Origin of the sequence: Filimonas zeae (assembly GCF_014641615.1) — a bacterium.
In the GTDB taxonomy this organism is placed as follows: Bacteria; Bacteroidota; Bacteroidia; order Chitinophagales; family Chitinophagaceae; genus Filimonas; species Filimonas zeae.
Map to the genome: position 1 here is coordinate 286,084 of NZ_BMIB01000006.1, position 172,984 is coordinate 459,067.

The following is a 172,984-nucleotide window of genomic DNA, read 5'->3' on the forward strand; positions in this document are numbered from 1 at the left end:
TTGAATGTTTACTTCAGTCCAGTTGTCACCCTTATGCACATCCAGTACATGTTGGGCAATGTGGTTAAGAAGGCTCATAGTATATGGTTATTGGTATTTCTCAATAACGCCCAGGCCAAATAAAGCAAAATCGTATTTAACCGGGTCGTTTGCATCCAGTGTCCGTAAATACTCCGTCAATTCTAATGCCGCTCTCCAGTCCATTACCGTCCGTTGCAGTAGTTGAAACCTTTTGGCCACCCTGGCCACATGCAAATCAACCGGACAAATCAGCTTTGCAGGAGAAATATTACGCCACAACCCAAAATCAACTCCGTTATTATCCTGCCGCACCATCCAGCGCAAAAACATATTCAGCCGTTTGCAGTTACTGCCTTTATAAGGAGTGGCAATATGCTTGCGCGTACGGGGAGGCGCATCTTCCAGTGAAAAAAAGTAATGATGAAAGCCGGTTAACATGGCTTCAATGTCAGGCCCCCAGCGCGTAAAAGCACTTTCCAGACTATCGTTGGCTGAATAATGATGCTGTAAAAACTCAACAAAATACAACAGATCGGTTGCGTTAAAAGTACGGTGTTTAAAAGCAGTCAGCCGTTTTAACCCATCTATACCCGGGTTCAGACAAAATTCATAAGGGCTGTTGTCCATCAGCAACATCAGCTCCTTCGATTTTTTAATAATAATGGTTCTGTTGCCCCATGCAAAAATCGCTGCAAAAAAAGCAGCGATTTCTATATCCTGTTTCCGGGTAAATAAATGTGGTACGCAAACAGGGTCGTCTTTAATAAAAGAAGGCTGGTTATACTGTTCCACCTTCCTGTTAAAAAACTCCCGCAGTTTTTCCTGTGAAAACGCTTTCTCCATTGTTAACCAATAGCCTGCTTCAGGTCAGCAATCAGATCATCTATATCTTCAATACCTACACTTAAACGTATCAGCGAATCGGTAAGCCCGTTTTTTAAACGTTCTTCCCTGGGTATAGATGCATGCGTCATACTGGCCGGATGGTTAATCAGCGATTCCACACCGCCCAGGCTTTCCGCCAGGGAAAACACGGTAGTAGAGCTTAATACTTTATTAGCTGCTTCTATACTTTCATCCTTCAACGTAAAGCTAAGCATGCCCCCAAAACCACGCATCTGCCTTTTGGCAATTTCGTAGTTTGGATGATCTTCAAAACCACACCAGTACACCTTACCCACCTTAGGATGGTTACGTAGATAATGGGCTACCTTTTCTCCATTCTCACAATGGCGTTGCATGCGCACATGCAGGGTTTTTATACCTCTCAGTACCAGAAAACAGTCCTGTGGACCCGGTACTGCGCCACAGCTCTTTTGTAAAAAATACAATTGATCACGCAGGGCTACATCATTCATCATTAAAGCACCCTGTATCACATCACTGTGCCCACCCAGATATTTGGTAGCCGAATGCATCACCAGGTCAGCACCCAAATCCAGCGGATTCTGTAAATAGGGTGAGGCAAAAGTATTATCCACACACAGCAGCAATTTGTGCTCCTTTGTAATGCGGGCAATAGCGGCTATATCAGCTATATTCATTAACGGATTGGTTGGCGTTTCCATCCATACCAGTTTGGTATTACCGTTAACGAAGGGAACAATATTTTCAGCCTGCTGCATGTTTACATAATGAAAGCGGATACCAAATTTCTCATACACTTTGGTAAACAGGCGGTAAGTACCACCATACATATCACTTGCTGCAATTACTTCATCACCTGGTTGCAACAGCTTAATTACGGTATCAGTAGCAGCCACACCACTGCTGAAAGCCAGCCCAAACTGTGCATTTTCAATGGCAGCAAATGCCCTTTCCAATGCAAAACGCGTGGGATTTTGCGAACGGGCATATTCATACCCCTTATGCTGCCCCGGGGCTTCCTGCACAAAAGTAGAAGTCTGATAAATAGGTGTCATTACCGCACCGGTAGAGGGGTCAGGCTCTGCGCCTGCATGTATAATCTTAGTGGCAAGTTTCATATTCCGCTGTTTACAGTGTTATCGGTAAGCTTATTTTCTGGTTGTCCCACATCACAATCAAATTCGCGCCCGCTTTGGTGTCTTCAAAATAAATAGTCAGAAACTCAATTACTTCATTCAGCTTCTGCACAGGTGCATCTGCCCGTAAAGCATCTTTACGTGGGTTTTGAATCAACCCCCAGTAATCCTTTTCCGTGTTAAAAGCTACTGTCCATTTATTTTCACTGCAAATGCCGTATAAAGTATAACGCCCTTTAGGAAGCGTTTTACCATAGATTTTTACGTTCCTGAAAAACTCAATCTCAGTAGCTTCGTTGGCACCCATACGCCATATTTCATTGTAATGTACCAGTTCGCCAAAAATGCGGCGGCCGTTACACTGGGGGCGGCTATATAACACCCTGGCTATCGGCTGGTCAGAAGCTTTGCCGTTCATTTTAAGAATGGGATAATTCTGCGGCCAGTAATTAACATCCATGGGAGATTTGTCTACATCGGTTGGCTTTTGCTGCGCAACACCGGCTAAAGAGAATGCAATTAATAAGCACACCAGAAAAGATCTCATACTCATCTTAAAATTCAGTTTTTTTGCAAAGATAAAGGTACTGTTCCCACGCAAAGGCCTTTAAAAGCGGAAAAAACTCCTGATAACACTGTTGCAGATGCTCATAGTTATTCTCAAAGGCTGCATAAGCTGCAATGGTGTTGCTTTCTTCCAGAAATTTTGCCCGGTAGGTCATTCCCCGGAAAGAGTTTTCAATACACCAGCGATGCCGGTAATTAAACAGCCAGTTTTCTGCCTTCATATAATGCAGCATTCTGGCAAACCGCTCCGGTACCGGGTGGGCTTCTGCGTAACGCTTTAATGCAGAATATGTGCCATCTGTAAAAGAGCGCCAGCCTTCCTCAGAATTTTCCGAGGCATCCTTCGCCAGAAAATGGTCGTATGCAATATCGGTAAATGCCCCTGCATACAAACCCAGCGAAGGGCGGAATACCTGTTTGGCGCTGGCCGTTAACACATGCGCATCCGTAAATTCATCTATGGCCCTGTGCAGCGTAATGCCTTTCTGCACCTCTTCACTATAAGTATATCTCTGCCTGCCTTTTACAAAGTCGCTGAGCATATTGCCCATCAGTATTCCCTCGTCATTAAAAGACAACCAGGCATGCGCCAGGTAATTCATACACTATTCTATTTAACATGCCCATTAAGCCATTCTGTAACCACATTCAAAGCGTCAGGTGCAAAAGTTTCTTCCAGGTCGCCATATTCAGCTACCGTACACAGCTTACAGTGTTGAAAAAGGTGATTTACACCCTGTATTTCCTTTACCACATAACCGGTACTCTTACTTTTTTTTAAAGCGGCTTCAATACCCGGCAAATTCAGCGATGCTACCACCTGCACATCCTCAGATCCGTTCAAAGCCAGGTATTTACAACTGAGTTTTTCTATGTAAGCCGCCGGATCGGAAGTAATCATATACTTCATCCAGCTACCCGCCAGGTTACCTGCTACTTTCTTCATCAGCATTCCCGCCTGCATATCACTAAATATACCTAAAGAAGCAATAGCAGAATCAGGCGTACTCTGTTTCAATTTGTTAAAAACCAGATTCGCCCTCCGGTAAATAGCAGCAGAATCCGATTCCAGGGTTAAAGAATCCATTACCTCCCGTATAAAACTTTTATAAAAGGCTACTCCGTGGGCCGGCACCCCTTGCTGCGTTAGTATTTTTTCGTTCTGCTCTGCCATCAGCACAGAGCCTCTTACCCCAGGGCCAGCCAGACTTATAATATAATATACATCAGCCGGGCGCTGTACTGCAACAATATTCGCAATCAATCCACCTTCACTATGCCCAATAAGGCCTATCCGGGCCGCGTTTACTTCTTTCCTGCTTTTTACATAGTCAATAGCCGCTTCCACATCTCTGGCAAAATCCTGAGAGGTTACCCCCTCCAGTGTTCCGGTAGTTTTACCTACACCACGGTCATCAACACGTAAAACCGCATATCCGTTTTTGGTAAGGTAATCGGCAATTACTGCAAAAGGCTTGTGCCCCCGGATAGTTTCATCCCGGTCTTCCTGCCCGCTGCCAGTAATTAAAATAGCAGTAACAAACGGACCGCCTTTCTTCGGATAAGTAAAAGTGCCTCCAAAATGCACGCTTTTATCGGCATTGTCGTAACCCACTTCCTCACTATTATAATTAAATGGTGCAACCGGTTGCTGCGGCCGCAACTCCGGGGTTTTAATAAAGGTAATAGGTAATATAGCCGCACCCTGTAGCCAGGAACCGCTGATGGCTGTATCGCCTGTAAGCTTACCTTTAAAATTAACGCGGAGCGGTTTTACCGTAACCACCACCGTATCAGCTGCTAAAGCAACCGACGACAGGGGTATGCCAAAAGCATTTTCACGTGGGCTATCAAAAGTGCCCGACAAAGAATCGCCTGTTTTTTTAAAATGAAACACCAGGGTGGCCTGTCCACCAAACCGCCCCACCCATTTACCGGCAATATTTGCCTGCTGCGCATACAAAGCCGTAGTGGCCACCGTAATTACTATTAGTAATATCCATTTTTTCATAAGCTCATTTTTGTAACTGCTCAATCTGGCTTTTTCAGGCACAACCAGTATTAAACAAATGTCTAAACACCCGCTAATATCTCCAAATTGGCCTTTTCAATTACCCTTATTTCTTATAGAGTAACTAAAACTGCCAAAAACGGACGTCATCCCTCAAAATTTTATGAGTCGCTCCCCATAAAGTGCATTTTTTACCAACGAAATGGTTCGGATAAACGGTTATTTACCCCAGTAAGTGGCAAAATTTTCTCATATAGTGTTTTTTTGTTTTTGTTTTGTAGAATTTAAGTTCTATCTTTCCATCCTGCAACCAAAGCTACTGTGCAACCAAAATTGCTGTTTCCGTTTAAGCGGAGTTTTAAAACTGTTTTGAGACCGTTCGTCACAACTGCTTTCGCCGTTCCTCACTTTTAATCAAACGATTACACACTTTGTGATTTTTTTAAGGAAAACCTTCCTTCTCACGCCAGGACTGCATTCCAGCGCCCTTCCATCTTTTTTCAGCACATTTTAATTACCACTCATCCTAATTAATATTCCCTCTGGTGTTCCTTTATCACAATTTGATTGACTTGTGTGCCTCCCCGTTCTACTTTTGACTTGTCAATTCAACAGAAAGAAACGACAAACCAAATCAAAAGAAACTATCTATAAAATCTTAACTCACAAGCCATGAAAAAGTTATTTATCGCCGCTTTGATGGTTATTGCAATTTCCGCTAATGCTTTTGCAGATAACACAAACATCAACACGAAAGTGCTGAACCATTTCCAAACTCAGTTTGAAGGAGCTTCTAATGTACACTGGAAAACAGGCGAATCATTTGTAAAAGCGTCTTTTGTACTAAACAGCCAGAAAATGGAAGCTTTTTACGATGTAGACGGTGAATTAATCGGTACCAGCTACGCAGTAGCCAACGAAAAATTACCTGTACGTGCAGCTAAAACCATTGCAGAAAAATATGCTGCCTATCAGATTCAGGAAACCATTGAGTTCGACAATGTAAGAGATGGATTAAACTACTATGTTTCATTAGTAGGCGCCCAGTCTAAAATAGTTTTACAGGTTAGTGCACAAGGGGAAGTATCTGTTTTCAAGAAATCCCGCATCTAACAGTTTATAAGTTTTGTTGCAAAATCGGTAAAAAGGCTCCTATACAGGAGCCTTTTCTGTTATAATATGTCACATACGCTTGTTAAACAGTACGTTGCTGCTGCAGCATATCATAGATAGTAGCAAACTCACCCTCAGTTGCCAGATCTTTCAACAGTCTGTCCAAACGGTCTCGCAATTGCTCGCCACACCATCTGCGTGTATAACCTGGCAAACCATACCCACGTATATCTATAAATTCCCAGGGGTGAAAATACAAACACACATACCCATCGTTCCGTAAAGTTTGCAGCGTCAACATCTTAAATACCGTATAAGGTGTGTTTTTAAACAATAGCCAGAATAGCGGAATACGCCAGCGTGGAGAAACCGAAGCAGGTAAACGTAGCATCCCTTCTTCCCGGTACAACGTGCGTGGTTTGTGCCGGTTATCATAACGGCCTGGTATCCAGGTGGGATTGACAGAAGAATCGTACAGATAGCCGGCTTCCTCCACATCCTTCATGGCTACCGGCCGCATGCGCGGCATACGAAGTCCATAAACAGGCTTACCGGTTATTTCTTCCAGCTTTGCCCGGCTTTGCAGCAAATGTGGCACTTCAAAATCGGTATGAAAGTATGTATGCGAGGCTATCTCATGTTTTTCACTTATTTGCCGGATATCGGAAGCATATTCGTTCGCAAAATTAGCAGTAGTAAAAAAAGTGCCTGTAAAGCTGCTCTGAGCATCAATTACCTGCATCATTTTCTGCAATCCCTCGTATCCAACACGCATTTGCGCCGCCACACCAATAGCGTGCTGGTACTCCAAAGGCATATCAAACTCCTCCACATCAAAACTAACCAGAATCAAGCGCTGTTTACTCATGAAATATTCGACTCTTTAACAATGTATATGGGGCGTTTTTTGCTTTGCATAAACAGCTTGCCCAGGTATAATCCTATAATACCCAATATCATCAATTGCATCCCGCCAAAAAATGCAATAGTAACAATAATAGAAGCCCAGCCAGAAATTACATGCCCCATCCAATAGCTGTATAAAACATAGGGTATGTACAGTAGTGCCAGTAAAGAAAACACAAAGCCCAGATAAATAGCAGCGTATAACGGCTTGGTACTAAATGAGGTAATGCCTTGCAGCGCAAACCGCATCATTTTCTTAAAAGTGTATTTGGATACACCCGAATTTCTTTTCGCAGGATCATATTCTATTCCCAACTGCTTAAAACCACTCCATTTTACCAGGCCCCTGAAAAACAGGTCAGATTCCTGAAAGTTCCGTACCACCTCTACTACATTGCGGTTAAGCAGTCGAAAATCAGCCGCACCTTTTTCAATAGTAATATCCGATAAACGGTTAAGCATAGAATAAAAGGCATTGGAAGTAGTACGCTTAAAATAGCTCAGATTTTCATCTTCCCGGCGAAGGGTGTATACCACATCGTACCCCTCTTCCCATTTCTGCAGCATAACCGGTATCAGTTCCGGTGGGTGCTGCATATCACCATCCATACTGATAACACAGTCGCCGTCTGCCATATCCAAGCCAGCTTTTAAAGCAGCCTGGTGACCAAAATTCCGGGAAAAGGAAATATACCGTACATGCTTATTTTCTGCGGCCAGCCGCCGGATAACATCGGCTGTACCATCTGTACTGCCATCATCCACAAAAATGGTATTATAACGGTAAGGCAGCACTGCAAATGTATCGCGAAGGGTTTGCGACAGCAACACTACATTGTCTTTCTCATTATATACCGGAACAACAACTGATACCAGTTTTGTCATAGCTAATCATAAACTCTTTTGGGGTGGAAAGTATTAAAAGCTACTTCCTTAATCAGCAAGCACCAGATAATAAATGCAGGCAATGCCTTTAAAGCATAAGGCCTTACAAAGTGATTACGTATATAAGACGGACATAAGTCCGTAGTAGCCAGACTGGTTAAAAACAACGAGAATACCAATACTGCATTTACCCAACCGGTTTTCTCTTCCTGTAGTATGTACCACAGGCTTATACCAATAGCAGGAATAATATAAGTTACCGATTCTGCGGAAGAACTGTAAATAACAACTGTAATTAATACCAGCGCCAGATAACGCAACCGGTACTCCGGAGCTTTGTATTGCGAAAACCGCAAAAGTGGCAATGCAAACAGTACCGCAGCAGGTGCCAGAAAAATCAGATCGCCTATAGCCGGGTTCTGTGTTATCCTCCGCACAATGCCCGTTACAGAAATATCCTGTAAACCACCGGCAACAGACACAACCGCGTTAGCCGCATCTTTGGAAGAAAGACTTTCCCACCACCCCTTGTAGCTGTCAATTACAAAAGAAGGAGAAGATATTATCATGGGCAGGCAGAACAAAACCACCAGCCACATAGCAAAATATCCTATAAACTTTAGCTTATGATTACTGAACAGAAAAAAGGTAAGCCCCGCAACACCATACAGTTTGGTTAAAAAGCCAAATGCAATAAAGAAAGTTCCCCACAGCTCATTCTCCTTTTCAATCATTACAAAAGACAGTACTATCATACCCGCAACCATCGGGTTGTATTGCACATGATGCGTTGCCGACATTAACTCAATGGCACAAAGCAGCAGAATACCATAAAAAAGCTTCTGATCAAACCCCAGTTTCTTAATAGCATAAAACAATACCCAGGCATTTACCAGGCTCCATAATAGTACGCCAGCCACATCAGGTAGTATAGCAAACGGCGCAATCAGCACCGCGAAAAGAGGACCGTAGTGGTTTAAGTCGTTATATTCTGCAGGATAAAAAGCATACAGATCCGTTTGATGAACAGAGTGCCAGAACACATTTTTGAATATGATATAATTATTAATGGAAGAGCGCGACAACTCAAGTAAAACTGCAGTAAGCGCCAGACCAAACCAGATAAGAACGGGCAAAGCAATACTAAATTTACCAATGCGAAGCCTGGAGAATAAAAAGTTCATGTTAACAAATATATAGGACAAAGAAATGTAAATAAGACCGCTCAACACTCTTAATCGATATTTAAAGTGTTAAAAATGGGCTACTTTTGCTCCCTAAAATTCTGAACGATGAGTAAAGGTCCTGTTTCGCAATTTATACAGCATCATTTCCGCCATTTCAACGGTGCGGCACTGATTGATGCTGCCAAAGGGTATGAAACACACCTGGCCGAAGGTGGTAAAATGATGATTACCCTGGCCGGAGCCATGAGTACAGCAGAACTCGGTATTTCTCTGGCAGAAATGATACGTCAGGATAAAGTACAGATTATCAGTTGTACCGGCGCCAACCTGGAAGAAGATGTAATGAACCTGGTTGCCCACAAAAGCTATAAACGCGTTCCCAATTACCGCGATCTTACTCCTCAGGATGAGTGGGATTTGCTGGAAAACCATTATAACCGCGTTACCGATACCTGTATTCCGGAAGAAGAAGCTTTCCGCCGTTTACAGAAGCACCTGGTAAAAGCATGGCAGGATGCAGAAGCCAAAGGCGAGCGCTACTTTCCGCACGAGTTTCTGTATCAGGTGGTATTAAGCGGCGATCTGAAGCAGTATTATGAAATTGATCCGAAAGACAGCTGGATTGTAGCTGCAGCAGAAAAGAATATTCCGATTGTGGTTCCGGGATGGGAGGACAGCACTACCGGTAACATCTTCGCCAGCTATGTTATTAAAAACGAACTGAAAGCTTCTACCGTTAAAAACGGTATTGAGTATATGGTTTGGCTGGCTGATTGGTACAGACAAAACAGCAGTGGTAAAGGCGTTGGCTTTTTTCAGATTGGTGGCGGTATTGCCGGCGATTTCCCCATTTGCGTAGTACCTATGATGTATCAGGATCTGGAATGGCATGATGTTCCTTTCTGGGGTTATTTCTGTCAGATTTCAGATTCTACTACTTCTTACGGCTCCTACTCCGGCGCAGTTCCCAACGAAAAAATTACCTGGGGCAAACTGGACATTAATACCCCTAAGTTTATTGTAGAAAGTGATGCTACCATTGTGGCGCCACTCATTTTTGCTTACCTGCTGGGTCAGTAATATAAACTAAGAGAGGATACATTATGACAACCAAAGTAGAAGAGATATACCTGGAGGCGGAAGCTGATATAAGAAACAGCAACTACCATGATGCCTTTCAAAAACATGAAAGCATCATATACGAAGAGCCGGATTTTGCGCCTGCCCACAATTCTATTGGCTGGTTGTATAAAACACAGTTTGACAATTACGAAAAGGCGGAAAGGCACTTTTTAACGGCCATGAGTAGTGACCCGTTATACCCGCATCCGTATTTTCACCTCGCCAGTTTGTATATAGATCTTGAACGTATCAACGATCTCCGGAAGCACCTGGAGAAGTGTATGAACATTGTTACCGTTGATAAAGCGTGGGTACACTACCGTTACGGTATGGTAGCCGAAATGCAGGGTTATTACGAAGAAGCTATTAAAAACTATCAGAAGGCCATACTGCACAGCTTTAGCAACGAGAAAATTAAAGACTATCAGCTGGATATGGAGCGTTGCCGCACCAAGCTTGACATTATTGAATTAATGAAAGCGGAAAAGGCAGGTGACGGTACAGCATCTGCAGACAAATAAGAAAGTTAAACGTAAAATGAAATAAGACACCATACCACACGGTATGGTGTTTTTTTCTCAGGTAGCCTAATAACAAACCCAGCGGAAACAGCCATAGCAGCGATACGGAGTTCAGATGCATGGCCGAAAAAATAACCGCTGTAATAAACACCACCCTCCGCTCATCGGTAACATCTTTAAAATAGTGGTACAGCACTCCTCTGAAAGCAAGCTCTTCAAATAAGGCAGGCATAAAAGCTACCGAGTAAATCATTACCAGCGTAGGAGAAAAATAGCGATGAAAACTGCTGTAATAATGCACCCCGGCATTTCTAACCTGTATAGGCAACTCAGCAATAATTCTATGGGTAATAATAGAAAAAACAACAGCCATGCCTATGCTTAGCAATGCCATACCCAACTTCAGGTGCCGCAGTGATAATACAGGCCGCAATGCCTTACGGTTAGCCACTACAAAACAGGTGGTAATAAATGCCAGCAGCAACTCCATAAAAAAAAGCCGGTCGTACGTAACAAACCAGTTGGTATGTTTTATCAGCAGGCACACAAAAAGATAAAGGGCGTAAAAAATAACGCCCCATCTTACCTTTTCATTATTAAAAATATCTGCCTGCTCTTCCAATCTGCTTTATTTAAGCGGAATATCTCTCTTCAGCATGTTATCACGATTAGCCATATCCCATGCAGTAAAAAATACCAGTTTCGCACGTTTCTCCATCTGCTTAAAGTCAATCTTATCCACCGTATCACCAGGCATATGATAGTCTCTGTGAGTGCCGTTAAAATAGAAGAGAATTGGAACGCCCTTTCTGGCAAAGTTGTAGTGGTCTGAACGGTAATAAATACGGTTCGGATCTTTAGGATCGTTGAATTTGCGGTCCAGCTCCAGCTTTACATAATTATTGTTCACACTATCAGTAATAGGCGTAAGCTCACTGCTTAACTTGTCATCACCTATAACATATACATATTTGGTAGAGTCTCCTTTGTACTGAGGATCTATACGACCAATCATATCAATGTTCAGGTCAACCGTCACCTTGTCCAGGCTCAACGTAGGATGGTCGGTATAATATTCACTGCCCCACAAGCCTTTTTCCTCACCGGATACAGTCATAAATGCAATACTTCTACGTGGGCCGGCACCTTTGTCTTTGGCTTTTACAAAAGCCTGCGCCAGCTGCAATACAGCAGTAGTACCAGATCCATCATCGTCTGCTCCGTAATAAATAACATCACCTCTTTTACCAAGGTGGTCGTAGTGGCCGGTGATGAATACATATTCCTCTGCCTTGTCCGTTCCGGGCAGAATACCAATTACGTTGGTGCTCTCCAGCTGCAGTGTTTGCTTCTTCAACTCCAGTTGCATATCAACCGTAAAGTTGGTAGATAAGGAGTGCCCACTCGCAATCATCTCATTCAAATCGGTAGATAAACCTTTCGCAACCGCTTCCAGCACAGGCGCATTAACCGTAATAACATTAGGCCCCTGCGCAAGAAAAACCGTAGGCTTATTATACATGCCTCCTTTTAACGATACGCTTTTCAGCATAGCCTGCTGGTAAAATAAAACCAGTGCAGCACCGTGTTTGCGGGCATTGTTTACCTTGGCAAAAAGGCTCGCGCTGCGGGAATGCTTGTCTGTTCCGGTAAGCAGGTAATTACCGTTTTCCAGTTTAGGCTCGCCTTCCGCTATCAGCACCACTTTTCCCTTTACTTCCAGGTCTTTATAATCATCGTAAATAGAATCCGTAACACCATATCCTGCCAGCACAATCTCTTTTACTACAGCAGAGGTATCACGTATAGTTTGCAAGCCAATGCTGTAATCTTTACTGAAAGAAAGCGCAGTACCGTTTATGTTCAGCTTAGCAGCACTTAGCGTATCCATATACACCGGAAATGTTTGCTGGAAGCTTCCGTTGTTACCCGGCTGAAGGCCCAGGCGCTTAAATTCGCTCTCAATATAAGCAGCTGCTTTGCGTTGGCCGGCAGTAGCCGTTTCGCGGCCCTCCATGTCAGCAGAAGCAATAATGGTCAGTTTCTCTTTTAAAGCGGAGGCCTTCACTTCTTTGGAATAGCGCACCGCTGTTTTGTTCTTTTGCGCAGCAACGCCTGTAGCAGCGCCAGCCAGCAAAAGCACCATAAGCAGTTTTTGCATAGAATATTATGTTTAGTGGCAAGCTATTTTATTTACCCTGTCGCCATGTCTGCCACCTTCAAACGCCGTGTTCATAAAGGTAGTCAGTAAATCCAGCGCCAGTGGTAAAGCTATAAAGCGTGCCGGCATACAAATGATATTGGCATTATTATGTAAACGTATCAGTTTGGCCACTTCATTATCCCAGGCAAGCCCTGCCCGTATGCCCTGGTGTTTGTTGGCCGTAATAGCCACGCCATTGGCAGAGCCGCAATACAAAATACCAAAAGCAGCCTCACCACTTTCCACTGCAGCAGAAACCGGGTGCGCAAAATCAGGGTAATCTACAGAGCTGGTGGAAAAAGCGCCCAGGTCTTTTACCTGAATGCCTTTTTCCGTAAGCCATTTAATAGTGGCTTCTTTATATTCAAAACCGGCATGGTCGCTACCTATTGCCACAGGTTTAGACAAATCAAAACTGTTGTTCATAATATATTCAGATTATGCTTTTAGCTCCACTCTTCTTTTTCCTTTTGTTGCTCTTCTTTGTAAACACGGGCAGAAACAAGCACCCCTATTTCATACAAAGTAAACAAAGGAATAAATACCAGCGTTTGACTAACAAAGTCCGGACTGGGAGTAATTAAGGCAGCCACTACCAGAATAACAATAATGGCATATTTGCGGGTCCGTCGCAAAAAAGAGGGAGTTACAAGTCCTATTTTAGTAAGCACAAAAGCAAGCACAGGCAACTCAAAGGCAATTCCGCAACCTAAAATGATATTGGTAAGATTATCCAGATAATCACTCAGTGTAGGCCGGGCAATCATCAGATTCACATTACTGATATTAAAACTGGCCAGAAAATTAAACGTAAATGGTCCCAGAATAAAATACCCGAAGGCTGCGCCGGTAAAAAAGAAAAAAGAAACCCAGAAAATAGCAAAACGGGTGCTTTTCAATTCTTTATCGCGTAAAGCAGGCCGTACAAAACGCCAGAATTCCCAGAATATATAGGGGAACGCCAGCATAAAACCACCCACAAACGCTATGGTAAAACTGCTCAGAAACTGACCGCCAAAAGTAGTGGTTTGCATTTCCACCTTTACCGGAGGCAAACAAAGGGCTTCGCCCAGGTGCGCCCAGTGGCTGAAATCGCATAAAGCCTTGTAACTCACAAAATCAGGGTTAATAGGCCCTGCTATTACGTTGTCAAAAACCCATTGTATATTCAGAAATATAACAACCGCCAGTACCAGTATTACTATAACACAACGAATGATATGCCACCGTAAAGCTTCAAGGTGGTCCACAAAAGACATCTCCGCTTTACTGCTGTCACCTCCCCGGGAAAAAATACTTGCCATGAACTTCAGATAAGATGTTAAGGTGTGCGAAGTTAGCGTAATACTTTCATCTTCACCGTTTCTATACGGGTATCGCTCACCTTCTCAATATCAAATTCGTAGTGGTCGATAATAATGCGCTCCTTACGGGTAGGAATGCCGTTATGAGCGTTGATGATATAGCCCGACAGTGTTTCTGAATCCTTTTCGGGGAAGGTGAGGTCGTATTTTTCACTAAGATGGGCCAGTGATAACCTGCCGGAGAATATAAACTCCGTTTCAGAAAGCTGCTGCTCGGCAGACTCTTCCGTATCGTATTCGTCCTTAATATCACCAAACAGCTTTTCCAGCACATCTTCCATGGTAACAATGCCAGCCGTTCCGCCAAACTCATCCACCACCCAGGCAATGGTTTTGCGCTCTTTAGAAAATTTGCTGATGAGGTCTGTAGCACTCATGCTTTCGGGTACCACGGGAATAGGCAGCAATACCGCCTCAATATCTTTGGGCTTCTTAAAAAGGTCAAGCTGGTGTATATAACCCATAATATTGTCAATATTATCTTTATATACGACCATTTTACTCAGTTTGGTTTCAATAAACCTTGCGCGTACCTCTTCAATGGTGGCATGCATTTCAATACCGTCAATTTCAGTGCGGGGTACCAGACACTGCCGTATTTTAACATTGGGCAGCGACAGGGCGTTCTCAATAAGGTCGGTGGTATTTTCCAGCGCATCCTCATCTACCTCGTAGCTCTGCTGCATAAACGCCTCCAGATCTACCTTAGTAAACGCCTCCGATTTTTCCTTTACCCGTATGTTGAAAATGTTTTGCAATACCCAGGAGGAAATACCCACCAGCAGGGTAGCCAGTGGCTGAAACAGATTGTAAAACAGATTGGCTACCGGTGCAAAAAAAATGAGCATAGAATCGTTACGGCGACGAAAAACTGCCCGCGGCAGAAACTCGCTCACCACCAGCGCCAGCATAGTGGCAAATAAAGAGTTTACCCCCAGCTTAATCCATGGATTGTTAATACGCACATGCAGCAACTCGGCAGCAGAACTGCTAACCAGCTGGCTGAATAGTAAACCGTACACCACCAGGCAAATGACGTAACCTATTAAACAGGTACTCATAAAAGTGGCCGGATTATCCATAAAGCGCGAAAGAATAATACCGCTGCGGTGGCCCTGCTTTTTCTTCAACTCAATGTTCAAACGGTTGGCGCTGTTAAACGCCAGTTCTATACCGGTAAAAAAGCCGGCGAGCACCAGGGTACCTAAAAGCAACAACAGTGTTTGCAGGTTTGACATATACCGAAAATAATATAAAACTGTCGTAAATTAAGGAACGAAGCTGGTAGAATCCTCCACCTTCAGCAGACCAGACGCATCAAACAAAGTCCATTCCTTAAAATTCTGATCAGCTTTCATGCCAAAACGGCCATCCAGTTTTTGATCCGGCTGGCGAATGGCCACAGGTTTGTCTGTATAAAAAATCTGCCGGTTCTGGTCCCACCACAGCTCATTTGTAGTAAGGGTATCATGTTTTATCCGGTTAATTACTATAACGCTATCCCGCAGCAGCACCTTACGGTCATTCTCTGCAAAAGTGCCGTATTTAGCAAATAAGGTACTTTCTACTGCCAGCGTATCGTTATAAAAATCTACATGCAGTGTATTAGGAAACACGGTACGCGGCGTATCCATCATATAACGAAGCATTACCGGCGCAGTTAATCTTGCCTTGGTTTTGCTGTCCTGGCTTAAAAAACTTTCAATCTTAATGCCTTCTTCCACCCCCGTTTTCTTTTGCCCCAGCGCCCGGACTTCGTTGATATTGTTTTCACATCCGGCAACCGCAGCTACCAGCAGCAATATCCAGATGCTTTTAATAGTAAGCTTCATATACTATCAGCTATTATGTTCACTTATTGCATACAGCCCTTTATAAATAAGATAAGGCTCTGCAAGAATATTGCTTTTCAGATGAGGCATAAAAAAATTCATATCCCCCCCGGTTAGCAATACGTTAAATTCTGTGTACTTCTCCTTATAAGCTTCGATAATACCGTCAATCTCTTTACTCATACCCAGTATTACACCGCTTAACATATTGGTTCTGGTATCGTACCCTACCAGCGGAAAATTCCAGTCAGGTTTTACCAGCGGCAGCTTGGCTGTGTATTCATGCATAGCCCGGAAACGCATTTCCAACCCCGGAGAAATACCACCCCCTAAAAACTCGCTGAATTTGTTTACAAAATTATAGGTAATGCATGAGCCCAGGCCTATTACCAGATTATGCTGTTGCGGAAACATATGCACTGCAGCCACTACCAGCCCCAGCCTATCGGCACCAATGGTTTCCGGTTTGCCTACCGGTGAAGTAACAGGCAACTTGCTGATATGGCTAAGCTTATGAAACCGGGTATGTTTTGCCAGCAGTTCCTCTATCGCAACATCATGGTTAATAACAGAAGAAAGTATGCTTTTGGCAGGCTGCCAGGTTTTTATCAGGCCTTCAATAGTGTCTGGTGTTCCATTTTCCAGCACCAGCAGATCTTTTAAATGCTCACCCTCAAAAACGGCACATTTAAGCCGTGTATTTCCAAAATCAAAGCACAGTGTTGTTTGCATAATCGCACTTTACAAGTCCAGGTTAAATCCTTTCAGTTCTTTAAAATGTCCGTTCAGTTGAATCCTCGCCTTCAGGTTTTCCATTCCACCTACAATGGGAATTACTTTCGACAAATGCCTTTTCAGGTATTCCAGCCGCTGATCTTCCTGTAATAGTTGTAACAGTTCATATTCCTCTTCCAATGACAAACCGGTATGGTGCGCTATATCATAGCTGATCAGATCCCTGTCATCCTTGCCAAAATTTTTATCTACCCGCAACAGGCTATGCAGGTGCCTCAGCAATTCCAGCACCTTACCCATGCGGTAACGGTTATGCGCAATATCGTTGTCGGGATGGTTTACAATGGCACCGCTGTATAGTTTATCCGGCACCTTCTGTACCACTTCCAGTATCCTGAATATGCTGGTGCCCCGGGTTTTAATATCCATTTTCCCATCATCATACACCTTGGTTATTTCCGTAATAGTAACCACGGTACCCATCTCCAGCATTTCGTTGTTCATTACCGTAGGAATACCAAAGGGCTTGCCCTCTGCATAACACTCCTGAACCAACTGCTTATACTGCTCTTCAAAAATATGCAGGTTCAAATTTTCTCCCGGATATACTACTATACCCAGCGGGAATATTCTGATAAAATTGGTCATATTTCACAAGCCGGTCATAGCCCCGGCCAGTTGCGAAGCTATCATTTATTATTTATTACAAAAGTTTTCGGTTCTTTGAGCCCGTTTAAATCATCTGATTACATGAAAATAGCGGGTTTCACCATTATCAAAAATGCCATCCACAACGACTATCCCATTGTAGAGGCCATTCAGTCCATTCTGCCCGTGGTAGATGAGATGGTGGTACTGATAGGTGATTGTATAGATGAAACCAGACAGCTGATTGAATCGATGGGCGACAGCAAAATAAAAATATTCGATTCCGTGTGGGACCCTAACCTCCGCTCCGGAGGCGTAGTACTGGCCGTAGAAACCGATAAAGCTTTTCGGCTTGTTAGCCCCGATGCTGACTGGGCTTTTTATATTCAGGGCGATGAAGTAGTACCTGAAAGCAGCCACGCCGCCATTAAAGAAGCGTGCCGCAAATATAAAGACGATAAAAGGGTAGAAGGCCTGCTGTTTAAGTATCTCCATTTTTATGGCACCTACGATTACGTAGGCGATTCCAGAAAATGGTACGACCACGAAGTGCGTATTATCCGCAACGATAAAAAAATAACAGCTTACCGCGATGCACAAGGCTTTCGCGTAGGTACCAGAAAGCTGAACGTAAAACCCGCAAACGCATGGGTATACCATTACGGCTGGGTTAAAAGCCCCGCTCAGATGAAACGGAAAATGAAAGACGCAGCCAAATACTGGCTGAGTGATGATAAAGACCTGAATGAGTTTATGAGCTCCACCGACGTGTTTGATTTTAACGAGTTTGACTCGCTGAAGAAGTTTACCGGCCAGCACCCTGCCGTTATGCGTTCCAGAGTAGAAAAGCAAACATGGAAGGTAAACCTGGACATCAGCAAAAAGCGCTTTTCTCTAAAAAACAAGTTTCTGTACTTTATTGAAAAGCTCACCGGGGTAAGGCTGTTCACCTTCAAAAACTATAAAAAAATCTAAGCTTTTGCCCCGTGTAAAAGCTGGTACTTAAGAAAGGTATAGCGTGCATGTGCGCGTGCTATTCGCCAGCCGTCTTTACCATCCAGAAAGCCGCCTTTAAAAACATAGTTTTGGGTAAAGTTGAACAGGGGAGACAGCAGGCGTTTAAAGGGTGTAGCCTTTTTGCCTTTTAACCGGTATTTCTCCGCCATCAATGTGGCATATTTGTTCAACTTGCGCTGATAGGCTTCTATATCCGGTGAGGTATAATGATGAAGCGATCCACCCAAACGGTGTACTGCACCTTCTGTATTAAAAAGCAGCTTTTCATGCACAGGGCTGGTATCCCAGCTGGCATTGGTTCTGTTAAACAAACGATGCACCAGCCCCGATCCCTTACCCCATTCACCAAACCGTATGGCATGGTTGCCCAGGTAGTTAATGCGCCTGGTGGTATAAGAGGCGGTACTATCTTCCAGGGTTAGTTTATTTACTTCCAAAGCCAGTTCCGCATCTATATATTCATCAGCATCCAGGCTGAATATCCAATTGTGCTTTGCCAGTGTATTGCCATAGTTTTTGGTAGCGCCATATCCCTGCCACACCGTTTCTACCAGACTTGCGCCCGTAGCTTTTACTTTTTCCTGGGTACCGTCTATGCTGCCGCTGTCTATCACCAGCACATCGTCTGAAATCTGAAAAGAAGAAGCAATTACCTTTTCAATGGTGACTGCCGCATCCCGGCAAATAATCACTACAGATATTTTATCGTTTGCCATACACACGGGTAATTAAAAAGTAATGCCTTTGCCTTTAAAATCCAGCTTTGCATACTTAATAGAATTTTTCAGATAAGATATTTCAGGAAAAAGTCTGCGCTTATGCCCAAAGATGGTTTTGCGGTTGCGGTACAGGAAAAAGAAAAAAGGCCGGCTAAAGCCGGGTTGATGCTGCTTTTGTTCCAGCAGATTTAGCAGTGTGGACAAATAGGTTTTAACAGCCGGCTTTAAAGCCGGTATAGTGTAAAACAGCCGCAGCGTGGCATCCAGATCCAGTTCCTTTTTTTTGGAAGCCGCTGTTTTGCTGAAATAATTATTGTTGCCGTGTATACGATGGTACACCAGATAATCTTCTACAGAAACCACCCTGCCGTAACAGGTAGCCACTACCGCAATCCACCAGTCGTACGACATACCCGCCGGAATAGGTAGAATATGTTGCACCAGCGATTGCCTGAACAGCATATCATGCCCCATAATCTGGTTAAAAAACAACAGCTTTCTGGTATCATCACCTGAAAAATGATGCTGCAGCTTACTCTTTTTATAGTCCAGCTCCCCATTCTCCAACCGAACGGAACGGTTATGTGCCAGCACAATATCATCACCGGTAAAAGCCTGCAGCAGGCTACCTAGCTTTTTGGGAAGCCATATATCGTCCTGATCGCTGATGGCTATAAAGTCGCCGGTAGCCAGTTTCATAGCCAGTTCAAAGTTCCTGTTGTAACCCAGATTCTCTGCATTTCTGAATAAACGAATACGTTCGTCTTTCTGCTGCCAACGCTGCAGTTTATCCCATGTATCGTCTGTAGAACGGTCGTCTTGGATAATAATTTCATAGGGTGCGTACTCCTGTGCCGTAATAGAAGCAATCTGCTCATCTATAAAAGCACTGCCATTATACGTGCACAAAACAACAGAAATACGGGCATCACTCATACCAGGGGAATTGACTATCTGCGCAAATTAAATTCTTTATTACAGTTAAATTCTTAGACATTAGCTTTTATTTTTACCGGTATCTATTGTAACCAGATCATATGCACGTATTGTTTCTCACTTTCGGCGATAACTTATCCAATCACACGCAGGCTCATTTCTGCATCCATTCGCTGTTAGCTCAGAAACAGAATATCACCGCTATTCATGTTATGACGGATCTGCCGGACTTTTATAAAAGTCTGGAGCAACACATAGATATTATACCGATACAGAGCACCCTACTGGAGGAATGGGAAGGGCCGCACAACTTTTTCTGGCGCGTTAAAATAAAGGCCATTGAACAGGTTTGTGCGCAATACCCCGGCCAGCCTGTGCTGTATCTGGATACAGACACGTTTGCCTACCGCAGCCTTGCAGAGCTTGTACAGGAGGCTGCACAGGGCGTTGCCCGTATGCACGTACTGGAAAAAGCACTGCCCGATGCCACAAGCAAAACAGAAAAAAGAATGTGGCAGCAGATAGGCGGAAAGGTGTTTGGAGGCGTTACCATAACACCTGCACATGCAATGTGGAATGCCGGCGTTGTACTTACCCCCAACTCCGTTAACGGCAACGAATGCCGGATGGCGCTGGCGTTGTGTGATGAGATGTGCGCACAAAACGTAACCAGAAGATTAATTGAGCAGTATGCACTGGCAGTGGCCCTGAAAGAAAATTACCAGCTGAAACCCGCTGCGGACTATATTGCACACTATTGGAGTAACAAACCAGACTGGAACAGATTTATAGAACAGCTTTTTATACAGGCAGGCTTCAAACAATACAAGTTTAACCAAATCACAGACCTCATAGGTCAAACAAACTTTAACCAAATCCCGGTCACAAAAGAAATACCCAACACTAATACACGCCTGCAAAAGCTGATAAATAAATGGTTTCCACCACGCAACGTTTCGTATCTGAATAGTATCAGGTAGAAAATATTTGCGATACTTTCTGCGTTTAAATCCCGGATTTCGGCAATGCGGAAGTTTTATTTTTCAGTTACATTTGAATTTTACGTGCTTTTTCGTTTGGACAACGACTGTTATAAACCAGATTCCTTTATATGAGAATAGCTGCAGTGGTTATATTATACCATCCTGAGGATGAGGTAATTACCAATATCCAATCTTACGCCTCCTATGTAGAAACATTGTATGTATTTGACAACACAGAAAAAACTGCTTCGGAATTTCGCGACAAACTCAACCATTTACCAAACATCCAATTCTTTCACAGCGGCCGCAACGATGGCATTGCCAAAGTACTGAACGTTGCCGCCAAAATGGCTATAGCAGACGGGTTTGACTGGCTGCTTACCATGGATCAGGATTCCAGTTTTAATGAGGAAGCCATCCGCTACTACTTTAACTGCTTTCACAACTTTGGAAACAAAGCCACCACTGCATTCATTGGCCCCGCATTTGGAAGGGAAAACCTGCCTTCCACGCCGGATTGCGCTTCTGAAGAAGTAGAGGATACCATTACCTCAGGCGCACTGCTTAACCTGTCGCTGTTTAACGCAATTGGAGAGTTTGATGAAAATCTGTTTATCGACTTTGTCGATACAGAATACTGTGTAAGGGCTGCCATGGCCGGGTACAAAACAGTACAGCTTAAAAACATATACCTGCAGCATACGCTGGGTGTGTATGTAAAAAGAGCATCTCTGAAAACCCTTTTTTTGATAAAAAAGGAAAAACTGGTGCACTCGCCCATCCGCTGCTATTACAGCTATAGAAACATGCTATATATAGAAGATAAATACAAAACGTCTAACCCGGAGTTTTCTGTGCGGTTGCGCCCTTACGTAAAAGGCTATATTAAAAAGAATATCTTTTACGGCCGCGATGCGGTTAAAGTAATCAAACTTACCCGCCAGGCTATACGTGACTTCCGAAACGGTAAAATGGGTAAGAAAGAAGATTAATACAGAAAGAGAGGTTACTCCAGCACCAGATGCCCGTGCTTTTCTGCATCAAAAGGCGTTTTCCAGCGGCGGTGGCTCCATAAATAGTTAGCCGGCTGTTCTCTGATGCATTGCTCAATATGGCTGGCAAGTGCTTTGGTAATAGCGCCGTTGGGCATGCTTTTGGGCTCTGCGGTAAGCAGAGTAAGTGTGGCGCTGTAGTATCCTCTCTTCACTCGTTTAATGCACCCCATTACCACAGCGGCATCATTCATTTTCGCGTTCTTTTCCGGGCCGGTAACAAAAGAGGCCATCTTACCAAAAAAGGGCAGCCAGTAAGCCTGCTCTGCCGCACCGGCGTTCTGATCGGCCACCAGAATAAGGCAATGCTGCTTACGCAGATAAGGCGTAATTTCTCTTCTGAAATTGGAAGCAGCAATTAGCTTACTGCCAAAGCGGGTGCGCAAATGCACAAACATCCGCTCCATAATCTTATTGGAAATAGGCATGTACACCACCAGCTGATCAAACGGGTTGTTAAGGCTAAACGCCATGTTAGCTATTTCCCAGTTAAAAAAGTGTCCCAGGCTTATTTCCACTTTCTGCCCTTTGGCATATACCTGTTTCAGAACACTGGTGTCTACAGAAAGCCTTTTCCGCAACGCTTTTTCAGAAATGGAAAGCAGCTTTATGGTTTCAATAAAATTATCTGTGAAGTTTACATAAAACTCTCTGGTTATTGCCTCAAGTTCTTTATCCGTCTTTTCCGGAAAAGCCGTTTTCAGGTTAGAAAGCACCACATCTCTTCTGTAACGGATTACAGCATACAGCAGAAAAGCCGCAAAATCACTAAGCAGGTATAAAGCCCGGAACGGAAGTAACGATACCAGATATAAAGCAGAATAAACTATCCTATACATAACACACCACTAAACGGTAAAGGTACACTAACTGTGCAATAGAAGGTTGTAAAACAAACAGCCCGGAAGGTCACCTCCAGGGCCCGGAGCAGCAATTATGCCTGCTGCATATATTCTTTAATGCGGCCGTAAGCACTTTCCCAGGTGAACTGCTGCACCGTTTGGTTACCGGCCTTTGCAATGGCAATCCGCTTATCATCATTACGGATAAGGTCTGTTATAGCATTTGCCATTGCATCCACATCTCTTACCGGGGTAAATATACAATCCACTCCCTGCGTGCCATAATCCAGATGCCCGCCAGTAGCCGTAAGCACTACCGCACAGCCGCACTGCATAGCTTCTGCACGGGGCAACCCCCAGCCTTCCTCAATACTTGCACTTATAAAAATAGAAGAGCTGTTATAAATATCCCGCAGGTTCTTTGGCACATAGTGGTACGCCATCCACTCCGGTATCCAATCCGGCTTTTCAAACGTGCCAAACAGGGTTACCTCTAATTCGGGTATTTCCTTTTTCACCTGCTCCAGCGCACGTATACCATATACACTGCCCTTTATCTCCAGATCGTGATACAGCATGGAAACATGATGCCGCGGCCGGGTGGCTATAGGCGTTTCAATATAATAGTCTTTAAAATTGAGTCCGTTTCTTATTAATACACTCGGCTGGCCCAGTGATTCTGCATATTCCTGTAACCAAGTAGCTATTACTACTTTATTCAGTGGCATTTTCCAGGTAGCATCTACCGCCTCCTTATCTGTGCCATACCAGTCTTCATAATGCTGCACCAGGTAAAACTTTTTACCCTTCCGGTCAGGAAATGTATTTACCCACTCTGCCGTTTCCCAGGCAGTGGCAAACACTACATCTGCATCAGGTATGAACCAGTGATGCAGGTAGGGCACCACTTTCTCGCGCACCCGGCTGTCTAGCTTAAACCAGGCGTTTACAGAATACTGTTTCTTCAGCGTTTTGGTTAGCGCCTTTTTGCAAAGCCGCAGTTTACCCAGCCAGCCTTCTGCAAGTATCTTATTTCGTTTAAGATCGAAAGGATAAATAAGGGTAACGTCTATATTATCAGCCACCATTTTGTTGGCATACTCCAAAACAACCTTGTATCCCCCTGTAGGAACAAGCCCTCTGGCAGGCAATAAAAATGTAACTTTCATCCGGGAATAAGTTGCCATAAAGCTAACATTATTTGCCGGTAGCAGTTATCAAACAATTGTGAATTAAATGGTAAGCCTTCTGCCGAAAAAGCAGGGTTACTAAACGACAGCGCTCTTTTCGCGCTTCCACCAGCGGAAGCCAATGATACCCATAATGGCCAGCGGTGTAGCCATCAGATACAGGATACCGGCGTTCAGCCCCTTGGCAGGGCCCTCGCCCAACTGCATAGCTGTTTTGGTACAGATTGAACATTGTGCCTGCGTATAAAAAGGCAGCACCAACACCATCATCACCAGCAATAAAACAATGCCTTTCTTCATACCTGTGAATTAAGTATGCAAAGATACAAAACCTCTGGTTTGAGTAATCAGCAAGCCAAAAAACTAACATATAATGAAATGCCCCCTGAAATGACTCAGAGGGCACATTATTTAGCTGAAACAAGGCAACCCTATTATTATTACTGCTTAATGTAGCCTGTAATACCTTCATATACCCAGCCTGCGGCTCCATTTCCAAGCTCGTTCCAGTTAATTGTATAACGGTGGTGTCCCTGATAATTGTAACGGTAAATAGGGATAGTACCAGCCACTTGTGTAGGAAAAATATAACCTGATATTTTTTCCAGATGCCCATTCTGATTGCCTGCACCCAATTCCATGTAATTGGTAGTGTAAAAGCGCGTACTGTTATACATATAATATCTGTATAAAGGAACCGTACCACTCATAGAATTGTCAAGATAGATATTACCGAGTACCCCTCTTGCCTCCCAGTTTCTGAGTCCGGCAAGTTCGTTAGGCTCTGTAGTTAAAAAGTGGTCGTTCAGGTCCCAGTTATAAAACATATATAACGGCGCAGTTGCATAAGTCAAATTAACAGTCTTTGCCTGCAGATATTGGGTTATATAGTTCTGTACTGCTGCTTTTTTTACAGGATCTGTTATTAACTCGTAGATAGGGATCAGAGCATTGGGACCAAATTCAATCAGTTCTGCTCTTTCCGGAGTGGCAGACGCCTGCCATGCAGAATAATCAACAGGTGCTTCGTCTACCCCTTGTTGTCTGATGCCCTGTATATTTTTAGTCGGATCTCCTCCTACACTTCTATATCTAAGTACCCATTTTGTATTTTTATTCGCCTCAGTTTCACTGATATCTATATTGGTATTTAAACTGAAAATCTTGCCTACAGATGTTTTAACACCCGCCTGCGCAGCTTTGCTCCTGTTTTCACTGGTGGTTTCGCTGTGATAGGTAATTTGTAGTTTACCACCTGTGATAATATTGGTAAGCACATGGGTACCAAATTTAGTCACAATCATTTCAGGTGACTTATTTTGTATATAATCAAGGAAATCATCGGTAAGGTATTGTCTGAGCAAAACAGGATCGGAATCAAACCTTACCTGCTTTTGCTTAACCATGATTATATAAATACCATGGATATACTTAGATGAAAAACTGTCACTTTCATTTGTTGAGAACTTAACCTCACCGGTGAACGCACTAAGGGTAGAGCTCCCGGTTACGCTGAATGCAAGCTTCTTCGTGTAGTCCAAGGCATTTGAACCCCATTCGTAATAAAAATCCTGCTCCCTGAGCATCAGATCCTCTACACGCGTGGGATAAGCAGCCTTCAATTTATCAATATCAACAATAGGCGATCTTGAGCCTGACGGATGTGCAAACTGCGTAGTAAGATCATAGCCACAGCCCAATACATCATAGATTCCATCACCCCCTTTGAGTGGGCTGTGAGAAACAACAGAAGAATCGGTGTTGGTTAAAGGTTGCAGGTCTTTTTCTTTTTTGCAGGACCACAATAACGATCCTGTTAGGATTGCAAATAGGACTTTTTTCATAATTGGAAATAAATATTAAAGAGTTTAGACTAAAGAATTGGGCTAGCAAAAACACATTGCGGAGTTACTCAAAAAAGATATGAGATTGCGGTATTCTCTGGTTTGCATAAGCCAAATTTAGGTTAGGGTTAGCTAATTGCTTTGTTTATACAAAGAACGTATTTTTTTATAAAAATACGGAGACTAAAAATATTTAATTTTTGCAGTAAAGATTACAAAAAAGGCTGTTTCATTTCTGAAACAGCCTCCGGTATTGTAAAAGTCAAAAGAATCTATGCTTCTTCAGCCTTCATAGAACGTGATTGTTTTTTACGCTCTTCTTCGTCCAGAACGGTTTTACGCATACGGATGTGGTTAGGCGTAACCTCAATACACTCATCGCCCTGAATGTATTCCATACATTCTTCCAGCGTCATCAGTGTTTTAGGGGCAATGTTGGTAGCTGCATCACTACCGCTTGCACGCATGTTGGTCAGCTTTTTACCTTCAATAGCGTTTACTACCAGATCTCCTGGCTTAATGTGCTCGGCAATGATCTGACCAGCGTATACTTCCTCTCCCGGATCAACAAAGAAAGTACCTCTGTCCTGTAATTTATCAATAGAGTAACCAGTGGTAGAACCTGTTTGTTTAGCCAGTAACACACCGTTGTTACGGCCAGGAATAACACCTTTCCATGGTTTGTACTCGTTAAAACGGTGCGCCATTACAGCTTCACCCGTTGTAGCGGTCAGCATCTGCGTACGCAGGCCAATCAAACCACGTGAAGGAATTTCAAACTCCAGGTGTTGCATATCACCTTTGGTTTCCATTACATGCATTTCACCTTTACGGCGGGTAACCAGGTCAATAACCTTGCTCGCAAACTCCTGCGGCACGTCTACTACCAGGTTCTCGTAAGGCTCAGATTTTTTACCATCGATGGTTTTAACAATTACCTGAGGCTGACCTACAGTTAACTCGTAACCTTCGCGACGCATAGTTTCAATCAGTACACCCAGGTGCAGAATACCACGGCCATATACCAGGAAGGTATCACCGTTATCGGTATCCACCACACGTAACGCCAGGTTTTTCTCAGTCTCTTTCATCAGACGGTCACGCAGGTGACGGCTGGTAACAAACTTACCATCACGGCCAAAGAAAGGAGAGTTGTTAATACTGAACGTCATGTTCATAGTAGGCTCATCCACGCTGATGATAGGCAGCGCTTCCTGAACTTCTACGTCAGATATAGTATCACCAATGTTGAAATCTTCCAAACCAACTACTGCACACAGGTCGCCGGCAATAACTTCCGTTACCTTACGTTTGCCCATGCCTTCAAACACATACAGTTCGCGTACTTTCTGTTTTTTAACAGTGCCATCCGCCTGCATCAGTGCAATAGGCTGGTTTTCTTTAATAGTACCGCGGGTTACTTTACCAATAGCAATACGGCCCAGGAAAGAAGAGTAATCCAGGGAAGTGATCTGCATTTGCAGCGGACCTTCGTTTACTTTTGGTGCAGGCACGTGCTTTAGAATACCATCCATCAGCGGCATGATATCTTCAGTAGGTGTTAATGAATCGTTGAACCAGCCGTTTTTACCACTACCGTAGTAAGTAGGGAAGTTCAGCTGATCTTCCGTGGCATCCAGGTTAAAGAACAGCTCAAATACCGCGTCATGCACTTCGTCAGGGCGACAGTTAGGCTTATCTACCTTGTTAATTACCACCATTGGCTTCAGGTTCAGTTGTAATGCTTTCTGCAGTACAAAACGCGTTTGAGGCATAGGGCCTTCAAAAGCATCCACCAGCAAAATTACACCGTCGGCCATTTTAAGTACGCGCTCCACTTCACCACCAAAGTCGGCGTGACCAGGAGTATCAATAACGTTTATTTTAACGCCGTTATGGGTAACAGCTGCGTTTTTACTGAATATGGTAATACCTCTTTCTCTTTCAAGGTCATTATTGTCCATGATCAGTTCACCGGTTTCCTGGTTATCGCGGAACACTTTGGCAGTGTGTAAAATACGATCTACCAGGGTGGTTTTACCGTGGTCAACGTGAGCAATAATGGCGATGTTTCTTATATCCATAAAATACAAATGATGAATGGTTTTATAGTTGAAAGGAAATCCATCCAACCTAATTTGGCCGCAAAGGTACGAAAAGATACCGGCAGGGAAAAAGGAAAACGGGATGTTAGGATTTTTTCACCTAAAATTAATGGCAGCAAGCGAGAGGCATCAGTGCGTTCATAGGTCAGCAACCCCGTTTTCTGCAACAAATCTCTCTAAAAATCAGGAGGTATGCTTAAATTCGCTATATATTCGATGGAATCTCATTCATCTTTCGAAAAATAACCAAAACGATTGCTTTAACATGCAGAAACCAACTTACACCAGGCAAAACGTGGGCGCCGTACTGCGTATTGTGAGGCGGGAAAGAGGACTGAAACAGGCTTATGTGGCCATGAAGGCCGGTACCAGCAAAGAATTAATCAGCAAAATGGAGAATGGGAAATGCGACTTCCGCATGTGCCGCCTGAACCAGCTACTACAGATTTACGACTGCTCACCCCCCGATTTCTGGAGCAGATTCGATTACTCCGGCTTTTTTAACCTGGAACCGTGGATTGCGGACAGCGTTGAATAACGCTTAAACAACACAAAACCAATACATTGTTTTAATTACCGGCTGACGAAATCTTCCGGAACAGAAATCGTATGTATTACCATTACCCCGTGGCTTACCCCGGTTTAAGTGTGGATAAGTCCATGTATACTCCATGTTTCCTCCGTAGCTACTCCATACTAACCCGTAGGATGCTCCCGGTATCCTTCCACCATCCTCATACCCATCAGAAGGGTATAAACCACCCCCTATACATCGCTGTAATAAAAGTAAGTACACCACATACGTTTCTCACGCTACCTAAAACCACACACAACGCACCCGGCTGGCTTCCTCAGAACGGTGGGCAAATTTGGTTTTATAAGTGGCCGTTAATTCAAAACCACCCCGCAGCTGCGAAGCGGACCGGAGTTTGGAAATATTGATATCGTAGCTCATACCGATAGACAAATCGTACATATCCATTTTAACCATCGGTACAAGGGCATCATTCCAGCGGTAATACCCGCCAAAGTACAGGGAAAACACATTTTCATCATCGTAGTTCTGCATCAGGTCAGTGCCATATAAGGCACCACCCAGAAACTGCCGGTAGCCTCCCTGAATAAAATAATCGCCGTACAAAATGAGGCGGTTAAAGTCAGAAGTAGGCAGCGTAGCACCTATGTTAATGGCATATTTGGGGTTGAGGTATACGTTAGAGTTACTGGCATAAAAAGCCACTTTTGGCTTGTTCAGGTGAAACATGCCCAGCCCCACGTAATAACGGCTGTTTTCGCCAAAACCACTGCTGTAGGTAATACCGGTTGAAGCATCCCAGTAATTAAAGCCCGTGCGTTCAAAAGTTTGATTGGTGGGCATATTGGGGTCGTACGTTCCGCCAATAAACTGGTCATCCATCCGTAGTTTGGTGGGGTCGAACTGGCTGTTTACCGGACCGCCCATAAAAGCCACAGACAAATAATCATCCGCATTACCGCTAAGCGATTTATGGTAGTTCAATACAGGCAGCAGCTGTGTGCGCTTCAGTTTAATATCCCCCGCTACATCGTACGTAGCCTGCAAACCCACGGTAACCCAGTCGTTCCACTCCCTAACCGGAAACTTAAACTCTGCACTTAATGCCCCGGTTTGAAAAGGTGTGGTTACACTCTGCCATTGATTACGCCAGGCGCCGCTGATACGCATATCGCCATTAAACACACCAGCCAGTGCAGGGTTACGCATCAACGGCAACTCGTTAAACTGCGAAAACGTGTAATCCTGCCCGTTGCCGGACAGGATTAAAAAGAATATCGCTATAGTGCAAAGCCACCAACGCATGAACACCAATCGCCACATAATATCTTTTTTACTGTTTATTTTAATATAGCCACGTTGCCTTTATAGGTGAACGCCTTACCATCTTCACAAACCACCTCACACGTATACACATATACATCCGGAGAAGCAGGTATTCCCTTCACTCTTCCATCCCATCCAAAAGACCGGTCATTAGGCGGGAAGCTGGATCGCTCAAACACTACCTGGCCCCAGCGGTTGAATATGCGGAAGGTTTTAATAGTACGTATACCCTGACCTCTCACCATCAACAGACCATTGGTGGTGCTGCCAGGTACAAAAGCGTTAGGAATGTATACCTGTGTACTTTCGCAGAAGGCTTGTATGCACATGGTGTCTTTAACCGCGCAGTGGTATATGTTTTCTGCATTTACCACATAACAGATATCCGTTTTAACGGTAGCCACCGGTGATGGACAGTTGTTACAACTCAGGTCTTTGGAAGGTGCCCACATCCAACTGATGATAGGACCGTTAGAAACCGTAGGCGTTAACCTTAACTCTGTACCCGTACTCAATACCCTGTCAGGCCCCAGATCTACCGTTGGCCAGCCGCCTACAGCAACTGTTACATAAGCTGTATCGCGGAAACAGTTTTGTGCATCTGTTCCTATTACCTGGTAACGGGTGTTTAAAGTTGGGAAGGCTACCGGTGTAGCGCTTTTGGCATCGTTCAGGGTAGCCGCTGGCGTCCAGCTGAAGTTGGCAAAGCCGCTTACAGATAACTGTGCCGTCTGGCCCAGACAAATAGTATCAAAAGGTTCTGCTATCACTTTTGATGGCTGTACCACATTTACGATAATAGAATCCATACTACTGCAACCAAAGGCATTGGTACCGCGTACAAAATACTTACGGGTTTCGGCAGGTGAAGCCACCGGAGTTAAACAGGTTCCGCAACTAAGATCGTTCAGGGGCGACCATGCCGCGGCGGGCGCGCCATTCAACATCAGCTGCGTACTCTGCCCACGGCAGATAGATACATCATTACCCAAATCCAGTATAGGGGAAGGATTAATAAAGAATGGGAACGACACCGTATCGTAGCAACCAAACTTAGTACCCGCTACCAGTTGTACCTGATAATTGCCGGAAGTATTAAAGGCGGTGGTTATTTCCGGTCCGTTAGTGGCAAATCTGTTACTGAAGTTCCATGCGTATAAAGTCACCTCATCTTCTGAGTTCACCACCGCCCTGAATGTCATATTCGTATGTTCACATCCCGTTACAGGTGCATTCACAGAAGCAATCGGAGGATTGTTCGGTTTCACTGAAACAGGGTTGCGTACCGTATCGCGGCAACCGCTGGTACCGGTAATAACTAATTGCGCCGGAAAGGTATTGGTGCCGTTATAGGTATGCTGTGCATTAGGTCCGTTGCCGGTACCGCCATCGCCAAAGTTCCAGCTCCAGTCCTGTATGCCAAAGTAAGAACGGGAAGAGTCTGTAAAGGCAACCAGGCTGTTACCGCAACTCTGTTGCTGTGCCCAGTTAAAGCCTGCCTGATAATAATCTACCAGTATCTGTTTATCACCATACAACCATACACCACACTCATCTGATAACAACTGTACAGAAGGAATGTAAATGCCCGACTGCTTATAGGTATGGAATACTACGTTAGAAGCGGTAACCAGAGTATCTCCGTCTCCAAATACCCACTCGTACCTGTTGGCACGTCTGGCAAATACTTCAAAACGAACTGGTTTATCCTTACAGATATAACCGTTGTCGTAAGCCAGGTTGCCCTCAGGTCCCTGTATTAGAATGTTACGGGAAGTAGTAAACGTACAACCTTCCGGATGCAGCGCACTCATGGTAACCAGATAGGTATTGTTGCTGGTGTAAGTATGCGAAACCACATCGCCCGTAGCAGTGCTGCCATCACCAAAGTTCCAGCGTGTTAATGCAGAAGGTTTAGAGATGTTGGTAAACGTAACCGTAAACGGTACGCAGTTACCCACCGTATCACTTACCGTAAACATACCTGGCCGTGCCGCCATTACCCTTATGGGATAAGAAGCTCTGTCTGAACACACGTTGCCTCCTTCATACACAATAGTGCCCACCAGCGTAGCAGTAAACGTACCCGCTGCCTGGTAGGCATGTTTTGGACTGGGCAGTGAAGAGGTATGCCCATCTCCAAAGTTCCAGGCACTGCCTGTTAAGGCAGACGGACTGTCGTTTCTGAACAGCAGCGAATCGCCCACGCATATCTCAGAAGGTATCGGTGTAAAATCAACTACCGGTACCACCAGCGATTCCACTGCTTCATAACCCGTAGTATCCGTACAGCCGTTAGAGGCTATCAGTGTAATTTTATATTTACCCGGCTGGGTGTAAATATGCCTCACCGTTTCAATGTTCTCGGTGGTGCTTACTACATTACCATCGCCAAAATCCCAGCGGAAGCTGGTAGCGCCGCGGGTATTGTTCATAAAGTTTACTGTTAAAGGGGTACAGCCAATACGCTCATCACCGTTAACAGACATGTTTAACCTTACAAGATTAGGGGTTACTATAACATTGTAGAAACTGGTATCTGCACCACATTCATTTACCGCAATCAGCCTTACGCGGAAGGTATCCTGTACATAGGTAACATACGTATGGCGCATCAGGCCAGTTGCAGTAGTAACCGAATCTCTGCTGCCATCTGCAAAATGCCAGGTATAAGTAACACGCTCACCCAGCGAGTTGTTGTTAAAGTCAACCGTAAACGGAGAACAACCTCTTGTTTGAGAAGGAGTGAATGCTGCACGCGGTTTAGCCCTTACCAGAATGTTGTGGGTAGCTACTTCGGTAGCACACTCATTGGTTGCTATCAGTTTAATGTGATAGATAGTATCTCTGCGCAACGTACTTATGTCATACGTAATATCCGGTGCATCAAATAAAGCAGAGGTTTGGCCATTGCCAAAATCCCAGGTATAGGTAATACGCGGACTCTTCTTCGATTGGTTGGTAATCCGCACGTTGTACGGTCCGCAACTATTGTCTTCACTTACAATAAATTGAGGCTGCGGTACAGGATACGAATAAAACACTGCTTCCAGGCTATCATTCTTACAACCAAAAGTGCTGGTTACAAACAGCTTTACGGTAACCGAATCATCTTCTTCTGAAACTGTATAACCCGGAAACTCAGCACTGGTACCTATTGATACGCCATTTACCATCCACTGAAAATGGCTGTTGCGATCGTAAAAAGGATTCACCACAATATTGTTGCGGTTAATTTCAAACGGCACACAACCGGTGTTTCTTGCTACAGAAAACTCAGCTCTGGCATCGTTGTTTACCGTTTTGGCAATAATATTACTGGTGCTGGTTAACTCACCAAAACACATTTGGGTACTCACCTTTCTGCGGTATAAGGTGGTTTGTGTTAAACGGCCCGCATCGTAATTGCGCGAGTTAGCACCCACAACAGGCACCCAGGTTACACCTCCATCGGTACTTTCCTCCCATACGTATATATAATCAGCCGCATCACCACCATCGGTAGGGTCAGAGCCACGGATTGCACCAGACAGCTCGTTGTAACAAAGCGTGGTATCTGCATCAATATGGTTGTTGCCAATACCCTTTTTAACGGTAAGTATTTTAACAGGGCTATATTCAACGCAGGGGCCGGAAGTTACCCTTCTGCGTATATATATAGTATTAGAGGCTACCAGCGAAAAGCTTCCGGCAGTAGAGTTAATACCAAAGTTTTGCCAGGTAGTTCCGTCTGTGCTGTATTGCCACTGATATGTATATATACCATTACCACCCTTAGGTGCATTGCCTGGTATGCTAACCAGTGTACCCTCACACACAGTAGTATCTGCATTATGTATAGTATTAGTAAGCGCCGGGCGTACAATAACTTCAATAGAGTCTCTGGTATCAGCACAGGTGCCGTTACTCATCGTCCATATAAACGTATACGTATTACCGGGCCGTAAACCACTTACTGTAGTAGTAGCACTGGTAGCATCAGCCAGGGTAGCACCGGTAATGTTACGTACACTCTGCGTCCATCTGGCTGTTTCACCTGCCGCCGCTGTGCTGGCAGATAAGCCGGTTTGTGTAACATTACACAAATCTTTATCGGCACCCGCATCCGATACGGTAACTCTTGGTTTAACCGTAATAGTAGTAGCAGAAGAATATACCGGAGAAGTACAGTTACCATTAATAACCACTGCGCGGAAAGCAGTAGTAGTTTGTAAGTTAAAGTAAGAATAACTGGTGGAGTTATTGGTATTGGTAGCAGTGCTCCAGGTAGCTTCATTATCTGTACTCATCTGCCATTCTACCACCGTACCACGCTGGCCCGAAAGGGTAATAGTTCCGTTGGCAGAACCTATACAAAAGGTAGCCGGGCGGGATGTGCTGCCGCCGATAGCACCAGCAGATACCGTAAAGTCGAACGTATAAGACTGCGACGGACACGCGCCGTTATCAATACTCCAGGTAAAACTGTACAGCCCGGGAGGAAGCGTGGCAGCAGTTGCAACAGCACTGACCGTAAGCACCGGATTACTTAAATCGGAGTATACAGAAGCAGGGTTGCTGGTGGCAGGCGTCCACACCCCTACTTCCTCCGCGCTCACTGCATTTGCGGTTAACGTGGTAGAAGGTATGTTACACAACGTTGCGTTTCCGGTAACAACAGGTACAGTAGTTTCCGGTTTTACTTTTATCATAGAACTGTCCGATACAACAGCACTACACACGCCGTTCTGCACCACTGCTCTGAATAAGGTGCTCTGCGTAATATTATTAAAGTTCATCTGTCTTCTGCCGGCATTGCCAAAGCTGTTCCAGGTAATACCATTATCTAATGAGGTTTCCCATCTTACAATACTACCCAGCTGGTTTTCCAGATACACCGTACCAAAGTTGGAAGAGATACACACACTGTCGCTCTTTATGGTATGGCCACCCTGGCTGAGAGCAGCCACATAAATAGTAAGCGGGTTAGCGTCTACATAACTGGGGCACGCCGCGTTGGCACCTGCAGAAATCACCACAGCCCGCACCGCAAAAGTGTCCTGTACATTTTCAAATGTAATAGTGGGGCTGTTACTATCTACCAGCGTATCACGCCATACATCCGGTGTACGAACGGGATCAGGATTGTACTGCCATTTTTTAATAACACCCGTATAAGAACCTGCCGGTAAAGACAAGGTTACATCTGCCCCCTCACACACCCTATCGGCACCTGCTATAATAGAACCTACTTCAGGTTTGGCATATACGTTCACATCTACCAGGTCGCTTTGAGGCGTACACTGTGCATCGCCCGCCACTTCCCACTTCAGGGTATAGGCTCCTTCTCTATTAAAGAAAAATGTAGCAGTCGCATCATGTTCATCTGAAAAAGCAGTACTGCTGCCAGCAGGTTTGGTTATTACACTCCAGGTTCCGCGCTCATAAGAACGCACTACCGGGGTAGCATGTAGCACCGTACTGTTGTTGGTGGAGCTGGTAAAATCACACACCACTATATCTGTTCCCGCCACAGGTATTTCTACCTCCGGCCGGTTGTATATCATCACCACATCTTCTGAGGTTCCGCAGTCTTTGCCTTCATCAATTAACCAACGGAAAGTATAATCCACTTCAGGGCGAAGATTAGTAATAGTAGTATTATAAACATGCGGATTAGTAATTACCGCGGTGGTAGTGCCAATCTGCGTCCATGTACCGGTACCCACAATAGGATCGTTTCCTTCCAGCGCAGTGCTGGTTTGGTTACACAGATACTGATCGTCACCGGCAGCAGCAGGAGTTACCCGCGGCCACACCCATACTGCCACAGTAGTATCCGGGCTTTGACAGCCGGTTACGCCGGCAACACTGATGGCATAACGTACCGATTTGGGAACGTTGCCCACATTCACCAATCTGTCCGCAATGGTAGTAGTGTTATTAGATGGCACCGTTACCTGTAGTAACGAGTTACCTGTAACAGAATCCATGGCAACCGAAGTCCATCTGTAAGTAGTGTTGTTTACAGAGCTGGTAAGCGCCAGCGCAGTAGTAGCTCCGCTACAGATAGTATCGGCAGTGCGTGCCACAGATACCAGCGGAGTTGGCTTTATCGTAACCGTGATAGTAAACGGCTCGCCGATACAACCATTGGCATAAGGAGTTACTACATAACGCACTACCGCATCTACCGAACGGGAGTCATTAATAATTACATCGCGTATAGCACCACCGGCAACCGGAACAGACTGGCTATGGAAGCCGCTGGCAGAGCCTGACCGCGCAGAGGCCGTCCATGTATAACTGGTTCCCGCCACAGAAGAAAGCGCTTCATCAATAGGAACACCGCTACACTTGTCCACATTTCTGTCGGTGCCATATATTCTGGGATACACCCTCAGCCGCAACGTATCCTGTATAGCCGGGCACGCATTGGGAATGGTTTCACCCACCAGCACCACGGGGTTAACCGTATAGCTTAATCTGGCCCATCCGGTACTTCTATCACCGTTACCTATATTATAGGTAGTACTGTTTTGGGTGGGTGTAGTAAACGTACCATTATTAGAAGTGCTCCATCTTACTGAGCCATAGGCACCACCGGGCGCACCGGAAAGCTGAATGCTATTTACGGTATAACAAACTGCCGTATCCGGTAATATCGGTCTCAGTATTTCGGAAGTCACCCCGGAATCTATACGTACCAGCTGCGAATCTTTAATCACATTACACCGGTTGGTAAACGTAAGCACCATTTTATAAGTACCTAATCCTGATAATATCAGCGAAGGAAACTTGCTGTGCGAATCGGTTGCACCGGTATAGCTGTAAGTGGCACCGGCAGGAGCGGTAATTTCCCAGCTAACGTGATCATCCCACAGGTTAGAACTGTAAAACGGCTGGTGATTAATATTATAAAAGTCAATAGTTCTTGATCCGCAATATGCCTTAGCCCCCTGCATCACTACCTGAGCTCTCGGTATAATATATACACTTCTTTTGCCCGCGTATACATCACCACAGGAGTTGGTGTAAGCAATATCTATATAATATAAACCAGAGTCGCGAAAAGTAAAAGTGGGGTTGCCTGCTGTCATGCTGGGTGTAACGGTAAAACGGCTGCCGGGGGCCACTTCGTTGTTGTTACGATCGTATACATGCCAGCGGGTGGTGAAAGGATTACAATAGTAGCCTCTGTTTATATCCACCGTATCTACCTGTACACTATGCCCTACACATCCGGTATCTGCACCCGTCATAGTAAACCTCGCTCTCGGGCGGTCTTCAACGCAAATAATTTCTTCATGCGTATCCACGCCACAGGGCGAGTTTGATACATCCAAACGGATAAGGTGTCTGCCAGGCTGCATAAATGTTTGTGAAATACTGGGCCTGCCAGGTATAGGAGTTACTGAATTGTACACCTCTACGCCATCTACATACCATACATATTTGGCGGCAGCCGTACATACGTTAGCCATACTACCATTTCCTATTACACTGGTATTGGTAAACACAACGTTAGTACCCACACAAGCAGGATTCGGAAACTCAAAATGTGACTCCGGTCGCATAAAAACCTGTATGGTAGTTTGTAAACTACTCGGCTGGCTACAGGCTGAAGAAATGGGAAACATAGTTGACACCCTGACAGTAAACATATCGCCGGTTCCGTTACCGCAGGATGTTATTCTATATTGATGCGAAATATCTCCATTAAGTGTACGCAGAGAATCAAGAGAATAAATGGTGGAAGTATTATCCCCCCATTCTACCAGGTATCGTAAGCCTGGATAGTTAGAACCCACCCCACTTCTGGGATCAGTGCTGATAAAAAAGCTGGTAATAGATGGTATACAGCCAGATGCCTGGGGGCGATAGGTAAGACTATTGGTAAAAGGGCTATTAATAATGGTATAAGCACGCGTACTTATCACCCCGTTTTGCTCCGCATTTACAATCAAAGTGTAATAATTGCCGTCTAAATTCACATCCCGCCACTGATTATATAAATTGTCCAGAGAAAGCGTACTTACGGCTCCGGTTTGTTCATTAATCAGCGTGGCAGTGGTAACAGCACCTGTAGTAGAAAGGTTGCTGAATGTAATAGTTTTGGGGCCGCCTGTGTTTGTACACCACCCATAAAACAACCCCGCCACCAGTATATCATCACTATTTGTAGGCGTTGCACCTGCATTAACCACACTGCCTGTACCTATGGTAATGTCGAAGGATGCGGAAACTGAAGCTGGCGAAGTAGTTTTTACTCTCACTTTATAGTTGCCGCCAGGTGTTAACCCTGCAGGCAGAGTGCCGTTTACAAAATCCGCATAAATACCGTTGTAAGAACCAATCAATGCTTCAGAAGCAAAGCTGCCAGATGCATCAGACAGGTACAATTCGAATGTATTGTCTGAGTAAAACAATTCACTGCCATTTACAGGAACCGCTATGGTACTACCGGAAACATAAGGACCAGCCGGTAAATGAGTGGCGTCTATAGAAACTGTTTGCGCAACCAACAGGGTACTTAAAAAGCACGACAATACAGTCAGGTACAGGGTTAGGGGGGATTTCATACTGATATTGGATGTTATACTAACGTTTACGCCAAATGCAGCCTGGCGCTAGTTAGCTTAATGCGGGCGGGAAAGTAGTACTAATACCCCTAAGCGCGTGTCGCTTATTTAAGGGAACGAACCCGTCATCAGTAAAACTACTGAGTTGATTTTCAACTACAAATACAGTTGTTTTTTACCACTGATTAACTGACTATCAATGGGTTGCATACCGCATTTTTCCGGCAGCACTTTGTAATATGGTGCTTCTCCAGCTACCGTATCTTTTAGTTTATTTTATCGTTAATCGCCCCTGTAACAGGCATAAGGCCACCTTGAATGCAGTATAAAAGATAACAGCGGCAGCTTCAAATCTATTTCCCCATACAAAATATCCCTGCTATTACTTTCGTTACTGACGGGCCGCCCGTCTGTGCTAGACGGCGGCTCGTTCGTACGGATGAGCCGTGGCAAAGGTGGTTTACATGTAGTTAAACACCACACTTTGTAAGCAGAAAGCCCATTTTTTAAACGCATGACACCTAAACCGCCATTGCCTGTCATTTTCTGCTCCATCCTTTCCCCATATATCGTAGCTAAACTATTTTTAAGCTGCCAACATCAGACACGCCTTTAAGAAGATAACTTTGGTGTTATTAACCACAGGCTGCTAAAAAATGTTAAAGCTGCAACAATAAACCTCCTCATTCGTTAATTAAACGCCAGAGTTAAACGTATGATGCCGTTTTTGGTAATATTATTGTTTACTTTGCCTGTTCATTTTTCTAACGATTAATACGTGTAATGGAATATTCAGCAGAGTTGCCACCGGTAGAAACATTGAATATCATTTCAACCAAAAGTGGCACCGTACTCAACAGTGTGAAAAGAAGGTTCATCTATCTTGTAAACCCAGTATCCGGCACCTCTAAAAAAGAGGCATTTGTACGGCTATTAAAGAACATCAGCGATCAGCGTAATCTCACTTATGAAATAGTACCCACTAATTCTACAGGTAACTACGATTTTCTGATTGATAAAATACGTGACGAGTTTATCACAGATATTGTAATTATTGGTGGCGATGGAACCGTTAACCAGGTAATTAGCGCGCTGCGCCACTTACCGGTACGTTTTGGTATTATCCCTTTTGGAAGTGGTAATGGCCTTGCCTACTCCGCCGGTATACCTAAAAAGCCTAAAGAAGCTTTTGAACTCATTTTATCGGGCACCGCTATGCCGGTAGATGCTTTTATGGTAAATGACCAGTTTTCGTGTATGCTTACAGGCCTGGGCTTTGATGCACAGGTGGCGCATGATTTTGCGGCAAAACATTCACGCGGGCTGTTTACCTATACCCAGCAAAGCCTGCTCAACTATTTTAAGGCACATCCTTATCAGTTTGAAGTAGTGCTGGAGAACTTCTCCTTTTTTTCAGATGCGTTTTTTATCAGCGTAGCCAACAGCAACCAGTTTGGTAACAACTTTACTATTGCCCCGGCGGCAGATTTGCAGGATGGATTGCTGGATATTGTAATTGTGCAGAAAATGAATAAGGCAAAGCTGCCTTTTGCTATTCTGAGGCAGATACGCGGCAATAATAAACTGCAGCAGCTGGTAGAAGACATGTCTAATAAAAACATATTATACTTTCAAACACCCTCGCTAACCATCAAAAACCTGAAACTGGCACCTTTACACATTGATGGTGAACCACGGGAAACCATGGAAGAATTGAAAATTGAGATAATACCACGCTGTTTTCACCTGATACGCAGCATGGCATAAATTCACTACATTTGTTACTATAAGCAAGTTATTTAATGGAATATAATACTACCCGGAATTACCTGGTGATGCGCGAATACGGCCGTCATATACAGAAAATGGTAGAATACCTGTTATCTCTTGAAAACAGGGAAGAGCGTCAGCAACAGACGAAAGTGGTGATTGAACTGATGGGGCTTTTAAACCCACATCTGAAGAACGTGGAAGATTTCAGACACATGCTCTGGGATCATTTGTTTTTTATCAGCGATTTTAAATTAGATGTAGATAGTCCTTATCCTATACCTCAAAAGGACACTTACAAGGCCAAGCCCGATCCGCTGCCTTATCCTAAACGCTATCCCAAATACTCTCACCTGGGTAAAAACCTGGAAAGTGTGGTGGAGAAAGCACTGAAGGAAGAAGATCCGGAGAAAAAAGCAGGATTTGCCAACGCAGTGGCTTATTACATGAAGCTGGCTTACAGCAACTGGCATAAAGAACTGGTACACGACGATGCTATACGCCAGGAAATGGATGAGATTACCGGTGGCCAACTGGAATTCAGCAATACACCGTACATTAAACACCGCGCTCCCGCCTTTGACCGGGATGATTACCGCACCAATACCCGCGGTGGTGGCAGACAGCAACAGAACTTTAAAGGTGGTGGCAACAACCGTAACCAGGGTAATGGTGGAAACCGCAACCAGGGTAACGGCAACAACCGTAACAACGGAGGTAACAACCGCAACAACCAGGGTGGTAACGGCGGCAACCGTAACAACAACCAGAATTTCAAGAAGAGATTTAAGTAAACTCCTATATGGCTTCATTTGAAGTAAAGGGCGGCAAAAAGCTGCAGGGTACCATTGTGCCCCAGGGTGCCAAAAACGAGGCGCTCCAGATTATATCTGCAGTACTACTAACCCCCGAACCCGTTACCATTGAAAATATTCCCGACATCCTCGATGTTAATCTGCTGATTGAACTGTTGCAGGATATGGGTGTAAAAGTGCAGCGCCCCACCAGAAGTACCTGCATTTTTACCGCCGACGCAGTAAATGTTGAATATCTTTCCTCAGACGATTTTCGCCAGAAAGGTGGCCGTTTGCGCGGAAGTGTTATGATAGCCGGCCCTATGCTGGCCCGCTTTAAAAAGGCATTTATTCCCAAACCGGGTGGTGATAAAATTGGTCGCCGCAGACTGGATACGCACATTATTGGCTTTGAAAAACTGGGAGCCCGTTTTGATTATCATGATGAGCAGGGCTTTTTTCAGTTAACCACACCCCGTTTAAAAGGCACTTATATGCTTTTAGACGAGCCTTCCGTTACCGGCACCGCCAATATTGTAATGGCAGCCGTAATGGCAGAAGGCACCACTACCATTTACAACGCCGCCTGCGAACCTTATGTGCAGCAGTTATGCCGCATGTTAAACAGCATGGGCGCTAACATAACCGGCATAGGCAGTAACATGCTTACCATTAAGGGCGTAGATGCACTGGGTGGAACTACCCATCGCATTTTACCGGATATGATTGAGGTGGGTAGCTTTATTGGTATGGCTGCTATGACGCAGAGCGATATTCTGATTCAGGGAGCAGGCATTGAACACCTGGGCGTTATTCCTGAAAAGTTTCGTCAGCTGGGTATTCAGCTGGAAATTAAAGGCGATGATATTCATATTCCCGCTCAGGATAAATATGAAATCACCACTTTCCTGGATGGTTCCGTACTTACCGTTTATGATCACCCCTGGCCAGGCTTTACCCCGGATTTAATCAGCATTATGCTGGTAGTTGCCACCCAGGCAGTAGGCAGTGTATTGATTCACCAGAAGATGTTTGAAAGCCGTTTGTTTTTTGTAGACAAACTGATAGATATGGGCGCTCAGATTATTCTGTGCGATCCGCACCGTGCCACCGTAATTGGGCTGGGACGTAAACACCCACTCCGTGGCATTACCATGAGCAGCCCGGATATACGCGCCGGCCAGGCGTTGTTGATTGCCGCCCTGAGTGCAGAAGGCAACAGCATTATCCAGAATATTGAGCAGATTGATCGCGGTTACCAATACATTGACCAGCGATTAAATGCACTGGGAGCAGAAATAAGAAGAATCCCTTAGTAATTGTAATTACACACCGTACCAACAGAGATAAGCATGGAAAAGACGACAATACTGGAAGAACTGGTAAAAAACCGCCGCAGCGTAAAACCCGCTGTGATGAACGGACAGAAAATAGCTGATAACGAAATACATGAATTACTGGAGCTGGCAGACTGGGCACCTACCCATGCCCGCACAGAGCCATGGCGTTTTGTGGTGTACTCAGGCGAAGCAGTAGCCCGCTTTTGTGCCGACCATGCCAACCTGTATAAAGAAAATACCCCCGCAGAGCGTTTTGCGCAGGGTACATTTGATAACCTTACCAATATGGGTAACAACCTGTCGCACATTATAGCAGTATACATGAAGCGTGGCAGCAACCCCAATATTCCGGTACTGGAAGAAATAGCAGCCACTGCCTGCGCCGTACAGAACGTACTGCTGGGTGCGGAAGCAAGAGGTATTTCTGTTTTATGGAGCACCGGCGGTATGACGCTGAAGCCCGCCATGAAGCAGTATTTTGAACTGGGTGAAGAAGATACTGTTATGGGCCTGTTATACATGGGTTACAGCAGCGAAACCGGTAAACCCGGCCAACGCAATACCCCGCTGGAGCAAAAAATACAATGGTTTTCCTAGGTTAGCTATCAACACACTATCATATAAAAATCCCGTAAGAATGTGTTCTTATGGGATTTTTCTTTTTCGGGCGTAAGGGTAAATAAACAGGTTGTTGTCTTATCATAAACCGGCCGGTTTTGACAAAAGACTACAACCATGAAATTGATAAAATTATCTCTGATAACCGCATGTCTGCTGATGCAGATAGCGTATGCGCAATCCTTTAAGCAGTCAGTCAAAGGCCGTGTAACAGACGCAGAATCTCAACAGCCGCTGAGTGGTGTTACCATTGTGTTTTCGCCCGGTAATATTCGTGCCGTTACAGACAGTACAGGTACTTATCATATTGCCGGTTTACCTACCGGCAGATATAGTATTCAATATTCTATTGCCGGTTATGAACTGCAAACCCTATCTGATATAGTAATAGTTTCCGGTAAAGAACTGGAACAAAACGTACTGCTACGCGAAGGATTTAAAAACCTTACTGCCGTTACCGTACAATCTGGCCGTAACGGAAGAAAACCATTGAACGAGTTTGCGGCCGTAAGCGCCCGCTCGTTTAGCATGGAAGAAACCAAACGTTACCCCGCCGCCTTCTCTGACCCTGCGCGTATGATTATGAACTTTCCGGGTGTAAGCGCGGGGTTCGACGGTAGCAATGAAATACTGGTAAGGGGTAACTCTCCGCAGGGCGTATTGTGGAAACTGGAAGGCATTGAAATACCCACGCCTAACCACTTTGCTACGCTTGGTTCCACCGGTGGCCCCATAAGTATGTTCAGCAGTAATGTAATAGGTAAATCAGATTTTTACACCGGCGCCTTTCCGGCCGATATGGGTAATGCTACTTCTGCCGTGTTTGATATTAATTACCGCGATGGCAATAAAGACAAAAGAGAATACACCGCACAGGTAGGCTTTCTGGGTGTGGAGTTGGGTGCTGAAGGGCCGCTGAATAAAAGCAAAACAGCTTCTTACCTCATTAACTATCGTTACAGCACACTGGCTCTGCTTAAAAACTTTATTGGTCTGGAGCAGGCACCTAAATACCAGGATTTGTCTTTTAAGTTTAAATGGAATACCCGCAAAGCAGGCACCTTTACCCTGTTTGGTTTGGGTGGGTACGACAGCTATATTAATGATCCGGAAAAAGACAGCACCAAATGGAACAGCTATGATAAGCGGAATGTGTATGCAGATGGTAATTCCAAAACAGGCGTAATAGGTTTGTCACATCAGTTCTTCCTGCACCGCAATGCTTATATCAAAACCGTGATATCTGCTTCCTACTACCGGTATGGTCAGGAGCTGGACACCTTAAACCCTGCTGCCGGATACGCACGTGTACCCAGCGGTACGGAACATTCTGCCGATAAAGCTTTCCGCGTTTCCTCCTTCTATAACTACAAAATAGATCCACGTAATACCATAAGGGCAGGTATTATAGCCCAGGAGTTACGGTACGATGCCTCTAACCGCTATTATGATCTGGAAGAGCAGCAGTGGAAACAGGTATTACAGGGAAGTGGAAGCACACAGTTTTATCAGAGCTATATTCAGTGGAAGTATCGCCTTACCAACCGGCTTACTATAAACACAGGCCTGCACAACAGTTACCTGGCCCTGAATAAAAAGCAAAGCCTGGAGCCGCGCCTCTCTGCCAGTTATACTACGGGTAATGATGTGTTTAGCCTGGCAGCCGGTATGCACAGCAAGCCCCAGCATATTTCTACCTATATGTTTCAAAACTCCGGAGAGAACGATAAGCATACCCAGCCCAACAAAAATCTGGATATGACGCGTGCTGTACATCTCGTAGCAGGGTATGAACACACCTTTACCCGCTTAAACCTTACTGCCAAAGCAGAACTTTATTACCAGCACCTGTACCATGTACCTGTGGAGCAGGATGGAAAGAATGGGTTTTCTACTGTAAACATGCTGGATATGTACGATCTGATTGATAAAAACGCACTGGTAAGCACCGGTAAAGGCAGAAACTATGGTGTTGACTTTAGCCTGGAAAAGCCATTTGCCCGTAATTACTACATCATCTCTGCCCTGTCTGTTTACCAGTCTAAATTCACTGATTTCTATGGTAAAGAATACGATACCCGGTTTGCCCGCAACTACTCCCTCAACATTATCTGGGGTAAAGAATGGCAGCTGCGTAACAGCAACAAAACCATAGGCATCAGTGGCAAGGTGTTGTCCAGTGGTGGTATTAAAAACTCTGTAATTGATGTGGCAGCTTCTATGCAATCCGGAAAAGAAGAATACGTTCCCGGCAGCTATTTTAGTGAAAGAGGACCCGGCTATTTCCGTATGGACTGGAATGCCTATTATCGCAAAGACAAAAAGAGATCAACACACACCTTAACGCTGGAAATTCAGAATATCACTAACCGGGAAAACTTTTACCGCTACTATTTTGATGCAAGAACCGGTGAGCAGAAAAGAATGAACCAGCTGGGGCTTTTTCCTAATTTGAGCTATAAAATTCAGTTTCATTAAAAACAGCAGCATTCATGGAATTGAGTTCCGGTGTAATACAAATGGTAAAGGCGCAGGATGAACAGGCGTTTGAACAGCTTTTTAGAACCTACTTTAAAAGCCTACACTCCTATGCTTTTACCATACTCAACAGCGAAGCAGTTGCCGAAGAAATGGTACAACAGGTTTTTTATAAGTTATGGGAGAAGAAAGAACAAATGGATGTTCATACTTCTGTAAAGGCTTATCTGTACAGGGCTGTACATAACGAAAGCCTTAACTACCTGAAACACCACACCATTAAAAGTAAACATCAAACATATGCCATGCAACAGCAGCAGAACAACTACGAACACAGTGCAGGAGAAAAGCTGGCAGGCAGGGAACTGGAACAACAGATAAGGCAGGCCCTGAACGATCTTCCGGAACAATGCCGCACTATATTTCAACTCAGCCGGTATGAAGAACTGAAGTACCGGGAAATTGCCGATCAGCTGGGGTTATCTATTAAAACAGTAGAAGCCCAGATGGGTAAGGCGCTTAAATTACTTCGTCTTAAACTGGCCGATTTTCTGGCAATTATGCTCACCATTTTGTTGTACCGTTAATACCTGCTTTATGAACACAGAAATGAATGAACAAACCGATATACTGCTGGTAAAATACATGCTGGGTGAAGCAACGCCGGAAGAACAACAGCAGGTACAACAATGGCTGCATGAAAACACAGCCAACCAACAATACTATCTGCAGCTGGAAACCATATGGCAGCAAAGCAAGCAGCTGCAAGCCAAAAGCACCGTTAACGAAGAAGAGGCATGGAAACGTTTTCAGCAAAAGAAAGCAGCCGGTGGTTTTGAAACTGCTGCGGTTCGCACGTTGCCTGTTAAACAATCGCGCCGCAGGCTTTTCATTGCCGCCGCTGCTGCCATTGCCATACTGGCTGTAGGCAGTTGGTTGCTTTTACTCAACAACTGGCCGGGAAGCAATACACAGCAGCTGATGGCTAACAACAATGTACTATCCGACACCTTGCCTGATGGTTCTATTGTTACCCTGAATAAAAATGCCAGGATACGTTATGCCAAAACATTCCTCACCAACGCTACCCGGGAAGTGCAACTGGAAGGTGAAGCATTTTTTGATATAGCTCCGGACAGAAACAAACCCTTTATTATTAACGCCGGTGATGTGCATATAAAAGTAACCGGTACCTCTTTTAACGTTAAAAGCAGCAGCAAAGCAACCGAAGTAATTGTTGAAACGGGCTCTGTACAGGTTACCTATAACCAGCAGACCGTTCAGCTGGTAAAAAAAGAAAAAGCCATTGTAACAAAAACCGGCAGACAGCTGAATAAACAGCAGGATAGCAGTGCGCTGCACAATTACTATCGCACCGGGCAGTTTGTTTGTGAACACACACCACTGTATCAACTGGTTGATGTATTAAATGAAGCCTATAGCGCTGATATTATCATAAGCAATAGCGCCATCGCCAACCTCCCGTTAACTACCACTTTTAACCAGGAATCGCTTGACACTGTGTTGTCCATCATTAGCAAAACCTTCAACATACAGGTGCTGAAGCAAAACAATCAAATAATACTAAAATGATCTTCCGATATATACTGGGGCTGCTGTTACTAGTAAGCAGCCAAACAGCCGCACAATCTATGTTGCAGCTGCCTGTAACCGTACAGGCCCATAATCAGCCACTGGGCAAAGTGCTGGATACCATCAGCAAACAAGGGCGGTTTGTTTTCTCTTACAACAGCACGCTTATAAAAACGGACAGTCTTATTACGTTGTCTTTAAAAAATAAAACGGTGAAGCAGATACTGGACGTATTGTTTAATGAAACACTACAGTACACCCCTTCCGGCAATTACCTGATATTACAGAAAGCAGATTTTCCGGTAAACACCACTACCTGGTATATCAGTGGCTATGTACAGGATGCAGTAACCGGTGAAAAAATAAACAATGCCAGTGTATACGAGCAAACACATCTGGTAGGTACTATTACTAACGAAGAAGGCTTTTTCCGGTTGCGGCTGAAGGAGAAGTATAAGTACCCGCCCACTATTGATATCAGCATCAGCCGTATTGCCTATGCAGATACTTCCGTTACCATTCACCCTGGTCAGGATAATCAGTTATCCATAGCCATAAAACCGGTAAGTGCTGAGTTAAGTCCGCTGGTTATCCGTTCTAAAATAGAAAAAGGATGGATGGCGCAGTTATTCATTACCCCGGCCCAGAGCATACAAAGCCTGAACCTGCGTAACTTTTTTGCAGACAAGCCTGTTCAGTTTTCACTCACCCCTGGCTTGGGCACGCATGGTAATATGAGTACACAGGTGGTAAATAAGTTTTCCTTTAATCTGCTGGGTGGATATACAGCAGGTACCAAAGGATTAGAAATAGCAGGCCTGTTTAATATTAATAAAAAAGACGCCAGCTATGTACAGGTAGCCGGCCTGAGCAATACCGTTGGCAGAAAAATGACCGGCATGCAGGTAGCAGGTATTAATAACCATGTGGTAGATTCTGTTGTTGGCTTACAGGTAGGTGGCATTGTTAACACCACCGGCCCGGTAAAAGGGATGCAGGTAGCGGGCATTGCCAATATTACGGACAGTAATTTTACCGGCTTTCAGGTGGCGGGTATAGCCAATATAGTAAAGGGTGAAATGAATGGTTTTCAGGTAGCCGGCATTCTCAACCGTACCCGCCATATGAAAGGCTTTCAGGTGGGGCTGGTGAATTTGTCTGACACCCTCTCCGGTTACAGCCTGGCTTTACTTACCATTACCAAAAACGGATACCACAAAATGCTGGTACATAACAGCTCTTTGCTGGATGTAAACTTTGCCTATAAAGCGGGTAGCAAAAAACTGTACAGTCTTATTATGGGTGGTGCCAGCATGGGTAACGGCAGAAAGGTGTATGGCTATGGTTACGCATTAGGAACTGAAATTCCGGTTAGTAAAAAAGTAAGTTTTATACAGGAGCTGGCCAATCAGCACCTGTATAACGGTAGATGGCAGGAGATTTACAGTTACCGCCCGGCACTGCAATGGATGATAAATAAAAAGCTAAACCTGTATGCAGGCCCGGTATTATATGTGGGTGATGTAAAAGCACCGTCTAAAGGCTACGGCAACATAGCACCGGATCATTCTCTGTTTTCCTCTAACGGAACATCGGGCTGGTTGGGATGGCAGGCAGGTATACAATTGTTTTAAAAGCAAAGGAGCCCGTTAAGGGCTCCCTTTTCTGGTTTATATTCTTTGTACTCACGCGTGCTGTTTAATAATCTGTTCCAGATTGTTTGCAGGTACTACGCCGCTTTGCCTCCACTTTACCTGCCCGTTTTTAAACAGTATCAGCGTAGGAACACCCTGAATCTGGTAGGCATTGGCAGCGGCCGGATTTTTATCTACATCCACTTTTATAATAGTAGCATTGTCACCCACTTTGGCTTTCAGTTCGTCCAGAATGGGTTTCATCATTTTGCAGGGGCCGCACCACTCTGCAAAAAAATCAACCAGTACAGGTTTATCGCTGTTAATCACCTCTGTAAACGTTGCCATACAAAATCAGTTTTCAGGTTAAGTATTCACTTCTAACGTATCTCATTTCAGCCCAAAAGAACGTGCCAAAAACAAACCGCACCAGCAATAACGCAACACTTGCTCCAAAACGGCTAACAACGCTTACCCATGCATTACAGCATGGTAATAGGCTTCACATAATCCGTAAGCGAAAACTTGTTGGTATCCTTAATAGCACTCATACCACCCTGCACATCAATCAGGTTATTATAACCTCTTGCTTTAAGAATAGAAATGAATATCATAGAACGGTAACCACCGGCGCAATGCACGTAGTAGGTTTCATTAGGATCAACTGCTTCCATGGTGTTATTGATATAATCCAGCGGCATGTTCTTCGCAATTTTAATATGCTCCGCATCGTACTCGCTTTTCTTTCTTACATCAAGAATATTAATAGGCTGCGATATCTTAACATCGTAAAAGTCGCTGGCATTAATAGTCTGGATAGTATCAATTTCTTTACCAGCGTCAATCCAGGCATGCATGCCACCATCCAGAAAGCCGATAGCATTGTCGTAACCTACACGGGATAAACGGGTAACAGTTTCTTCTGCTCTGCCTTCATCGGTAATCAGCAAAACAGGATGTTTCATATCCAGGATAAGCGCACCAACCCAGGGGGCGAAGCTTCCGTCTATACCTATATTGATAGAATTGGGAATAAATCCTTTTGCGAAAGCCTGTGCCCTGCGGGTGTCCAGTAAAAGGGCGCCTGTTTCGTTAGCAACGGCTTCAAATTCCTCGGGGCTTAAAGGGCGTGTACCGTTTTTGATAACATTGGTAAAGCTTTCATAGCCGGTTTTGTTCATCATTACGTTCACCGGAAAATACGCCGGAGGAGGCATTAAGCCGGTAGTAACCTCTTTAATAAACTCCTCTTCCGTCATATCTGCACGCAGTGCATAGTTTCTTTGCTTTTGTAAGCCCAGGGTGTCAGAAGTTTCTTTACTCATGTTTTTACCGCAGGCAGAGCCGGCGCCATGAGCAGGATACACCACTATTTCATCACTTAGCGGCATAATTTTATCGCGCAAAGAGTGGAAAAGAATACCAGCCAATTCGTTCTGTGTTTTACCGGCAAACTTCTGTGCCAGATCAGGACGGCCCACATCACCAATAAACAGGGTATCGCCTGAAAAAAGTGCCACATCCACACCATTTTTATCTGTCAGTAGGTAGCAGGCAGATTCCATGGTATGACCGGGAGTATGTAAAAGGGTAATAGTAACCTCACCCACTTTAAATTTTTCGTTGTCTGCACCAACGTGTGCTTCAAATGCCGGCTGCGCAGTAGGCCCGAACACAATGGTTGCTCCGGTTTCTCTGGCCAGATCAATATGACCTGAAACAAAATCTGCATGAAAATGGGTTTCGAAAATGTACTTCAGTTTAGCACCGTTCAGAGCTGCGCGGGCAGAGTAGGGTCTTGTTTCACGTAAGGGATCAATTACAACTGCTTCATCTCCGTCCTGAATATAATACGCGCCATGTGCCAGACATCCGGTATAGATCTGTTCAATTTTCATATTAGGGTACTTTATCTCTGTGATTATCTGTTCCAAAGTTGCTTTCAGACATTGAAATCTTTGGTGACTTTTGTCACATAACTCCCCCAAAAACAAATTTTTAACTATCCGCGTATTTTTTTAACAATACCCCGCACTACATCGTCCAGTTTTTCGCAGGCCTGGTGTAAAAGCGAAACATGGCTTTTTATCTCTTTGGGGTCTTCTGCATCTGCTTCTATCAGAGAGGCCAGCCCCATAATATTGGTGAGTGGCTGACGTAATTCGTGCGATTGTATCCAGGCAATTTCCCGCAGCTGGCTCAGCTGTTTGGTCATCTGTTCTTCGGTTTTCTTACGCTCGCTGATATCCCGTGAAATACAACCAACGCCTATCAGCTGGTCGTTTACATCATAAATAGGGTTCATTACAATATCCAGGCATATTTCCCGCCCGGTAGTAGGCACCACATACATATCCTCTTCGCGTATGGTTTGTCCCTGCATAGACTGCCGGATGTTTTCCAGCCATTTTTCCCCAAACATGGTAGCCGGTATTTCCTGCATAGGCATGGGAGTACGTAACCCATTACGTTCCGGAAAAGACATATTGTAAATAGCCTCGAAAGCCGCATTGTAGGTTACGAGATTCATTTTGATATCCACCATGAAAATGATATCGGGTGTATTGTCGATGAGCGACTTTAATTTCTTTTCAGATGAGCGAATGGCATTTTGCGCCCGCATCTGCTCATCAATATCTGTAATGATGATAATTCTCGCCTTCCGGGTTTTGAAAACGGTGGCATGCGAGGTAATATTTGCATAAAACACCTTACCCGTTTTAGTAATCTGTTTCCAGGTTCCACTTTCCGAAAACGGTTTACTGGCTACCTTTCTTACAAAATCCAGCGCCACCAGTTTATCCTCAGGTAGGCACAACTCCATAATCTCCAGCTTTTCCGCTTCCTTTTCGCTGTATTCATACCGTTGCATAAATGCCTGGTTCACCTTCAGCAAACGCAGGGTTTCAATATCATAAATAAGAATGGGATGCGGGCTACCTTCAAACATTCGCTTGTAATCCAGCTCTTTGCGGAGAATGCGCTGATAATTGGAGTAGGCTACCACATACAGAATAACAGATGTTACCACTGTAAAAAGCAGCCCTTTAAACAGCTGCGTGTTTTTTAGGGTGTATGCATCCATCTTTTCAAGCGCCAGATCTGAAACCACTATCCAGGTACTGACAGCTAAAAAATACATGATGGCAACGCGAAACGGGTACCTTTTCATTGGCAGGAGTTAATTACTAAAAGTGGAATACATAATGTTACAAAAAAAGTGCAAATAATGCAAGGCCCGCTGCTGTGTATAAAATGAACAAAGCTGAACTGGTGTATCTTTGCCGGCTATGGGTCAAAAGAAATTAATACGGTTTGCCGAAATAAAAACGTTTGATAACGTGCTGGAATATCCCGAAGACATGAAAGGGAAATGGAATGAGTTTTTCAAAAACAACCATCCCATTACGCTGGAACTGGCTTGTGGTAAAGGTGAATATGCCGTTGGACTGGGCAGAATGTACCCTCGGCGCAATTTTATTGGGGTAGACGTGAAAGGTAACCGAATCTGGCGCGGAGCCAAAACCGCCCTGGCAGAAGAATTAACCAATGTGGGTTTTGTACGGTCGCAGATTGATAAAATAGACCAGTATTTTATTCCGGGAGAAGTGGAAGAAATCTGGATTACCTTCCCCGATCCGCAACTACGCCTGTCTCGTATTAAAAAACGACTGACCCACCCCAAATTTCTGCGGTTATACCAGCGTTTTCTGGCGCCCGGTGGTTTTATAAACCTTAAAACGGATAGCCCCAATCTGTACCATTTTACTAAAACAGTCATTGAAATGTACGGCTTGGAAAAGCTGGCTGACGATGATGATGTTTACCGCAATGGCAACTATACCAATGAACTGCAAATAAAAACGCATTACGAAAGTTTGGATATAGCCCAGAGTAACCGTGTACACTATTTAAAATTCAGACTGCCTGCCGAACTTCCGGAAGAGAAGGATGATGCCTTAAAAGCTATGTTTAATGACACAGAAGCTGATTGAACACGTTGATTTCTACTTTAATGAAGAAGGGCTGATGGTACTTACCAGTGCTTTTCATCTGAAAAGAGGAAATTGCTGTGGAAACGGTTGCCTGCATTGCCCCTATCATTACGAAAAAGTGCCCGAACCCAGGCGTAGTGAGCTGTTGCAAAAGCGGGAAAAAGCATCCAAATAATTATCTTTAGTTGGTGAAAAAAGCAACACCTCCCAAAACAACATTGCCGGCAAAAGAGCCGAAACAATATTCCTTTTTTGAAGATGTATGGTCTGTGGTAAGAACGATACCCAAAGGGCGGGTTACTTCTTACGGCGCGATAGCCCGGTATCTGGGTACCGGACTATCGGCCCGTATGGTGGGCTGGGCACTTTTCAGCGCCGATCGTGCAAAGCCTAAAATACCTGCACACCGGGTGGTGAACAGAAATGGAATGCTTTCTGCCAAAGTTCATTTCAATCCACCTTCACTGATGCAGGAGAAACTGGAAAAAGAAGGCGTGATTGTGAAAGACGATATTATTCAGAATTTTAAAGAACGTTACTGGGATCCCGCAACAGAACTAACATTATAACCTGTTTTACATATGAGAAAATACTTTACGCTGTGTGTGTTGGTAAGTATAGTAACCACTGCCGGCGCACAAAGCAGTGAATATACCAAGCAGGAGCGCATGATTACTATGCGCGACGGAGTAAAACTGTATACCGCTATTTACACGCCTAAAGACGACACCACTGCCTATCCTATCCTTATTCAACGTACGCCCTATTCCTGCAATCCTTACGGTGAAACAAAAATTCCCCGCCGGTTTGGGCCTAACGGACTGTTCTCTAAAGAAAAATACATCTATGTATATCAGGATGTACGAGGCAGATATATGAGCGAAGGCAAGTTTCGGGAAATGACGCCTTTTATTCCGCAGAAGAAATCAAAGGCCGACGTGGATGAAAGCAGTGATACCTACGATACCATAGAATGGTTGCTACATAACATCAGCCATAACAATGGCAAAGTGGGGTTGTATGGCATATCCTACCCCGGCTTTTATGCCACTGCCTCCCTGCCAGATGCACACCCTGCTATAAAAGCAGTTTCCCCACAGGCACCCGTAACAGATGAGTTTGAAGGGGATGACGCCAACCACCGCGGCGCCTTTTTTCTGATGGATAACTTTGGCTTTATGAATTACTTCGACGCTCCACGGGGTGATACTACCTGGCAGCGTTATCCTGCTGTTTGTGATACCTTACGTATAAAAGACGCCTATAGCTTTTACCTGAACGTTGGCCCTATTAAAAACCTGGACCAGTTGTACTTCCACGGCCGCAGCACCATCTGGAACCAATATCTGCAACACAGCACCAAAGATGCCTACTGGCAGGCCCGCAACATACGCACGCACCTGAAAAACATTAAACCTGCGGTACTGGTAGTAGGCGGCTGGTTTGATGCAGAAGACTTGTTTGGCGCTTTAAAAACTTACGAGGCTATTGAGCAGCAAAGCCCCGGCAACCAAAACAGATTGGTAATGGGTCCGTGGACGCATGGTGCATGGGAGCGGGGTGACTGGAGTAAATTCGGCGGCTACCAATTTGGCAGCAATACCAGCAGCTGGTTTCAGCAGCAGGAGTTTGACTTTTTTAACTACTACCTGAAAAACAAAGGCTCCTTCAATATGGCGGAGGCCACCGTATTTGTAACTGGCAGCAATGAATGGAAAAGCTTTGACCAGTGGCCACCTAAAAACACCCGCAGACAAAAATGGTATTTACTGGCGGGAAACAATCTGGATTCACTGCCAACGGAAGCTAAAACCACCTCTCACGATAAATACATTTCAGATCCGGCCAACCCGGTTCCTTACATTGACCGCAAAGGCAGCGACCGTATTAATGAATACATGGTGGCAGATCAGTCTTTTGCATCTGAACGTAACGATGTGCTGCATTATACAAGCGCTGCCCTGTCGAAAGATGTTACCATATGTGGCCCCATTACTGCCAATCTGTTTGTAAGCACCAGCGGCACAGATGCTGATTTCGTAGTAAAACTGATAGATGTTTTACCCGACGGAAAACAGCAATTGGTACGGGCAGAGGTACTGCGTGGAAAATTCAGAAACAGTTATGAAAAGCCTGAAGCTTTTGTACCCGGAAAAATAACACCGGTTAAACTGGTGCTTAACGATATGGCGCACACTTTTCTGAAAGATCATAAACTGATGGTTCAGGTACAAAGTAGCTGGTTTCCATTGGTTGACAGAAACCCGCAGCAGTTTTTAAACATACCCACTGCGGAAGCGCAAGACTTCAAAAAAGCGGAAATCAAGCTATTCACCGATAAAAAACACCCATCCAATGTAGAAATTTATATACTTTAGCTATATGCAAACCCTTAAACCCTTCTGCTACAGAAAACCTCTTTCTGTACTATACGTGTTGCTGCTTACCGCCAGCTATAGTATAGCACAGAATAATACTACTGCGTATAAATCTTTGAAGGATGATACCACAGCTTATATTCAAATCGAAAACCAGGTGGAGCAACGCTATAAATCAGACGTAGCCTCCCTCAAATCAGAAAATAAAAAGTACGTCTCTGAAATATACAAGGAAAGGCTGTCGAAAGTAAAAAGTATGACAGCACACAGAGAGCTTGTAACCAATCCCGAGGTACAGGAATATCTGAATGCGCTCACCAGCCATATTGTTAACTCAAATGCGCAGCTGGTTAATCTGGCTCCCCGTTTCTATTTCTCCCGTTCAGCCGTTCCCAACGCTTACAGCATGGGCGATGGTACCATTGTTTTTAACCTGGGTTTATTTACTAAACTTAACAGCGAAGCGCAGGTGGCTTTTGTGTTGTGCCACGAACTGGCACATCTGTATCTGAACCATAGTAACAAAAGTATTGCGAACTATGTAGATAAAATGTATTCCAAAGAAATGCAGCAGCAACTGAAACGGCTCAATGCTACCGTATATCAGCGCAATACACAACTGGATAATTTAGCCCGTCAGTTCTCATTCAGCAGCAGCAGGCATAGCCGCGATCATGAAACGGAAGCCGATTCGCTGGGCGTTGTTTTTTTACAGAATACCCGGTTTAATACAAAAGCAACTATCGAAGTACTGGGTATTCTTGACACCGTGGATGTGGATAATTTCAATACCAATACCTTTCTGCAACAAACCTTTACCTGGAATGACTATCCCTTTCAACCGAGATGGACAGCCAAAGAAGAGGGTTTGTTAGGCGGCCACGCGTCTTTAGAAACAGATAAAAAACTGGAAGACTCTTTAAAAACGCACCCGGATTGCCAGATAAGAATCAAAGCAGTAAGTCCTGCTATAACAGCCAGCACAGGTGCAGAAAAACTGGATTATGTAGTAAGCAAAGAAAAGTTTACCTCGTACCAAAAGCTGTTTGCTTATGAAATAGCGGAGCACTATGCCAATAGTAATAACCTATCTGCAAGCCTGTACTTTTGTCTGCAACTACTGCAAAAAGACAGCACAGACGCTTATGTAATTGCTACCATCGGAAAAATTCTTGCGTCCTTTTATATAGCACAAAAGCAACATCGCCTGGGTTACTGCGCCTCACAGCCTGCACCACACTTCAGCAGCAGCTATAACAATCTGCTTCAGTTTATACAGAACCTGTATATAGAGGACATGGCTGGCATTAACTACTTCTTTCTGAAACAGTATGAGCAAAAACTGGTATCTAACGAAGACTATATTTTTGCCCTTACTTTAAGCAAGCAGCAAAACAACAAAGCACAGGAACACACCTACTGGAAAGAATACTACAACAAGTCCTTTACTCCTAAAAAATATAATCTCAACTAAAACCATTTATGAAACAAACAATTATTGCCGCAGTATTTCTGTTACTGTTAGGGCAGAGTTTTGCCCAGAGCAAACTCAGTATCGACAATGTGTATTCTGTTTACCTGCGTAACTCAGGCTCTATTAAAGAGGGTGATCAGATTAAAGGCTATTACCTATTTTATCAGAGTGATAAGGTAGACCGTAAAACCAACGAATACACCCTGCAAATTCTGGATCAGAACCTCAATAAGGTAAAAGACATCAAGTTTCAGGACTCTAAAAACGTAGTGTTGCTGGAGGCCGCCTACAATGGTGCAACCCTCGGCTTTCTGTTCAAGAATGACGATACCAAAACACTCGACATGAAAATGTACGACATGACGGGTAAAATGGTAGCCAGTTTCTCCAATGAAATAGACAAGAAAGCAGAAAGAAGACTGGCATTAAGCTACAAGGTGCTGAACGACGATGAAAGCCACAATAAAAACATGTTTGATCTGAAAGATGAAGGTTTTGTAAGCCTTTACCCTGTAAAGGAAGACGGGCACTTTACTTACCATCTGGAATTCTACCTGTCTGCTAAGAAAAAGCAATTCAGCTACACTGCAGAGGAAGAGGAGAAATATGCGCTGGCAACCTACCTCGGCGCTACAGACGGTCTGTTACTGCTGGATGTAACCAAAAAACAGAAAAGCGAAGTTACCTCCCATATCGTTGGTATTAACTTCTATACCCACAAAAAGGTATTCGATATCACCAACAAAGGCAATGAAGAACCCTTTATTCCTATTAATATGACTACCCAGAAAGAAACCGGAAACATACTGGTAATGGGGTCTTATTACGAGCCTAATGCGAATATCTTAAAAGATGCCAGCCAGGGAATAGGTGTTTACGTGTATACTACCAGCGGTAAACTGGTTTCCAAAGCGCTTAACTCCTGGACGGGTGATCTCAGCAAATTCTTCAATGTATCCAGCAAGGGTAAACTGGAAGATATTGGTTACCTCTACTTCCACGATATCATTCAAACCAATGACGGAAAAGTATTTGCCGTGGCAGAAGGCTACAAACGCGTGGCTGACGGATTAGGTATAGCAGTAAATGCTCTTTCTATGATGGGCGGACGCGTAAATGGAGGCGGCAATACCAAAATGAAAGTGACCGATCTGGTAATGCTTGAGCTGAACCCCAGGTATAAGATTACAAAAGCGATGGTGTACAATAAAAACGCTAATACTTATCCAACCATGCTGGCTGACATGAACAGCCAACACACGCTGGCTTTATTAATGAAGGCAGATGGTGCTTTTGATTATGAGTTTACACTTTCTAATTCGGATAAAACTTCGTTCTCTGTTTGCTACAACGATTATGAAAGAAGCAAGGAGTTTAAAGGCAATGTATTCCACGCTATCCGTTATAATGGAAGTGGCTTTAGCTCAGATCAGATTAACCTGAGTTCTAAAGCCACTTCTATGAATGTTCAGCCTGCTAAGCAAGGCTATGTTGTAATTATGGAGTACTTTAAAAAAGAAAAGAAGTTAGATATGCGGATGGAGAAGCTTAACTAATCCTCCGCTCTAGCAGTAATACGGGCTGATCATGATATATACGATTGGCCCGGTTAACGCTACATAAAACCACAATGGCCAGGTATACCTGGCTATTTTTTTATGTGCACCAAACTCGGCAGTTAACCCACGGTAAGCCGTAAACAAAATAAAAGGCAGAATAATGGCAGCCAGAAATATATGGGTAGATAATATAATAAAGTAGAACAGACGTAAACCACCTACAGCAGCTTTCTCTACCTCATCTACAATACCATCATGATTAGCATCCCCAAAACGGGCTTCCCCTGCAAAAAGCTTATGCGAAATATAAGAAACCAAAAACGCAACAGACAACACCAGCGCCGTTACCATAAGCTGTTTGTGCGCTATATATTTACCCTTTTTTACAGCTACCAATGCAGCTATCAGCAGCATGGCAACCAGCGCATTTACTACCGCGTTAAACAGTGCAAATACATGCACATCAAACCCCAGTTGTACATCCAGTTTTACTTTACCCAGTGCTACTACCACCGCAAAAACCACAAAAGAAAATATCCCTATCAGCCAGCCGGCCTTTTTATCATTTTTCTGAATACTCGCCTGTAACATATCGTATGCTATAAAAACTTAGAATTGTTGTTTGCTCTTTTTGTTTACCACCAATAGTATCACCACCACAATTACTACTGCCATCACCAGAAATACCCCCATCAGCTTTGGATCAAAAGGTAATTTTCCTGGCTTCATAGTATCTTTCTCCAGCATCAGTACACCAATATCTCTTGCCAGTTTAGTAAGAGAAGCAGAATCCAGACCGTTATAATAACCTCTAACTACATGATCTCTGTCAATCAGTACAAAACGGCTGGTATGCACAAAGTCCGGGTCTATTGGCTCCATCGAAAACTTATCTACTTTCAGTTCTTCAAAAGCAAACTTGTAAATAGAATCGCGCGAACCTGTTAACATCCACCAGTTATCATGGTTAATACCAAAATGATCAGCATAAGCCTTTAATCTGGATACAGAATCCCGCTCCGGATCAATGGAAAAAGACATGAACTGCACAACCGAGGTATCTATCTTGTTTCTGGACTCGCCACCTTTATTAAAAGAACGTTGCAGCTTAGCCATGTTCTTTGTAAGAGAAGGGCATATAGAAGCACAGCTGGTAAAAAAGAAATCTGCTACTATTACCTTCCCGGGTACATCGTACAAGCCAACAGTGTCACCCAGTTGATTCGCCAGTCTTATATTCTTTGTTATGTGCCAGATGCTGTCAGTCTGCTCCTTACCGTTCACCACACGGGTAATGGTGGTATCCAGCAAATAACGTCTGGGTATAGTCACCGCATCCGTGCTTGCATACTTCATTATCATATAACTAACCACCGGTATCATTATAGCAATACACAGTGCCAGCAGTGCTTTCTTATTCATTCTCTCTCTTACTGGGGTTAAAATAACACATCCCGCTTTGAGGCGGGATGGTCACAAAAAATATCAGATGAAAGTATTGGTATACCTTCTTATTTCAATTCTTCTCCGGTATGCCCTTCACCGGTGTGGTGCTCTTTCCCGTGTCCATGCTCAACCTCTTTCTTCTCCATTTTCAGAGAAGCTCTTTCCTGATGGTTTTTGTCGTATGTGTTTCTCAGGTGATTGTAAGAATTACCATCTGCCAGAAACGCGATAATAAACCAGATGAAAAGAAACAGGGGAACTACAACGGTTAACGCGAAGTTACGCAGCTCATGCTTCAGGTGCATAAAGTAACCTACAATGTAAAACGCCTTCCACATCATCAAGGCAACGATTAAGCCTTTCAGCATGTTCTTGAAGAAACCATTCTCCAGACCAGCCTTGTACATATAATAACCGATAGCCAATTCAACCAGCGTAAGAATAGTCAGGTAAAGCGTAATACGCCAAACTTCCTTTTTACCTTCTGTGGCATCATGATGCCCATGTCCTTCGTGATGTAATACTTCCGATGTATGCTCCATTACAATAGTATTAATGCGTTTACAAAAATTAGATCAGATAGAAACAGGTGAATACGAATACCCATACCAGATCTACAAAGTGCCAGTACAAACCAGCTTTTTCAATCATCAGGTAATGACCTCTTTTCTCAAAAGTATCGTTCAGGGTCATTATCAGCATTACAATATTGATAACAACGCCGGAAAGAACGTGGAAACCGTGGAAACCTGTAATAGTGAAAAAGAAGTTGGTAAAGTTGGTGCTGCTCAGCGTACCATCATGGTTAGGGAAAGGATTGCTGCCCCACCATGCACCTTCATGATGTAAATGTGCCCACTCCCATGCCTGACAGCTCAGGAAGCATATACCACCTATTATAGTCCAGATCAGGTATTTAACCACTTCGTTCTTCTTCATTTCCTGGCCGGCTTTAACCGCCAGTACCATGGTTACAGAACTTACGATCAGGATAAAGGTCATTAAACTCACAAACAACAGCGGGAAACCAGAACCTAATCCAGGAAAAGAATTAAATACCTGGTTGGGGTCAGGCCAGCCGTTGGTGGCAAAACGTGTGGTGCCGTAAGCTATAAGAAACGCGCCAAAAGTAAAGGCATCACTCATCAGGAAGTACCACATCATCACCTTGCCGTACTCCACGTTAAACGGGCTTCTTCCACCGGCCCACCATTTGGTTTTAGTTGTAGCTGTTGTTGCCATTGTAATTAAAGAAATTTCGTTCGCAAATTTAATCTATCCGATCGAGTTAAAAAATACAAATAGGTATATCCAGAGTAAGTCAACAAAGTGCCAGTAAGTAGCCACAATTTCAAGAGGCACACTGGTGTAAACCTTGTTTTTAATACTGAATGCTCTTAAAAAAACTACCAGTAAAGCAATAACACCACCCAGAACGTGGGCAATGTGTAACCCGGTAATAATGCCCAGAAAAGAAGCAGAAGGGTTACTGCCTGCACCAAAAAACTGAATGCCATCTTTATGAAGTGCGCTGAAACCGGCAAACTGCAATAAGGCAAAAGCAACACCCAGCACCGCAGTAAGCGTAATCAGCATTCTGTAACGCGGCATTTCCCGTGCCTTAAATGCTTTAAGCGATAAGTGAATGGTAAGACTGCTGGCGAGAATAACCACAGTCGAAATCCAGAATACCGGTGGAAGGTCAAACTCCAGCCAGTTCGACTGGGCTCTTTTTACCACATAGGCACTGGTTAAACCGGCAAACATCATTATGATGCTACCCATGGCCACCCACATCGTAAATTTATGGGGGTGTATTCTGTTTCTTTCCGGACTCACCGCATTCATATACATCACTTCTACTTTAATAATTAATGTACCTTATCTGCCAGTAAAGCCAGAAAAACCAATGGCAAATAAATATAACTGCTGAACATTACTCTTCTGGCTGACTTCACATCCATAGCATTAAACAGTCTCACGCATTGAATGATCAGAAAAAGATTCAGTACCAGCACAATCCAGAAGCTTACTATACCCGTTAACCCGAAATAATAAGGCAGCATACAAACCGGAACCATCAGCACAGAATACATTACACACTGTACAGCTGTAAACTTAGTAGGCCCCTTATCTGCAGGTAACAGTTTAAAACCAGCCTTGCTGTAATCTCCGTGCGCCACCCAGGCTATTGCCCAAAAGTGTGGAAACTGCCACAAAAACTGTATACCGAACAAAACCCAGCCACCGGCGCTGAAATCATCATTTCCGGCCACCCAGCCAATCAGGCAGGGAAGTGCTCCGGGAATGGCTCCCACCAGAACAGCAATAGAACTGATCTTTTTTACCGGGGTATAAATAAACGCATACAAAAACAAACTGAAAGCAGATACCAGAGCAGAAGACAGGTTAAAGAAATAATACATCATGATTATTCCCACCAACCCGGCAATCAAAGCGAAAGTATACGCTTCGTTTACCGACATCCGGCCACTGGCCACTGGCCTGTTAGCCGTTCTCTTCATTACCGCATCGGTGTCTTTTTCTACCGCCTGGTTAATAGCATTGGCACTGCCAGATATCAGCATGCCGGCGATAAACAAAAGAATAATACGGCTCCAGTCAAACTCCACCACCTTAGGTGCCAGCAAATAGCAAATCACGCAGGAGAATACTACCGTGAAGCTGAGTGTAAACTTCATCAGTTCCTTATAATCCTTCAGCTTGTCTTTCCAGCTAAGCGTGTTATGTATTTCTGCCGTCATCAAATTCCTTCTGCGCTTTAATACCGATGCCCTGATTTCTCAGGGCATCAGGCGTATAATTAGTTATATAACAATCTTATTAGTGCTGGGTTTCATTATCGCCAACAGGTACTGTCTGCGGAATGAAATCCTGACCATCCTTACCATAGTCATAAGCCCAACGGTGAACTTCAGGAATCTCACCAGTCCAGTTACCGTGGCCAGGCTTGATAGGTGTAGTCCACTCCAGGGTGTTAGAACCCCATGGGTTGGTAGTAGTAACTTTTCTTCCTTTGAAAATAGAATAGAAGAAGTTGAACAGGAAGAAGAACTGAGCAGCAAATACAATAATTACTACCGTACTGATAAATCTGTTCAGCTCAACAAACTGCTTAAAGCTTTCCCACACGCCATAGTCGTAGTAACGACGAGGCATACCAGCCAGACCTTCATAGTGCATTGGCCAGAAAATCAGGTAAGCACCAATTAAGGTAATCCAGAAGTGGATATAAGCCAGTGTATTGTTCATGTAGGTTCCGTACATCTTCGGATACCAGTGGTAAACACCGGCAAACATACCGAACATGGAAGCTACACCCATTACAATGTGGAAGTGTGCAATTACAAAATAAGTATCGTGCAGGTGAATATCCAGTGCAGAGTTACCTAACCAGATACCTGTTAAACCACCAGAGATGAATAAGCTAACAAAACCGATAGCGAACATCATAGCCGGAGTAAAGCGGATATTACCGCGCCACAGGGTGGTTAACCAGTTAAACACCTTAATAGCAGATGGTACCGCAATCAACAGGGTCAGTAACACGAATATAGATCCTAAGAATGGGTTCAGACCAGTTACAAACATGTGGTGCGCCCATACCAGGAAGGCCAGTACTGCAATGGCGAACATAGAACCCACCATCGCCATATAACCGAAGATAGGTTTACGCGCGTTGGTAGAAAGTACTTCAGAAGCCATACCCATCGCTGGTAACAGGATGATATATACTTCGGGGTGACCAAGGAACCAGAACAAGTGCTGATACAGGATGGCACTACCACCTTCGTTAGGTAACGCGGTGTTGGTGGTGCTCAGGAAGATATCAGATAGGTAGAAGCTGGTACCGAAGTTACGGTCGAATATCAGCAGGATGAAACCTGAGAATAATACAGGGAAAGATAATACACCCAGAACAGCGGTGAAGAACAGCGCCCAGATAGTCAGAGGCAATCTGGTCATGCTCATACCTTTTGTACGCATGTTCAGGATAGTAGCTATATAGTTCAAACCAGCCAGTAACTGAGAAACCACAAACAGGGCCATCGCAGTTAACCAAAGGTCCATACCGGTTTTAGAACCTGGAGAAGCATCACCCAGCGCACTCAGCGGAGGATAAGCAGTCCAGCCACCACTAAACGGACCGGTTTCAATAAATACAGAAGACAGCATTACAATACTGGCAATAAAAAAGAACCAGTAGCTCAGCATGTTCATTAACGGAGAAGCCATATCTCTCGCACCAATCTGCAGCGGAATCAGGAAGTTAGAAAACGTACCACTCAAACCCGCTGTTAATACGAAGAATACCAGAACGGTACCGTGCGTAGTAACCAGTGCATAATAAGCTTCTGCACTAATACGGCCACCTTTGGCCCATTTACCCAGGATATCTTCTAACCAGGGAAAAGTAGAATCGGGATAGCCCAGTTGCAAACGGAATAATACAGACATCAAACCACCCAATACTGCCCAAACCATACCTGTAATCAGGAATTGTTTTGCAATCATCTTATGGTCCATGCTGAAAACGTACTTCGAGATAAATGTCTCATGATGATGCCCGTGATGCTCATCATGATGCGCATCATGCCCGGAAACACCCACGTTTGCATGCAGAACAGCTTCGTTACTCATATCAAACTCTTTATTGGACTATATAACTTATTCTATATTTCAATTCAATGGCTTAGCAAGCCTCAACCAGTTTATTTTATTGCAACAGTATGCGCGCTGTCAGCAGCAGGTTTTAATGTGCTGTCTTTAGCTGCCGGTACTGCCGGAGTAGCTGCAGGCTCTGCCGGTGGATTAGCCACCAGATAGTTAGGCGTTTGTTTAGCCAACCATGCATCATACTCTTCCTGAGTTACTACTTCTATAATACCTTTCATAGAGTAGTGACCGTTACCACACATCTGATCACAACTGATCTCGTAAATGTAATCAGGATTACCGGTTCTCTCTTTCATCTCTTTAGTGGTATACTTAGGGGTAAACCATAAAGTAGTGGGCGTACCTGGCACCGCATCCATTTTCATACGGAATGCAGGTAAACCTACGTCATGTATTACGTCTCTTGAATTGATGATCAGTTGAACAGGCTTATCCTTTACAACATACATTGTTTGCTGAACAACGATATCGTCGTTATTAGCAGGATCAGCCTTCAGACGGAACTGCTCGTTATCAGCCCAGATCTGGCCTAACGGGTTGTTACCAGCGTCATCAATAATGCGGAAATATTTCTTACCAAACTCGTTGTCTTTACCAGCATAACGGAAAACCCAACCGAATTGCTTACCGGTAACTTCTACACGCAGGGCGTTAGCAGGAGCTTCGCTGGTAAACATAAACCAGTTACGTAAACCAATTACCACCAGCACAGTCAGTGCGATAGCAGGAACTACGGTCCAGATCAGTTCAAGTGTGTTGTTATGAGGAAAGAAGAAAACTTTGCGTTTTGGATTCTCCTGATACTTGTAAGCAAATACAAACAGTACTATCTGGGTAGCTACAAACACAACTCCGGTTAATATCAAAGTAACCCACAACATGCTATCCACTTTCTCGCCTTGCACACTGGCACTACCCTGAGGTAACAGTGTTTTATGATACAAAGCTTTGTTGCACAGGTATACTCCTATCAGGCCCAGTACCAGAAAAGCGACCATCAGAAATCCGTTGATCTTATTGCTCTGGGCGCGTGATTTCTCTTCACCCTTCAACACAGACACATACTCGCTGGCTTTGGCAATCTGGAAGATCACCAGGAACACCAGTATTATCACTGCGATGGTAAAAAACATTGACATAATACTCTTATTCTAATAATTTTCTAATTCGTTTATCTTATCGCTCCTCTTACGTATGGTGTATAATACTTTCTTTCAGGTAAGGATGATATTTAGCAACCAGCGGCTTGCTTGCCAGTGATTTACCAACAATCATAATAATCATACCTACAAAGAAGGCAGCGATACCGAAGTCCAGCCATCCCAGAGTTACGTGCTCTTTAGACAAGCTACCCATCACCATCTGGTAAAAATCAACCCAGTGACCAAAGATGATCAGTACTGCCATGAAAGTAATCAGTGTATAGTTTCTCTTCGCACCACGCTTCATCAGAATCAGGATAGGACATACGAAGTTAATAATCAGGTTCAGGAAGAAGATGCCTTTGTAAGGTCCCAGAACGCGATGTTGGAAGTACACGGTTTCTTCAGGTATGTTCGCATACCAGATCAGCATGTACTGAGAAAACCACAGGTAAGTCCAGAAGATAGAGAATGCAAACATGAACTTACCAATATCGTGCAGGTGCTCCTGGGTAGTAAATTCCAGGTACCCTTTATTTTTCAGGTAAATAACAAACAAGGCAACCAGCGACATACCAGAAACAAAAGAGCTTGCAAAAGTGTACCAGCTATACATAGTGCTGTACCAATGCGCATCAATGCTCATCTGCCATAACCAGGGAATAGTAGAACCAACAGTAAGTGCAAACCATACGATAAATAAAGCTGCAGATACCGTGTTCTTCCAGATATAGCGCTGACCTTCTTCGGCATCCATCGCTTTTTCATCAGCCTGGCTGCTCAGTTTGCGCATTCTTCTGCCCAGCAGAATCCAAAGACCAATTGCCAGTGTAGTCCATACCAGGTAGAAAGTAGGATTCAGAAATCCTTTTTTACCTCTCAGGATATTATCACCGTCAACCGCCTTCTCATCCAGCCAGTGGTAAATATGATGGTTATGATCAATAACCACAACATAGAAGAGAATCAGCCATGTAATTCCACCAAACCAGGGAACCACAGTAGAAATAGCTTCCGGAACACGGCGGAAAGCAATCTGCCAGCCACCCATAGCCAAAGTTGTAGCGCAGATGAAAAACATGCTTGCATTACAAACAAGGGTAAAGAAAATACTATTGTACATCAGTGTACCAATAAATTCAACCTTACCATGCTCGCCATGCGTGGCCTTAGTAACCAATCCTATAATGAAAGCCAGTATACCTATAGCGATCAGGGCTATCGACCATGTTTTCATTTTACCCGGAATCTCAAATTGCGCTCTGATAGATGCCATTTTATTTCTTTTATCTCTGGTTAAATGATTGCTGATTACTTTTTAGCAGTGCTGGTACTATCCTGCGCCGCTGGTGCAGCAGAACCACCTTTTGCTTCAGCTTGTTTTGCTTTAATGTAATGAATAATGCTCCAGCGCTGCTTGCGGCTCAGCTGAGAAGCATAGCTTCCCATCATGTTTTTACCGTATTGAACAGAATAGAACATCTGTCCGTCGGGCATGTTGTCGTACTGTGCACCTACCAGTTGTGCTGGTTTTGCAACGTAAGGACCATCACCACCTTTATACAATGGACCATTACCGTCCAGTTTGGAGCCATGGCAAATACCACAGTTAATCAGATATAAACGTTCTGCTTCTTTAAGTTCCGCAGCGTTCAATGCAGGTAATGGATTAGGAATCGCTTTAGATGCTACATAGTTAGTAGAATCACCAACCGCATCTTTTGCCAGAGGAAAAGGTAACTCTTCCCCGCGGGCTATTGTTCCGTTTACAGGTCTGTTGTTATAAAAAATACCGCTGTCTGCCAGGTGCTTATGATCTGCGTAAGTTTCGTAAGCACGGCTGTCTCCCATATCAGGCATATATACTGCGCCTGGCTTCCGCTTAACATCACTGCAGCCAACGATTGTTACCCCTGCTGCCAGAACAAATATGATCGATAATTTTTTCATCTTGCTTGAATTCTGATTTATGCAACTGTAGCCTTAGGTTCTGTAATTAATTGCTGCTCCTGGTCGTAACGGCCATACCACCATCCTGCTTCCGCATGCTGAAGGTTAACTTCAGTAGCACCGGTGCTGGAAAGGAAAGCCTGCAGCTCATCTGTATTTGTTTTATCAGTACACTCAATGGCCATGATAAACAGATCATCTGTAGCACGGATATGGAAAGTATGCTTTTTAACGAAAGGAGCTAACTGGCACAGGTAGCAAAATGTAAGTACCATACCTACCGCAGCAAATAATACGGTTAACTCAAAGGTAATAGGTACCCAGGCCGGCAGCGCAAAATGTGGTTTACCACCAATGTTCAAAGGCCAGTCTTTGGTAAATATCCAGCTAATGCAGCTGAGAGCTGTAGTGGTACCGGTAATACCATAAATAAAACCCGCTGTGTGCAGGCTGGTTTCCCGCATACCCAGCGCATGGTCCAGACCATGCACCGGAAAAGGCGTATACACATCGTGTATTTTATAACCTGCAGTACGTACCTTCTTTACTGCAGGAAACAATACCGCCTCATCGCTAAAAGCCCCAACAACAAATGTCTTCTTTGCCATAATATTCTAATTCAAAAGTCAAAAACTAAAATTCAAAGACGAACCTATTTTTGAATTTCTACTTTATGTTATTAATTAGTGTGCGTACTCGTGAACAAATTCCTCCACAGGCATTTTCTCTTCTTTCTCCACTCCGGCCTTGTAGTTATCACCACTTACTTTCAGTACATACTTGATCTCTGCTATCGCGATTACAGGGAAGTATTTCGCAAACAGGAAGAAGCAGGTGAAGAATAAACCGAATGTACCGGCGTAGAAGCCCATTTCCCAGATGGAAGGACTGTAGTAAGGAGACCAGCTGGAAGGCAGATAGTCACGATACAAAGAGGTAACGATGATTACGAAACGTTCGAACCACATACCAATGTTCACAATAATACTCATGAAGAAGGTAACAAACAGGTTTCTTCTCAGTTTGCGCGACCAGAATAACTGCGGGCTGATTACGTTACAAGCCATCATGCCCCAGTAGCTCCACCCATAAGGGCTGAAGAGGTTGGCACGGCTGTACCAGAAAGTGTAACCCTCATATTTGTTCTGGCTATACCAACCCATGAATAATTCAGTCAGATAAGCACAACCTACTATGGAACCGGTTAATACAATTACCTTGTTCATTGCTTCAATGTGGCCAAGAGTAATATAATCTTCCAGTACAAATATTTTACGCAGCATCAGCATCAGCGTTTGCACCATCGCAAATCCGGAGAATACCGCACCCGCAACGAAGTACGGAGGGAAGATGGTAGTGTGCCATCCCGGAATTACAGAAGTTGCAAAGTCGAATGATACGATAGTGTGTACAGACAGTACCAGAGGGGTAGACAAACCAGCCAGTACCAGAGATAAGCTCTCATGACGCTGCCAGTGTTTGGTGCTACCAGTCCAGCCGAATGAAGCTACACCGTATAATAATTTACGTAATTTGGTTTTAGCGCGGTCACGTACTGTAGCAAAGTCAGGAATCAGACCTGAGTACCAGAACAGCAGTGATACAGTAAAGTAAGTAGAAATCGCAAATACGTCCCACAACAGCGGAGAGTTGAAGTTAGTCCACAGTGGTCCGCGGGTGTTAGGATAAGGTAATACGAAGAACGCCATCCATACGCGACCCATGTGGAAGATCGGGAACTGACCCGCACACATTACCGCAAAAATGGTCATCGCTTCCGCCGCACGGTTTACACCAGTTCTCCATCCCTGACGGAACAGTAACAGGATTGCGGAAATCAGTGTACCGGCGTGACCGATACCTACCCACCATACGAAGTTGGTGATATCCCATCCCCAACCAATAGTCTTGTTCAGGTTCCACTGGCCAATACCATAAGTAACCTCACGGTAAACGCTGTATACACCAAACATCAACAGGGTTACTGCAATGAAAAAACCAACATACCATAACTTGGTTGGCTTCGCTTCTATAGGGCGGCAAATATCCTCAGTCACCTGGTGATAATCCTTATTACCAGTTACCAGTGGTTCCCTTAGCTGTGATTCGTACTTAAGATGCATTTGGTATGGTTTAACTCCGGGCTAACCCGGCTGATCTTTAAATTCTTATTTCGCCTTCTTTTCCTTTATTCTCAATTAACCGTGATGAGCTGGTTCCGCAGCTGGTGCAGCATGATGTTGACCACCATTGTGTGCAGGCTCATCTGAATTACGCACTTTAGCCAGGTAGCTTACGTTAGGCATAACGTGTATCTGCTCCAGTGCATAGAATATACGGTTAGGATTCTGTGTACGTGCTTTGTAAATGTCACTCTCTTTGTCATTTACGTTACCGAAGGTGAAACAATCACTTGGACAAGCTGATTTACAAGCTACATCCAGATCAGCATCTTTCATCGGACGACCTGCTTTCTTCGCTTTCAGTTTTGCATCCTGTAAACGCTGTACGCAGAAAGAACATTTTTCAATTACACCACGTGAACGAACAGTAACATCAGGGTTTAACACCATTCTGGTTAAGTCGTCGTTCATGTTCAGAACCACGTCATCTACTTCACCACGCTGGTTGTCAGGGAAGCTGTCAGCTCCTGTATAGTCAGCCCAGTTGAAGCGACGTACTTTATAAGGACAGTTGTTAGCGCAATAACGGGTACCGATACAACGGTTGTAAGTCATCTGGTTCAGACCTTCGCTGCTGTGGTTGGTAGCTGCTACCGGACAAACGTTTTCACAAGGAGCGTTGTCACAGTGCTGACACATCATTGGTTGGAACACCACGTTCGGGTTGTCCATGTCGCCGCTGTAGTAACGGTCAATACGTAACCAGTGCATATCGTGGTAGCGCATTGCTTCGTTTTTACCTACAACAGGAATGTTGTTTTCAACGTTACAAGCTACTACGCAGGCACCGCAACCGGTACAGGCGTTCAGGTCTATACTCATACCCCATTTAATACCTGGTCTTTCGTACACAGGATAAATGGTACCTTCTTTTTCGTAATTCTCAATACCACCGAAAGGCTTCAGCTCAGCTTCTCTTTCACGACGGATTTCTTCCGGATCGTGTTTGAAAGCAGCCAGCGTAATTTCTTTCACCACTTCGGTACGGTTACCTTGTGCGGTATCGTAACGGTTGTGGGTTTGAGTCAGTGCTACTTCGTAAGTTTCTTTAGTCAATTCCAGCGTAACGTCTGAAGCAGTAAAGTCTACAGTGTTACCTTTTAAAGCAGCCAGGATAAAGGCGTTTTTACCTACATTCTTGGCAGCCTTTCCTACTTTCTCAGAACGACCGTAACCCAAAGCGATACCAACGGTATCAGGATGTGTACCCGGAATAATCAGCGTAGGTAATTCTATGCTCTTTCCGTTTACAGTTACTTTCACTACTTTTTTAGCAGGAACAGTTTCGTATTTATCAGCCTGGCCGTTATTGTTCAGATCAATGTCTAACAATGTTCTGGCTTTTGCAGGAGAAATAATCAGGTAGTTATCCCACACCGCACGGGTAATAGGATCTGGTAATTCCTGCAGGAATGGGTTGCTGGCACCCTGGCCTTCACCAATACCTACTTTCTGATATAATACCAATTCCACTTTTCCACCTTTCTTAGCAGAGCTTACGGCAGAAACCGCACCAGCTACTGCACCGGCATTGAATGCACCGGCAGTCAGCGGAGCTTCAGCAGCAGGATTGATCACCCCATCCTGTAATGCTTTGTCCCATGCGCTTTCGCTGCCCAGTTTACCAATCCAGTATTGTTTAACAAAACCCAGGTAATCAGTAGTAGCACCAGACCACTTTAACAGGCTGTCCTGCCACTGACGGGTTTTGAATAAAGGATAGATAGTAGGTTGTATCAGAGAGAAATAACCAGTTTTAGGTTCTGCATCACCCCAGCTTTCCAGGAAGTGATGATCAGGAATTACAATTTTGCAACCTGAAGTAGTTTCATCTTCTTTCGCGCTGAAAGAGATGGTAGCATTTACCTTCGCTAAACCGCTTTTGAATTTGTCAGCAGCAAACCAGCTGTAAGCAGGGTTAGCGCCGTGAATCAGTAAAGCACCTACTTTACCAGCATTCATATCTTCCACCAGTGCAGCAAACTCAGTGTCAATGCCCTGACGGTTATTGATAGTTGCAGTCCAGTCGATGGTTTTACCACCAGCCTGTAAAGCTTCGTTGATAGCGTTTACAACAATCTGAACGTTCACATCGTTGCTTGCACACACTACTAATGATTGACCTTTATTGGCAGCCAGTTCTTTAGCAGTTTTCTCAATGCCTTCAGCCAGTTTCTTGTCAGCGATACCGCTTACACCCTGACCGTTGATGGCACCTAACAGTGCAACTGCAATAGCACCCCACTCTGAAGGACGGCACAGGAATCTTTCATCCGCGCTGGCACCAGTTGAGCTTAACACACTCTCAAACTGGAAGTGCTTGCTCATTTGTGGGTTCTTCTCGTCAATCCTTCTGTTGGGAGCATATTGTTTTGCAAACTCAGCAGGGGATAACCAGGTTGCCAGGAAGTCAGCACCAATACTGGCGATTACTTTGGCATTATCAAAACGGTAAGAAGGAATAGCTCTCTTACCATAAGTAGCTTCATTAGCCAGCAACAGACCGGAATAAGAAACCGCGTCATAAGTTACATGACGGCTGCCGGGATATTTTGCCAGGAATTGCGCGATTACTTCTTTGGTAGTAGGCGATACAATGCTCGTAGTCAGAATAACTACAGGCGCAGCACCTACATTACCTAAAGCAGCAGCAACCGCTTTGTCAGCTGCGTCAAAAGTTACTTCTTTACCATTAACGGTAGGGAAGCGCAGACGCGCTGTGTCGTACAAATCCAGTACAGAAGCTTCTGCTCTGGCGGTTGTACAACCTTTATATATCGGGCTAAGGTCGTTACCTTCTATTTTAATAGGACGGCCATCTCTCACTCTCGCCAGTACGCTCAGTACGTCACCATCCTGCACATAAGTTGTGGCATAATAATTGGCTACACCTGGTACGATGTCTTCCGGTTTGTTTGCAAAAGGGATAGCTTTCTTAACAGGAATCTCGCAGCTGGCGGCTACCGCAGCAGCAGCAGTGCTGAATCCTAAATATTTCAGAAAATCTCTTCTGGGAGTAACTGCCTCCATCAAACCTTTATTATCGGCTTCGAAAGGAAGTTGTTCCTGGAACTCATCTTTACCTGATTGCTGATATGCCTCAGAGTCATTCAGCTCACCAAAACTTTGCCAGTACTTTTTCTGCTCCATTATATCTATTTGATAATATTCGATAATTCGTATACGGGTCTATGATCTTTGCGGATCGTATATCCTTCTGTTAATAGTGACATTTTTGACACTCAGTACCACCAATCATTTCTACGGTAATACCTTTAGTGCTGTCGAACTTACCGTTCTTCAGGTTCTCGTGGTATTTCTCGTAAATGCTGTAATAACCGTTGTCTTTGAATTGTACCTGTGTAGTGCGGTGACAATTGATACACCAGCCCATGCTCAGATCTGCAAATTGTTTTACTTCATCCATTTTGTTGATCTCGCCGTGACAGGTCTGACATTGTACTTTACCGGCAGCTACGTGCTGTGAGTGGTTAAAGTATACGTGGTCAGGCAGGTTGTGAATACGGGTCCACTCAATAGGAGTTGCTTTAGAAGCATCCCATGGCTGGCCTGGCGTAAATCCTGCGTACTTATATAATTTCTGAATTTCAGCAGTACCGTTAACTTCTTCACCTTCTGCGTTGAACAGTTTGTCTTTACCAGTGTACTCGTTAATTGACATGTGACAGTTCATACACACATTAACAGAAGGAATGGTTGCCTGTTTGCTTTCCTGTGCGTTACCGTGACAGTACAAACAGTTGATCTGGTTGGTACCGGCGTGTACTTTGTGTGAGTAGAAGATTGGTTGCTTAGGCTCGTAGTTTTGAGTGCGGCCTAAACCAATAGCACCTTTAACTGTAAAGAAGCCACCTACCAGGAATAAGATTACTGCTACGAAAGCGATGTAAGTTTTGTTTCTCCAGAAAGGAACCGGCTCCTGTGCAGGAATACCGTCTTTATCATCTGCCAGTTTACGCAGGTTGCTGTTAACCTGTAATAAGATGAAAGCTACTACTGCCAGAACCAGGGTAAGGATACCGAATAACAGAGAGTTATCGCTTTCAGCTACTGGTCCGTCAGGATTTGTAGGGCCTTCAGGCTTCTTCGCAGCTTCAGTTTTAATATAACCCAGAATTGCATCAATGTCCGCATCGGAAAAAGATGTAAATGAGTTCATTGCGATTTTGTACTCATTATACAGGTTTACTGCATAAGGGTAACCACTTTTGATTACCGCCTGGCTGTTTCTGATCCACGCGTGTAACATTTTCTTGTCAGGCCAGCGGTCTTCTACCCCAGCAAGTGCGGGACCAGTCGACTTTTTGGTAACAGAGTGACAGGACGCACAGTTTGCCGAAAATAAAGCCTTTCCATCCTGCGCGAAAGCACCATTTCCTAACTGCAATAAAAAAGCCAGTGTGAATCCAAATATCAACTTCCCGGCAAAACGACTTAGGTGGATCATATTCACAATTCGGTTGTGTAGATGTGGAAAAATATCCGTGAACGGGTGCAAAAATATGACACGAGGCTGACAAAAAACCATCAGCTTAAAAATTTTTTTAAGCGCATCTGGCTTGCATTTCAGTGATTTGTCAGAAAATTGTGGGAGTAACGTTTGTACGATTGACACTAATTCGTGCTTACAAACAATGCACTGAACATATTGTTTACTCTCATATAACAACTACATCAAAAATTATGACCAACTCAGCTTCCCCCCGTACTAAAATTGCCGTGTTTGCCTCCGGTGCAGGATCTAATGCACGCAAGCTGATGGAATACTTCAACAGCAATACCCCCGCTTCACAGGAAAAAGGTATTGAGGTGGCTTTGGTAGTAAGCAATAAAATAGATGCCGGAGTTCTCCAGATTGCCGCAGAATATCAGGTACCCACATTAATTATTGATAAGGAGAAGTTTTTCAGAGGCAATGCTTATGTAGATGAACTGAAGCAGACCGGTATCAGTTTTATTGTACTAGCCGGCTTTTTGTGGAAGGTACCGGCTGCACTGATACAGGCTTTTTCCGGTTCAATTGTCAATATTCACCCTGCATTACTGCCTAAATATGGTGGAAAAGGTATGTACGGTAACTTTGTGCACGAATCGGTAATTGCCAATAAGGAGCCGGAAAGTGGTATTACCATTCATGTGGTAGATGAAGTGTACGACAATGGCGTGCATCTGTTTCAGGCAACCTGCCCTGTATTTCCGGATGATACTGCTGCAACGCTCGCCCAGCGCATTCATAAATTAGAGCACGAACATTATCCCCGGGTAGTGGAAGAAACCATTAAAGCGAAACGCTAATTACCGGCTCAGGGGTTTCTGCATATACACAACTCCCTCCAGGGGGTTGTTATAGTAGGGGGCAGTTCCGGTAAATCCCATCCTTTGGTACAATGCTATGGCAGATTGTAACCTGTCCAGTGTGTCCAGCATCATGGTATGGTAACCCATATCCGTTGCTTTCTGCACAATGGCTTCTGCCAGCACACGCCCCAGTTTATACCCCCTGAATTCCGGAAGCACATACAGGCGTTTCATTTCGCAGGTGTCTTTTTCCGGCAGGGGCTGTAGCGCCACGCAACCGGCCGGTTGCCCATCTATATAAGCCAGCAAAAGCGCGCCGGCAGGGGGGCCGTACTTTTTCATCGGATTTTCCAGTTCAGCATCTACCTGTTGAAAACCCAGTTCTTCCCCCAATTCACTCAGATATTGTGAAAACAGCCGGATAACGATGCTCATCCGCGTATCATCTGCACTGGTTATCTCATACATCTCCGGCTGTTTCATATTATTCAGTTTATAACACATTAAATAGTGTGTGCTCCAGCCTTATCAGAAAACTGTTGGCCGAAGTACGGGTAAGTGTGCTGTACAATTCCTGGCGGTAACCCAGATCAATACGGGTTTGGCTATTGATAATGAACTGAATAGCAGGGGCAATATCCAGAAAGGATCTGTTATTACCCAGCGCTTTCTGCCCAATCAGCTCTGCCATAAAGTTCACATTCAGCTGGCCGTAGTGTTTGTAACTGGAAGGGTGCAGCAGTCTGCCGGTAGACAGGCTGTAGTTAACCGCCTCATTGGCAAAACCTGTTTTCCGGCCATCACCCAGCACCTGTTCAAAACTTACGGTAGCAGAAATAGCCTGTTTGTGCAGCAGCTGGGTAGCAATAAATCCTGCCTCATATCCAGATTGCATACCATTGGTTTCAATTTCCTCCTGCATCCGGTTCATCCGGGAGGTGCCTACACGGCCAAAAGCAGCCATACGGAAGTGGCGGTACATCTGATCGGTGGTGTAAAACCGGTATTTGGCATATACACCTCCACCTTCTGCGCGGGTACTGCCGTTGCTGTTACTTACATATCCTTCGGCGTGAAGCATCAGGTTTTTGTTAACGCCCAGCATAAACTCGGGCAGTAACTGGTAATCCGGGGCGCCGGGCATTTTACGCGTCATCACATTGCTCGTTACACGTATACCGCCAGACTTTGCCGGCATGTTGCTGGCCGGCTCAGAAAACACAAATAATTCCTGTCCAAAGCTGGTAGCAGCCAGGAAGAAAAGGCTGGCTGTCAGGCAGCCAGCCTTACTATATCGTTTCATACTCCTCTTCTTAATTCATTGTTACGTGGTAAATCCTGTCCTGTCCGCCTGCCTGGTTTTTCATTTTTCCGGTTTCAAAGCAGGCCATTGCTGTTTGGGCAGCGTATTTCTTCCGCTCTTTCTCCGGTAAAAAATCTTTGTCCAGTATCAGCAGCTGCTGCTCACCCTGTAACGTGGTGTCTTTCACCTGAATAAAATGAAAAGTATAGTTGGCACCTTTTATATGCGCATCGTTCTGCACAGCAGCAGCGGTAAAGTCTGCCTTTACCTGCATAGCCGCCACAGAAAAACCGGCGTCGGTTACCGCATCTTTTAAAGCGTCCAGACTCACCGCTTCTCCGGGTTTAAACGTAAGGTCGTAACCCGAATTCTCAATATCGGCATCTACAGATTTCACAAACGGCACTTTTTCCAGTGCTTTAAAAATAGCCTTGCTGCACATACTACAGGTAAGGCCGCTGGCTTTTACAGATACCGATTTAATTTCCTGGGCAGTTCCGGAAACGGAAACAGCCAGTACAAACACACCTATTATCGCGATTAACTTTTTCATACTCATTTTTTATACATAGTCAATTAAGGAACTCTCTCATACTGGCAGCACTCTTCCAACGCCTTGTAGGCTTTCTCAGATGCTTTAAACTTTTCGGTGTCGTAACCGGCGGCCGCAATTTTCTTCTGAACAGAGTCAGTATTCACTTTAGCTGCATCGTAGCTCAGCGTTAGTACATGTGTTTCTTTATTCCATTCTGCTTTGGAAACGCCAGGTTGTTTGGCAGCAGTTTCAATATTCTTTTTACACATACCGCAGCTGCCGTTTACTTTAATAGTGGCAGTTTTAATTTCCTGTGCAAACAGGGTAACAGACAGTAATGCACTGGCAGCTACCAATAATGTTTTGATAGATTTCATACAATTTGTTTGAGTATAGTGATAGGGAATAACGTGTATCGGGCCTCAGTACGGCACAACACAAACTGACCATGTACAGAAGCACTATGGTCTATGCATAAAAAATGAGTATTAAATAAGGAACACGCAGTGGCGTATAAACAGCGGTATTTCACCCGGGTAGGGTGGACCGTGTGAGTAGGCATGTAATACCGGAGTAACTACTGCTTCCGGAGCGGTTACCGGATAAACAGGTGCCGGTAGTGAAATGGCAGGTGCCTGCAACAATTGTATGTAGGCCGAAACCATATGGTCATCACCCAGCTTCACCAGTTTGTGCTCATCTTTACAACACTTGCTTTTGGGTGCAGCGGTTTTTTCCATGCCGCACTTTCCGCATTTGTTGCTCTGCTTTTCTACCAGACTTACCCCCAGCAGCTTGCCCATGCAGTAGTGCATGTGCAAAGTAGCGCCGGACGAAACGCCCAGGTACAAAACAGCTAATATGGCTACAAATAGCTTCTTCATGGAGAAATGATGTATCAAAAATAGGAAGGATTTCCGGTACGCGATTTACAAAGTTTTCTAAAAATGTAACAGAATTCCTTCCTGCTGTGCTGGTTATGCACAATCGCCGCCAGGTTCACAAGCGTTTGCCCCGTTTACCTGTATCAACGCTTCAGCTTGTTGCTCCTTCCATTCGCCAAACGATTTTTCCAGTGTCTGCAGAAAAACCCCCACTTCCTGCGCTCCGGATACAGCATATCGCCTGTTCATCACAAAAAACGGTACTCCGGTTACGCCTATCGCTTTGGCTTCCACTACGTCCAGTTGTACCTGGCTGGCATAGGTATGCTGTTTCAATACATCCGGTATAGCGGCGGCATCCAGGCCGGCTTCTGCTCCCAGTTCAATCAGCGTATCAAAGTCAGCCACATTTCTGCCCTCTATAAAATAGGCACGAAACAGAATTTCTTCCATTTCATCACCCTTACCAGCAGCTTTAGCCATTTGTATCAGGCGGTGGGCATGGTAGGTATTGGCCAGTACGGTTTTATCCATGTGATATTCCAGCCCGTCTCCGGCAGCCATCTGCGTTACATGTGCCTGAATTTCACGCACTTTTTCTACCGGCCAGCCTTTTGTTTTGCTCAGATATTCTTCCAGATTGGCATATGCACCATCTTTCAGGTCAGGGTTCAGCTGAAAGCTGCGCCATTCTACCTGCAAATCCGCCGCACCCGGAAACTGAGCCAGTGCTGCTTCAAACCTTCTCTTTCCTATATAACAAAACGGACAAGCTACGTCCGACCATATCTCCACTTTCATACATCTGAAGTTTAACCAGTAAGCAAAGGTAGTATTTCTTTACGGGGGATCGTTTTTATGGGCTTTGCGGTACTTCTTAAACAAATCCAGCCCTATTTTAATGTTACCCTTTAAGTCAGGCCGCGCCCGCAGGTGTATACTCGCACCCATTTTGGCATTTGCCCCTTTGTTACGGGGATTTTTCTCCTGAGCTGAAACAAAATTGTGCAGGGGTATCTGAATACTGATATCTGTATTTCCCCGCAGACTGTACAGCCCCTCTACATACAGGGTCATAATAGAAGAATGAATTTCCATCCTCTTTATCTTAATCTCACTGTCTTTGATAATCAGGCTGTCTTTCAGTTCTGCAAACTGTACATGACTCAGATCTTTATCCCGGAATATGAAATTTTTGATGTTTTCCAGCGGCTCAAACTTTACCAGTTCTCCATCTTTCAGGGAGAAAAACACAAGGCCGTTCATGGTATTCCCAACAATGTCCCCCCGGTTATTCAGCATAAGGCGCAGATTGGCATGTGCCGACAACCGGCCGCGCAGGTTGGCAGAGGTAATACCGTGCTGACCAAAATTATCAAACGCATAAAAGGTCTTACGCACATCTACATTGGTGAGTGTTATATCTGTACTGGCTTTGTGCGTATTATTAGCCAGTTGCTGTAAGTTACCCCGTAATTGCAAAGAACCCCCGCCATGCTGAACACTCACATTCCGTATCTGCCAGTCGTTGCTGTTAAACACCACTTCACCGGTAAGCTGGGTAGCACTGAAATGATTGAGTTCAATAGTATCAGCTGCAATTTTTAAACGGAATTCACCTTTCTCCAGCAGATCATCAAACCGGCTGGCCGCCTGGGCCAGTTTACGTATGTTGCGGGTAGGTGCTTTACGGCGTTTGCCGCTATTGAACAGGCTGCGAAAATCGGCCAGGTTCAGATACCCGGTGCCTACCTCACAGTATAAGCTGGCTTTCTGTATGCCGGCATCTTCATATAACGTACTCAGATTATTCCCTTCCAGCTTTACACGAAAATGGTTTCTACCCACACTGCATTCCATTCCCGTGGTATGAATTTCATCCGGTGAAAACTCCAGCTGCCCTTTACATTGCGAAAAAGTAAGGTCGCGGGGCTCGTAATGCACAGTACCATCGTTAATGAACAGATTGCCGCTCAGGTAACGGGTAATATCTGCATTTATACCAATGGGGCCGTTGTAACGTAAATTCACCTCTGCTGTTCCCTGTAAAAAACGCAGGGTTTGTAAGCCTATCTTATTGTCAAGTGCAGACAGTGCACATTGGGAATTTACATCAAAAGCAAGCCGTGGTTGTTTCAGATTATCCAGCACTACCTGTTGCCCTTTAAACAGAGCGCCACCCCAGGCTGCGGAAAAACTGGTAAGCATAATGCGGGAGTTTTCATCGTTCCGGGGTAAACCAGCCACCACTTCATTGGTGAAATAAGCCAGAAAATCGCAGGATTCAAATCTGGCCAGCGGTGTAACCAGTATATTGTCTTTTATCTCTGCCCGCACCTGTACATGCGGTGTCTGTCGCGGACCCAACGAACCTTCCAGCCTTGCGGTAAGATGCAGGGGTCTATCCAGCCCCACAATTCCCAGCTTCTGTTGTATATGCTGGGTTAACAGAGAAGCGGCTTTCTGGTAAGCAATCTTCCGGGTGTTAATATCCAGCGCAAAACGGGCACTACTGCTGTCGCCAAACACAAATTCCCCTTTCAGCATAAAAGGATGTCCGTCTATCTTCACATCTGTCTGGGGAAAAGACAATGTTTTCTGCGCTACATTATAAGTCATTTTCCAACGGCCGCTTAACGGTTTATCTGCCAGATAGCTTCCTTTTTCCAGATTAAAACCCAGCCCTTTTACCACCACGTTTTCCCGCACGTCCAGTAAAACCAGCGAATCTTTCTTTCTGATACGGGCGTCCAGCTTTTTAAAATACACCTCAAACCGCTTATGCTTTTGCAGGTTCTCTGCTATGGCATCAACCTCCTCCAGTTCAATCTCGCGAATTATAATCTGCTTTTTCTCTGTTTTCGCAGAAGAAGTTCCCGGTTTTACACTCAGCAGGTAGGTATTGGTATAGCCGGAGGAATCTGTAAAAAGATGCACTTTGCCTTTGTACAACCGCACATAACGCACCAATACATTTTTGCGCAAAACAGAAAGCACGGGAATACGGGTAGATACCTCCTGAATGTTTGCCAGTGGCCGGTGATATTGGGAATCTGTTATGGTAACCTTTTGCAGCGAAACGTTTATCTGCGGAAAATGCGCCCAGGCATTTACTTCTAAATCCTGAATATGCACATCTCCCTTCAGGGTTTTACTCAACTGCTGATTAATATTCTGTAGTAATTCACTTTTATGGGAAGAGATATAGATCTGCGCAATAACAATAGCTATCGTAACCAACGCTATCAACGCCAGTAATACCATGGCGCTTATTCTCACTGCCTTATGCCTGATCCATTCTTTCATAGGGGTGTTTAACAAACATATTTAGGGTAGTATCTTTTTAATTTCATGCCAAAGATCGCGATAGCATTGCGCGGCATAACTGCTGTTGGCAAATTCAAAAAGCGGCAGGTGGTTTACGCCCATCTTTTCAATATCACTCAGGTAGGGGATATAGCTTTTCAGAAACACTTTATCCCGGTAAAACTGCTGCATAATCTCATGATGCAGATTTTTACGATGGTCTACCATGCTGAAAAAGCATTTCACCTTGTCTGCTTCCAGGCCGTGTTCCTGAAAATAAGCTACTACCGTATCATACGAGCGCATGGACAGGGTAGTGGGAATATTGGGCATCAGCACCACATCCGTAGCCTGAAAAATATTATCATGAATAAGGGAAATTCCGGGTGGGCAATCCAGCAAAACAATATCGTAACCTTTCAACGTAGCCAGCAGAGACTTTAGTTTTTTCTTGCTCTGCTTCATATCGTCCAACACCACATCTGCATGCCGGGCAGAAAGGTCTGCGGGTATTACCCACAGATTGTTGTAAGAGGTTCCTACTGCGGCATCTTCCAGCAAAAGCTCTTCCGTCAGTATTTTTTTGCTGGTGTTTTTGTGTGTTGACTCAACATCAAAGTAAAAAGAAGAAGAGCCCTGCGGGTCCAGGTCCCATAACAGTGTTTTCCATCCTTCTGCTGCTGCCAGATAAGCCAGGTTAACAGCACCCGCAGTTTTTCCCACTCCACCTTTCAGGTTGTACAAGGCCAGTGAAGTCATACCGAAAAGTTTTATAGCGGAATTTACACTATTTTTTCATCGCTTCCAGCTCTTTCTGTAAACGGAACATCTCATCCCGCAGTCGCGCAGCCTCTATAAAGTCCAGGTCCCTCGCGGCTTTTTCCATTTCCTTCTTCACTTTGGTAATGCCTTTCTCCATCTGCGGAATGGTTTTATACACTTCCTGCTCTTCGGCAGCCATGTTCTGTACCAGGCCCTCATCAGGCTGAATAGCGTATTTATCTTTTACATCGTACCCTTTAATATCCAGTACCGATGTTTGTTTCATAATCTGCTCTATAGATTTCTTCACCGTTCTGGGGGTAATACCATGCAGGGTGTTAAACGCCATCTGCTTCTCACGTCTGCGGCTGGTTTCATCTATAGTACGCTGCATGCTCTCTGTCATGTTATCTGCATAGAAAATTACCAGACCATCTGCGTTACGGGCCGCGCGCCCTGCTGTTTGCGTAAGCGAGCGCTCGTTACGTAAAAATCCTTCTTTATCAGCATCCAGTATAGCTACCAGCGATACTTCAGGCAAATCCAGGCCTTCCCTCAACAGGTTTACACCTACAAGTACATCAATTTCCCCCAAACGTAACTGGCGCAATATCTCTACCCGCTCCAGAGTATCCACATCACTGTGAATGTATTTGGATTTGATATTGATACGCTGCAGGTATTTATCCATTTCCTCAGCCATGCGTTTGGTAAGGGTAGTTACCAATACACGGTCACCTTTCTTAACCCGCAGGTCTATTTCATTCAGCAGGTCATCAATCTGGTTAATACTGGGGCGTATTTCTATGGGCGGGTCCAGCAGGCCGGTAGGGCGTACAACCTGTTCCACCACAATACCACCGGTTTGCTCCAGTTCAAAATCGCCCGGTGTGGCACTTACATAAATGGTCTGGCCTGTCATGCTCTGAAATTCATGAAAGTTCAGCGGGCGGTTATCCAGCGCACTGGGTAACCTGAAACCGTAATCTACCAGCACCAGTTTGCGGCTGCGGTCACCACCGTACATACCCGCTATCTGCGGAATGGTCTGGTGGCTCTCATCTATCACACACAAAAAGTCTTTCGGAAAATAGTCTAATAAACAGAAAGGGCGTGTTCCGGGATGACGACGATCGAAAAAGCGGGAGTAGTTTTCAATACCATTACAGTAGCCCAGTTCCCGTATCATTTCCAGATCGTATTCCACACGTTCTTTCAATCGCTGCGCCTCAATCAGTTTGCCGGAAGCTTTGTAGTACTCTACCTGCGCCGCCATTTCATCCTGTATCTCATACAATATCTGCTGCTGCATATCCTTCGGCGCCAGGTACAGGTTGGCCGGAAAGATGGCGGCATTTTCTACCGTGCCTATACGCTTGGTAGTTTGTACATCTATGCTCTCTATTTCTTCAATTTCATCTCCAAAAAAAGTAATCCGGTATCCGTAATCGTTATAAGGCAGGTTAATATCTACCGTATCGCCCTTCACGCGAAACGTTCCTCTTTTAAATTCCACCTGCGTACGGCTGTACAGGCTGTTTACCAGACTATGCAAAAAAGCCTGGCGGCTGATGATCTGCCCTTTATGTATGCGTATTATACCATTCTCAAATTCGGTAGGGTTACCCATACCATATATACAACTTACACTGGCTACCACAATAATATCGCGGCGGCCGGTAAGTAATTCACTGGTAGCCTGCAAACGCAGCTTATCCAGCTCTTCATTAATACTCAGGTCTTTTTCTATGTACGTATCACTTACCGGCATGTATGCTTCCGGCTGATAGTAATCGTAATAGCTTACGAAGTAGCCAACGGCATTCTCCGGAAAAAACTGTTTAAACTCCCCGTACAGCTGCGCTACCAGGGTTTTGTTATGGGTAAGTACCAGGGTAGGGCGCTGTACATTGGCAATTACATTGGCAATGGTAAACGTTTTACCCGATCCGGTAACACCCAGTAAAGTCTGTTGCATATCACCGTTCTGCAAACCTTCGGTCAGTTGCGCAATTGCAGAAGGCTGATCTCCTCCCGGAGAATATGGTGCGTGTAGTTTGAAAGGCATATTTATTGGTACAGCAAGTTACGCAATAAGCTGCTTGCGGGAATGTTAAAAGGTTCTTCTATTGATAACACGGTATGTAGCAGAATGTTGTAATTTTAAAACAAGCATACAATACTATAGACATGTTTTCCCAGGAAGAAATTAAAAAAAGAACCGGCGCCTATGCCGCAGATTATGTGGAGCAGGGTATGACCATCGGGCTCGGAACCGGAAGCACCGTTTACTGGCTGCTACAGGAACTGGGAAAGCGTGTGCAAAGCGGATTACATTTCCGTGCCGTACCCACTTCCCGGCAAACGCAAACCCTGGCTACCGAACTGGGTATACCACTGGCCGATCTGAACAACGTAGATCAACTGGCACTTACACTGGATGGAGCTGATGAAATAGCCCCCGGCCTGCAACTGATTAAAGGCGGAGGCGGTGCGTTGTTACAGGAAAAGATAGTAGCTGCAGCATCCAAACAGCTGATAATTATTGCCGATGAAAACAAGGTGGTAAACACCCTCGGCAAGTTTCCTTTACCGGTAGAAGTAATTCCGTTTGGATGGAAACAGGTACAAAAGAAAGTAATGCAGCAGTTGGGCTGTCAGCTGGTGGAACTGAGGGAAAAGAACGGGGGTACGTTTGTATCAGATCATGGCCATTACATTCTGGACTGCCATTTCGGTCAGATATCTGATCCCGCAGAACTAAATGAGGCACTGCACCTGATACCCGGTGTGGTAGAAACCGGCCTCTTTGTTTCTATGGCAGATATAGCAGTAGTGGGTTATGCCGACGGACGGATAACCACCACTACCAGCACCACCTCATAACTAACCGGCCAGTTTGGCCAGCAGATACAGATGATCTGCCAGTTGCCGTATGGCATCAGCCGCAACATTAATCTGTTGCTGGGCCTGTTCCCACTTGCGCTGTTCAATAGCTTCGCGCACGCCGGGCATTGTTTTTACGCCATAGCCGGTATAAAACCCGGGGGCATATAAAGTATGTTTATACCAGGGGCGGCCGGGTAATCCTTTTACGCTTAGTAACTGCTGCTCGGCCTGGTACAGCAATTTATTAATAGGCCCGTGGTCGTTGGCCGTGTTTAAAAACTTACTCAGTGAGTCGCCTGCCAAACGGGTAACCTTATCCAGATCCTGCATTGCATTTTGCAAAGGGGAGAAGTCCATATAAGGCACTTCCGCTTTTATTTTGGGCGGAAAGTTTACCAATTGCGGGTCTGCCGCCAGTTTATACGCACGGCTGCGGATAATCTGGTTTTCCAGCACCGTGTTCTCCCGCATCTGATCAACCTGCGTTAGTAAATCTGCTACATAGCCATTGATGGTATTGTATACATTCCGGAAATTAAAAGGCAGTATTTCTGCGTTTGCCATACGCAGGGCTGCGCGGCCGGCAGTTTGCGCCAGCGCTACACCGTACGCAAAACCGGAATCTTTAAAATGCGCATAGTCGTAATACGAATCGTAAATAGAGTGATATTCCCCACCTTCGTCTTCTCCGCCAAACTCCAGGTTTAAGCTGGGAATACCCAGGTGCTGCAAAAAGGAAGAATAGTCTGAACCGGAACCGAGCGCACTCAGACTTAAAGATCTTTTAGAAAGCGCTTCTCTGCGGGAGGCAGTCGTAGCCGCTCTTATAATCTCCGCTGCTTTCCGGCGTTCAAAAACACTTACTTTGGTTTGCGGGTCTGTTACCGTTTTCGCAATATCATCCATCAGCGGCTCCAGAGCATGTGAACCACCTGCCTGCAGAAAACCACGGCCGTTGCCATCGGAATTAATATACACCACTGCTTTTTCTTCCAGCTCCGCCGCATGTGTTTCTACCCATTCCGTAGAACCGAGTAAGCCCGGCTCTTCACCGTCCCAGGCACAATACACCAGCGTACGTTTGGGGCGCCAGCCTTTTTTGGCTAGTTCACCAATGGCTTTGGCTTCTTCCAGTAAGGCAGCCAAACCACTTATTGGGTCAGCCGCACCATTTACCCACGCATCGTGGTGGTTGCCACGCATCACCCATTCATCAGGATACTCTACTCCGCGTAAAGTAGCTATTACATCGTAACAGGGGGTTTGCTTCCAGTCGTTCTCCACTTTCAGATGCACTTTTGCTTTACCAGGACCTACATGATAAGTAATAGGCAAGGCACCGCGCCAGTCTTCCGGAGCCACCGGGCCCTGTAATGCTTCCAGCAGCGGTTTAGCATCGTGGTAGCTGATAGGTAGTACCGGTATCTTCAGCAGATTGGTAGCTTTTGATCTGTCCAGCCGGGTAACGCCTTCGGTAGAACCTACAAAAGGAGTAAGCGGATCGCCGGGGTAAATAACCATATCCATTACCGAGCCTCTCTGTACACCATATTCATTTTTAAAAGCGCCTTTGGGGTAAACATCTCCCCTGAAATAACCATCATCTTTGGGATCAGAATATATAATACAACCCAGCGCACCATGCTCCTGGGCTATCTTGGGTTTAATGCCCCGCCATGACCGGCCATATTTAGCAATTACAATTTTCCCTTTTACATCAATACCCAGTCTTTCCAGCTGTTCATAATCTGCCGGTAACCCGTAATTCACAAAAACCAGCTCTCCGGTTACATCACCATCAGCACCCCATGCATTGTAAGTAGGCAACTGACCATCCTGACCGGAAGTGGGGTCTTCCTTCAGCGCCGGTTCTTTCAGCAACGCTTTATAAGTAGTAGGCGAAATCAATTCCAGTTCACGAACACGGGGCGTAGGAAACAATACCTGAAACACTTCCGTTTTTACATCAAAACCATAACTTTTAAACTTAGCAGCTACTTTATCGGCTACAGCCTTACCGTTAGCAGAGCCTATATGATGCGGGCGAGCCGCCAGATCAAATATGGTTTTGCCAATATTGTCTGCATTTACCAGCTGATCAAACTGTGCCTCAGTCTGTAACTGGGCAGCACTTGTTTTATCGGTAAAGCCCGGCAGCGTTTTAAAAGCAGATTGTGCAAAAGCAGCACCGTTAGTAAGCAGCAGCATACCGGCAATGACCGATTGTACAGTTATGGTTTTCATGTCTATTGAATTAGGTATGTATTCCTCTCGATAAATAGTCTGTGTAATCAGGCACCGCTGCCTCGTATTCACTGCTCATGTAAGGAGAAGTCATAATAAAATCCGCTGTTGCCCTGTCGCAGGCCATGGGAATATTCCAGGCTACCACCAGCCGCAGTAAAGCTTTTACATCGCTGTCGTGTGGCTGGGCTTCCATAGGGTCCCAGAAAAAGATCATAATATCAATTTCACCGGTAGCTATCATAGCACCCAGTTGCTGGTCGCCACCCAAGGGGCCGCTCAATACTCTTTTTACGGGTATCTCCAGCATTTCCTCCAGTAATCTGCCTGTAGTTCCTGTCGCTATCAACTCATGCTGTCTCAGTTGGTCTTTGTTAGAGGCAGCCCATTTTATCAGATCTGCTTTCCTGTTGTCATGCGCAACCATGGCAATTCTTTTCCTGGCTGCCAGTTTTTTAATTTTAGGCATACGCAATAATAAGGCATTTCTGCATTTTTATTTTGCGGATAACTGACGGCGGATGCGGCTTAAACTTTCCGGGGTAATTCCCAGGTAGGAGGCAATATAAATCAGGGGAACCCGGTTGAGAATATCCGGGTAAGATTGTAGCAATTCGGCATACCGCTCTTCGGCAGGCATACTTAATGATAAAACCAACCGCCGCTGCAAGCGTACATAAGCGTTTTGTAGCAGCAGGCGCATCCAGCGTTCTAATGCGGGAATAGTCTGGTACAGCTTTTCCATGTCTTCTTTGTAAAAAAGAAGCAGTTCACTGTCTTCCATACTTTCAATAGATAATATAGCAGGGGCCTCCGAAACATAGCTATACAGATCGCTTACCCAGTTGTCTTCAAAAGCAAACTGAACAATCTGCTCCACGCCTTTATTGTCTGCTGAAAATGAGCGGACTGCTCCGGTGTTTACAAAAACGAGATAGTTACACACTTCGCCTGAATGCAGTAAACGGCTCTTCTTTTTAAGAGCAACCTTACGGGCGCAATTTTCTATTTCTACAAGTTCCTGCGCTGATAAGGAAACCCTTCGGGATATGTTTTCCCGGATACGATTATACATATATGTAAGCTAAAGATAAATGAAAAAGCCCTCCCGGAGAACCGGGATGGCTCATACTTACTAAACCCCCAAACATATATGTAAGGCTGTAGCTTATGCTTCAGCAGCGGCCGCAGCAGCTGCTGCCGGCTTCACTTCTGCTGCACCGCTCTGAACGGCAGCTACTTTGGCCCGTATTTTTCCTTCAATTTCAGCTGCCAGCTCAGGATTATCCATAATCAGTTGTTTTACTGCTTCACGGCCCTGACCTAACTTGTTGCTGTCGTAGCTGAACCAGCTACCACTTTTTTGTATAATACCCAATTCCACACCCATATCTATAATCTCACCCACTTTGCTGATACCTTCTCCAAAAATGATATCGAACTCAGTGCTGCGGAAAGGAGGCGCTACTTTGTTTTTCACCACTTTCACTTTCACACGGTTACCAATGGCCTCATCACCATCTTTAATCTGAGTGGAACGGCGGATATCTAACCTTACTGATGCATAGAATTTCAAAGCGTTACCACCGGTAGTAGTTTCGGGGTTGCCGAACATAACACCGATTTTTTCACGCAGCTGGTTGATGAATATACAAACCGTGTTGGTTTTGCTGATGGTAGCCGTAAGCTTACGTAAGGCCTGGCTCATCAAACGGGCCTGTAAGCCCATTTTGCTATCACCCATTTCGCCTTCCAGTTCACCCTTGGGTACCAGCGCCGCCACAGAGTCAATTACCACCACATCCAGCGCACCGGATAAAATTAAACGGTCAGCAATTTCCAGTGCCTGCTCACCATAGTCAGGCTGAGAAATCAACAGGCTGTCTACATCTACACCCAGCTTTCTCGCATACGCACTGTCAAACGCATGTTCCGCATCCACTATAGCACAGATACCGCCTTTTTTCTGCGCTTCTGCAATAACGTGGGTAGAAAGCGTGGTTTTACCGGAAGATTCAGGACCATAAATTTCAATGATACGACCCTTAGGTAAACCACCGATGCCGAGCGCCAGATCCAGTCCGATAGAACCGGTAGAAACAACTTCCATTTCTTTATCCGCCCGCTCATTCATCATCATTACGCTGCCCTTACCAAAATCCTTATCAATTTTATCTATAGTTAACTTCAGCGCTTTGAGTTTGTCTGCATTTGACATAGTAAGTATATTTTAAAGTGTTTTCAGTAACCAAGTTACTCAAGGCCATAAAAGTAGAACAATTTTATTATCAACACTAATTTATTTAGTTTTTTTATTCCAACTTTTTTGGCAGCCCTTTAGCAATGGTTTCTCCATCCGTTTTCCCCTGCATCGAACGGGAGTAAAGCATGAGCGAAGGATAACCGAAGGAAAGCTCCCGGAAAACCGGAGCCCCAAACACAAAAAAAGAAGGTGCATCCTCATCAGATACACCCTCAGCTGGTTTATTAAAGAAACAATTTTGTTTGTGCTACAAACGCTCGTACAACGCTCTTAGTTTTTCGCGGGTCATAATGCTTTCCCAGTCTTTACCCAGTGCATTTTCCCACAGCGGTTTCATACCCAGCGATACGCTGATCATACTTTCAAACTGCTCTTCGGTCAGTCCTTTGGTAATACCCTGCGGAATTTCAATTTTATGCTTCTCCACCATGCGTTTGAATTTCTCAACGCCTTCAGGATAATATTCTTCCAGTTTGTCAAAAACTATACAGTTGCCAATACCATGTTTGGTGCCCAGCACGTAGGCCAGGCCATAACTTACCGCATGAGCTACCCCCACCTGGCTGTAAGCTATGCTCATACCACCAGCATAAGAGGCCATTACCAGTTTTTCGTCGCACTCATCATCCCAAACGTCTTTATCCAGGAACACTTCTTCGCATAATACCTGTGCTTTTTCGCCATAGCTCTGGCTGAAAGCGTTCAGGTAGGTACCGTTTAAAGATTCCACGCAGTGGATAAAGCAATCCATAGCAGTATAAAAACGCTGGTTGGCCGGTACGGTTTTGCACAGTTCGGGGTCCAGCACAATCTGGTCAAAAGTGGTAAAGTCAGAGTTCATGCCCAGTTTGCGGGTAGGGCCGGTTAATACACAGGTACGGCTAACCTCGGCACCGGTACCGGCAATAGTGGGTATACCCGCTTTGTATACGCCGGGTACTTTTACCAGATCCCATCCCTGATAATCCACAGAGGAGCCGGGGTTGGTCATCATCAGCGCTACCGCTTTGGCAGTATCCATTACAGAACCGCCGCCAATACCAATAATACCGCTTACGGTTCCGAATTCTGCTTTCAGATCGTCGCGCAGTTTATCCACGCCGGAAGTTTTGGGTTCGTAGGTAACATCTATAATTACAATCTTATCCTTGCCCCTTAACGGAATGCGGGATAAAAATTCCTGCTGATCCTGAAAATATTCATCCACAAAAAAGATCATCGGCGCATCGCCCTTACGCTGCGGAGCCAGAATTTCGTCTAACTGATTAAACGAGCCCCTTCCATATACCACGTAATTGACCATTCTGAAGTTTCGAAACTGTGCCATAGCTGCATTTTAGAAAAGCGAAGGTAATATGTTTACTTAATTAGAATCTATGCCTTTACTACAGGCATCCACCGCTATTTTAGCCAGCGGATATTCAAACCCTTTCTGCACCAGATAGTTTATGGTTTTGGCAAAGCGGGTTATACCTGTTTCGCGCTCCAGCGTTTCCCATTTATCTTCTGCCAGCCGGGTTAATGTGGCGGTGTAATCTTCCTCCGGTATAGAGGCCAGTGCGGTTTTAATATTATAGGCGCTTACCTGCCGTTGCTTCAGTTCGTGGGTAATTTTAATACGGCCCCATTTTTTCATGCGGAATTTACCACCGGCAAACTGACAGGCAAACCGCTCTTCGTTCAGATAATCCTCGGCAATCAGGTTTACCAGAATTTCTTCCACATCGGTTTTGCGCAGTCCAAAACCATACAATTTCTCCTTTACCTCCTGGTGGGTTCTTTCCTGGTAGGCGCAGTAATGCCTTATTTTGGGTATGGCTTTTTCTTTCGGTATTTCACGGCCCGGAAACTGCATAGTAGTGCAAAATGCTGATTTTCTGCCGAAAATATCCCGGATTTAAACACAAATACTTCAAATTGGTACACTTATGTGCATAGTATGCCCATTCTAATTAGCGTAGATTAATAATTTTGCTGTAGGTTTGTTGCCAACACAAAAAATTGCAGTGACAATATGAAATTTATTGTATCGTCTTCTTCCTTATTAAAACACTTACAACAAATCAGCGGGGTAATTAACTCTAATACAGTTCTGCCTATCCTGGAAGATTTCTTATTTGAGATAGAGGACAAAAAGCTGACCATTGTGGCCACTGACCTGGAAACCGTGATGCGCGTACAAATGGAGGTGGAAAGCAAGGCCAATGGTAAAGTATGTATCCCTGCGAAAATCCTGATTGATTCTTTAAAAAATATTCCGGACCAGCCCCTTACTTTCAGCATTGATAAAAACTTCGCTATTGAAATTACCAGCGACAATGGTAAGTACAAGGTGATGGGCGAAAATCCTGACAATTTTCCTAAAGAGCCTGTTGCTGATGATACCAATAGCTTTACAATCAGCAGCAGCTCTCTTCTTACTGCTATTAATAAAACACTTTTTGCCGTTAGTAACGATGACTTACGTCCGGCAATGACGGGTGTTTACTTTGAACTGCACAAAGACTTCATTCAATTTGTGGCTACCGATGCACACCGTCTGGTGCGCTACAAAAAAACAAACGTAAAATGCCCTAAGGAAGACAACTTCATTGCGCCTAAAAAACCTTTGAACCTTCTGAAGAACGCATTACCTGATAGCGATGATGAGCTGACTGTTAACTATAATGCCAGTCACTTATTTGTTACACACGGTTCTACCCAACTGATTTGTCGTTTAATTGATGCACGTTTCCCGGATTATAAAGTAGTTATCCCTACCGATAACCCGTATAAACTGCTGGTGCAGAAGTCTGACTTCCAGAGCGCCCTGCGTCGTGTAAGCGTATTCAGTAACAAAAGCACCAACCAGGTTGCCCTCAGCATCAGCGGAAGCGAATTGCAACTGGCTGCACAGGATGTGGATTTCAGCTTTGAAGGTAACGAACGCATGAGCTGTCAGTACGATGGTGAAGACCTGCAGATTGCATTCAACGCCAAGTTTCTGATTGAAATGCTGAACGCTGCCAACAGCGATGAAGTGAAGATTGAACTGTCTACCTCTACCAAAGCCGGTATTATTAAACCTACCGAGCAGGCAGAAGAAGAAGAATTGCTGATGCTGGTAATGCCACTGATGTTAAACAGTTAATAAAGTCTCTTTTCTTATACAGAAAACTCCCGCCGCAAACGGGAGTTTTTTTGTAAATTGGTTTAGCTGAAAAACGCTTGCCATGGAAAAGCTTGCCCTTTACTTTGAACATATTCCTTCTTCCCACCGCGCGCTCATTCTGGCCGGAGGCATCACACTGTTCTGGCTCATTGAAAGCGCTGTTCCACTTACTGCCTTTGCCTATAACAAATGGAAACATGCGTGGATCAATTTCTTCTTCACTTTCACTACCATCATCATCAACTTTGGTTTTGCATTGCTGATTGTATACACCAGCGACTGGTGCGTGCGGGAAGGCTTTGGTATTGTGCAATGGTTGCAAGCTCCTTTATGGCTGGCGCTGCTGGTTGGGTTGCCTTTGCTGGACCTGATAGGCGCTTATCTGGTGCATCTGATTGAGCATAAAATAAAGTGGATGTGGAAATTTCACATGGTACACCATTCCGATCTGCATGTGGATACTACTACTGCCAACAGGCACCATCCGGGCGAAAGTGTTTTCCGCGCGATATTTACCCTGCTGGCGGTGGGTGTTACCGGTGCACCTATCTGGCTGGTTATGTTGTATCAGTCACTTTCAGTTGTGTTGTCTCAGTTTAACCATGCTAACATAAAACTGCCGGCGGCAATTGATAAAGTACTCCGGCTGGTAATTGTTACACCTGCTATGCACCGGGTACACCATCATTTCAAACGGCCCGAAACAGATTCCAACTATGGAAACATCTTTACCTTCTGGGATAGATTGTTTGGCACCTATCATTCCGGAGGTACGCAACACCTGCAGTATGGGCTGGATGTACTGGCTGGCAGGGGAGATGAAAACCTGAAAGAGCAACTGCTGCTACCCTTTGACCGTACCATTAAAACCGATTATTAATCCGCTATATGCTTTTTCACTGCGGCTATTGCTTTTTGCAGCCGCTGCTCATAACTGCCGCTGATGCTTACCCAGGGGGTGGACTGGTTAATCAGAATGTCTTTATAAATCTGGTATAATTCCCGCCGGGGCTGTTCATCGGGATATTCGCGCAGTTCGTCTTTTACCCAGGGCAGGTCTATATCGCACAGCAGGTACAGATCATACTTTCTGGTTACAATTTCTTCCAGTATAAAGGAATGGCATTTACCAAACACATATTCACACCACACCTTCATTACATACATATCCGTATCAATAAATAACAGCGGATTTTTCTGTTGTGCTTCCTGTGCATGGCGGTCTTCCAGCGCCAGCTGGCCTTTGGCAATAGTTAGCAGATCAGCAAACTGGTAATTGCTGCCATGGGTAAGGAGGTATTCCCTGGCATATTCCGGACACCACTGTGTTTGATAGTGCTGCGCCAGTTGTTCACATAAGGTACTTTTGCCGGTTGACTCCGGACCTATCACTACTATTTTCTTCATGCCATCTCTTTTTCACGTTTCCAGGTGCGGTACCATGTAATCCACCCTGAAATAGCCAGCGTCAGAAATACCATAAACTGTACGCTGGTAAATACATATCCTTTTATAAAATACAAAGGTATAGACACTATGTTGGTGATGCTCCACCACAACCAGTTTTCCACTTTTTTACGGTTCATCAGTAACATACCGGTGTAAGCCGCGGCTGAAGCCAGTGCATCTTCTACCGGAACGGTACTGTTGGTAAATCGCGCCAGTATTTCATACAGTAGTAACCACATGCCGCCAAAAAAGAGCAGTTGCTGCTGCCAATCCCGCCGGTTAGATACGGTGATCTTTAATACTTTTTCACCGGTGGTATCTTTTTGTAGCCACATATACCAACCGATTATATTCATGACCACGTAATACACATTCAACCCACCTTCAGCATACAGGCCGCCGGCAAAACTGATGTATACATAAATAGCGGTACTGATAACCCCGAACGGATATACCAGAATATTGGCAGAGCGTGAAAAGTATACACTGGCTATGCCCGTAAGTACGGCTATGCCCTCCGGGAGGGTGGTAGCCCGCAGCCCTTCCATAAACCGGTGTATCAGTTCTTCCATCCTTTCAAAGTTAACAGCAAATATACCTTCCGGTGCTTTTAACTGCTATATTTACAACAGCCGTAAATACGCTATATGCCAGCAGCAACGCCACAGCCCTTTTATGTAAAACTCAGTCACTGTCTAATCAGCATTGTGTTAATCTGTCTGCTTATGTATGTAGGGCAGAGTATTCTGGTGCCGCTTTCTTTTGCCGGGTTGTTCAGTATCATTTTAATGAGCCCCTGCGACTTTCTGGAAAAGCGTAAAATGCCACGCACCATGGCAGCGGCCATATCAGTATTGCTTTTTCTGATTGTGATATCCATCATACTGTATTTTATCTCCTCACAGTTAATCAGCTTTCAGAACGATCTGCCTAAACTGGGTGTACAACTACAGCAGGCCCTGCTGGATCTGGAAATATGGATTCAGCAACGTTTTCATATCAGCTCAGCTAAAATGACGGAGTTTCTCAATTCTGCTACTTCACAAACATTATCGCACACCTCCTCACTGGTAGGTACTACCGTATCTACGTTATCCAGTGCGCTGATATATATGGTGCTTATACCCATTTACACTTTTCTGCTGCTGCTGTACCGGGGTATCATCACGCGTTTTTTCATTAAAAGCTTTCAGGAGCAACATACCCCACTGGTACATACTATCATGGGCAAAACCCGCCATGTAATCAAAAGCTATATTGCGGGGCTGATTATTGAAATGGTGATTGTGGCTATTATGAACTGTGCGGGCTTTTTTATACTGGGTGTAAAGTATGCTCTTATGCTGGGTGTAATAGCTGCCCTGCTAAACCTGATACCGTATGTAGGCATTTTTACCGCCTGCATTTTAAGCATGCTTATTACGTTTACCACCAATACACCGGCTACCGTTTTTGGTGTGGCTGTTGTACTGGTAATTGTACACATTATAGACAGCAATATTCTGCTGCCAAAAGTGGTAGGCTCTAAAGTAAAAATAAATGCACTGGTAACTATTGTGGGTGTTATAATAGGCAGCGCTATCTGGGGCATAGCAGGTATGTTTCTGGCAATACCTTTTATGGCAATACTGAAAGTGATTTTTGATGGTGTCGAATCACTGCATGCCTGGGGCATATTATTAGGCGATGAAACCGGTGACAAACCTGTAATAGTGCCGGTAACTCAGGAAATAATTCCTGAAGTTGTTATAGTAACTCCGGCAAAAGAAAATGATCCACCAGCAGCTCCACCGCCCGCTATATAGCAAAGTAGCAGAAAAGCTTATTCAGCTTCTGCTACTACTTCTTTTACTTCAGGTATCATACGCTTCATCATGCCTTCAATACCAGCTTTCAGCGTAATCATAGAAGAAGGACAACCACTGCAGCTACCCTGTAACATCAGGTTAACAATGCCTTCGTTGTAACTTTTGAACTGAATAGCACCGCCATCCATTTCAACTGCAGGTTTAACGTAGTTATCCAGTAACTCCTTAATTCTTTTTACCACATCGTCATCGTCAGCAGTAACGGTGTTGGTAGCTTCCTGTTTAATTTTGGCTACTTCTTCCTCGTTAATTACTACACCGCCGTTTTCCAGATAATCTTTCAGAAACTGTTTAATGGTAGGTATTACATCATGCCAGTCTTCTGTATCGTTGGTTTTTGTCAGCGTTACAAAATTGCTGGCAATAAATACGCTCCTGATAAAAGGAAAGCTGAATAATTCTTTCGCCAGGGGAGAAGGGCCTGCCAGGCTCTCATCTGCAAAGTCAATGCTCTTACCGGGATACAATAATTTGTTGGCCACAAATTTCATGGTCTCCGGGTTGGGTGTCATTTCCGTATATATGCTAATAACGGGATTTCCTGTTTTAATCATAACGCATCTTTTTACCTTATCAACAAAGGTACAAAGTTTAGTGCTTAAGGCTTACTTCCACGGCGGCAATATGTCGCCATGGAATACAATACCTTACATTTCAACTATTTAAGACAAAATGGTAATCAAACCTTTAATAACAGCACCCAGTTTAACGGCCTCAAACACACGGCTTTCGCTACTGTTGTGCTGTAATACGGACTGTTCGTGAGAAGTTACACACATTTCACAGCCGTTAATGGAAGAAACCACCAGGCTCAGCAGCTCAAAAAACTCTTTACCCAGTACAGGACTCATCATAATGCTCATTTTGATGCCTGCAGGCTGGTTGTTGTAAAAGTCTTTGTGCATAAAGTGCCTGAAACGGTAGAACACGTTGTTGGTATTCATCAAAGAAGTACAGGCAATCACCTCTGCAATTTCTGCTTCCGTAGCACCCGCAGCAGTAGCCAGCTCTGTAAATGATTGTTTCAGCAGGTCAAAACGCTCGTTTACCGCTACAGACAAAGCCAGCAGTAACGCCTCTTTTCTGTTCAGGTTCTGCGAATTATTTAAAACGTTGCTAACATTAATCTTCAGGTCTTTAATGTATTTGGCTTCTACCTGTAATAATGCCTGTGCATTGGCAGAAGGTGTATAGGAAGGAATACCTACTTCATTCAGCAGGTTAACAAATGTCTCGTTTTGAATCAGTACTTCGCTCATGGTATTTTGCTTTGCTTACAAATACGGCAGGAATAATCCTGCCGTACCGTAACTTGTCTCATCAATAAAATAAAGCCGCTCTTAGTTCAGTGACAGCGCTGTAGTTAATGTTTCTTCGCCTTTGCTCCAGTTACAAGGACACAGTTCGTCTGTTTGCAGGGCGTCCAGTACACGGATTACTTCCTGTACGCTACGGCCTACGCTCAGATCATACACGCTAACCCAACGTACAATACCCTGAGGGTCGATGATGAAAGTAGCGCGGTATGCAATTTTTTCGTTGTCGTCCAGAATACCCAGTTCTTCTGCCAGGCTCTTGGATGTATCAGCCAGCATAGGAAATTTCAGGTCACGCAGGTCAGCGTGGTCTCTTCTCCATGCAGCATGTACAAACTCAGAATCGGTAGAAGCACCAATCAGAACAGTATCACGGTCGGTAAACTCGCTGTGCTTTTTGTTGAATTCAGCAATTTCAGTAGGACATACGAAAGTGAAATCTTTAGGCCACCAGAATATTACTGTCCATTTGCCATCAGCAGAACCAATTTTCTCAGTGATCTCTGTAAACTCTTTTCCTTTTTCGATAGATACAACGGCTTTCTTGGTAAAAGCAGGAAACTGGCTTCCGATAGATAATACTTTGTTACTCATAATGGGATGATCTTTTATACTATTACTTAATTAATTCCTGAACTATACAACTTTTCTCTGGCAAGTATTACCTGAAACAGGTGTGTGTTACGGGTGCAAAAATGCACCGTAAACACACACCTGTCAAATTGTTATTCTCTATTGCCTGATAGATTTTATTGATGAAAACGGAAAACACATTTCACTATCCCACAATCCTTAATTTGGCGTAGTTAAGCATGATTTTCTTTTCACCGTTCTGCTTAAACATAACGGTGGCAATGGGGTTGTGGGCAGAGCCTTCCATTTTGGTTACCTGACCAAAGCCAAATTTCTGATGCTCTACCTGCTGGCCTACCTGTAGATTGCTGGTATCGCTGGGTACAAAATCAGCCGAAGGCGTATGTGATACTACCGGCGCTGCTTTAGGCGGCGGCATATAAGAAGGCTTGGCAGTACCTGCTGCCGGAGCACTTGTTTTTTTTGCGGGTGGGGGGCCATATCTTCTTTCTGCAGAAGCTGCATCTCCACCAAAGCCACGCTGCATTCGCTCAAAAGCACTACCCATATTGCTTACGCCACCCTGGTTACGGGCGCCGCCGCCGGCATAGGTTCTATCTACATAGTCGGCAGGCATTTCTTCCAGAAAGCGACTGGGCTCATTCTGCACCAGGTTACCAAAGCGGTAACGGCTGTTGGCAAAAGTTAACCATAGCTTGTCTTTGGCGCGGGTAACTGCCACATAAAACAGACGGCGTTCTTCTTCCAGTTCTTCGCGTGTATTTATACTCATACCGCTGGGGAAAATGCTTTCTTCCACACCACCAACAAACACCACCGGAAACTCCAGGCCTTTTGCAGCGTGAATAGTCATCATCTTTACCACATCGCTGTCCTCTTTGTCATTGTCCGCATCTGTTAACAGCGTAATCTGCTGCAGATAAGCACCGAGCGATTTATCGGTAACTTCTCCATCTTCACTGTCCGGGCTTTCCGTCCATTCTTTAATGGAGTTCATTAATTCCTGCACGTTTTCGTAACGGGCCAGACCCTCTACCGTTTTATCGGCAAACAGTTCTTTTACCAGGCCGGTATGTTTACCCACCTGTACCGCTACATCCGAAGCGTTTTTATCGGTAAGCATCGTTTGAAAATACTTCATCATGGTAACGAAGTTGTTGATGCTTTCCAGTGTACCAGCTTTAAAACCATATCCACCCGCAGAGGCGAACACTTCCCACAAAGTAATATTCTGCTCATTGGCCACAATCACTGCGCGCTCCACCGTGGTTTTACCAATACCGCGAACAGGATAGTTGATAATACGCTTCAATGCTTCCTCATCACGGGTGTTGGCAATAACACGCAGATAAGCAATGAAGTCTTTTACCTCTTTGCGCTGATAGAAGCTGAGACCACCAAAAATTTTATACGCAATACCCAAACGGCGCAGGCTTTCTTCAAAAGCCCGGCTTTGTGCGTTGGTACGGTATAAAATGGCAAAGTCTTTATTACTGTAATGGTTGCGGAGCTTTTGTTCTTTAATGGTATCGGCAGTAAACTTCCCTTCTTCGTTATCCGTCATGGTACGAACAAGCTTTATCTTTTCACCGTTGGCGTTCTGCGTCCACAGGTCTTTTGCAATCTGACCGGTGTTGTTCTTGATTACCTCGTTGGCAACATGCAGAATGCTTTTGGTACTGCGGTAGTTCTGTTCCAGCTTTACCACCTTTACATCATCATAGTCTTTCTGAAACTGAAGAATGTTTTCAATGGTAGCACCACGGAAGCTATAGATACTCTGTGCATCATCACCTACCACACAAATATTTTCATTGGCAGCGGCCAGTAATTTGGTGATTTCGTACTGCACCGGGTTGGTATCCTGATACTCATCAATCATGATGTACTTGAACTTGTGCTGGTACTTGTGCAGTACAGCCGGAAAGTTCTTCAGCAGTTCGTGCATTTTCAACAGCAGATCATCAAAGTCCATAGCGCCGTTTTTAAAACAACGGGCGGCATAAGCCTGATAAATCTGTGCAATAGCCGGACGGTTGGCGCGCATATCATCTTCCTGCATACCACGGTCAGCCGCATATTGGGCCGGACCAAGTAAGGCGTTCTTCGCAGCAGAAATACGGCTGTGTACTACGTTCGGTTTATAATGTTTGTCGTCAAGGTTCAGTTCGTTAATAACAGTCTTCAGCACGCTACGGCTGTCGTCTGTATCATAAATAGTAAAGCTGTTGGGGTAACCTATATGGTGTGCTTCACCACGCAGTAAACGGGCAAACACACTGTGGAAGGTTCCTATATACAGGTTACGGGCCTCATTATTACCCAGCATTTTACCAATACGCTCTTTCATTTCATGAGCGGCTTTGTTGGTAAAAGTCAGCGCCAGTATATTAAAAGAATCAACTCCGTTTGCCATCAGGTAAGCTATGCGGGTGGTCAGCACTTTGGTTTTACCACTTCCCGCACCGGCTACAATCATCAATGGTCCGTTAATATGTGTAGCAGCAGCAAGCTGCTGTTCATTCAATCCACTCAATAAATGTTGCATCCCGCGAAGGTAAGAAAGCCGGTGAGATGTTTTGCTATCGTGAATATTTATGTGAACGGGAAGGCAGTATCTGCCGATCTTAGTAAGTTCGTTGTTCAATATCACTGAGAAAACTTCGTAATCACTTCATGGAAAACCAGAAAAACGTATCGCCCATGCTGGTAATGGTAGCTTTTGCCACTGTATACCTGGTATGGGGTTCTACTTATTTTTTTATCGCCCTGGGCGTTGAGCATATACCCCCGTATCTTATGGCAGGCATCCGGTTTTTGGTAGCCGGTTTGTTATTGCTGGGCTGGTGCGCCATTAAAAAGCTTCCGCTTATCAGCTGGCCACAGATAAAAGCAGCTGCTATCAGTGGCATACTATTATTGTTTATTTCCAACGGAAGTGTGGGCATGATTGAAAAAACACTACCCAGCTCGTTGGTAGCAATATTCTTATCTGCCACACCCATTTCTTTTGTGCTGCTGGATAAGCCGATGTGGAAAACCAATTTTACCAGTGCCTCTACATTGGCAGGCCTGGCAGTGGGTATTATTGGTGTAATACTACTGTTTGCAGAAAGATTGCAATCAGCATCTTTCTCCGGCAGTACTACTGAAATGCTTTGTATGGCAGGCCTGGTGGTTACTTCATTAAGTTGGGCCGGCGGTTCACTCTATTCAAAATACTATGGTTCAGGCCCTGTTATGGTAACCACTGCCTGGCAAATGATAGCCGCATCAGTGTTCTGTTTACTTTTTAGTGTAATCATTGGTGATGTTAAAAACTTTCATCCTGAAACAGTGCCGGTAAAAGCATGGCTGTCGCTGGGCTACCTGATCGTTTTTGGTTCACTGGCAGGTTTTAGTGCCTATGTATGGCTGCTGCAGGTGAGAACTGCTACACAGGTAAGTACACACGCATATGTAAATCCGGTAGTAGCGGTAATACTGGGAGTACTCTTTGCCAATGAAACCATGAGCGGTTTGCAGGTGGCGGGATTGGTAGTTATTTTACTCAGTCTGTTACTTATCAATCTGAATAAATATCGTAAACCCGCTTCCGGAAAAGCGTAAACACTGTTTTCTGTAAGCGGGCTTTACTGTATCCTATGCTTTTTTAATAGGCTGATCTTCCAGCTTACGAACCCATTTAGACAAAATGGTTTCGTTTTCCATCAGCATCAGCACACCATTTTTAATTTCAAAACGGTTGGTGCGAAGCAGGTTATCTATAAACGCTTTTTCGTTATACCCCATACAGGCCATACGGGTAGAAATAATTCTTTCATCAAAACGCAGGCTGTCGCCTTTACGGGTAAACATACCTGTCATCTGGTTACAACCTGTGTTGCCGGTAAACTTATCCTCAGTAGCACTGAAAATAATCTGCGGTATTTTACCTGCGCCGGTATCAGATGGCAGCTGCGGTTGTAAATACCATTGGCCTCCCAGTGAAGTATCAACCGGTGCGGTACTGATAGCAGCATCTGTGTTTGACCGGGAAGAGGAATGGCAGGCCACTACAAAAGCAAAGCTCATTGCCATACATACACCTGAAATAAGTTTTGTTTTCATACACCTGTTTATGCATCATAAACAATTATAATGCCGGGGTAGGGGTTCCAACAATGAAAAAGCCGGTTACTGTAATAGCAACCGGCTGTATATCAATTAATTCAGTGTTATTTCTGTGGAGCTGGTACTGGTTGTCCACCATTCTGCTGTGGATTTTCCAGCAGTTTGAAGAACTGATCCAGCTGAGGCAGAATTACAATACGGGTACGGCGGTTAGCAGCTTTACCTTCTGCGGTGCCATTATCCGCTACAGGTACAAACTCGGCGCGACCAGCGGCCGTCATACGTGCAGGCGGAATGTTATACTGATCCTGCAATATGCGTACTACGGAAGTGGCACGTTTCACACTCAAATCCCAGTTGTCCAGTAACACACCACGGGCAAAACGCACGTTATCGGTATGGCCTTCCACCATAAATTCAATGTTCGGTTGATTGTTCAACACCGTAGCTACTTTACCTAACACTTCTTTAGCGCGGTCGGTAATATCGTAACTACCGCTTTTGAACAGCAGTTTATCAGAGATATCAATATACACTACCCCTTTATCCACTTTAATGTTAATATCCTTATCATCCATGTTGCCGATAGCCCCTTTCAGGTTCATTACCAGCGCCATGTTCAGTGAATCTTTTCTGGCAATAGCGCCTTGCAGATCCTTGATATAGGCATCCTTGGCGCCAATGTTTTCCAGCGACTTTTTAATGCTTTCCGCCTGAGAGCCGGAAATCACAGAAAGATCTTTCAGCTGGTTCAACACCTGGCTATTGTTCTGTTTCAGGAAATCATTTTGCTCCTGAGAAGAACTCAGGCGGTTTTCATAAGAAGCTTTCCGCCGGTTAAAAGCATCCAGAGAGTCTTTAGCATTTTGCTCGCAGGTACGCAGCTTGCCTTGTAACTCCAGGTAGGCACCATTTAATTGAGTATATCTTGATTCAGCTTCCCTCAATTTCTTAGGACTTACACAGGCAAATAGGAGTGTAGAAGACACCGCTGCCGTTAAAAAAACTTGTTTTTTCATAATGTTTCAGATTTTAACGATGTATCAGGTAATCCGAAAACCGCGCCAAAAATTCTAAAACAGTAGTACAGAAGCCCTTACCACTTTTTTAAGCATTTTTTTGCCATCTTTATACAATACTCTTAACACATTCGGTATGGTAACCAGAAAATACCTTCAGATGATTTTCCCGGTGTTTAACACCAAACGCACCAAAGAAATCTTCAGTTTCAACCCTACGGTAATACCCACCCGTGAAGAAGCCAGCGAAATAAAAATTCAGGTATTTGATTACAACGCCACAGAAATACATGAAAAGAATTACACAAAAGTGGAAGACTGCTTTCCTTATGTGAATAACGCTAACGTTACCTGGATAAACATTGATGGCCTGCGTAAAGCCGATGTAGAAAAGATATGTCTTCAGTTTAATATTCATTTTCTGCTGGGTGAAGATATACTGAGCGTTGGGCAGCGCCCCAAAATGGATGAAATGGAAGGCATGATGTTTTGCCTGCTAAACATGCTGTATGTGAATAAAGCTGGTGCTGTGGAAACAGAACAGATAAGTATGGTGCTGGGCAAAAATTTTGTAATCTCTTTTCAGGATGATGCAGACCGTGATGTGTTTGACGGGCTACGCAACAAATTAAAAGCAAACGGCAGTAAACTAAGGCAATCCGGCGCAGACTATCTCTGCTATTCGCTGCTGGATATGATTGTTGACCACTACTTTGTAGTGATGGAAAACCTGAGTGAGCAGATTGAGTTGCTGGAAGAAGATATTATCCGCGCCGGTAATGCCCGCTCGCTGGCACGGATTAACAACATGCGTAAAGAGCTGATTGTATTAAAACGAAACGTACTACCAGTTCGCGAATTGGTGAACGGTTTTATCAGAAGCGACAGTGATTTGCTGGAAGAGAGAACCATCAAATACTTTAAAGATGTGTACGACCATATTGTGCAGGCAACAGATCTGGTAGAAAACTACCGCGATATGATGATGAGCATGCAGGACCTGTATCTGAACAAGGCTAACATGAAGCTGAACGAGGTAATGAAAGTGATGGCCATTGTAACCTGCCTGCTGGCTCCTGCCACCGTTATCGGAGGCATTTTTGGGATGAACTTCGATAGCATTCCTTCTATCCACAACAAATACGGCTTTTTTATAGCAGTAGGCCTGATGCTTTTTATACCATTATGGATGGTACGGATATTCAGAAAAAGAGGGTGGTTTTAACCACCACCTATTTCTTTTTGTAAACGGGAACCGTGCTGCAGGGCTCGCCATACATAATGCTTTTGGCAAAAGGCCGCAGCTTGTTGGTAATTTCCAGAAAAGCAGTTTCCGGAATAGGCGTATCTCCACATCCTTTTACCACCACCCGTTTATCCAGATATTCTTCCCCATTAAAATGGGCCAGTGTTTTTACAAACAGGGTGTTCAATAAAGTTTTTTCATCACCCACTACCAGGTCTTTAGCCACCGGTTGTAAATAGCTTGACACCAGCATGTAAGCCCACATGGGTATAATGGCGTCTGCGCTACAGGTCACCGCCACATATTTATCTCTGTACACTTCCCAGTCCTGCGCCAGTAGTGCTGCACGGAAGTCTTTTTCTTTCAGAATCAACCCCATGAACAGAAAATCCTTTAAATCAAACGTAACTATCTCGCCTTTCGGGTAAAACATTTCCAGATCAAGGGTAATTAAACCGCTTTCCGCCACTTTATTCACAATAGTTTCCTGCATAACCTATCAGTTTATCCACAAATTTAATCAACATTCCGGCCGCGGTGATCATTTTTCCGCAATCCGAAATTCGCATATGCTAAATAACAAAGCCGGTGCTTTTGCAAACACCGGCTTTGTATATTCTATTTCAACAGGGCCCGAAGGGCCGGAAAAAAAATTTTAGTAAAAATCAGCTCTGTTGTCCTTTATAGTAGCTGCTTTTCTTAAAGCGTTCATAGCGCTGTAACCAATCTGAGAACGCATGCTGTTTTCCTGAGCACGACGCTGATCATCAATAGTACCACCAAATGATGGTCTTGCAGAAATGCCTTCGCCTTTTACAGAGAATACACCGGTGTTACCAGCGATAGGTTCTGAAGCCTTACCCTGTAACGCTTTGTTGAAAGCAGCACCTACTACTTTAGGTTCGCTACCCACTGCAGCAATAAATGGCGATTGGAAAGACAGGCTGTCTGCACGCTGAATACTGGTTCCGGTGCTTTGTGCATAGGCTTCCAGTGTATTACCGGTAAATTTGGTAATAATCTGTTTTGCTTTTTTCTCGTTTTTCAGAATACCTTCTACCATAGGTCTGGCTACACGGGCAGATGCCAGGCCAGCTTTGCTTACGCTGGTAATCATAGCTACCACATATTTACCGTTAAAATCGAACGGCTCAGACAGGTCTCCTACATTATTTTCATATACCCACTTCACAAATGGTCTGTTCTCGCCCAGGCCCATTACTGTGAAATCGTTCGCTTTAATATCTGGAGAAGACATTGGGAAAATACCTGCTTTGCTGGCATTCTCATCAAACTGAGCTTTTGTTTTGCTGGCGGCAGCAAACTGTTGTGCAGCATTGCTGGCAGCACCAATAGTTGCCGGGCTGGCAGAAATGGCTTTAGACAGATAAGCTACCTTATAAGCAATCTGCTTATTCTTCTGCTCTAATACCTCTATATAATGGTATCCGCTATAAGCACCATTTTCTACTTTCACAACTTTCTTGTCACCTGTGTTGCCATAAAAAGCAACTTCTGCAAATTCTTTGCTCAGGTTGGCAAACTGGGTAGAAGAGAAGGTGTATTCACCACCGGTAGCTTTACTTCCCGGATCATCAGAGTATTGCGTAACCAATGCTGCAAAGCTGGCACCACCTTTAATAGCGTTTACAATGCTGTCAATTCTGTTTTTTGCTGTGCTATCTGCCAGAACAGGTTGGCCCTGGTCTGCTTCTTTAATTAATATATGACGCACTTTAACAGAATCAGCCAGTTCGCGACGGCCGATCATTTTAGCAATAGCATAATTATTACCATCCAGATAAGGGCCAAATACCTGACCATCACCCAGCGCCATAATACTATCTGCGTTTGGCATCTTCATGTTACTTTTTGTAACATAAGCGTCAAAGTAAGGTAACTCAGTTCCGTTTTTACCTACAAATGATTTTGCATCGGTAGTAGCAGCAAACTCAGCTTTTAAACTGTTTACATTATTTAATACTACAGCAGAATCTTCGCCGTTGGCAGAAGCGTCGAAGGTAACATAAGAAACAGTTCTTGCTTCTTCGTCCTGCTTAAACTCACTGGCGTGTTTATTCACATAAGCAGTAATCTCATCATCGCTTACCTTAACAGTACTGTCGCTTACAGAACTGTAAGGAACATATACATAAGATATATTGGCTATAGAGCTGTTGTCAGTATTCGTTTTTTCAGCCAGCCACTTGGGTACATATACCGCCTGGGTAATCAGCGCCTGATATTTCTGAGCTTTTGCTCTGTCAATAGCCGGCTCAATATACATCTGCATAATGCTGTTCACCTGCTCGCTGTTGCGGTTCTTCTTCAGCTGGGCAAAAGCTTGTTTGGCTTTATCCACATCAAATACACCGGTTTGCGGATCGGTAAACTCGCGGGCAAAAGGAGAAGAAGTGGGGTCGAACAGAATATCGCTTAATTCTTTGGCAGGTACCACAATACCCAGTTTTTCCAGCTGCTGGCGCAAAACAGTTTGCTCTACCATAAAATTCCATACGCTGGAATTTAACTGGCTGCGCTGTGCCTGTCCACCCTGCATCTGATTCACCAGTTCTATTTTCTCCTCAAACTCCTTTCTATCTATTGTTTCTCCGTTTACTTTACCAACAGTGGAAGTATTGCTGAAAAAGCTACCGCGACGAATAGAAGCATCCTGCACAATAAAAGCGATCAATGCCAAAGCAATTGCACCAAAAATAATCCAGGCCGCTTTGTCACGAATACGTTGAATAACTGACATACTCAATTTAAGGTTTACAATGAAGGTGGCAAAAATATAGGAAAACCGATTGAATTAAGAAATCAAACCTGAGAAATAAGAAATTTTAGCCAATAATGGCTTTTCCCCAGCTTTTTGGGGATAACCACCATTTCCTGTGGAAAACCCCACCTTTTCACATTCCGGGTTGTGGACGTGGGTGGAATAACCTGGCCCCATTTGGAGCGCTCCGGAAATCTTCAGCAGATTTTCACTTTTTACACGCAGTTAATTCACAGTTAATATCCTGTTAACATAGCAATGTGCATTTCCGTTGATTCCGTTTTCCACGATTGTGTAAAATGGCGCCAAATGCTTACTCTGTCTAAGTAATTCAATGTGATTTAATTGTGGATAGCTGTGGATAGTGCCGCGTTAATTAACTTTGTACTCTGTGTATAAGTAAGTTTTCCCGATATACACACCCGTAATAGTAGTAGTGGGTTATTTAAATAATGTATTAATAAAGAATATTACAATGGATATCAACATTTCTGAAGCAAGATCGCAAGTGAATGAAAAAGGTTTTCTGGACATTGATGTTGATCCCCGTTTGGATCTCTTTCAGGAAATTGAAAAATTAAAAAAAGAAAAAAACGCAATCCTGCTGGCGCACTATTATCAGGAGCCGGATATTCAGGATGTGGCAGATTATATTGGGGATAGCCTGGGCCTGGCGCAACAGGCTGCCAAAACAGATGCGGACATTATTGTTTTTGCCGGTGTGCATTTTATGGCGGAAACGGCCAAAATATTAAACCCGAACAAAAAGGTACTGCTGCCGGATCTGAAAGCAGGCTGTTCACTGGCGGATAGCGCGCCGGCAGAACTGTTCAGAAGGTTTAAAGAGAAGTACCCCGATCATCTGGTGGTTTCTTACATCAACTGTACAGCGGAAATCAAAGCTCTGAGCGATATTATCTGTACCAGTGGTAATGCAGAAAAGATTATTGAGAGCATTCCGGAAGATCAGCCGATCATTTTTGCACCGGACAAAAACCTGGGAGGGTATCTAAACAAGAAAACGGGGCGCAATATGGTCCTCTGGAACGGCGCCTGTATGGTTCATGAGATTTTCAGTTTGGAGAAGATAATGAGGCTTAAAATGCGTCATCCGAAGGCTAAACTGATCGCCCACCCGGAATGTGAGGAACCAATCCTCCGTATTTCAGATTTTATAGGCAGTACCACCCAGTTGCTGAAGTATGTGGTAAAGGATGATGCACAGGAATACATTGTGGCTACCGAAACGGGAATACTGCACCAGATGCAGCAGGATGCACCAGGTAAAACCCTTATACCGGCACCGCCGAATAATTCATGTGCGTGCAACGATTGTCCACACATGAAACTGAATACACTGGAAAAGCTGTACCTGTGTATGGAACATGAAACGCCGGAGATATTGATGGACGAAAAACTACGTCTGGCATCGTTAAAGCCGATTGAGCGCATGCTGGATATCAGCCGCGCTGCCGGTTTAATAGGGTAATATGGTTTCCAGTTCGGTTCCGTCTGGTTTACGGAAGCGGTTCATAAACTGTTTGCGGTACAGCGGAATACCCTGTTTTTTCAATTCAAGATATTGTTTGTGACAGAGCTGGATGTAATAGCCCAGCTCCATGTCATTCATTGTCAACAAAATATCGTAGTCAGGACGATAGTACCACAGAAACTCATCTAGGTTAGTACTATCAAGGCCTGTTAACTGCCGTACAAAACGTTTGGTAAAGCGGTGGGTAATGTATTTATCCTGTTCATCCTGCAGTAATCTGTTTTGTAGTGCCATTAACCTTTTGGTTCTTCTGAAGCGGAACATGTTGATAAACTCGGTTAAATCCAGCCCTACAGTCATGCTTCCCGGTGTATAAGTGGAAGGTGGGTTGGAGCTGATACCAATACCCGGCTTTTTAAAGTTGAAAATCTTTGCGTAGTCTTTCCGGTTCTGGATAGAATCTTCCCGGTAGTTTCTGTTTTTCACAAATACCTCAGGAAGGGTACGCGCATCAATATGCAATCCAATATCAAACTGTGTGTTATTCACAATGCTATCCACAGGAAACTTTTTAGTGGATTTGGTAAAGTAACTGAACCAGATGGAATCCCCTGATTTTACCGGGATGGAGTACCTGCCCATACTATCCGTCATAACGTGGTAACCGGAGCGGGTAAACACATTTACGGCTTCCACACGCGACTTATTGAAAAAATCAAACACAGTACCCTGTATATCCCATGTTTGTTGTGCTGCACAAAACAGGGGAAGGGTAAGCAGAATGTGTATAACTAACAGTTTGGAGTAGAAATTTGGTTTCAATGCGTTACTGCTTGTGAATTGTAATAATACTACGAAGCTTTTAACCAACGCAGATATCCACAGCTTTTTTAACGCTATTTTGTGCTATCTGTTTAGTTTGATTACTTTTTCTGAGAATATCTTTCTCCTTGCCTTTCCGTACAGCACCACATGGTAAGTACCCTGTGGATAATTGCCCAGATTAAAGCTGGTAAGCGGACTGGTTACCCGTTTCTGCATCAGGAATTGCCCGTAATTATCATAAACTGCCATGAATTCCACATCAGGAGCGTTTACGATGCGTAAATAGAACTCCCCGTAGCCCGGATTGGGGAAAACCTGTACATAGAACTCCTGTGATATACCCTCTATGTTACGGATAACTGTATAGGTATAGGTGCCATCAGGATGAACAATGCGGATCCGGTATTGAATAATATCAGGGTAATACACATCATTGTCATTCCAGGCATAGGTATGTCGTCCAGGTGTGTTGGTAGGTAGCAGGGTATCCACAGGTGACCAGTCATTTACATTCAAACGTCTTTTCTGAATTTCATAGTAGGCTACATTGTTATCGTTATCCACAGTTAAATTCAGCAAGGCAAGAAAAGGACTGATGCGTCTGGCCGTAAATAGTACGTAACCCACAGGGTTATCCACACCGGTGGACTTTACAAATTCAGCAAAAAGATAGCTGTCTGGTTGTCCGAACCTTATAGTTCGCGTAAGCATTCCCGAATTGTTGCTGGGAGCCCCTGTGGTAATGGTACCGGGTGATTTTGGCCTGCTGTATACACCAGTGGTATCCCACCTGCCGGAAACCAGATGGCTGACATAAGCATTGGAGCGTGCCGCATGGAAGGCTGTACCTTCTTCTTCAATAATATGCTGAAAACGGATGCTTGCGTTGAATACCGGCAGTTCGTTGGCTACTATCCAGGTTTTATTGGTTGTCTGATCGCTGACGTCAGGCCCAAACAAACCATGTTCGTATACTTTTGGAAATACCCGTGCCCTGTAGTTATCCGCTTCGCCATGGCTGAACAGCGAAACCGGTGTGTAAAAGCCTGTGGAACTTCCAATGGGAAAAACAGTACTGTCTGGTTCGTTGGGTAAAACCTGCATACGGTAAAGAAATCCACCAAACAGCCCGCCACCGGTGACAATAAATTTTCTCTGATCAAAGCCGGTAATATTACCACGTTGTGAAGTTGAGCCTACCACAATATTGGATCTGTTGATTAACATATGCCCGCGCAGAAAGCGCAACGTATTTCTGATAGCAACATCGCTGCTGTCTGAAATATATACACCCGCAGGATTGTCAATTTCCATATTCGGAAAATAGGTGCCTGTTTTGGTGGCTGCAGTATAGGCGCCATAAATCTGTTGTTGAGTATTGGGAGCTGTGCTTAACTGTGAGAAACGAACTGTTCCACCCGGTGCACTGCTTCCGCCCAGTGATTCATCTATGATATTATAAGAGTTGCTGTTTGTCCAGTTGTTACCGAGGAAATAGATAAAGCTTTTGGTGTTCAGTAGGAGCGTACCGTCTACTTTAACATTTCCGAAGAAAGCTGTGCTATCACCAGGGAAGAAGCCGACTATACTTTTGTTTGGTATGTAGATATCGGCGGCACTCTGAGCATTGATTGTTTCAGAGAAGAAAAGAGAAAGCAATATGGGGATAACTGCCTTCAGCATCAGTTTCCCTCCACTCTTAGGTAAACAGTTATACTTGCATCTGTATCTAAAACAGTTGTACTACTGAGTCCTAGGAGATTAGTAGTGCCCTTTATTATTGCAACTGTTACTGATGATGTGCTTGAGGTTGTAACAGAAGCGTAAGGAATTTGTGCGGCAGTGGCTGCATTTTTCTGAACGCTGACTTGAACATTCGCTAATGAGGTAAATCCTGCGCTTGTGATGTTAAAACTTACTACACCCGTATTTGATGGTGAATTTGGGGTTGTAAGCTGTCCAATCCATACTTTGGTGATAGTAGTTGCTCCTGCAGAATTATAATAGGTAGGGGCTGTAGGAGTTCGTACTACCACTCCGCTGGCATCCACACCAATTGATCTGGCACCACTGGTTTCTGCCGTGGCGCTTGTTAGCTTGGGTAGTGTTAATCCACTACTTCCGGTTGCGCCCGTGTTATTAACAATTAATGTACTGTTTAGTGTTTTTGCGCCTGCGATGGTTTGTGTGCCTGTATTAACAAAACCTCTTGTGCTGGCATCGGCATCAGGTATGGCAAGGGTATGTGTACTACTACTGCTGGTAAAAGCTAATGGGCCCGGAGTGTTGGAAGTATTGATTGTTTGCAACGGAGCGGTAAGTGTATTAATACTTTGGATAAAGGGAAGGCTGGTGATGTTTCTTCTTTCTACCTGGCTATTCGTAAGATTCGTCATCAGAAAAATGGTGTCAGTTGCACTGTTTGCACCCGCCAGCGTGGTAGTTCCGCTAACCGTTAAGTTATTAGCGAACGTTTTATTTCCGCTGAAAGATTGTGTACCAATATTTACCAGGCCACGATATGTGGCATCTGCGTCAGGAAAGTTTAGGGTGTGGACAGTTCCCAGACTGTTGAAAGCAAGGGGGGCCTGGGAAAATGACGTTGCAAATGTTTGAACGGGTGCAGTTAATCCGTTTAAAGCATGGATACCTGCAAATGAACTGAAGTTTCTTGAAGTAACCTGGTTGCTGGCGTTGATCATCAGAAAGGTGGTATCGCTGGTATTCAATGCAGGTGTAAGTGCAGTAACACCAGATACAGTAAGGTTATTAGTAAATGTTTTATTGCCTGCGAACGATTGTGCAGCTGTGTTTACAAATCCTCTTGCACTTATACTGGCATCAGGAAGTGTAAGGGTATGTGTGGAACCGGTGCTGTTAAAACCCAGTGTACCTGCCGTAGCATTGGTGGCAAGTGTCTGTGCAGGGGCAGTTAAGCTGTTTATGCTTTGTATGCCCAGGGGAAGTGTGCTCAAATTGCGCTTTACAACCACATTGCTGGCGTTTACCATTAAAAAGCTGGTGTCTGTATTGCTGAGGGCAGAAGAGAGCGTTGTAGTGCCATTTACGGCGATATTTCCGCTGTAGGTTTTATTTCCTGCAAATGTTTGGGTTCCGGTGTTTACAAAACCCCGTAAGGTGCCATCAGCATCCGGAATATTCAGGGTATGAGTAGTACCGCTGCTGCTGAATGCAAAAGCAGTTTGGTTACCACTGGTGGCAAAGGATTGTGTACTGCCGGTTAAGCCATTCAGGTTTTGTATGCCGGGAAAAGAACTGAAGTTTCTTCTGGTAACCTGGTTACTGGCATTAATCATCAGAAAACTGGTATCGGCTGTGTTGAGTAGGGGTGACAAAGTTGTAATACCAGATACTGTCAGATTATTACCAAAGGTTTTATTTCCTGCAAATGTTTGTGCCAGTGTATTTACAAATCCCCGGTTAGAAGCATCAGCATCCGGAATACTGAGTGTATGTGTACTGCCTGAGCTGATAAACCCCAGACTTCCGGGGGTTGCCGTAGTTTGAAGGGTTTGTGCGGATGCTGTAAGACTATTTATACTTTGTATAGCGCCAGTAAACGCAACTGCATTCAGATTTCTTTTAACAACAGTGTTGCCACTGTTGAGTAACAAAGCTGTTACATCAGTTGCTGTAGTAGCAGGGTTTAAACTAAAAGTTCCACCAGCTGTAGTATTACCCAGCAATGAAATATTTCCTGTAGCATCAATAGTAAGTCGATTGGTATTCGCTGTTATCAGGTTTAGCCCAACCGCGTTCAATGGACCCAGTTTTTCTGTTCCGGTTAATCCGTTGTTGCCGGTAAGGTTCCAGGAGTTTAAGCTTGCAGCTAAAACGGAGTCGGTAGTTATCCTTTGCCAGTATCCTGATTTACGCAGATACAATCCTCTGCCGCTGTTGGTGGGCTGAAAGTAAATCAGCATTCCGTCAGGCGGCGTAAGTGTATTAATGATTGTAGTGTCGGTTAGTCTGGGCAACAAAAGTCCTTGCCTGTTCCCGTTTAGTTCCAGCAGCGCAGACTTTTCCAAAACAGTAGGAGAGGTTCCTATCTTAATCTGTGCACTGCCGGAGAGAGAAACTAAAAAGGCTGCAATCAATAATACGGTCTTGTTGAGGTCAGGTAATAGCATAATCTGGTCTTCCGCATTTGCGATAAAGAAAAATGGGTACGGGAAACAAATGTTCTATGAAGGATTATGCACTTATCTTTCTATAACATACCAGGATGTACCGTCAGTTTGTAGTTTAACAAAAGTACCTGAGTTATAAATGCTATAGGTGCTGCTGGCAGTAGCTCCTTCAAAGGGGCCGCTTATGGCTACCACAGCATCTATATCAGAACCACCTACTTTTTTAATAATGTACACCCTTCCTGAAAGTCCGGCAGGATCTGGTAAAGTAATAGTACTGGTTCCGGCACCTGTTGGATTTACAAGCAAAGTATAATCAGTAATACTAAGTGTAGTGCTGCCTGTTACAGTACGGATGTTGTAAGATACACTACCACGTATCTGGACAGTAGAGTTAGGTGTTCCGCCAGCTGTAGTAGTATCACCAATCAACAGTGAATCACGGAATACCTTGGTACCAGAGAAGCCTTGTTTGGTATTTGATACACCACCAGGCGCGGCAAAGCTGGCTGCATGAAGTATCAACGTATCGGGTGCATCAGGCGCACCTGTTTTCCGTTGAAGCCCCTGCGCATTATCGGTATTGGCAAAGTTTCCGATAGTTAATCCTTTGAATGCAGCAGTGTCAAGTGTTCTTCTCGATACAGCACCGGTGGTAGGGTTAATCACCAATACATCATTGAATGCTGTTTTGAGCAGATTGGTAGTCAGATAAAGACTATCCCCGATACGGGCATCCTGCAGATAAGCAGAGTCCAGCGCTTTCACCATTTGTGTGGTAATGGAATCACGAACTTCTAAACGGCTGGCAATATGCACGCTGTCGTAGAAGGTGGTTGCACCGGTTGCTTTAATTCTGATTTTGTCAATGCTGTTGGCAATCAGTCTTACATCCTGAGCATTTAAGCTTCCGAACTTGGCTGCGGTATCAATGATGTTTCCATCTACAGTCCAAGCTCTGCTGGCACTGGAGTCTGTAGTAATACGTTGCCAGTAACCAGATTTTCTGATATAAAGGCCTCTGCCATTTCCTGCTCCGGGTTCCAGATATATCATCATACCATCCGGTGGTGTTAATCCGTTAATACCGGTAGTATCCGATAGTCTGGGTAACAGAAAGCCCTGACGGGTGCTTTCCAGTTCCAGAATAGCAGATCGGTTGATATTGGTAGGATTGTTACCAATTTTAACCTGTGCTTTTGTGGTCAGCACTGCTGCGAAAAGAAAGAACAGAAATATACCTGTCTTTCTGAGAAAGCCGATTAATGTGTGTAGTTGTATCATTTGATCTAAGATTAAACACAGTCAATCGGATAATGGATTTCAAAGGTTTTCACATAGTACTGGATCAAGTGTCGTATTATAAAATTAGAATGTATAACATGTTTCCCAGAGGTCTGAATAAAATGAACAAACCCTTAAGCATTATTTAATACTTAAGGGTTTGAAGAACGGAATCAGGGAGAGGCTTACCTTCCCATGTAAACCATTAATATCTGAACATCGCTGGGATTAACTCCGCTTATCCTGCTTGCCTGACCTAGCGTGGCAGGCCTTATCTTTTTAAACTTCTGTAGGGCTTCGTTACTAAGGGCGGCTACTTTATCATAATCAAACTTCTCCGGTATAATAGCGTTTTCCATCTGAGCCATTCTCTTTACCAGTTCTTCTTCCTTTTCAATGTAAGGTCCATACTTCACCTGAATTTCAGCCTGCTCCACAAACTCCGGATCGTTTTCTCCCAGCTCACCAGCAAGGCGTGGTACTGCTTTAGATAAAGAGAACAGATCTACATCTGGCCTAGTTACTACTTTATGTGCCTTTTGCTTTTCTGTAAGGGGAGAAGAGTCCAGTGAGGTAAGATATCCATTCACTTCATCAGGCTCCAGCATAAAGGTGGAGAGCTGCTGTTTAATCTTATCTACTGTTTCTCTTTTAGCTATCACACGCTGCATTCTTTCTTCTGAAGCCAGGCCCAGGTTATAACTAAGTTCTGTTAAACGAAGGTCAGCATTATCCTGACGAAGCAGCGTACGGTATTCAGCGCGACTGGTAAACATACGATAAGGTTCTTCAGTACCCTTGCTGATAAGGTCATCTATGAGTACACCTATATAGGCTTCACTTCTTTTAAGTATAAAAGGAGGGAGGTCTTTAGCTTTCAGGTGGGCATTCATACCTGCTATTAAACCCTGGCAAGCTGCTTCTTCATAACCTGTGGTGCCGTTTATCTGGCCTGCAAAGAACAGGTTATGTATTCTTTTCGTTTCCAGAGAATAGGTTAACTGAGTAGGTGGGAAGTAGTCGTACTCAATAGCATAACCTGGGCGGAATATCCTTACATTCTCAAAGCCCTCTATTTGACGTATAGCATTGTATTGTACGTCCTCAGGTAAGGAGGTAGAGAAGCCATTTACATATATTTCTACAGTATTAAAACCTTCTGGTTCTACGAATATCTGGTGTCTGTCTCTCTCCGCAAACCGGTTAATCTTATCTTCTATGCTGGGGCAATACCTTGGACCAATGCCTTCAATTCTACCGGTAAACATGGGGCTTCTATCAAAACCTGTCTTTAAGGTATCGTGAACCTGTTGATTGGTATAGGTAATAAAGCAGCTTCTTTGTTGGGCAGGAGTTATTTTAGGTACATCCAGATAAGAGAAGCCTGTAATCTCCTCATCACCTTTCTGCTCTTCCATCTTAGTATAATCCAGACTGCGGCCATCTACTCTTGGTGGAGTACCGGTTTTTAATCTGTCGCTTTCGAAGCCCAGTTCTACCAGTTGTTCAGTAATACCAGTGGCAGCTTTTTCTGCCACCCGTCCACCGCCAAACTGTTTTTCTCCAATATGGATAATACCGTTCAGAAAGGTTCCACTTGTTACAACTACCGATTTGGAGTTGATATGATGCCCCAGGCCTGTAACTACACCACAGGCTTTATCTCCGTTTACAATAATAGACCTCACCATATCCTGATAGAAGTCTACGTTTGGTGTCTGTTCCAGCTTCTCTCTCCATGTAGCAGCAAACAACATACGGTCGTTCTGTGTACGGGGACTCCACATAGCAGGCCCTTTACTGCGGTTCAGCATCCTGAACTGGATCATACTTAAGTCTGTGACTATTCCACTATAACCTCCCAGTGCGTCTATCTCTCTTACAATCTGACCTTTTGCTATACCTCCCATGGCAGGATTACAGCTCATTTGAGCAATAGTCTGCATGTTCATAGTAATGAGCAATACTTTACTTCCCATATTAGCAGCGGCAGCAGCAGCCTCGCATCCTGCGTGGCCAGCCCCAACTACTATAACATCATAATCTGGAAACATTGGCTAATTTTCTTTTACAGGTGCAAAGATATAACCCTTTATTACTATGAAAGTATTAAAGGTTCTTAAGGTGTTCCACGTGAAACTATCGCCACCAATAGTATGTATTGTTCCACGTGAAACGTACGTAATGAGCAATACTTTACTTAAGTATCATAAATATTGTTTCACGTGGAACGCTATTATTACTTCCGGCGGGTAGTAGGTAAATGGGATGTAATAATTAAGGTGCTTGTTGCTGACGGTAAGTGTAATTCTATTAGTAGGGCATTATACCCAGCTTTAGAGTAATTTATACTTGAAACCTATAGTAGAAGAGCAGATATACGTTATGGCTTCTATAAATATGAAGTAGTTTGTAGAGGTTACGTGGAATGTTATACTACGTCCGCGTAAATAAGTTGTAATCGTTATAATATTTAATTGATATGGTTAGTATTACTTCTATTAGTAGGGTATTCTTACCCAGCTTGAGGGTAATCCATGGTTGAATCAGTAGTAGGAAATTATATACCTTATGACCTGTTATAACCTGAAGTTCGAGTATGAAGTAGTTTTCGGTAAGGTAGAGCTCCCGCTAAAGTCTTAGAATGCCGGATAGTTCCGTTCGGAGATGTGTTTTATAGTTATTGTTTCACGTGGAACGTTTTTCATAGTTATAATATGTAGCTTATTAAAGGAATAAATGAAATCTTATAATGATAGTGTTTAGAAGATGTAATATAAGGTTGCTGTTTAGAAATGTGTTCTCAGGTATTGATAATGATTGTTTGATCTGAAATAATAGTAGATGGGTGCGCGTGGATATTGGGTGATGAAAATATAGTTATAGTATTGATAGGTAGTTATTAAAATCTTTTATGCCTTTTAAAGTATTACGGTTATTTCGTGTCGGTTATTATATAGTGTTATGGGTGTTCTTTTAGACAACTAATGACCGTTTCACGTGGAACCTTTAAGGGTTTGCACTTCTGAAGAAGGGTAGTTATTGAAAGTTGTTTTGATCTTTGTATAGAGTCTTGGTTTTGTGTAACGATAAGAGATTTCAGAATACTAATAAATGATGATAAGATTAAAAAGGTAATCGAGGTTTTTCTGCGCGGATATTGCACTACGGTATATAGGAGTTATTTTGGAATGTAGTATAATATTAATCTACTGTAGGCAAGGTCCTGTAGGTATTGAGTTCTAATTTAAATTCTATATGACCACTTATATGCGATATATCTAGTGTTTGTGCGGTAAATGTGTGATATACTCATAAGTGAGTGTTTCACGTGAAACGTATATTATCATCCATAGGCGCTTTACTGGTGTATAAGGTTTAGATATGTCTGAATAATGCAGAGTTGGTATGCAATTTCTATCTGAATTAAGCTAGGTGATTATGTGTTTAGTGTATGGTATGGATAGATAGAAAGTTTGCTTCAGTAGAATATCTTGTTTTCTACCTACTTAGTCTTTCTAAATCCGCTTTACTTCTATACATTTCTTTCATCGGTGGATTGGATGACTGATATGAGAAGATAGCGATGTTCTAAGAATGTTTTGGTCTAAGCCTTAAATGAATTGTAGAATGTTGCAGTAATAATGTTGAATGTGTTTTATGTGCACCTGTCGGTAGATTTAAATTAAGAGTATAAGCCTCTTTCTGGGTCCATAGCTGGTAAAGACGCTTTAGCATATCTTACCCGCCAACATATACGCCAGTTCATACGGGTTAAAGCAATAGATAGTTATCTTTTATTTACCCAGGTTAACTATTCAATTTCGTTGTTTCCTTTCAATCCTTTAGATGATGCCTCCCATCCGATAGGTATGTTTTCCAGACAGTGATTCGCCAATCGATTTTGTATGGTAATAACACTATTAATTTACTATCTGGAAATATAATTGAACTTCTTGCTAGCTATAATCTCCACTAGAAATAGGATACCTAATAGTCTTGAATGAGATTAATGAACATTAACTAATCTGATATTAATGATGACCTTACAATTCATTCATTGTTTCACGTGGAACTATATAAAGATCTTTAAGCTAAGCAATGTTCCTTGAATATTTTTAAATCTATGATCTCGATTACTCAGTGTTAATTATACTGCCAGAAATGTTTTTTTATCCAGAACTGCTGATGATGACCGTAAGATCCTTATAGGCAAAGTAATAGTTGAATAAATTATCAAACTTTACCCTGTAAGAATCGTGGAGATCGCCTATCATCCATATGTTAAAACAACTTAAGTCAGGTGATTACTCAGCTGGGATTATTACCGGCTTAACAGCAAAGGGGGCGCTACATAAATGTTACCGTGTTTAATTTGTTTGTTTTGACCAAGCTGGTTAAGTAAACCAGATAGCTACAGTATTATCTTCTAAGGCTCCCGATGGATACTCCTGCAGATGAAGCACTTTACCTACTTGTTACAATCGTTCTGGTTTCTGTTGGTAGGGGATAGGCTTCATAATTAATCAGCTATTTATTGTTTCAGGCATTTGAAAGTAATATTTACCCGTAGGAAAATCTACCGTATGCCCAGGCATGGGCCGTGTAAAAGGATACCTTTTAGGGAGGATAACCCAGTAATATCCCAGTGATAATCCAGTCTATAAAGAACTGGGTTATCTCCGGCTTATGTCTGGATTATTACCGGATTATCTGTTTGGTTAGGATGCTAGAAAGTAACGCGGAGGGTTGTATTAACAGGAAGTGATGAAGGAGGAAGGATGGATGTAAATAGCAGGAATAAAAAAGCCGTTCCTTAAACAGAAACGGCTCTTAGGTATAACAGCATTTTACTTATCCTTTTTCCTGGTGTAGGAGAGAAGATACTCCTCTTCCTTTTTACGCATTTCTGCAGCCTGTACCTTACTCTTGTCCTTGAATCCGCAAAGATGCAGTGCACCGTGAAACAATACCCGAAGCATTTCCTGCTCAAAGGTGGTACCCTGTGTAAGGGCATTGTCTTTAACCCTGTCACTGCTTATATATACTTCTGCTGTAGTAGCAGGTCCTTCACTTAAATCAAAAGTGATGATGTCGGTATAATAATCATGCTGTAGAAAATCTTTGTTTATCTGCAACAGGTATTCGTCTGAACAGAATATGTACCTGATCTCCTCCAGTTTCTTTTTCTCTCTGGTAAACAGGTGAACAATATGGGCCTTTATTTTTTCTTTGCCTTTCAGATGCAGTTTTCGGTCTGCATAGTTGAAATGTACCTTCTTCAATGAATTAACAATTTGGATTCCAAAATTCGTAAGATTTTGCGGATACGCCGCACTACTTTTGCGCATATTTACTGTACATGAAACGTTTATCTCAGATCGGCATCGGCAAGAAGGTAGTGATAAAGTCTTTCGAGAATGATGATATATTCATCAAATTGATGGAGATGGGATGTATACCAGGTGAAATGATCCGGGTGGAACAGATTGCTCCTCTGGGCGATCCTATTTCCATTACAGTGGCCGGGTATAACTTAAGCCTGCGCCTGAACGAGGCAGACCATATTTTTGTGGAGGAAATAGCATAAACTTCCCCGCATGAATATTGGGCTTTATTTTGGTTCGTTCAATCCTGTACATACCGGTCATCTGATTATTGCCAGTTATGTGGCTAATCTTAAAATGACAGATCAGATATGGTTTGTAGTATCTCCGCAAAACCCGCTGAAAAAGGCGCATTCACTTTTGAATGAATACGACCGCCTGAATCTGATTCATCTGGCAATAGATAGCGACGAGCGCTTCAAGGTATCTGATGTGGAGTTTAAATTACCCCGACCATCCTTTACCATCGATACACTTACTTATCTGCAGGAGAAATATCCAAAGTATACTTTCACCATCGTAATGGGCTCTGATAGTTTTCAGAATCTTCCCAAATGGAAGAATTTTGAATTGCTGGTTAAAAACTATCACTTCATTATTTACCAACGTGAAGGTTTTCCGGTAACGGATACTTTTAAAGCGCAATGCACTTTTGTAAAAGCTCCTTTGTTAAACATTTCTGCTACTGAAATACGGAATATGATAAAGGAAGGGATGAGTCTTAGGTATGTGGTGCCGGAAAGCGTAAAAGAAGAGATAGAAAAGAACGGCTATTACAGATAACGCATCAGATGCCCCAAAAAGGGCGAAAAGAGCCTGTTTTAGCTTCTTATACCAGCCATCCCAGTATAAGACAGCCTAATACGATAAATGGAGGCCTTACGCGCCCGTAAACCAATAATAAAAAGGTGCCGGCTATTACCAGTGGATTAATAACATGAGCGGTAACACCATCAGTAACGTCCAGAGATATATTTTTCATCAGGAAGAAAGTAGCGCCCGTCATAATTCCAACCGCTGCTGCATTAATCCCTTCCAGCGAGCGGTAAATAACCGCATACTTCTTCAGATTGTTCCAGACCGGAAAAAAAAATAGTACCAACAGCGCACTGGGTAAAAACAACGCTACGGTTCCTATTACACATCCCAGTACCTGCATGGCAGGCCCCTTTTTGCGTAATAACATACCACCGGTATAAGATCCTATCGAAAATACCGGTCCGGGCATGGCGCGCACAATACCAGAGCCGGTAAGAAACTCTTTTTGTGTCATTCTGAGCGCCCGGGGGTTATTCTTCTCCGCTTGTACTGTATTAGGGCGAATTACATACTGTTCGTACATCATTGTCATCAAAACATCACCTCCACCAAATACCAGGCTGCCAAAGCGGTAAAAGTTTTCAAACAGGTTATATACGCCCCGGTTGGGCCACTCTTTTTTACGGGCTGTTTCACTGAGAAAACCCGCGAGCATAAAAAGAGATAAAAAGATCAGGATATTTCCCCATTTGATTTTTTTGGGTGGTACACCTTGCTGAGGTATCCGCTTATCGCTGAAATTGGTAGCAATACCGGCAGCTATTATAATACCGGGGAAAATCCAGGGCGATTTAAAAAGAAAATATACGAGCAGTGATGCAACACTCATAATAACCCGTGTAATGGTGTTATTAACAGATAACCGGAACAACCGGAAAGCAGAAAAGCTGATAAATCCCACCGCAAGAGGTTGTATAAACTGAAATATCTGTGCATTAAATGATGCGCCATCCAGATAGCCCAATAAAAACGAAAGCGCTCCCATCAGCGAACAGGCTGGCAATAACCAGGTTACCAGCGTGAGTACCGCGAGCGGAATACCGCCGCGTTTGTAACCTATTAACGTAAGTGTTTGTGTGGAAGAGGCACCGGGCAGTAAACTACAAAAAGCATTATATTCTATCAACTCCTGCTCGGTAACATCTTTGCGTTGCCTTACAAAAGTGGTAAGCATCATACTAAAATGACCCTGCGGGCCACCAAAAGCGGTAAGGCTGTGTAACAGCACCGCTTTTAAAAACGGTATGTGTCTTATTAAAACCAATGTTTCACCATGCAGTATGATAAGTTGATTCTCAAAATAACAAAATAAAAAAGTCCCACCCAAATAGGCAGGACGGTTAGTATACATACCCCCAATTGAAAGACTATGGTTTCATAAACCGGATTGCCTGAATAAAGGTTCCCCCCAGAAATGCATTCAACACATAATTCCCAGTATTCAGATCGGTCATATTCAGGTACAACTCGTGTGCACCTTGTTCTACTTTTTCAATAATTGTTTTTGCCATTCTGCCCTGTACATCCAGTACTTTCAAAATAAGGTCTCCCGGCTTGCTTACCGCAATTTCCAGTAAATCGAGCCCGTCATTTAAAAGTGTAAGTTGAATGTTTCCAGGATGCATGTTATATTCATTTTCAAAAGGTTAAGAGAACAGCAATATCAGTATTTATCCAAATATGATGCCAGGGGAAAGCAATTCGCTGCGTAGGAAAACCGGAAGAAACGAATATATATAAATAATATATATTAAGACGGGAAGGTGAGCAGTTATAAAATGCCTGATATTAAAAAGTCTGGCCTCATAACCTATGCAGCCAGACTCTTAGCCTAATTGGCGAGGAAGTTTTTCCATCGCTTAAATTCCTTTTTCTCTTTGGTTTCAAATAAACCGGGGATAGTTTTGATCGCTTTGCTGAACACAACCATTATCCCTGTCTGCTTCTTAAGGGGTTTCTTCATACGAAAGGGGGATTTAGTAAGTATTATGTTAAAATCATACATAAATTTATTAAACGCGGGAATATGTGCAAAAAAACTGGGTAAAAAAATCATTATTTTTTTTATTTTCCCACATTTCCCCCTTACTGTAAGGGATATTTTTCCCTAATTTATCCCTGGATTATCATATATCGTTTTACATCATTAATCAACATCTCGTCCAGTATATCTACTACATTCCTATAGGTACACGCATCTTTTGGTGATATCAACACAATCATTTCAGATACATCCTCATGCTTTCCGGTAATTTCTTTTTGCTTTTCCTGTATCACTTTCCGGATTCCTGAAGCAGAGTAATCAGTCGTTTGTTTGTGCAGGCTATCATTACCATAATAATAGCTGATGGTATTATTACCATCCAGTTCCAGCTGCAGGGTTTTTCCCTCACCTCCCTCATTTTGAGACCCTTCACTATCGTCTGGCATCGCCAGTTTCATGGCTTTGGGTTCTGACATAGTAGTAGTGAAAATGAAAAAGGTAATGAGCAGAAAACCTAGATCTACCATTGGAGTAAGATCTACACGTGTTGATTTTTTTGCAGGTTTATTTCCTTGCTTTCCTGTGGATTGTATCATTTCAGCCATAACTGTAGGTTTTGTTAATTAGATGTAACAGCTATGACTTTCCATAAAATTCAATCATTTCTTCCTGAATATGCTTTGCAAAACAAAAGGCCGGCATTATAGCCGGCCCGTTTGTAAATATTGTTGTGAGCGAGGCTAGTTACCGTACTCACACAGAAACTTAATACGCATAATTTTTAGCTGCTCCCAGTTGTAATTGCTATCAGAAAGTTCTTCCTGCGCCAGCTGGAGAGAAGAGGTTTCGCAATTACGGAAGTAATCCATAATCTCGTCCTGATCGTCATCATCCAGTAAATCCGCTATGGCGTAATCCAGATTCAGTTTGGTACCACTGGCTACAATAGTTTCCATTTCTTCCAGCAAAGCATCCAGGCGTAAGTCTTTGTTGCGGGCAATGGTTTCCAGCGGAATCTTTTTGTCTACGTTCTGGATAATGTAAATCTTGTTGCTGCTTTTGTTAGCAACGCTTTTCATTACAAAATCATCCGGCTTCTCAATGTTGTTTTCCTCTACATATTTGGAAATCAGCTCGATAAATGGCTTGCCATAACGGGCGGCCTTACCCTTGCTTACACCTGATATTTTTTCCAGTTCAGGAATAGTAGTAGGGAACATGGTGGCCATATCCTGCAGGGAGGATTCCAGGAAAATAACAAACGGAGGTAAGCTTTTCTTCTTGGCTTCCTTCTGGCGAAGTTCTTTCAGCATCTCAAAAAGGCGATCGTCAGTAGCAGCTGCACCGCCTCCACCTTTTTCTGTTTCGTCATCATCCTCGTTAGCGTCTTCAAACAGGTTATTGAGCACTATCGGGAAAGAAGCCGGCTTTTTCAGGAATTTTTCTCCATCCGGAGCCATCTTCAATAAACCATATTCTTCAATATCTTTTCTGATGAAGTTTTCCAATAATAACTGTCTGATAAGGCTGTTCCAGAAATGTTCGTCTCTGTCTTTTCCGGTACCAAACACTGGTAAACTTTCATGACGGAACATGGTTATCTGTGGGGTAAGTTTACCGGTAAGTACATTGATAACGTATTCTGCCGGGAAGCGCTCATCCAGTGCGGTAACCGCCTTCATTACTTTTACGGCTTCTTCCTTCGCTTCTACCTTTTCTTTTGTATTTAAACAGTTGTCGCAGTTACCGCAGTTAGCAGTATCCCACACTTCGCCAAAATAATGCAACAGAATTTTGCGGCGGCAAACGGCACTTTCGGCATAAGCCACGGTTTCGTTAATCAGTTGAGCACCTACTTCACGTTCGCTCAGTGGCTTATCACGCATCAGATGCTCCAGCTTAGCAACATCTTTATGAGAATAGTAAAGAATACATTTTCCTTCCAAACCATCACGCCCAGCACGACCGGTTTCCTGGTAGTAGTTTTCTATAGACTTGGGAATGTTGAAGTGGATTACAAACCGGATATCCGGTTTATCTATTCCCATTCCAAATGCAATAGTGGCTACAATTACCTGAACATCTTCATTTAAAAACTGATCCTGACGGTCTGCCCGTAGTTTAGCATCCAGCCCGGCGTGATAAGCAACCGCTTTAATGTTGTTGGCTACCAGCAGTTCTGCCAGTTCTTCTGTGGTTTTGCGGTTAAGGGTATAGATAATACCGCTTTTGCCTTTGCTCTGGGTAATGAAGCGGACAATACTTTTTACCGTTTGTTCCTTTTTTATTTTAGGCTGAATCTCGTAATACAGATTGGTTCTGTTGAAAGAAGAAACCAGTATTTCCGGTTCGCGCAGTCCCAGGTTTTTCACAATATCGCTCTGTACTTTAGGGGTAGCAGTGGCGGTAAGTGCAATCATGGGAATATCAGGATTTATAATCTCCATCATTTCCCGTAAACGTCTGTATTCCGGACGGAAATCATGTCCCCACTCAGATATACAGTGTGCTTCATCCACTGCAAAGAAGGAAATCTTCAGATCACTGAAAAAATCCAGATTCTCCTGTTTGGTCAGTGTTTCCGGGGCTACGTATAATAATTTGGTTTTACCGGCCAGTAAATCTTCTTTTACTTCCCGGATCTGCGCTTTATTTAAAGACGAGTTTAAAAAGTGTGCTACGTTGTCTTTTTCACTGTAACCTCTTACCAGATCTACCTGGTTTTTCATCAGGGCTATCAGTGGGCTTACCACAATGGCACAACCTTCCAGTATCATGGCCGGCAGCTGGTAACATAAACTTTTTCCTCCGCCGGTGGGCATGATTACAAAAGTGTCGTTTCCGTTAAGCAGGCTGTTGATAGCTTCTATCTGGCGGCCTTTGAATTGGCTGAAACCGAAATGCTCCTGAATAGCAGCGTGAATATCGAAGGTGTGGGCAGCGTTACTGTCCTTTGGTTTTGCCCTTTGGGCAGTGGCTTTTTTAGGGGATATTGTTGTCTTTCCTTTGCCGGGGGCAGCGCCGGAAGACGATTTTTTTGTACTTGTTGCCATTTTTTTCAATTATTTCCCTTTACGCACACCAGTAGGATGCTTTTGATTGTGATGTCTGTTGTTTATAAATAATTATGTAACAGGGTGGTGCCGTTAATAGGTGTGGACTGTATGCAAAAAGGGGGTAGCGAAGTTACTAAGTATAAGGTTATTGGGGAAGTCTTTGATGTTAAAGTTTACCTTTGGGGCCATGAATGTGGAAATTTTACATACCGCGTTAAAAACCATTCAGTTAGAGGCTGAATCTATAAGCGGACTGGCAAATTTTATTGACAAGTCTTTCGAAAATGCACTGGAAACCATACATCATTCCAGAGGCCGTGTGGTAATCAGTGGCATTGGTAAAAGTGCTATTGTAGGGCAGAAAATTGTGGCCACACTCAATTCTACCGGCACACCCAGCCTGTTTATGCATGCCGCAGACGCTATTCATGGCGATCTGGGAATGATTCAGTTAGAAGATGTAGTAATGGTAATAAGCAAAAGTGGAGAAAGCCCGGAAATTAAAGTGCTGGTACCCCTGATCAAAAACTTCGGCAACAAACTGATAGGCATGGTAGGTAAAACAGATTCTTACCTGGCACGTGAATCAGACATTATATTAAATACTACTGTGAGCCAGGAAGCCTGCCCTAATAATCTGGCACCTACCTGCAGTACTACCGCACAAATGGTGATGGGCGATACTATTGCAGTATGCCTGATGAAGATGAATGGGTTTACCGGCAGAGATTTTGCTAAGTACCACCCCGGTGGAAATCTGGGAAAGCGCTTATATTTGAGGGTCGCAGATTTGTACCCGCAAAACGCACAACCGTCAGTTTTCCCCTCGTCCAGTTTGAAAGAAGTAATTATGGTTATTTCCAAAAGCAGATTGGGAACGACTGCGGTAGTAGATGAAAACGAACTATTGAAAGGAATTATAACAGACGGCGACGTAAGAAGAATGCTGGAGTCAACAGACGACATCAGCACAGTAAAAGCAAAAGACATTTTTAATAACAATCCTAAAACCGTTCAACCGGAAACCCTGGCAGTAGACGCACTTGAAGTATTGCGCAAATTCGACATCAGTCAGCTGATGGTGGTAAATGAGCAAGGCAAGTATCTGGGTGTTTTGCACTTACATGACCTGGTACGGGAGGGAATACTTTAAACGCCTAATTAGAAACAATAACATCGCATGAACCAACATCATTATGTAGCTATTATGGCTGGCGGCATTGGTAGCCGCTTCTGGCCTAAAAGCAGAACCAGTTATCCTAAGCAGTTTCTTGATATCCTGAATAGTGGAAAAACCCTGATCCAATGGACATTTGATCGGTTTACCAATTTCATTCCTACAGAAAATATCTATATCGTTACTTCTGAAGAGTATGTGGATATTGTAAAAGAGCAGCTGCCTGGTATCAACCCCGATAATATTGTTGCTGAGCCCAGCCGTAAAAACACAGCTCCCTGCGTAGCATATATTTCTTATAAAATTGCTCAGAAAGATCCGGAAGCTTCTCTGGTGGTAGCCCCCAGCGATCACCTGGTGCTGGATACAGATACTTTTGAGAAAGTAACCCTGCAGGCATTGGACTTTGCAGCTCACATGAAGTCTTTTGTTACACTGGGTATTAAACCTACTTACCCTAATACTGGTTATGGTTATATACAACATGAAACCATGCCGGTTGCAGAAAATATGTATAAGGTAAAAGTATTTACTGAAAAGCCTGATCTGGAAATAGCTAAAACGTTTATTGCCAGTGGCGACTTTTTATGGAATGCAGGCATCTTCATCTGGCAGGTAAGCAGCATTATCAAGGCATTTGAGAAGTATCAGCCTGAAATGAATGAACTGTTTGCAACAGAAAAAGAAAAATTCAATACTCCGGAAGAAAAGGCAGCTATTGAAAGAATCTATCCACAGTGTACTAATATTTCCATAGACTACGCAATCATGGAAAAGGCAGATAACGTATACCTGATTCCTGCTTCATTTGGATGGAGCGATCTGGGTACCTGGAACAGCGCTTACGATAACCTGGAAAAAGATTATCTGGGCAATGCAGTTGCCGGTGAGAATGTGATGATTGTAGATTCTACCAAATGTATGATCAGCGCGCCTGATAACAAATTGCTGTTGTTGCAGGGCCTTGACGACTTTATTGTAGTAGACACAGAAGATGTGCTGCTGGTTTGTAAAAAAGATAAAGAACAGGAAATAAAAGAATACGTAGCCGAAGTTAAACGCAACAAAGGCGAACAGTATTTGTAATACCTGAGACAGAATCGTCAGTAACCAATGAGAATGTACTGCTGGTTACTGACGATTCTTCATCCTGTTAAATTGCTACTATGGATTTTGGAGGTGTTACTCCCCGCGAATTAAATGAGATTGATTTTTCTCTTCTTGCCGAACCTTCCTGGAACGGTACCCTTCTGCGCAGTGAAAGAAATCCGCAACTACAAGTATATATGGGAAGCCCCAGATGGGGTGTAAAAGAATGGCTGGGCAAAATTTATCCGAAAGGCAGTAAAGACACGCAGTTTTTAAACCACTACGTACAACACTTCGGGGCCATTGAACTGAATGCTACCCATTATCAGGTGTACAGTCCGGAAATGATTGAACGTTGGGCACAGAAGGCGAAAGGAATCAACTTTAAGTTTTGCCCTAAAGTGCCGCAGGCCATTAGTCACTACAGTTCCTTTCAGCAGGTAGATGATATCACTAATAATTTTCTGGCGGGTATTGTTGCTTTTGCAGAACATCTGGGTCCGGTGTTTTTGCAGGTGAGCGAAAAATACGCACCTGCACGCAGAGATAATTTGTTCAGATACATTGCTTCATTGCCTAAAGACGTACAGTTTTTTCTGGAAGTGCGCCATCCTGATTGGTTTTCTGACACAGTTATATTTAACGAGCTACTGACTTTTTTAAAGGAGCAACAGGTAGGTTTTGTAATTACCGATACAGCCGGAAGGCGTGATTGTGCACATATGCACCTGACCGTGCCCGTAGCATTTGTACGTTTTGTGGCAAATAGTCTGCACCCTACAGACTATACCCGTATTGATGAATGGGTTAAAAGACTTGGGCACTGGATAGAAAAAGGAATTCAGGAGATTTACTTTTTTATACATACGCATAACGAAGCACACTCTCCTGAATTAACAGTGTATATAGCAGATAAGCTGAATCAGGCTTATGGTTTGAACCTGAAGAAACCCGCTTTTATACAGCAAACCCTTTTTTAAACACTCCTTCTGCCACCTATCAGTGATAACAGGAAAAGCACTAAGAAGATAAAGAATAAAATTTTAGCAATAGAGGCTGCACCGGCTGCAATGCCTGTGAAACCGAAAACAGCAGCGATAATGGCTACTATTAAAAAGGTGACTGTCCAGCGTAACATAGATTTAGCATTTATGGTTTAACAATAGAGTAACACTCAAAAAAATCCACAAAGCATGCCAAAGCCTAGCTCTCTTCGTCAAAATATAGTTTGTAGTAGTTTTTTCCGCTCATTTCATCTACTCCTCTCTCCATCAGATCGCGGCGGCCATGAATGTATACGTGAAAATTTTTGTCCAGTTTCAGCACCGTTTTGAACGATTTGGCTTGTTGTTTAACCGCTGAAACGTGAATGGCAAATTCATCATCAATGGCCACATTCTTTGCGCTTTCATAGTTGCGCTTATATTCCATAAAACTATCCACTACTTCTTCATGATGCATTACTTCCTGTGCAAAACTTTCCATAGTAAAAGTTTCATTCTCTTTAAAGTAGTCCATGGAGCGGTTTAACAAGTCAATCTGCTCGCTTTTGGCCACCTCAAACTTTTCCGGATACTCTTTGGTAATAAAGTTTTTACACAGGCTCAGGTAGTTATTGGTTTGGTAGTAGCTATCGGCATACGGTTCAATCTGCAAAAAGTCCTTCATCCAGTATTGTGTTTCCTGCTGTTTATTGGTAATATCTACCACACAAACCACATAACCGTTTTCCCGGTCCTTTCTGAAAATAAGACAACCTTTGTCCAGTTTGTTGATATTAATGCCTTCTTCATGTATTACCTCCAGGCTTTGCCCGTGCGGAAATACTTTCAGAAAGGTTTCTTTGTTTTCAGATTTAAACAGACCTACGGCTTTTACGTATTCCGTTCCAAGTGGCACTTCATCAAAGTGCGCCACATAAAACTCACCCTCTTTTACTTTTACGTGCGTGCTTTTGGTATAGAGAAAATGAGCCAGCAGGGCAGACTGCGCCAGAAAAGAAGATGGGTTGGCAAAAATTTCGTCTACGTAGGTAAACACCTCATTTAACTCCACATCACTGATATGCGTAAAATGATATTGCTCGTTCTCGTTAAACGAACCCAGAAAATATTTAGTAAGCAGCTTGCCTACAATTTCATCGTTAAGCGTAAGTGCATTGGCAGATAGCTTTAATTCCTCGCCGCGGGTAGGGTTACCCACTTTATGCACTACTACTTCCTTTAACTGAACACTGTCTATACCGGTCATGCTGCGAAGATAATACTGTACTTAATAATCCCGGCTTTCCCATTTAGACTGCTGGGTATTGGGTATACGTATAAAAATATAGGTGCCGGTTCCGGACATTTCAGAATGCATTTTTTTGCCGGAGGTGATATGAAAAATGCCGTTTAACAGCTGTACCCGACTTTCGATATTGCGTATGCCAATGCCCTTTTTAATTTTCAGGGTTTCGGTATCTATACCAACGCCGTTATCTTCTACTGTTATAAGCAGATCTTTTTTACGGTACATAAACTCAATATTTACCGCACTGGCCTGGGCATGTTTAATAATATTGGTCATTATTTCCTGAATAATACGGAATATGCTCAGCCGCACATCTTCAGAAAAATACTCATCCGTGTGTTTAGAGGTAAACTGAATATCTAGCTGATCACCCTTTTTCTGTTGAATATCCTGGATGTATAAATCTATAACCCGGTTCAGAGAATTGTTTTTAATATAGGCGGGCATCAGGTTATGCGAAATATTTCTGGCTTCTACCTGTGCGGTACCTACATCTTCACTTATAGCTACCAGATTCTGACTGATGCCGGCAGCAGCTACCGCTGCATTTCTGGACAGGTTTAATAAATTAAAACGGATGGCTGTAAGTGTTCCTGAAATGCCATCATGAATTTCTTTGGCAGTATTGAACCGTTCACTTTCCTGGGCCTGTATAATTTTGCGGTAGGTTCTTATTTTATAAGAAGTATATCTTCTGGCAATAGCATAAGTAAGTAAAACAATTTCAATGAGAATGCCGCTCTGCAACATGGTTTCTGTATAAAAAGAGGCGGGCGCTAAACCCCACTCCAGCAGGGCCAGATTAAAAATGCCGGATACTTTAATAATACTGGCTATAAAGTAATACCTGGCTGCTGCCGTGCCTTTAACCAGACTGGCAATAAGAGAATACAGTACCACCAGTATGCTTATGAGAATAACGGTAAGGAAAACCGAGAGGTAGGCATTATTTACAGCAAAGCTGTGGTTATTAAGATTTACAAATAAAGGCACAATGGCTACGACTATCAAACCTGCTTTACACAGGTTTCCTATTTTACACAGCCAGGGGTGGCGGTTCCTGGTATCCAGCAATACCTGACTTATCTGAATGTTCAGGAGCATGTTCAGCGATGAAAACACCGGCGCTATCATGGTGTTGAGTGCAGGGTAATCGTTCCAGACAAATTCAAAACCCAGTCCAAAGTAACCGAGGAACCAGATAATGGAAGTGAGTATGTAAAGCCCGTAATACAAGTACAGTTTGTGCCGGGTGTTGATGTAAAACAGAAAACTGAAAATGGTTACAAACAACAGTAACCCGTAGGTAATACCATCTGTAAGGTAATTCTGGTTAACGGTGCTTTCAAAGGCTTTTCGTTTGTATACCCGTATGGGTAGCAACAGCGTATGGCCTATCTGATTTACGTACAGAAAATACTCCTTCTTTTCAGCCTTATCCAGAGAGATAACGTATTGAAAATTTTTGTGCAGCAAACCCCTTTCCTCAAAAGGATAAAAATCACCCAGTTTACCCAGCGATCGGGAACTGTCTGTACTTACTTCAAACAACTCCAGTTCATTTAAACGCGGGCTTTGAATATCAATTACCATCTGATTGCTCACCGTGTCCTCATTCCTTATGGCAAAATGAAACCAATAATACTTCTTAGCAATACCTCCGTTTAATACCGCAGCCTTTACGGGTGAAAACCTGTTTTCAGCATACTGCTGCAATACGGAAGAAAAAGGGAGATGGCTATTGTTTGTCTTGTACATTAGCCAGTTATTAGAATGGAATGAATATTCAGACTGGCGGCTGGTTACTATAATGGTACTATCGCTGGCCAGCAGCGTACTAGCCATACTTATATTCAAAAGCACAGCAGAGAACACTACCCACCATTTTTTCATTCGCATTGGCGGCTTTTTGCCTGCAAACAAGTGTTGAAAAACAACCATAGTTGTTACAGATAAATGATAAGTACGTTGCAGAAATGCCATATCAGGTAAATAAGGGTGTGCAGTACAGTTATATAACAGGGTTGAGTAATGCTATAGTGGTAAGGCGCTTCCGTTAGGTTCCACCGGTGCACAAATCGCTGAAGGGCAAAGCCATAAGCCGGCGTACAAATGCTTTGTTAGCGATTGCAAAAGCGGAATCCCTAACGGCGCGTCTGAAAAAACAAACCAAAAATTAGTCCAAATGAAGCATTTTTTACCAAAATGCAAAACTCATCCACCTTAAAATGCAATTAATCTCTCAATTAGCACTCTTCCGGTAACCAATTGATTCTGAATATGCTTATATTTAGAACAGTAATCCAACTACTGTTTTTAAAATTCATCCCCCCATGAGAAAACTGTTTGCCATTATTGCTATGTGTATTGCCTGTGGGGTTACCCGGGCACAATCGTATCAGCGTTTTAATAACGACTCCATTGTAACGGAGGCGAAAAGGCTGTTGAACGCCAGGCTGGTGGGCAGAATAACTGAAAACTGGCTGATGCAGCAGGATGACCGGAAGTTTGCTACCGCTGGTTTCTTTTCTTATGAAGAAGCTGGTGGCCAGAAATGCATTCTTTTTTCTGAGGAAGATACCCCGGTTGTACTTACTACCTTATGGTTTGCCGGTAGCCCCCGGGAGGAAACAGTGAGCATGGACAGCACGCACAGACTGTTTACCCCTTATGAGCGGGACCTGTACACAATAAGAAAACAGACAGAGCAACAGATAGTTGCTGATGCGGGCTTTAAAAAAAGCAACAATACCCGCTGGAATATTATCCCTTTTATTGATGAGCATTTTAAACGTGTGTATGTGTTTGCTGATGCCGGAAGCAATGGCACTGTTGTTTTTGGTAACGATTACCTGCTTAGTTTTGATGAAGCCAATCAGTGGCAAACCACCCGCGCCCTGCATCAGAACACCATTCCGCTCAATTACCGGGAGGGCAAAGATGACGAGCCCATTACTACCGTACACCATCATTCCGGATGTGCGGCCAGCTGCTTAACTGCTACAGATATTTCTACAGTTATGCTTTATGGCAAATGTGCCAACTGGCGAAAGCACATGGTAATATCCAAATCCTACGTTTCTATATGGGATTGCGAAAAAGATGAACTGGTAACCCTTACTGTAAAAGACTGGGAGAGGCAGCATAAGTAAGTTCCTGTAACACAGGTTACCCTTCGGTTATTTCAAACCGGCTTTTCATAATGGCCAGTGCATTTTCAGTGGCATCTTCATCGCTGTATATAGCACCGGGCATGGCTATAAGCCGTTTTCTGATCTTGCCGTTTTCATCTGCAAAATGAATGGTGAAGTAAGCGCGGGTAATGCCGTTGCCTGCATTTTTAAACTGGATGCGTTTGATGTTATCTATGAGAATAACGGGAGTAGCGGAATGGTTGGTAGTGCGGATAATACCGTATACCAGAAAAGAAGCAATACAAATAAATATCAGTGCCGGCCCGTACACATCATTCTGTATGGCGTTGAAGGCTGCATAAAGCAGGCCCACACAAAGTGCGGAATATATTAACAAAATGCGGGAAGTGTTTTGCCCAAAAGTGAGCGTAGCCATATCGCCGATAATACCGGTACGGGTAAGTACAATTTTATCGGGCAGAATATGACAGTAGCCTGTCTTTGTTTTAAAGGTCAGGTCGTTAACTACCAGTGCTTCGTTTTCTTCAGTAAGTGTTTGCATAACATATAAACGGCTACTTTGTAAAATACAAAATCTGTGCTTATTCTCTATGGGCAACGGAGTAACACTGTTTGCGGGCAGAAAACGGTGGTGGTGGTAAAGGTTGTGTTGCCTCACTGCCGGGTTATATGTTTTTACGGCATGTATTTTTAGTAATACAGGGTAAAGCAAATACCATGCGTTGCAAAGAAAAAGAACTGTTTATACCATATCCCACAGGTGAGCAAACCCGTGTATATATGAATTGTACCGATGTGGGACCTTTGTTCACCGTATTTCTGGCAGGGGAGGAAGGTAATATTACGCTTTACTCCCAAACGGATGCTACAGGAACGGAAACATGGTATGAAGGAGATGGAATAGTTTCTGACCGGGCAGCAGAGATAGGTAAACTACTGGAAATCAATTAAAAACATGGCGGGTAACGGATGCATGCCCTATAGAAGCAGCTATTACTGGCATGTTTTGTGATAATGCCACTGCGGCAGTTTGTACAGAAAGAAAGGTTGACTGATTGGGAAAACTTGTAGATATCTGACAAAGGCAATGTAAGCTTAACAAAAGATGTTATTTTATTCCGTACCTTCGTGTGCGTTAATAATTTGAGTTTTCAGCATTTTGTAAGTGAATTGTCCTGATAATAGTTAGCTTTCTTTTACTCCTGCTTTTGCCTCAGATAATTTTGTTTTATTTTTTTAATATTTAGTAATGAACATTTACGTTTCAAATTTAAGCTTCAACGTGCAGGATGAAGACTTAAGAGCTTATTTCGAAGAATATGGCGAAGTAACATCCGCTAAAGTAATCATAGACAGAGAAACTGGCCGTAGCCGTGGTTTTGGTTTTGTTGAAATGCCTGATCAGGCTTCTGCTGAAGCAGCTATCAGCGGTCTGGATGGCGCTAGCGTTGAAGGTCGCTCTATGAGAGTGAACGAAGCTAAACCAAGAGAAGAGAAGAAGCCAAGATCTTCTTACTCTAACAACAACCGTTGGTAAGAGCTTAAGTTTCACGGAGAACTTACTAGAGAGGCCGTTCTGCAATTGCAGAACGGCCTCTTTGTTTGCGCGGATAACTGATAGTTATTCTTTCATGCTCCATTGTAAACCCTGCCAGAAGTGTTGCGTTAGCATGGTATCGCTGAAAGTTTCGGGCATATGGCCGAAGTTGGAATAAAAAGCCCTGCCACCATCATACTCATGATACCAGGCCAGCGGGTGAAAGTCGCCCATTTTTCCGCCCTGATAACTTTTTTCATCTACCCGTATCAGAAACTGAAGGCCGGAAGTATTTACCGATTTAAAATCGTAGAACTCATCTTTATGGTAAAACGAATCCGGTAAAAACGATGTGGCCGGGAAGGTTTTATTGAGGGTGATGATTTTAGCGGTTTGAATATGCGGGTGACTTACAAAATAAGCACCTGCCAGCTTGTTATACCATGGCCAGTCAAACTCGGTATCGGTAGCAGCGTGAATGCCTACATAACCACCGCCCGCCTGAATGTATTTTTCAAAAGCCGCCTGCTGCGCAGGGTTCAGCACATCGCCGGTAGTGTTTAGCCACACTACCGCACTGTACGTTTTGAGGTTGTCGGTAGTAAATATACCTGCATCTGTAGTAGTATCTGCCACAAAACCATGCTGAGTACCCAGGCGCATGAAGAATGCATTACCCTCTTTAATAGAAGCGTGATGAAAGCCTTTGGTAAGAGAGAAAACGAGCACCCGTTTAACAGGGGCCGGTTCGGTAGACTGGCAGGCATAAACAGCCAGGAACACGGCAGCTATAGTGCCGATGGAAGCAAACAATCGCATAGTTATGGTGTGTTTTTATTGGCAATTATCGGTTAAAAAGTCCACCCATCAATTTTCCGAGTTTGATAAGCGTAGCCCTCAGGTTCACCGGATCTTTTTCATAACCAGCCACCTCATTTCTTAATACATCAAAGCTATCGTAAAACGGCGTTTCTATAAAAGCGTACTTGTTGAGTATCGACAGTGTTTCTTCAATAAAACCGGTAGCTTCTCTGTGCAACTTAAAACTATGTGGTGGATCCAGTAAATATTGTTTGATTTCAGTTAACCGTACAATATCTGCATTACTGATTTTCATACTGCAAAATTAAATAATTGGTCAATTGCCTGCATGTTAAAGTAATGATGGCTGGTTGCTGCGTGTGAGCTACGGGGAGAACCTATACAGATACTGAAGTGGTAACGATAAAACCATGGTGTTGATAGGGAGTTGATATGGACCAGACATGGACTTGATATGGGCTTTTCCACATTTTTGGGTAGGGTTGTCCACAGCTGATACGCGATCCTGTATGGCAGAACCACGCAATTTTCCGTTTTAATATTTTCTGCACTGATAATTAAAAGGTTATTCAAAATGCTGCTACCTGACCCATAGGATTAACCCGCAGAATAGGGTGTTTGGCAAAGTACTTGAATTTATAGGGGTATAACCTTATGAAAAGTGCATCTTACATACAACCTATTATGCGCATGATACTTCCTCCGGAATTACATGCGTTTACCGATCCGCTGGTGTGGAAAGCAATCGGGTTGGATGTGATTTCCCGTTTGCGGGGAACCATACCGCCCGGAGAGTTGTAGAAAACAGTGTATTTGTTGCTGTTTTCCTCCGTAACCTTTTACAGGCGGAAGCGTTGGAGTATTTTGAGTGTCTGTATTACTATTATGAACCAACTACAGAGCCTCAAAATAAGCCTCGATTCCTTTTTGTACCAGACAGAGAAAATCCACCATCATCTGCAAAACCGGTCGGGTACGTTTGATCCGGGATCTATTGATCTGGACTATAAGCTGTATTGCCAGCAGTATAATGCCATACGGGAGTTTACCCATAACCTGCCCGGTGGCGAAACTATTGATATGCTGAAAAAGCGCATGGCGGGATTACCCGCTATTACAGAGTTTGATTTCAGGCATGAGCCTTCCGGCTTTTCACTGGATGTGATATTGCCTATTGTAGGCGAGTGGTTAAAAGATACATTTACTACCGGCAAACTACAGGAAAAGATGGAAGATATTTACCGGGGCTTACACACCATTCAGTTTATGTTGAAGGGGCTTACCAATTCGCAGGTGGCAGACTAAATAAAAACGGCAACCTAAAAAAGGTTGCCGCCAATGCGATTGCTGCCTGCAATCGTCTTTTTAAGGGGCCGTGTTTTACCTCAACTTATCTGCGTTGTTTCCGATGCTATAAAATCCTTTCTGTACCACGGGCCTTTTGTTGTTGGTAGTATTCGCTACATTCAATCGGGGGGATGCTAATTTTGTATCGTTATTCCCGATGGTGTAATAACCTTTCTGTACAGTAACGGTACCGGCAGATTGTTCAGCAGCTTTTGCCTGTGGAGAAGGCAGCTTAGCCGCGTTATTACCAATGGAATAAAAACCTTTTTTAATATCCTGTCTTTCGGTTTTATTTTCCTGGGCAGCTACTGTAAGTACGCTTACAGCAAGTATGCCTGCCAGAAGGAAGAATTGCTTTTTCATAACTGTTCAATAAAAGTATTTTAGAATAAGATCTATCGTGTTTTTATTACATATTATACCACTGGTGGTACCCCGTGCTTTTGTCGGGATAGTCCTGGCAGTAATTCCCCTGTAAAATGGGTTATGGTAATAAGAATCAGATCAGAAGCACGCAGTGTCTGATGTAAAGAGCGGCGGGAGGGCCGGCATCAGTCTGGCGGGTAAAGTGCTTAACTGTATAATTTCCTACGGAGATAGGAGAATAAGAAACAAAACGGTTGGTGGCAACACCGGCACGGGGCATTTTAATTTTACCCGGAGCAGGCGTATGGTGAGAATTTGCTTTAATACCCTGGCCGCCATCTTCCATAGCAACAAAGTTGCTATCGTCGTTAGCGCTGTCACCGGTGAAAAAGTAAGTAGAAGCATCAGAAAACGCGTCAGCCTCTGACCAGGGAGTATCGCTGGCTACACCTACCGTAAAGGAGAGGTATATCAGAGTTAATATAAAGGCCGACAATTTTTTCATAATACTCCGCAAATCTACGTTTGTTATCGGTGAACTGTATTGATTGAACTGTTAAAAACCGTAAAATGAAGCAAAACGCCTACCTTACCATATAGATTGTTTAAGGGATGCCGATAAGCAATCTGCTGCTAAACAACCGGTTATCACCGGTAAAGTTTCCTTACCGGTAACTGTTATTTTTTTGATAACTACACCCTAAAAGGAGTGTGTATCTTAGATAATTATGACGTTTTTCATCATTTCCTGCCTGATTACCCTTAGCTGGATCATAGTTTGTCTTTTTGTGCTGGTGGGTGCCAGGTGCATTTATTCCCTTAAAAATATCGTACCGCTTTCTGCTGACAGGGAACCTTCACTGGATATTATTATTGCGGTAAGAAATGAAGAAGCCGACCTGGCTAAAGCACTGCACAGCCTTTGCCATTTGCACTATCGCAACTACCGGCTGATAGTGGTAAACGACCGGTCTACCGACGGAACGGCTAACATACTGGCGGAATTTGCCGCCCGCTATTCCAACATAACCGTACACACAATTACCACTTTGCCCGAAGGCTGGCTGGGTAAAAACCATGCAATGTATTCAGGCGCAGGCATTTCGGAGGGGGAGTGGATACTGTTTACCGATGCAGATGTGGTATATCAGCCCCAGGCGCTCAACCGGGCCATGGCCTATGTGCTGGATAAAAAGCTGGATAACCTGGTGGTGTTTCCGGATATTATTTCCCGCTCAGGTATGTTCAATGCCATTAACGCCACCTTCCGCACTATACTGGAAACCCGTTTACGCCCATGGAAGGCCTCAGACCCGCAATCAAAAGCTTTTATTGGAATGGGCGCTTTTAGCATGGTGCGCCGGACAGCCTACTTTGCTTCGGGTACACACGATAAAATACGCCTGCGGCCGGATGATGATCTGAAGCTGGGCGAGCAGATTAAACAGGCCGGCTTTAAACAGGAGGCTTTGTATGGAGATACCCAGCTACAACTGGAATGGTATACCAGTGTACCACAGTTTGTGAACGGGCTGATGAAGAATATGTTTTCTGCGTTTGGGTATAATGCCTGGGTTGCTATAGCAAATGCGTTTGCTGTTTTGGCAGCGCTGGTGCTTCCGGTGCCGGTGTTGCTGATTGCCGGTAACTGGCCGGAGCAGATAATGGCATTGGTGATTCTGTTTTTCCAGTGGATCAGTTTTACATTCCGCCCGGCCATGAAAGCAAAATGGTGGTATGTATTTACCATACCCTACGCCGGATTAATTATGGCCTATATTATTTTCCGCAGCACATGGTTTACGCTTAAGCACAAAGGCATTTACTGGAGAGACAGTTTTTATTCGCTGGAGGAGCTGCGGAGAGGGTATAAATAACACCCATTGTTACATCATTTTCCCTGGCTGATGTAGTGCGTAGTAACATAATCTTCTGATCTTCAATAGAAGAAGTAAAAAATGTAGTGGTTTTGACGTACCGGCAAATAGTGCTTCTACTACCGGATCACTTCATTTTTGTAGCGGCAAACAAAATTGCTGCTGTATGAACAAAAGAAGAATGCGCGCTTCGCTGCTGGTAATGTTGTTATCCGGCGTGGCTCAGGCCCAGGATAGTACGGGTAGTAAAAAGGACGATTTCAATCTGCTTTTTCACACTCAGGCAAAGAAAAAAACAACTGCTGCCGTAGCTGAGCTGTATGACGCGGAGCTACAAAAAACGTTCTCCACATCTTTTCAGGGTATATTATCCGGTCGCGCTACAGGCGTATATACCATTCAAACCAATGGCGCACCGGGAAATGATGATGTGGGATTACTCATTCGCGGACAGGCTCCACTGGTAATGATAGACGGCACACCGCAGAGTTTTAACTCCATCAACCCGGAACAGATTGAGTCTATCACCATTCTGAAAGATGCGGTGGCTACCGCCATGATGGGCTTCAGAGGTTCCAACAGCATTGTACAAATCACCACCAAGAAAGGATACTCCGGTCCGCAGCGGATTGAGTTTACGGCTTTCTCCGGTTTCTCCAGACCTACCGTAAATCCAAAACCACTGAATGCCTATAACTACGCCACGCTGTATAACGAGGCGCTGACTAACGATGGCCGTTTACCGGTATACTCCCAGGCAGATCTGGATGCATTCAGAACAGGCAGTGACCCCATTGGTCACCCGGATGTGAACTGGCAGAGCGAGGTGATGAAAAAGCAATCTGCCTACAGCCGGTACGATCTGCAGATTTCCGGCGGCACTGAAATGGCCCGCTATTACGTAGATCTGGATTATCTGAGTCAGCCGGGCTTGTTTAAAACCTCCGCTGACAACTCCTACAACACCAACGCCGATTATAAACGATACATCTTCCGCTCTAATGTGGCAGTGGATTTTAACAAGTACATCAGCACCGGCCTGAACCTGTTTGGCCGCATTCAGAATACCAACCAGCCGGGTGTAACCACAGCTACTTTGTACAACAACATTATTAATATACCCGCCAATGCTTACCCCATCTTCAACTCCAACGGGTCGCTGGCGGGTAGTCAGGACTTTACTTCCAACATATACGGGGCCACGTATAAATCGGGCTATCGCCCGGGTTACGAGCGCGACTTTAAAGTAGATCTGTATGTAAAAGCAAAGCTGGATGGTATTACCAAAGGCCTGTGGATAAGAGGTGCCGGAGCTTTGAATGGCTACCTGCAACAGAACATTAACCGCAGCAAAGCAGTGGTGGTATATCAACAACGATACGGTGCGGCGGGTGATACCAGTTACAAACAATTTGGTACTACACAGGACCAGGCCAATGGCACCACCGCCGGCAGCCAGAACCGTTTGTTTTATACTGAACTGTCTATGGGTTACAACAACAGCTTTGGCAAAAACAATATAGATGTGCTTGTACTGGCTAATAACGATTACCGCATGATTAACTCTGATCTGCCGTATAATGTAAGAGGTGTTTCCGGAAAAGTATCCTACAACTACGACGGAAAATATATGGTGGATGTAGCGGCGGGGTATACAGGATCGGAGCGTTATGCTAAAAACCACCGCTATGGCCTGTTTCCTGCAGTGGGTCTGGGCTGGAACCTTACCAAAGAATCTTTCCTTGCCGGTAAAACCAGCTGGATTAATTATCTGAAACTGCGTGCTTCTTATGGTATCACCGGGAACTTTAACCCTGGTTACTATGCGTACAACCAATATTATATAACAGCACCGGATTACAACCTGGGTAACAGCCCCACTGCTGCACTTACCGTACGGCAGGGTGTACTGGCCAACCCTAACCTGAGCTGGGAGAAAGCGCAGAAGTTTAACATGGGTTTCGACGCTTCACTGTTCCGCAACTCGCTGGATATAACGGTAGATTACTTTAACGATAAATACTATGATCTGTTACAGCAGATTGGTAACAACACAGATATTACCGGTGCTAACTATGGCTTGCAGAATATTGGTAAAAACCGCTACTATGGTGTGGAGGTGCAACTGAACTATCACAAACAGGCAGGCGCTTTCCACTATTTTATAGCACCCAACTTTACGCTGCAACAGTCTGAAGTGGTGTATCAGCAGGAAGTATACAGACCCTACGATTATATGCAACGTACCGGCCGGCCGGTAAACCAGTTTTTTGGTTATGTGGCTGATGGGCTTTTCCAGAACGCCGCAGAGGTAAATGCAGCTGCCAAACCATCAGCTAGTTCTGTAGTAGCCGGTGATATCCGTTATAAAGATCTGAATAACGATGGGGTAATCAATGCCAACGATCAAACAGCTATCGGTACTACCGCTCCATTGCTGTATTACGGGCTACATATTGGCAGTGGTTATAAAGGGTTTGATATAGCAGTACTGTTTCAGGGTGCTGCCAACAGAAACATTTACCTGGGTAATAGCTACTACGAGTTTCAGGGAGGCCATGGCCAGGCTTTTGAGCACCATCTGGATCGCTGGACTCCGCAGAATACCGGTGCAATGTATCCACGTTTAGCAGTGGGTACCAGTTATAACAACCAGCAGGTTTCTTCTTACTGGGTACGATCTGGCAACTACACGCGCGTAAAAAGTATAGAGCTGGGTTATGCTTTACCTGCTACCATTACAAAACTGGTGCATATGCAATCGGCCAGAATATTTGTTAACGCCACCAACCTGTTCACATTCACTTCCCTGAAAGATGTTGATCCGGAAAATTACACCTACCTGTATCCCATACAGAAGATGGTAAACCTGGGCATCAACATTAAATTTTAAAAACGAGCTTATATGAAAAGGTATAGTATAGGAATAGCATTGATGCTGCTGATGGCTGGCTGTAGTAAAATGCAGGATGCAGGTCCGCTGAACCAGCTTACGGAAGGACTGGTGTTTGACAGCACCGACAGAAATGGCTTTTACGCAGAACAATATGTAAACGATATATATGCTTCATTACCCAACGGCTTTAACCGTATAGACGGCAACCTGCTGGATGCTGCTACGGATGACGCGGTTACCTCACAGGACGGAACCAACATAGACTTTTTAACCAAAGGCTTTTTAAACAGCAGCCTTAACCCCGATGATGCCTGGGCTAAAAACTATGCAGGCATAAGAAAGGTAAACCTGCTATTGGCAAAGATTGATGTGGTACCGGTACCGGCGAAGATACCCTTCTGGAAAGCGGAGGCGCGGGCGCTGCGCGCCCTGTTTTACTTTGAACTGGTAAAACGCTACGGCGGCGTGCCGTTGGTGGGCGATGCACTGCTGAACACAGATGCACCTGCTAATTTTAAACGCAACACTTTTGAGGAGTGTATTAATTATATAGTAAGCGAGTGCGATGCGGTAAAGGGCCTGGTTAAAACAGATCCGTTAAGCAGCGCAGATTACGGCAGAATGTCTGCCGGTGTAGTACTGGCTGTTAAAACCCGTACGCTGTTGTATGCAGCCAGCCCTTTATACAATGGCGGCAACACAGGCATTACCGCAGAACAGAAATTGGTACAAGGCTACGCTGCTTACGATGCAGAAAGATGGAACAAAGCGGCTGCCGCTGCCAATGAACTTATTACCGGTGGTAAGTTTTCGCTGGAAGCTACTTTCAATAACGTATTCATCAACCGCAAAAACGCCGAAGTAATACTGGCTTTTCTGAGGCCGGTAACCAGCGATCTGGAAACCAATAACGGCCCCGTAGGTTATGCAGTAGCCGGAAACGGTAATGGCAGAACCAGCCCTACACAAAACCTGGTAGATGCTTTTCCGATGAACAACGGACTGGCTATTACCGAAAGTGGTTCGGGTTATAGCGCTGCCAGCCCATACACCAATCGCGACCCACGCCTGGCCAACACTGTATTGTTTAACGGCGCCAGCTGGTTAAACCGTCCTTTACAAACGTATGAGGGTGGGTTAGACAAGCCCAATAAAAACACTACGCAAACCAAAACCAGTTATTACCTGCGCAAGTTTCTGGGCAACTTTGCTACACAGGCACAGTACTCTAACCAAAACCACAACTTTCCCATATTCCGCTATGCAGAAGTACTGCTGAGTTATGCCGAGGCTGCCAACGAATATTCCGGCGCGGGTACCAGCATTGCTTACACACAGTTAAAGGCCATCCGTAAAAGAGCCGGTATTGCAGCCGGTGCAGATAATAACTACGGCCTGAAAGCAAACATGACGCAGACTGAAATGCGCGAGGCCATTCGCCTGGAAAGAAGATTGGAAATGGCGTATGAAGAGCAACGTTACTGGGATGCGCGCCGCTGGAAAATTGCAGAGCAGGCTTTTAATACACAGTTAGGTGGTATGAAGATTACCAATACTGCCGGCGTACTTACGTATGAGAAAGTGCCGGTGCAACCTATACGCTTTACCGCGCCCGCTATGTATTTCTATCCCATACCATTCAGCGAACTCTCTAAAAACACAAATCTTATTCAAAACGCCGGCTGGTAAACCCCTTGTCTAATATGAAAAAGTATATCATTCTTTTATATAGCCTGCTGTTGTTAAGTATAACCTTGCAGGCACAGCAATATTCTGTAGGCGGTAAGGTTAGCAATGGCAAAGAAGACCTTGCCGGTGTATCTGTTTACGAAAAAGACCTGCCTGTCAACGGTACCTATACCGATGAGCATGGCCGGTTTCGCTTAATGTTAAAAGGCAAAAGCCATATACTGGTGTTTAGTATTGTAAACTACCTTAACCAGGAAGTGAATGTATCCGGTAAATCAGAAGTAGAAATAACCATGGCTACGGATACCAAAGGGTTGAACGAAGTAATTGTGGTGGGGTATGGTACACAGAAGAAGATTACTACTACCGGTGCGGTAAGCACTATTTCCGGTGATGCTATACGCCAGACACCTTCTGCCAGTTTGCAGAATACATTAATCGGCCGGGTACCAGGTATAGTAACCCAGCAACGCAGTGGCCGCCCGGGTAGTGATGGTGCAGATATTAAAATCCGCGGCCTTAGTACCTCTAACGGTAGCGGCGCTCCCTTGATAGTAGTGGATGATCTGGAATACACGGGTGACATCAGCGAGATTGACCCTGACCAGATTGAAACTTTTACGGTGTTGAAAGATGCGGCTACTACTGCGGTATATGGTATTAAGGGTGCCAACGGTGTTATTGTTATTACTACGCGCAGAGGTAAATCCGGAAGACCCTCTATTTCTTTCCGGTCTGAGTTGGGTTTACAAAAACCTATCTACCTGCCTAAGTATCTGGATTCATACAACGCAGCGCTGCTGGTAAACCAGGCGCAGGAAAATGATGGCAACCCGCTGAAGTATACACAGGAAGATCTGGACCTGTTTAAAAACGGAACAGACCCTTACGGCCACCCGAACATCGATTGGACAGAAACACTCTTACGCCATACCACCACCCAAACCCGCAATAACATAAACGTACAGGGTGGTACCGATAAAGCGAAGTATTTTTTAACGGGTGGTTATCTGTGGCAGAACGGTTTGATTAAAGATTTTGCCGCTTCCTCTGATATGAACAGTAATATCTATTACAAGCGGTATAACTTCCGCTCTAACCTGGATATTAAAGCTACCAGCTCGCTTACATTGAATCTGGACTTATCGGGTGTGTTCTCTGAGCGTAACAACTCTAACATTGGCGGACGTAATGCGAGAAACAACATCTTCTTCGAACTGAGCGATTACAACCAGCTGCCTCCTTTTGCGTATCCTATTTATAACCCTAACGGCACTTATGGCATTAACAGCAGCTACGCTGCCAGTAATAATAACATAATAGGTCGCCTGGCGCTGAATGGTTACAACCGCTCATTCGATAACGACTTAACGGCCAACTTCAAAGCCACTCAAAAGCTGGACTTTATTACAAAGGGTCTATCTGTAAGAGGGGTTGCCGGTTATAACGGACACTATCGTTTCTGGAGAAGTTTAACCAGAACCAACTTTCCTTCCTACAGCTATAACCCCAAAACGGGCGACTACACTATTTTCAACAGCAACTACTACCGTACCGATCTGCCATCGTTGGGGTATTACTCAGATGATCCTAACTCTTTCAAAAGATTAAACTGGCAGGCTTCCCTTAACTACGATCGTAATTTCGGTGGTCACCACGCGTACGGCCTGGCGTTGTACAATTCACAGTCAGATATTACCGGTGTAAATGTACCGGTAGGTTTTAAGGGATACACTTTCCGTTTAGGCTACGATTACAAACAGCGTTACCTGTTAGAATTTAATGCAGGCTATAACGGCTCCAGCAAGTTTACATCCGACAAACGGTACGCCTGGTTTCCGGCAGTATCTGCGGGATGGAATATTGCCGAGGAAGACTTCTTTAAAAAGAGTGTGCCTTTTATTGATCTGTTTAAGCTGAGAGGTTCCTTTGGTTTAACGGGTAGCGATTATATAGATCCGGACAGATTTCAGTATGTATATATACAGAACTACAACCGCAATGGCGCTGGCTATTCTATTGGTGAAGTAAGCCAGAACGTATTTGGCATTACCGAAGGCACGCTGGGTAATAACTCTACCTGGGAAAAAGAAAGACAAACAGATATTGGTGTAGACATCAATATGTTTAAAGGAACGCTGCGCATTGTGGCAGATTACTTCCGCAGGTATCGTTATGATATTCTGGTTTCGCGCCAGAGCGTACCTAACCTGATAGGTGTGGGGCTGCCGCCTTCTAACGTAAGCCGTATTCAAAACAACGGTTACGAAGTACAGGTTACCTATACCAACCATATTAAGGAGTTCAACTATAACATCAGCGGTAACGTATCGTTTGCGCAAAACAAAGTACTGTTTCAGGACGAGCCTAAACAGCCTTATCCCTGGCTGGCTACTACCGGCCACCCGCTGGGCAGCATCTTAGGCTTTAACCACCTGGGCTTTTATACACAGGAAGAAATTGATGATCCCAAGGTACCCAAGCCACTGGCTTCTGTAGGGCCTACCCGTGCCGGTGATCTGAAGTATGCTGATAAAGATGGCGATGGTTTTATTACTACCAACGACAGAATGGTATTGCCTTATCCCAACCTGCCCAGCACTATTCTGGGTTTAACGGTAGGCTTCAGTTACAAATCGTTCAGCTTTACTGCTACCGCACAAAGCGCGCTCAACTTTGCGCTGCGCGCGCAGGCAGAAGCGGTGAAGCCTTTTGTAAACAACCTGCGCGAAATTCATACACAGGCGTGGACACCCACCAATAATGTAAACCCCGCCTTCCCACGGCTTACTGCTGGTAGCAACATCAACGATCCGTTGGCCTATCCTTCTGATTTCTGGTTCAGAAGAAGTGATTACCTGCGTATTAAAACCGCAGAAATAGGATACGCTTTTCCAAAGAGCTGGATGCAGAAACTGAAGCTGAGTGGTGCCCGTATTTACGCCAACGGTTATAACCTGTTTACCTGGAGCCTGAAAGCGAAGAACATTTACGACATAGATCCGGAAACTCCTTCTGGTACGGATGGCGCCAACTTCTATCCGCAAACCAAGGTGTTCAACTTTGGCTTACAGCTTACTTTATAAGGAACGATTGTTTGAAACCAAAAATGAGAAAGATGAAAAAGTTATATATAGGGTTGATGGCAGGGGTACTGGCAGCGCAACTGTATTCCTGTACAAAGAGTGATATACTGGATGCGAAAACCAACACCGATCTTAATGAGGCTACCACCTTTGCGGATAGTGCGCGTACCATAGATTTTCTGTTTGGTATGTACTCCGATATTGCTTTCGATTTCAGCTTTAACCGCTATGGCAGTATTACTGCCGGCACTGCGGAAGCCTGCGATGAGGCCAACCACCGCCTCAACGGCGCTACCCAACCTTTTGTAATTATACTTACCGGTGGCCTGGCGCCCACGGTAAACAGTGGTACCAACCAGAACCCGTATACCAATACCTACGATGTATCGTACCGCAACATCAGAAGGGCGAATGTGTTTCTCTCGCATGTAAACGATTCTCCTATTTCCGCCGGACTGAAAGCACAGGCCAGTGCAGAAGCACGTTTTCTGAGAACCTGGTATTACTTTCTGGTTACCCGAAGTTTTGGTGGAATGCCATTGATAGGTGATAAGCTGTATGGTCCGCAGGATATTATTGATGTACCCCGTAACTCTTACGAAGAGTGCGTTAACTATATGGTGAGTGAGCTGGATGCTATTGCCAATGATTTACCGGTAGAGCATACGCCACAGAACTACGGCCGTATTACCCGCGGTGGTTGTCTGGCACTGAAAGCAAGGATATTACTGTTTGCTGCCAGCCCGCTGTTTAACGGTGGCAATATTGGAAAAACAGATGCGCAAAAGAAAGCAGTAGGTTATGCGGCTTATGATGAAAGCCGGTGGACCAAAGCCGCACAGGCTGCCAGGGCAGTGATTGATCTGGGTGCGTACTCCTTGTATGAAGACAATGCCACTGCACCCGGCTATGGTTTTTCCCGCGTGTTTTTGATGCGCAAGAACTCAGAATACATTGTGCATGGTATGATGGGGCCTAACAAAAGAATGGAAGGTGCACTGTGTGCTCCCTCCCGCGGCGTGGGTACGTTACAAACACTGCCTACCCAAAACCTGGCCGATGCCTTCGGCATGATAAACGGTAAGGCAATTACTGATAACACATCCGGCTACGACGCCAATAACCCTTACGTAAACCGTGATCCCCGTTTCGGATACACTTTATTATACAATGGTGCTGTGTGGTATAGTAATTCCACCGGCACCAAAACCCCCGTGTACACCTACGATGGTGCAGCCAGCGATGGGTACAGTGCTTTAAAATATTCCACCGGTTACTACTGGCGTAAAATGATGGATGAAAACGTAGCCAACAATGGAGGCCCTAACACCGAACGCTGCTGGCCACTGATCCGCTACGCGGAAATTCTCCTCAACTATGCCGAAGCCAGCAATGAAACCAATGATATCAGCACTGCCTATGAGCAGTTGAAAGTTATCAGAAGAAGAGCGGGCATTCAGGCAGGTGCTGATGGTTTATACGGATTAAAAGCCGGTATGAACAAAGACGAAATGCGTGCAGTGATTATGGCAGAGCGCCGGGTAGAGCTGGCGTACGAAGATCACCGTTACTGGGATGTTCGCCGTTGGAAAACCGCTATGGAAAACCAGAACGTAACACTGCTGGCGATGAAGATTGCCAAAGTGGGTGCTGGTTATACCTATACAAAGCTTCCTGTAAACGAAGGCAATGCGTACATCAATAGCAAGCACACGTTTGTAGAAGCCAATTACTTTTTCCCGTTACCACAAAATGAGATAAGCAAAGACCCTAACCTGATCCAGAACCCCGGTTATTAACCCGGGGTTTATACCCCTTGCAATAAGCCAGGTTGCCTGCCTTAAAGACTGTAATAACAAGTATTTCCATGAAGGAGCAAAAATTGTTGAAGCGAAAGGACATGAAAGTCACATTAAAAAAGTTGATGGTTGTAGTTCACCTGGTTTGTTGGGTCGGGGTAGTAAATGCGGAAACCATAGCAGATGAAGCTGTTCGTAAAAAGCAGCTGTTAAATAAAGAATGGCTGTTTACCAAAGACACGTCAAAAGCCGCCTGGCAAAAAATAGGTCTGCCACACTGCTGGAATATTGCCGATGTAATGGATGATGCACCGGGCTATTACCGTGGCGCAGGCTGGTATAAACGCATACTGCCAACTGTAGAGAAAGGCAAAAAGCAATTTATTTATTTTGATGGTGCCAACCAGGAAACCACCGTGTGGATAAACGGAAAAAAAACAGGCTATCATGCGGGCGGCTATACACGCTTTAGCTTTGATATTACTGCTGCGTTAAAAGAAAGCGGCAGCAACGAAATTCTGGTAAAGGTAGATAACAGCTATAACCCCGCTATACCGCCTTTAACGGCAGACTTTACTTTTTTTGGCGGCCTGTACCGGAATGTATATCTGGTTAGCACCGATGCGGTACATATAGATATGAACAATTACGCTTCCAACGGCGTGTATATTAAAACTCCGGAGGTAAGCAAACAAAAAGCAGTAGTAGAGGTACAGGGCAGTTTTGTAAACGAAACTGCTGAAACACGGAAACTGCAAGTAGAAACCACCGTATACGATAGCACCGGAAAAGTGGTCACCCGCACCCTATCTAAACAAACCGCACAGCCACATACTACTTTTGATTTTCACCATAAAGGCCTTACTATTTCCAACCCCGCCTTATGGTCGCCCGAACATCCGGCTTTATATACTATCACTACCCGCTTATACAATGCCCGCACGCATGAGGTGCTGGATGAGGTACACAACACAGCCGGTATGCGCTGGTTTTCGTTCAGTGCCGATAGTGGGTTTTATATCAACGGTACCCCCTGCAAACTGATAGGTGCTAGCCGCCATCAGGATTACGAAGGCATGGGCAATGGCGTACCTGCTGCCATACAGGTGAAAGATGTGGAGATGATTAAAAGCATGGGTTGCAATTTTCTGCGCGTAGCGCACTATCCGCAGGACCCTGTTATTCTGGAAACCTGCGACAGACTGGGGCTGCTGGCCTCAGTGGAAATACCGGTGGTGAATACGATTTCTACTACGGACAGTTTTACCAACAACTGTCTGCAGATGCAAACAGAAATGATTCGCCAGAACTTCAACCACCCCAGTGTAGTTATCTGGGCTTATATGAATGAAGTGTTTCTGCGCCCACCTTTTAAAGATTCTACTATTAACAAACGAGCCTATGATTCTTCTGTAACCGCACTGGCCCGTAAACTGGAAGCGCTTACCCGTAAGGAAGATCCAACCCGTTATACCATGATTGCGAACCATGGCGATTTCAGACGATATGACACCACGCAGCTGACTACTATCCCCATGATTGTTGGCTGGAATTTGTACAATGGCTGGTATAATAGTGTAATGGAAGATTTCTCTGCTTTTATGGATAAACACCACCGCGAGCTACCTGGCAAACCCGTAATTATTTCAGAGTATGGCGCAGATGCAGACCCACGCATCCGCAGCTTTAAACCGGAGCGTTTTGATAAGAGCGTAGAATATACCACACTGTTTCATCAGTATTACCTGTGCGAAATGGTGAAGCGCCCGTTTGTAGCCGGCGCAGCAGTATGGAACCTGGCAGACTTCAACTCGGAAACCCGGGAAGAAACCATGCCGCATATGAATAACAAAGGCTTGCTTACCTATAACCGTATAGCCAAAGACCCTTATTATTATTACAAGGCAGCTTTGGTAAATACTCCCTTTGTAAAAATTGCCTCTTCTTACTGGTGGCAGCGCAGCGGTATTGCTGATACTGATACCGCAACCGTTTGCACCCAGCCTTTAGAGGTAGCCACCAACCTTACCGAAACAGAACTATTTATCAATGGCAAAAGCCTGGGTAAGGTAGCAGCAGTTAAAAATATGTGCAGCTGGAAGGCAGCTTTTGTAAACGGAGATAATATTATCCGCGCGGTGGGTGTAAAAGAGGGTGTTGTTTGTGAAGATACGCTGGTGGTACAATTCAGGGTACAGCCACGCAGCCTGCAATCACCATCAGTACCGTTTACGCAGTTAAACCTGCAAATGGGTTCCCGCAGAACTTACCTGGATGAACAAACCGGAGAGGTATGGTTACCTGATCAGCCTTATAAACCCGGTGCCTGGGGATATACCGGCGGTACCATTTTCAATGTAAAAAATGGAAGACAAGCGTACGGTACCGATAAAGCTATTTCCGGAACAGACAATGATCCTATTTACCAGACGCAGCAAACCGGTATTGAAAAATACCGGCTGGATGCACCTAAAGGTAACTACCTGCTTACCCTGCATTTTGCAGAATTACAGGGGGAGAATGCGGTGGCGCTGCCTTATAATCTGGATACTTCTGTGCAGCAACCTACTTTTCAAAACCGGATATTTGATGTAGCAGTAAACGGAAAACCCATACTGGAAAATCTGGATATTGCAGCACAGTATGGCCGGGCTACCGCAGTGGTACAGGCATTCCGGGTAACGGTAACGGGTAACGAAGGTATTGAGTTACTGTTTAAGGCAAAGTCTGGTCAGCCTATACTCAACGCATTGCAACTGAAAAAACTAAACTAACACGATACAACCGCAATATGAAAAGAAAACATTTACTGGTAGCTGCTTTTGCCATAAGCGCGCTCACCGCTCAGGCACAGAAAAACGCCTTTATCAGTGTAAAGGGTAAGGAAGTAATTGGTGCCGATGGAAAGCCCTTTCAGATGAAAGGCACCAATCTGGGTAACTGGCTGGTGCCGGAAGGCTATATGTTTAAAGTAAAGCAAGCCGGCTCGCCCCGTTTAATCAACGAACTGGTTACGCAGATTACCGGTCCTGAAGGTGCGCATAAATTCTGGAACCAATATCTGGATAACTATATCACCGAAAAGGATATTCACTTCTTAAAATCCATCGGCGTTAACTCCATCCGCCTGCCTTTCCACTATAAGCTGTTTACCGGTGAGGACTATCTGGGATCGAACGATTCTACCCGTGGTTTCCGTTATACCGATCGTGTAATACAGTGGTGTAAAAAGGAAGGCATGTATGTAATGCTGGATATGCACTGTGCGCCGGGCGGACAAACCGGTGATAACATAGACGATAGTTACGGCTATCCATATCTGTTTACAGAAGAAAGCAGTCAGCAGCTGACCATCCGTATCTGGAAGGATATAGCAAAGCGTTATAAAAACGAAACCACGGTACTGGGTTACGATCTGCTGAACGAACCTATTGCGCATTATTTTGATGTGGCTTTTATTAACCCGTTGCTGGAACCGCTGTACAAAAAAATAACCGCTGCAGTACGGGCAGAAGATAAGAACCATATTATACTGCTGGGTGGTGCACAATGGGATTCTAATTTTAAAATCTTTGGTGAACCATTCGATAATAAGCTGGTATATACTTTTCATAAATACTGGACAGATACTACACAGAAGGTGATTCAGGAGTATGTGGATTTCAGCAACAAACACAACGTGCCGCTGTACCTGGGCGAGAGCGGTGAAAATACCGATCAGTGGATTGCCAGTTTCCGCCGTCTGCTCGATTCTAACCGCATAGGCTGGCACTTCTGGCCCTATAAAAAAATGAATGCTACCAGCAGCCCCGTTACTTTTCCACAGCCGGAAACCTATAGCGCGTTAATAGATTATTCTGCTAAAAACCGTGCGGACTACGGGGATATAAGAAAAGCCATGCCTGCTAAAAAAGATGAGCTGCTGAAAGCGCTGGAAGGCATGTTGAACAACTGCCGTTTTGAAAACTGTACATTCAACAAAGGGTATATACAAGCACTGGGTTTTACGATTAATGAATAGCTATATGAGAAGGGGAAATTATTGCGTTGCTGTGTTATGTGCGTTACTGGCTGGCTTGCCGGCCACTGCGCAGCAGCAGGTGCGGCTTAATGAAGCATGGGAGTTTTTGAAAGGCGACCTGGGTGGCGTATGGGAAGCGGTAAGGCCGGTAGGCAAAGGCAATCCGGAGAGTGTGCCCTTGTGGGATAGTGTTACGCTGCCCCATTGTTTTAATGCAACAGATGCCGTAGACCCCGATGTAAATTATTATCAGGGCCCCGGTTGGTACCGCACACAACTGAACATACAAAACCCCTATAAAAACGGAAGAACCTTATTACATTTTGAAGGCAGCGGCCAGAAAACAGAAGTGTATGTGTACACCACACTGGTAGCTACCCATATAGGCGGCTATGATGAGTGGCAGGCAGATATTACCGAAGCGGTAGCTGCTTTTGAAGCCAACCCGGTTTACCGTAAACTGTTTAAAGGAAAAGTGCCGGTAAGCATACGTGCGGATAACAGCCGCGATCTGCAACTGATTCCCTCCAACCTGTCAGACTTTAACGTGTACGGCGGTATTTACCGGTACCTGAATCTGGTATATGCACCAGCTGTTTCTGTAAGCCATACCCGTGTAAATACGCAGGTAGCTGCGGACGGCAAAACAGCGACCGTTGCTGCACAGGCTTTTCTGTACAATCCACAAAAGCAATCTGCCGTTGCGGTTACGATGGTATTGAAAAACCCGCACGGTGCGGTGGTGCAGCAGTCTGCTGTAACGTTGTTACCTGGCGATTCTACACAAGCAGTAACCTTTACGGTAAAGAAGCCACAGTTGTGGAGTACCGATGAGCCGGTATTGTATACACTGGAAACCTCCGTAACAGCAGATGGACAAACAGCCACATTAACGGAAAAAACAGGCATCCGCTCTTTTGGCTTTGCTAAAAAAGGGCCTTTCTTTCTGAACGGAAAGCGACTGTTACTGAGAGGCACACACCGGCATGAGGACCATGCAGGCGTAGCTGCTGCTATGACGGAAAGCATGATGCGGGAGGAGATGATATTGATGAAGGAGATGGGTGTAAACTTTATCCGCCTCGGGCATTATCAGCAGTCGCGCATTATCCTGAACCTCTGCGATAGCCTGGGTATACTGGTATGGGAAGAAATTCCATGGTGCCGTGGAGGGCTGGGTGGCGATGTGTATAAAGCACAGGCCCGTCGCATGCTTACCAATATGATTACTCAGCACTTTAATCATCCTTCCGTTATTATCTGGGGCCTGGGTAACGAAAACGACTGGCCCGGCGATTTTCCGGAGTTTGATAAAGAGCAGATCCGTGCTTTTATGAAAGAGTTGAATACGCTTTCGCATCAGCTGGATACCTCCCGCAGAACGGCCATACGCCGCTGCGATTTTTGTAAAGACATTGTGGATGTATATGCTCCTTCTATATGGGCAGGTTGGTACCGCGGAAACTATACCGAGTACAAACAGGTATCGGAAGAGGAGTTTAATAAAGTAGATCATTTTTTACATGCGGAATGGGGAGGGGATAGTCACGCAGGTCGCCACTCCGAAAACCCGGATAAAGCATTACAACTTATAAAAACCGGTGGCGGCGCCGATGAAAGGGCGGGAGATGCTTCCCTGTTCGGCGGCGCTGCGCGCATTTCAAAAGATGGCGACTGGAGCGAAAGCTATATCTGTAACCTGATGGACTGGCACCTGAAAGAACAGGAAGCCATGCCCTGGCTTACAGGCACCGCACAGTGGGTTTTTAAAGATTTTTCTACGCCGGTACGGCCGGATAATCCGGTGCCCTACATGAACCAGAAGGGGCTTGTGGAAAGAGATTTTACAAAAAAAGAAGCCTACTATGTTTTTCAGTCGTACTGGAGTATCACACCCATGGCACATATCTATGGTCATAGCTGGCCAACACGCTGGGGTAATGCCGGAGAACTGAAAATGATAAAAGTATACGCTAACTGCGAAAAGGCAGAACTGTTTGTAAACGGTAAAAGCTATGGTCAGCGCCAGCGGAACAGTGCAGATTTTCCGGCCGCAGGGCTCAGGTGGAATGTGCCTTTGCAGGAAGGAGAGAATTGGGTACAGGTAGTTGCATACAGCGGTAAAACGAAAGTGGAAGACAGTCTGCGTTTTCAATATCAGACGGGTACGTGGGCTAAGCCAGACAATATGCATCTGCACAAGATTGCGGAAAGGGAAGGCGTTGCCACACTGGAAGTAACGCTGAAAGATGCCAGTGGCAAAATATGTCTGGATGCTGCCAATTGGGTTCGCTTTTCACTGGCAGGCGAAGGAAAGCTGATAGATAATCAGGGTACTTCTTCCGGCTCCGGTCTGGTACAGGTGTACAACGGACGTGCAGTAATAAAAGTGCAGACCAACGGTGGTAAAAGCACACTGGCCGTAACCAGCAAAGGGCTGCCCACCGCGTTTATTCAGTTTTAAAATAACCTACTATGAAAAAGTGGTTTTTGTTGATGCTGAGTATAGGTGCGGGGCTATTATCATGGAGCAATACTATTCACGAACAGGTAAGCAAACTACTGCAACGGCAGATAATACAGGAAGCGGAATGGGCTCTTCAGCAAAAGCCCATTACCGTTACTGCTTCAGTTTGCAGCAGAAGCGCTGGCGGCAAACACGATTTTTACTCTGAGGGCGATTACTGGTGGCCGGATAGTACACATCCTGATGGTCCGTATATTCAGAAAGATGGCCTTACCAATCCTAATAATTTCACAGACCACCGGCATGCGATGATTCGGTTTAGCCGCATTATAGGCGCGCTTGCTTCTGCATGGCGTATTACCGGTGATGAAAAATATGTAATACAGGCGCAACTTCATCTGACAGCCTGGTTTGCAGATACGGCTACTTTCATGCACCCAAACCTGTTGTACGCGCAGGCTATCCAAGGCAGGTTTACGGGACGAGGCATCGGTATTATAGATACCATTCATTTTATGGAAGTGGTACAGGGTATTCTGGCCATGCAAAATGCAGCCGTGTTTGATAAACAACTGCTTTCTGCGGTGAAGGGCTGGTTTAGCAGGTATCTGCATTGGCTCACTACACATGCCTACGGCAAGGATGAGATGAATGCCAGAAACAATCACGGTACCTGCTGGGTAATGCAGGTGGTTTGCTTTGCGCGGTTTACGGGCGATACCGCTTTGATTTCCTTCTGTAAAAACCGTTTCAAAAATGTACTGCTGCCGGGGCAACTGGCTATCGATGGTAGTTTTCCGCTGGAGCTGGCGCGAACCAAACCCTACGGCTATTCCCTGTTTAATCTGGATGCCATGGCTACGGTTTGCCATTTGCTGTCAACCCCCGATGATAACTTATGGAAGTTCACCCTGCCGGACGGCCGGAACATGCAGCAGGCAGTGGCGTTTATGTACCCCTATGTAAAAGACAAAACTCAATGGCCCTATAAACAGGATGTGATGTACTGGAATGAATGGCCGGTAGCACAGCCCTTTTTATTATTTGGCGCACAGGCTTTTCAAAATGAGCGCTGGTTTACGCTCTGGAGCAGTTTGCCGCATGAGCAGGTGAATGAAGAAGTGATCAGAAACCTGCCGGTACGGCATCCTTTATTATGGTTATAATCTCAATAACAATATGAACAGAAAGCATATATCCCCCTTATTCATATCCTTACTGCTGGCGGCAGTTCCGTCAGCAGTATCTGCACAGAAGGTATCTGTAAAAAAAGCGTTCCGCTTCGCGGAAAAACAAGCGGAAGTTATGCTTACAGAAATACCCAAAGCCCATGTGCCGGGTAAACCTCAGTTAACAGAACCGCGCACATTGGAAAATGGTGAACTGAAACTGGTGACTTCGCGCGATTGGACCAGTGGTTTTTTCCCTGGCGAGTTGTGGTATCTGTATCAGTATTCGGGCGATTCCAAATGGCTCAATGCTGCAAAAAAGTATACCGATCTGTTACAACAGGAGCAGTGGAATGGAGGTACGCACGATATGGGTTTTAAAATGTACTGTAGTTATGGCAAGGGCTACCGGCTTACAAAGGATACCGCTTACCGGTGTATTCTGATACAAAGTGCACGTACCTTAATCACCCGCTTCAATGCCAAAGCCGGTGTAATACGTTCCTGGGACCATGGTAAAGACAAATGGAGTTACCCGGTAATCATAGATAACATGATGAACCTGGAACTGCTGTTTGCCGCTACCCATTTTACAGGCGATTCTTCCTTTTACCGCATAGCGGTAACGCATGCCAATACTACACTCAAAAATCATTTCAGAACCGACTATAGCTCCTGGCATGTGGTAGATTATGATACTGCTACGGGCAGCGCTATTAAAAAAACAACCCACCAGGGTTTTGCAGATGAATCGGCATGGGCACGTGGACAGGCCTGGGGTTTATACGCATACACAATGTGTTTCCGCGAAACGGGTGATAGTGCTTACCTGCGTCAGGCACAGCATATTGCCGCGTTTGTACTACACCACCCCAGTCTTCCGGCAGATAAAATTCCCTACTGGGATTTTAATGCACCGGGTATTCCCAACGAGCCACGCGATGCCTCGGCTGCTGCAGTAATTGCTTCCGGTTTGCTGGAGTTGAGTACCTATTCTGCGCAACACGCAAAAGCATACCGTAAGGCTGCTACCGCTATTTTGCAATCGCTGGGTACCAAATACTGTGCAGCGCCGGGGGGCAGTAAAGGATTTATTCTGTTGCACAGCACCGGACACAAGCCTGGTAATAGCGAAATTGACGTTCCGCTGAACTACGCTGATTATTATTATCTGGAAGCCTTACTCCGGTATCAGAATCTTCCGTAGAATTGCTAATTTGAACCCGATTTAACGATTGCGAATTGCACATGAAACTGACTGCCTTTATTGCCGCCTTGCTGGTTTGTTTTCCCCTTTATGCACAACATACATTGGGTATTCCTGATATTGTGAATTTCTCTAAACAACAATATAAGTCCGGTACACAAAACTGGGATATCAGGCAGGATAGTAACGGCATTATGTATTTTGCCAATAACGACGGATTGCTTACCTACAACGGCTCTTTCTGGAGAACCTATAAACTGCCGGATCGTACGCATTTGCGATCCATAGGTATAGCGGCCGATGGTAAAATTTACATCGGCGGGCAGGATAATATCGGCTATTTTCTGCCGGATGCAAGCGGAAATCTGGCATATCATAGCCTGAATGAACTGATACCTGCCGCTGAGCGTAATGTAGGAGAGGTGTGGGATATTGTTATGTACCGCAATGATGTGTTTTTCCGTGCGCGCCGCAAAATACTGCGGCTGAGAAATCAGTCTATTACAGTATACAAGCTGGGCAAAGAATGGCGGGACATGGATATAGCCAATGGCCGTTTAGTAGCGCAGGATGCAGACATTGGTATTTGTGTGTATGAAGAAGATCAGTGGAAAACGCTGATACCACGGGAAGAGTTACCGGCAGATTTATATGTTACTTCTATGCTGCGGCTATCGGCAGATAGTACGTTGCTCACTACGCTAAAGCATGGTATTTATATTTTTACCGGCAACCAGCTTACACGGCTAAACAATCCGGCACTATCCACTTTATCCGCTGCAAGGCCTTATGCTACCTGCAATATTAACAACACCTACCTGCTCATTGCCACCCGGCTGGATGGTTGTTTTGTAGCTACCCGTAAGGGCGATGTGATTCAGCATTTTTCAAAAGGCGAAGGCTTGCAGAACAACGATGTGCTTTGTACTTATCTTGATCGTGATCAGAATCTGTGGCTGGGATTGGATAACGGTATTGATTTCATTGCCTATAACAATGCTATCAAACATATTTATCCTGATAACCGCAGCACGGTGGCGGGCTATTCTTCTGCTATCTATCACAACACCTTGTATCTGGCTACCTCTGGCGGTCTTTATCAGGCGCCGTTGGATACGGCAAAGGATATCAGTTTTGCCAACAGCAGTTTTCACCTGGTAAATAATACCGGCGGCCAGGTATGGAATGTATCTGTGCTGAACAATCGTTTGCTGATGGGGCATCATGAAGGCGCTTTTCTGGTAGAGAACAATATGGCAAAGCTCATTGCCTCTAATGGTGGTTACTGGTCTTTTCTGCCTATAGAAGATGAGCATGGTAACCAGCAAATTCTGGGAGGTGGTTATTACGGCATTAACCGGTTTGATGTAAACAAGCTGGGCGATACGCCAACCGTGCAATACAATTATGAATCGTCCCGTTTTTTACAGGTAGATGAAGCCAATAAATACATCTGGGTGGCACATCCCTATAAAGGATTATACCGCATTGCTTACAGGCATCATTTTGCAGAAAGCATACTTCCTTTTCCTGCAGGGCAGGCTCCTCTCGGCTTAAACAACAATTTCCTGTTTAAAATAAAAGGCCGGATTGTTCTAACTTCCGAACACGGCGTTTTTGAGTACGACAACCGTAGCGAGAAGTTTGTTACCTCTACCTTTTTTAATCAGCTGTTTCATAAAATGCCTATCAGTTATCTGCGGGAAGATAAGGCAGGTAATATCTGGTTTGTAAGTGGGTGGAATGCAGGTGTAATAGATTTATCAGGTAAAGACCCACAGCTTATTTACATACCGGAATTATACAATCAGCTGGTTACTGGCTTTGAAAACATTAACCCTATAGATGCGAATAACGTATTGGTAGGCTCGGAGCGTGGTTTTTACCATATCAATTATCAGGCATACAAAAGCAACGCCAACCGGCCGGCACCTGTTTTTATTTCACTGGTAAAAGCCATGGGTAAAAAAGATACCCTGTTGTTTGGCGGTTATACGGTTAATCAGCATACACCGCAGATAGCTTATAGCAGTAACTCTTTCCGGTTTGAATATTCCTCTACGCTTTACGGCCACCAGAAAAGTATGGAATACAGCTACTGGCTGGAGGGGTTTGATGATACATGGTCCGGATGGTCTGCCAAATCAGAAAAAGAATACACCGGCCTTTCTGCAGGCACCTACACTTTTCATGTTAAAGCCCGAGCCAACCAAAACAGCAAATCAGTGGTCAGCAGTTATACTTTTACAGTGCTGCCACCCTGGTACCGCTCGTGGTGGGCGTATACGGTGTATACCATGTTATTTCTTGCACTGGTTTTAGCAGTACACACCTATCAGCACAACCGTTACCTGCAGCAGCAACAGAAAAAGCTGGCAGCTCAACAACAAAAACATCAGGAAGAGCAACGACAATTACAGTACATACAGGAAATAGAAAACAGCAAAAAGGAGCGGGAGATTGTAGAGCTGAAAAATGCAAACCTGAATGCAGATATAGAACATAAAAACTCAGAACTGGCTTCCAAAGCTATGCACCTGGTGCAGAAGAGTGAAATGCTGTCTTCTATTAAGGAAGAGTTGCTACGGCTACAGTCTGCCGAAGTGATCAGCAAAGATTCTAAAGACTTTAAAAAGCTGATCCGCACCATTGATAAAGAGTTGGATATTCATGAAGACTGGGAACAGTTTGCTGTTCACTTCGATACGGTACATGATAACTTCCTGCGCATGGTAAAAGAGCGTTTTCCCGATCTTACACCCAACGAGTTAAAACTTTGTGCGTACCTGCGCCTGAACCTGTCTTCCAAAGAAATTGCCCAGCTGATGAACATCTCGCTGCGCGGTGTGGAAACCAGTCGCTACCGCCTGCGTAAAAAGCTGGACCTGAGCAACGAGGCCAGTTTGTACGATTTTCTGTTGACGGTGGGGTAAACAGGATGATGTGTATGAGGAAGGCTGTAGCTGGCTAAACCGGTAGCCAGCACCTCGCATTAGCAGGATTTACTATATTTACTTAGAAACCTGTTAACCGTCAACATCTGTCATGAAAGGAAAAATAGTGTGTTTTGCGTCTTTATTGGCTGGCCTGGCTATGGCATGTAATTCATCTAAACCTGCTGAACAGCAGACGGAAACCCACAGCGATACACCCGCCATTGCACAGGTATCAGAAGCTCCGGAGTTTAGGGATAGTGTTCAATATGATTCACTTTCATTTCCTGATATATACGACAGCAGTTTTACAGGCAGAATTATTTACCCGGGCGTTTTCCACGGTGATGAAGTATGGGATGATACGGAGGGGGATAAGTGGTTGGGTTTATTTAAAGGCACGGGAAAATATTACGTAGCAGCTACTCCGGTTACTGTAAAAAGAGTTTACGATGTTGTGCTGGATGATGACAGCACTAAAGAAATCACCGGCAGAGAAGTGTTTGCCGGAAATAAGGATAGTTGTTTATTACTGATGTCCCGCATGGGAGAGGTTCTACAGGAACATGATGTAAACGCCGCCAGGCTTCCTGTTAATATAATAAATCCCGGAGAGCGAACTACCATCAATTTTAACGGAACCACCTATGTGCTATCAGCTACAGGAGAAAAGAGAAAGGAAGAACATGAAGAACGTATCTGGAACTACAAATTATACCTCAGTACCACTAAAAATGGAAAAACAATCACACAACTGTTAACCGCTTATCCACAGTTCGACGATTCTATGATTGAACTTATGTTTGCAGGCGACATAGATGGCGATGGCCTGCTGGATTTAATCATTGATAATTCACCACATTATAATTCAACAACCCCTACACTCTATTTATCCAAACCGGCAGCAGCAAATCAGTTGCTGAAGATAATGGCGATACACTCGTCGGTTGGATGTTAAAAAACAAAAACTATGGCTTACATTATGGTAGACACCGAAACAGATGGCCCCATTCCCGGCGACTATTCTATGATTTCATTCGGTGCAGTACTGGTAAACGAAAAAATGGATCAGACCTTTTACGGAAGGCTGCGTCCTATCTCTGAAAAATTTATACCTGAAGCGCTGGCCGTATCCGGCCACAGCCGGGAGGAAACATTGACTTTTGATGATCCAGAAAAAGTGATGCGAGACTTTGCCGTATGGATTCAGGAAGTATGCAAAAAAGACCGTCCCGTTTTCATCAGCGATAACAATGGCTTCGACTGGATGTTTATCTGCTGGTACTTTCATCATTTCACCGGCACCAACCCTTTCGGCTTCAGTTCTCAAAACCTGGGAAGCCTATACAAAGGATTGGTAAAAGATACTTTCCAAACGTTCAAGCACCTGCGCAAAACAGCGCATACCCATCACCCGGTAGATGATGCAAAAGGCAATGCCGAGGCGTTACTGACTTTGAAAAAGGAGTACGGATTGAAGATAAAATTGTAGTATGAGCGAGCTTTTGGAAAAATTGAGTCAGCCACTGAAACAGATATTGCAATCTGAATTGCAGGCAGGGAATACAATCAGGGAAATTTCATCCGGCTGGCCAGAACCGCAAAGCATTTTTGTTTTACTTGAAAGTCCCTTCACATCTGAGTATCAGATAACACATCCTATTGAGTTTCGGGAGATAAACGACCGGCACTATTGGAAAGCAGAATATTTGGACGCAGCGTACAAACATCTGCTGGTTTGTGGGTTTGAAAAGTAATTAGAATATGAACAATTATGTTTACGAAAGTATATTGGCTGCATACGTATGAAAAAGGTAACCGTTTGGGCATAATGGCAAGACCTAGAGGAAATGAATGGCTGGAGCAGGAAATAAAACAGTTTAAGATTTCCGGAGTTGATGCAATTGTTTCTCTGTTGGAAAAAGAGGAAGTTTATGAGTTGGGCCTAAAAGAAGAAGGGCAGTGCTGTATACATCACGAACTTGATTTTATTCATTACCCTATTAAAGACAGGTCTGTTCCAACATCAGTTGCTGATACAAATAGAGTTGTGCTATCTATTCATAATGCTCTGATACAGGGTAAGGATGTAGTGATTCACTGTCGCATGGGTATTGGCCGCTCTTCAATTCTAGCTGGAGCTGTATTGTTGAAAACCGGCAGAAAGGCTTCTGATATTTTAAAACATATCAGTCAGGTACGTGGCTTAGTGGTACCTGATACGGAAGAGCAGGCGACATGGCTTAAAAACATAGGATAATATATTGAACCCAAGCTGAGAGGCCAAAGGAGGTGATCCTACGGCGGAGGAAAAAGAGTTTTGCAACAGTTGCCGCAGCTTTCTCCGGAAAAAAGGCTGGAAAGTTTAAAAAAGGTTTCTCTGTGTGTCCAATTCTGAAAAGGTCGGTTGTTATAGGGTATCAAACAAACAATCACCTTTTAAATTGAAAATGAACATGGAACAGAGAGTAAACATTTGGGAGAAAGGCAAAGATGCTATGGGTGCTTTATTCCATATGGGCAAATACCTGTCTAAAAGCACTATCGAAAAGCAGTTACTGCACCTGCTGTATTACCGGGTATCTCAGATTAATGGTTGTGGATTTTGTCTGGATATGCATTCCAAAGATTTTCTGGCAATGGGCGAAAACCCACAACGTTTGTATGTGCTGGATGCCTGGCGCGAAGCGCCTTTTTACAGCGATAGGGAAAGAGCAGCGCTGGCTTATGCGGAATCTCTTACCAAACTGGGTCACAGCCTGGTACCGGACGATATTTATCAGGCAGCGGCAAAGGTATTTTCTGAGCAGGAAATGATAGATCTTACCATCAGCATAATTGCTATAAACAGCTACAATCGTATTAATATTGCTTTTGGAGCAGTGGTGGGTACTTATAAAGTGGGTCAGTACAATTCATAATCACCTGTAAATAATAATACCATGGATCAGTTCATGTTAATATTCCGGAGAGACTGGGAAACAAAAGAAAAGCAACCTTCTCCTGAGCAAATGCAGGCTTCTATTAAACCCTGGCAGGACTGGCTGGGTGGACTGGCGGCACAGAATAAGCTTACGGTAACACCGCACCGCCTGCAAAAAGAGGGTAGAGTGGTTAAAGCTAATCAGATAGTTACTGATGGTCCGTATGCTGAAATCAAAGAAGCGATAGGCGGTTTTATTGTAGTAGCCGCTGCCGATTTTGATGAAGCGGTAGCTATTGCGCAGGGTTGCCCTATTCTGAATAACCCCTGGGATGGGAATGTAGAAGTGCGTATGCTGATGCAGGAGAACGAAAATCAATAAACATATAACGCTACTCATATAATTGCATATGGGTAGCGTTTTTCCAATATGCAGCAACAGGAACTGATACCGCACTTGTTCAGAACAGAATACCGGAAAATTGTTTCGGTGCTTTGCGCTGCTTTTGGTATAGACCATATAGAACTGGCAGAAGATATTGCCAGTGAAACCTTTGTTACTGCTGCGGAAACATGGAGTATAAAAGGACTTCCCGAAAATCCGGTTGCCTGGTTATACACAGTAGCCAAAAACAAAGCGAAGAACTATTTTAAACGCAGTGCCTTGTTTACCCAAAAGCTGGCGGTGGAAATAAAACGCACTGTCAATAGTGTAGAGGCTGAGCCGGAGATTGATTTGTCTGACAAAAGTATTAACGACAGTCAGCTTGCAATGATGTTTACTGTTTGCCATCCCTGTATATCTGCTGAATCGCAGGTGGCGCTGGCGCTACATCTGCTTTGCGGTTTTGGTATACCCGAAATAGCGGATGCTTTTCTTACCAACAAAGAGGTGATTTATAAACGCCTCAACCGCGCCAAAGAAAAACTGAAAGCAGAACAGATAGCGATTGTATACCCTGCGCCTGCTGAAATAGAGAGCCGGCTGGAGACTGTACTCACCACTTTATACCTGCTATTTAGTGAGGGTTATTATTCTAGCTCTCAAAACACTGTGTTGCGTAAAGACCTGTGTTTTGAAGCCATGCGCCTTACTTATCTGTTGATTGAAAATGAAATTAGCAATCAGCCTGCTGCAAATGCCTTGCTGGCGTTGATGTGTTTTCACGCGTCCCGCTTTGATGCCAGAACAAATGAAATAGGCGAGATGGTTTTATATCAAGATCAGGACACTGCCCGCTGGAATCAGGATCTGATAGAAAAGGGAAACTATTACCTGAACCTGGCCGCCTACGGCACCCGTGTATCACGCTATCATCTGGAAGCGGGCATAGCTTACTGGCACACCCGTAAAGAAGACACACGTGAAAAATGGGAAAACATTTTACAGTTATACAACCAGTTACTAATCCGCGAATATTCACCCATAGCGGCACTTAACCGTACCTATGCTCTTGCAAAAGCCAATGGGAAAGAAGAAGCTATTGTAGAGGCAGAAAAATTTAAGCTGGAGCACAACCGGTTTTACTATTCTTTGCTGGGGGATTTGTATACTGGTATTGACAACAACAAGGCATTACAGTATTTTAAACGTGCCATTGAGCTAACGTCTGCAGATGCGGAGAAAGCTGCGTTGGAGAGATACATGGATAAGCTGTCTGGTCATTTGAAAGCATAGCGCTCCACTTTTCAGCGGAGCGCTTCGCCCTATAACACGAGGAGAATTACAAAATACAAAACGATAAAAACAACTTCTGGCGGGTACAACTAAGTTGCAGAACAATTCCACCAATTCGCAGGCCGTTCCGGCGAGCTTGCATAACGCTCTTATAATGCAAATAATGCCCTGTTAGTTTTAGTATACAAAACAGAGCAGCTATGCAGTATTGCATTGAAACACACAATCTTTCCCACAGTTACCATTCAGGGGAAGGCATTTTGCACGGAATTAATATCAAGGTTCCTCAAGGTGCTATCTATGGTTTCCTCGGGGCCAATGGTGCGGGTAAAACTACCACATTAAAACTGCTAACCGGACTGCTTACCAGTACGCCTGGTGCGGTAACTGTTTATAACCAGCCGTTGCGTGGCAATCGGTTGCCGATAATGCGTCAAATGGGATCGTTGATAGAAACGTCTTCTTTATACAGTCACTTATCTGCCCGGGAAAACCTGGAAGTGTTCAGAAGATTATATCAATGCCCGGCAACAAATATTCCGGAGGCGCTGGCACAGGTAGGGCTGGAAAATACCGGCAGTAAAAAAGCAGGTCGTTTTTCGCTGGGTATGAAACAACGGCTGGGTATAGCCATAGCCTTACTGCACAAACCATCGCTGTTGATACTGGACGAGCCCACCAACGGACTGGACCCGCAGGGGATGATTGAAATAAGAGAATTATTCAAAACACTCAATCGCGAACAGCATGTTAGTATTGTTATATCCAGTCATATACTGTCTGAAATGGAAAAGTTGGTTACCCATATTGGCATTATTAATAAAGGCCGTTTATTATTCCAGGGTTCGCTGGCTGAGTTAATGGCCATAAACAATCCGTCATCCAACGGTCCGCACGATCTGGAAACCCTTTTTATAAATCTTGTAAATACTGCTTACGCATGAATGCTTTTATATATTGTTTCAGCAGCGAATGGCTGAAGAAGAAACACAGTGCTGCCGCATGGCTTACTCTTGCAGGAGGTTTATTTGTTCCACTGATACTCTTGTTTGCGCGCCTGAATAACAAAAAAGAACTGTATGCAAGTCACACATCCGGCCAGCTTTGGAAAACCTTGTACACTACTGGCTGGCAGTACATGGGAATTTTACTACTGCCACTGGGTGTAATACTGGTAACCAGCCTGTTTATTCAGGTGGAGTTTAAAAACAATACCTGGAAACAACTGCATACCACACCAAAATCGTTTACCGCGCTGTTCTTTGCCAAACTGGCTGTTATACTGGTTATGTTGCTGCAATGCCTGTTGTTGTTTAACGTAGGCATGCTTTTATGTGGTATGGTACCTGCCTGGATATATGTGCAGATACCGTTACCTAAAGAGAGCTTTCCCTTGCTTATGTATGTAAAAGGCAGCTTATTGTTTCTAATGGCCAGTCTGCCGGTGTTAGCGCTACAGTTTTTGCTGGGGCTGCTTACTAAAAACTTTCTGGTTCCGCTGGGTGTGGGGATGGCTCTTTATGTAGCAGGAATCATCGGGGTAAAATGGCAGTATGGGTATATTATCCCCTACGGTTACGGTGCATTGCTTTTTGCCCGAAAACCGGGGGTGGATACCACTATCCTCATTACTTCCTGGGCTGTGGGGTACAGCATTGTATTTATTGCTGCGGCTTATTTGCTTTATCTTACAAAGAGAGATAAGGCCTGACCCCAAAACTGTTACATTGAAAAAGCTGGTAATTACTCTATTACACATTGGTTACTGGGCATTGTACAGCTTACTGCTGTTGTTGCTACTGGTAATGCTCAACCGTAGCATAGCACTGCACTCCAAACCGCTGATGATGTTTATAGTACCATTTATATATGTACCGGCACTAATTGGCTTTTATACGTTTTATACCTTTTTGTTTACCCGATTTCTGGCGCGGAAAAAAATTGCCGCTCTCGCGGGAACGGGTCTGCTGGTGTCAGTTGCAGCAGGTATTGTGGGGCTAGTTGCTACCAGACTTACATGGAATTTTCAATTGCCGGATAACGAACGGCTACTGGCTGTTTCGGTGTTTATAAGTCTGATGTCAGTTAACGCCTTACTCAATGGTATTATCGGGTTGGTAATAAGGGCGTTCATTACCTGGTATAAAGACCTCCGCTGGAAGGAAGAACTTGCCCGGAAAAATGTAGAAACAGAGCTGGCTCTGGTAAAGTCACAGATCAATCCACACTTTTTATTCAACACACTGAATAACATAGATGTGCTGATGGAAAAAGACCCTGCCCGTGCTTCGGTATATTTTAAAAAGCTGAGTGATATGCTCCGCTTTATGCTATACGAAACCAATGCTGAAAAGATAGTGTTGCAGGAGGAGTTGACTTATATTGAAAAGTATATTGACCTGCAGCGCATTCGCTCTTCTCGTCCGGGCTACATACAGTTTTCGGTTGCAGGCAATACATGCCAGCAGCTGGTAGCCCCCATGCTGTTTATTCCGTTTATAGAAAACGCGTGTAAGCATGCCGATACCCGCAAAGAGGATAACACAATAGTAGTTACATTTGAAATAGCGGATACGGAAATACATTTTACCTGCACCAACCGTTATAATCTGTCTGTAAATAGCGGGAAAGGCGTGGGGGGATTGGGAAATGAGCTTATTCAAAAGCGTTTACAACTGCTGTACCCCGGCAAACACCAGCTGAATATCGATACAGGCAATAACCAATACACAGTACAACTGAACATCCATTTATAACAGGAATGAACTGTATTATTATAGAAGACGAACCACTGGCCCAGGAACGCAACCGGGATTATATTGAAAGAATTCCTCTTTTAAAACTGGTGGCCGTGTTTGATAATGCGTTGGATGCACTGGTGTATCTGCAACAAAATACCGTAGATCTTATTTTTCTGGATATTCAGATGGACGGACTTACCGGAATACAATTGTTGGAGTCTGTGCGCATAAATAGGCAGGTAATTATTACCACCGCTTACCATGAGTTTGCTTTAAAAGGCTTTGAATTGCGGGTTACCGACTATTTGCTGAAGCCTTATACCTTTGAGCGCTTTTTACAAGCCGTTGATAAAGCACTGGCACAGAGCCGGTCACAGGAAAAGGCAGCGGATAAATCTTTCATTTTTGTAAAAACCGGCCATCAGCTGAAAAAGCTGCCGTTGAACGAATTGCTATACGTCGAGGGCAGGCGCGATTACCGTAACATCTGCACTACACAAACTTCGCTACTTACCCTGCAAACCTTTTCCGAGCTGGAGGCAGATATTCCGGCTTCGGTGGCTTTGCGGATACACAAATCTTATATGGTGGCGCTGGATAAAATTGATACGGTGGAGAAAGATGCTGTACATATTGGCGACAGAATTATTCCTGTTTCTGATACCTACCGAAAAGCCTTTTTTGAACAGATAGGCAAATCACTATAAAAGAAAAAGGTTCTGCTGCCTGTAATGGGCCATGCAGAACCTTTTCAATATACTTTAGAAGTTTGGCTTCTGTTGTTTGTTAGTGGCGGGGCTTCCGTTTCAGTACACCTCCCGCAGCTTCTTTAATAGTACTGGTAAAAATAAAAGCGTTGGGATCAATATGATGAACCAGGTTACGCAGGCGGCGCACTTCCAGTCTTGTTACAACGGTAAATACAATATCCGTAGGCTGGCTTACCTCGAAGCTTTCTTTTAAAAAGCCGCGCTCACCTTTATACACTGTAATGCCACGCCCCAGGTGCATTACCAGTTGCTCTTTAATTTGTGCGCTTTCAGCAGATACTATGGTTACACCTGTATACTCCTCCAGGCCTTCTATTACAAATGAAATAGTGCGTGATGCAGTGTAGTAAGTAAGTATAGAATATAAAGCGGTAGGTAGCCCCAGTTTAATAGCGGCAATCAGAAATATAATAATGTTAATACCCAGGATAATTTCACTGATGGTAAAGCTTACACGGCGGCCGGTATATAAAGCCAGTACTTCTATACCATCCAGCGCACAACCGCCACGCATGGCCAGGCCCACACCAATACCCATAAACACACCACCAAAAATTGATACCAGTAATTTATCGGAAGTAATGGGGGGATAGTGGATAAAAGCCAGACATAAGCCCAGGCCTACAACTGCGGCCAGTGTTTTAATGGCAAATTTTTTATTCACCTGAAATATGCCCATTATAATAAAAGGAATATTACACAGCACAATTACCCAGGCGATATTAAAGTGGTAAATCTCATGCAGTAAAAGAGACATACCGGTTACGCCACCATCAAAAAACTGGTTGGGTACTAAAAAGCTTTTGAGCGCGAAACCACAGAATAAAATGCCAACGATAATGTAAATTGAATCTACCAGCCAGGATGGTAATTGCGGTCCTTTCACTTTATTAGTTTTGATGAGTTATTTGCAATTTAATGCTTGCTAAATTAAGTTCTTTTTGCTTTTGCCGGGTGCTGATGGCTGTTTGGGTAAAAAAGTGATGTGCTTCCACAAACCTCAGCTGTACACGATTCCATTCTTGTTTATCCCTGATTTTGCCGGTAAACAACAGCTCCTGATACAGTTTATCACTGATAGGCCAGAAATCTTCACGGCCCAGATAATCCAGATCGGCATCCGCTAAAATCTGTTCCAGATGGTTGTTGGGCAGCTGCGGCACTTTGGTGGCGCGTATCAGTCCGCAAATGGTATCTATCTGCTCCTGAGTATATCCAAAACCGGGTAAAGCTTCTTTTGCTATGTTGCAGGAATGTTCCTCATGTTCTTCGGCAGCAATTAAAAAGCCACTATCGTGGTAGCAGGCGGCAGTAAGCAGTAATTTCATTTTTTCCGGGCCTATACCTTCCTGTAAACCTATGCGCTCAGCCGCGCTGTACACATCCAGCGTATGGTTAACGTTGTGATAGGTTAAGTGTGCCGGTAATTCAGCCTGTAATTTATGTATAATGAATGTTTCCGCCGGATCAAACAGCATACTACTGGTTTTGCCTTGCTAATATATCCAAATGTTTTCATTCTGCTGATATTCAGCAAAATAGAGTGTAATCCAATAAATCATTTATATTGTACTGCGTAACCGGCTACGGACACGTTGGGAAAAACTAAAACAAGCAAATACTAACTGATGTATATCCTCTATTATATTGCCATTTCTGTAATGGCTTTCCGTTTAAAAAAGATGGCGAGTAATACTGATATCTATGATCAATGGAGGCGCTGGTTTAATTTGTCGTGGATCATCTGGATTATTTTTGTGGCAGTAGATAGCTCAACAGGAAATACCGGTTCTAATATTGTGGGTTGGGTGTTGCTGCTGGCTATTTTGCGGTTTTTAACCAACAATTCGGATTTTAAGCCATTCCGGTTTTACATAGATGCACATTACCCTTTACTGGCGGTAGGACTGATTGATATACTCTCTGAACTTATTAACCGGCCCTTTTACAAAAAGTGGGAACATTTTTATCTTCTTGCAATGCTGGCTGCTTTTGGCTGGATATACATGCGCTGGCTCAGTTCTAAGAAGCAGCGGGATGAATTGGAAAAAGCCAACCGGCGGAATACTGAGTTGGACAGGCTGGTAATGGAACGCACGGCAGAACTTACCAGACAAAGAAATGAATTGCAGGAAACGGTGAAACTGTTACAGGCCACCCAGGCACAACTGATACAGCAGGAAAAACTGGCCTCGCTGGGTGAGCTTACCGCAGGCATTGCCCACGAAATTCAGAACCCGCTGAACTTTGTAAATAACTTTTCAGAGGTAAGCATGGAACTGATTGACGAGATGGAAGAGGAGTTAAACAAAGGTGACACCGAGGAAGCCATAGCCATAGCCACAGACATTAAACAAAACCTGGAAAAGATTATTCACCATGGCAAACGGGCAGATGGTATTGTAAAAGGCATGTTGCAGCACAGCCGGTCTGCCGGAGATGTAAAAGAGCCTACAGATGTAAATAAACTGGCCGATGAATATCTCCGCCTTTCCTACCACGGCCTGCGTGCAAAAGATAAATCGTTTAACGCAGAGTTGATTACGCAGTTTGATGAAGGGATGCCGCAGGTAAGCATGGTGGCGCAGGATATTGGCCGGGTGTTACTCAATCTTTTCAACAATGCGTTTTACGCAGTAAACCAGAAGAAAAAAACACAGGGTGGAGATTATAAACCGACAGTATCGGTTACTACCAGTGCCGCAAACGGCTGGATGGTGATACTGGTAAAGGATAATGGTATTGGTATTCCCAACGAAATACGGGAAAAAATAATGCAGCCGTTTTTTACCACCAAACCTACGGGTGAAGGTACCGGCCTTGGCCTCTCGTTAAGCTATGATATTGTGGTAAAAGGGCATGGAGGAAAAATAGACATTACCAGTGAGGAAGGTGCTTACACACAGTTTGAAATCAGATTACCTATATAGATTAAATAAGTATATTTAACCGGAATGAAAATATTAGTAGTGGATGATGAGGCAGACGTACAGCCTCTGTTTTTACAGCGTTTTCGTAAGGAGATACGTGAGCATGAGATAGAACTTGATTTTGCCTTATCCGGCGAGGAAGCGCTGGTGTATTTACAGGAAAAACATTCGGAAGTAGTATTGATTCTTTCTGATATTAATATGCCTGGTATGAGTGGCCTGGAACTGTTATCTAAAATAAGGCACGACTACGATACGCCGCCGCCGGTGGTAATGATGATTACAGCGTATGGAGACGAAGAAAACCATCGCCGCGCAATAGAAAACGGAGCCAACGACTTTTTAACCAAGCCGCTGGACTTTAACCTATTAAAAGAAAAACTTAAAACCTTATTCGCATAATGGCCAAGATATTGGTAGTAGATGATGAGCCGGATTTGGAATTACTGGTTAAACAGAAGTTCAGGCGCAAGATCAGAGAAAACATTTACGAATTTATTTTCGCGCGTAACGGAGAAGAAGCTCTTGAGCAGGTAAAAGCACATCCTGATCTGGATATTATTCTCAGCGATATTAATATGCCGGTAATGGATGGTCTTACCTTGTTAAGTCACCTGCCGGAGGCCAACCCCATGCTGAAAGCTGTGGTAGTATCGGCCTATGGGGATATGCAGAACATACGCAGCGCCATGAACCGCGGTGCCTTTGATTTTATATGCAAGCCGGTTGATTTTGATGATTTGGATGTTACCATGGAAAAAACCATTACCCATGTAAAACAGTTGCAGGAAACCATACGTGCTATTAAAGAGAACAACATTCTGAAAATGTATGTTGACGAGAACGTGCTGAACTTTATGACGCATAAAGAATTTGAAAGCACGCTCTTAAAGAACGAAATGCAGGAAGGCACCGTAATGTTTGTGGATGTATGCAGCTTTACCTCCATTTCTGAACATGCTTCTGCCAATGACGTAGTTACTTTACTTAACGATCTTTTTGATACCATAGTAAAAGGCATAATAGGGCATGAAGGCCGTGTAGATAAATTTATGGGTGATGCTGTTATGGCTGTTTTTAAAGGGGGCTATCATTTAGACCGCGCTATAGAAACCGCCCTGGAAATAAAAGACCAGATAAGCAAGGTGCCGCCATTTACAGCCGGCGATACCACTTACCAGCTACAGATTTCCATTGGTATCAACTCCGGCGAAATGATTACCGGTAATATTGGCTCTGCCTCTTTAAAACGTCTTGACTATACGGTGATTGGGGATGTGGTGAACGTAGCCCAACGCCTGCAATCAACCGCGAAAGCTGGCCAGATTGTTATTTCAGAAGAAGTTTATCAGAAAGCGAAAGAATCTTTCAAGTGCGTGAAGCTGGGGGAGGTGAATCTGAAAAATAAGGCAAAGCCTGTGGTTATTTATGAGGTAACGGAATAACAAAGCGGCAAAGCGTATTCTGCCAGCACAGTCTGGATTAATGTATTGGTTTCTAATATGAAACAGTATTTGGGAAATACTGTTGTTGATTCCGGGAATGCGCACTTTTTAATCAATACGGTTTCAGTACCAGCCATTCCGACGGCTTCCCCGATAATCGGGGAGGGTCTGTTTAATAAACTGTGTCACAGGTTTTCTATATGAAATACCTTTAAACACAGTAAGATGGAACAGGAAAACTCAGAAA

At 44.2% G+C, this 172,984-nt stretch carries 152 protein-coding genes (1 of these 152 cut by a window edge); 64 read left to right on the plus strand and 88 right to left on the minus strand.

From position 1 onward, the window contains the following. The 6 genes in view from IEY13_RS27370 to IEY13_RS27395 are tightly spaced (at most 10 nt apart) and all read right to left on the minus strand, a layout consistent with a single transcriptional unit that may run on beyond the window. On the minus strand, window positions 1–78 hold the start of the coding sequence (locus IEY13_RS27370) for a DinB family protein (RefSeq protein ID WP_188958507.1). The gene continues 387 nt to the left of window position 1, outside the view; only the first 78 of its 465 coding nucleotides appear in the window; its start codon is at window positions 76–78; the stop codon falls past the left edge of the window. 9 nt (window positions 79–87) lie between these two features. Next, window positions 88–864, minus strand: a complete 777-nt coding sequence (locus IEY13_RS27375; RefSeq protein WP_188958509.1) for a TIGR02757 family protein — start codon at window positions 862–864, stop codon at window positions 88–90. Between the two features lie 2 nt (window positions 865–866). Continuing rightward, window positions 867–2,006 (minus strand): cystathionine gamma-synthase, encoded by a 1,140-nt coding sequence (locus IEY13_RS27380; RefSeq protein WP_188958512.1) that lies wholly within the window; start codon window positions 2,004–2,006, stop codon window positions 867–869. Between the two features lie 10 nt (window positions 2,007–2,016). Next, entirely contained in the window at window positions 2,017–2,577 is a 561-nt protein-coding gene (locus IEY13_RS27385; RefSeq protein WP_229688041.1) for a DUF2911 domain-containing protein, read from the minus strand. Window position 2,578: 1 nt separating this feature from the next. After that, window positions 2,579–3,193 carry an acyl carrier protein phosphodiesterase gene (locus IEY13_RS27390; protein WP_188958514.1) on the minus strand — a complete coding sequence of 205 codons (615 nt, stop codon included), beginning with the start codon at window positions 3,191–3,193 and terminating at the stop codon, window positions 2,579–2,581. 8 nt (window positions 3,194–3,201) lie between these two features. After that, the gene (locus tag IEY13_RS27395; protein ID WP_188958516.1) at window positions 3,202–4,602 is read right to left on the minus strand and encodes an alpha/beta hydrolase family protein; all 1,401 of its coding nucleotides are present in this window, start codon (window positions 4,600–4,602) and stop codon (window positions 3,202–3,204) included. A gap of 672 nt (window positions 4,603–5,274) precedes the next feature. Between IEY13_RS27395 and IEY13_RS27400 the strand changes: the two genes are divergently transcribed. After that, on the plus strand, window positions 5,275–5,715 hold the full coding sequence (locus tag IEY13_RS27400) for a hypothetical protein (protein ID WP_188958518.1): 441 nt from the start codon (window positions 5,275–5,277) through the stop codon (window positions 5,713–5,715). An 82-nt stretch (window positions 5,716–5,797) separates the two neighbouring features. Here the strand turns inward: IEY13_RS27400 and IEY13_RS27405 are convergent, their stop codons facing one another. From IEY13_RS27405 to IEY13_RS27415, 3 genes are read right to left on the minus strand one after another with little or no spacing between them, the layout of a single operon-like run. Further along, the gene (locus tag IEY13_RS27405; protein ID WP_229688042.1) at window positions 5,798–6,583 is read right to left on the minus strand and encodes a polysaccharide deacetylase family protein; all 786 of its coding nucleotides are present in this window, start codon (window positions 6,581–6,583) and stop codon (window positions 5,798–5,800) included. Then, on the minus strand, window positions 6,580–7,506 hold the full coding sequence (locus IEY13_RS27410) for a glycosyltransferase family 2 protein (protein WP_188958520.1): 927 nt from the start codon (window positions 7,504–7,506) through the stop codon (window positions 6,580–6,582). Before IEY13_RS27410 ends, IEY13_RS27405 begins: the two co-directional genes overlap by 4 nt. A 2-nt stretch (window positions 7,507–7,508) precedes the next feature. Then, window positions 7,509–8,690: a glycosyltransferase family 87 protein gene (locus IEY13_RS27415; protein WP_188958522.1), complete on the minus strand. Its 1,182-nt coding sequence runs from the start codon at window positions 8,688–8,690 to the stop codon at window positions 7,509–7,511. A gap of 108 nt (window positions 8,691–8,798) precedes the next feature. Here IEY13_RS27415 and IEY13_RS27420 point away from each other — a divergent pair, with 108 nt between their 5' ends. Continuing rightward, complete coding sequence (locus IEY13_RS27420; RefSeq protein WP_188958524.1) at window positions 8,799–9,773, plus strand: deoxyhypusine synthase family protein; 975 nt, start codon at window positions 8,799–8,801, stop codon at window positions 9,771–9,773. Window positions 9,774–9,796: 23 nt separating this feature from the next. Continuing rightward, complete coding sequence (locus IEY13_RS27425; protein WP_188958526.1) at window positions 9,797–10,336, plus strand: tetratricopeptide repeat protein; 540 nt, start codon at window positions 9,797–9,799, stop codon at window positions 10,334–10,336. Here the strand turns inward: IEY13_RS27425 and IEY13_RS27430 are convergent. Genes IEY13_RS27430 through IEY13_RS27465 form a run of 8 tightly spaced genes read right to left on the minus strand, consistent with a single transcriptional unit; the run spans window position 10,278 to window position 17,118 of the window. Continuing rightward, a complete protein-coding gene (locus tag IEY13_RS27430; protein ID WP_188958528.1) occupies window positions 10,278–10,958 on the minus strand; it encodes a CPBP family intramembrane glutamic endopeptidase in 681 nt (226 codons plus the stop codon). The genes IEY13_RS27425 and IEY13_RS27430 overlap by 59 nt on opposite strands. A 6-nt stretch (window positions 10,959–10,964) precedes the next feature. Further along, window positions 10,965–12,497 carry a M28 family peptidase gene (locus IEY13_RS27435; RefSeq protein ID WP_188958530.1) on the minus strand — a complete coding sequence of 511 codons (1,533 nt, stop codon included), beginning with the start codon at window positions 12,495–12,497 and terminating at the stop codon, window positions 10,965–10,967. Window positions 12,498–12,509: 12 nt separating this feature from the next. Then, window positions 12,510–12,965, minus strand: coding sequence for a ribose 5-phosphate isomerase B (rpiB, locus tag IEY13_RS27440; protein ID WP_188958532.1), 456 nt, complete (start codon window positions 12,963–12,965; stop codon window positions 12,510–12,512). 20 nt (window positions 12,966–12,985) lie between these two features. Then, window positions 12,986–13,843: a twin-arginine translocase subunit TatC gene (gene tatC, locus IEY13_RS27445; protein ID WP_188958534.1), complete on the minus strand. Its 858-nt coding sequence runs from the start codon at window positions 13,841–13,843 to the stop codon at window positions 12,986–12,988. A 32-nt stretch (window positions 13,844–13,875) separates the two neighbouring features. Continuing rightward, complete coding sequence (locus IEY13_RS27450) at window positions 13,876–15,141, minus strand: hemolysin family protein (RefSeq protein WP_188958536.1); 1,266 nt, start codon at window positions 15,139–15,141, stop codon at window positions 13,876–13,878. A gap of 30 nt (window positions 15,142–15,171) precedes the next feature. Further along, the gene (lptC, locus tag IEY13_RS27455) at window positions 15,172–15,735 is read right to left on the minus strand and encodes an LPS export ABC transporter periplasmic protein LptC (protein WP_188958538.1); all 564 of its coding nucleotides are present in this window, start codon (window positions 15,733–15,735) and stop codon (window positions 15,172–15,174) included. A 6-nt stretch (window positions 15,736–15,741) separates the two neighbouring features. Next, a complete protein-coding gene (locus IEY13_RS27460) occupies window positions 15,742–16,467 on the minus strand; it encodes a type III pantothenate kinase (RefSeq protein ID WP_188958541.1) in 726 nt (241 codons plus the stop codon). A gap of 9 nt (window positions 16,468–16,476) precedes the next feature. Further along, window positions 16,477–17,118: an LON peptidase substrate-binding domain-containing protein gene (locus IEY13_RS27465; protein ID WP_188958548.1), complete on the minus strand. Its 642-nt coding sequence runs from the start codon at window positions 17,116–17,118 to the stop codon at window positions 16,477–16,479. Between the two features lie 102 nt (window positions 17,119–17,220). Between IEY13_RS27465 and IEY13_RS27470 the strand changes: the two genes are divergently transcribed. Beyond that, window positions 17,221–18,093, plus strand: coding sequence for a glycosyltransferase family protein (locus IEY13_RS27470; RefSeq protein WP_188958549.1), 873 nt, complete (start codon window positions 17,221–17,223; stop codon window positions 18,091–18,093). Here IEY13_RS27470 and IEY13_RS27475 read toward each other — a convergent pair. After that, window positions 18,090–18,851: a glycosyltransferase family 2 protein gene (locus IEY13_RS27475; protein ID WP_188958550.1), complete on the minus strand. Its 762-nt coding sequence runs from the start codon at window positions 18,849–18,851 to the stop codon at window positions 18,090–18,092. The two genes, IEY13_RS27470 and IEY13_RS27475, sit on opposite strands and share 4 nt — an antisense overlap. Window positions 18,852–18,863: 12 nt before the next feature. Further along, entirely contained in the window at window positions 18,864–19,790 is a 927-nt protein-coding gene (locus tag IEY13_RS27480; protein WP_188958551.1) for a glycosyltransferase family 2 protein, read from the minus strand. A 101-nt stretch (window positions 19,791–19,891) separates the two neighbouring features. On the opposite strand from IEY13_RS27480, the gene IEY13_RS27485 reads away from it, so the two are divergent. Together IEY13_RS27485 and IEY13_RS27490 are read left to right on the plus strand one after the other, a co-directional pair. Continuing rightward, the gene (locus tag IEY13_RS27485; protein ID WP_188958552.1) at window positions 19,892–20,770 is read left to right on the plus strand and encodes a hypothetical protein; all 879 of its coding nucleotides are present in this window, start codon (window positions 19,892–19,894) and stop codon (window positions 20,768–20,770) included. 131 nt (window positions 20,771–20,901) lie between these two features. Continuing rightward, complete coding sequence (locus IEY13_RS27490) at window positions 20,902–21,765, plus strand: glycosyltransferase (RefSeq protein WP_188958553.1); 864 nt, start codon at window positions 20,902–20,904, stop codon at window positions 21,763–21,765. A 14-nt stretch (window positions 21,766–21,779) separates the two neighbouring features. Here the strand turns inward: IEY13_RS27490 and IEY13_RS27495 are convergent, their stop codons facing one another. The 5 genes from IEY13_RS27495 to typA all read right to left on the minus strand — a co-directional run bounded on the left by IEY13_RS27495 (window position 21,780) and on the right by typA (window position 27,785). Continuing rightward, the gene (locus IEY13_RS27495; RefSeq protein ID WP_188958554.1) at window positions 21,780–22,664 is read right to left on the minus strand and encodes a lysophospholipid acyltransferase family protein; all 885 of its coding nucleotides are present in this window, start codon (window positions 22,662–22,664) and stop codon (window positions 21,780–21,782) included. Between the two features lie 95 nt (window positions 22,665–22,759). After that, on the minus strand, window positions 22,760–23,836 hold the full coding sequence (locus tag IEY13_RS27500) for a glycosyltransferase family 4 protein (protein ID WP_188958555.1): 1,077 nt from the start codon (window positions 23,834–23,836) through the stop codon (window positions 22,760–22,762). 99 nt (window positions 23,837–23,935) lie between these two features. After that, window positions 23,936–24,157: a CAMCR motif-containing small membrane protein gene (locus IEY13_RS27505; RefSeq protein ID WP_188958556.1), complete on the minus strand. Its 222-nt coding sequence runs from the start codon at window positions 24,155–24,157 to the stop codon at window positions 23,936–23,938. A gap of 140 nt (window positions 24,158–24,297) precedes the next feature. Continuing rightward, window positions 24,298–25,701, minus strand: coding sequence for an MAC/perforin domain-containing protein (locus IEY13_RS27510; RefSeq protein WP_188958557.1), 1,404 nt, complete (start codon window positions 25,699–25,701; stop codon window positions 24,298–24,300). 272 nt (window positions 25,702–25,973) lie between these two features. Continuing rightward, window positions 25,974–27,785, minus strand: coding sequence for a translational GTPase TypA (typA, locus tag IEY13_RS27515; protein WP_188958559.1), 1,812 nt, complete (start codon window positions 27,783–27,785; stop codon window positions 25,974–25,976). Window positions 27,786–28,071: 286 nt separating this feature from the next. Here typA and IEY13_RS27520 point away from each other — a divergent pair, with 286 nt between their 5' ends. Continuing rightward, a complete protein-coding gene (locus IEY13_RS27520) occupies window positions 28,072–28,344 on the plus strand; it encodes a helix-turn-helix domain-containing protein (RefSeq protein WP_188958561.1) in 273 nt (90 codons plus the stop codon). Between the two features lie 279 nt (window positions 28,345–28,623). Here the strand turns inward: IEY13_RS27520 and IEY13_RS27525 are convergent, their stop codons facing one another. Next, on the minus strand, window positions 28,624–29,664 hold the full coding sequence (locus tag IEY13_RS27525; protein ID WP_188958563.1) for a PorP/SprF family type IX secretion system membrane protein: 1,041 nt from the start codon (window positions 29,662–29,664) through the stop codon (window positions 28,624–28,626). A 17-nt stretch (window positions 29,665–29,681) separates the two neighbouring features. After that, a complete protein-coding gene (locus tag IEY13_RS27530) occupies window positions 29,682–38,228 on the minus strand; it encodes a PKD domain-containing protein (protein ID WP_188958565.1) in 8,547 nt (2,848 codons plus the stop codon). Window positions 38,229–39,011: 783 nt separating this feature from the next. Between IEY13_RS27530 and IEY13_RS27535 the strand changes: the two genes are divergently transcribed. From IEY13_RS27535 to IEY13_RS27570, 8 genes are all read left to right on the plus strand, one after another. Then, complete coding sequence (locus tag IEY13_RS27535) at window positions 39,012–39,995, plus strand: diacylglycerol/lipid kinase family protein (protein ID WP_229688043.1); 984 nt, start codon at window positions 39,012–39,014, stop codon at window positions 39,993–39,995. Window positions 39,996–40,030: 35 nt separating this feature from the next. Continuing rightward, the gene (locus IEY13_RS27540; RefSeq protein WP_188958567.1) at window positions 40,031–40,792 is read left to right on the plus strand and encodes a DUF4290 domain-containing protein; all 762 of its coding nucleotides are present in this window, start codon (window positions 40,031–40,033) and stop codon (window positions 40,790–40,792) included. Between the two features lie 8 nt (window positions 40,793–40,800). Then, window positions 40,801–42,108, plus strand: coding sequence for a UDP-N-acetylglucosamine 1-carboxyvinyltransferase (gene murA / locus IEY13_RS27545; RefSeq protein ID WP_188958569.1), 1,308 nt, complete (start codon window positions 40,801–40,803; stop codon window positions 42,106–42,108). A 36-nt stretch (window positions 42,109–42,144) separates the two neighbouring features. After that, complete coding sequence (locus IEY13_RS27550; protein WP_188958571.1) at window positions 42,145–42,729, plus strand: nitroreductase family protein; 585 nt, start codon at window positions 42,145–42,147, stop codon at window positions 42,727–42,729. Window positions 42,730–42,867: 138 nt separating this feature from the next. After that, complete coding sequence (locus IEY13_RS27555; RefSeq protein ID WP_188958573.1) at window positions 42,868–45,228, plus strand: TonB-dependent receptor; 2,361 nt, start codon at window positions 42,868–42,870, stop codon at window positions 45,226–45,228. A gap of 14 nt (window positions 45,229–45,242) precedes the next feature. After that, window positions 45,243–45,815 (plus strand): RNA polymerase sigma-70 factor, encoded by a 573-nt coding sequence (locus IEY13_RS27560; RefSeq protein WP_188958575.1) that lies wholly within the window; start codon window positions 45,243–45,245, stop codon window positions 45,813–45,815. A 10-nt stretch (window positions 45,816–45,825) separates the two neighbouring features. Further along, a complete protein-coding gene (locus IEY13_RS27565) occupies window positions 45,826–46,821 on the plus strand; it encodes a FecR domain-containing protein (protein ID WP_188958577.1) in 996 nt (331 codons plus the stop codon). After that, window positions 46,818–48,455: an STN and carboxypeptidase regulatory-like domain-containing protein gene (locus IEY13_RS27570; protein ID WP_188958579.1), complete on the plus strand. Its 1,638-nt coding sequence runs from the start codon at window positions 46,818–46,820 to the stop codon at window positions 48,453–48,455. Before IEY13_RS27565 ends, IEY13_RS27570 begins: the two co-directional genes overlap by 4 nt. 51 nt (window positions 48,456–48,506) lie before the next feature. Here the strand turns inward: IEY13_RS27570 and trxA are convergent, their stop codons facing one another. The 3 genes from trxA to IEY13_RS27585 form a co-directional block, all read right to left on the minus strand. Continuing rightward, on the minus strand, window positions 48,507–48,803 hold the full coding sequence (trxA, locus tag IEY13_RS27575) for a thioredoxin (protein WP_188958581.1): 297 nt from the start codon (window positions 48,801–48,803) through the stop codon (window positions 48,507–48,509). 134 nt (window positions 48,804–48,937) lie between these two features. Further along, on the minus strand, window positions 48,938–50,353 hold the full coding sequence (locus IEY13_RS27580; protein ID WP_188958583.1) for an MBL fold metallo-hydrolase: 1,416 nt from the start codon (window positions 50,351–50,353) through the stop codon (window positions 48,938–48,940). Between the two features lie 104 nt (window positions 50,354–50,457). Then, window positions 50,458–51,627: a PAS domain S-box protein gene (locus tag IEY13_RS27585; protein WP_188958585.1), complete on the minus strand. Its 1,170-nt coding sequence runs from the start codon at window positions 51,625–51,627 to the stop codon at window positions 50,458–50,460. Between the two features lie 118 nt (window positions 51,628–51,745). Here IEY13_RS27585 and trmB point away from each other — a divergent pair, with 118 nt between their 5' ends. The 6 genes from trmB to IEY13_RS27615 are packed head-to-tail and all read left to right on the plus strand — an operon-like array spanning window position 51,746 to window position 57,858. Then, on the plus strand, window positions 51,746–52,450 hold the full coding sequence (trmB, locus tag IEY13_RS27590; RefSeq protein WP_188958587.1) for a tRNA (guanosine(46)-N7)-methyltransferase TrmB: 705 nt from the start codon (window positions 51,746–51,748) through the stop codon (window positions 52,448–52,450). Then, a complete protein-coding gene (locus tag IEY13_RS27595; protein WP_188958589.1) occupies window positions 52,431–52,625 on the plus strand; it encodes a C1orf53 family protein in 195 nt (64 codons plus the stop codon). The genes trmB and IEY13_RS27595 overlap by 20 nt, the downstream gene beginning before the upstream one ends. A gap of 13 nt (window positions 52,626–52,638) precedes the next feature. Continuing rightward, window positions 52,639–53,019, plus strand: a complete 381-nt coding sequence (locus IEY13_RS27600; protein WP_229688044.1) for an MGMT family protein — start codon at window positions 52,639–52,641, stop codon at window positions 53,017–53,019. A 12-nt stretch (window positions 53,020–53,031) separates the two neighbouring features. Further along, window positions 53,032–54,828: a CocE/NonD family hydrolase gene (locus tag IEY13_RS27605; RefSeq protein ID WP_188958591.1), complete on the plus strand. Its 1,797-nt coding sequence runs from the start codon at window positions 53,032–53,034 to the stop codon at window positions 54,826–54,828. Between the two features lie 4 nt (window positions 54,829–54,832). Then, window positions 54,833–56,302: a M48 family metallopeptidase gene (locus IEY13_RS27610; protein WP_188958593.1), complete on the plus strand. Its 1,470-nt coding sequence runs from the start codon at window positions 54,833–54,835 to the stop codon at window positions 56,300–56,302. A gap of 8 nt (window positions 56,303–56,310) precedes the next feature. After that, on the plus strand, window positions 56,311–57,858 hold the full coding sequence (locus IEY13_RS27615) for a DUF6770 family protein (RefSeq protein WP_188958594.1): 1,548 nt from the start codon (window positions 56,311–56,313) through the stop codon (window positions 57,856–57,858). Between the two features lie 9 nt (window positions 57,859–57,867). On the opposite strand, the gene IEY13_RS27620 is transcribed toward IEY13_RS27615, so the two are convergent. The 14 genes from IEY13_RS27620 to IEY13_RS27685 all read right to left on the minus strand — a co-directional run bounded on the left by IEY13_RS27620 (window position 57,868) and on the right by IEY13_RS27685 (window position 73,748). Then, on the minus strand, window positions 57,868–58,452 hold the full coding sequence (locus tag IEY13_RS27620) for a DUF420 domain-containing protein (protein WP_188958596.1): 585 nt from the start codon (window positions 58,450–58,452) through the stop codon (window positions 57,868–57,870). An 18-nt stretch (window positions 58,453–58,470) separates the two neighbouring features. Continuing rightward, entirely contained in the window at window positions 58,471–59,283 is an 813-nt protein-coding gene (locus IEY13_RS27625; protein WP_188958598.1) for an SCO family protein, read from the minus strand. 89 nt (window positions 59,284–59,372) lie between these two features. Continuing rightward, entirely contained in the window at window positions 59,373–59,849 is a 477-nt protein-coding gene (locus IEY13_RS27630; protein ID WP_188958600.1) for a cytochrome C oxidase subunit IV family protein, read from the minus strand. A 28-nt stretch (window positions 59,850–59,877) separates the two neighbouring features. Then, entirely contained in the window at window positions 59,878–60,549 is a 672-nt protein-coding gene (locus IEY13_RS27635; RefSeq protein WP_188958602.1) for a cytochrome c oxidase subunit 3, read from the minus strand. A 33-nt stretch (window positions 60,550–60,582) separates the two neighbouring features. Beyond that, entirely contained in the window at window positions 60,583–61,155 is a 573-nt protein-coding gene (locus IEY13_RS27640) for a cytochrome c oxidase subunit 3 (RefSeq protein ID WP_188958603.1), read from the minus strand. A 23-nt stretch (window positions 61,156–61,178) separates the two neighbouring features. Continuing rightward, the gene (cyoE, locus tag IEY13_RS27645; RefSeq protein WP_188958605.1) at window positions 61,179–62,072 is read right to left on the minus strand and encodes a heme o synthase; all 894 of its coding nucleotides are present in this window, start codon (window positions 62,070–62,072) and stop codon (window positions 61,179–61,181) included. Between the two features lie 79 nt (window positions 62,073–62,151). Then, window positions 62,152–63,969, minus strand: coding sequence for a cytochrome c oxidase subunit I (locus IEY13_RS27650; protein WP_188958607.1), 1,818 nt, complete (start codon window positions 63,967–63,969; stop codon window positions 62,152–62,154). 71 nt (window positions 63,970–64,040) lie between these two features. Beyond that, window positions 64,041–65,144 carry a cytochrome c oxidase subunit II gene (locus tag IEY13_RS27655; protein WP_188958609.1) on the minus strand — a complete coding sequence of 368 codons (1,104 nt, stop codon included), beginning with the start codon at window positions 65,142–65,144 and terminating at the stop codon, window positions 64,041–64,043. 49 nt (window positions 65,145–65,193) lie between these two features. Next, window positions 65,194–66,423: a quinol:cytochrome C oxidoreductase gene (locus tag IEY13_RS27660; protein WP_188958611.1), complete on the minus strand. Its 1,230-nt coding sequence runs from the start codon at window positions 66,421–66,423 to the stop codon at window positions 65,194–65,196. A gap of 35 nt (window positions 66,424–66,458) precedes the next feature. Next, window positions 66,459–67,097 carry a c-type cytochrome gene (locus IEY13_RS27665; protein ID WP_188958613.1) on the minus strand — a complete coding sequence of 213 codons (639 nt, stop codon included), beginning with the start codon at window positions 67,095–67,097 and terminating at the stop codon, window positions 66,459–66,461. A 17-nt stretch (window positions 67,098–67,114) separates the two neighbouring features. After that, window positions 67,115–67,705 (minus strand): DUF3341 domain-containing protein, encoded by a 591-nt coding sequence (locus tag IEY13_RS27670; RefSeq protein ID WP_188958615.1) that lies wholly within the window; start codon window positions 67,703–67,705, stop codon window positions 67,115–67,117. A 75-nt stretch (window positions 67,706–67,780) separates the two neighbouring features. Then, a complete protein-coding gene (gene nrfD, locus IEY13_RS27675; protein WP_188958616.1) occupies window positions 67,781–69,220 on the minus strand; it encodes an NrfD/PsrC family molybdoenzyme membrane anchor subunit in 1,440 nt (479 codons plus the stop codon). A gap of 75 nt (window positions 69,221–69,295) precedes the next feature. Then, the gene (locus IEY13_RS27680; RefSeq protein ID WP_188958622.1) at window positions 69,296–72,430 is read right to left on the minus strand and encodes a TAT-variant-translocated molybdopterin oxidoreductase; all 3,135 of its coding nucleotides are present in this window, start codon (window positions 72,428–72,430) and stop codon (window positions 69,296–69,298) included. Between the two features lie 70 nt (window positions 72,431–72,500). Further along, the gene (locus IEY13_RS27685; RefSeq protein ID WP_188958624.1) at window positions 72,501–73,748 is read right to left on the minus strand and encodes a c-type cytochrome; all 1,248 of its coding nucleotides are present in this window, start codon (window positions 73,746–73,748) and stop codon (window positions 72,501–72,503) included. 236 nt (window positions 73,749–73,984) lie between these two features. Here IEY13_RS27685 and purN point away from each other — a divergent pair, with 236 nt between their 5' ends. Beyond that, window positions 73,985–74,596 carry a phosphoribosylglycinamide formyltransferase gene (purN, locus tag IEY13_RS27690; RefSeq protein WP_188958627.1) on the plus strand — a complete coding sequence of 204 codons (612 nt, stop codon included), beginning with the start codon at window positions 73,985–73,987 and terminating at the stop codon, window positions 74,594–74,596. Here purN and IEY13_RS27695 read toward each other — a convergent pair whose 3' ends face one another. From IEY13_RS27695 to uvrB, 9 genes are all read right to left on the minus strand, one after another. Continuing rightward, on the minus strand, window positions 74,597–75,082 hold the full coding sequence (locus IEY13_RS27695) for a GNAT family N-acetyltransferase (RefSeq protein WP_188958628.1): 486 nt from the start codon (window positions 75,080–75,082) through the stop codon (window positions 74,597–74,599). A 10-nt stretch (window positions 75,083–75,092) separates the two neighbouring features. Then, a complete protein-coding gene (locus IEY13_RS27700) occupies window positions 75,093–75,902 on the minus strand; it encodes a hypothetical protein (protein ID WP_229688045.1) in 810 nt (269 codons plus the stop codon). 10 nt (window positions 75,903–75,912) lie between these two features. Beyond that, on the minus strand, window positions 75,913–76,455 hold the full coding sequence (locus IEY13_RS27705; RefSeq protein ID WP_188958631.1) for a heavy-metal-associated domain-containing protein: 543 nt from the start codon (window positions 76,453–76,455) through the stop codon (window positions 75,913–75,915). 23 nt (window positions 76,456–76,478) lie between these two features. Further along, window positions 76,479–76,814, minus strand: a complete 336-nt coding sequence (locus IEY13_RS27710; RefSeq protein WP_188958634.1) for a heavy-metal-associated domain-containing protein — start codon at window positions 76,812–76,814, stop codon at window positions 76,479–76,481. A 111-nt stretch (window positions 76,815–76,925) separates the two neighbouring features. Then, window positions 76,926–77,321 (minus strand): HYC_CC_PP family protein, encoded by a 396-nt coding sequence (locus tag IEY13_RS27715; protein ID WP_188958635.1) that lies wholly within the window; start codon window positions 77,319–77,321, stop codon window positions 76,926–76,928. A gap of 93 nt (window positions 77,322–77,414) precedes the next feature. After that, window positions 77,415–78,122: a DsbA family oxidoreductase gene (locus IEY13_RS27720; RefSeq protein ID WP_188958636.1), complete on the minus strand. Its 708-nt coding sequence runs from the start codon at window positions 78,120–78,122 to the stop codon at window positions 77,415–77,417. A 39-nt stretch (window positions 78,123–78,161) separates the two neighbouring features. Further along, window positions 78,162–80,627, minus strand: a complete 2,466-nt coding sequence (locus tag IEY13_RS27725) for an AsmA family protein (protein ID WP_188958638.1) — start codon at window positions 80,625–80,627, stop codon at window positions 78,162–78,164. A 21-nt stretch (window positions 80,628–80,648) separates the two neighbouring features. Then, window positions 80,649–81,386 carry a ParA family protein gene (locus IEY13_RS27730; RefSeq protein WP_188958639.1) on the minus strand — a complete coding sequence of 246 codons (738 nt, stop codon included), beginning with the start codon at window positions 81,384–81,386 and terminating at the stop codon, window positions 80,649–80,651. Window positions 81,387–81,414: 28 nt separating this feature from the next. Beyond that, entirely contained in the window at window positions 81,415–83,457 is a 2,043-nt protein-coding gene (gene uvrB / locus IEY13_RS27735; RefSeq protein ID WP_308421195.1) for an excinuclease ABC subunit UvrB, read from the minus strand. 122 nt (window positions 83,458–83,579) lie between these two features. Between uvrB and rpiA the strand changes: the two genes are divergently transcribed. Then, entirely contained in the window at window positions 83,580–84,275 is a 696-nt protein-coding gene (rpiA, locus tag IEY13_RS27740; RefSeq protein ID WP_188958642.1) for a ribose-5-phosphate isomerase RpiA, read from the plus strand. Here the strand turns inward: rpiA and IEY13_RS27745 are convergent, their stop codons facing one another. From IEY13_RS27745 to IEY13_RS27770, 6 genes are all read right to left on the minus strand, one after another. After that, entirely contained in the window at window positions 84,276–86,522 is a 2,247-nt protein-coding gene (locus IEY13_RS27745; protein WP_229688046.1) for a transferrin receptor-like dimerization domain-containing protein, read from the minus strand. Between the two features lie 10 nt (window positions 86,523–86,532). After that, window positions 86,533–86,991 (minus strand): methylglyoxal synthase, encoded by a 459-nt coding sequence (locus IEY13_RS27750; protein ID WP_188958644.1) that lies wholly within the window; start codon window positions 86,989–86,991, stop codon window positions 86,533–86,535. A 27-nt stretch (window positions 86,992–87,018) separates the two neighbouring features. Continuing rightward, a complete protein-coding gene (locus IEY13_RS27755; RefSeq protein WP_188958646.1) occupies window positions 87,019–87,597 on the minus strand; it encodes a Crp/Fnr family transcriptional regulator in 579 nt (192 codons plus the stop codon). A 93-nt stretch (window positions 87,598–87,690) separates the two neighbouring features. Further along, the gene (gene recA / locus IEY13_RS27760) at window positions 87,691–88,740 is read right to left on the minus strand and encodes a recombinase RecA (protein ID WP_188958648.1); all 1,050 of its coding nucleotides are present in this window, start codon (window positions 88,738–88,740) and stop codon (window positions 87,691–87,693) included. A gap of 292 nt (window positions 88,741–89,032) precedes the next feature. Continuing rightward, window positions 89,033–90,112, minus strand: coding sequence for an iron-containing alcohol dehydrogenase family protein (locus IEY13_RS27765; RefSeq protein WP_229688047.1), 1,080 nt, complete (start codon window positions 90,110–90,112; stop codon window positions 89,033–89,035). 36 nt (window positions 90,113–90,148) lie between these two features. Then, window positions 90,149–90,640, minus strand: a complete 492-nt coding sequence (locus IEY13_RS27770; protein WP_188958650.1) for a regulatory protein RecX — start codon at window positions 90,638–90,640, stop codon at window positions 90,149–90,151. 159 nt (window positions 90,641–90,799) lie between these two features. On the opposite strand from IEY13_RS27770, the gene dnaN reads away from it, so the two are divergent. Next, window positions 90,800–91,915: a DNA polymerase III subunit beta gene (dnaN, locus tag IEY13_RS27775; RefSeq protein WP_188958655.1), complete on the plus strand. Its 1,116-nt coding sequence runs from the start codon at window positions 90,800–90,802 to the stop codon at window positions 91,913–91,915. Window positions 91,916–91,997: 82 nt separating this feature from the next. Next, window positions 91,998–92,816 carry a sterol desaturase family protein gene (locus IEY13_RS27780; RefSeq protein WP_188958657.1) on the plus strand — a complete coding sequence of 273 codons (819 nt, stop codon included), beginning with the start codon at window positions 91,998–92,000 and terminating at the stop codon, window positions 92,814–92,816. Here IEY13_RS27780 and IEY13_RS27785 read toward each other — a convergent pair. Continuing rightward, a complete protein-coding gene (locus IEY13_RS27785) occupies window positions 92,813–93,343 on the minus strand; it encodes an AAA family ATPase (protein ID WP_188958659.1) in 531 nt (176 codons plus the stop codon). The two genes, IEY13_RS27780 and IEY13_RS27785, sit on opposite strands and share 4 nt — an antisense overlap. After that, window positions 93,340–93,957, minus strand: a complete 618-nt coding sequence (gene pnuC / locus IEY13_RS27790) for a nicotinamide riboside transporter PnuC (RefSeq protein WP_188958661.1) — start codon at window positions 93,955–93,957, stop codon at window positions 93,340–93,342. The genes IEY13_RS27785 and pnuC overlap by 4 nt, the downstream gene beginning before the upstream one ends. A 75-nt stretch (window positions 93,958–94,032) precedes the next feature. On the opposite strand from pnuC, the gene IEY13_RS27795 reads away from it, so the two are divergent. Further along, the gene (locus IEY13_RS27795) at window positions 94,033–95,190 is read left to right on the plus strand and encodes an AI-2E family transporter (protein ID WP_188958663.1); all 1,158 of its coding nucleotides are present in this window, start codon (window positions 94,033–94,035) and stop codon (window positions 95,188–95,190) included. Window positions 95,191–95,207: 17 nt separating this feature from the next. Here IEY13_RS27795 and IEY13_RS27800 read toward each other — a convergent pair whose 3' ends face one another. The 4 genes from IEY13_RS27800 to IEY13_RS27815 form a co-directional block, all read right to left on the minus strand. Beyond that, complete coding sequence (locus tag IEY13_RS27800) at window positions 95,208–95,807, minus strand: NifU family protein (protein WP_188958665.1); 600 nt, start codon at window positions 95,805–95,807, stop codon at window positions 95,208–95,210. 108 nt (window positions 95,808–95,915) lie between these two features. Further along, a complete protein-coding gene (locus tag IEY13_RS27805) occupies window positions 95,916–96,512 on the minus strand; it encodes a carboxymuconolactone decarboxylase family protein (protein ID WP_188958667.1) in 597 nt (198 codons plus the stop codon). An 81-nt stretch (window positions 96,513–96,593) separates the two neighbouring features. Beyond that, entirely contained in the window at window positions 96,594–97,163 is a 570-nt protein-coding gene (locus tag IEY13_RS27810) for a peroxiredoxin (RefSeq protein WP_188958668.1), read from the minus strand. 184 nt (window positions 97,164–97,347) lie between these two features. Then, window positions 97,348–99,711, minus strand: a complete 2,364-nt coding sequence (locus tag IEY13_RS27815; RefSeq protein ID WP_188958670.1) for an ATP-dependent helicase — start codon at window positions 99,709–99,711, stop codon at window positions 97,348–97,350. Between the two features lie 128 nt (window positions 99,712–99,839). Here IEY13_RS27815 and IEY13_RS27820 point away from each other — a divergent pair, with 128 nt between their 5' ends. Further along, a complete protein-coding gene (locus tag IEY13_RS27820; protein WP_188958672.1) occupies window positions 99,840–100,772 on the plus strand; it encodes an EamA family transporter in 933 nt (310 codons plus the stop codon). 33 nt (window positions 100,773–100,805) lie between these two features. Here the strand turns inward: IEY13_RS27820 and IEY13_RS27825 are convergent, their stop codons facing one another. Together IEY13_RS27825 and IEY13_RS27830 are read right to left on the minus strand one after the other, a co-directional pair. Next, complete coding sequence (locus IEY13_RS27825) at window positions 100,806–101,273, minus strand: META domain-containing protein (protein WP_188958674.1); 468 nt, start codon at window positions 101,271–101,273, stop codon at window positions 100,806–100,808. Window positions 101,274–101,380: 107 nt separating this feature from the next. Beyond that, window positions 101,381–102,295 (minus strand): OmpA/MotB family protein, encoded by a 915-nt coding sequence (locus tag IEY13_RS27830; protein ID WP_188958676.1) that lies wholly within the window; start codon window positions 102,293–102,295, stop codon window positions 101,381–101,383. A 136-nt stretch (window positions 102,296–102,431) separates the two neighbouring features. Here IEY13_RS27830 and corA point away from each other — a divergent pair, with 136 nt between their 5' ends. Next, on the plus strand, window positions 102,432–103,520 hold the full coding sequence (gene corA / locus IEY13_RS27835) for a magnesium/cobalt transporter CorA (RefSeq protein ID WP_188958677.1): 1,089 nt from the start codon (window positions 102,432–102,434) through the stop codon (window positions 103,518–103,520). A 7-nt stretch (window positions 103,521–103,527) separates the two neighbouring features. Here the strand turns inward: corA and IEY13_RS27840 are convergent, their stop codons facing one another. Further along, the gene (locus tag IEY13_RS27840) at window positions 103,528–104,034 is read right to left on the minus strand and encodes a DUF2480 family protein (protein ID WP_188958679.1); all 507 of its coding nucleotides are present in this window, start codon (window positions 104,032–104,034) and stop codon (window positions 103,528–103,530) included. A gap of 162 nt (window positions 104,035–104,196) precedes the next feature. After that, complete coding sequence (locus IEY13_RS27845; protein WP_188958681.1) at window positions 104,197–106,302, minus strand: peptidylprolyl isomerase; 2,106 nt, start codon at window positions 106,300–106,302, stop codon at window positions 104,197–104,199. 496 nt (window positions 106,303–106,798) lie between these two features. Between IEY13_RS27845 and nadA the strand changes: the two genes are divergently transcribed. Continuing rightward, window positions 106,799–107,812 carry a quinolinate synthase NadA gene (nadA, locus tag IEY13_RS27850; RefSeq protein WP_188958683.1) on the plus strand — a complete coding sequence of 338 codons (1,014 nt, stop codon included), beginning with the start codon at window positions 106,799–106,801 and terminating at the stop codon, window positions 107,810–107,812. On the opposite strand, the gene IEY13_RS27855 is transcribed toward nadA, so the two are convergent. From IEY13_RS27855 to ybeY, 6 genes are all read right to left on the minus strand, one after another. Beyond that, the gene (locus tag IEY13_RS27855; RefSeq protein ID WP_188958685.1) at window positions 107,801–108,637 is read right to left on the minus strand and encodes a hypothetical protein; all 837 of its coding nucleotides are present in this window, start codon (window positions 108,635–108,637) and stop codon (window positions 107,801–107,803) included. The genes nadA and IEY13_RS27855 overlap by 12 nt on opposite strands. Before the next feature lie 84 nt (window positions 108,638–108,721). Beyond that, window positions 108,722–110,323 carry a T9SS type A sorting domain-containing protein gene (locus tag IEY13_RS27860; protein WP_188958687.1) on the minus strand — a complete coding sequence of 534 codons (1,602 nt, stop codon included), beginning with the start codon at window positions 110,321–110,323 and terminating at the stop codon, window positions 108,722–108,724. Next, window positions 110,323–112,791, minus strand: a complete 2,469-nt coding sequence (locus tag IEY13_RS27865) for a beta strand repeat-containing protein (RefSeq protein WP_188958688.1) — start codon at window positions 112,789–112,791, stop codon at window positions 110,323–110,325. Before IEY13_RS27865 ends, IEY13_RS27860 begins: the two co-directional genes overlap by 1 nt. A gap of 72 nt (window positions 112,792–112,863) precedes the next feature. Then, complete coding sequence (locus IEY13_RS27870; protein WP_188958690.1) at window positions 112,864–114,075, minus strand: phage tail-like protein; 1,212 nt, start codon at window positions 114,073–114,075, stop codon at window positions 112,864–112,866. Window positions 114,076–114,260: 185 nt separating this feature from the next. After that, window positions 114,261–116,129, minus strand: a complete 1,869-nt coding sequence (gene mnmG / locus IEY13_RS27875; RefSeq protein WP_188958692.1) for a tRNA uridine-5-carboxymethylaminomethyl(34) synthesis enzyme MnmG — start codon at window positions 116,127–116,129, stop codon at window positions 114,261–114,263. A 2,796-nt stretch (window positions 116,130–118,925) separates the two neighbouring features. Further along, complete coding sequence (ybeY, locus tag IEY13_RS27880; protein ID WP_229688049.1) at window positions 118,926–119,360, minus strand: rRNA maturation RNase YbeY; 435 nt, start codon at window positions 119,358–119,360, stop codon at window positions 118,926–118,928. 77 nt (window positions 119,361–119,437) lie between these two features. Between ybeY and IEY13_RS27885 the strand changes: the two genes are divergently transcribed. Next, window positions 119,438–119,665, plus strand: a complete 228-nt coding sequence (locus tag IEY13_RS27885; protein ID WP_188958698.1) for a FeoA family protein — start codon at window positions 119,438–119,440, stop codon at window positions 119,663–119,665. 10 nt (window positions 119,666–119,675) lie between these two features. Beyond that, window positions 119,676–120,245, plus strand: a complete 570-nt coding sequence (gene nadD, locus IEY13_RS27890; protein WP_188958700.1) for a nicotinate (nicotinamide) nucleotide adenylyltransferase — start codon at window positions 119,676–119,678, stop codon at window positions 120,243–120,245. A gap of 46 nt (window positions 120,246–120,291) precedes the next feature. On the opposite strand, the gene IEY13_RS27895 is transcribed toward nadD, so the two are convergent. The 4 genes from IEY13_RS27895 to recQ form a co-directional block, all read right to left on the minus strand. After that, window positions 120,292–121,509, minus strand: coding sequence for a chromate transporter (locus tag IEY13_RS27895; RefSeq protein WP_229688050.1), 1,218 nt, complete (start codon window positions 121,507–121,509; stop codon window positions 120,292–120,294). A 139-nt stretch (window positions 121,510–121,648) separates the two neighbouring features. Beyond that, window positions 121,649–121,906 carry a hypothetical protein gene (locus tag IEY13_RS27900; protein WP_188958704.1) on the minus strand — a complete coding sequence of 86 codons (258 nt, stop codon included), beginning with the start codon at window positions 121,904–121,906 and terminating at the stop codon, window positions 121,649–121,651. 487 nt (window positions 121,907–122,393) lie between these two features. After that, complete coding sequence (locus tag IEY13_RS27905; protein WP_188958707.1) at window positions 122,394–122,870, minus strand: ExbD/TolR family protein; 477 nt, start codon at window positions 122,868–122,870, stop codon at window positions 122,394–122,396. Between the two features lie 135 nt (window positions 122,871–123,005). Further along, window positions 123,006–125,318 carry a DNA helicase RecQ gene (recQ, locus tag IEY13_RS27910; RefSeq protein ID WP_188958709.1) on the minus strand — a complete coding sequence of 771 codons (2,313 nt, stop codon included), beginning with the start codon at window positions 125,316–125,318 and terminating at the stop codon, window positions 123,006–123,008. 190 nt (window positions 125,319–125,508) lie between these two features. On the opposite strand from recQ, the gene IEY13_RS27915 reads away from it, so the two are divergent. The 3 genes from IEY13_RS27915 (at window position 125,509) to IEY13_RS27925 (ending at window position 128,567) form a co-directional block, all read left to right on the plus strand. Beyond that, the gene (locus IEY13_RS27915) at window positions 125,509–126,474 is read left to right on the plus strand and encodes a KpsF/GutQ family sugar-phosphate isomerase (protein WP_188958711.1); all 966 of its coding nucleotides are present in this window, start codon (window positions 125,509–125,511) and stop codon (window positions 126,472–126,474) included. 27 nt (window positions 126,475–126,501) lie between these two features. Then, window positions 126,502–127,584 carry a mannose-1-phosphate guanylyltransferase gene (locus tag IEY13_RS27920; RefSeq protein WP_188958713.1) on the plus strand — a complete coding sequence of 361 codons (1,083 nt, stop codon included), beginning with the start codon at window positions 126,502–126,504 and terminating at the stop codon, window positions 127,582–127,584. 80 nt (window positions 127,585–127,664) lie between these two features. Next, window positions 127,665–128,567, plus strand: coding sequence for a DUF72 domain-containing protein (locus tag IEY13_RS27925; protein WP_188958715.1), 903 nt, complete (start codon window positions 127,665–127,667; stop codon window positions 128,565–128,567). On the opposite strand, the gene IEY13_RS27930 is transcribed toward IEY13_RS27925, so the two are convergent. The 3 genes from IEY13_RS27930 to IEY13_RS27940 all read right to left on the minus strand — a co-directional run bounded on the left by IEY13_RS27930 (window position 128,564) and on the right by IEY13_RS27940 (window position 131,778). Then, window positions 128,564–128,725, minus strand: a complete 162-nt coding sequence (locus IEY13_RS27930) for a DUF1328 family protein (protein ID WP_146828870.1) — start codon at window positions 128,723–128,725, stop codon at window positions 128,564–128,566. The two genes, IEY13_RS27925 and IEY13_RS27930, sit on opposite strands and share 4 nt — an antisense overlap. 65 nt (window positions 128,726–128,790) lie before the next feature. Then, complete coding sequence (locus tag IEY13_RS27935) at window positions 128,791–129,837, minus strand: nucleoid-associated protein (protein ID WP_188958717.1); 1,047 nt, start codon at window positions 129,835–129,837, stop codon at window positions 128,791–128,793. A gap of 21 nt (window positions 129,838–129,858) precedes the next feature. Beyond that, window positions 129,859–131,778: a sensor histidine kinase gene (locus tag IEY13_RS27940; RefSeq protein ID WP_188958719.1), complete on the minus strand. Its 1,920-nt coding sequence runs from the start codon at window positions 131,776–131,778 to the stop codon at window positions 129,859–129,861. Window positions 131,779–132,212: 434 nt separating this feature from the next. On the opposite strand from IEY13_RS27940, the gene IEY13_RS27945 reads away from it, so the two are divergent. Beyond that, window positions 132,213–133,031 carry a hypothetical protein gene (locus tag IEY13_RS27945; RefSeq protein ID WP_188958721.1) on the plus strand — a complete coding sequence of 273 codons (819 nt, stop codon included), beginning with the start codon at window positions 132,213–132,215 and terminating at the stop codon, window positions 133,029–133,031. 16 nt (window positions 133,032–133,047) lie between these two features. Here the strand turns inward: IEY13_RS27945 and IEY13_RS27950 are convergent, their stop codons facing one another. Further along, complete coding sequence (locus IEY13_RS27950; protein ID WP_188958723.1) at window positions 133,048–133,575, minus strand: phosphoribosylaminoimidazolesuccinocarboxamide synthase; 528 nt, start codon at window positions 133,573–133,575, stop codon at window positions 133,048–133,050. Window positions 133,576–133,646: 71 nt separating this feature from the next. Between IEY13_RS27950 and IEY13_RS27955 the strand changes: the two genes are divergently transcribed. Next, entirely contained in the window at window positions 133,647–133,985 is a 339-nt protein-coding gene (locus IEY13_RS27955) for a hypothetical protein (RefSeq protein ID WP_188958725.1), read from the plus strand. 298 nt (window positions 133,986–134,283) lie between these two features. Next, window positions 134,284–134,571, plus strand: a complete 288-nt coding sequence (gene rbp / locus IEY13_RS27960; RefSeq protein ID WP_188958727.1) for an RNA-binding regulator — start codon at window positions 134,284–134,286, stop codon at window positions 134,569–134,571. An 84-nt stretch (window positions 134,572–134,655) separates the two neighbouring features. On the opposite strand, the gene IEY13_RS27965 is transcribed toward rbp, so the two are convergent. Both IEY13_RS27965 and IEY13_RS27970 read right to left on the minus strand, forming a co-directional pair. After that, complete coding sequence (locus IEY13_RS27965; protein WP_188958729.1) at window positions 134,656–135,390, minus strand: ThuA domain-containing protein; 735 nt, start codon at window positions 135,388–135,390, stop codon at window positions 134,656–134,658. A gap of 25 nt (window positions 135,391–135,415) precedes the next feature. Beyond that, a complete protein-coding gene (locus IEY13_RS27970) occupies window positions 135,416–135,688 on the minus strand; it encodes a hypothetical protein (protein ID WP_188958731.1) in 273 nt (90 codons plus the stop codon). Between the two features lie 359 nt (window positions 135,689–136,047). On the opposite strand from IEY13_RS27970, the gene IEY13_RS27975 reads away from it, so the two are divergent. Beyond that, complete coding sequence (locus tag IEY13_RS27975; protein ID WP_188958733.1) at window positions 136,048–136,194, plus strand: hypothetical protein; 147 nt, start codon at window positions 136,048–136,050, stop codon at window positions 136,192–136,194. Between the two features lie 84 nt (window positions 136,195–136,278). After that, entirely contained in the window at window positions 136,279–136,698 is a 420-nt protein-coding gene (locus IEY13_RS27980) for a hypothetical protein (protein WP_188958735.1), read from the plus strand. Between the two features lie 75 nt (window positions 136,699–136,773). Here the strand turns inward: IEY13_RS27980 and IEY13_RS27985 are convergent, their stop codons facing one another. Both IEY13_RS27985 and IEY13_RS27990 read right to left on the minus strand, forming a co-directional pair. After that, complete coding sequence (locus IEY13_RS27985; RefSeq protein WP_188958736.1) at window positions 136,774–137,103, minus strand: hypothetical protein; 330 nt, start codon at window positions 137,101–137,103, stop codon at window positions 136,774–136,776. Window positions 137,104–137,239: 136 nt separating this feature from the next. Continuing rightward, window positions 137,240–137,611, minus strand: coding sequence for a hypothetical protein (locus IEY13_RS27990; RefSeq protein WP_188958738.1), 372 nt, complete (start codon window positions 137,609–137,611; stop codon window positions 137,240–137,242). A gap of 223 nt (window positions 137,612–137,834) precedes the next feature. On the opposite strand from IEY13_RS27990, the gene IEY13_RS27995 reads away from it, so the two are divergent. The 22 genes from IEY13_RS27995 (at window position 137,835) to IEY13_RS28100 (ending at window position 168,299) form a co-directional block, all read left to right on the plus strand. Continuing rightward, on the plus strand, window positions 137,835–138,983 hold the full coding sequence (locus tag IEY13_RS27995; RefSeq protein ID WP_188958740.1) for a glycosyltransferase family 2 protein: 1,149 nt from the start codon (window positions 137,835–137,837) through the stop codon (window positions 138,981–138,983). A gap of 166 nt (window positions 138,984–139,149) precedes the next feature. Further along, on the plus strand, window positions 139,150–141,876 hold the full coding sequence (locus IEY13_RS28000) for a SusC/RagA family TonB-linked outer membrane protein (RefSeq protein WP_188958742.1): 2,727 nt from the start codon (window positions 139,150–139,152) through the stop codon (window positions 141,874–141,876). Between the two features lie 12 nt (window positions 141,877–141,888). Next, window positions 141,889–143,568 carry a RagB/SusD family nutrient uptake outer membrane protein gene (locus tag IEY13_RS28005; RefSeq protein WP_188958744.1) on the plus strand — a complete coding sequence of 560 codons (1,680 nt, stop codon included), beginning with the start codon at window positions 141,889–141,891 and terminating at the stop codon, window positions 143,566–143,568. A 14-nt stretch (window positions 143,569–143,582) separates the two neighbouring features. Then, on the plus strand, window positions 143,583–146,654 hold the full coding sequence (locus IEY13_RS28010; RefSeq protein WP_188958746.1) for a SusC/RagA family TonB-linked outer membrane protein: 3,072 nt from the start codon (window positions 143,583–143,585) through the stop codon (window positions 146,652–146,654). A gap of 32 nt (window positions 146,655–146,686) precedes the next feature. After that, window positions 146,687–148,453: a RagB/SusD family nutrient uptake outer membrane protein gene (locus IEY13_RS28015; protein WP_188958748.1), complete on the plus strand. Its 1,767-nt coding sequence runs from the start codon at window positions 146,687–146,689 to the stop codon at window positions 148,451–148,453. Window positions 148,454–148,521: 68 nt separating this feature from the next. Then, complete coding sequence (locus tag IEY13_RS28020) at window positions 148,522–151,227, plus strand: glycoside hydrolase family 2 TIM barrel-domain containing protein (protein WP_229688051.1); 2,706 nt, start codon at window positions 148,522–148,524, stop codon at window positions 151,225–151,227. A gap of 17 nt (window positions 151,228–151,244) precedes the next feature. Further along, window positions 151,245–152,474 (plus strand): glycoside hydrolase family 5 protein, encoded by a 1,230-nt coding sequence (locus tag IEY13_RS28025; protein WP_188958750.1) that lies wholly within the window; start codon window positions 151,245–151,247, stop codon window positions 152,472–152,474. A gap of 4 nt (window positions 152,475–152,478) precedes the next feature. Further along, complete coding sequence (locus tag IEY13_RS28030) at window positions 152,479–154,938, plus strand: glycoside hydrolase family 2 TIM barrel-domain containing protein (RefSeq protein WP_188958752.1); 2,460 nt, start codon at window positions 152,479–152,481, stop codon at window positions 154,936–154,938. An 11-nt stretch (window positions 154,939–154,949) separates the two neighbouring features. Further along, window positions 154,950–156,107 (plus strand): alginate lyase family protein, encoded by a 1,158-nt coding sequence (locus IEY13_RS28035; RefSeq protein WP_188958754.1) that lies wholly within the window; start codon window positions 154,950–154,952, stop codon window positions 156,105–156,107. Window positions 156,108–156,120: 13 nt separating this feature from the next. After that, complete coding sequence (locus IEY13_RS28040; protein ID WP_188958756.1) at window positions 156,121–157,317, plus strand: glycoside hydrolase family 88 protein; 1,197 nt, start codon at window positions 156,121–156,123, stop codon at window positions 157,315–157,317. Between the two features lie 41 nt (window positions 157,318–157,358). After that, window positions 157,359–160,250, plus strand: a complete 2,892-nt coding sequence (locus tag IEY13_RS28045) for a triple tyrosine motif-containing protein (protein WP_188958758.1) — start codon at window positions 157,359–157,361, stop codon at window positions 160,248–160,250. A gap of 112 nt (window positions 160,251–160,362) precedes the next feature. Then, window positions 160,363–161,208, plus strand: coding sequence for a hypothetical protein (locus tag IEY13_RS28050; RefSeq protein WP_188958760.1), 846 nt, complete (start codon window positions 160,363–160,365; stop codon window positions 161,206–161,208). 12 nt (window positions 161,209–161,220) lie between these two features. Then, window positions 161,221–161,742 carry a 3'-5' exoribonuclease domain-containing protein gene (locus tag IEY13_RS28055; RefSeq protein WP_188958762.1) on the plus strand — a complete coding sequence of 174 codons (522 nt, stop codon included), beginning with the start codon at window positions 161,221–161,223 and terminating at the stop codon, window positions 161,740–161,742. A gap of 1 nt (window position 161,743) precedes the next feature. After that, complete coding sequence (locus IEY13_RS28060) at window positions 161,744–162,007, plus strand: hypothetical protein (protein ID WP_188958764.1); 264 nt, start codon at window positions 161,744–161,746, stop codon at window positions 162,005–162,007. A gap of 17 nt (window positions 162,008–162,024) precedes the next feature. Continuing rightward, window positions 162,025–162,510 (plus strand): dual specificity protein phosphatase family protein, encoded by a 486-nt coding sequence (locus IEY13_RS28065; RefSeq protein WP_188958766.1) that lies wholly within the window; start codon window positions 162,025–162,027, stop codon window positions 162,508–162,510. A 196-nt stretch (window positions 162,511–162,706) separates the two neighbouring features. Then, window positions 162,707–163,171 (plus strand): carboxymuconolactone decarboxylase family protein, encoded by a 465-nt coding sequence (locus tag IEY13_RS28070; protein ID WP_188958768.1) that lies wholly within the window; start codon window positions 162,707–162,709, stop codon window positions 163,169–163,171. Between the two features lie 21 nt (window positions 163,172–163,192). Beyond that, window positions 163,193–163,555: a YciI family protein gene (locus IEY13_RS28075; protein ID WP_188958773.1), complete on the plus strand. Its 363-nt coding sequence runs from the start codon at window positions 163,193–163,195 to the stop codon at window positions 163,553–163,555. A gap of 48 nt (window positions 163,556–163,603) precedes the next feature. After that, window positions 163,604–164,851: an RNA polymerase sigma factor gene (locus IEY13_RS28080; protein ID WP_188958775.1), complete on the plus strand. Its 1,248-nt coding sequence runs from the start codon at window positions 163,604–163,606 to the stop codon at window positions 164,849–164,851. Between the two features lie 200 nt (window positions 164,852–165,051). Then, window positions 165,052–165,795, plus strand: coding sequence for an ABC transporter ATP-binding protein (locus IEY13_RS28085; RefSeq protein WP_188958777.1), 744 nt, complete (start codon window positions 165,052–165,054; stop codon window positions 165,793–165,795). Then, complete coding sequence (locus IEY13_RS28090; RefSeq protein WP_188958779.1) at window positions 165,792–166,562, plus strand: ABC transporter permease; 771 nt, start codon at window positions 165,792–165,794, stop codon at window positions 166,560–166,562. Before IEY13_RS28085 ends, IEY13_RS28090 begins: the two co-directional genes overlap by 4 nt. A 16-nt stretch (window positions 166,563–166,578) precedes the next feature. Further along, window positions 166,579–167,607 carry a sensor histidine kinase gene (locus tag IEY13_RS28095; protein ID WP_188958781.1) on the plus strand — a complete coding sequence of 343 codons (1,029 nt, stop codon included), beginning with the start codon at window positions 166,579–166,581 and terminating at the stop codon, window positions 167,605–167,607. 5 nt (window positions 167,608–167,612) lie between these two features. After that, entirely contained in the window at window positions 167,613–168,299 is a 687-nt protein-coding gene (locus IEY13_RS28100) for a LytR/AlgR family response regulator transcription factor (RefSeq protein ID WP_188958782.1), read from the plus strand. Window positions 168,300–168,378: 79 nt separating this feature from the next. Here IEY13_RS28100 and IEY13_RS28105 read toward each other — a convergent pair whose 3' ends face one another. Together IEY13_RS28105 and IEY13_RS28110 are read right to left on the minus strand one after the other, a co-directional pair. Next, window positions 168,379–169,248: a YitT family protein gene (locus tag IEY13_RS28105; RefSeq protein WP_188958784.1), complete on the minus strand. Its 870-nt coding sequence runs from the start codon at window positions 169,246–169,248 to the stop codon at window positions 168,379–168,381. A 4-nt stretch (window positions 169,249–169,252) separates the two neighbouring features. Continuing rightward, entirely contained in the window at window positions 169,253–169,840 is a 588-nt protein-coding gene (locus tag IEY13_RS28110) for an HD domain-containing protein (protein WP_188958786.1), read from the minus strand. Between the two features lie 150 nt (window positions 169,841–169,990). On the opposite strand from IEY13_RS28110, the gene IEY13_RS28115 reads away from it, so the two are divergent. Genes IEY13_RS28115 through IEY13_RS28125 form a run of 3 tightly spaced genes read left to right on the plus strand, consistent with a single transcriptional unit; the run spans window position 169,991 to window position 172,737 of the window. Next, on the plus strand, window positions 169,991–171,292 hold the full coding sequence (locus IEY13_RS28115; RefSeq protein WP_188958788.1) for a sensor histidine kinase: 1,302 nt from the start codon (window positions 169,991–169,993) through the stop codon (window positions 171,290–171,292). 24 nt (window positions 171,293–171,316) lie between these two features. Further along, on the plus strand, window positions 171,317–171,694 hold the full coding sequence (locus tag IEY13_RS28120; protein WP_188958790.1) for a response regulator: 378 nt from the start codon (window positions 171,317–171,319) through the stop codon (window positions 171,692–171,694). After that, entirely contained in the window at window positions 171,694–172,737 is a 1,044-nt protein-coding gene (locus IEY13_RS28125; RefSeq protein WP_188958792.1) for an adenylate/guanylate cyclase domain-containing protein, read from the plus strand. The genes IEY13_RS28120 and IEY13_RS28125 overlap by 1 nt, the downstream gene beginning before the upstream one ends. Window positions 172,738–172,984: the final 247 nt, after the last annotated feature.

What these genes read in the sequence shown, in the direction of transcription:
- IEY13_RS27680 (WP_188958622.1), bottom strand. Translation starts at nt 72,430, where the DNA reads ATGGAGCAGAAAAAGTACTGGCAAAGTTTTGGTGAGCTGAATGACTCT.
- IEY13_RS28015 (WP_188958748.1), top strand. Translation starts at nt 146,687, where the DNA reads ATGAAAAAGTTATATATAGGGTTGATGGCAGGGGTACTGGCAGCGCAA.
- IEY13_RS27450 (WP_188958536.1), bottom strand. Translation starts at nt 15,141, where the DNA reads ATGTCAAACCTGCAAACACTGTTGTTGCTTTTAGGTACCCTGGTGCTC.
- IEY13_RS27905 (WP_188958707.1), bottom strand. Translation starts at nt 122,870, where the DNA reads ATGGCTGAAATGATACAATCCACAGGAAAGCAAGGAAATAAACCTGCA.
- IEY13_RS27715 (WP_188958635.1), bottom strand. Translation starts at nt 77,321, where the DNA reads ATGAAGAAGCTATTTGTAGCCATATTAGCTGTTTTGTACCTGGGCGTT.
- IEY13_RS28085 (WP_188958777.1), top strand. Translation starts at nt 165,052, where the DNA reads ATGCAGTATTGCATTGAAACACACAATCTTTCCCACAGTTACCATTCA.
- IEY13_RS27800 (WP_188958665.1), bottom strand. Translation starts at nt 95,807, where the DNA reads ATGATTAAAACAGGAAATCCCGTTATTAGCATATATACGGAAATGACA.
- IEY13_RS27805 (WP_188958667.1), bottom strand. Translation starts at nt 96,512, where the DNA reads ATGAGCGAAGTACTGATTCAAAACGAGACATTTGTTAACCTGCTGAAT.
- murA (WP_188958569.1), top strand. Translation starts at nt 40,801, where the DNA reads ATGGCTTCATTTGAAGTAAAGGGCGGCAAAAAGCTGCAGGGTACCATT.
- IEY13_RS28020 (WP_229688051.1), top strand. Translation starts at nt 148,522, where the DNA reads ATGAAGGAGCAAAAATTGTTGAAGCGAAAGGACATGAAAGTCACATTA.
- IEY13_RS27845 (WP_188958681.1), bottom strand. Translation starts at nt 106,302, where the DNA reads ATGTCAGTTATTCAACGTATTCGTGACAAAGCGGCCTGGATTATTTTT.
- IEY13_RS27815 (WP_188958670.1), bottom strand. Translation starts at nt 99,711, where the DNA reads ATGCAACATTTATTGAGTGGATTGAATGAACAGCAGCTTGCTGCTGCT.
- dnaN (WP_188958655.1), top strand. Translation starts at nt 90,800, where the DNA reads ATGAAATTTATTGTATCGTCTTCTTCCTTATTAAAACACTTACAACAA.
- rbp (WP_188958727.1), top strand. Translation starts at nt 134,284, where the DNA reads ATGAACATTTACGTTTCAAATTTAAGCTTCAACGTGCAGGATGAAGAC.
- IEY13_RS27660 (WP_188958611.1), bottom strand. Translation starts at nt 66,423, where the DNA reads ATGGCATCTATCAGAGCGCAATTTGAGATTCCGGGTAAAATGAAAACA.
- IEY13_RS27745 (WP_229688046.1), bottom strand. Translation starts at nt 86,522, where the DNA reads ATGAAAACCATAACTGTACAATCGGTCATTGCCGGTATGCTGCTGCTT.
- lptC (WP_188958538.1), bottom strand. Translation starts at nt 15,735, where the DNA reads ATGAAGCTTACTATTAAAAGCATCTGGATATTGCTGCTGGTAGCTGCG.
- IEY13_RS28050 (WP_188958760.1), top strand. Translation starts at nt 160,363, where the DNA reads ATGAAAGGAAAAATAGTGTGTTTTGCGTCTTTATTGGCTGGCCTGGCT.
- IEY13_RS27395 (WP_188958516.1), bottom strand. Translation starts at nt 4,602, where the DNA reads ATGAAAAAATGGATATTACTAATAGTAATTACGGTGGCCACTACGGCT.
- IEY13_RS27400 (WP_188958518.1), top strand. Translation starts at nt 5,275, where the DNA reads ATGAAAAAGTTATTTATCGCCGCTTTGATGGTTATTGCAATTTCCGCT.
- rpiA (WP_188958642.1), top strand. Translation starts at nt 83,580, where the DNA reads ATGTTTTCCCAGGAAGAAATTAAAAAAAGAACCGGCGCCTATGCCGCA.
- IEY13_RS27985 (WP_188958736.1), bottom strand. Translation starts at nt 137,103, where the DNA reads ATGAAAAAGCAATTCTTCCTTCTGGCAGGCATACTTGCTGTAAGCGTA.
- IEY13_RS28125 (WP_188958792.1), top strand. Translation starts at nt 171,694, where the DNA reads ATGGCCAAGATATTGGTAGTAGATGATGAGCCGGATTTGGAATTACTG.
- IEY13_RS27625 (WP_188958598.1), bottom strand. Translation starts at nt 59,283, where the DNA reads ATGAATAAGAAAGCACTGCTGGCACTGTGTATTGCTATAATGATACCG.
- uvrB (WP_308421195.1), bottom strand. Translation starts at nt 83,457, where the DNA reads ATGCCTTTCAAACTACACGCACCATATTCTCCGGGAGGAGATCAGCCT.
- IEY13_RS27665 (WP_188958613.1), bottom strand. Translation starts at nt 67,097, where the DNA reads ATGAAAAAATTATCGATCATATTTGTTCTGGCAGCAGGGGTAACAATC.
- IEY13_RS27830 (WP_188958676.1), bottom strand. Translation starts at nt 102,295, where the DNA reads ATGAAAAAACAAGTTTTTTTAACGGCAGCGGTGTCTTCTACACTCCTA.
- IEY13_RS27975 (WP_188958733.1), top strand. Translation starts at nt 136,048, where the DNA reads ATGAAAAGTGCATCTTACATACAACCTATTATGCGCATGATACTTCCT.
- IEY13_RS28040 (WP_188958756.1), top strand. Translation starts at nt 156,121, where the DNA reads ATGAACAGAAAGCATATATCCCCCTTATTCATATCCTTACTGCTGGCG.
- IEY13_RS27865 (WP_188958688.1), bottom strand. Translation starts at nt 112,791, where the DNA reads ATGCTATTACCTGACCTCAACAAGACCGTATTATTGATTGCAGCCTTT.
- IEY13_RS27825 (WP_188958674.1), bottom strand. Translation starts at nt 101,273, where the DNA reads ATGAAAACAAAACTTATTTCAGGTGTATGTATGGCAATGAGCTTTGCT.
- IEY13_RS28000 (WP_188958742.1), top strand. Translation starts at nt 139,150, where the DNA reads ATGAACAAAAGAAGAATGCGCGCTTCGCTGCTGGTAATGTTGTTATCC.
- IEY13_RS27640 (WP_188958603.1), bottom strand. Translation starts at nt 61,155, where the DNA reads ATGAATGCGGTGAGTCCGGAAAGAAACAGAATACACCCCCATAAATTT.
- IEY13_RS27925 (WP_188958715.1), top strand. Translation starts at nt 127,665, where the DNA reads ATGGATTTTGGAGGTGTTACTCCCCGCGAATTAAATGAGATTGATTTT.
- IEY13_RS28120 (WP_188958790.1), top strand. Translation starts at nt 171,317, where the DNA reads ATGAAAATATTAGTAGTGGATGATGAGGCAGACGTACAGCCTCTGTTT.
- IEY13_RS28075 (WP_188958773.1), top strand. Translation starts at nt 163,193, where the DNA reads ATGGATCAGTTCATGTTAATATTCCGGAGAGACTGGGAAACAAAAGAA.
- IEY13_RS27670 (WP_188958615.1), bottom strand. Translation starts at nt 67,705, where the DNA reads ATGGCAAAGAAGACATTTGTTGTTGGGGCTTTTAGCGATGAGGCGGTA.
- IEY13_RS27530 (WP_188958565.1), bottom strand. Translation starts at nt 38,228, where the DNA reads ATGAAATCCCCCCTAACCCTGTACCTGACTGTATTGTCGTGCTTTTTA.
- IEY13_RS27555 (WP_188958573.1), top strand. Translation starts at nt 42,868, where the DNA reads ATGAAATTGATAAAATTATCTCTGATAACCGCATGTCTGCTGATGCAG.
- IEY13_RS27520 (WP_188958561.1), top strand. Translation starts at nt 28,072, where the DNA reads ATGCAGAAACCAACTTACACCAGGCAAAACGTGGGCGCCGTACTGCGT.
- IEY13_RS27380 (WP_188958512.1), bottom strand. Translation starts at nt 2,006, where the DNA reads ATGAAACTTGCCACTAAGATTATACATGCAGGCGCAGAGCCTGACCCC.
- IEY13_RS27920 (WP_188958713.1), top strand. Translation starts at nt 126,502, where the DNA reads ATGAACCAACATCATTATGTAGCTATTATGGCTGGCGGCATTGGTAGC.
- mnmG (WP_188958692.1), bottom strand. Translation starts at nt 116,129, where the DNA reads ATGTTTCCAGATTATGATGTTATAGTAGTTGGGGCTGGCCACGCAGGA.
- IEY13_RS28060 (WP_188958764.1), top strand. Translation starts at nt 161,744, where the DNA reads ATGAGCGAGCTTTTGGAAAAATTGAGTCAGCCACTGAAACAGATATTG.
- IEY13_RS27965 (WP_188958729.1), bottom strand. Translation starts at nt 135,390, where the DNA reads ATGCGATTGTTTGCTTCCATCGGCACTATAGCTGCCGTGTTCCTGGCT.
- IEY13_RS27420 (WP_188958524.1), top strand. Translation starts at nt 8,799, where the DNA reads ATGAGTAAAGGTCCTGTTTCGCAATTTATACAGCATCATTTCCGCCAT.
- purN (WP_188958627.1), top strand. Translation starts at nt 73,985, where the DNA reads ATGACCAACTCAGCTTCCCCCCGTACTAAAATTGCCGTGTTTGCCTCC.
- IEY13_RS27885 (WP_188958698.1), top strand. Translation starts at nt 119,438, where the DNA reads ATGAAACGTTTATCTCAGATCGGCATCGGCAAGAAGGTAGTGATAAAG.
- IEY13_RS27630 (WP_188958600.1), bottom strand. Translation starts at nt 59,849, where the DNA reads ATGGAGCATACATCGGAAGTATTACATCACGAAGGACATGGGCATCAT.
- IEY13_RS27935 (WP_188958717.1), bottom strand. Translation starts at nt 129,837, where the DNA reads ATGACCGGTATAGACAGTGTTCAGTTAAAGGAAGTAGTAGTGCATAAA.
- IEY13_RS27570 (WP_188958579.1), top strand. Translation starts at nt 46,818, where the DNA reads ATGATCTTCCGATATATACTGGGGCTGCTGTTACTAGTAAGCAGCCAA.
- IEY13_RS27770 (WP_188958650.1), bottom strand. Translation starts at nt 90,640, where the DNA reads ATGCAGTTTCCGGGCCGTGAAATACCGAAAGAAAAAGCCATACCCAAA.
- IEY13_RS27375 (WP_188958509.1), bottom strand. Translation starts at nt 864, where the DNA reads ATGGAGAAAGCGTTTTCACAGGAAAAACTGCGGGAGTTTTTTAACAGG.
- nadA (WP_188958683.1), top strand. Translation starts at nt 106,799, where the DNA reads ATGGATATCAACATTTCTGAAGCAAGATCGCAAGTGAATGAAAAAGGT.
- IEY13_RS27410 (WP_188958520.1), bottom strand. Translation starts at nt 7,506, where the DNA reads ATGACAAAACTGGTATCAGTTGTTGTTCCGGTATATAATGAGAAAGAC.
- recQ (WP_188958709.1), bottom strand. Translation starts at nt 125,318, where the DNA reads ATGGCAACAAGTACAAAAAAATCGTCTTCCGGCGCTGCCCCCGGCAAA.
- IEY13_RS27635 (WP_188958602.1), bottom strand. Translation starts at nt 60,549, where the DNA reads ATGGCAACAACAGCTACAACTAAAACCAAATGGTGGGCCGGTGGAAGA.
- IEY13_RS27765 (WP_229688047.1), bottom strand. Translation starts at nt 90,112, where the DNA reads ATGGCACAGTTTCGAAACTTCAGAATGGTCAATTACGTGGTATATGGA.
- corA (WP_188958677.1), top strand. Translation starts at nt 102,432, where the DNA reads ATGGTAACCAGAAAATACCTTCAGATGATTTTCCCGGTGTTTAACACC.
- IEY13_RS27565 (WP_188958577.1), top strand. Translation starts at nt 45,826, where the DNA reads ATGAACACAGAAATGAATGAACAAACCGATATACTGCTGGTAAAATAC.
- IEY13_RS27560 (WP_188958575.1), top strand. Translation starts at nt 45,243, where the DNA reads ATGGAATTGAGTTCCGGTGTAATACAAATGGTAAAGGCGCAGGATGAA.
- IEY13_RS27620 (WP_188958596.1), bottom strand. Translation starts at nt 58,452, where the DNA reads ATGTTACAGGCGAGTATTCAGAAAAATGATAAAAAGGCCGGCTGGCTG.
- IEY13_RS27720 (WP_188958636.1), bottom strand. Translation starts at nt 78,122, where the DNA reads ATGAAAGTGGAGATATGGTCGGACGTAGCTTGTCCGTTTTGTTATATA.
- IEY13_RS27505 (WP_188958556.1), bottom strand. Translation starts at nt 24,157, where the DNA reads ATGAAGAAAGGCATTGTTTTATTGCTGGTGATGATGGTGTTGGTGCTG.
- IEY13_RS27585 (WP_188958585.1), bottom strand. Translation starts at nt 51,627, where the DNA reads ATGAAAAGGTACCCGTTTCGCGTTGCCATCATGTATTTTTTAGCTGTC.
- IEY13_RS28010 (WP_188958746.1), top strand. Translation starts at nt 143,583, where the DNA reads ATGAAAAAGTATATCATTCTTTTATATAGCCTGCTGTTGTTAAGTATA.
- IEY13_RS27950 (WP_188958723.1), bottom strand. Translation starts at nt 133,575, where the DNA reads ATGCAAACACTTACTGAAGAAAACGAAGCACTGGTAGTTAACGACCTG.
- IEY13_RS28035 (WP_188958754.1), top strand. Translation starts at nt 154,950, where the DNA reads ATGAAAAAGTGGTTTTTGTTGATGCTGAGTATAGGTGCGGGGCTATTA.
- IEY13_RS27870 (WP_188958690.1), bottom strand. Translation starts at nt 114,075, where the DNA reads ATGATACAACTACACACATTAATCGGCTTTCTCAGAAAGACAGGTATA.
- IEY13_RS27930 (WP_146828870.1), bottom strand. Translation starts at nt 128,725, where the DNA reads ATGTTACGCTGGACAGTCACCTTTTTAATAGTAGCCATTATCGCTGCT.
- recA (WP_188958648.1), bottom strand. Translation starts at nt 88,740, where the DNA reads ATGTCAAATGCAGACAAACTCAAAGCGCTGAAGTTAACTATAGATAAA.
- IEY13_RS27405 (WP_229688042.1), bottom strand. Translation starts at nt 6,583, where the DNA reads ATGAGTAAACAGCGCTTGATTCTGGTTAGTTTTGATGTGGAGGAGTTT.
- IEY13_RS27945 (WP_188958721.1), top strand. Translation starts at nt 132,213, where the DNA reads ATGAGAAAACTGTTTGCCATTATTGCTATGTGTATTGCCTGTGGGGTT.
- trxA (WP_188958581.1), bottom strand. Translation starts at nt 48,803, where the DNA reads ATGGCAACGTTTACAGAGGTGATTAACAGCGATAAACCTGTACTGGTT.
- IEY13_RS27940 (WP_188958719.1), bottom strand. Translation starts at nt 131,778, where the DNA reads ATGCGAATGAAAAAATGGTGGGTAGTGTTCTCTGCTGTGCTTTTGAAT.
- IEY13_RS27795 (WP_188958663.1), top strand. Translation starts at nt 94,033, where the DNA reads ATGCCAGCAGCAACGCCACAGCCCTTTTATGTAAAACTCAGTCACTGT.
- IEY13_RS27695 (WP_188958628.1), bottom strand. Translation starts at nt 75,082, where the DNA reads ATGAAACAGCCGGAGATGTATGAGATAACCAGTGCAGATGATACGCGG.
- IEY13_RS27540 (WP_188958567.1), top strand. Translation starts at nt 40,031, where the DNA reads ATGGAATATAATACTACCCGGAATTACCTGGTGATGCGCGAATACGGC.
- IEY13_RS27705 (WP_188958631.1), bottom strand. Translation starts at nt 76,455, where the DNA reads ATGAAAAAGTTAATCGCGATAATAGGTGTGTTTGTACTGGCTGTTTCC.
- IEY13_RS27685 (WP_188958624.1), bottom strand. Translation starts at nt 73,748, where the DNA reads ATGATCCACCTAAGTCGTTTTGCCGGGAAGTTGATATTTGGATTCACA.
- IEY13_RS27970 (WP_188958731.1), bottom strand. Translation starts at nt 135,688, where the DNA reads ATGAAAATCAGTAATGCAGATATTGTACGGTTAACTGAAATCAAACAA.
- IEY13_RS27755 (WP_188958646.1), bottom strand. Translation starts at nt 87,597, where the DNA reads ATGTATAATCGTATCCGGGAAAACATATCCCGAAGGGTTTCCTTATCA.
- IEY13_RS27485 (WP_188958552.1), top strand. Translation starts at nt 19,892, where the DNA reads ATGCACGTATTGTTTCTCACTTTCGGCGATAACTTATCCAATCACACG.
- IEY13_RS27470 (WP_188958549.1), top strand. Translation starts at nt 17,221, where the DNA reads ATGAAAATAGCGGGTTTCACCATTATCAAAAATGCCATCCACAACGAC.
- rpiB (WP_188958532.1), bottom strand. Translation starts at nt 12,965, where the DNA reads ATGAACAACAGTTTTGATTTGTCTAAACCTGTGGCAATAGGTAGCGAC.
- IEY13_RS27915 (WP_188958711.1), top strand. Translation starts at nt 125,509, where the DNA reads ATGAATGTGGAAATTTTACATACCGCGTTAAAAACCATTCAGTTAGAG.
- IEY13_RS27810 (WP_188958668.1), bottom strand. Translation starts at nt 97,163, where the DNA reads ATGAGTAACAAAGTATTATCTATCGGAAGCCAGTTTCCTGCTTTTACC.
- IEY13_RS28005 (WP_188958744.1), top strand. Translation starts at nt 141,889, where the DNA reads ATGAAAAGGTATAGTATAGGAATAGCATTGATGCTGCTGATGGCTGGC.
- IEY13_RS27840 (WP_188958679.1), bottom strand. Translation starts at nt 104,034, where the DNA reads ATGCAGGAAACTATTGTGAATAAAGTGGCGGAAAGCGGTTTAATTACC.
- IEY13_RS27595 (WP_188958589.1), top strand. Translation starts at nt 52,431, where the DNA reads ATGACACAGAAGCTGATTGAACACGTTGATTTCTACTTTAATGAAGAA.
- IEY13_RS28065 (WP_188958766.1), top strand. Translation starts at nt 162,025, where the DNA reads ATGTTTACGAAAGTATATTGGCTGCATACGTATGAAAAAGGTAACCGT.
- IEY13_RS28115 (WP_188958788.1), top strand. Translation starts at nt 169,991, where the DNA reads ATGTATATCCTCTATTATATTGCCATTTCTGTAATGGCTTTCCGTTTA.
- IEY13_RS27480 (WP_188958551.1), bottom strand. Translation starts at nt 19,790, where the DNA reads ATGAGTGATGCCCGTATTTCTGTTGTTTTGTGCACGTATAATGGCAGT.
- IEY13_RS27435 (WP_188958530.1), bottom strand. Translation starts at nt 12,497, where the DNA reads ATGCAAAAACTGCTTATGGTGCTTTTGCTGGCTGGCGCTGCTACAGGC.
- pnuC (WP_188958661.1), bottom strand. Translation starts at nt 93,957, where the DNA reads ATGGAAGAACTGATACACCGGTTTATGGAAGGGCTGCGGGCTACCACC.
- IEY13_RS27725 (WP_188958638.1), bottom strand. Translation starts at nt 80,627, where the DNA reads ATGAAAGAATGGATCAGGCATAAGGCAGTGAGAATAAGCGCCATGGTA.
- IEY13_RS28070 (WP_188958768.1), top strand. Translation starts at nt 162,707, where the DNA reads ATGGAACAGAGAGTAAACATTTGGGAGAAAGGCAAAGATGCTATGGGT.
- IEY13_RS27460 (WP_188958541.1), bottom strand. Translation starts at nt 16,467, where the DNA reads ATGCAAACAACACTGTGCTTTGATTTTGGAAATACACGGCTTAAATGT.
- IEY13_RS27780 (WP_188958657.1), top strand. Translation starts at nt 91,998, where the DNA reads ATGGAAAAGCTTGCCCTTTACTTTGAACATATTCCTTCTTCCCACCGC.
- IEY13_RS27475 (WP_188958550.1), bottom strand. Translation starts at nt 18,851, where the DNA reads ATGGCAAACGATAAAATATCTGTAGTGATTATTTGCCGGGATGCGGCA.
- IEY13_RS27710 (WP_188958634.1), bottom strand. Translation starts at nt 76,814, where the DNA reads ATGAAATCTATCAAAACATTATTGGTAGCTGCCAGTGCATTACTGTCT.
- IEY13_RS27655 (WP_188958609.1), bottom strand. Translation starts at nt 65,144, where the DNA reads ATGTCAATGTTTTTTACCATCGCAGTGATAATACTGGTGTTCCTGGTG.
- nadD (WP_188958700.1), top strand. Translation starts at nt 119,676, where the DNA reads ATGAATATTGGGCTTTATTTTGGTTCGTTCAATCCTGTACATACCGGT.
- IEY13_RS27500 (WP_188958555.1), bottom strand. Translation starts at nt 23,836, where the DNA reads ATGAAAGTTACATTTTTATTGCCTGCCAGAGGGCTTGTTCCTACAGGG.
- IEY13_RS27900 (WP_188958704.1), bottom strand. Translation starts at nt 121,906, where the DNA reads ATGCATCCTGGAAACATTCAACTTACACTTTTAAATGACGGGCTCGAT.
- IEY13_RS28055 (WP_188958762.1), top strand. Translation starts at nt 161,221, where the DNA reads ATGGCTTACATTATGGTAGACACCGAAACAGATGGCCCCATTCCCGGC.
- IEY13_RS27510 (WP_188958557.1), bottom strand. Translation starts at nt 25,701, where the DNA reads ATGAAAAAAGTCCTATTTGCAATCCTAACAGGATCGTTATTGTGGTCC.
- IEY13_RS28110 (WP_188958786.1), bottom strand. Translation starts at nt 169,840, where the DNA reads ATGCTGTTTGATCCGGCGGAAACATTCATTATACATAAATTACAGGCT.
- IEY13_RS27535 (WP_229688043.1), top strand. Translation starts at nt 39,012, where the DNA reads ATGGAATATTCAGCAGAGTTGCCACCGGTAGAAACATTGAATATCATT.
- IEY13_RS27860 (WP_188958687.1), bottom strand. Translation starts at nt 110,323, where the DNA reads ATGCTGAAGGCAGTTATCCCCATATTGCTTTCTCTTTTCTTCTCTGAA.
- IEY13_RS27425 (WP_188958526.1), top strand. Translation starts at nt 9,797, where the DNA reads ATGACAACCAAAGTAGAAGAGATATACCTGGAGGCGGAAGCTGATATA.
- IEY13_RS28080 (WP_188958775.1), top strand. Translation starts at nt 163,604, where the DNA reads ATGCAGCAACAGGAACTGATACCGCACTTGTTCAGAACAGAATACCGG.
- IEY13_RS27580 (WP_188958583.1), bottom strand. Translation starts at nt 50,353, where the DNA reads ATGAAAATTGAACAGATCTATACCGGATGTCTGGCACATGGCGCGTAT.
- IEY13_RS27605 (WP_188958591.1), top strand. Translation starts at nt 53,032, where the DNA reads ATGAGAAAATACTTTACGCTGTGTGTGTTGGTAAGTATAGTAACCACT.
- IEY13_RS27390 (WP_188958514.1), bottom strand. Translation starts at nt 3,193, where the DNA reads ATGAATTACCTGGCGCATGCCTGGTTGTCTTTTAATGACGAGGGAATA.
- IEY13_RS27495 (WP_188958554.1), bottom strand. Translation starts at nt 22,664, where the DNA reads ATGTATAGGATAGTTTATTCTGCTTTATATCTGGTATCGTTACTTCCG.
- IEY13_RS27980 (WP_188958735.1), top strand. Translation starts at nt 136,279, where the DNA reads ATGAACCAACTACAGAGCCTCAAAATAAGCCTCGATTCCTTTTTGTAC.
- IEY13_RS27650 (WP_188958607.1), bottom strand. Translation starts at nt 63,969, where the DNA reads ATGAGTAACGAAGCTGTTCTGCATGCAAACGTGGGTGTTTCCGGGCAT.
- nrfD (WP_188958616.1), bottom strand. Translation starts at nt 69,220, where the DNA reads ATGCATCTTAAGTACGAATCACAGCTAAGGGAACCACTGGTAACTGGT.
- IEY13_RS27785 (WP_188958659.1), bottom strand. Translation starts at nt 93,343, where the DNA reads ATGAAGAAAATAGTAGTGATAGGTCCGGAGTCAACCGGCAAAAGTACC.
- IEY13_RS27550 (WP_188958571.1), top strand. Translation starts at nt 42,145, where the DNA reads ATGGAAAAGACGACAATACTGGAAGAACTGGTAAAAAACCGCCGCAGC.
- IEY13_RS28090 (WP_188958779.1), top strand. Translation starts at nt 165,792, where the DNA reads ATGAATGCTTTTATATATTGTTTCAGCAGCGAATGGCTGAAGAAGAAA.
- IEY13_RS28100 (WP_188958782.1), top strand. Translation starts at nt 167,613, where the DNA reads ATGAACTGTATTATTATAGAAGACGAACCACTGGCCCAGGAACGCAAC.
- cyoE (WP_188958605.1), bottom strand. Translation starts at nt 62,072, where the DNA reads ATGACGGCAGAAATACATAACACGCTTAGCTGGAAAGACAAGCTGAAG.
- IEY13_RS27525 (WP_188958563.1), bottom strand. Translation starts at nt 29,664, where the DNA reads ATGTGGCGATTGGTGTTCATGCGTTGGTGGCTTTGCACTATAGCGATA.
- IEY13_RS28025 (WP_188958750.1), top strand. Translation starts at nt 151,245, where the DNA reads ATGAAAAGAAAACATTTACTGGTAGCTGCTTTTGCCATAAGCGCGCTC.
- trmB (WP_188958587.1), top strand. Translation starts at nt 51,746, where the DNA reads ATGGGTCAAAAGAAATTAATACGGTTTGCCGAAATAAAAACGTTTGAT.
- IEY13_RS27990 (WP_188958738.1), bottom strand. Translation starts at nt 137,611, where the DNA reads ATGAAAAAATTGTCGGCCTTTATATTAACTCTGATATACCTCTCCTTT.
- tatC (WP_188958534.1), bottom strand. Translation starts at nt 13,843, where the DNA reads ATGGCAAGTATTTTTTCCCGGGGAGGTGACAGCAGTAAAGCGGAGATG.
- IEY13_RS27490 (WP_188958553.1), top strand. Translation starts at nt 20,902, where the DNA reads ATGAGAATAGCTGCAGTGGTTATATTATACCATCCTGAGGATGAGGTA.
- IEY13_RS27820 (WP_188958672.1), top strand. Translation starts at nt 99,840, where the DNA reads ATGGAAAACCAGAAAAACGTATCGCCCATGCTGGTAATGGTAGCTTTT.
- IEY13_RS27995 (WP_188958740.1), top strand. Translation starts at nt 137,835, where the DNA reads ATGACGTTTTTCATCATTTCCTGCCTGATTACCCTTAGCTGGATCATA.
- IEY13_RS27700 (WP_229688045.1), bottom strand. Translation starts at nt 75,902, where the DNA reads ATGAAACGATATAGTAAGGCTGGCTGCCTGACAGCCAGCCTTTTCTTC.
- IEY13_RS27610 (WP_188958593.1), top strand. Translation starts at nt 54,833, where the DNA reads ATGCAAACCCTTAAACCCTTCTGCTACAGAAAACCTCTTTCTGTACTA.
- IEY13_RS27750 (WP_188958644.1), bottom strand. Translation starts at nt 86,991, where the DNA reads ATGCCTAAAATTAAAAAACTGGCAGCCAGGAAAAGAATTGCCATGGTT.
- IEY13_RS28030 (WP_188958752.1), top strand. Translation starts at nt 152,479, where the DNA reads ATGAGAAGGGGAAATTATTGCGTTGCTGTGTTATGTGCGTTACTGGCT.
- IEY13_RS27385 (WP_229688041.1), bottom strand. Translation starts at nt 2,577, where the DNA reads ATGAGTATGAGATCTTTTCTGGTGTGCTTATTAATTGCATTCTCTTTA.
- IEY13_RS28045 (WP_188958758.1), top strand. Translation starts at nt 157,359, where the DNA reads ATGAAACTGACTGCCTTTATTGCCGCCTTGCTGGTTTGTTTTCCCCTT.
- typA (WP_188958559.1), bottom strand. Translation starts at nt 27,785, where the DNA reads ATGGATATAAGAAACATCGCCATTATTGCTCACGTTGACCACGGTAAA.
- IEY13_RS27465 (WP_188958548.1), bottom strand. Translation starts at nt 17,118, where the DNA reads ATGACCAATTTTATCAGAATATTCCCGCTGGGTATAGTAGTATATCCG.
- IEY13_RS27415 (WP_188958522.1), bottom strand. Translation starts at nt 8,690, where the DNA reads ATGAACTTTTTATTCTCCAGGCTTCGCATTGGTAAATTTAGTATTGCT.
- IEY13_RS27730 (WP_188958639.1), bottom strand. Translation starts at nt 81,386, where the DNA reads ATGACTTCACTGGCCTTGTACAACCTGAAAGGTGGAGTGGGAAAAACT.
- IEY13_RS27615 (WP_188958594.1), top strand. Translation starts at nt 56,311, where the DNA reads ATGAAACAAACAATTATTGCCGCAGTATTTCTGTTACTGTTAGGGCAG.